This is a genomic window from Cryobacterium sp. Hb1 (assembly GCF_004403585.1).
Lineage (GTDB): Bacteria > Actinomycetota > Actinomycetes > Actinomycetales > Microbacteriaceae > Cryobacterium > Cryobacterium lyxosi.
The window spans coordinates 114,051-344,736 of sequence record NZ_SOHI01000008.1 but is presented as its reverse complement, the minus strand read 5'-3'; the positions used below and the strand labels follow the sequence as shown (position 1 = coordinate 344,736).

Here is a 230,686-nt window from a genome sequence, read left to right as displayed (position 1 = left end):
TCGCTGGTCTGGGCCACGATGCGTCGCACAACCTCGAGGTCCCCGGCACAGGCAACGGTTGCGCTGATCGCGTCGGTGGCCTCGTCATGTCCGGGCGTCACTACCCGGGTCTGGAGAAGGAGCACGAGATAGGCGAGGTCGGTGACATCCAGCACGACGCCGAAATGGGTGTCGATGAGACTGGCCAACGCGACCGTGAGGTGTGCGCCGACGGCTGGTGCGTCGTCGGCCCGGGCTGCAGCGCGCTTGCTCACCCGGTCCACGGCGATGGCCACGTGCAGCAGAACATTGTTGGTGCCGTACTCATTCACGAAATAACCCTGGGCGTCGAGCATGGCGATCAGGTCGGTCTTGAACGCACCGAGGCTGTCGGACGCGAATTCCTTCTGGATCGCCGCGAGTTCGAGAAAACCGCGGGCGAACTCCTCACGGAACATCCGGCTGATCAGGCGACGCCGGTCGGTTTCGGATCCGAGAAGGGTCACCCTGCTGCCGTGGCGAGCCAGGGAGAGTCCCGTGCCTGGCAGTAATGCGCGCACTCGGGACAGATCGGCCTCGACGGTGGAGTCACTCACGAAAGTATCGGCCGCGAGCTCATAGACATCAAGGCCTTCTGCCGAGTCGATGACACGACGAACCAGCTGGTACAAACGGCGCTGCGGTGTGTCGTTCTCTCGGTGCTGCCCCGGCGGTACTGCACGGAATGCCGTGTAGGCCTCACGGTTGACGCGGTAGCCGGCCGGCCCCGACTCGATCACCTCGAGCGGATCCGCCGCCGTCTTCACGCTCGTGACGTAGCTGCGCACCGTGCGCGCAGTCACGCCGAGGTGTTCGCCCAGTTCACCCGCCGTGACCCAGTCCGGGGAGCGGAAGAGATAGTCGAGCATCCTCGATTGCTTATCGCTCATTGTGCCTTGTTCTGTGCCTTGTTCTCTGTCGTGCGCGGTCCCAACACCTTGATCTTATCCGCCGAACCCGAGCTTTTCCGGGGGTGCGGAAACGAGTCTGGTGGCCCCCGGACGAGGTGCCCGGCAGACTTCACTGAGCGTGTTGTGCGTCGACGACGAAAGGGTGAATCGATGAGGATTCATATTGTATGTGGCGCCGGTGCGTCCAGCACGTTCGTGGCGCTGCGGCTGCGCAGGAGCGCGGCGGCCCGGGGCGTTGCGGCTCAGGTGACCGCCGGAAGCGAATCAGATCTGGCGAACGTGCTGCCGGTCATCGATGTGCTACTCGTGGGTCCGCATCTGGAAGCGCTGTTCGCCCGGATCCAGCAGCAGGCCGCAGCGGCCGGCGTGCAGGCCAGCCTGATGTCCACGACGGTCTTCACCGCCCGCGATGGCGAAGAGGCCCTCGACCTGGTTCTCGTGATGGCCGGCACCCGTTCATGACTCGGGGAAACCAACCCATGCTGCACAACTCAGACGCAACGAAAGGCACCGCAATGCTCGAACGAACGGTTCTCATCGGATCCACCAATGGACTGCACGCCCGTCCGGCGAAACTCTTTAGCCAGGCCGCCGCGGCCGCGGGTATTCCCGTCACGCTCACCAAGACCGGCGGCAAGACCGTGAACGCCGCGAGCATCCTCGGCGTCATTTCCCTCGGCATCGGCCACGGCGACGAGGTCACCCTTGCGGCCGATGGTGACACGGCCGAGACTCTCCTCGACGAGCTGGCCGGGCTGCTGCTCATCGACCACGACGCTTAAGGAATCCGTTATGGAACTGCAGGGAATCGGAATCGGCCAGGGTGTCGTTGTGGGCCGTGTCGTGCGCATGCCCGACCCGCTACCCGACCCCGTCGCCACGCCCAGCGCGCTGACCCCGGCGGAAGAGGGCGACCGGGTCGCCGCAGCGCTCGGCGCCGTCGCCGCCGACCTCCTCGCCCGCGCGGCGCGGGCCGGTGGAATGGCCGGCGAGGTCCTCGAGGCCCAGTCCATGATGGCTGAGGACCCCAGCCTCGTTGACGACGTCACACTGCGGCTCGCCGCCGGCGCGACTGCCGAGCGAGCGGTCTTCGAAGCCTTCGCGGCCTTTCGAGACATGCTGACCGGGCTCGGCGGCTACCTGGCCGAGCGAGCGGGCGACCTCGACGACGTCTCCCAGCGAGTCGTCGCGCATCTCCACGGAGTCTCGGCGCCCGGGGTACCCGACCGGGGACATCCGTTTATTCTTGTGGCTCGCGACCTGGCTCCGGCCGATACCGCCACCCTCGACCTGAGCCAGGTGCTCGGTCTCATCACCCTCGACGGGGGTCCCACCTCGCACACCGCCATTTTGGCACGCGAGAAGTCCATCGTGGCCATCGTGCGCACGAACGGTGCGGCGGGCCTCACCGATGGCGACGAGGTCATTCTCGACGCCGCGAACAACCTGGTGATCACATCACCCAGTGCCGAGCAACTCTCCTCAGCCCACGCACGTGTGGCCGCCCGGGCGGCCCGCGCGCTCGCGCCGGTGTCGCCGGGCCGCCTCGCGGACGGCACCCCCATTCCGCTGCTGTCGAACCTCGGGTCGGCCGACGGCGCGGCCGCGGCCGTCGCCCTCGGCGCGGAGGGCGTTGGCCTGTTCCGCACCGAATTCCTGTTTCTCGACGCCGTCACCGCGCCGACCGTGGCCGAGCAGCGCACCGAATACGAGCGGATGCTGCGCGCCTTCCCCGGCAAGAAGGTCGTGGTACGGGCGCTGGATGCCGGTGCGGACAAACCGCTGGCCTTCCTCAACGACGCCCGCGAAGAAAACCCGGCCCTCGGCCTGCGGGGACTGCGCGCGCTGCGCGCATCCGAACAGATCCTGCGCGACCAACTGGAAGCGCTCGCCCAGGCGGACGCCGCCACCGACGCTGACCTGTGGGTGATGGCCCCGATGGTCGCCACCGTCGAGGAGACCCGCTACTTCGTGGCACTCGCGCGCGAGCTCGGACTCAGGACTGCCGGGGTGATGATCGAGATCCCCGCCGCCGCCCTTCTCGCCGATCGTATTCTGCAGCATGCCGACTTCGCCTCGATCGGCACGAACGACCTCACCCAGTACACGCTCGCGGCCGATCGCCTGCTCGGCTCCGTGGCCGCATTTCAAGATCCCTGGAACCCTGCTGTATTGCGCCTGGTGGCCGAGGTCGGTGCCGCCGGTGCCGCGCTCGGCAAGCCCGTCGGCGTGTGCGGTGAGGCCGCCGCGGATCCACTGCTCGCCCTGGTGCTCGTCGGCCTGGGCGCAACGAGCCTCTCGATGTCAGCCTCGGCCCTCGCCGACGTGCGAGCGGTCCTGGCGGACTTCACCAGTGCGCAGGCCCGGCTGTTGGCCGAGCTTGCCCTCGCAGCCGAGGACGCGGTATCCGCCCGCGAAGTGGTCACGACCCAGGCCGCCATATTTCTTGATTCATCTTCTTGTTGTGAACCCTCCCCTACAGCACACCCTAGAAAGGTACTGAAATGACGACGACGTCAGCCGACACCAAGCGAACGGGCACTCGAGTGCACGTGCAGCGCTTTGGCACATTCCTCAGCGGAATGGTCATGCCCAACATTCCCGCCTTCATCGCATGGGGACTGATCACCGCGCTGTTCATCCCCACCGGATGGACCCCCAACGAGACGTTTGCAACCCTCGTCGACCCGATGATCATCTACATGCTGCCGCTGCTGATCGCCAACACGGGTGGCCGCATGATCTATGACACCCGCGGTGGCGTGATCGCCACGATCGCCACGATGGGTGTGATTGTCGGCAGCAGCATACCGATGTTCATCGGAGCCATGATCGTAGGTCCGCTCGCCGCCTACCTCCTCAAGAAGGTCGACAGCATCTGGGAGGGCAAGATCAAGGCCGGCTTCGAGATGCTCGTGAACAACTTCACGGCGGGAATCCTCGGAGCCATCCTCGCCCTCGGCGCGTTCGTCGGCATCGCCCCGCTCGTGACCGGGCTGAGCAAACTGCTCGAAACCGGTGTCGACTTTCTGATCGCCAACGGATTGCTGCCCCTCGCGAGCATCCTGATCGAACCGGGCAAGGTCCTCTTCCTCAATAACGCCATCAACCATGGCGTGCTCACCCCGCTCGGCGTGCAGCAGGTATCCGACACCGGCAAATCGATCCTGTTCCTGCTCGAGGCCAATCCCGGTCCCGGACTGGGAATCCTGCTCGCGTTCACAATCTTTGGAACCGGCATCGCCCGGGCCAGTGCGCCCGGCGCGATCATCATCCAGTTCCTCGGCGGCATCCACGAGATCTACTTCCCCTACGTGCTCATGAAGCCGATTCTCATCCTGGCCGCCATTGGCGGCGGTATGACCGGTGTGGCTATCAACGTGGCATTCGCCACCGGCCTGCGCGCTCCCGCCTCGCCCGGCAGCATCTTCGCCGTGCTTTTCCAGACCTCGCCGGACAGCTACATCGGCGTCATCCTGTCGGTTATCGGTGCGGCAGCGGTCTCCTTCCTGATCGCCGCCGTCATCCTGCGCGCCAGCCGTCGCCGTGACCTCGCTGATGGTGCCGGTCTCGACCTGACCGCCGCCGTGGCGAAGACCCAGGCCAATAAGGGCAAATCCAGTTCGGTGCTCGGTAGCCTCGTCGGCTCCACCGAAACGGATGCCGCAGCCGGCGGCAACGCCCCCACTCGCGACTTCCGCAACATCGTGTTCGCGTGCGACGCCGGAATGGGCTCGAGTGCGATGGGCGCCTCCGTGCTGCGCAACAAGATCAAGAAGGCCGGCATCGCGGGAATCACGGTGACCAACCAGGCCATCGCCAACCTCGACGGCAGCGCCGATCTCGTGATCACACACCAGGACCTGACCGACCGTGCGCGGGCCAAGTCACCCGACTCCGTGCATGTCTCCGTCGACAACTTCATGAACAGCCCGAAGTACGACGAAGTCGTGGGCATGCTCGAGCACCAGACCAACGAAGGAGTCATCTCATGAGCCAGATCCTCGAACCCCGTGACCTGATCGCCCGCGGTACGGCCCGTACGCGCGACGAGGCGATTCGCGAGGCCGGCGGCCTGCTCGTGGCGTCCGGCGCCGTGAGCGATGACTACGTGGCGTCCATGTTCGAGCGCGAAGCATCCGTTTCGACGTACATGGGCAACTTCCTCGCCATCCCGCACGGCACGAACGACGCGAAGGAGTCCATCCTGCGCTCCGCCCTGTCGCTCGTGCGCTATGCCGAACCGATCGATTGGAACGGCCAGCCGGTGCGCTTCGCCGTGGGCATCGCGGGGCTCAACAATGAGCACCTCGAGATCCTCTCCAAGATCGCCATCGTGTTCTCCGACGAAGACGAGGTGGCCAAACTCATCGACGCCGGCTCGGCCGAAGAAATTTACGCCCTGCTCGAGGAGGTCAACGCAGAATGAAGGCTATTCACTTCGGCGCGGGCAACATCGGACGCGGCTTTGTCGGACTCCTGCTGCACGAAGCCGGGTACGAGGTGGTCTTCGCCGACGTGAATGCGAGCCTCATCGACGCGCTGCACGCCGCACCCAGCTATGAGGTGCACGAGAAGGGGGAGGGGGCACGCCAGCACACGGTGACGGGGTTTCGCGCCATCAACAGCGCCACCGACAGCGACGCGCTGATCGACGAGATCGCCACGGCCGACATCGTGACGACGGCCGTCGGACCGAACATCCTCAAGTTCGTTGCCCCGCTCATCGCGGCGGGGCTGGCTCGCCGGGCAGTGTCGCTGCCGCCGCTGGCCGTGATGGCGTGCGAGAACGCCATCAACGCCACCGACCTTCTCGCCGAGCACGTGCACAGCCACGTGACCGGTGCCGACTGGCCGGCCGTCTCGGCACGCGCCGCCTTCGCGAATACGGCCGTCGACCGCATCGTGCCCAACCAGGCGGCGGATGCCGGCCTGACGGTGACGGTGGAGGCCTTCTATGAATGGGTCATCGAACGCGGTGCATTCGGCGACGCGGTTCCGGTCATTCCGGGAGCCACGTTCGTGGATAATCTTTTGCCCTATATCGAACGCAAGCTTTTCACGGTGAACACCGGGCACGCCACCATCGCCTACCTCGGCAGCCGCGCCGGCGTCAGTACGATCGCAGAGGCGCTGGACGTGCCGGCTGTCGTGCTCGCCGCCCGCGCCGTGCTCGAAGAGACGTCGGCGTTGCTCGTCGCCAAACACGGACTCGACGAAGCCGCCCAGCGCGCCTACCGTGAGAAGATCCTCGTTCGGTTCAGCAACCCGGCCCTGCTCGACACCGTCGAACGAGTGGGCCGCCAGCCGCTGCGCAAGCTCAGCCGCAACGAGCGGTTCATCGGCCCGGCCGCGGAATTGATCGAATCGGGCCTCATGCCCGAGGCGCTTGTGGGCGCCATCGGTGCGGTGCTGCGCTTTGACGTTGCGGACGACGAGCAGAGCGTCGAGCTGCAACGGATGCTCCGAGTCGAAAGCGCAGAGCAGGTGGTTCTGCAGGTCTGCGGGCTCGATGCAGCGCATCCACTCTTCGCGTCTGTCGTGCGTGAAGTACGACGCGCGCAGGGATTATAGGACTGAATTGCCAAAAGGCAATCTCATACCATAAGATTGACCCTTGGTGTCTGGTATAGCCCTTTCGGGCGTGTCCGGCATCAATCCCGCATGACCAGCAATCAATACAGAGCGACAGTGAGGGTATGGCCAAAAAAGACGGTGTCATCGAAATCGAGGGCGCAGTAGTCGAAGCTCTGCCCAACGCGATGTTTCGCGTTGAGCTGTCAAACGGCCACCGAGTTCTTGCCCATATCTCGGGCAAGATGCGTCAGCACTACATCCGCATCCTCCCGGAGGACCGCGTGATCGTTGAGTTGAGTCCTTACGATCTGACCCGTGGCCGGATCGTCTACCGCTACAAGTAACGGCTGCTGTAAGTAACGGCCCGCGGCATCCCGAGGGTACGAAGACAGCGAAAAACAAGGAATCACCATGAAGGTCAAGCCCAGCGTCAAAAAGATCTGTGACAAGTGCAAGGTCATCCGCCGTAACGGCAACGTGATGGTCATCTGCGAGAACCCGCGTCACAAGCAGCGCCAGGGTTAAATCCGTCGCGACTTGTCGCTTCGAGATTTACCTGAGTACACGCACTAAATAAGCACATCTAGATAGCAGTTCCGGGAACCCTTCGGGGTGACACCATCGGCTGGAGGCCGGTGTACAGGAGCTGTTACAGACCTCCATCATTAACAGGAGACACAATGGCACGTCTAGCCGGCGTCGACATCCCGCGCGATAAGCGCGTGGAAGTTGCATTGACTTACATTTACGGTGTTGGCCGTACGAGGGCCCTCAAGACCCTCGCCGACACTGGAATCGACGGAAACATCCGCGTCAAGGATTTGAGCGACGACCAGCTCGTCCTTCTCCGCGACTACGTCGAGGGTACCTTCAAGGTTGAGGGTGACCTCCGCCGTGAGGTCGCCGCTGACATCCGCCGCAAGGTTGAAATTGGCAGCTACGAGGGCATTCGCCACCGCAAGGGCCTGCCCGTTCGCGGTCAGCGCACCAAAACCAACGCTCGCACCCGCAAGGGCCCGAAGCGCACCGTAGCCGGCAAGAAGAAGGCGCGCTAGGCCCTCGGCCTAGCCCGCTAACGCCTTTAGGATTCAGGAGAAATTCATGGCACAACCCAAGTCGGCCGTACGGAAGCCGCGTAAGAAAGAAAAGAAGAACGTTGCTGTGGGCCAAGCCCACATCAAGAGCACCTTCAACAACACGATCGTGTCGATCACCGACACGACCGGGGCCGTCATCAGCTGGGCCTCGTCCGGCCAGGTTGGTTTCAAGGGTTCGCGCAAGTCGACCCCTTTCGCTGCTCAGCTTGCGGCCGAATCGGCCGCCCGCCAGGCGCAGGAACACGGCATGAAGAAGGTTGACGTCTTCGTGAAGGGACCCGGTTCGGGCCGCGAGACCGCGATCCGTTCGCTTCAGGCCGCTGGCCTCGAGGTCGGTTCGATCAACGACGTGACGCCCCAGGCTCACAACGGATGCCGTCCGCCGAAGCGCCGCCGCGTCTAAAGCACACGCTGTCATCTCGACGGGCTCGGTACTTGATTGTTACCGGGCCCCGTCGAGACTCTTTTCTTTCACTTTTCACTCTCTCGTCATTGCAAGTGTCATATAGCGGACACTTAGCCGAAAGGAATCAACAGTGCTTATTGCACAGCGTCCAACGCTCACCGAAGAGAACATCTCGGAGTTCCGTTCACGGTTCATCATTGAGCCGCTCGAACCCGGCTTCGGCTACACCCTCGGCAACTCGCTTCGCCGTACCCTGCTCTCCTCGATCCCGGGCGCTGCTGTAACCAGCATCCGTATCGATGGCGTGCTGCACGAGTTCAGCACCGTTCCCGGTGTGAAGGAAGATGTCACTGAGATCATCCTGAACATCAAGGGCCTCGTTGTTTCGAGCGAGCACGACGAACCCATCACCGCGTACCTGCGCAAGCAGGGTGCCGGCCAGGTTACCGCCGCTGACATTTCGGCTCCGGCCGGCGTCGAGGTGCACAACCCGGAACTGGTGATCGCAACCCTCAACGACAAGGCGAAGTTCGAACTCGAACTGACCATTGAGCGTGGCCGTGGTTACGTCTCCAGCACCCAGAACCGCAACGAGTTCTCCGAAGCCGGCCAGATTCCGGTCGACTCGATCTACTCGCCGGTACTCAAGGTGACCTACCGGGTCGAAGCGACTCGCGCCGGTGAGCGCACCGACTTCGATCGCCTCGTCGTTGACGTGGAGACCAAGTCGGCTATTTCGCCGCGCGACGCCATCGCATCCTCCGGTCGCACCCTGACCGAACTGTTCGGTCTGGCCCGCGAGCTCAACACCGCTGCCGAGGGCATCGAGATCGGCCCCGCGCCGGTTGACGCTGTGCTCTCGACCGAGCTTTCGATTCCGATCGAAGACCTCGACCTGTCGGTGCGCTCGTACAACTGCCTCAAGCGCGAAGGCATCAACAACGTCAGTGAACTGGTCGCCCTGTCGGAGACCCAGCTGATGAACATCCGCAACTTCGGGCAGAAGTCGGTTGACGAAGTGAAGGACAAGCTCGTTGAGCTCGGCCTGTCCCTGAAGGATTCGGTTCCCGGATTCGACGGCGCGCACTTCTACAGCGGCTACGAAGAAGAGACCATTTAAGGCTCGCGCTTCAACGCTGCCTTTCGATTTTTTGATACTGGAGATTACCAATGCCTAAGCCCACAAAGGGCCCCCGTCTCGGTGGCGGCCCGGCGCACGAGCGCCTCATGCTTGCGAACCTGGCCGCGGCCCTGTTCACCCACAAGTCGATCAAGACGACCGAGACCCGTGCCAAGCGCCTGCGTCCGCTCGCCGAGCGCATGGTGCAGTTCGCCAAGCGCGGCGACCTGCACGCGCGTCGTCGCGTCCTCGCGACGATCACCGACAAGACCGTCGTGCACGAGCTGTTCACGGTCATCGCCCCGCAGGTCAACGAGCGTCAGGGCGGTTACACCCGCATCACGAAGCTCGGTTTCCGCAAGGGTGACAACGCTTCGATGGTGCAGATGGAGCTCGTTCTCGAGCCCCTGACCCCCAAGGTCAAGCGTTCCAAGACCGCGACCGTTGCTGCGACCCCCGTGGGAAGCGACAACGTCGTTATCGACGACGTTGTAGCTGACGACGTTGTCGTCGAGGAGACCGTCGTAGCTGACGACGTCGTGGCTGACGACGTCGTGGCTGAAGACGCAGCAGCCGATGACGCCGTTGCCGATGAGGCCGACAAGAAGTAGCACCACCACCAAGGGAGGGCCAACAGCTGTTGGCCCTCCCTTTTTGTGTATCCGTCCGTCTCGGCTGCCGAAGATAGGGTTGAGAAATGGATCAACGCGAGACTCCGCTGGGTGAGCGCATCGGTATCGTTCCGGCGCCGGTGCTTCCGGTGCACCGGGACGTCCCTACCTGGCGAGCAGCCACCAGCGACGACATCGACGGTATCTGGCAGCTGCGCCGCGCCATGGGCGAAGTCGACCACCCCAACTACCTCACGGCGCGCGGGGCGATCGCCGCAGACTTCGGCTACTCTCATTTTCACCCGGAGCTCGACTCGCTGGTCGGCGTCGACCAGGCTGGCCGCATCGTCGCGGTCGGCATGGTCATGTTCCCGCCTCGTCAGGTGACTCTGGTGCGGTCGATGCCGATCGGCGGGGTGCACCCGTCACTGCGCGGCCGCGGGATCGGCCGCCAACTCCTGGCCTGGCAGCTGGGCCGGGCCAAGCAGCAACTCGCGTCGTCGACCAAGGCGCTGCCCGGTTGGATCCTCACCCATGCCGACGAACGCTCACCGCAGAACGCGGCCTTGTTCGAGCGCGGCGGCCTGACCCTCGAGCGCTACTTTCTCACTCTCGAGCGACCGCTGGATGCCCCGGTGCGCGTCGTCGACGCGGCCGACGGCATCCGCATCGCCGTCTATGCCCCTGCCGCCGCGACCGAAGTGCACGCCGCCCGCGACGACGCGTTCATGGACCACTGGGGCAGCCAGCCGATGAGTGACGAGAACTGGAACGCCTTCGTCGGCGGACAGTGGTTTCGCCCCGACCTCTCGTTTGTGGCCTACGGCACCGATTCGACCGGAACCGAACGGGTCGTCGGCTTCGTCCTGTCGACCGCGAACGAGAACGTCTGGGCCACCCAGGGTTTCATCGGCAGCTACATCGACCTGGTCGGTGTTTTGAACGGATGGCGCGGCCGTCACATTGCACAATCGTTGCTGGCCGCCCAACTCGCGGCCGGGCAGGCTCTCGGGCATGAGCGGGTGACCCTCGCGGTCGACTCGGCCAGCCCCACCGGCGCCCTCGGCCTGTACACCGGCATGGGATTCGTACCCACCCACCGCAAGCTGGCCTACACCCTCGAATTCTAACGCTGGCCCCGGTCGGGGTCGCGTGGATAGGGTGAGGCATGACCGTTCCCACGACTCCGCTCTCTGCGCGCGTGACTGCGCTCTCGTCGCTGCCTGTTCCCGACCATGCCGATGTCGCCCTGTGGCGGCCGGCGACGGCCGCCGACACCGACGCCATCTGGCAGCTCGAATTAGCGATCGGCCGCGTCGACCACCCCAACTACGTTCGTGAGCGCGATGACGTGAGCGAGGCATTCACCTTCTCCTTCATTGACGTTGACGCCGACACCCTCGTCGCTTTCGACGCTGACGGGCGCCTCGTCGCCCACGGTCTCGTGCTGCTCCAGCCGGGGCAGGAGACGCTGGTGAAATCCAACCTCGGCGGCGGGGTACTGCCCGAAATGCGCGGCCGCGGCATCGGTCGCCAACTGCTGAACTGGCAGGTAGCCCGCGGTAAACAGCAACTGGCGACTTCCGACAAGCTGCTGCCCGGCTGGATCTCCACATCCTGTGACGAGCGTGCCCCACAGAACGTCAGACTCTACGAACGATTCGATCTAGCGTGCACCCGAAACTTCCTTTCGCTCGACCGCATGCTCGTCGACCCGATTCGTGAATTCGTGCTGGCCGCGGGTATCCGTTTGGCTGGTTATACGCCGGAGCTCTCGAACGCCGTGCACGCCGCACGCGACGCGGCATTCATGGACCACTGGTCCAGCCAGCCGATTCCCGACGAAAGCTGGAACTCCTACGTGACCGGCCCCTCTTTCGTCGACGATCTCTCGTTCGTTGCGTTCGGAACAGAACCCGACGGCAGTGAGCACGTCGTCGGTTTCATCATGTCGAGCGTCAACGAACAGGACTGGGCGGCGGCCGGCTACCGCAGCAGCTATATCGGGCTCGTCGGCGTGCTGAACGGATGGCGCGGCCGGCACATCGCGCAGGCCCTGTTAGCGGCGCAGCTGGCCGCCAGCCGCGCCGCCGGGCACGAGCGCGCCACCCTCGATGTGGACTCGGCGAGCCCGACCGGTGCGCTCGACCTGTACACGGGCATGGGCTTTTTCGCCACCAATCGGGAGTTCGCCTACGTGCTCGAGTTCTGATTGTCAGCGGTACGGCGGCGAACTGGGCGCGTCCGGGTCGCGAATCAGCCAGCTGTTGTCGGGTAGCGGCGGCACCGCCGCGAGACGCTCCAGCGCGGCATGCACCTCGTCGGCGTAGAGCTGGCCGCCGGTCGGCCCCGGATGCACGTGATCGCCGGCCAGCAGGTCGAGTCGCCCCGCGATCGCGTCGTGCCAGTTTGCGAGCTCGACCCGACGATTGCCGGCAGCGAAATCAGCAAGCCGGGCGTTAACTGCGGCGGTCCAGTCGCGTTCCGCGTAGGCGTTCACGAGCACGAGCCGCCGGTCGGGTCCGAGAATGCGCAGGATCTCGGTGAGTTCATCGGTCGTGATCGGCCCGTTGGTGCCGAGCCCGATCACCACAACCGGCTGTAACTGGCCTGCCGCCGCGAGGGCCACCAATATGTCGTCTGCGGAATACATCCCGCGGGAGACCGACGCGTCAACGGTCATCCCCGCAAAGGTAGCCTGCAACTCCGGCGCCGAGGCCAGCATGACCGAGTCGCCGATGGCGGTGATCGGGCTCTCGGCCAGGGCGGGGGCGACTGCGGCTTGGCGGGCCGCCTCGGTGGCCGCGGCCTGCGCGGCGACCCGCGCCGCAGCATCCATTGCCCGCTGACCCCGTTCGATGCGCAGTTGCGACGAGGTCTGCGCTGGCGCTGCTACGACGGCGGCCGTGGTGCCGCCGACCAGCAGCAGCGATAAGGCGGCCGTCGCTGCAACCAAGCGGCGGCGACGGGTAGGCCCGGTCCACAGCGCACCGATTCGACGGATGCTGGCGCGCACGCCGATCCGCCGGATCGGCACTTCCAGCCAGCGATAGGACGCGCCCGCCAGGACCACGGTGATGACCGAGGCGAGCAGACCGATCGGCAGCAGGCTGCCGGCCGGGGACGACGCCGGCCAGAGCAGCTGGACCAGCACGAGAACCGGCCAGTGCCACAGGTAGATGCCGTAGGAGCGCTCACCGAGGTAGCGGAGCGGCGCTGCATCGAGCAGTCGCCCGAACCGGCCACCGCGTACTCCCGCCCAGATGGCGACGGCGGTGGCCAGGGACACCGCGACGAGGCCGCCACGGTAGGTGATCGTGCCGTCTTCCGGCAGCCAGAGGGCGAAGGCGATGATCGCTAGAATCGCGCCGCCGCCGAGCCACGGACGCATCCGGGGCAGTTCGTTGCGCTGCCCGCTCGGGCGGCGCAGCAGCAGGGCCAGGGCGGCGCCTGCGAATAAGCCGAAACTGTGCGTGTCCGAGCCGTAGTACACCCGGGTGGGGTCGGCGCCGGGCTGGTAGAGCACACCCATCCACAGGGCCGAGGCGACGAACAGTGTGGTGACGATGGCGAGTCGCACGCGGGGACGGCGAACCAGCAGGACGGCCATCAGGAGCAGCGGCCAGACCAGGTAGAACTGCTCTTCCACGGCAAGGGACCAGAGGTTGCGCAGCAGTTCGGGTTCATTGAGGCTGAAATAGCTGGCGTCGTTTGCGATCGACACCCAGTTATAGCCGAAAGTGCTGGCCCCGAGCAGTTGCCCGCCGAGACTCACGAGCACGTCGCCGCCAATGACGAACGCGATGGTGCAGCAGATCAGGACGACCGGAATGAGTGGGGGTATCAGTCGACGGGCGCGCCGTTGCCAGAACCGACGCAGGGAGATATGCCCGGTGTGAGTGTGCTCGGAAACGAGCAGACCGGTGATCAGAAAACCGCTGATGACGAAGAAAACGTCGACGCCGATGAAGCCGCCCGGCAGTACCGCGGGAAAGAAATGATAGAGCGCGACGGCGATGACGGCGAGGGCGCGCAGGCCGTCGAGGCCGGCCAGTCGCCCCCTGCTCGGGGCGTTTTTCGGCCCCAGGACCGGTGTGTTCGCGGGGCCGATTGCGGACGATGCTGACCGAGTCCTCCCGGTGAACGGGAACGACAGCGGGGAACGAGTCATGGGCAACACAGCGTTTCTTGGCACTCTTTATGGGGGTAGACCATAGGCCGGAGTCAACGATAACCCGAGCGCGCCGCCTAGGCTTACCCTCGTGAATCTTTTCGTGCCCCGCGCCGCGAACGCAGCGCTCGGCTCCACGCGCATCCGCCTCGATCTCGCCTACGATGGCACCGATTTCACCGGTTGGGCCCGGCAGCCCGGCTTTCGCACCGTTCAGGCCGACATCGAAAATGGGCTCGCGGGCATTCTGCAAAGCTTTCCTCCGCATCCCACCCTCATCGTTGCCGGCCGCACGGATGCCGGGGTGCACGCCCGCGGGCAGGTTGCCCACTTCGACCTCACGGCCGAACAAGCCCACTCCCTCGTGCGCATCCAGCGGGGCACCGGTAACCGCCCGCCGGTCGACCTCGGCACCGCCGTGCTGCGCCGCCTCGGCGGCATCCTCGTCACCAAGCCCGACATCGTGCTGCGCCGCGCCACTGTCGTGCCGGGCGGCTTCGACGCCCGGTTCTCGGCCATGTGGCGCCGCTACGAATATCGCATCGCGGACCCGCTGGCCCTGCACGACCCGCAGCAGCGCCTGCGCACGACCTGGCATCCGTTCAAATTGGACCTCGCCGCGATGGACGCCGCAGCGGCGACACTAGTGGGCCTGCACGACTTCGCCGCATACTGCAAGCCGCGCCCGGGGGCTACGACCATTCGAACCGTGCAGGACTTTCGCTGGTACCGCGACGACGATGGACTGATCATTGCCAGTATCAAAGCGGATGCCTTCTGCCACAGTATGGTGCGCGCCATGGTCGGTGCCTGCGTGGCAGTGGGGGAGGGGCGCCTCGACGGTAGTACCCTCGCCCACCTGCACTTCGACAAACACCGCATCAGCGAGTTCAAGGTGATGCAGGCGCACGGCCTCACACTCATCGACGTCGGTTACCCCGATGACGCTTCCCTGGCGCAGCGTGCCATCGACACGCGCAACCGGCGGTCACTGCCGACCAGTGCCGAACTTGCGCCCACGTTCGGGGCCGACTATCGTTGACCCTTGGTGTCTGTGCGTTGCAGCGCGGCACCCGAACGTGAGCCCTCCATCGACAGTGTTCTCCTCACGAGAACACACCCGGAGCGGGATTCACGAACACCTCCGTTCGAAAAAGAAGAAAGCAGCACAACAGTGACGCGCACTTACACCCCCAAGGCAAGCGAACTCCAGCACGACTGGGTCGTCATCGATGCCACCGATATCGTTCTCGGACGTCTGGCCAGCCACGCGGCAATCCTGCTGCGCGGCAAGCACAAGGCCACCTTCTCCCCGCACATGGACGGTGGCGACTTCGTCATCATCGTCAACGCTGAGAAGGTCGCCCTCACCGGCAAGAAGCTCGACCTGAAGATCGCGTACCGCCACTCCGGTTACCCGGGCGGCCTCACGGCGACCAACTACTCCGAGATGCTCGAGAAGCACCCGACCCGTGCGGTTGAAAAGGCGATTCGCGGCATGCTGCCGAAGAACTCGCTCGGTCGCGCCCAGCTCACCAAGCTGAAGGTGTACGCCGGCCCTGAGCACCCGCACTCCGCTCAGCAGCCCACGCCGTACACCCTCAGCCAGGTCGCGCAGTAGCGCCGGCAACCAGACTTCTCGACTCTTAGATAAAAAGGATTCCCATCATCGTGGCGAAGATCGCAGACCAGATTGACCAGGCTCCGGAGAGCTACTCCACCGAGACCCCGGCCGAAACCGTAACCAAGGTGCCCCGCGCCGTCCTCAACGTTCCCGGCGCAGCCGTTGGCCGTCGCAAGCAGGCTATCGCCCGCGTGCGCATCGTCCCCGGCTCCGGAACGATCGTTGTGAACGGCCGCGAGTTCGCCGATTACTTCCCGAACAAGCTGCACCAGCAGCTCGTCAACGACCCGTTCAAGGTGCTCGACCTGCTCGGCTCGTACGACGTCATCGCCCGCATCACCGGTGGTGGCCCGTCCGGCCAGGCCGGCGCACTTCGCCTCGGCATCGCACGCTGCTTGAACCTGATCGACGAAGAAAACAACCGCGCCATCCTCAAGAAGAACGGCTTCCTCAGCCGCGACGCGCGAGTCAAGGAGCGTAAGAAGGCTGGACTCAAGAAGGCCCGTAAGGCACCTCAGTTCAGCAAGCGCTAACCCGAAAGCCGACGACGATATGACTCGTCTGTTCGGCACGGACGGCGTTCGGGGCCTGGCCAACCGTGATCTCACGGCTGGCCTGGCCCTCAGCCTTGCCCAAGCCAGCGCCGCAGTGCTGACCAAGGGTCGTCGTGCCCAAGCACGCCTCGAAGCGGGCCGCCGTCCCGTGGCAGTGGTCGCTCGTGACCCGCGAATTTCCGGTGAATTTCTCAACGCTGCTGTCGCGGCCGGTTTGGCTTCCAGCGGCGTCGACGTCCTTGACGCCGGGGTCATTCCAACACCCGCCGCAGCTTTTCTGGTCAACGACATCGGTGCCGATTTCGGTGTGATGATTTCTGCCTCCCATAACGCGGCGCCCGATAACGGCATCAAGATCTTCGCCTATGGCGGAACCAAACTTCCCGACGACGTCGAGGACCGCATCGAGTCCTATATCGGTCGCGACACGCTGATGCCGATCGCCGGCGACGTGGGGCGCATCCGTCGTTTTGCTGACGCTGAAGACCGCTACGTGGTGCACCTGCTCACCACTCTGCCGCACCGCCTCGATGGCATCCACGTCGTGCTCGACTGCGCCCACGGCGCAGCCGCCGGCGTGTCGCCGCAGGTGTTCACGGATGCCGGTGCTCGCCTCACCGTGATCGGCGCCGACCCTGACGGTCTCAACATCAACGACGGCGTGGGCTCGACCCACCTCGACAACCTCGCCCGAGCCGTGCTCGAACACGGTGCCGACGTCGGTATTGCGCACGACGGCGACGCCGACCGGTGCCTCGCGGTAGACCGCGATGGCAACATTGTCGACGGCGACCAGATCATGGCGATTCTTGCCGTGTCGATGGCCGAACGCGGGGTGCTGAAAGACCGCACACTCGTGGCGACCGTCATGAGCAACCTCGGCTTGCGGAAGGCGATGGCGGCCAACGACATCACCGTGGTGCAGACCAAGGTCGGCGACCGGTACGTGCTCGAAGAACTCAACGCCCACGGGTATTCCCTCGGCGGCGAACAGTCCGGTCACGTCATCATGACCAAGTACGCCACGACGGGCGACGGTATTCTCACCGGGCTTCACCTCGTGGCCGAAATGGCGCGCACCGGTAAGACGCTGGCCGAACTGGCATCCGTTATGACGGTATACCCGCAGATTCTGGTGAACGTGCGTGGTGTCAACCACACGGGTCTCGGCGCCGATGACGTCATCGCCGAGGCCGTACTCGCGGCCGAAGCCGAACTCGGCGACACCGGTCGTGTGCTGCTGCGCCCCTCCGGCACCGAGCCGATGGTGCGCGTCATGGTGGAAGCCGCCGACCAGCCCACAGCGGACCGCCTGGCGCACTCCCTCGCCGACGTGGTGCGGGAGCGCCTGCCCCTCTAGCCCGACCGGACGGGGCCCGGGCCCCGTCCACGGGCCCAGCCTATAAACTGGGCCCGTGTTCGGGGCCCAGGCCCCGTCCGCACACTGTGTGTGTGCGTGGGATCCTTGAGTACCAGGGTCGCGCGCGACCGGGTTGGACGTAGGTTCTGCAGCAGGTTGGGCTGGTTGATGCTGGTCCGGATGCTGCGTGCCTTGCCGCGCGCTTCGTCTTCGGTGAGCGCTGCGTAGCGGTGCAAGAACGAGTTGGGGTTGGCGAACGCCCCGCCCCCTTCCGGTCACTTCCCACTCTTCTTCTGGTCGTCCACGAGCACCGCCACAGTACGGGCAGGCACGGTGACCGTGCCGGACACCCGGTCCCAGGTGGTGGTCTTGACCACGGCATCCGTGCCATTGGCCTGGATGCTACTGAGCGTGTAGGTCCTGCCGGCCAAGTCCGCCAGGGTGATGGTCTGCGACTCGGGGCTCGCGTTGAACACAGTGATCAGCCCGTCCAGCCGGCGATCGACATCCGTGCCGACGGTGTCGTCGATGCGCATCACGATGACACCGGGGATGGCCGTGGGTCCGCTGGCTGGAAAACTCAGCTTCTGCGTGATGAGCGTAGCGTCACCGAGCCGGAAAAGCTCGGTCGACTGCTTGAGCCGCAGCAGGTCCTTGGCCTGGTTCGACGCGGCGGCGATGTCGGCCGGTGTCGGCACGAGTGCCGGGTTCTCCAGCAACGGGCGCTGGATGTCCCACTTGTCCTCGTTGGATCCCGCCGACGGCAGCCCCACCCCGAAGTTGTTCGTTTGGCCGGTCCAATCGATGCGGTTGAACCAGTCGCCGGCGTTGTAGCTGTCCCGGTCGAGGGACTTCGAGCGCAGCAGGTCGGTTCCGGCATGCCAGAGCGACGGAGCCTGGGACAGGGTCGCGGTGGACAGGGACAGGGTGTTCATCCGCACCCGGTCGGTCATCGAAGAATCGGAGGGCATCTTGAGGGCGAGAAGATCGAAGAGCGTCTCGTTGTCGTGCGCGTCGACGTAGTTGATCACCTCGGCTGGCTGGTCGGCATAGCCGGCCGGCGACCCGTTGTAGCCCAGTTCGTCACCGCGCTTGACGGTTCCGTCGGCGGTCACGAAGCTGAAGTCCCTCAGGTTCGCGGCCAGCCCGAGTCGCACCAGGTCGCTGGCCTGCGTCAGCTTCTCCAGCGCCTGCTCTGGCGTGCCGTTGATGGCCGCGCCGTTCGGGTCGGTGCCGAGACCGGTGCCGAAACCCTGCTGCTGCACGGTGCCGCCATCGACGGGGCTGCCGCCGTGCACGGCGTCACGCAGCCTGTCGTTGAAGGTACCGATGCCGGTGCCGCCGAGCTGACCCTGCGTCGCCTGCTCGAATAGGGCGTTGTCGGCTACCTCGCCGAAGTTCCAGCCCTCGCCGTAGAGGTAGATCGCTTTGCCGTCGACGCCGTCCTTCTTCTCGGTGAGCTGGTTGAGAGCCGCCCGTACCGCGAGCAGGTTGGCCGTGGAATGGTGCCCCATGAGGTCGAACCGAAATCCGTCGACCTTGTATTCCCGGGCCCAGAGCACGGTCGAGTCGACCATCAGCCGTTCGGCCATCTGGTGTTCGGTGGCCACGTTCTGGCAGCAGGTGGACGTTTCGACCGCACCGAGCGGGTTCAGCCGATGATAGTAGCCCGGTACGACGCGATCGAGCACCGATGTGGCGGCCTGGCCGCTGGCGTTCGTGTGGTTGAAGACTTTGTCGAGCACGACCTGCAGGCCGTTCTCGTGTAAGGCCCCGACCATGCCGCGGAACTCGGCCACTCGGGCCCCGCCGCGCGGGTTCACCGCGTACGAGCCCTCTGAGGCCTGGAAATGCAGCGGGTCGTACCCCCAGTTGAAGCCATCGGCGTCGGCCGAGGCTTGAATGCAGGCCTGCTGCTCGGGTGAGGCCGGACCGAACGATTCGAGGTCGCACGCAGGCAGGGCCTGCGCAGCGCGGTCTTCCTCGATGGTGGCGATGTCGAACGTCGGCAGCAGGTGCACGGTGTTCAGCCCGGCATCCGCCAGCTCGGCCAGGTGCCTGGTACCGGCACTGTCCACATCGAACGCGCCATAGGTTCCGCGGAGAGCTTCCGGCACGGTCTCGTCGGAAATTGAGAAGTCCCGAACGTGCAGCTCGTAGATCGACCGGTCGACGGGGTTGTCGATCGTGGGCGACTCGGCCTTCTGCCACTTCTTCGGCCGGTAATCCTTGTTCGCCAGGTCGACGAACACGGAACGCGTGGAGTTGGTCGTCAGCGCCACCGAGTACGGGTCGGTGACCTGGTTCACTTCGATGGTGCCCGTGCTGGGTGCGAACACCGTCACCTCGAACACGAAGGAGGCGTCGGCCCAGTCCTTGGCGCCGCTCGCCGACCAGGTCCCGTCCTTCTGGCGCTTGAGGCTGACCCGCTCGGGTTCGGCGGCATCGCCGGCGGTCCAGACGAGCAGGTCCACCTTCTGCGCCGTCGGCGCCCAAACAGCGACGGTCGGCCGTTTCTTCGACCAGCTGACACCGAGCGTCGTGGAGGCCGCGGCATCCGCGTAGAGGTCGTCGAGCACGCCGGGCAGTTGCACCCCGGTGAGCGCGGTGAGCACCCCGTCGGACCCGGCCTGGCTGACCTGCAGCTGCGTGGTGAGCAGCCGCTCAACGGCGGCGCGGTTCGTGTCGACTGGTCGCAGCACGACGGAGTGCGCCAGCGCCGGGAACGACGTTTTCTGCGCGTCGGTCAGGCCGGCCGTGTCGTAGGCGAGGTCCACGATATCGCCGCCGGTCACTACACCGTCTGCGAGCGTCAGCGTGGCGTCGGACGAGGAGTGCAGGGCATAAACCAGGTCGGCGGGGTCGGCAATGACCGGCAGCAGGTCGCGCGGCCAGGCCAGCGTCTTGTCGTCGATCCAGTGGGCCCGCTGGGCGCCGGTACCGGCCAGCGGTTGGCTGGCGGTCTCAATGGTGAGTACGTGGCTGGCCAGATCGTAGCTGAAAGCGGTCGCTTCTCCGGTTGTCACGCTGAAGCCGATGTTGGCCCCGTTCGGCGCGCCGTCCGCGCCGTAGTTCTCGCTCCAGCCGAGATTATGCGCCACCTTGCCTTCGTAACTGCCGGTGGGCAGGGTGCTGGTGTTCCAGGTGAGGATGCCGTCGCCGTCGACGTCCTGCAGCCACGTGGCGAGGCAGTCGGGTGTCCAGTCCGCGGGACATCCGGCCTCCTCCTGGAAGGAACCGGCGGCTACGACGATCGGGCCCTGCGCGGTGTTCTGGAAGAAGTTGTTGCGGGGGTCGAAGTAGACGGTGACCGGTCCGCCGGACGCGGTGAAGGAGACGTTCGAGCCGTTCGGCACGCCACCGGCCCCGTAGTTGACGTCCCAGGAGCCGTTGATCGCGATCTTGTATTCGTAGGTTCCGGCCGGCAGATCGAAGGTGCCGGCGTAAATGCCGTCGGCGCGCTGGGTGAGCCTGGCTGCCTCGCAGCCGGGCTGCCAGTCGCCCGCGCAGCCGATCTCCGAGTTCAGGTCACCGGCCACGGTGACAAGGTCGATGGCGGGCGCCGAGGTGCCCGTCTCGGCCAGGGTTACCGTGTTGCCCACGGAGGCGAAGGTGGAGGCGGCCGCGCGCTGGCCCGCGGCATCCGTGGACACCGCACGGTACTCGACCAGGGTGCCATCGGCCAGACCGGCCGTGTCGTGGAAGACCCGGGGGGTGGTGTCCTCGGCGGTGCCGAGGGGGGTCCAGTCGGGCGAGCCGACAACGCGCCACGCGAAACCGGTCTCGGCCCAAGTTGAGTCGTCGACCACGGCACCTACGGGTGACACTCCGGATACGCCGGCGCCGGCCATCGGGGCAGCGACCGTGATCGCGGTGGCGGCGGTGGGCGCCGTGACCGTGCGGTCGGCGACGAGCACGACCGACCCCAGCGCGGGTACGGTCACCTCGAGTTCGCCGGTGGCGGTGGCGGTTGCAGCCGCTCCGGCTCCGTACAGCACTGAGAAGGCCGCGCTGTCGGTGAGGGTGGGAACGGTGATGGTCTTGACTGCGGCGGAGTTGTTGACGGCGACGAGGTGTTCGATCTTCTCGGTACGATCGACCCGGCTGAAGGCGTAGACGCCGGCCCCAGTGTCGGCGTAGCGCTCGATCTGGGCGCCGGTGGCCAGGGCCGCGTGCGCTGTGCGGAGCGCGGACAGCGCGCTGATGTGGGTGTACAACGGAGCATCCGTATCGAACCTGTCGATCGATCCCGCCGTCTCTCCCGTGATCAACGGCTGGTCGGTGTAGTCGCTGACCTGGCTGGCGAACAGGGACTGGCGGGAGTCCTTGTCGCCGCCGGTGCCGGCGAAGCCCTGCTCGTCGCCGTAGTACACGACGGGCTGGCCGCGAGTGAGGTACATCAGTTCATGGGCGAGCTTGTCGCGTTGCACCGGCGAATCTGAGTTCTTCAGGAACGAGCCGATGCGACCCATGTCGTGGTTGCCGAGGAAGGTCGGCAGGGCGTAGGCGTTGGAATCGGGGGTGGTGTAGCGGTCGTCGCTGGCGTACAGCTGGCTGAGGCCCTTGGCTGAGTTGCCGGCTGCGAAGCTCGTGGCCTGTGACTGGAATCCGAAGTCGAGCACCGAGCTGAGGTCGGTGTCGCGCACGTAGGGGGAGGTCGTGGCGGCATTCGCGTCGTAGACCTCGCCGAACATGAAGAAGTCAGGCTTGCCCTGGGCGTGTGCGTAGTCCCGCACCGCGGTCGACCAGGTCTGCCAGAACTCGAGGTTGACGTGCTTGACGGTGTCGATGCGAAAGCCGTCGATGCCGAAGTCGACCCAGGTCTTGTAGATGTCGATGAAGCCGTCCACGACGGCCGGGTTTTCCGTCATCAGGTCGTCGAGGCCGGAGAAGTCGCCGTCGAGGGCGCTTTCTCCCTCGAAGGTCGAGTCGCCACGGTTGTGATACAGCGTGGGGTCGTTCAGCCAGGCCGGCACCTTGCGGTCGGCGTTGGCCGGGGTCACGGTCGGTGTGTACGGGAAGGACGTGTCGTCCAGCTCGGGAAAGTTGTCCGTGCCCGCATAGTCGGCAGGGTCGAAGGCGTCGCCCGCTGCGGTCGAGTACGGGGACGTGGCCTTGTCGATGTAGGCGTACGCCTTCTCCGCATTGTCGATCAGGTCGGCGGTGTGGTTGGTGATGATGTCGAAATAGACTTTAATGCCGCGAGCGTGCGCGTCGACGATGAGCGCCTCGAGTTCGGCGTTGGTGCCCAGGTGCGGATCGATGCGGGTAAAGTCGGTGATCCAGTAGCCGTGGTAACCGGCCGAGGCGTTGGCCCCCTCGCCCTGCACCGGGTTGTTCATGAACGAGGGGGTGAGCCAGAGGGCGGTGGTGCCGAGGCCCTGAATATAGTCGAGGGAGGAGCGGAGGCCCGCGAGGTCGCCGCCGTTGTAGAAGCCCTTGTCGGTCGGGTCGAAGCCGGAGACCATCGGGTCGGCGCCGAGGCCGGCGGTGTTGTTGCTCGGGTCGCCGTCCTGGAACCGGTCGGTCATCACGAAATAGAACTGCTCGTCGCTGCCGGGCTGGCGAATGGGCTCCGTCGCCAGCGACGCATCAGCTTCTGAGTACGGTCCGGCCAGGGACAGCGCTTGCAGCCCAACCCGTTTCTTGGCGAGGTCGAAGCTGAACCGCAGGGTGCTCTCGCCCGCGATGGTCAGCGGGATGTTGTCGGCGCCGCCGTCCAGCCCGTAGGTGACGTCCCAGCTGTCGTCGAGGGCTACCTTGTAGTCGTAGCTGCCAGCGGGGAGGGTGAAGTCCGCCGCCCAGATTCCCTCGGTGCCGGTCGGGACCAGTTCGGTGGCCGCGCAGACCGGCGCCCAGTCTTCGCTGCAACCGAGCTCGTTCTGCAGGCTGCCGACGAGGGCGACGGTCGGCGTGGCCGCTGCCGCTGCACCGGGTGCGAAGACAAGACCGGAGGCGAGAATCGCCCCTGAACCGACCATGGCCAGGAATCGGCGTGCGGTGATCTGGCTAGTCAGCATTGACTTCCTTCGTTCGGCGCCGGAAAGCGCAAAGGACAACGGATCAGACGCTACCCCTCATTGGGAACAGACTGCAAGCGTTTGCACGGATTGCTCGGTGGATCGCCCTGTCGTAAAAATCACGGCTGATCGGCCTGCCACGGAACGGGGTCTCGACAGGCTCGACCAACGGTTACCGGTCAGACCTTGCGCAGCAGTACCTTGGAGACGGCGTGCGTGGGGTCCTTGCGCAGCACCAGGGTCGCGCGCGACCGGGTAGGGCGAATGTTCTGCAGCAGGTTGGGCTGGTTGATGCTGGTCCAGATGCTGCGTGCCTTGCCGCGCGCTTCGTCTTCGGTGAGCGCTGCGTAGCGGTGGAAGAACGAGTTGGGGTTGGCGAACGCCCCGCGCTGCAGCTTGAGAAATCGTTCCTCATACCAGCGGGCAATGTCCTGGGTGCGAGCATCCACATAGATGGTGAAGTCGAACAGGTCGCTGACCGAGAGGCCATGCCCAGGAGCGGGAGGCTGCAGCACGTTGAGGCCCTCGACGATGAGAATATCGGGTTGTCGCACCACGATTTGCGCGTCGGGAACGATGTCGTAGCTCAGGTGCGAGTAGAACGGTGACCGCGCCTCCGGGGCGCCGCTCTTGACCGCGCTGACGAACCGCAATAGCGCACGCCGGTCGTAGGACTCCGGAAATCCTTTGCGTTCCATCAGGCCGCGGCGATTGAGTTCAGCATTGGGAAACAGAAAGCCGTCGGTGGTGACCAGTTCCACCCGGGGGGTGTCATCCCAACGGGCGAGCATCTCGCGCAGCAGTCGGGCGGTGGTCGACTTGCCCACCGCAACCGAGCCGGCCACGCCGATCACGAACGGAGTGGGACGAGCGCGTTGCCCGAGGAATCCGCTGGTTGCGCGGTGCAGGGTGCGGGCATTTGCCGCGTAGAGGTTGAGCAGGCGACTGAGCGGAAGGTAGACATCCGTCACCTCGTTAATGTCGAGCGGCTCGCCGATGCCGCGCAACTGCACGATCTCGGTCTCTTTGAGCGGCCGCAGAGTAGTCGGCGCGAGGGCAGCCCAGTCCGCTCGGTCGAGCTCTACAAAAGGGGTACCGTGACCATTCACTACAGGGGCCAGCACCAGATCGGACATTCCCCCAAGCTTAGTCCGACTAAAATCGATCTCTATGTGCGGAATCGTAGGTTATGTCGGAAGCAATAAGACCGTTGACGTTCTCATGGGAGGACTCGGACGGCTGGAATATCGTGGGTACGATTCCGCGGGTATCGCCGTGATCGACGAATTCGGGGTGCTCAACACGGCCAAGAAGGCCGGCAAGCTGTCGGCCCTGACCAAGGAGCTCAAAGCCCACCCCATCAACGACGGCACGACCGGAATCGGTCACACCCGCTGGGCCACCCACGGCGGTCCCAACGATGAAAACGCGCACCCGCATCTCGGCGACAACAACAAGCTCGCCCTCATCCACAACGGCATCATCGAAAACTTCGCCGAGCTACGGGGCGAACTGCTCGCCGAAGGCTTCACCTTTCTAAGTGAGACCGACACTGAGGTCGCCGCGGTGCTGCTCGGCCGTGAATACCAGCGCGTCGGCGATCTGGCCGAGGCCTTCCGCACCATCGTGGCACGCCTCGATGGAGCGTTCACGTTGCTCGCCGTACACCAAGACCAGCCCGGCATCGTCGTCGGAGCCCGGCGCAACTCGCCGCTCGTCATCGGTCTCGGCGAGGGCGAGAACTTTCTCGGCTCCGACGTTGCGGCGTTCGTCGAATACACCCGTCGCGCCGTCGCCATCGGGCAAGACCAGATCGTCACCATCACAGCGGATGCCGTCACCGTCACCGACTTCGACGGTCACCCCGTCGAGACCGAAGAGTTCGACATTGCCTGGGATGCCTCCGCCAGTGAAAAAGGAGGCTGGACCAGCTTCATGGCGAAGGAAGTCTCCGAGCAGCCTGATGCCGTCGCCAACACCCTTCGCGGGCGCATCACCGCCGAACAGGTGGTCGTTCCCGAACTGACCGAATTCGGCGACGACGTGCTCGCTGGCGTCCGTCGTATCGTGATCATCGCCTGTGGAACCGCGGCCTACGCTGCCCAGACAGCCAAGTACGCCATTGAAAAGTGGGCGCAGGTACCGGTGGACGTCGAACTCAGCCACGAGTTCCGCTATCGCGACCCGGTACTCAGCGAAGACACCCTGGTGATCTCGATCAGTCAGTCCGGGGAGACCATGGACACGCTCATGGCCGTCAAATACGCCATGTCGCTCGGCGCCAAGGCCATCTCCATCTGCAACACGCAGGGCGCGACCATCCCACGTGAAAGTGACGCGGTGATTTACACCCACGCCGGGCCCGAGGTTGCCGTGGCGTCGACCAAGGCCTTCGTTGCCCAGATCACCGCCCTCTACCTGTTCGCCCTGCATCTCGCCCGGGTGCGCGGGAGCCTGAGTGCCGCCGAGCAGGCCGCGCAGGTTGCCGAACTGCAGGCCATGCCGGAGAAGATCCAGACCGTTCTCGGCGTTGAAGACGAGGTGCGCCAGCTGGCGCGCTGGATGAGCGATACCCGCGCGGTACTGTTCCTCGGCCGCCACGTCGGCTTTCCGATCGCGCTCGAGGGGGCGCTCAAGCTCAAGGAGCTCGCCTACATCCACGCCGAAGGCTTCGCCGCCGGTGAACTCAAGCACGGCCCGATCGCCCTGATCGAGCCCGGCCAGCCGGTTTTCGTCGTCGTGCCGAGCCCGCGCGGCTCAGCCCATTTGCATCCGAAGGTCGTCTCCAACATTCAGGAGATCCGGGCCCGCGGCGCTCGCATCATCGTCATCGCCGAAGTCGGAGACGCCGCGGTACTGCCGTTTGCCGACACCGTCATTCACATTCCCCTCGCGGCGCCGCTGTTCGAGCCGCTACTGGCCGTGGTGCCACTGCAGATGTTCGCCATGGAGCTGGCTATCGCCAAGGGTCTCGACGTCGACCAGCCGCGCAACCTCGCAAAGTCCGTCACGGTCGAGTAGTGCCAGTCGAGGTGGCACGATGATCAAGGGCATCGGGGTGGACGTGGTCGACCTGGCGCGGTTCGCACGTCAGGTCGCGCGCACGCCGCGCCTGGTGCCGCGGTTGTTCACGGAAAACGAACGCGGTCTGCCGGTGCACTCTCTCGCAGCGCGTTTCGCCGCCAAGGAAGCCCTGATCAAGGCCCTCGGTGACAGTGGGGGCGCTACCTGGCACGAGATGGAAATTGTGAACGACCCGCACGGCAATCCGGAATTCCAACTCAGCGGGGCGGCCCAGGCGGTGCTCACCGAGCGTGGCATCACCCGGGTGCACGTCACCATGACGCACGACGCGGGCGTGGCTTGCGCCTTCGTCGTCGCCGAGGGGGAGCAGTGACCGGTTTTCGCGAGGCCGTGGTCGACCTCGCCGCCATTCGCCACAACATGGCTCACCTGCGCGCTGTCGCCGGCACCGCGCACGCCATGGCGGTCGTCAAAGCCAACGCCTACGGTCATGGTGCTGTGCCGGTGGCGCGTGCTGCTCTCGCGGGCGGGGCCGACTGGCTCGGCGTCGCCGACATCGACGAGGCCCTGGTTCTGCGTGACGCCGGAATCGATGCACCGATTCTCGCCTGGCTGCACGACCCCGACGCCGATTTCAGCGCCGCGATCGACGACGACGTCACGCTCGGGCTCTCCTCAGCGCAACAGGTGCAACAGGCAGCGGATGCCGCGGCGGAACTCGGCCAGAGCGCATCCGTTCATCTGAAACTGGAAACCGGCCTCAACCGGAACGGCGTGCACGAGAACGACTGGGCCGAGGTTTTCGCGCTCGCCGCTGCGCTCGAGAGGGTCGGGCTGCTGCGCGTCGACGGTGTCATGAGCCACCTTGCCAATGCGTCGGCGTTCGATGACCAGCAGGCGCTCGAATGCTTCGAACGCGGCGTCGCTGCCGCCCGCGCGGCCGGGCTGACCCCCACGCTCGTGCATCTTGCATCGTCCGCAGCGGCACTGCGGCTGCCGGCCGCTCGCTTCACCATGGTGCGATTCGGCATCACTATCTACGGGCTGTCGCCCTTTGACGATGCAACCTCGGCCGACCTCGGCTTGATTCCGGCCATGACCCTGCGCGGCCGGGTAGCCCTGGCGCGCCGGGTCAGTGCCGGCGCCGGAGTCTCGTATGACTACCTGTGGCGCGCGCCGCAGGATTCCACGCTCGTGCTCGTGCCGCTCGGCTATGCCGACGGTGTTCCGCGGCAGGCCTCGGGGGCGGCGCTCGTGCACATTCACAGCGCGAACTACCCGCTGGTCGGACGGGTGGCGATGGACCAGTTTGTCGTGAACCTCGGCTCCGAAAACCCGGGCGTGGCTGTCGGCGACGAGGTTGTACTGTTCGGCGACCCGGCCACGGGCGCGCCGAGTGCCACCGACTGGGCCGACGCCGCCGGCACGATCAACTATGAGATCGTCACGCGAATCGGGCCCCGGGTGACGCGGCGACACATCAATGGCTGAGCTGCACCGCACGATTGCGAATGCGGCGGCGATGCACCGGTTCGGGGTGGATCTCGCCGGTATCTTACTGGCCGGTGACCTCATCGTGCTCACCGGACCGCTGGGGGCGGGCAAGACCACGCTGACGCGCGGCCTCGGCGAGGGGCTGCAGGTGCGTGGAGCCGTGACCAGCCCTACTTTCGTGCTCGCTCGCACACATCCCAGTCTCGTGGGCGGGCCGCCGTTCGTACACGTCGACGCGTACCGCCTCGGCAGCGCCATGGAACTCGACGACCTCGATATCGACTTCGCCCGCTCGATCGTCGTGGTCGAGTGGGGCCGCGGCCTGCTCGATGGCATCACCGAATCCTGGCTGGACATCGAGATCGAGCGGCCGCAGGGCCGCGCGCTCGTGACGTCGGAAGCGGATGCTGCAGCATCCGTTCTCGACCTGGATCACGATCTGGATGAGCCGCGTACCGTGACCCTGGCCGGTCACGGCCCCCGCTGGGACCGTCTGGCGTTGGTCTAGCGTGTCTGCTGGTGCCCGCTGTCGGCGATGTCGCCGTTGAACACTCAAACACAGGGAACTCTTACTCAATGACTCTTCTTGAAGGCGCGATCATTCTGGTCGCGGGCATTGCCGCTGGCATCATCAACGTGGTCGCCGGCGCGGGGACCCTGATCACTTTTCCTACGCTGCTGGCCCTGGGCGTCCCGCCGATCACCGCGAACGTGTCGAACACCGTTGGTCTGGTTCCCGGGTCGGTCGCGGGTGCCTACGGTTACCGGCGGGAACTCAAGTCACAGTGGCGGCCGGTGGCCTGGATGGCCGTGTTTTCGGCTGTCGGTGGGGTGACCGGCGGTTTGCTGCTGCTGATCCTGCCGGAGGAGGCCTTCTCGGTGGTCGTTCCGTTCCTCCTGCTGTTGGCCGCCATGCTTTCGGCGGTGCAGCCCAAAGTGGCACGGTACGTTCGGCGCAAAGCGCCAGAAGGCACCACCACCGACACCCGCCCGATCACGTTCGGTTTGGTACTCGGCATTCTCGGTACGGGTGTGTACGGTGGATACTTCGGAGCGGCCCAGGGTGTGGTGCTCCTTGCCCTGTTGGGAATCCTCTGGTCCACCGATATACATCGGGCAAACGGAGCCAAGAACGTTCTGGCCGGCACGGCCAACCTCGTGTCGGCGATCATTTTCATCTCGAGCGGAACCGTGGACTGGGTGATCGCTCTGTTGATCGGCGTGGGGTCAGCCTTCGGCGGTTGGATCGGCGCCCGTATCGGTCGGCGCCTCTCGGCCCCGGTGTTGCGCACGATCCTCGTCGTCGTTGCACTAACGGCCGCCACCGTGCTCTTTCTGACCTGATCACACCGGAGCCCGGCGCGCAAAACGCTTGCCCCATCAAAGCTAGGCTGAACGAGTGCTACTCGCCATTGATACCTCTGCTGGCACGAGCGTTGCCGTCGTCGACCTCACCCGGGGTGTGATCGCCGAACGCGGCGAGGCCGACACGATGCGCCACGCCGAAATCGTCGGCCCGTTCATTCTCGAGTGTCTGCGGGAAGCGGATATCGCGCCCGGTGCACTCTCCGGCGTGGTCGGCGGTATGGGCCCCGGACCCTTCACCGGTCTGCGCGTCGGCATCGCCTCGGCCCGTGTCTTCGCCCTCGGAGCCGGCAAACCGCTCGTGCCGGTCATCAGCCACGATGCCATCGCCTACGGCCACTACCGCCGTGGACACAGTGGACCGCTCGTCGTCGTGACCGACGCCCGCCGCCGCGAAATCTACTGGAGCGCCTATTCCCAAGCGGATGTCGTGGGTCTGCCGGTGCGCGTCGGTGTGCCCGGCCTCGCCAAACCGGCCGAACTCGACGACCCGACCTGGCTGCACGCGCTGTGGCCCCGAATCGACGCCGCCACGGTGGCGGCTGGAGACCTCGGACTGGTGGCCGAGCTGAGTTTCGCCCACCACCGCCCTTTCGCGGCCAATGCGCCGTTGTACTTGCGCTCACCTGATGTCACATTGTCGAACGGCCCCAAGCGGGTCAGCCGATGACCTGGCAGCTGCGCCGCGCGCACGAACCCGACCTGGTTGCCATCATGCACCTCGAGACGACCATTTTTGAAAACGATGCCTGGTCGGCGCCCATGATGCTGCGCGATCTCGGAGACCCGGCCTGCTACTACCTCGTGGCTTTCCCGCCGGATTCCCCGCGCACGATCGAAGCCTACGCCGGACTGCTCGCTCCCCAAGGCGCCACAGAAGGCGACATCCAGACCATCGCCGTCGCCGACACGGCCCGCGGTCACGGACTCGGCCGTGCACTCATGGAGGCGCTCATCAGCGAAGCTCGCAAACGCGGCGCCCGGCTGATCTTTCTCGAGGTTCGCGCCGATAATCCGGGTGCCCAGCGCCTGTACCAGCGCCTCGGATTCCTTGACGTGGGGGTGCGCCGCGGTTACTACCAGCCAGACAACGTCGACGCTATCGTCATGCGCCTGAATATTCCCGAATTGGAATCAATGCTAGTAGCCGTGGAGTTCCCGTGACGATTATGAACCGCACCGATCCCCTCGTGCTCGGCATCGAGACCTCATGCGACGAAACCGGCATCGGCATCGTGCGCGGAACCACCCTGCTGTCCAATACCATCGCGAGCTCGATGGACGAGCACGCCCGCTATGGCGGCGTCGTGCCTGAGATCGCGGCCCGCGCGCACCTCGATGAACTGGTGCCGGCCATCAACGCGGCCATCGCGGAGGCCGGCATCCGCCTGCACGATCTTGATGCCATCGCCGTCACCTGCGGGCCCGGACTCTCCGGCGCCCTGATGGTCGGTGTCGGCGCTGCGAAGGCGCTCGCCGTTGCGCTTGACAAGCCGATCTACGCGGTCAACCACTTGGTCGGCCATGTCGGGGCCGACCTGCTGCATCGTTCCATTCCCACCAGCAGGACCGACACCAGCGACGCAGTCCCGCTCGAGTACCCGACGATCGCGCTGCTGGTCTCCGGCGGGCATACCTCGCTGCTGCTGGTGCGCGACCTGGTCAGCGACGTCGAACTGCTCGGCGAGACCATTGACGATGCCGCTGGCGAAGCCTTCGACAAGGTGGCCCGGCTGCTCTCGCTGCCCTACCCCGGCGGACCGCAGATCGACCGAGTCGCCGCTGACGGTAACCCGAAGGCCATTCGCTTTCCGCGCGGTCTCAGCCAGCCCAAGGACATGGCCGCGCACCGCTACGATTTCTCCTTTTCGGGGCTGAAAACCTCGGTCGCCCGCTTCGTGGAACAGCGTCAGGATGCCGGCGAACCGGTGCCCACGGCCGACGTTGCGGCGAGTTTTCGCGAGGCGGTCGTCGACATTCTGCTCACCAAGGCTCTCGCGGCCTGCGCCGACTACGGCGTGCCGCGGCTGCTGCTCGGCGGCGGTGTCATCGCTAACCAGCGGCTGCGCCAAGTAGCCACCGAAAGAACGGATGCCGCCGGCATCGCCTTGCGCATCCCGCCCCTCTCTCTGTGCACCGACAACGGCGCCATGATTGCAGCCCTGGGCGCGCAGCTCATCATGGCTGGACGCGAACCTTCAACGCTGGAATTCGGCGCCGACTCTACCCTGCCGGTCGACCAGATTCAGGTCTGATCTGCCCCGGAAGTCACCGACTCGCAGGCTCACGCGATATTCTGGTCGAGCGACCCTGAACTTTTAGCACAGAGGAGACCGCAGATGTCTGATCCCACCCAGCCCCCCGCCAATCCGGAGAACAGTGACCCGACGCGCTCTAGGACGACCGGTCCCAGCGCACCCCCCGCTTACGAAACTCCGTCCGCTCCGGCCTATCCGGCGGCACCAAGTTACCAGGCAACGGGAGGTCAGGAAGCGCCGGGATACGGTCAGCCGCCGGCCTACGGCCAGAATCCGTACGGCCAACAGAACCCGCAGGACAAGTACAACGTTCTGTCGATCATCTCGCTCGTTACCTCGATCCTCCTCGTCTCGGTCGTCGGTATCGTCACCGGCCACATCGCCCTGAGCCAGATCAAGAAAACCGGCGAAAAGGGACGCGGGCTCGCTCTCTGGGGAACCATCCTCGGCTACGTCGGACTGCTCGGCGGCACCATTTTCACCATTATCACGATCGCTTTCGTGATTGCCGCAGCCTCCACGGGCGCGGGCTATTACAGATAACGACGCAGCATTGGCCCCGTGCGGGGCCGCTCGGCACGTTTCGACCGACTACGGGTTGATCCCAGCGTTCCGTTGCTCGCGGTTCGCGGCCAGAGGACACCCATGACGACACACCACCAGCACGATGACGCCTCGGCGCAGCTGGGCTACACGCGTGCTCCCGCGCCGCCGGGCAGCCAGCTCGACTGGGCGTCCACCGTGACCGCTCCCACCGAGTTCGTGCCGTACATCTACACTGAGGCGGAGGTAGAGCGCATCACCGGCCGCCGCCGGCTCTCGATCGCCGCCGTGGGTTGTGGCCTGGCCGGGCTCGGCTTGGGAGTGATCGGTGTGTTCGGTCTGCCGCCAGCGCTCATCGCGATCACCCTCGCGCTGATCGCGCGCATCACCGAGAACCGGGCGCGTACTCTCTGGCTCAGTGGTCTTGTGAGCGGTCTCGTTGGCGTTCTACTCGCGGCCGGCTGGGTGGTCTTTATCAGTCAGACCGTGCTGCCCCTGCTCTAGGGCGGTCCGTACCGAACTTTGGAAATTCGCTCGACAACGCGTACCCGCCGAGAATTTTCGCAGTTGGGCAGCAAGCTCGCCAGCTAGCGCACACGTTCCACGAGCAGCGCAACGCGCTGCCCGGCCGCGCGCGTCAGAATCAAGGTCGCTGACTCGGGCCCCTTGAGCTTGAGTCGGGTGCGCAACGTCGCCGGATCCACGTCGACGCCGCGTTTTTTGATTTCGAGGGTGCCGATCCGTCGCTGAAGCAACGCCAACCGCAGCTTCTTTTCGTCGAAGGGCAGAGTCTCGAGCACCCGGAACGCGCTCGCGAACGGTGTTGGAGTGAGCTTGTCGTTGGTCAGGTAGGCGATGCCCTCGCTCAACATATGCGCGTCCAGCGAGCGGGCTAGATCACCGATCAGGCGCGCCCGAATCACCGCGCCATCGGGTTCATATACGTAATTTCCCAGGCTGCCCGCTTCGACGTCTGCACTGTCTTCGGGGGCAGTCAGTTCGTGCGTGCCGTCGGGAGCCAAGAGCAGAGCCGATCGACGGATGCCGGTGCGCGCGAGTGCGCCAAACCACAGCCCCATTTCCACCAGCTGGCCATCCACCGACACCCACTGGGCCTCGGCGTCGACAGGAATCCGGTCGCGGTCGTGACCGGGGCCGAGCTTCATCCCGAGCGGCAAGCGGGTGGCCAGCAGGTACGCGAAGTCGAGTGAGGGGGAGTAGTCCTCGGAGCGGGTCAGCCGCGTCGTGTTGCTGTGTCCACTCGTGCGGCGGGCTGGGTCGAGCCAGACCGCGTCGAAGTCGCCCAGGTCGAACGTCTCCGCGTCGGCCTGCAGGGCAGAAGCGTTGGGAAACGGTGCAAGGTTGAAGCTCGCGACGGTCGCCGTGACCTCGTCGGCGTCGATGGCGACGACCGAAACGTCCAGGGCGGCGAGTGCCATAGCGTCGCCGCCGATGCCGCAGCCGAGGTCGGCGACCCGCGGCGGGCGGCCAAGGGCTGTGCCGAGCCCGGCGAACCGACCGGCGTGCAGCGCGGCGACTCGCAATCGTGTCGCTTGCTCCAGGCCAGCCTCCGTGAACAGCATCCGCTCGGCGAATTCACCGAACTTGACGGTGGCCTTCGCCCGAAGCCGGGACTGGTTGAGCACGGCCGACACGACGTCGGATGGGTGTCCGGCCTTGCGCAGATCGCTCACAAGCTTCAGCACGTCGCCATGGCTGTCATACGGCGGCAGGGAGTCCAGCAGTCGCAAACTCGCGGGGGAAAGCAGCTCAACGAGTTCGGTTCGATCCATGCTGCAACGTTAGCAAAATGACCCCCCATCTGGCACTCACGTTGCGTGAGTGCCAGAACCCCCCTAAACTTCACTTGGCACTCTCGCTGGGAGTCTGCTAACCCAAATCTTAGAAAGAGGTCAACCGTGTCGGTCTCCATCAAGCCGCTCGAGGATCGCATCGTCATCAAGCAGGTCGACGCTGAGCAGACCACCGCATCAGGTCTGGTCATTCCTGACACCGCGAAGGAAAAGCCCCAAGAGGGCGAAGTTGTTGCAGTCGGCCCCGGCCGCATTGACGACAACGGCAACCGCGTCCCCCTCGACATCGCCGTCGGCGACAAGGTGATCTACTCCAAGTACGGCGGAACCGAGGTCAAGTTCGGTGGCGATGACCTGCTGGTTCTCTCCGCTCGCGACGTGCTCGCCGTCGTCGTACGCTAGGTAGTTCTCTTCGCTCCTAGTCTCTAGACTGAAACTCCCGAATAGCATTGCTGTTCGGGAGTTTTTTGTTTGTGCACTTTTGTTCCGCAGGAGAAGACCATGACGGATGCTGCCGCATCGCACCGCACGACAGCCCATTCCACGTACCGTGCCGGCCTTGTCTTCGGTGGTCTCTCCTATGCCCTCTGGGGTGCGCTGCCGCTCTATTTTCTGCTACTCGCGCCCTCCGGCGCGTTTGAAATCGTGGCCTGGCGGGTGCTGTTCTCGCTCGTCTTCTGCGCTCTGATCATCACGGTCACCCGCACCTGGACGGTGCTCGGGCGGGCCCTGCGGCAGCGGCGCCTGGTGTGGACCATGGGCCTGGCCGGGGTGTTCATTTTCATCAACTGGCAGACCTACGTGATCGCCGCGACCACCGGCCACGTCGTCGAAGCGGCCTTGGGCTACTTCATCAATCCGATCGTTACCGTGTTACTCGGCGTCTTCGTGCTGCGGGAAAATTTGCGCCGGCTGCAGTGGGTGGCCATCGTGGTCAGCTGTGTCGCCGTCGTCGTTCTCGCCGTCGGATACGGTTCCCTGCCGTGGATCTCGCTCATTCTCGCATTTTCCTTCGGGCTGTACGGTCTGATCAAAAAGCGCGTCGGTCCGAGTGTGGATGCCGTCACCGGCCTCACCCTGGAGACCGCGTGGCTGGCCCCGGTCGCCGTCGTGCAGCTCGTTGTCGTCTCGGGACTCTCCGGAATCACCTTCGGCACGGTGTCGCCCTGGCACACGGCGAGCCTGCTCGCGGCCGGGATCATCACCGCGGTGCCGCTGCTGCTGTTCGCCGCGGCCGCTCGGCGGCTGCCGTTGACCGTGCTCGGGCTCATTCAATTCGTGGCGCCGGTGCTCCAGTTCCTCGTGGGCGTGTTCATTCTGAACGAGGAAATGCCCTTCGAACGCTGGGTCGGCTTCGGACTGGTCTGGGTGGCCCTGATCATTTTGACGGTTGACATGGTGGCTTCCGGTCGCAGTCCCCGGCGCAGCATCCGTGAAGTCGCCTAGCTCCAAAGAACGGGCCGACCAGTCGATACGTTGAACCGTCAGCTCGCACGTTTCAGCCCACTTCAGTTCAGTACTTGAGGATTCACATGCCCCATCGCCCCATGATCGCGGTAGTTTTTCTGCTCGCCCTGGCCCTCACTGGCTGTCGTGGTGCGCCGACGTCCACGTCGACCACGATCCCAACTCCGGTCGCTAGCAGCAGCACCAGCAGCAGCACCAGCACCAGCCCGACCGGCGACGGCACGCTGAGCATCGGCACGCTGTTTCCCATGACCGGTGATAATGCTGCGAGCGGCGCGGCCCAGGTAGCCGGCACCGAAATCGCCGTGCGCGATATCCTCGCCGACCAGACCACTCCCACCCACCCCGTGCAGCTCATTCACCGCAACTCCGACGGCGACCTCGCCGCCGCCTACGCCGACCTCGCGGCGCGCGGCGTCGACCTGGTGCTGTGGGATGCAACGACAGCGCTGCCAGCGGATGTTGACAGTTTTGCTGGCAACACGGCCATCGTGGCCCTCATCGACTTTGCCAACGGGGGAACCCCGCTTGCCGCTGACGAGGAGTTCACTGCCCGGCTGGAGACCGCCGACCCAGGGCTGACGGCCACGGCTGGCGGCTCGGAAGCCTATGACGGGGTCATCACGGCAGCCCTAGCCGCGGTCATCACCGCGGACGATGGTGGTGCCTCGCTCGAAGCGGGCTGGCCCCGGGTGGTTTCGGGAACCGCCGTGTGCGCATCCTGGGGAGAGTGTGTTTTTGCCCTGACGCAGAACCAGATCATCGATTATCAAGGGATGACCGGCCGCCGTTCGTAACGATTTGGTCGCTTTACCAAGTTCTCCTATAAAGGGGTAGGTTTCCGGGCCATTGATTGCCTACTCTGACACCACGGCAGTCAATCGGCTGACCAGTCTTACCCCTTTATCAATCAAGGAGCAACATGAGCGTTTTCGCGAAGGCCTCGGCCTCCCGCTCAGTTCATACCCTCGTTACCGGTGTCGCCCTCATCGGCGTGAGCGCCCTCTTGCTCACCGGCTGCAGCAATGGTGCTGCTACGGCGCCCGCAGAATCAGCAGCTCCCACTGCGGATTCTGCTGCAGACTTCCAGCCGGTCCAGGCTGGTGATCGTGATCTTTCCCTGAAGATCGGCACTATCCTCCCGCAGAGTGGTGGACTGGCCTTCCTCGGCCCGCCCGAAGAAGCGGGCGTTCAGCTCGCTATCAACGACATCAACGAGGCTGGCCTCGGCATCAACATCGATGCGATCTTCCGCGACTCGGGCGACACCACGACCGACACCGCCACCGTCTCCGTGACCGACCTGTTGTCGCAGGACGTCTCGGCCATCGTTGGTGCAGCCTCATCGGGTGTGTCCAAGACCGTGATCGACCAGATCACCGGTGCCGGTGTCGTGCAGTTCTCCCCGGCCAACACCTCGGACGCGTTCACCACGTACGCCGATAACGGTCTGTACTGGCGTACGGCGCCCTCCGATGTGCTGCAGGGTGAAGTGCTGGGCAACCTGATTGCTGAAGACGGAAACGCCACCCTTGGCCTGATCGTGCTAAACGATGCGTACGGAACCGGTCTGGCCAAGTACGTCAGTGATGCATTCACCGCCGGCGGCGGCGAGGTCGTCGCGACGGCGTTGTTCAACGAGGGCGACCCGAACTTCACCGCTCAGATCGCCGAGGTCACGGCTCAGGATCCCGACGCGATTGCCCTGATCACGTTCGACCAGGCCAAGGTCATCGTTCCCGACCTGGTCGCCACGGGCTTCGCGGGCGACAAGCTGTACCTCGTCGACGGAAACGTCTCCGACTACAGCGCCGACTTCGCGTCCGGCCTCATCGAAGGTGCCCAAGGGACGTTGCCGGGCCTGGATACCGCATCGCTCGGTGACTTCACCAAGCGCCTGCTCGAAATCGACCCGAAGCTAACCGACTTCAGCTATGCCGCCGAGTCGTATGACGCCGTCGTTCTGATTGCCCTGGCCGCCTACGCGGGCCAGGACGTGTCGGGCAAGTCGATTGCGAGCTATCTGCGTCAGGTCTCCGGCGGAACCGGCGATGGCACCAAGGTCACCGACTTCAAGACCGCTGCTGCAGCGCTCAAGGCCGGTGAGCAAGTCGACTATGACGGCTTCTCTGGTCCGATCACGTTTGATGAGAACGGCGACCCCACCGGTGCAACCATCGGCATCTACAAGTTCGATGCAGAAAACAAGTACTCCCGTACCAACTAGCTCGACTGCCTGACCTGAAGGGCCCCGGGTTCTGCCGGGGCCCTTCTCCATGCGTGCGGGCGTCACCATGCCAGTACAAGACATCTGCCAATATTTCTGCCAAACACCCTCGCCAGGCTCTAAGTAACAGGCCCTAGACCGGTTCCCCCGACGTCCGGGTCACGGTGACGTTCTCGCCGGCCGCTTGCTCTTCGCGCTGCTCGTGGTGCGGCGCCGTTCCGGAGAGCCGCAGCGTCGCCAGGAAGCCGAGCACGAGAAACCCGGCCGCAGCGAAGGCCGAGTACCGGGTGCCGTCGCTGAAGGCCTCCCGCGCGGCATCCGCCACAGCCGGGCTCTGCGCCTCGAGAGCCGGGATTGCGGAGCCGGCGCTGTTCACGACCGCGTCGACGATCTGCGTCTGGGTCTGGGCCGGCAAGCCCGGCACGGAGGACAACTTCGCATCGAGAGAGGCGCCGACCGCGGTGAACAGCACCGTGCCGAGCACCGCGATTCCGAGCGCGGACCCGATCTGCCGGGCGGTGCTGGAGGTGCCGGAGCCCTGGCCGCTCTGCGACACAGGGACGTCCTTGAGCACCACGCCGGTCAGCTGCGCGGTGGCCAGGCCGACGCCGATCCCGTAGACGAACAGGAACGGCACGACCGATAGCCAGGTGGCTTCCGCGGTGATGACGATGCCAAGCCCGGTGACACCGATGATCTCCGCGATGATGCCCATGCGCACGATCGTCTCCGGCGAGGTCTTGTTGCCGAACGCGCCCGACAGCCCGCTGGCCACGAACGAGCCCACCGCGAGGGCGAGCAGCACGAAACCGGTCTGCAGGGCGTCATAGCCGAGCACGTTCTGCAACCAGAGCGGCAGCGAGAGGATGATGCCGAATTCGCCGAGCGACACGATCATGGCGGCGATGTTGCCGTTGCGGAACGAGGGGATCGCGAACAGGGAGAAGGCGAGCAGGGTGCTTTGGCCGGCCCGTTGCCGGTAGCGGCCCCAGGAGACGAAGGCGATCCCGCAAACGATGGTGAGCAGGAAGACGAACGGGATAACCGACCATGAGTACGGCCAGGTCCAGTCGCCGATCGTCGGGGCGTTGTTGGTGCGCCACCAGCCGTAGGTGCGGCCCTCGATCAACCCAAAGACGAGCGAGGCGCTGGTGATGACCGAGAGGATGGCGCCAACCACGTCGACGCGGCGAGGCTCCCCGGCATCCCGGGATTCGAGCACGAAGACCAACACACCGATGATGATGACGATGCCGAGGGGCACGTTGATGCCGAAAGCCCAGCGCCAGGAGAAGTAGGTGGTGAGCCAGCCGCCGAGCAGCGGGCCGACGGCCACCATGCCACCGATGGTCGAGCCCCAGATCGCGAACGCGATGCCGCGGTCCCGGCCACGGAAGGTGGCGTTGATGATCGACAGGGTGGTCGGCAGTACCATCGCGCCGCCGACGCCCTGGATCAGCCGGGCCAGGATCAGCAGGTCGCCCGACTGGGAGAACGCGGCGAAGACGGATGCCGTGGCGAAGACGATCACGCCGAGCACCAGGAGGCGGCGGCGCCCGAAGCGGTCAGCGAGCGTGCCGAACACGAGCAGAAGCGCGGCGAAGACGAGCGTGTAGCTCTCCTGCACCCACTGCACCTGGGTCGACGTGATGCCCAGGTCATCCACGATCGAGGGGATGGCGACGTTGATGATCGTTGAGTCGACGATGATCAGGGCGACCGCGACGCTGATGAAGACGAGGCCGGCCCAGCGACGGCGGGCCGAGGGTGCGGTGGGGGCGGCGCTGGTCACGCGGGTACCAGTCCTCGCGTTGACGAGGGGGAGGAGCTTCGGATGCGAATGGTGACGGTGACGGTGAGAATGACGACCACCGCGACGAGGGCCGCGATCGCGGCCGGGGCGGAGAGAAGGGGGCCGGTGAGGCGGGCGACAGCGATCCAGGCGAGCCCCCAGCAGAGGGACGCGGAGGGGGCGAGCCGGCCACGCCCGAAGAGTGCGATCAGCACGCCGACCAAACCGGCCACCGCGATCACCGCGACTGCCCAGACGTCGGGGCTGATGCCGAAGCCGCCGAAGCCGGCGGCGACGAGCACGGCCGTCACGTTCGCCGCGGTGGCGATGCTGACCCAGCCCAGGTACAGGCCGATCGTGCCGTCGGCGACGATCGTCTCGACCAGGTTCTTCGGCCGCGAGGCGAGGGTGAGCTGGAACGCCCGGATAAGCACGGCCAGAAGCAGCACGATCACGGGAACGCTGAGTACGAGCAGGTCGAATTGCACGCTGAGGATCCAGGCCGCGTTCAGGACCAGTGACGCGGCGACCGGGTAGCCGAGGGTGCGCTGCCGGGCATCCGTTGTCTGCGCCGGCAGGAACTGCCAGATGGCGTAGGCGATGAGACCGAGGTAGATCAACGTCCAGATGCCAAATGCCGGGCCGGCGGGGGCAATCGGGGTCGCATCGGCGGCCAGGGCTCCGCCCGACGCGTTCTGGATCGGGGTTCCGCCGGCGGCGCCCGAACCGATGAACGATCCCGCGATGGCCAGGATCGCACTGACCAGCACCACGGTCTGGCGCAGACGATCGCTGCTCAGTTTCATCTCAGTCTCCTACTAGTCAGCTAGCTGATTAGTTGACGCTAGCACTAGATTAGGGGCATGACTACACCTGATCCGGAACCCCCAGCGGAGCAGGAGCCGATACCGGCGCCCGTGCAGGAGGCCATGGCCTGCTGGCCGACCGGACGCCTGCTTTCGACCGCCGCGCGGCTGGTCGAACACGCCTGGGTGGAGGCGCTGGACCAGCTGGGACTCACCCACGCCGGCATGATCGCACTGCACCTGCTCGGCCCGGGGCCGCTCAGCCAGACCGAACTCGCACATGCCGCCCGCGTGCAAACGCAGACCATGTCCCGCACCCTCGAACGACTCGAGCGCGAGGGCTACGTCGTGCGCACCCGGGACGAGCGCGACGCCCGGCGACACTCCGTGGTCAGAACGGATGCCGGCACCGCCGTCTGGGAGAAGTCCCGCACGCTTGAGGCCGACCTCTTTCCCGAGTTCGAGAACGTGGACGCGATGCGTGACGCGCTGCTCACGATCATCTCCGCCTCCTCAGCTCGCCGCTGGTAACCCGGGCCGTCCGACACCCTGCAACCGGGGCACCCCTCCAAAGCGTGTCCCCTGACGGCTCCAACCAGATCGTGACGGCGCGGTGGATGTGTCCGCCCGAGCCCCGGCCCCACCGGTTAGAAGACTCGCCCTAGTCCTGCCCGAGGGTTCCCAGGTACAGGCCGATCACCTTGGGGTCGTTCAAAAGCTCACGTCCGGTGCCGGTGTACGCATCCCGGCCCTGATCGAGCACGTAGCCGCGGTCGCAGATCTGCAGGCAACGACGCGCGTTCTGCTCGACCATGATCGTGGTCACGCCGGCCTTGTTGATCTCCTTCACCCTCAGGAATGCTTCGTCCTGGCGTACCGGGGAGAGGCCGGCGCTCGGTTCATCGAGCAGCAGCACGTGCGGACCCATCATGAGCGCACGGCTCATGGCGACCATCTGGCGTTCCCCACCCGAGAGCGATCCCGCGCGCTGTGACATGCGCTTACGAAGCTCGGGAAAGATCTCGGTGACGAATTCGAGCCGTTCGACGAGCCCTTTGGGCTTTTGAAATATGCCCATCTCAAGGTTTTCGCGAATGGTCAGGGTGGGAAACACGTTGTTGTTCTGTGGCACGAAACCGACGCCCTGCGCGACCAGCTTGTTGGCCTTGAGGTTGGTGATGTTGTTGCCGCGCAGCAGAATTTCGCCGTCGCGCACCTTGACCTGGCCGAAGATCGACTTGAGCAGCGTCGACTTGCCGGCGCCGTTCGGGCCGATGATGCCGATGAGCTCACCGTCGTAGGCGGTGAGTGAACAGGAGTTGAGAATGTTCACACCGGTCACGTAGCCGGCGGTGACGTTCTTGACCTCGACGACAGCGTCGCGGGTCTCGGTTGGAGCCGGCACGGCCAGCGGGTTAGCGTTCGTCATCGAGCAACTCCTTTATGGCTGACACGTGCTCGGTCTCGGCATCGGGGTCTATCCCAATGTCTTCGTCGTGGTGCTGCCCCAGGTAGGCGTCGATCACGGCCGGGTTCTGCATGACCTCGTGGGGGTCTCCCTCCGCGACAACCTTGCCCTCGGCCATCACGATCACCCAGTCGGCGATGTGGCGCACCATGTGCATGTCGTGCTCGACGAACAGTACGGTCATACCCTGGGACTTGAGGTTGAGAATGTGATCGAGCAGCGATTGGGTCAGTGCGGGGTTGACCCCGGCCATCGGTTCGTCGAGCATCACCAGAGTCGGGTCGCTCATGAGCGCCCGGGCCATTTCAAGCAGCTTGCGCTGCCCGCCGGAGAGGCTCGCCGCGTAGTCGTTTTTCTTGGTGTCGAGCTTGAACCTGGTGAGCAGGTCGAGCGCTTTCGCCCGGTTCTCCTCCTCCTGGTTGCGCCAGAGGAACGGCATCAGGGCCCGGAACATGTTCTCGCCGGTCTGGCCCTTGGCGCCGAGGAGCATGTTGTCCATGACGGTCAGCAGCCCGAGGGCTTTGGTGAGTTGGAATGTGCGAATCTGCCCCATGCGGGCGACCTTGTACGCGGGGACTCCGGCGAGGGAACGGCCGTCAAAGGTCCACTTGCCACTGTCGGGTTTGTCGAAACCGGTCAGCAAGTTGAACAGGGTCGTCTTGCCGGCGCCGTTCGGGCCGATCAGCGCGGTGATCGCGCCGCGCGGAACCTCGACGTGGGCGACGTCGACGGCGGTGAGGCCGCCGAAGGTGCGGCGCACGTTATCGACGACGAGAATTGGATCGACCTTTGCGCAGCCTGGTCCGGCCTCGCCGATGTGCAGGCCGGTCGTCTTGACCGGCTTCTTGGTGGGAACGGGCGGCTCCAGCGGAGCCGCCGCCTGAGAAACAGCGTTAGCGGACAAAAGCCAACTCCTTCTTATTGCCGAAGATGCCTTGCGGCCTGAAGATGACTATCAACATGATTGCCACCCCGACGAGGATGAAGCGCAGTTGGCCGCCTTGGATAGACGTCATGAAGGGCAACCAGCCCGCTTCCACAGCCCGGGCGACGAAGCCGGAGAAGAACGACAACAGCACCCAGAAGATCATCGAACCGATGATCGGACCGAGCACTGTCGCAGCACCGCCGAGTAACAGAATGGCGTAGATGAAAAAGGTCAGCGTGGTCTGATAGTTCGACGGAACAACCGCCCGCGGCAAGGCAAAGATCATTCCGGCGATAGTTCCAAGTACGCCACCGAAAATGAGGGATTGCATTTTGTAGGCGTAGACGTTCTTACCGAGGGCGCGTACGGCGTCTTCGTCTTCCCGGATGCCCTTGATGACGCGGCCCCAGGGGCTCCGCATGATCTGCCAGACCAGCAACGCCGCCAGAATCACGATGGACCAGGCCACGATCCGCAGCCAGGTGTCATAGGCGTTGTTCGTGAAAGGGCCGAAACCGTAGGTGCCGTCGGCGAGCGGGTTGAGGGCCGCGAACTCGTTCTTGTAGCCACTGAGCCCGTTGGCCGAACCCGTGACGGAGGCGTAGGTGTTGGTCGTGAACAATAGCCGCACAATCTCGGCGGCAGCAATTGTGACGATCGCGAGGTAGTCGGCGCGCAGCCGCAGCGTTGGAATCCCCAAAATCAACGCAAAGATAACGGACGCGCCGACGCCGACCAGAAAGGCGCCCCAGACGGGAAACCCGAAGGTCAGGATCGAGATCGCGTAGCCGTAGGCTCCGAGAGCCATGAACCCGGCCTGGCCGAAGTTCAGCAGGCCGGTGTAACCGAAGTGCACGGCGAGCCCGAGGGCGGCGAGTGCGTAGGCGGCAGTGGTCGGGCTGATCAGCTCGACGGCTGCGTTGCTAAAGATTGCTCCCCAGTCCATGTGAACCCCTAACCAATTCTTTCTTTACGACCCAAAATGCCTTGCGGTCGAAACAGCAATACGAGGATCAAAATAACAAGGGCGCCGACGACTTTCATGTCGGACGGAAGCCAGAGCGTCGATAGCTCAACGAAGAGCCCGACGATGAGGGAACCGACGAGGGCTCCAAAGGCCGTACCGAGACCACCGAGGGTCACCGCGGCGAAGACGAGAAGCAGCATCTGGAATCCCATGTCCCAGCTGACGCCTGGGCGAAAGTAGGCCCACAAGACGCCGCTGAGCCCGGCCAGCGCGGCTCCGACCACCCAGACGATGCGAATGACGTTATCGACGTCAATACCGCTCGCCGAGGCCAGGCTCGGGTTATCAGAGACGGCGCGAGTGGCCTTGCCGATGCGGGTGCGCAGCAAAAAGAAAGCCACGGCGAGCAGCACCACGATGCTGATGCCCATACTGGCCAGGTCAATCGGAGACAACGAGATTGGACCGAACTTCAGGTCGGTCATTCCGGCCCCGGGGAGCTGACTCGTGCTGCCGCCGAAAAAATACTGGTACAGGTAGCGCAGCGCGAGCGACAGGCCGATGCTCACGATCATGAGGGGGATCACGGCCACGCCCTTGCGGCGCAACGGTTTCCAGATCACCGTGTCGAGGCCGTACCCCAGCACGCCGCTGAGCGCGATGGCGATCAGAATGGCGAGCCAGATCGGTAGCCCGAGGTTGACCGAGAAGACCAGAGTCATCAGGGCGCCAAAGGTGATCATCTCGGCGTGCGCGAAGTTGCTCAGGCCGGTGGTGCCGAAGATCAGCGACACCCCGATCGCCGCGAGCGCGAGCAGCAGGCCGAAGTTCAAACCGTTCACGAACCGGTTAACGAACTGATCGAAGAAACTTACCGTGTTGCGGGTGCCTTCACCGAGGAAGAAGTTGACCGATTTACGGTCGGTCAGGCCGAATTCCGTATCGATAACGTTACCTCCCTTGGCGACGACGACGCCCTTCGGCAGGGTTTCCTCGTCGAGGGTTACCTCGTAGGTGCCCTTCTCGGGAACGCCGATCGCCCACTTGCCGGCGGCATCCGTCACGGTGTCGGCGGTGTAGCCGTTGCCGTCGACGGCGATGGCTACACCGTCAAGGGCTTCACCGTTGAACTTCACGTTGCCCGAAAGAGTGAAGTCGTACTCGGTGCCTACCTCGTCGGCGTGCGCACTGCCCGCCGAGAATGTAGCCATGGACAGGGCTGCGAGGAGCGTTACGAACAGAATGACAAGCATTCTGGGTAGGTATCTCTGAGCCGTAAGAGTGGACTTCACGGGACCTCCATGTTGGTGCCGACCGGTGGCTGACCGAGCGGGCGCCGGACAAGTACAGCCAACGTCGTTGGTGTTGTAAGAGCCGATTATGTCCTAATTTTTTCGAAAGTTCGCACCAGTTCACGATTCGTGGGCGGAATGTGATGAGCGCAAACACGCTTAACATTGAAGAACCCGTTAAATCATGCGATTTGGCGGACAATTTTCTGTTTTCAGCTATAGGTAAGGGGTTACATGGATCAGCCAGATCCGTTCGGATTCACCGGGCTCACCTACGACGACGTGCTGCTCCTGCCGGGGCACACCGACGTCATTCCCAGCGAAGCGGTCACCAAATCCCGCTTGACCCGACGAATCGACGTGTCGCTGCCGCTGCTCTCCAGCGCCATGGACACGGTCACCGAAACGCGCATGGCGATCGCCATGGCCCGCGAGGGCGGCCTGGGAATTCTGCACCGCAACCTCTCAATCGATGACCAGGCCGAACAGGTCGACCTGGTCAAGCGCAGCGAATCCGGAATGATCACCAACCCGGTCACGACATCGCCCGACGCCACAGTGGCCGAGGTCGACGCCCTGTGCGGCCAGTTCCGCGTCAGCGGGCTGCCCGTCATCGACGGTGATGGAATTCTGGTGGGCATCATCACCAACCGGGACATGCGGTTCGTGCCATACGCCCGGAAGGCGTTCACCCGGGTGAGCGAGGTCATGACGAGGTCCCCGCTGATCACCGGCAAGGTCGGAATGGCTCCCGAAGACGCCCTGGCGATCTTCGCGAAACACAAGATCGAAAAGCTCCCCCTGATCGACGTCAACGGCAAGCTCACCGGCCTGATCACCGTGAAGGACTTCGACAAGAGCGAGGAATATCCCCTCGCCACCAAGGACGATGCAGGACGCCTCCGCGTCGGCGCGGCCATCGGCTTCTTCGGTGACGCCTGGCAGCGCGCGACCGCACTGCTCGAATCCGGGGTGGACGTGCTCGTGGTAGACACCGCCAACGGTGACAGCGCCGGCGTGCTCGACATCATTCGACGCCTGAAGGCCGACAAAGCCTTTGCCGACGTCGATGTGATCGGCGGGAACGTGGCCACCCGGTCCGGCGCCCAGGCGCTCATTGACGCGGGCGCGGACGCGATCAAGGTGGGCGTTGGCCCCGGCTCAATTTGCACCACCCGCATCGTGGCCGGGGTGGGCGTACCCCAGATCACCGCCGTCTACCAGGCCTCGCTGGCCGCACGGGAAACCGGTATTCCGGTCATCGCTGACGGCGGGCTGCAGTACTCCGGTGACATCGCCAAGGCTCTCGTGGCCGGCGCTGACACCGTCATGCTCGGTTCTCTGCTCGCCGGCTGCACCGAAAGCCCCGGGGAACTCGTATTCGTCAACGGTAAGCAGTTCAAGACCTATCGCGGTATGGGATCGCTCGGAGCGCTGCAGACCCGCGGCACGAAGACGTCCTATTCCAAAGACCGTTACTTTCAGAACGACGTTCCCAGTGACGAAAAACTCATTCCCGAGGGCATCGAGGGTCAGGTTCCGTTCCGCGGCCCCCTCGCCGCCGTGGCCTATCAACTGGTCGGTGGCCTGCGGCAGTCCATGTTCTATGTGGGAGCCCGCACCATCGCCGAGCTCAAGCAAAAGGGCAAGTTCGTGCGTATCACGCCCGCCGGACTCAAGGAATCGCACCCGCACGACGTGCAGATCGTGGTTGAAGCCCCGAACTACCGTCGGTAGGGCTTTTCGGTTCGTCGCCCCTGCTTCTGAATCGGGTGGGGGCGGCGGCATGCGCTCGAAAAAGGGATGTCGGTCGCTCCGTCTAAACTAGGACCATGGAAATCGAGATCGGCCGTTCCAAGCGCGCACGCCGCGTATACGCCTTTGACGACATCGCGGTGGTGCCCAGTCGGCGCACCCGCGACCCGGAGGACGTATCGGTTAGCTGGACCATCGATGCGTACCAGTTCGCCATTCCGGTACTCGCCGCGCCAATGGACTCCGTCGTTTCGCCCACCACGGCCATCATGATGGGTCAGCTCGGCGGCGTCGGTGTTCTCGACCTCGAGGGCCTCTGGACCCGGCACGAGAACCCCGAGCCGCTGCTCGCTGAAATTCGCAACCTGCCCGCCGATAAGGCCACAGCACGCATGCAGGAGATGTACTCCGCCCCGATTCAGCCAGCCCTGGTCACCGCCCGGCTCGCGGAGATTCGTGCGGGAGGGGTCACGGTGGCCGGGGCGCTTTCACCCCAGCGCACCCAGGAACTCTATGAAACCGTCGTTGCCGCTGGCGTCGACCTGTTCGTCATTCGCGGAACCACGGTGTCGGCCGAGCACGTGTCGCAGAATCAGGAACCGCTCAACCTCAAGAAGTTCATCTACGAACTCGATGTACCCGTTATCGTCGGTGGCGCGGCCACCTACACGGCGGCGCTGCACCTCATGCGCACGGGCGCCGCGGGCGTTCTGGTCGGTTTCGGCGGGGGAGCGGCGTCGACCACCCGCGCGACCCTCGGCATCCACGCGCCGATGGCGACTGCCGTAGCGGATGTCGCCGGCGCGCGCCGCGACTATATGGACGAATCCGGTGGGCGCTACGTCCACGTCATCGCTGACGGTGGCCTCGGCGCCTCCGGGGACATCGTCAAGGCCGTCGCCTGTGGCGCCGACGCCGTCATGCTCGGAACCGCGCTGGCCCGGGCGACGGATGCCCCCGGTGGGGGATTCCATTGGGGCGCCGAGGCGCACCACGCGCAGCTGCCGCGCGGCAAGCGGGTCGAGGTGGGCACAGTGGCCCCGCTCGAAGAGATTCTGTATGGCCCGGCACCGGTCGCCGATGGCACGGCCAACCTCATTGGCGCGTTGCGTCGGTCGATGGCAACCACCGGATACTCCGATCTCAAGGAATTTCAGCGGGTGGAAGTGGTTGTCGCGCCGTACCGAGTGAACTAGCGTCGAAAACAGACGTACTTTTCAGCATTACCCGCAACACTGATGTCGCAGTTGTTTGTCGCACCTCCCCTGACCTCTCGTCTTAAACACTGAGTCTGAACAGGAGTAGTAATGGCCTCTCACAATTCGGTCACGCGGTCCACAAAAATGGGTCCCGAGGAGCGGGTCTCCGCTCTCGCCAAGCTCAGAGAAAAGGAACTCGACATTCTCGTCGTCGGCGGCGGCATCGTCGGCGCCGGCGCCGCACTCGATGCCGTCACCCGCGGTCTGAGCGTGGGCATCCTCGAGGCGCGGGACTGGGCGTCGGGCACCTCGAGCCGGTCGTCCAAGCTCGTGCACGGTGGCATCCGCTATTTGGAGCAGCTCGACTTTCGCCTCGTGCGCGAAGCGCTCACCGAGCGTGGTCTGCTGTTGCAGCGCATCGCGCCGCATTTGGTGAAGCCGGTCCGGTTTCTCTATCCGCTCAAGAAGCGCTTCACCGAGCGGTTCTATATCGGCGCCGGAATGCTGCTCTACGACATCTTTTCCTACACCGGCGGTCGCCCACCCGGCGTGCCGCACCACCGCCACCTGTCGAAGAGTCAGGTGCAGAAGCTCATGCCGAGCCTGGCCAACGACGCCCTGATCGGCGGTATCACCTACTACGACGCCCAAGTCGACGACGCCCGCTACGTTTCGTCGCTCGTGCGCACCGCCTCGTTCTATGGTGCCCATGCGGCCAGCCGGGTGCGCGTCGAAGGCTTCATCAAGGTGGGGGAGCGCGTCGTCGGCGTGCGCGCCCACGACCTGCAGACCGACGAACACTTCGAGGTGCGGGCCAAGCAGGTCGTGAACGCGACCGGAGTCTGGACCGACGACACCCAGCGCATGGTTGGCGAGCGGGGAACCTTCAAGGTGCGGGCGTCGAAAGGTGTGCACCTCGTGGTGCCGCGCGACCGGTTCCAGAGCGCCATGGGCCTATTGCTGCGCACCGAGAAGAGCGTCTTGTTCGTCATCCCCTGGGGCCGGCACTGGCTCATCGGCACGACCGATACCGACTGGTACCTCGACAAGGCGCATCCCGCCGCGACGGCGGCCGACATCGACTACATCCTCGAACACATCAATGAGGTTTTGACGGTACCTCTGACCAGGGAAGACGTCGAGGGTGTCTACGCGGGCCTGCGTCCGTTGCTGGCCGGTGAGAGTGATCAGACTTCCAAGTTGTCCCGCGAACACCTCGTCGGACACTCCGTTCCCGGCCTCGTCGTGATCGCCGGCGGCAAATGGACCACCTACCGCATCATGGCCAAGGACGCAGTGGATGCCGCGGTGTCGGCTCTTGATGGCCGCATTCCTGCTTCGGCGACCCAGGACATCCCCTTGCTCGGTGCTGAGGGCTATCAGGCGGCGTGGAATAAGCGCGGCAAGATAGCCAAGGCGTTCGGTGTGCACACCGTGCGGGTGGAACACCTGCTCAACCGCTACGGAACCCTCACCGACGAGCTGCTTGACCTCATTCGGGCTAACCCGTCGCTCGCCGAACCGTTGCCTGGCGCCGACGACTACATCGGTGCCGAGGTCGTCTACGCGGCCTCGCACGAAAGCGCGCTGCACCTCGAAGACGTGCTCGCGCGCCGCACCCGCATCTCGATCGAGGCGTGGGACCGCGGGGTTTCGGCCGCGCCGGTCGCCGCAGCGCTGATGGCGGGCGTGCTCGGCTGGGACCAGGAGCGCATCGACCGCGAGGTCGGCTTCTACCTCACCCGGGTTGCCGCCGAGCGTGCTTCGCAGGAGGAGCCGAACGACGAATCTGCCGACCGGGTGCGCCTCGAGGCACCCGACATCGTGGTCACCAACTAGCCCGCCCGCGCCCGCGGTGGTCGTGCCCGCCGTCGTCGTGCCCGCCGTCACCGCGCCCGCGGTGGTCGTGCCCGCCGTCACCGTGCCCGCCGTCACCGCGCCCGGTGTCACCGCGCCCGGTGTCACCGCGCCCGGTGCCGGTAGTCGCGGCACCTTGAGCGGGAGCACCCACCGGCACCGGGCGCGGTGACGGCGCAAGAACGCGGATGTGCTGTCGAGTCCGGGGGACGCCGATTCGCGAGAGGAACATTCCGAAAGCTTCGAGGTCGCGCGCGACCGGCCAGTCCCACCGCGAAACGGATGGTCCGCACGCGCGAATTCGATCTTCACGGCGCTTCTCGTTCATCACGACGTCGGCGGTGGTGCGTCCGCTCATGTAGGCCTCCTTGACGTACTTGCCGAGCCCGTCGAACTCGCCGACCTTGTTGATGCCTCGCCAGAAGAAGTCGACATAAGCGATGAACCCTGCGGCATCGCGCGAAGCGCACCTGCAACTCGGGAGCGGTGAATCCGAGCAGGAGCATGTGCGCGCGGCTGATCGACTCCCCGCCGGAATCGGACTGCGTCGACGCGAAGTCCCCGGCGCGGAGTGCTGCGCTTTTGCCATAGCGCCGGCCAGAGCCGGCGAGCGTGTCCGGCACCGGGCGCGGTGACGCAACAGGTGGCGCGCAGACGGCAAAAGCGGCTCCGGTAGAATAAGGGAACTGCCCCTAGACCTCAGGAGTCATGACAATGGTTGATGTTCGGCGGGTCAAACTTCCCGGCGTGGGTGTTCTGCACACCTTCATCACGGATGACGGCGGCAAGGTCGGCGTCATCGCCCACCGCTCCGGCCACAGCGACCTCATCACCTTCGCCGACGACGAGGGCGGGCCCGACGCGAGCAAGGTGTCGCTTCGGCTCAACGAAGACGAGGCGCACACCCTCGCCGAGTTGCTCGGCGGTACCCAGATCACCGAGTCGCTCAGTGCCCTCGACCAGATTCCCGGCCTCAGTATCGACTGGTTCACCGTCGACTACGAAGACCATATCGCCGGCCAGGCCCTCGGTAATCCGGCCGACCGCGGCATCGCCGGACTCACCGTCGTCGCCGTCGTGCGCGGCGAATCGGCCAACCCGGCCCCCGCTGCCGACTTCAAGGTCTTCCCCGGTGACACCCTGGTCGTCGCGGGTTCGCCCGAAAAAGTCGTCAAGGCCTTCGCGTTCTTCCGCACCGGTGAAGTGAAGGCGAAGACCGTCGACGCTCCACCCGGGGGGTAAGCGATGCACGTGGGCGAAGATCTCCTTGTTCTTGGCACTCTGCTCGTCGTCGCTTATGTTCTTGGCCGCCTGGGCAAACTGATCGGGCTCCCCACCATCCCGATCTATATGGTCGTGGGCCTTCTCGCGAGCCCAAACACCGACTTTTTTCCCCTCGATTTTGAGTCCGGCGACATCGAACTCATCGCGGTGTTCGGCCTGATCCTGTTGTTGTTCAGCCTCGGCCTCGAGTTCGACCAGGAGGAATTCTTCGGCAACGCCAAAACCCTGATCATCTCCGGCGGATCCTGGATTCTCATCAATATGGGTGCCGGCTTCATTTTCGGCCTGCTCGTGGGTTGGGGACCGCGCGAAGCCCTCGTCATCGCCGGCATGACCGGAACCTCCTCGAGCGCGATCATCACCAAACTGCTCATCGAGCTTCGCCGCCTCGCGAACAAAGAGACACCGATGATCCTCGGCGTGACCGTGGTCGGCGACATCTTCATCGCCATCTACCTGTCGATTGTCTCCGTCGTGCTCAGTGGCAAGACCGAGATCTGGCCGATCGTGCTCCAGCTTTCCATCGCATTCCTCTTTCTCGTGGCCATGTTCTCGCTCGCCAGGTGGGGCGGCCGGGTGGTGTCCCGCCTTATGCGCACCAAAGACGACGAACTGTTCACTATTTTGTTCTTCGGCCTCGTGGTGTTGTTCGGCGGCATCGGTGAGATTATCGGCGTGACCGACGCGATTGGCGCATTCCTGATCGGCGTCGTGCTCGGAGCGAGCAGCTACCGCGCCCGAATCGAGCGCGTCGCGGTACCGTTGCGCGACATTTTCGCGGCGTTCTTCTTTCTCAACTTCGGCCTCGCCCTCGACGTGGCCCAGTTCGGATCGGTGATCGGCGTGGTGCTCGTGGCCATCGTGATGACCTTCGTCTTGAGCCTGCTGTCGGGAGCGCTGCTGGCCTGGCTGCACAAAATGGGTCCACGCGAGGCCCTCAACACCGCCGCGATCTTCGTCAACCGCGGCGAGTTCACATTGATTCTGGCCACGCTCTCCGTCGCGGCCGGGCTCGACCCGCGGTTGCAACCGTTCGCGGGCCTCTACGTTTTGGTCATGGCAATTCTTGGTCCGCTGTTCGCGGCGAATTCCGAGAAGATCGGGTCGGTCCTGCGTCGCCGCGTGCCAGCATCCGCTACCACGCGTGCGCCGCGCAACCCGATGCTCGACGAGGAGATCGCGCTGGTCGAGGCGGCGACAGCCGCTCAGGCGACGGATGCCGACGAGGACACCCGGCGCGCGGCCAAGCGGATGGTCGACTCGGCCAATTCCCAAGCATCGCCCGATACGCTGAACGCAGCGAAACGCTTGCATTCGGCCGATTCCGGTTCGGATTCTATGGCCGATTTCGCTCTCGGTCAGCATTCCCCAGAACCCGATGACACGGCCAACACACCGGCACGCAAACCCGGGCGAGAAACCCACACAGGTGAATATTCGTGATCAGAATGATGCTGCGCCCCCGCTGGGTGGCCGCGCTGCTGCTTGCCCTCGGTATTGCCGCTGCCTTTGCCCTGCTCGGGCACTGGCAGCTGGAGCGCGCCATCGAGTCCGGCGTCGTAGTGGAGCGAGCCACCGAGCAGGTGAAGCCGCTCGTCGAAGTGGCGCAGCCTGACGGCGGGGTGACACAGATCGCGACCGGCCAGATGGTGACCACCAAGGGTTCCTGGGTGGCCGGTGATGAGACGCTGATCACCACCCGCTTCAACGGCGGTGTCGAAGGGTTCTGGGTCGTCAGCCATTTTCGAACGGATACCGCTGCCAGCATCGCTGTCGCGCGCGGCTGGGCGCCAGACAGAGCCACGGCCGAGGCCGTCATCGCTGAACTTCAGACCGAACCGAAAAACACCCCGGTTACCGTGACCGGGCGTTTTCTCACGGGGGAGGCCCCTGAGCTGCCCGACCCCGAGGGCGATTCGATGGAGCTGACGAAGGTCGCGCCATCCGCTTTGATCAATCTGTGGGCCGATTTCACGGACGAGTCGGTCTATTCGGCCTACATCGTCAGCGCTGACGCCACGGCCGGCCTCGACCTGATTGACTCCCCGATACCCCAAGTCGACCAGTCGCTGAACTGGCTGAACATCTTCTACGCCATCGAGTGGGTCGTCTTCGCTGGGTTCGCCGTGTTCTTCTGGTACCGACTGGTGCGTGATGCCCTGGAACGCGAGCAGGAAGAAGCCGCGCTCGAAGACGTGGCTGCAGGGGCTCCCAGCACGGGCGCATAGAATTGCCCTATGCCACTTGATCCCAAGCCCGCCGACGTCTCTCGAATCCCCGGTGCGCTGCGGCTCTACCAGGTGTCGTCCATCATCACCGGTGTTTTTCTGCTGCTGCTCTGCGCCGAGGTCTATGCCAAGTTCGTGCTCGGCTACGAACTCGAGATGAACGGCTCCGAGGGTTTTCTCGCCTTCGTGCCGCGCGACACGGTCGTCGCGATCAACCTCAGCACGATCATTCTGATCGTGCATGGCTGGTTCTACGTGCTGTACCTGTTCGCCGATTTCCGCTTATGGAGCCTGATGCGCTGGCCGTTACCACGCTTCGTGCTGATCGCGCTCGGCGGCATCATCCCCACGCTCTCGTTCTTTCTGGAAGGCCCCATGACCCGCCGCGTCAAACGTTCCCTCGCGCAGCTCGAAGCGAAAAAGGCTGCTGAGGTGCGTTCATGAGTGACACCTTCGACACCGCGTCGGCGGAGCAGGCCCTCCCCGATTCAGGACTCGATCGTCCCGTTCTCGTGGTCGACTTCGGCGCGCAGTATGCGCAGCTGATCGCACGGCGCGTGCGTGAGGCATCCGTCTATTCGGAGATCGTGCCGCACAGCATCACCGCCGCCGAGGTGCTCGCCAAAAACCCGCGCGGAATCGTACTGAGCGGTGGGCCATCGAGCGTCTACGCCGAGGGGGCGCCCACTTTCGATGCCGCGATCTTTGAGCTCGGCGTGCCCGTGCTCGGTATTTGCTACGGCTTCCAGGTGATGGCGACCGCACTCGGCGGTACCGTCGCCCAGACCGGAGCCCGCGAATACGGCTCGACCCCGGTCGTCGTGAGCAACGCCGACAACGTTCTGTTGGCCGACCAGCCCGACAGCCAGACGGTCTGGATGAGCCACGGCGACTCGGTTGCCACCGCGCCCGACGGCTTCACCGTACTTGCCTCGTCGACGTCGACCCCGGTCGCCGCGTTTGCCAACGACGAGAAGCGGCTCTACGGCGTGCAGTGGCACCCCGAGGTCAAACACTCCGAAAATGGCCAGCACGTGCTCGAAAACTTTCTGCACCGCGCCGCCGGAATCAACCCAGACTGGAACAGCGGCAACGTCATCGCGGAGCAGGTTGCGAAGATTCGCGCCCAGGTCGGCACCGGCAAGGTCATCTGCGGCCTCTCCGGCGGAGTCGATTCCGCCGTGGCCGCAGCCCTCGTGCACAAGGCCATCGGTGACCAGCTGGTGTGCGTCTTCGTCGACCACGGCCTGTTGCGCGAAGACGAGCGCCGCCAGGTCGAGGAGGACTACGTCAAGGCCACCGGCATCCGCCTGGTGACCGTGGATGTGCGTGAGCAGTTCCTCGATGCGCTGAAAGACGTGAGCGACCCGGAGACCAAGCGCAAGATCATCGGTCGCGAGTTCATCCGCACCTTCGAGCAGGCCCAGGCTGAACTGATCGAAGAGGCCAAGGAAATCGACGGCGACCCGATCCGCTTCCTGGTGCAGGGCACCCTCTACCCCGACGTCGTCGAGTCCGGCGGCGGCAGCGGCACCGCCAACATCAAGAGCCACCACAACGTGGGCGGCCTGCCCGACGACCTCAAGTTCGAACTGGTCGAACCGCTGCGCACCCTGTTCAAAGACGAGGTGCGCGCGATCGGTGCCGAGCTCGGCCTCCCAGCCGAAATTGTGCAGCGCCAGCCTTTCCCCGGCCCCGGCCTGGGCATTCGCATCGTCGGGTCGATCACCCAGGAACGCCTGGATCTGCTGCGCAAAGCGGATGCGATAGTGCGCTTCGAGTTGACCGCCGCCGGCCTCGACCGTGAGATCTGGCAGTGCCCGGTCGTGCTGCTCGCCGATGTGCGGTCAGTGGGCGTGCAGGGCGACGGACGTACCTACGGGCATCCGATCGTGCTGCGCCCCGTGTCGTCGGAAGACGCCATGACCGCCGACTGGACTCGCCTGCCCTACGATCTGCTGGCCAAGATTTCGAACCGCATCACGAACGAGGTGGACGGGGTCAACCGTGTCGTGCTCGACGTCACGTCGAAGCCGCCGGGAACCATCGAGTGGGAGTGATCCCCACGTAAGGGGCTAGTCGTGCTCGCACTCGTTGGGAATGACGATGGCCGCCAGGACCGCGCAGCACACGAAGACACCACCGCCGACGGCGATCGGCAGCGGCAGACTCACCACGGCCAGCAGGCCGCCGAGCGCGGAACCGAGCGCCAGCCCGAGAAGGCTGAGCACGCGGGACGCAGCGTTGACTCGGCCGCGCAGATCGTCGGGGACGAGTCGTTGTCGGAGAGAGGTCGCGCAGATCCCCCACGCCACAGCGTGGAAGATATAGACCGCCAGAAGCGCAGCGGCGATGGCACCACTCGTGCTGATGGAGAGCGCGAGCAGCGACACGGCACCCGTGACAAGGCTTGCGACGATCGTGCCGCGATAGCCGATGCGGCCTGTCGCGCGTGGTGTGGCGAAGGATGCGACGAGCCCACCGAGTGCGGAAACGGCGAGGATCACTCCATAGCCCAAGCCATCGAGGTGAAGCCGCTCCGCAGCGAACAGAACGAGGATCGAGAAGGAAAGCATATAGCCGACGCTCGCGAGGGCACCGATCAGGGCGAGCCCGCCAACCGTGTGGTTGCCGGCCAGCCACCGGGCACCCTGCATGGCCTCGCGAACGGCGGGCTGGCGTCGTATCAACGCGCTTCCACTGCGCACCCCGAGCCTGCGCACCCCGAGCCCGCGCACCCCGAGCCTGCGCACCCCGAGCCTGCGCACCGGCAGCGCCAGTGCGAGAAGCCCGGCCGCAGCCCACAGCCCGCCCATAAGATACAGGGGAACCGCGGCCGCGACGGCGAACAACAGTCCGCCGAGCGGGGGGCCCGCGAACTCATCGGCCACCAGCTGTGCTGCCGAGATGCGGCCATTCGCACGATCCAGCTGCTCGACCGGCACGACCCCGGGCAGCAGAGAAACAGATGCGTTATCCGCCGCGCTCTCCAGCGTTCCGACCACCGCCAACACGGCATAGAGCAGCGGCAAAGTTGCAAGTTCCAGGTGCACAAAGATGGCCAAACCGATCACGACCAGTCCCCTGATGAGGTTGGCGCCGATCAGCAGCGTGCGCCGATCGACCCGGTCGACCCAGACCCCGATGGGCAGCGCTACCAGAAGTCGAACCAGGGCGTAGGTCGTCGCCAGCCCTGCGACGAGTCGCGGATCATCAGTGAGCGATGCGGCCAGGAGCGGCATCGAGATGAACGCAACCCCGTCAGCGAGATTAGAGGAGGCACTGGATGTCCACAGCGCTCGAAAGGGGAGACCGAGCGACATGACCCCGAGTTTAGATCAGGCGCACACGATGACGGCGTCGCTGCTTGCCAACGGCGTTCTCCTCGCCGGTAGATCAGTCCTTGGGGGCCTTGAGGTAGCGACGGATAGCGATGATGACCACCCAGGCGAGGCCGAGGAGCACGATGGCGCCGCCGATATAGCCGAACACGGCGTCCATGCCGTTTGCTTCGAGCGGGAGCAGCACATGCAGGTCAGTAAAACTCATTGCTTCAGCCAACCACATTTTGGTGTGCCGCGGGAACGGAAAAGCACCCCCATCCTAACGACGGAGGTGCTTTTGTATGTCCTTCGAAAGTGCTACTCGCCGCGAAGGATGGCGAAAATGCGTAGCAGTTCCACGTACAGCCAGACGACGGTCAGTACGATGCCGAAGGCGGCGCTCCAGCCGTACTTGCGGGGGGCGCGGTTGTTGACGCCCTTCTGGATGAAGTCGAAGTCGAGCACGAGCGAGTACGCCGCGAGGATGACCGCGAAGAGGCCGATGACCAGGCCGAGCGTGCCGCTGCGCATCGAGTCGGCGCCGGTGAAGGCGACGAGTCCGAAGTTGATCAGCGAGAAGATTCCGTAGCCGATCATGGCGATCATAAAGATCTTCGTGGCCTTTTTCGACGCGCGAATCTTACCGCTGCGGAACAAGGCGAGGGTCACGCCGACCACCACGAGTGTGGCAAGAATGGCCTGGGCGACGATCCCGTCGTACAAGTCATTGAACATCACGGAAATGCCGCCGACGAAGAGTCCCTGGGCCGCCGCAAATGCGAGAATCAGTGCCGGTGACGGCTCCTTCTTGAAGGTGTTGACGAGGCCGAGGACGAGGCCGGCGATCGCGCCCGGAATCGCCAAGATCGGAATTACCCAGCCGAGGGCGGCGCCGATAATCAGAACCGCGAAGGCAATCCCGGTCTTGGTGATCGTGTCTTCATAGGTCATGCGTTCGGTGTCCTGCGCACCGGCGGCGGGCCGGTTGTACATCGACTGCAGATCGTTGTCCGAGAGGGCCTGCGACGACGCCACTGCGCCGCGAGGGCCGAACGCCTCGTTGCGGGAGAAAGCGGGGTTGGAGGATGCCATGTGTTGCTGTACTCACAATCAGCTGGGGGAGTAATGGGTGCGCGCGGGCGGACCGACACGCAGCGCCTGGTGCGGCACTTCATTAAAGGTACCCGAGAGCGCATTCGAATGTGCTGGGGATCAGCCGATTTGCAGTATTCCGGGCGGCACGCGAATGCGTTCTGCTCGCAGCGGATTTTTCCCTCAGCATCCGTTCTGGCGGCGCGGTTAGCCTGAAACCATGCAAGCGATCGTCATTGGACACCGCGGGGCGAGCGGCCACCGGCCAGAACACACGCGTGCCGCCTTCGATCTTGCCTTCGCGCTCGGCGCCGACGCCGTCGAACCCGACCTGGTGGCGACCCGCGACGGCGTACTCGTCATTCGCCATGAAAATGAGATCTCCGGTACCACGGATGTCGCCACACGCACCGAATTCGGCGCTCGCCGAACCGAGAAGCACGTCGACGGCAAGCTGGTCACCGGCTGGTTCACCGAGGACTTCACCTGGGCAGAATTGAGCACCCTGCGCGCCAGGGAACGGTTGCCGAACCTGCGGCAGAGCAACACGACCTTCGACGGCCAGCAGCCGATTCTGCGACTGCGCGACCTGTTCGATCTCGTCGACGCCGCGGCCGAGCAGACCGATCGGGTGCTCGGCATCGTCGCTGAGATCAAGCACGCCAACTATTTTGCGGGACTCGACCTGCCCCTGGCCGAACTGTTCGCCGCCGAGGTCTCCGCGGCCGGTTGGAACACCGACCGCCTCACCGTGGAAAGCTTTGAACCGAGCGTGCTCGCCCAGGTGCGCGCCCAAGGCGTGCGCGGCAAACGCATCTTCCTGCTCGAAGACCAGGGGTACCCGGCCGACCAGGTCGCCGAGCACGGAGCCGGGGCGCTGCGTTACATCGACCACCTCACGCCAGACGGGCTTGCGAACCTTGCCGCCGGGCCTGAAAGTATCGACGGCATCAGCGTTGTGAAATCGCTCATTCTCGAAACGGATGACGGGGGTGACGTTGTCGGGGCATCCGCTTTGGTCGATGATGCCCACAAAGCAGGGCTGGAGATTTACTGCTGGACTCTGCGACCAGAGAATAAGTTCCTGGCGAAAACGTTCCGGCGCGGTATTCGCCGGGCAGACTTCGGCCATTGGCAGGCGGAGTTTCGCCTCATTCTCGAGACGGGTATCGACGGTGTGTTCGCCGACCACCCCGATCTGGCCGTGCATGTGCGGGGTGCGCTTTGAGTACGCCCCGCCCGCCTGTCAGGGGCCTCGCCTACACTGGAAACCGTCATGACCACACCTCTGAACGCGGAATCCGCGCCCGCTACCTCAAATCGTTCGGCCACGCCGATTATTCTCGATTCCAACGGATACGCGGGCACGGGCGATAACAGGCAGAGCCCCCTGCTCGACGGGCTCAACCCGCAGCAGAAAGAGGCGGTCGAATACCGCGGCCAGGCTCTGCTCATCATCGCCGGTGCCGGTTCGGGCAAGACCAGTGTGCTCACCCGGCGGGTGGCGAGCCTGCTGGAAACCCGCGATGCCTGGCCAAGCCAGATTCTCGCCATCACCTTCACCAATAAGGCCGCCGCCGAAATGCGCGAACGCGTGCACGCCATCCTCGGCCAGGGCTCCGATGGAATGTGGATCAGCACCTTTCACTCGTCGTGTGTGCGCATACTGCGCCGCGAAGCCGAGAAGATCGGCCTTGCCCGCACGTTCAGCATTTACGACTCGGCCGACACCAAGGTCACCCTCAAGCGCATCATCAAGGGGCTCGACGCCGATACCTACGGGTTCACTCCCGGCTCGGCCGGCGCCAAGATCTCCAAGCTCAAGAATGAGCTTGCCGACGCCGATTCCTATGCGCGCAACGCGAACATGAGTGACCCGCAGGAGGTCATGTTCGTCGAGATTTTTCGACAGTATTCGGCCCGGCTGCGCGCCGCGAGCGCGCTCGACTTCGACGACCTCATCGGCGAGACCGTGTACCTGTTCCGCGCATTCCCCAAGGTGGCCGCCCTCTATCGGCGTAGGTTCCGGCACCTGTTGGTCGACGAATACCAGGACACCAACCACGCCCAGTACGCCCTCGTTCACGAGCTCACCCGGCCGGTCACCGCCGAGCTCGCCCAGGAGATGGAAGACGATGGCGTACACGTGCGTAACCTGCGTGACGCCACCGGCGCCATCCCCGGGGCATCGCTCACCGTGGTCGGCGACTCCGACCAGTCGATCTACGCCTTCCGCGGCGCAGACACCCGCAACATCAGCGGTTTCGAACGGGACTACCCGGGCGCGAAGGTGATTCTGCTCGAGCAGAACTATCGGTCGACCCAGAACATTCTCTCGGCGGCGAACGCGGTCATCGGTCACAACTTCGACCGCACCGACAAGAAGCTCTGGAGTGCCGGCGGCGACGGCGAGAAGATCGTCGGTTTTACCGCGTATTCCGGGCACGACGAAGCCCAGTTCGTCTCCGATGAGATCCAGGTGCTGCACGCCGCCGGCATGGCCTACCGCGACATGGCGGTGTTTTACCGCACCAACGCGCAGACCCGAGCGCTCGAAGAGATTTTGGTGCGCTCGGCCACGCCGTACCGGGTGGTCGGTGGCACCAAGTTCTACGAGCGGGCCGAAATCAAGGACGCCCTGGCCTACCTCATCGCCGTCGCCAACCCGGTCGACGAACTCGCCCTCCGCCGCATTCTGAACACCCCCAAGCGCGGCATCGGCCCGGCCACCGAAACCGGGCTGTCGAGCTTCGCCGACGACAACGAACTCACCTTTCGGCAGGCCATGCGCAACTCGGCCGCACTCGGCCTCGGACCCAAGGTGACCGGGGCCATCCTGAAACTGGCCGAACTGCTCGACGCCGCAGCGCTCATGCTCGTGCCGACCTCGGTCACCGATGACGGTGTGCCGGTCGGTGGCTCCAACGTGTCCGAAGTGCTGGAGTTTCTGCTGAGCGGCAGCGGGCTGCTCGCCGTACTGCGAAACAGCCGCGACCCGCAAGACGAGGTTCGGGCCGAGAACATCGAAGAGCTCGTCGCCCAGACCAAGGACTTCAACAAGGAAAACCCCGACGGCGGCCTGGTCGACTTTCTCACCCAGGTGTCACTGGTGGCGGCCGCTGACGACCTCGACGATGCCTCGGGAACGGTGTCGCTGATGACCCTGCACACCGCGAAGGGCCTCGAATACGAGGCCGTGTTCCTGACCGGGGTCGAGGAGGGGCTGCTGCCGCACCAGATGTCGGCGAACGAGCCCGGCGGTCCGGCCGAGGAACGTCGCCTGTTCTACGTCGGCATCACGCGGGCGCGCAAACGGCTCTACCTCTCGCTCGCTATGACCCGGGCACAGTTCGGCGACATCAACGTGGCCATGCCGAGCCGGTACCTGCAGGAGATTCCTGCCGAGCTCATCGATTGGAAGCAGTCGCCAGGCATGGCTAACTCCCGCGGGGGAACCCAGCCGCGTGCTCTCAACGCGCGCCGCGACGGTGGATTCGGCGGTTTTGGCAATTCGCTGAACGGCAGCTCGAGCGACGGCTTCGGCGGGCGCAGCAGTGGCAGCAACAGCGCGAAGCAGACCGGCCTGCCGCCGGGCAAGCCCAAGACCGAGTGGGCCAACAAGATCACCGGAACGGTGCGCGACAACGGCACCCTCGAGCTGGAAGCGGGCGACCGCATCCGTCACCATGACTTCGGCGAGGGCCGGGTCAACCAGGTCACCGGCGAGGGCACCAAGCGCATCGCGCACGTGCAGTTCGACACAGCGGGTGCCAAAAAGTTGTTGATCAAGATCGCCCCGATCGAAAAGATCTAGCGTTCTGCTTCCGCCGTGCTCGACGCATTGGTAACACACAGACTCTTCACAGGCTCTCGATAGCTGTTCGAGGGGCGCCCGCCCGATGCTCATGTCATGAGCCTCGATACGCGCAAAACTCGAACCGGCACCGCGCCTGCGAACACCCCACGGGTGACCTCGCCGCACCCCGCATACAAAAAACGGATGCGTCTCGCCGACAGCCTGCAGATTCTCTGCGTCGCCTCGGTCGCCATCGTGGTCGCCATCTTTCTCGCGGATGGCGGAGCAGCCAAGTTCGGCACCCCCGCCGACGCGTTCACGTCCCTGGGAATCGTCGCGGGCCTGGTCGGAACCGACCTGCTGCTCATCATGCTCGTGCTGGCCGCTCGGCTGCCCCCGATCGACCGCGCCTTCGGGCACGACCAGGCTATGGCCGTGCATCAGTCGCTCGGCAAGCCGGCCCTCTACCTCATCCTCGGTCACGCTGCGCTGCTCATCACCGGCTACGCGCTCGCCGAAAACGTCAACGTGGTTGCCGAGACCTGGAACATGTTCACGACCCTGCCCGACATGCCGCTCGCCTTTCTCGGCCTCGCGCTCATGATCGGTGTCGTCATCACCTCGCTCGTGGTGGTGCGCCGCAAGTTTCGCTACGAGGCCTGGCACGCCGTGCATCTGCTCGCCTACTTCTCGGTGCTCGTGGCCATCCCGCACCAGTTGAGCGTCGGTGGTCTGCTCAGGGACGGTGCCATCGCCCGGTATTACTGGCTCGTCCTGTACGCGGCGGTAGCCGGCTCCATCATCGTGTTCCGATTTTTGCTGCCGGTCATCCGGTCGTTGCGCCACCACCTCGTCGTGGACCGCGTGGACGCGGTCGCTCCAGGCGTCGCCTCAATCACCCTGACCGGCCGAAAGCTGGACAGGCTCCGGGCGACCTCCGGACAGTTCTTCGTCTGGCGGTTCTGGGCCGATGGACTCTGGTGGCAGGCGCATCCGTTTTCGCTGTCGTCAGCGCCGAGTGAGCGCGGACTGCGCATCACGGTTCGCGGCCTGGGCGATGCTTCGAAGCAGCTTCCCCATTTGAAACGCGGCACCCGGGTCAGCTTCGAAGGTCCATATGGGCTGTTCACCGAGAATGCTCGAACCTCGCTCCGCGTTGTGCTGATCGCCGCAGGCATCGGCGTCGCCCCCATTCGGTCGCTGCTGGAAACGGTGTCGTTCGCGCCCGGCAACGCCACCGTGCTGCTCCGCTCGCACAGCCTTGGCGATACCTACCTGGTCGACGAACTCACCGACCTGTGCCGGCTGCGCGGCGCCGAGCTGCGCATTATCGCCGGCAAACGCCCCCAGGGAGTCAGTACCTGGCTTCCCGCAGATGCCGTCAGGGCCGGAATCTCCCTGAGCACGATCGTGCCCGAGCTCGAAAGCTCAGACATCTATATCTGCGGTCCCCGACCCTGGACCGACGCCGTCGTACGCGACGCCCGCTCTGCCGGGGTGCCCAAAAAGCAGATCCACTACGAAAGGTTTGACTGGTGAGAGCACGCGCGGTAGCCCTGGCCACCCTGGCTTCGGTTTCGATCGTCGGTATCGGGTGGCAGTTGGGATCCTCGGCGATTGAGGCCTCGCAGAGCCTGACCGCGTCCAGCGGCGGCACCGCGACGGCCGCTGCCGCATCAGCGGCCCAGGCGGCAGCGCAGTCAGGCACCTTCACCGGCGCGGTGGTGCCGACCCAGTACGGCAACATGCAGGTGTCGGTGACCATCGCCAACGGCGCGATCACCGAGGTCACCCCGCTGCAGCTGACCAACCGTGGGGGCCGGTCGGCCGGTATCAGTAATCAGGCCGCGCCGATTCTGCGCTCCGAGGTGCTCACCGCGCAGTCCGCGAAGGTGCACAACGTCAGCGGTGCCACGTACACGAGCGAGGGCTACCTCCGGTCGCTGCAATCAGCGCTTGATACGGCCGGATTCTAGGGTGGCGATTGTGGGCGGGGACTACGAGCGGATGCCGGCGCGCACCTGTGCAACGATGGGGACGGTCGTGAGCCTGCGCCTGGGTGGTTCCGCCGCAGATGTTGATTCCGCTGCCGTTGAAGTGGTCGAGTCGGTATTTCGTCGCTGGGACGAGCAGTTCAGCCTGTACCGGGAGGACTCGGAACTGAGTCGCATCGCGCGCGGGGACATCCGTTTGACCGAGGCGAGTCAGAGTCTGCGCTCCTGCTACGCCCTCGCGTTGGACTGGCGGGAACGCACCCGGGGCGTGTTCACGCCACATCGTGCCGATGGCGTCATCGACCTCTCGGGCGTGGTCAAGGCACTCGCCATCGCCGAAGCCGGAACAGTCCTGACGGCGCGCAGCCCGGCCAATTGGTCGATCAATGCTGGCGGTGATGTCCTGGTCGGTGGGAATGCCGGGCACCCCGAATGGGTCGTGGCAATCGTCGATCCGGGCAATCGGAGTGAGGTGATTGCGAACGTACCGCTGGGGTATCCGCTTCGGGCCGTGGCCACCTCGGGCAGCGCGGAACGCGGCGAACACATTTGGACGCCCCGGGACGGCGAACCGTCGCCGTTCCGGCAGGTGAGTGTGTTCGCGGCCGATATCGTCACTGCTGACGTACTCGCGACGGCGATCGTGGCCGGCGGAGAGTCGACGCTGAGCGAGATGACCGAGCGCTTCGCCATCGACGTACTCGCGGTGCTGCGTGACGGCCAATTGCTCGCAACTCCGGGACTGAGGCGAACCGCATAGGCGATTTTTCGTGATGGGCTGCGTGGTGGGCTGCGGGGCGGACAGTCGGTCCGTGGTGTTTGGTCGTCTGGTGGCGCGCCGGTTCTGCTGCTTCGTTTCGACCGCGCTCGCGTGCGGAAGAGGCTGATCCTGAGATCAGGCCGCGGCGGGCATCCGCTCGCGGCCTCGGCGGAGCAGGAGCGCGGCGATGGCCCGCCAGCCGAGCAGGAACAGGCCGAGCACGATAGTCGTGACGATCGCGAAACTAAGTTGAACGCCCTGACCGCTGGCGAGGCGCAGCAGCAAGCCACCCGCTACGGTGGCAATCCAAATGCCGACGCCGGTCCAGACGATACGGCGCGGGTGTCGCCAGGCGCGCAGCAGGAGCCAGCCGATAATCAGACCGCCGAGGAACGGCCAATAGGTCACGCCGAGTCCCGCCAGACTCTCGCCGTGGCTCAATCGGCCGATCGCAGCGAAAGCCAGCACGAGGGCCGCGTCAAAAGCGCCCGCCGTACTGATCGATGATCGCGATAGGGGGCCAGCTCCGATGCGCAGTGTTGCCATATTTTCAGCCTATCCACCCGGTCGGTACGGAACCCGGAGTTGGCTGTGAGCCCAGCTCGATCAGACGCTGCCGCCGATGAGGGCGCCGATCACATAGGTCACGGCGAGGGCGAGGATTCCGCCGATGACGATGCGGGCGATGGCCCGCGGCTTGGGGCTGTTGCCGAGGTGGGCGCTGAGCCAGCCGGTGATGACGAGGGCGATCAAGACCGCGACGAACGTGGCGCCGATACGGTATTCGGCCGGCGGCAGCAGTACGGCGAGTAGGGGGAGCGCGGCGCCGACGGTGAAGGCGATAGCGGATGCGTAGGCCGCATGCCAGGGGTTCGACACGTCTTGTTCGGTGATGTGCAACTCAACTTCGAGGTGGGCTGCGAGGGCGTCATGCTTGGTGAGCTCGACTGCCACCTGCCGGGCGGTGGCGGATGAGAGTCCCTTGGCTTCGTAGAAGCCAGCCAATTCGGCGAGCTCCTCCTCGGGCTCGTTCTCGAGTTCCCAGGTTTCCTTGGCGATGAGGGCGCGTTCGGAGTCGCGTTGGCTGCTCACCGACACGTACTCACCGAGGGCCATCGAAATGGCGCCGGCGAGCAGGCTCGCTACCCCGGCGATGAGGATGACGTGGGAGTCGGTGGTGGCAGCGGCAACACCGACGACAAGGGCGGCGACCGAGACGATGCCATCGTTCGCGCCGAGAACACCGGCGCGCAGCCAGTTCAGCCGGGAAGCGAGGCCGGCGGCGTGCGGTTCCACCGCTTGAGCAAGATCGGTCATAGTACTAGATAAGCACCCAACGGGAGTGTCGTCCAGCAAGGTGTGGCTAGCCTTCGCGGTGGCGTTTCGTGGCAGCACAGTGGTGTTTCGGCAGCTCTGCGAGTGCGCCTTGACGTTCGAATCACGCGCTAGAGTTTTCACGGGCCGGTATGTCTTGATGTCGAGCTAATTTACGGCGAGGACTGCTGTTACCACTAACCTCATATATCTTCACCGGCGGTGTGATCGCCAAGACGCGGATTGGAAGAGCAGCGTGGATCTTTACGAGTACCAAGCGAGAGACCTTTTTGAGGAATATGGTGTGCCGGTTCTGCCGGGCATCATCGCGGACACCCCCGCCGAAGTGCGCGCAGCGGCCGAGAAGCTCGGTGGCGTTGTCGTGGTCAAGGCGCAGGTCAAGGTCGGCGGCCGTGGCAAGGCCGGCGGCGTCAAGGTAGCCAAGACTCCGGATGACGCCGAGGCCGCTGGCCAGAGCATCCTGGGCCTCGACATCAAGGGCCACACCGTTCACCGCGTCATGGTGGCCGGTGGAGCCCGCATCGAGGCGGAGTTCTACTTCTCCGTCCTGCTGGACCGCTCCAACCGGTCCTACCTGTCGCTCGCCAGCTACGAGGGCGGCGTGGAGATCGAAGTTCTCGCCGTCGAGAAGCCCGAAGCGCTCGCCTACACGGCCATCGATCCGTCGGTCGGCATCGATCTCGCCGTGGCGAAGCAGATCGCTATCGACGCCAAGTTCCCGGCCGAGCTCGTCGACAAGGTCGCCCCGGTCTTCGTCAAGCTCTACAACGTATTCAAGGGTGAAGACGCGACCCTGGTCGAGGTCAACCCGCTGGTGCTCACCGAAGAGGGCGACATCATCGCGCTCGACGGTAAGGTCACCCTCGATGAGAACGCCGACTTCCGTCACCCCAAGCACGCTCTCCTCGAGGACGCCGCCGCGGCCGACCCGCTCGAAGCCAAAGCCAAGGCTGCCGGCCTCAACTACGTCAAGCTTGACGGTGAAGTTGGCATCATCGGCAACGGCGCAGGGCTCGTCATGAGCACCCTCGACGTCATCGCCTACGCCGGCGAGAACTTCGGCAGCGTCAAGCCGGCCAACTTTCTCGACATCGGGGGCGGAGCATCCGCTGAGGTGATGGCCGCCGGCCTCGACGTCATTTTGGGTGACCCGCAGGTCAAGAGCGTTTTCGTCAACGTCTTCGGTGGCATCACCGCGTGTGACGCCGTCGCCAAGGGCATTGTGGGTGCGCTCGCCGAGCTCGGTTCGAGCGCCAACAAGCCGCTCGTGGTGCGCCTCGACGGTAACAACGTCGAGGAGGGTCGTCGCATCCTCGCCGAGGCGAACCACCCGCTCGTAACACTGGCCGCCACCATGGACGAGGGCGCCGCCAAGGCCGCCGAGCTCGCCCACGCAGCGAAGTAAGGGACAACCAAGAATGTCAATCTTCCTCAACAAGGACTCCAAGGTCATCGTTCAGGGCATCACCGGAGGTGAGGGCACCAAGCACACCGCCCTCATGCTCAAGGCCGGTACCCAGGTCGTCGGTGGCGTCAACGCCCGCAAGGCCGGTACCACCGTCGTGCACGGCACCGTCGAGCTGCCCGTTTTCGGCACGGTCGCCGAGGCCGTCGAGAAGACCGGCGCCGATGTGTCGATCATCTTCGTGCCGCCGGTGTTCACCAAGGACGCCGTCATCGAAGCGATCGATGCCGAGATTCCGTTGCTCGTCATCATCACCGAGGGTGTTCCCGTGCAGGACTCGGCCGAGTTCTGGGCCTACGCCATCAAAAAAGGCAACAAGACCCGCATTATCGGCCCGAACTGCCCCGGCATCATCACGCCCGGTGAAGCGCTCGTCGGCATCACGCCGGCGAACATCACGGTTAAGGGCCCGGTCGGGCTCGTGTCCAAGTCGGGTACCCTCACCTACCAGATGATGTACGAACTGCGCGACCTCGGCTTCTCCACCGCGATCGGTATCGGTGGCGACCCCATCATCGGCACCACGCACATCGATGCCCTCGAGGCCTTCGAGAACGACCCGGAGACCAAGGCGATCGTCATGATCGGCGAAATCGGCGGCGACGCTGAAGAGAAGGCCGCCGAGTACATCAAGGCGCACGTCACGAAGCCGGTTATCGGCTACGTGGCCGGTTTCACCGCTCCAGAAGGTAAGACCATGGGCCACGCCGGCGCCATCGTCTCCGACGGAGCCGGAACCGCCCAGGGCAAGAAGGAAGCCCTCGAAGCCGCCGGAGTCAAGGTCGGCAAGACGCCGAGCGAGGCTGCGAACCTGCTGCGTGAGGCACTCGCCGCACTGTAATTCGCTGTCGGAAGGGGCTCGCCGAAATTTCGGCGGGCCCTTTCTGTATGGGTGGGCGCGTGCTGGTGAGCATTATCGGCCCGGCGAGATAGGCTCGCAACGGATGAACCGCATAACGACCGCCCTGCTCGCCGCTCTCGAGGCTCTACTTATCGTGGCCATTGGCATCGGTATCGCGATGGTACCGCTCACCGTGCTCTGGGCCGCCCACTTTGGCCTCTCCGTGGAATGGTTCGTCTTCTGGCGCGCTGCCGCTGATATCTGGTTGCTCGGCAACGGCGTCGACCTCACGGTGCAGCTTGGCCCTGACGTCGCCGCTGCGCTCGCCCTGACCGGCGCAGACACCCCCTTTCTCATCTCGGTGGTGCCGCTCGGCTTCGCAATGCTCTCGGTGCTGATGGGCGTGCACACTGGCCGTCGCGCCGCCGAGACCCCGCACCTCGTCACCGGCGTCGGCGTCGCCGTGGGCACGTATGCCGTTCTCGCCGCGCTGGTGACCGTGTCCGCGGTGTCGGAAACGGTTGCGCCCAACCAACTGCAGGGGCTCGTGCTGCCGACGCTCATCTATGCTGCCGGGGTTCTGGTGGGGGCGGAACTGGGGCGGCGCAAGACCGTGGGGGCGGTGGTGGGCCTCGATCGGGTGAACCGCGGTATCCGCTCGGCCTACCAGCGGGTACCGCACACCGGTCGCACCGTCATCGAGGGTGCACTGCGCGGTGGAACAGCCGCCGCCGCGGGCGTGCTGATCGTGTCGGCCGTGGCCGTTGCCGTGCTCATCGCGGTCAATTACGCGACCATTATCGGGCTCTACGAGGCGGTGCAGGCCGGTGTCTTCGGCGGCGCTACCATCACCCTGGCGCAACTCGCACTCATTCCCAACCTGGTTATCTGGGCTGCCGCGTGGTTCGTCGGGCCCGGCATCGCGCTCGGCGCTGGCACCACCGTCTCGCCGATCGGCACTGTCGTGGGAACCCTTCCCGGCCTGCCTCTGTTCGGCGCCCTGCCGCAGGGCACCCCGACCTACGGCTTTCTCGGGTTGCTCGCGCCCGTTCTGATCGGTTTCGTTTTCGCTGTCGTGACCCGGCAGTTTTTGGACCGCGCTGGGGTCCCCGAGAGAACCACGCTCGCGCACGTTTTCACCGGCCTCGGCATGGGCGTCGTCGCCGGCACACTCCTCGGCCTGCTCGCCTGGTGGTCGGCCGGAGCGATGGGCCCGGGTCGACTGGTTCAGGTCGGGCCGAATCCGCTGCTGGTCGGCGCGCTCGCCGCCGCCGAAATCGGCGTCGCTGCGGCACTCGGCATGCTCGCCGGCCGGGTACGGCTCCTCTCTCGGCGCTCCGCCAAACGGTAGGCTCAAGATCGTGCTGTCTATTGTCGTGCTGATCTCCGGCGGAGGATCCAACCTGCGAGCCCTGCTGGAAGCGTCAGAAGACGCCGAGTTTCCGGCACGAATCGTGGCGATCGGAGCTGATCGTGACGCTGACGGGCTTGAGCTCGGCGTCGAATTCGGTGTCCCCGCCTTCTCCGTTCCGTTCTCCTCTTTCGCTGATCGTGCGGCCTGGGGCGACGAACTGCTCGCGCAGATTCAGCAGTGGCAGCCCGACCTGGTTGTGCTCAGCGGCCTGATGCGGCTATTGCCGCCGCGCGTGGTCGCCGCCCTGTCGCCGAACCTGATCAACACCCATCCCGCTTACTTGCCCGAGTTTCCGGGGGCGCACGCCGTGCGCGACGCCCTGGCCGCTGGCGCGGTTCGAACCGGAGCGAGCATCATCGTGGTCGACAACGGTGTCGACGCGGGTCCCATCCTGGTTCAGGAGCGCGTCGACGTTCTGACCGGTGACACCGAAGCTTCCCTGCAGAATCGCATCAAGATCGTCGAGAGGCGCCTACTCATCCAGGCTGTGCTCGACATCGCCAACGGACACATGAACCTCAAGGAGAACAGCAACGCATGATCGCTCACACCAGCGCGCCCAGCTCGTACCGTAACCGGGACCAGATCGTGATCGAGCGTGCGCTCATCTCCGTTAGCGACAAGACCGGACTGCTCGAGCTCGCCGCTGCACTGACAACCGGAGGCGTCGAAATTGTTTCCACCGGCTCCACCGCAGCCACCATTCGCGCCGCCGGCTACGACGTTACCGACGTCTTTTCGGTGACGGGCTTTCCGGAATCGCTCGACGGTCGGGTCAAGACCCTGCACCCCGGGGTGCACGCCGGCATCCTCGCCGACCTGCGCCTCGAAGCGCACGAAGCGCAGCTGACCGAGCTTGGCATCAAGGCCTTCCAGCTTGTCGTTGTCAACCTGTACCCCTTCGTTGAAACCGCCCTGAGCGACGCCGAACCGGCCGACGTGATCGAGCAGATCGACATCGGCGGACCGGCGCTCGTGCGGGCATCCGCTAAGAACCACGCCAACGTGGCTATCGTCGTCGACCCGGTCAACTACGGTGAGATCATCGAAGCCATGGCCGCGGGTGGCTCAACGCTCAAGCTACGTCAGAAGCTCGCCTCGCTCGCCTTCGAGCACACCGCCGACTACGACCTGAGCGTCTCGGCCTGGTTCACCGAGAACGTCTACGACCAGTGGCAGGACGACACGGAGGCGCTCGATGAAGACGCCACCTTTGACGACGACGACGACGATGATGACGACGAGTCGCCGTTCCCCGAGGGGCTCGGCATCGAGGTCACTCGCGACGCGATCTTGCGCTACGGCGAGAACTCGCACCAGGCAGCCGCGCTCTACGTCGGGGACGGTGGCCGCGGCATCGCGCAAGCCCGGCAGCTGCACGGCAAAGAAATGTCGTACAACAACTACGTCGATGCGGATGCCGCGGTGCGCGCCGCCTTCGACTTCAGCGAGCCGGCCGTTGCGATCGTCAAGCACGCCAACCCCTGCGGCATCGCCATCGCCAAGCCCAATGCACCGGATGCCATCGCATCCGCCCACCTGCGCGCGCACGCCTGCGACCCAATCTCCGCATTCGGCGGCGTGATCGCTGCGAACCGCGTGGTCACTCTGGGGATGGCCGAAACCATCAGCGAGATCTTTACCGAAGTGCTCGTCGCCCCCGGCTTTGAACCGTCAGCAGTGGAACTGCTCACCAAGAAGAAGAACATCCGCCTGCTTGAGCTGCCCGCCGACTATGAGCGTTCTTCGCTCGAACTGCACCAGATCTCCGGCGGCCTGCTCGTGCAGGAGACCGACAGCTTCGAAGACTTCAGCTCAAACGGTTGGACTCTCGTAGCGGGTCCCGAAGTGGATGCCGCCACCCGCGCCGATCTGGAATTCGCCTGGAAATCCTGCCGCTCCGTGAAGTCGAACGCTATTCTGCTCGCGCACGCCGGGGCATCCGTCGGCGTAGGTATGGGCCAGGTCAACCGGGTCGACTCCTGTCACCTTGCCGTGAGCCGCGCCGGCGAACGGGCCGCGGGTTCGGTCGCCGCGTCGGATGCGTTCTTCCCCTTCGCCGACGGCCTCGAAGTGCTGCTCGAGGCTGGCATCGCCGCCGTCGTGCAGCCCGGCGGATCGGTGCGCGACCCCGAGGTCATCGCCGCAGCCACCGCGGCGGGTGTCTCGATGTACTTCACGGGAGAGCGCCACTTCTTCCACTAGGTTTCCACCCACGAAATGCACCCTCGACGTTGAATCGGGGGTGCTTTTTGGGTAGTCCGCACGCCCACCGGTTATCCTGAACGCGGCGGTGCCACACACCGGTGCCGCCAAAATCGGCCCACAAGGCCCGAAACAACGGAGTTTCCATGACCCTCACGCACCCTGCCGCAGCCCTCGATTCCCTCGCGCAGATTCCACTTTCCCATGAAAAAGTGCTGATCGAAACGGGAAAACGATCCGGGCTGATGATCACGGTGGCCATCCACTCGACCCGTCTCGGCCAGGCCCTCGGCGGCGCGCGCCTATGGCAGTACGCAAGCTGGACCGACGCGGTCGCCGACGCCCTGCGCCTCTCCGCGGCCATGACCCTGAAAAACGCGGCCGCCGGTCTCAACCGCGGCGGTGGTAAGTGCGTCATCTATCTGCCGCTCGGCACGGTGCTGACCGACGCCGGGAAGCGGCTGGCGATGCTCGACCTCGGCGATGCCATCGAGAGCATGAACGGCGCGTACATGACGGCCGAAGACGTCGGAACGAGCGCCGAGCTCATGGCGATCGTGGCCGAACGCACGAGCCACGTCTGCGGGCTGCCTGCCGCGAGCGGCGGCGTCGGCGAGCCAGCGGATGCCACGGCGGCCGGCGTGTACGCGAGCATCGAATCCACCCTGGAGGCACTGTTCGGCAGTCGCGAGGTGCGCGGCCGCCACCTGGTGATCTCGGGCCTCGGCCAGGTTGGTGGCCGCGTTGCAACGGCCGCCGCTGCCGCTGGCGCCACCCTCACCGTCACCGACATCAACCCCGACAAGCGCGCGCTTGCCGACGAACTCGGCGCCCGTTGGGTGTCGGTCCCTGATGCGCACCGGGTGCCTGCCGATCTGTTCGTGCCGTGCGGCCTCGGTGGTGTGCTGACATCCGCCGTGATCGCGGAGTTGAACGTGCTCGGCATCTGCGGCGCCGCCAACAACCAGCTTGAGAATCCGGCCGGCGCCGCCCAGTTGGATGCGCGGGGCATTCTCTGGGCGCCCGATTTCGTCGTCAACGCCGGCGGCGTCGTCTACCTTGACCTGGCGAGCGAACCGAACGCCGATCGCGCCAAGATCACCGAGCGCGTTGCGGGCATCGGGTCCGTGCTCACGCAGATCTTCACGGATGCCAGCGCGAGCGAGATCACGACCCTCGCGGCCGCCGAACTGCTCGCCGTGACCCGCCTGAACGCCGCCAGCTAGGCTGCTCACGGCAGGAACAAGGTTTATTCGCGCAGGTCGACCGGGATCGTGGGCACAACGCGGGCGGCCACACGACGCTCCTTCAGCGTGGTGCGACCGGCCTTGGCCAGCTCGGTGAGGATCGGAATTCCGGAAAGCAGAATGATGCCGATGATGAAGTACTCGGAGTACGCCTCGACGAATGCGATCTGACCGAGGAAGAAACCGATCAGGGTGAGGCCGACACCCCAGGCGAAGGCGCCAATCGCGTTGTAGGTCACAAAGCTGCGGTAGCGCATCTTGCCGACGCCCGCGGCAACCGGTACGAAGGCACGGAAGACCGGCAGAAAACGGGCCAGAATGATGGACTTACCGCCGTGCTTTGCGAAAAAGGCGTTGGTGCGCTCGACATTCTTCGGGTTGAAGAACCGGTTCTTCTCACGCGAGAACACTGCGGGGCCGGCCTTTCGGCCAATGACGTAGGCGAGCTGGTCACCGGCGAATGCGGCCACGAACACGACCAGGCAGGTCACCCAGATAGGCAGCGGCACGACGCCGGTCGCGGTAAGCAGGCCGACGGTGAACAGCAGCGAATCGCCCGGCAGGAACGACAACACGATGAAACCGGTCTCGACGAACACGATAACGGCGACGCCCAGCAGCACGAATGATCCAAACGAGTGGATCAGCCACTCAGAGTCGAGAAAATCGATTCCGAACAGGGTGGGCAGCATGGAGAATCCTTCCAACAAGCGAGCGCGGGGCATGGCCATGCCAACGAGAGGCGCAGACTCCAGACTACGGGACGTGATGCTGGGATATGCGGGGTTGTCCGGGCTCGACGCGGGCATGCCCGCCCGGCGAGCGGATGCTCCCGGTTCAGAAAATACTTGTGTTCTGCCCCCGTTTCCCAATATTCTGAAAGGCTGCCTGTTCCGGGGGCATGTGACAGACATTCTTGAGGCGCCCAGGAGGCAGACATGACAAAGACAGCACCGATCACGCTCGCAACGGCTGCGAACCACGGCGCTTCCTTTGGCGTTTCTTTCCCTGCCCGCCTCACCACCCGCGCCGACGCCGTGGTGACCTGCGCCGGCTAGTTTCATCGGCTCATCAGGGCAGGCACTCAGCATGTGTGCCCGTGAGCCAATTCAGCCGCGCCTTATCGCCGCGCGTGGCACCTCACCACTGCGGTACGTTCTCGTTGGCACTGCCAGCCCATTTTCGGCACGCTATCGGCGACCAGAATCATCCCCTGCCCGGCGCAACCCGAGGCGCGGCCGCACCACAATCAGGACTGGACCATGACCACCACCGCATCGAAGGCACCACCACCGCCGCCCACCAATGACGCCCCAGTACGCAGCAACACCTTTCGCAGCCTGCAACGGCTCTACCCCTATGCCAAACCGGCCCTGCCGCGCATCTACTGCGGCATGGTCGCGGCGCTTCTCGCCGGTCTCGTGGCCCTGGTCATACCGCAGGTGCTGGCCTGGCTCGTCGACGGCCCGCTCAGCGCGGTAGGGAACGGCGACAGCGCCGTACAAATCTGGCCAGCCGTGTGGATGGTTCTCGGACTCGGTGTGCTCGAGGCGATCATGATCGCCCTGCGCCGCTGGTTCGTACTCACCCCGGGCACTCACATCGAGGCGCGCATGCGCAACCACCTCTATGCCCGGCTGCAGGACCTGCCGGTGAGCTTTCACGACCGCTGGCCGAGCGGGCAGCTGCTCTCGCGCGCCGTGAGCGACCTCAACCTCATTCGCCGCTGGGTGTCGTTCGGGCTCGTGCTGCTCGTGGTCAACTTCCTGACAATCGTTGTCGGCGTCGTCATTCTGCTCTGGATGCATTGGCTTCTCGGCGTGATTTTCGTGGTCTGCTCGATTCCGATCTGGATCTACGGCTACGTCTTCGAGGAGAAGTACTCCGTGATCGCCCGGCGCAGCCAGGACCAGGCCGGTGACCTCGCAACTGCCGTCGAAGAGTCCGTGCACGGAATTCGCGTGCTCAAAGCGTTCGGCCGCGGGTCGTTCGCGCTGAAGAACTTCGCCTCGCAGGCGGAAAGCCTGCGCGGCACCGAGATTGAGAAGGCCCGCGCCATTGCGGGCATCTGGCTCTGGTTGCTGCTCGTGCCCGACGTTGCATTCGCGTTCTGCCTCGTGGTCGGCGTCTGGCTCACCAGTCAGGACGACCTGAGCAGCGGCGAGCTGCTGGCCTTCTTCGCCACCGCCACCGTGCTGCGGTTTCCCGTGGAATCGATCGGGTTCCTGCTCTCGATGACCTTCGACGCGCGCACTGCGACCGACCGCTTCTTCGACATTCTCGACACCCCGAACGAGATCACCGACCCGAAGGAACCGGCCACCGTGGCGGCACCGCTCGGCCGGCTCGCGTTCGATAACGTGCACTTTCGCTACCCGGACTCGCCCGAGCGCTTTCCTGACCTGCTCAACGGCATCGACCTCGTTCTCGAGCCGGGGGAGACCATGGCGCTCGTCGGCCTCACTGGAAGCGGCAAGTCCACACTCACGGCCCTCACCACCCGGCTGTATGACGTGACTGCGGGCGCCGTGACGCTCGACGGTGTCGACGTGCGGGCGCTGCGCCGCGAGGAACTGCGCAGCCACCTCGCAATGGCATTCGAGGATGCCACCTTGTTCTCGGCATCCGTTCGTGACAACGTTCTACTCGGTCGCGCCGACCTGGCCGACAGCAGCCCCGAAGCGGATGCCGCACTCGCGCAGGCCCTACAGATCGCGCAGGCCGATTTCGTGCACGACTTGCCCCTCGGCGTCGACACCCTCGTCGGCGAAGAGGGAATGAGCCTGTCCGGCGGGCAGCGGCAGCGTCTGGCACTTGCCCGCGCGGTCGCGGCGCGGCCATCCGTTCTCATTCTCGACGATCCGCTGTCGGCGCTCGATGTGAACACCGAATCGCTCGTGGAGAACGCGCTGCGAGAGGTGCTCGTCGACACCACCGCGCTCATCGTGGCGCACCGACCGTCAACGGTCATGCTCGCCGACCGCGTGGCGCTGCTCGAAGACGGCCGCATCACCGCCGTCGGAACGCACTCCGAGCTACTGCGCACCAGCGCGCACTACACCTTCGTCATCTCCAGCCTCGAAGACGAAGAACGCAGAGAATCGAACCGAGCGGAGGAAAAGCTGTGACCGCCAATGGGAGTGTCCGCGGCGTCAGCGGTGAAGAACGCCACGACTTCACCAAGGCCGAAAGCAAGCAGATTCGCGCACGTTCGCTGCGCCTGCTCGGTTCATTGCTGTTGCCGGTGCGCGGCAAGGTCGTGCTCGCCATGCTCGTGGTCGTCGTCTCAACCGCAGCCCAGGTCGCCGGCCCCGCGCTCATAGCCTTCGGCATCGACCGCGGGCTACCCGCCTTGCTCAAGCAAAACTGGGTGCCGCTTGCCGCGACCGGCGCGATCTACCTGGTCGCCGGGGTGCTCGGCGCGCTGCTCATCGCCTGGTACACCGTGTTGAGCGCCCGGGTAAGCCAGGGCGTCCTGATCGACCTACGCAAGCGGGTATTTTTGCACACGCAGAAACTCAGCCTCGAATTTCACGAGTCGTATACCTCCGGCCGCATCATCTCGCGCCAGACCAGTGACCTCGATGCCATTCGCGAACTGCTTGATTCCGGCATCAACCAGCTGGTACAGGGCATCCTCTATATGTCGTTCACCGCGATCGCCCTGGTGCTGCTCGACGGCACCAGCGGACTCGTGCTCCTCGGTGCACTGCTGCCGCTCGTCATTCTCACCCGCTGGTTCCAAGTGCGCTCGCAGAGCCTGTTCCGGCAGTCGCGGGTCGCATCGGCAAGCCTGATCGTGCGATTCGTCGAGACGATGACCGGTATTCGTGCCGTGAAGGCTTTTCGCACCGAAAAGCACAACGAGACGGTGTTCGGCAAGCTCGTCGAAAGCTACCGCATGGTCAACGCGCGCGTCATCCAGCTGTTCGGGGTCTTCGACCCGGGGCTCGTTCTCATCGGCAACGTCACTGTCGCTGCCGTGCTGCTCGTTGGTGGTTTTCGAGTCGCTGACGGCCAGCTGGCCATCGGAGCACTGCTCGCGACGTTGCTCTACACTCGCCGATTCTTCGACCCGATGGAGGAGATGGCGATGTTCTACAACTCCTACCAGTCGGCCGCTGCGGCGCTCGAGAAGATCTCAGGCGTGCTCGAGGAGCGCCCCGGCGTACCCGATCCAGTCGCCCCGGTGGACCTCTGGGAGGCTCGCGGTCGGGTGCGGTTCGACAACGTGCGGTTCGCGTATCAGGCGGATCGGGAGATCCTGCCGCACTTCGACCTCGACATTCCAGCCGGGCAGACCATCGCTTTGGTCGGGTCGACCGGAGCCGGTAAATCGACGCTCGCCAAGCTGATGAGCCGGTTCTACGACCCGACGGATGGCCGGGTTCGGCTCGACGACATAGACCTGCGCGACCTGCATCCCAAAGACCTGCGGCGCGCGATCGTCATGGTCACCCAGGAGGCCTACTTGTTCAGCGGTTCGGTCGCTGAGAACATCGCAATCGGCAAACCGGATGCCTCGGCTCAGCAAATTCGCGCTGCCGCGGCTGCCGTCGGTGCTCACGAATTCATCGAGAATCTACCGAATGGCTATGACACCGATGTGAACAAGCGTGGCGGCCGCGTGTCAGCCGGACAACGTCAGTTGATCTCGTTTGCGCGCGCTTTTCTCGCCAACCCGGCGGTGCTCATCCTCGATGAGGCTACATCGTCGCTCGATATTCCGAGCGAACGGCTCGTGCAGGAGGCGTTGCAAACCCTGCTCGCTGATCGCACGGCCGTGATCATCGCCCACCGCTTGTCGACGGTCGCGATCGCCGACCGGGTGCTCGTGATGGAACACGGTCGCATCGTGGAGGACGGAACCCCGAATGACCTCATCTCGGGAACCGGCCGTTTCGCGACCATGCACGCCGCCTGGCGCGAGTCCCTCGTCTAGCCGCTCCAGGGAGACGGCGAGCATCTTCGTCGCTCCCGGAAACGGACCATTCTCAGACCACGACGGTCGTGCACATGACCCGGTTGCGGGTTGTCCCCGGCGAGCTGTTTGAAACCGCTGTTTCGTGACCCGCAGGTGTGCTCAGCGCTAACGGCAGGTGAACCGAGCGGGTGGACGTCTAGTCTTCGTAGTCGCCGTGCGGGTTGCGCGGGTTGTGCGGGTTCGGGCCGTCCCCACAGTGTTGGTCGAGTACGTTGAGACCGCTATTTCGTGATTGACGACTGTCGGCGGTGCCAGCCGCAGGCGGGGCCGACGTCAGAAGGTCGGGCTTCAGGGTCGTGTGCATGAGCGGGTTCTTGCTGGGCAGGTAGATCAGAGTCTGTTCGGGGTTGATCTCGATCGGGGGTTTTAGCCAATACCGGCTGCCCTGGAGCAGTATCTTCCAATGCCGGTTGTGCAGCAGCGGGTGATGCAGAGCGCAGAGCAAGATGGCGTGATCGATGTTGGAGAGTCCTTGATGCGCCCAACCGCTGGGTTTGGTTGGCGTCCGATTGCAACTTGTTCGGTCTGGCTGTGGCGCGCTCGTGGGCCTGCAGGTCATAACACGGTGACAGATATTGCATGCAACATGAACGGATCCGGTTCTCTAATTCGGAGGCGTCGCTCGCCGCCTCGAACGGTCGGAGCGTACGCCGCTGCGGCACGGGCGCCGGAACGACCAACGGCTCGAGCGCCACGCACGCAAGGGGAACCCTCCGCGGGACAGCGCACCTCAACTTGCCGCAGATGTTGTCGAGCGGCGGTCCACCGCGATTCCGGCCGGGCGGCCAGAGACGAACTTACGAAGTAACGTGTTGACGCTCTCAATCTCAACAGCAGTCATCGATTGCTCGATGAAGCTATGAAGTACGGCTTCGACGCCCCGAATACTGACTTCCTTCTCGCGACCGGTATCCGTCAGGCAGAGGATCACTCGGCGCCGGTCGTCGAGCGCTGGTATCCGCTCGAGCAGGCTCGCGGTCACCAGACCATCCACCAGACGGCTAGGGCTGCCGGTTTCACAAACAAGCAACACTCCGAGGTCGACCAAGGAAAGAGGACCGTGATCGGCCACCACCCGAATCACCTCAGCTTGGGATGGTGATACACCGAGGGGGCGAAGCAGATCGAGAAGGATTCGGTTGCCTTCACGTTGGGCTGCGAGAACGAGATATCGCAGCTCTTCGGATGCATTCATGATGCGCTGAATTCGGCCGAATCGCCCACCCGGTGCACGCTGTCGACGAAGGTGCGGATGGCGTTCGAATACAGGGTGGGATGAGTGAAGCGGAACATGTGACCCGTTTGGGGCAACACGATCTCCGACGAGTCGCGAATGCCGTCAAGCAGTTGGCGCGCAGCTTCCGCGCCGACCAGTCGGTCATCTGCTGGCGTCAGCACGAGCGTTGGTACATCAACTCGTGCCAGGTCGTTGATCATATCAAAGCGGGTGATGGACGTCACTCGCGCTGTGTAGCTCGATCGCGGAGTGTTCTGCACAAAGAGGCCTCGGTAGTCGTCTTGAGTGTGCGGTACTTCGGCCTCGGCGTCGAAGTGTGAAGCGAGCTGGAAGGCGTGAAACCGGAGCGTGCCGTGTCGGTAGACGGCGCCCTTGGCGAACCTCGAGAGTTTGGCGGCGACGCCCTTCCATCTCGGGAGCGGGTTTGCGGCGAAGCCTCCGGAAAGCACGAGTCCCACAAGGCCCGCCGGCTGCCGGGCGGCGAGGGCAAGGCTAATGACGGCGCCGAACGAATCTCCGACCAGAATGTACGACGTGAGACCGTGAACCTGTTCAGCCAGGGCAGTCGCGTAACTTTCAACGTCAGCAACGTCCTCTGGCAGTCGCATTGTGCGCGCTGGTAGACCAACGAGACCGGGGAGCGCGGCTAAGTCCCACGGCGCACCCGAAAAGCACGGCACGCACACGATTGTCGGGAGAACTGTCTCACCGCATCTAGATGATGCATCATTGAATGACATGTTATCAATGTAGCGCACAGCGACAGCCGGACAGCCGGATAGCCAATGGCTTCTCAAGTCGAGTCGGTTAGCTCAATCGGGCACGGGACTGAGAGGACCAACGGGACCGAGGGGCTCGGGGGCGCCGGGGGCGAGTGGAGCCGGGGCAGGTTCCTTGAGTTCCACGAAAATGGTGTGCGTGGCCGTTTCTCCGATGTTCGCACCGGAATGCTCCTGGGCCGGGAGCCACCGAGCCACGCCCTCCGGCAGCTCGAGGTCGACGGATCGACCGCCGGTAGTCAGCCGCCGGGTGAAGGCCGTGAGGGTGAACATGACGCTGTCCGGGTGCCGATGCGGCGTTGTTGCGTCGCCTGGCCGGTCGAGGTACTCGAGCACCCGCACCCGCTCGTTTTCAAAGATCACCCGATAGAACTGCGGGTTGGTAACGACCGGATCGCTCTGCATGTCAGCACGGTAGCACCGCGCCGAAGGCCTGCACAGCAAACCACAGTCGGGTCTTTGGTCACTGGTCAGGCGTGCGGAGGTGGGGCATGCTGGACTCGGGCGTTCATTCCCTGGGCATAAACGTTTTCAGAAAGGCTGCCAGACGATGAGTAACCTGAATTCACCTACCCGACCCGCGCTGCCCCCTTCCGATTCAGCGCCCACAACTCCCGGTCGCGTACGGTCAGGGACACGACCGGGTGCGATCATCATGCTCGTTCTGGGCACGGTGCTGGGCCTGGTCGGTGCTGGCATGCTGTCCGGGGGAACGGCGCTCGCCGTCGCCACGGCGGCCCAGGGAAATGATGGATACTTCACGTCACAGGCCGAGACCTTCACGACCGATTCGTCCGCGATCACATCGCCGAATTTTGACATTGGCAGAGACTTCAATGTGCCGACCGTAGTCGGATTCGACCTCGCCACGCTGCGCCTGCAAGCCAGCAATGTCGCGACCGACCGGGACGTGTTCATCGGCATTGCGCCACGCGCCGACGTGGATGCGTACCTCGCTGACGTGAACCACAGCGAGCTGCGTGACGTGCAGACGTCACCGTTTCGGGTCGATTACCTCGACGTTCCCGGCACCCAAACGCCCCCCGCTCCCGCCGACCAGACTTTCTGGACCGAATCTGCAGCGGGCTCGGGACCTCAGGAGATCATCTGGAAACCCGCCGCGGGCGACTGGTCGGTCGTGGTGATGAATGCCGACGCCAGGCCCGGAATCGCGGTGAACCTCGCAGCCGGCGTCCACACCGATCTGCTGGGGCCGATCAGCATGGGGCTCATCCTGGGCGGTGGCATCCTTTTTCTGCTCGGTGTTCTTCTCGTCGTGTTCGGTGCCATCGGCCTCGGGAGAAGGCTCACGCCGACGCCGGGCGCGCCCGGTGCTTTCGGTGAGGCTGGCGCGCCAGTGCAGCCGCCCGCCTTCGGCCGAGTGAATGCGACAGGCCCGGTCACCCCGCAGCGGGTCGCCCGGGCGGCGACCGCGCTGCAGGCATCCGTTCTGGGCGCTTCTGACTCGGTCAAACCCGTGTATCCGTCAGCACTGACCGGGGACCTCGACCCTGTGCTGTCCCGTGGCCTGTGGCTGATCAAATGGCTGTTGGCCGTTCCGCACTTCGTACTGCTCGCCGGCCTGTGGTTCGCGTTCCTGGTCACGACGGTGGTGGCGGCGTTTGCGATTCTGTTCACCGGTCGCTACCCGCGTTCGATCTTTCATTTCAACGTGGGCGTGCTGCGGTGGAGCTGGCGCGTGTTGTTCTACGCCTATTCAGCCCTCGGTACCGACCGATACCCGCCATTCACCCTCGCGCGCACCGACTACCCCGCCGACTTCGACGTCGAGTACCCCGAGCGACTGTCGCGCGGCCTCGTGCTCGTGAAGAGTTGGCTGCTCGCCATTCCGCACTTGGTGTTGCTCACGGTACTCGTCGGCGGCGGGGCGGCCGGGGCCTACCCCTGGCGAGGCGACGGCGGCGCGGGTGCTGGCGGAACCGACGGGGTGTCGCTCCTCGGCATTCTCGTCGTGGTCGCCGGGGCGATCCTGCTGTTCACCGGCCGGTATCAGCGGCCGCTGTTCGACGTCATCATGGGGGTCAATCGCTGGGTGTTTCGCGTCGTGACGTATACGGCGCTGCTGCGCGATGAATACCCGCCGTTCCGACTGGATCAGGGCCCGACCGAGCCTGCCACCGAAACCGCCGCTAAAACGCCCGCTGGGTCGACGCTGTAGACAGTGCCGGGCTGATCGACTTGCCGCGGTCGGGCCAGCCGTTCGCTATTTGTCCGACCCCGCCGTGAGGCCGCCCACGATGTACTTCTGCAGGTAGAGGAACAACGCCATCACCGGCAGGGCGGCCAGCACTGCCCCGGCCGAAAAGGCACTCCAGTCGGCGTAGTTCGGGTTGGACACCAGCCGGTACAGCCCAACGGCGAGGGTCTGCTTGTCCGGGTCGATCAGCAGCACGCTGGCGACCACGAAATCGTTCGTCGTCGCGATGAACGAGAGTAGCCCCACCACGGCCAGAATCGGGGCGACGAGTCGCAGAATGATCGTGAAAAAGATACGAGCGTGACTGGCCCCGTCGATCTTGGCGGCCTCATCGATCGATGCGGGAATGGTGTTGAAGAACCCGTACATGAGGTACGTGTTCACGCTGAGAGCTCCGCCCAGGTACACCATGATCAGCCCGATCTGCGTGTTCAGGCCGATTGCCGGGAAGAGATCACTGATCGTGCTCATCACCAGAAAGATCGCAACGACGGCGAGCAGCTGCGGAAACATCTGCACGAGGACGAGGGTGAGCAGCCCAACGCGGCGACCGGTGAAGCGCATGCGCGAAAAAGAATATGCCGCGAGGGCACCGAGGAACACGGTGAGGATCGCCGTCGTCGCGGCGATGACGATGGTGTTGCCGAACCACAATGCAAAGGGGGCTTCGGGCGTGCTGAGAATGCGAGCGTAGGCATCGAAGCCGATGCGCGAGAACAACTGGTTCGATCCGGTGAGGGTGCCTTGCGGATTGAGCGACGCCGACAGCACGTACAGCAGCGGAAAGCCGGAGAACACGACCATGACGATGCCCACCAAGTGACGCCAGCCGGTGCGAGCAAACCAGCGCCGAAGTGTGAACGGACGTTTGAGCGGGATTACCCGCGTGGCCCCGTCGACAGACATCATCGGTTCAACTCCTCGAGTGCCTTGGTCTTGCGGAACGCGACCACGGAGATGACCGCAACCAGAATGAAGATGATGATCGAAAATGCGCTGGCGAGTCCGTAATCGCGCGCTTGACCGGTGAACGCGACCTTGTACACCATCGAGATCAGGATGTCGGTGGCCCCGACGTTCACATCGGCCGCGGCATCGCGCGGCCCGCCGCCGGTAAGCATGTAAATGAGATTGAAATTGTTGAAGTTGAAGGCGAATGATGCGATGAGCAGGGGGGCAACGGAGACGAGGAGCAGTGGCAACTTGATCAGCCGGAACACCGCCCAAGGCTTGGCGCCGTCGACCGTGGCCGCTTCTTCCAGCTCTGCCGGAATGGATTGCAGTGCTCCGGTGCAGACCAGGAACATGTACGGGAAGCCAAGCCACAGATTCACCACGAGAACGCTGATCTTGGCCAACCACGCATTGGTCAGCCATGGAATCTCAGCGCCGCCGAGTAGAACCTGGTTGACAAAGCCGAAGCTTTCGCTGAGCATTCCAGCCCAGACCAGCGCGGACAGGAACGCGGGAAAAGCGTACGGCAAGATCATGGCGACACGATAAAACTTACGGCCCTTCATGCGCATGTCGTTGAATACGATCGCGAGGAAAAGCCCGAGGAAGAACGTGGTCGCGACCGACAGCGTGGCGAAGGTGATGGTCCACAGGGTCACGCTGATCAGCGGGGTACGGATGCCTTCCTCGGTGAACGCGCGGGCGAAGTTGTCGAATCCCACGTTGATGCGCCAGCCCGGCAGCATCTCCTCGCCAGTTGCGGAAACAAACGCGCCGTCACCGGCGTCGGTGAAGATGGTGCCGGTTTTGGCATCCGTCATCGTGTCGGCCTGCTCGTCGTAGACGAGGGAGGAGAGATACAGGTACGCGCTACTCCCGTCGTTGGTGCGCAGGGCGCCGTCGTTCGGATCGTCGGAGAACGGCACGGCCAGGGCCGTGATTTCGGCGGTGCGCGACAGGATGTCCTGAAAGCTGAGGGTCGTGTAGCCGGTGAGGCCGACGCCCTCGCCGCCGTCGATGGTGGCGTTGTTGACGGGGGACAGTGGGCTGTCGGTCGAACCGAGGCTGACCTCATCGTTGGGGTCGGTGACCAGAAAGCTCAGGGTGCCGAATTGGTCGAGCACCGTCACCGCGTAGGTGGGGGAGTCGGGCACACGCTCCTGGGCGCTGCTCATCAGCGCCGAGATGGCCTGCGCCTTGTCGCTGTTGTGCCCGGTGCTGTAGTTGGTGAAGCCGATGTAGGCCGTGTAACCGACCACGAAGATTTGGAACACGTCAAGAAAGATGACGCCGGGGGTGAGGTATTTGGCCGGTAGCTTGCCGGGCGTGAAATAGATCCAGTTGACGACCAGAGTGACCGCGGCGACGAGCCCGAAAATGATCCACTGCTGCTGAAGGAACAGGATGAACAACCCGTAGAGGGCGATCGCGTCTACGATGCCGAGGAGCGTGATTTTGATCAGGATGGTTTTGAGGCCACCGGACGCCGCCTCGGCGATCATCGCGGCGCGTTGGTGACGCTTCGACGGTTTCGTTGTGCTGGCATCGGTGTCATCGGTGCGCATAGTTCTGCTTTCAAACGGTGAACGGGTATCTGGCTTGTGGCCGCCGGACGGGCGGCCACAAGCCATTGGGGTAGCGCGAGAACGTACGCTTTCTAGCCGATGGCGCCCTGCACGTCGGCGGCCAGTTTCTGCCATGTGACGGTCGGATCTTCACCGTTGATGACGGCGGCCTGGGCGATTCCCCAGAACTGCCAGACCTGGCCCATGGCAGGGATGGCGGGCATCGGCACGGCTTGAGCGCCTACGGCAGCGAAGCCGGCAACCACGGGATCGCTCGAGGCAGCTTCAACGGATGCCTTCAGCGCGGGAAGCACCTGTCCTGACTCGAACAATGCGGTCTGTACTTCTTCGGTAGCCATGTAGTTGACCAGAAAGTCGTTGGCGGCGACCTTGTTCGCGCTCTGCTCGCTGATGAAGAACCCCTTGACGCCGGCGAAGGGAGCCGCAGTACCCGTTGACGGAGCGGCGATCGGGTCGACGGCGAGGTTGATGCCGGCCTCGAGCGCAGCGCCGACGTTCCACGGTCCAGTCAGCCAGAAGGCCGCGTCGCCGGAAGTGAACGCGGTCTTGGCGATGTCACCGGTGATCTCGGTGTTGAACACCCCGGTGCCGTTTTTGCCTTGGCTGGCGAGCCAGCTCGCGAACGCCTCGCCGCCGGCATTGCCGATCTCGAGCTTTGTGGCGTCGTAACCGCCGGAAGCGTTGGTGCCGAAGACCGGAGCGCCGAAGGAGGTTTCGAATGGGTACAGGTGGTACGGGTTACCGTCAACACCCTGCTCGACGAGGAACGGGTAGGTCACCCCGGCGGCCGTGCCCTTGGCGATCATGTCCTCGTAGGAGCTGGCCGCCTCGGAGACGAGGTCCGCGTTGCGCAACAGGGCGAGATTCTCGACGGCATAGGGCAGCTCGTACACCTGGCCGTCGTAGGTGGACGCTGTGATGGCGACGGGGAGAAAATCGTCGGCCTTGTCGCCGAGTTCGATCGGGCTCACGACCCCATTGGTGACCAGTTCGCCAAGCCAGTCGTGGGCGCCCATGGTGATGTCGGGACCCTTTCCAGTGGGTACCTGCTGAATGAAGTCGTCCTTGAGAGTGGCGTTGTCTTTCGAAACGAGATCGACCTCGACACCGGTTTTTTCGGTGTAAGCGGCCGCGGCGGGTTTCAGGGCCTCGAGTCGTTCGGCGTCAACCCACACGGTCAAAGTGCTGGTAGACGAGTTGTCACTGTTGGTGTTATCGGACGACGCGGGGGAGCATCCGGCCAGGGCCAGAGATGCGACGACCGCGAGAGCGCCGACTCGGAGCAGGTTCTTGGTATTCACCGTCATTGGTGTGGAGCCTTTCGCAAAATAGTGCCTGCAGCGGTGCAGACCGGCTATGACCGGCTCGTTTTGCAAGCGATTGCACAACGAGCCTGCACTGAGGTTAGTCCAACATCGCGACAATTAGGTCACAAAATGACAACAAACTAACCGTCACTCGAATCGGGGCGAATCATATTGCAATCGCTTGCAGTGTCTGAAAAATGTGTAACATATCAACTGCGCCACCAACGAGGGCGGCACGTTTGAGGACTTCATGATCAATATTGCAGACGTCGCGCGTCACGCCGGAGTATCCACGGCCACCGTGTCACGGGCGCTCAGCGGCGGTCATCACGTCTCGCCAGCCACTCGCCTGCGTGTCGAGGCATCCGCTACGCACCTGGGGTATGTCGTGTCGTCGAACGCGTCCAGCCTGGCGTCCGGGCGCATGAAGAATATCGGCGTGGTCGTGCCGTTTTTGAATCATTGGTTTTTCGCGAGTGTCGTCGAAGGCGCCCAACAAGCGCTGCAACGCCACGGGTACGACCTCACTCTCTACAACCTCACCGGCGGACTCGAAGCTCGCCGCAGCGTCTTCGAACACTTTCTGCTGCGTCAGCGAGTGGATGCTGTCATCGCGGTTTCGCTCGAGCTCACCGAAAACGAGGTGGCCCGGTTGCACGCTTTAAACAAGCCCCTCGTCGGCGTCGGCGGTCCGCTGGCCGGCGTGCGCACGCTCACCGTCGACGATCTCGCCGTCGCCCGTCTCGCGACGGAGCACCTCATTGCACTCGGCCATACCCGCATCGCGCACATCGGTGGTGACAAGGCATTCGATCTGGACTTCAACCTGCCGACCAACCGGCGCTTCGGCTACGAGGCCGCCCTCGTGGCAGCGGGAATTGAGGCGCGCCGCGATGATTTTCGTCCGGCCGATTTCACCACTGCCGGGGGCTATCAGGCGGCCAAGCAGTTGCTCGGGCGGCCGCACGAACGCCCGACGGCCATCTTTGCCGCCTCCGACGAAATGGCCATCGGCAGTATTCTGGCCGCGCGCGACCTTGGGCTCGTCGTGCCTCGGGACGTGTCGGTGATCGGTGTCGACGACCATGAACTGGCGACTTTTTTCGGGCTCAGCACCGTGGCACAGTTTCCGCAACAGCAGGGCGAGAAGGCTGTTGAGGTGCTCATGGAAGAACTCCGACCGCACCCGGAGTCGCGCACTGGGCTCAATGTCAACATGCCGTTCGAACTCATCGTGCGGGGCAGCACGGCTCGTCCAGCGGTGTAACCTGCACCACGGTTTTACCCCCGCCGAAGCTGTTCGGCGGGCTTGGGCCTAGTCCACTGCGCTCTGGTATTTCGTGCGCGGCGCCCAGCGGGCAGCGGCGTAGTCGACGCGGTAGACGGCATCCGTTGTCGCCTTATCCTTGACCACGCAAAGCAGCGGCGTGTGCTCGGCCTCGTAGTGCGGCAGCGCCTGGGCCTCGTGCCCGATCGGCGGATGCCCGCCGGCGCGAATCACCCGCCACCACGCCACGTCTGAGCCGTAGCGAGCCATGACTTGGCCGACAGCCCGGGCGGCCCGGGAGCCGAGCTCCGCCGCCACTGCACCATACGTCATCACACGACCCGCCGGGATGGACTCAACCACACCGAGCACCCGCGAGACGAAGTCATCGGGCTCCGGCGTGGTCATGCGCAGACTGAACGCGGCTCAGAGCTTCAGCGAACCGATGACCTCACCGTACTGGGTCTCGCCGACGTCGACGAAGCCCAGACGGTGAAAGAAGGCCTCCGGGCCGTCGGTGCCGGGCTCCCAGATGACGTTGACGTGATCGAAACCACGATCGCGGGCTTCAGCGGCCAGCGCCTCGGCGGCGAATTTGCCAACGCCCTGACCCTGGGTCTCAGCGTTGACGTTGATGCGCCAGATGCAGGCGCGAAACTCTTCGTGCTCGGAGTTAGGGTCGAAGTTGCCATGGATGAACCCCGCGACGACGCCGCCGAGAAGTACCACGCGCTGCCACGATGTGGCTGGGTTGATCACCGAAGCGGCAACGGAATACGAGACCGGTGCAATGAATTGCTCCTGGCCCGGCTTCAGGCTCAGGTTGTTGGCCGCAACGATGTTGCGTGCGGATAGTTCTTCCAGCGTCAGCTCACCCATGTGATCAGGCTAACGTGCGCCCGGGGTCGCCGGTAGTCGATCGAAGCTTCGGTACCCGCAATTCACTCGCAAATTTATCTCGATGTCAAGATAGTTGTGATTTTCTAGTAAGCTCGTCGATGGTCGTGACGGCCACACTGAACAAAGAGGAGAAATTTTTGTCGAAGATCAAGGTTGAGGGAACAGTTGTCGAACTCGATGGCGACGAGATGACCCGCATCATCTGGCACGCCATCAAAGAAACGCTCATTCACCCGTACCTCGATATTGACCTCGAGTACTACGACCTCTCGATTCAGAAGCGCGATGAAACCAACGACCAGGTCACGATCGACGCCGCCCACGCCATTCAGAAGCACGGCGTCGGAGTGAAGTGCGCGACCATCACCCCCGACGAAGCCCGAGTGGAAGAGTTCGGCCTCAAGAAGATGTGGCTCTCGCCGAACGGCACCATCCGCAACATCCTCGGCGGCACCATCTTTCGTGAACCGATCGTCATTTCCAACATCCCGCGCCTGGTTCCGGGCTGGAACAAGCCGATTATCATCAGCCGCCACGCCTACGGCGACCAGTACAAGGCCACCAACTTTCGCTTCAAGGGCAAGGGCACGCTCAGCATGACCTTCACGCCGCAGGACGGCAGCGAGCCGTCGACGTTCGAGGTGTTCGAGTCCCCTGGCGACGGCGTCGCCATGGGCATGTACAACCTCGACTCGTCGATCACCGACTTCGCTCGCGCCACCCTGGCCTACGGCCTCGAGCGCAACGTGCCGGTCTTTCTTTCGACCAAGAACACCATCCTCAAGGCCTACGACGGTCGGTTCAAAGACATCTTCCAGGACATCTTCGACGCCGAGTTCAAAACGGCCTATGAAGCGGCCGGCCTCAGCTACGAGCACCGCTTGATCGACGACATGGTCGCCTCGGCCATGAAGTGGGAGGGCGGTTACCTCTGGGCCTGCAAGAACTACGACGGCGACGTTCAGTCCGACACCGTCGCCCAGGGCTTCGGCTCGCTCGGCCTCATGACCAGCGTACTCTCCACCCCCGACGGCAAGATCGTCGAAGCGGAGGCCGCCCATGGCACTGTGACACGTCACTATCGCCAGCACCAGCTCGGCAAGCCCACCTCGACCAACCCGATCGCGTCGATCTACGCCTGGACCCGCGGGCTGTCGCACCGCGCGAAGCTCGACAACAACGCAGCCTTGGCCGAGTTCGCGTTGACCCTCGAAGACGTCGTGATCAAGACCGTCGAAAGCGGCAAGATGACCAAGGACCTCGCGCTTCTGGTCGGCCCCGACCAGGGCTACCAAACCACCGAAGAGTTCCTCGCCTCGCTCGCCGAGAACCTACAGACCCGCCTGGCGTAAGCGCGGTTGGCAGTAGCACTCAAGGCCCTGACCAGTCCTGGTCGGGGCCTTTGTGCATTTGCGAGTGGATGCCGGTCGCGGGTGTATCCGGGTGGCGGACGGAGCGGCGGCGTCGGCCGCTGCCGAAACGCGCGAAGAAACGGACAGGCCGGTACACCCAGCAGTAGACAGACCGGTCTGATTCGGGAGCTTGGAACGACCCGGACTGTGCACTCGCCCAGGTAACGATCGTGTTACCGAGCAATCTGCGCACTGTACGGGGGCTGGGTTCGTGCGATACGTTCACGATCACGCTCTGCCCCTAAATGGGGCAGAGCGGCCAGCGCACTCCGATCGGATTGGACACGCACGTGAAATCACACTTCAGGCGAATCGCACTCCCGCCCGAAAGCCCGCATTTCGCTCCTCGCTTCGCCACCTACCAAACGCTCGCGCAGCCCCGGGGACGCGGAGTGATGGCGCTCGGTGTCACCATGACCCTGGTCGTCGCCAGCGCCCTCGTTGGCGTGAGTGGCGCCGCAGCCGCCCCGATGGCCCCGGGCCTTGGCGGTAGCATCGGCGCCGGCATCGCCGCATCGGCCACCGACTTCACCGATGGTCGCTACATTGTGACCCTGGCTGACGATGCTGTCGCCACCTACACCGGAGGCGTTTACGGGTTCGCCCCGACCACCCCGGATGCCGGCGCCCGCCTCGACCCGCGCAGTCGCGCCTCGGCGAGCTATTCCGACTATCTGGGCGGCAAGCAGAGGAAGGTGGCGGCATCCGTTGATGCCACGATCGACTACTCATACACGCTCGCCCTCAACGGGTTCGCCGCCGAACTGACCGCCGAGCAGGCCGCGGCGCTCTCGGCCGAGAAGGACGTCGTGGCCATCACTCCCGACGAGCTCAAGCACGTGACAGCGACCCCGTCGACCGACTTTCTCGGACTCTCCGGCGATGACGGCGTCTGGGCCGACACCGGTGGCACCGATACCGCGGGCGCGGGCGTCGTCATCGGTGTGCTCGATACCGGCCTCGCACCGGAGAACCCCTCCTTCGCCGGTGACGCGCTCGGCAGCACGGCCGGCAGCGCTCCCTACCTCGACGGTGACACGATCACCATGACCAAGAGCGACGGCGCCACCTTCACCGGCGAGTGCGTCACCGGGGTGCAGTTTGCCCCGAGCGACTGCAGCACCAAGATTGTTGGTGCGCGCTACTTCGTGACCGGCTTCGGAGCCGATCGTATCGGCTTTGCAGGCACCGGCGAATACCTATCACCGCGAGATGGCAACGGCCATGGCTCGCACACCGCAAGCACCGCCGGCGGCAACCACGACGTGGCCGCGATCATCAGCGGACTCGATTACGGACTCATCTCGGGTGTCGCCCCGGCGGCGAAGATCGCCGCCTATAAGGTGTGCTGGTCCGGCCCCGACCCGACGCGGTCCACCGACGACGGCTGCGCCACCTCCGACCTGCTGGCCGGCATCAACCAGGCGGTCGCCGACAACGTCGACGTGCTGAACTACTCGATCGGCGGTGGAGCGGCCGACACCACGGTCTCCCCGACCGACCAGGCTTTCCTCGGCGCCGCTGCCGCCGGCATCTTCGTGGCGGCCTCGGCCGGCAACTCCGGTCCCGGTGCGTCCACGCTCGACAATGCCGCCCCGTGGATCACCACGGTCGCAGCGAGCACCATCCCCGGCTACGAGGCCACCGCGACCTTCGGCGACGGCACAGCGTACGCGGGCGGATCGATCTCGGTTGACCGCACCCCGGGCGCTACCCCGCTGGCCGCTCCGCTCGTGCGCGGTGACCTCGTTGCCGTCGCCGGCCACGACCCGGCTGATGCCAGGCTCTGCGGCCCCGATTCGCTCGACGCCGCGCAAGTTGCCGGCGTCGTCGTGTTCTGTGAACGCGGTGTCTATGGCCGGGTAGCGAAATCGGCCGAGGTGCTGAGAGCCGGTGGCATCGGCATGCTCCTGGTGAACCGTGTGCCCGGCTCGGTCGACACCGACGAGCACGCCGTGCCCACCGTTCACCTCGACGCCCCGTACTGGGACGCGGCGTTTGGCTACGCGGGCAGCGCCGGCGCATCCGTCGTGTTCACCGATGGCAACACCACCAGCTATACGCCGCCGACTCCGCAGGTGGCCGGGTTCTCCTCCCGCGGACCGGTACTCGCCGACGGCAGTGACATTCTCAAGCCCGACGTGACCGCACCCGGCGTGGCCATCCTGGCCGACGGTCCCAACGCCCAAGGTGGCGCGCCGACCTGGCAGTTCCTCTCGGGTACATCGATGTCGAGTCCGCAGATTGCCGGACTCGCCGCGCTGTACCTCGGTGAACGACCACTCGCCACTCCGGGCGAGATCAAGTCGGCCCTGATGACGAGCGCCTACGACACGGTCGACTCTAACGGCATCGCCGTCACGGACCCGTTCACCCAGGGGGCCGGCCACGTCGACCCGACAGCGATGTTCGAACCGGGCCTGCTCTACCTGAACGACACGGCGGACTGGTACTCCTACATTCAAGGCATCGGCTATGACGTCGGCGCCGACCCGGTGGACCCGAGTAACCTCAACCTGGCCTCCATCGCGATCGGGTCACTGACCGCGCCGGAAACCATCACCCGCACCGTCACGAGCACCGAGGCCGGCACCTTCACCGCCCAGCCGGTAACGGTGCCGGGCATCGACGCGGTGGTCTCGCCCAGCACCCTGAGCTTTGGTGCCGCGGATGAATCGGCCAGTTACACCGTCACCTTCACCCGAACGGATGCACCGCTCGACGAGTTCTCGACCGGCTCGCTCAACTGGGTGAGCGGCGCGGGCACTGTTGTGCACAGCCCCGTCGCCATCCAGCCGGTGACGCTCGTCGCCCCCGCCACCGCGGACGGCACCGGGGTGGATGGTTCGGTCGACGTGTCGATCACCCCCGGGGCCACCGGGGACGTGGCACTCAACCTGATCGGCCTCGCGGCCGGACTGCACCAGCCCGACGCTGCCGACCCGTCAAGCCCGACCACCGGAACCGGCACCGCCGGCGAGGAGTTCCGCTACCAGGTGGAGGTGCCCAAGGGTACCGAGCTCGCCCGGTTCGACCTCGATGCGCTCGATGAGACCGCCGACCTCGACCTGATCGTTTACCGCCTGGACGGCGACGGCGGCGCTCCGGTCGCCGGCTGGCAGTCCGCGACCGGATCGGCCGATGAACGGATCGACCTGGTCTCTCCGGAGGCCGGCTTCTACCAGGTGATCGCGTCGGTCTACAGCGGAACGACGGCGTTCGACGTCAACACCTACTCGGTGCTCGCCGGTGCCAATGCTGGGTCGTTCGCGGCCGACCCGCCGGTCATTTTGGGCCAGCAGGGCGTTACAGCAACGTACTCGCTGTCCTGGTCTGGCTTGACGCCCGAGACCGGGTATCTCGGGCTCGTCGGCTATGGCACCAGCTCGGTGTCAACGGTCGTGTCGGTCGAAAGCGGAGCAGCGCCCGAACCGGTGGCGCCCGTGAACACGGCCCTGCCGTCGATCGAGGGCACCGCGGTGGTAGGCCAGAAATTGACCGCCGACCCCGGTCTGTGGGATGTCGCCGGGGTGGAGTACTCCTTTCAATGGCAGACCGATGGTCGCGATATAAAGAAGGCCACCAAAGCCGACTACACGCCGACCAACTCACTCGGCGGCACGATGCTCACCGTGGTCGTGACGGCACGGGCCGACGGGTTGCCGGCAGGCACGGCCACCTCGGCCGGGGTCGTTGTGAGGTACGGTGCCACGGTTGACCTCAAGATTGATTCGAGGGCCAATCCGCATTCGACGGGCGTGAAATTCGAGGTGTCGGTGCAGACCGACGCCCCGCGCTCAGCACAGCTCGGGACGGTGCAGGTTCTGGTCGATGACCAGAGCTACGACATCGCCCTCGATCAGATGGGGCGGGGGTCGCTCACCCTGACCGACCTAAACCGCGGCACCTACACGGCGACCGCGGAGTATGCGGGCAGCGACCTCGTGGCCGCGGCGACGAGCAAGCCGCGCACGCTGATTGTGCGGTAGCCGGGGCGAGGGCCAGGCGCGCGCCGCAGCATCCGTTTCGAAGCGGATGCTGCGGCGCGTTTGCGTGCGCGCCGGCGCGCACCACTGCCTGACGTACCTGCGGAATACCCCTATCCGCAGGGCGGTCAGCGCGCTACGGTCACCAGCGAACTGTCCCGCGCATCGGAACAGCGAACCGTTCCTGCTGTGGAACGAGACCACCTCGCACCCTTATCGGATTGGACACCAACGTGAGTTCTTTCTTTAGGCGCACGATGTCTGCGCCGGATTCAGCGCTGAACCCGGCGCCAACATCCCGCACACGTCGCCGCGCCACAATTGCGGCCACCGTCACCGTCGCCCTGGTGGGCGCTTCAGTACTCATCGGCGGCACCCTGCCCGCCGGCGCTGCCCCCACTGCGACCGGCCTGTACGGCAGCATCGCCGCTCCCGGCGGACAACGGATGGACTTCACCGCCGGACGCTACATCGTGACCCTCAGCGACCAGGCTGTCGCGCTGTACCAGGGTGGGGTCAACGGTTTCTCGGCGACCATGCCGGATGCGGGAGCTAAGCTCGACGCGCAAAGCCGCTCGGCCGAGACCTACAAGGACTATCTCACCCGACTGCAGAGTGAGGTAGCAGCATCCGTTGACGCCACGGTGGCGTATTCCTACACGCTCGCGGTGAACGGATTCGCCGCTCAGTTGACCGGCAAACAGGCGGCAGCTCTCGCTATCAAGAAGAACGTGGTGTCGGTTGTGCCCGACGCCCTCCGTCACGTGACCGCCGAGTCATCGACCGACTTTTTGCGGCTGAGCGGGCCGACCGGACTGTGGTCCAAGCTGGGCGGATCGAGTGAGGCCGGCAAGGGCGTGGTGATCGGCGTGCTCGACACCGGCATCGCCCCGGAAAACCCCTCCTTTGCCGGCTCATCGCTCGGTACGACACCCGGTGATGAGCCGTGGCTCGATGGCGACACGATCACCATGAACAAAGCCGACGGGACCACCTTTACCGGCACCTGCCAGACGGGTGAACAGTTCACAGCGGATGCCTGCAGCACCAAGGTGATCAGCGCGCGTTACTTTCTCGACGGATTCGGTGCCGGCCAGATCGGAGACGCGTCAACGGGTGAATATGTCTCCCCGCGCGATGGTGACGGCCACGGTTCGCACACCGCGAGCACCGCCGGCGGAAACGTCGACGTTGCCGCGAATCTGAACGGCGTCGACTTCGGTAACATTTCCGGTGTGGCTCCGGCCGCCAAGATCGCCGCCTACAAGGTGTGCTGGTCCGGCCCCGACAACTCGGTCACGACCGATGACGGATGCACGGACACCGATATTCTGCGTGCCGTCGACCAGGCCATCTCCGACGGCGTCGACGTGATCAACTACTCGATCGGCGGCGGCCCGGCCCAGACTACGTTCTCACCCACCGACCAGGCCTTCCTCGGGGCGGCGGCAGCTGGCATCTTCGTGGCCGCTTCTGCCGGCAATGCCGGACCCACGCCGTCGACCCTCGACAACGCATCACCGTGGATCACCACGGTCGCTGCGAGCACGATCCCGTCCTATGAGGCGACGGCCACTCTGGGTGACGGCTCACAATACGTCGGTGCCTCGATCACCGTTGACCGCACGCCGGGAGCTACCCCGCTCTCCGGTGATCTCGTGCGGGCCGACCTCGTATCGGTGAACGGCTTCGACCCGGCCGACGCGCTGCTCTGCGCGCCGGATTCACTCGACCCGGTCAAGGTGGCAGGCGCAATTGTGTTCTGCCAGCGCGGCGTCTACGACCGAGTGGCCAAGTCGGCCGAAGTACTTCGGGCCGGCGGCAGCGGAATGCTGCTGGTCAACCGCACACCGGCTGACGTTGACACCGATGAGCACTCCGTGCCGAGCGTCCACCTGGATGCGAACGCCTTCGATCCGGTCTTCGCGTACTCGGCATCAGATGGCGCAACGGTCACGTTCACGCCTGACAACAGCACCGCCACGCAGACTCCGGTGCCCCAGGTGGCCGGGTTCTCCTCCCGTGGACCGGTTACCGCCGATGGTGGCGACCTGCTCAAGCCCGATATTGCTGCACCCGGTGTCAGCATCCTGGCCGACGGCGCCAACGCGGCCGGGGCCGACCCGACGTTCGAGTTTCTGTCGGGTACCTCCATGGCCAGCCCGCATATCGCCGGTCTCGCCGCGCTCATTCTGGGCTTTCGGCCGCTCGCGACTCCGTCCGAGATTAAATCAGTCATGATGACAACCGCGAAGGACACGGTCGACGCCAACGGTGACCGGGTGACCGACCCGTTCGCGCAGGGTGCTGGACAGGTCAATCCCTCGTCCTTCGATTATCCCGGCCTGGTCTACCAGAGCGGCCCGGCCGACTGGCTGGCCTACCTGCAGGGAATCGGATTCGATGCCGGCGTAGAGCCGATCGATGCGAGCAACCTGAACCTGCCGTCGATTCAGATCGGAGCGTTGACCGCGCCCGAAACGATCACCCGCACGGTCACCGCAGTGCGGGTCGGCACATACACGGCCCTGCCGATCGTGATTCCCGGCATCAACGCTGTCGTTTCGCCGGCCGAGATGACGTTCGGTGCGGTCGGTGAAAAGCAGAGTTACACGGTGACGTTCACGCGAACGGATGCTCCGCTCGACGTGTACACGACCGGAGCGCTGGACTGGGGCTTCGGAAACGGTGGCTCGGGTGACCCGGGCGACTTCTTCGACGTAGTGCACAGCCCAATCGCCATTCGTCCGGTCACTGTCGTCGCCCCGACCGAGGTGGCTGGCGCCGGAGTGGACGGCACGGTCGACGTGACCGTGGCCCCAGGCGGTTCAGAGCCCGTGGCGCTGAACCTCGCCGGCCTCGCCAACGGGGTACATCAGGACAACGCCGAAAACCCGTCCAGCCCGCACACCAATGTGGGCACGACCGGCGATCAGTTCACCTACGAGGTGGAGATTCAGGAAGGCCGGCTGGCCCGGTTCGATCTGAACGCCGTCGATGATTCAACCGACCTCGACCTGTTCGTGCTGTTGCTCGACGGCCCCGGTGGCGACCCGGTGGCCGGCTGGCAGTCGGCCACCGGGTCGGCCGACGAGCACATCGACCTGAACGACCCCGAGGCCGGTTTCTACCAGGTGGTCGTTGACGTGTTCTCCGGTTCGACCGCGTTCGATGTGAACACCTTCTCGGTCTCGTCGGGGGAGCCCAGCAATGGATTCACAGCGACCCCGCCCGCGATCCAGGGACCGCAGGGCGTTCCGATCACGTACACGCTGAGCTGGGCCGGCCTCGTGCCGAACACGCCGTACCTCGGTGTGGTCGACTATGGCGACAGTGCTGCGTCGACGATCCTCACCGTGGCTGCCAGCCAGGGAGGCCAAACGGATGCCCCGGTGAACACGGTGGCGCCCAACGTGTCGGGTACGGCAGAGATCGGGTCGGTACTGACCGCTGACCCCGGCCAGTGGAACACCGAGGGCCTCGCCTTCGGCTACCAGTGGCAGAGCAACGGCGTCGACATCGCCGGTGCTACCTCGGCGACCTTCACACCGACCAAGGCGCTCGCCGGAACCACATTGACCGTGGTGGTGACCGCCACGGTACCCGGCGGGCCTAGTGCCGAGGCGACGTCGGCCGGGGTCGTCGTGAAGTATGCCGCGAAGGTTGCCCTGAGTATCAACCACCGGGCCGTCTTCTTCTCCAGCCGGGTCACGGTGTCCGTTACGGTCACCAGCAAGGGGGCGGTCGGCGACATGGCGACCGTGACAGTCGATAAGCGCCGGTTCACCGTGGCGCTCGACGCGAACGGGCGCGGCAGCATCACGCTGCCGAAGCTCGGTCGTGGCCTGTACAAGGTCGTCGGGCACTACGCCGGCAACGACGTGGTCGCGGCCGCGACGAGCCCGGCGCGTTCCCTGCTGATCGTGCGGTAGTCCCGCCGCTCACCCTCACCCCGGGCCCCGTCTCTCTTTCTCTGGACGGGGCCCGGGCCCGGTCCGTGGGCCCAGGTTAGAAACTGGGCCCATGGACAAAAGGTGGGCCCGGGCTCGGCACGGGGCGAGGTGCGGGGGCGAGGTGCGGGGCGGCTTAGGCTGGAGGGATGCGAGTGGCGGAATGGATGCGGGGGCGACGCCGGGCATCCGCTGTACCCGAATTAAACCCGGGCAGCACGAGCTCGAAGCCCCGTTTGAATCGCGACGTGATCGTGCTCGGCGTCATTGCCTTCTTCGTGATGGTGGGGTTCGGCGTTGTCGTTCCGGTGCTTCCGGTCTATGTGCAGAGTTTCGGGGTGGGCAACCTCGAGGTCGGGGCGGTCGTCTCGGCTTTCGCGCTCATGCGTTTCGTGTTCAGTCCGGTCTGCGGGCGCCTGATCGACTGGGCGGGGGAGCGCGCCGTGCTGGCAATCGGCATCGGAATCGTGGCCCTGTCCAGTGGCCTGGTCGGCGCCGCGGACAGCTACCTGCAACTGCTGCTGCTGCGCGGCGCGGGCGGTATCGGCTCAGCCATGTTCTCGGTGTCGGCGATGACGCTGTTGCTGCGCACGGCGGAACCGGGCCGACGGGCCCGCGCGATCGGCTTCTATCAGGGCGGATTTCTCATCGGCGGCATGGCCGGCCCGGCGATCGGCAGCCTGCTCGCCACGATCTCCCTGACGGCGCCCTTCTTCTTCTACGCTGGTACCCTCACCGTGGCTGGCCTGGTCGGGCTGTTTCTGTTGCGTTCGGGCGGGCGAAGCGGCGCGCTGGCCGGAGGCGACGCATCTGCCGTGCGCACGCCGTTTCGCACCGTGCTGCGCGATGAGCGGTTTCGCGCGGCCTGCATCGCCAACTTTGCCCAAGGCTGGACCTCGCTCGGCGTGCGCACGACACTCATTCCCCTGTTCGTCGTCGTGGTTCTCGGCGGAACGAGTTCGTGGACCGGAATCGCCCTCGCCGCCGCCGCCGTGGCCCAGGCCCTCGCCCTCGCTCCGGCCGCCCGCTTTGTCGACACCGTTGGGCGTAGACCGGCCATCATCGGGGCCTTCACTGTCGCCGGACTCGCGATTGTGGCAATATCATTCTCACCGAATATCTGGGTTCTCGGCGCCCTGCTCTGCGTCTACGGAGTCGCCGCCGCGTTCATGGGCACGGCGCCGGCCGCAGCCGTAGGCGATGCCGCCGGTGCCCACGGGGGCCGCCCGGTGTCGGTGTTCTCCATGTGCGCGGATGCCGGTGCGATCGTCGGTCCGCTCGTCGCGGGCCTGCTCGTTGACACCTTCTCGTTCTCGGCCGGGTTCGCGGTCGGCGGGATTTTCCTCGTCATCGCGGCCATCTATGCAGTGCGGATGCCGGCGGAACGGCGCCTCTGAGAATTTGGGAATGAAACCCGACATGCATGCGTTTGCATGAATATCGAACGTTTGATTTGCAAAAGAGAGGACCTCATGACCGTCCAGACCACAGGACTGCACCATGTCACCGCGATCGCGGGCGCCCCACAGGGCAACATCGACTTCTACGTAACCGGGCTCGGCCTGCGCCTCGTCAAGAAAACCGTGAACTTCGATGACCCGGGAACCTATCACCTCTACTACGGCGACGATTCCGGCCGACCCGGCTCGCTGCTCACCTTCTTTCCCTGGACCGGTATTCGGAGCGGTCGCATCGGCGCCGGCCAATCGACCACGACCGCGTTCTCGGTTCCGGCCGGCAGCATCGGCTGGTGGAAGGACCACTTCGCAAAGCTCGGCGTGGAGTCCGACGTGACCGGGCGCTCCTCCCACGAGGAGCGGCTCTCACTGCGCGACCCGGACGGGCTGCAGCTGGATCTGGTGGCGTCGTCGACGGTGGATCCGCGTAATCCCTGGGATTCCGCATCCGTTCCCGCCGAGTTCGCGGTGCGCGGGCAACACTCCTCCGTGCTTACCGTGGCCGACCCGGCGAAGACCGTGCAGGTGCTCACGGCCGACCTGGGCATGCATATCATCAGTGAAACGGCGGGCCGCATTCGCGTGGGCGCCGGCGATGGCGCGCCCGGCAACCTCGTCGACGTGCTGGCCGACTCCACGAAGGAGCCCGGTTTGACCGCCGGCGGCAGCGTGCACCACGTGGCCTTCCGGGTGCCTGACCGGGCCACCCAGGTCGAATGGCGTGAGCAGCTCGCGGACCGCGGCTACAGCGTGACCGCCATTCTCGACCGCCAGTACTTTACCTCGATCTACTTTCGCGAACCCGGTGGCGTACTGTTCGAAATCGCCACCGACACCCCCGGATTCGACATTGACGAGCCGCTCCTCGAGCTCGGCCGGTCGCTCAAGCTTCCGCCGTGGCTCGAGCCGAGCCGCGAGGCCATTGAGAATGCGGTCCTGCCGATCACTCTGCCGCCCGGGAACAACCCCGGGGCAGCGGATGCTGCGGCGCCGGTTTCGGCTGCCGCCTTGGTCACCGAATGAGCGTCGCCGCGCACACGTCGAGCGGACCGGCCGAATGAGCGCCGTGAACGAGAATGCCCAGTGGCCGCACCTATTCCGGCCCGGTTCTGTCTCAGCGCCCGTGCTGCTGATGCTGCACGGTACCGGCGGCGATGAACAACAGGTCAGTGGTCTGGCCGCGGCGCTCGATCGAAACGCCGCCGTGCTCGCCCCGCGCGGTCGCGTGCAGGAGAACGGTATGAACCGCTGGTTCCGGCGCCTGTCAGAGGGTGTCTTCGACACCGACGACGTGGTTCGCCGAGCCGACGAGCTGGCCGGATTTTTGGTCTGGGCGCGCGACCACTACGAATTGGGTGACCGCTCGCTGGTCGCCGTCGGATTCTCGAACGGCGCCAACATCGCACTTGCGACGGCGCTGTTACACCCCGCGGTGGTGCCGCGCGTGATCGCGTTCTCTGGCATGCATCCGCTCGACTGGGCTGTATCGAATGCAAAACCTGACGCGCGGGTCGCCGGGAGCGAGCTGGCGGCATCCGCTCTGCTGCTCCTGAACGGGCGCAGCGATCCGATGGCACCGCTGCCGAGCGTTCAGAAACTCGTGACGTTGCTCGAAGCGCGCGGCGCGCAGGTGCAGCAGGAGCTGCGCCCTGGTGGCCATGGCATTGCCGAAACGGATGTTGCCGCCGCGGTGGCATGGCTGGGCGCCGTCTTGTAGCCTGCCGCGACTGTGCGAAGTGCCCATTCCCACAGGTACTTTTCGCTCTCGAGCTGGCTAGCGGAGTTCTTTTCGACCCGAGATGACGCCGCTCACCGTGGCGACGATGGCGAAGACCACGGTGATGATGGGGAAGCCGAGGTCCCACCAGGCGATCGCGGCTGCGCCGAAGATGGCGATCTCGATGAAGGCCTTACCGAAGGGATCGAGGCGGAACACGGCCTTCGGGGACCGGAACAGGGCCCAGACCAGAATCGCGAAAGCCGGGGTGGCGAGGCCGAACAAGATGCCGGGCCAGGGGAGTGGCCAGGCGACGAAGCCCCAGAATCCGAGGCTGATGAAGGCGAAGAGTTCGAGCACGAACCGAAGCATGTCGTTGGGGCCGATTTTCGGGAGTCCGCGCGTATCTGTCACCCGTCAAGCTTAGCGATGCCCTCCGCTCCCGCGGCCCGGGCCCGGGCCTGGACCCTGGGCCCAGGATAGAAACCGGGCCCCGGGCCAGAAGGTGGGCCCGCGAACCCGCGCGGTTACTTGAAGATGATCGTTCGCGCCCCGTCGAGCAGTACCCGGTTCTCGGCAAACCACTTCACCGCCTGGGTCAGTGTGCGGCTCTCCTCGTCTTGTCCGATCGACACCAGCTCCGTCGGGGTGCGCGAATGATCGACCCGCACCACGTTCTGCTCGATGATCGGTCCCTCATCGAGGTCGCCGGTCACGAAGTGCGCCGTCGCCCCAATCAGCTTCACGCCGCGTGCGTGCGCCTGGCGGTACGGGTTGGCTCCCTTGAACCCCGGCAGGAACGAGTGGTGAATGTTGATCGCCCGACCGTTGAGCCGAGCGCACAGTTCGGGCGAGAGAATCTGCATATAGCGGGCGAGCACGACGAGTTCGATATCGAGCTCGTCGACAGCGTCGATGACGCGGGCCTCGAAAGCGGCCTTGCTGGCGGCATCCGTTATCGGCAACGACTCGAACGGAACGCCGTAAAACCCGACCAGGTCGCGCAGCGTGCCGTGATTGCTCAGCACGAGCGGAATCTCGACCGGCAACTGCCCGCCACGCTGGCGAAACAGCAGGTCGTTCACGCAGTGGCCGGCCGACGAGGCGAGCACGAGCGTGCGCAGCGGACGCCCGACGACATCGATGATCGACGCCATCGCGTAGCGTTCGATCACGGGTGCGAGCGCCGCTTCGAGCTCGGGCCGGGTCGCCGGCGACTGCACCTGCAGCCGCATGAAAAACCGCCCGGTGTCATCACTGGAGAACTGCTGGCTCTCGGAGATATTGCCCTGCGCCTGCACGATCGCGCCGCTGACCGCGTGAACGATTCCGGGCTGGTCGGCGCAGACCAGCGTGATAACCCAGTGATGTGGGGTGGAAGAAGTCATTACCTCAGAATACCGCGCGGTCAAGTGGATGCCGTGGTCCGACCAACCTGCCGCCTCACCTCGTGTGGGTAGACTACCCGTTGGTCGTACTGAACAAGCCGGCCCCGGGCGCGCACGTCGGCGCGCAGTCGAGTGGTTTTGACCTCGGTGTGCATGGTCCCACCGGTCGGCTTCGACTCTCAGCATGAATGCAGACATGACCAATACAGCCAATATTTTTCTGCCCACCGGGTCGATCCCCGTCGTGCGTCCCGCCCGCATCCGCGCGAGTGAACCTCCGTTTCCCTGGGTCGGATTGATCACCCTGTCGGCCGCCGTATTTCTTTCAGTCACGAGCGAAATGTTGCCGACGGGCCTGCTCCCTGAAATGAGCGGCAGTCTGGGCGTCGCCCAGTCGCAAATCGGGCTTCTCGTCTCGTGGTTCGCCTTCACGGTCGTGCTCACGAGCGCCCCGGTCGCAATTTGGACCCGCCGCTTTCCGCGCCACGGCCTGATCATCGTCGTGCTCATCATCTTCGCGGTGAGCAATATCCTCACCGCCATCGCTCCGACCTACGAGTTCGTCGTTGCCGCCCGAGTGCTCGGCGGCGTCGCGCACGGCTTGTTCTGGTCGGTTGTCGGCGCCTACGCTGCCCACCTCGTGCCGAAGGCGCAGATCGGTCGCGCGGTTTCCATCACGGTCGCGGGCGGCACGCTCGCCTTCGTCTTCGGGGTTCCGCTCGGCACCGCGGGCGGGCATCTGCTCGGCTGGCGGCTCTCTTTCGTCGTGCTCGCCGCCCTGATGCTCGTCGGTGCGGTACTGGTCTGGAAGTTTCTGCCACCGGTGGCGCGGCACTCTACGGGCGCATCGGCATCCGCTGACCCGACCAAATCGGCAACGAAAAACCGTCGGGACGCGACTATACCGGCGGTGGTGTTGATCTGCAGCATCACCGGCATCACGATGATCGGCCACTACAGTTTCTACACATACATCACGCCGTTCCTGCTCGACGGGCTCGGCGTCGACCCCGTTCTCCTGGCCCCGCTGCTCTTCGCCTATGGCGTGGCCGGTGCTGTCGGATTGCTGCTCGTCGGCACGGTTTTCGGTTCCCGACCGAGCCTCGGCCTGGTTCTGGGCCTCGCCGCGAGCGCCGTCAGCGTGAGCCTGCTCGCCCTGTTCACGGCGACCCTGCCCGTCGCGATCGCCGCGTTCGTGCTCTGGGGCATGGTGTTCGGCATGCTGCCCCCGCTCATGCAAACGCGGATGCTGCACGCCGCGTCGCCGCATATCCGCGATACTGCAAGTGCCTTCTACACCACCGCGTTCAACGCTGGCATCGGCGGCGGCGCACTGCTCGGCGCGGTGCTGATTGACAGCGTCGGGCTCGAAATGGTGCCGATCGTCTACGTCGGGGTGCTGGTCGTGGCGCTGGTGCTCGTGATCATTACCGACCGCATGGCGACCCGCCGCCGCAGCTGAACGCGGCAGCAGCTGAACGCCGCAGCGACCAAACGACGAGCGGCGCGTTGCTCAGAGAAAGCGGATGGCTAATGGCGGGGTCGGTCGGACAACGGACGGTTGGCGATGACCGGCACGTGGCCGGTGAAGCCCTCGCGGGCCGCTGCGATCTCGAGAATGCGGCCGCGGCAGGCATACCAGCCGATCATCAGTCCCGGAATGATGAGCACGAGCGAGCTGATCGTGAGCGTGCCGACCGGCCAGTCGAATGCCATCAATACGAGCACTCCGACCAGGAACACGAGCGTCACGTAGCCGGAGTATGGCGCCCACGGCATGCGGAACACCGGGCGCACCAGAATGCCGCGTTTGGCCCAGGCTTGCAGTCGAAGCTGGCACAGCACGATCATGCCCCAAGCGCTCACGATGCCGATCGCAGCCATGTTGAGCACGATCTCGAAGGCATTGTCGGGCACGATGGCGTTGAGTCCGACGCCGAGCAGCGTTACGGCACCGGTCAGCAGGATGCCGCCGAACGGCACCCCGTTGCGGCTGATCTTGCCCGCGAAGCGCGGCGCCGAACCGGCGAGCGACATCGACCGAAGTATGCGTCCAGTGGAATATAAACCAGCGTTGAGCGAGGACAACGCCGCTGTGAGCACGACGAGGTTCATGATCACGTCGACGCCATCGACCCCGATCGTGGCAAAAAAAGTGACGAACGGGCTCTCGCCCGCCTTGTAGGCCGTGTAGGGCAACAGCAGTGAGAGCAGCAGGATCGAGCCCACGTAGAACACCGCGATGCGAATGATGACCGTATTGATCGCCTTCGGCATCACCTTTTCGGGGTTCTTCGTCTCGCCCGCTGTCGTGCCGACCAGCTCGATCGAAGCGTAGGCAAAGACGACGCCCTGTACGACCAAAACGGATGCGATCAGCCCGTTGGGCAGCCAGCCCCCGTTTTCACCGATCAGCGCAAACCCAGCCGTGGCGCCGTCCAGCGGCGTGCCGAAAATCACCATCCAGGTTCCCACGATCAGGAACGCAACGATCGCGAGCACCTTGATGAGCGCGAACCAGAATTCCATCTCCCCGAACACCTTGACCGAGAGGAGGTTCAGGAACATGACCAGGCTGAGAGCCGCGAGGGCATACAGCCACTGCGGCACCGAACCGAACGGTGCCCAGTAGGTGGCGAAGAAGTTCATATACAGCGCAACCGCTGTCACGTCGACGATGGCTGTCATAGCCCAGTTCAGCCAGTACAGCCAGCCGGTCACGAAAGCCGTCTTCTCGCCGAAGAACTCGCGTGCGTATGACACGAAGGAGCCGGAACTCGGACGGTGCAGCACCAGTTCACCGAGCGCCCGCAAAATGAGAAAGGCGAAGAAGCCGCAGATTGCATAGATGAATACCAGGGCGGGACCGGCGCTGGCCAGGCGTCCGCCAGCACCGAGGAACAACCCGGTTCCGATCGCTCCGCCGATCGCAATCATCTGTACGTGGCGAGACTTCAGTCCCTTATGCAGCGCGTCATCTTCGTGCACGCTCAGGGCGTCTTCGATGTGCTCGAAGGGGGTCTCTCCGGGCGGATTTGCGTGGTCGTGGTGTCCGTGTGGCTCAGACGTCGAGGTACCCGGCGCGGGGGTGGAGGAGGGCTTCTGGCCGCGGGTGGGGCTCACAACGGTGCTCGATTTCGTTGGCTGGACGCTCACGGGCAACTTTTTCAGAACGAAAACAATGCGTTCGAAGAAACGGTCGAGAGTATCGCGGAAAGTGGCCGGAAACGGTCAGTTCGCTCGCATCTAGCGGCGAGCGACGTCGGCCGGGTGGATAACGTAACCCTACCCCGCGGTCCGATGTGCTCGGCAGCGAGATGCGCCGGAATTGCACTTCCCGGTCCGGAGCGCCGGTCGGCGGGTAGAATTGGGGATCACGCCCTGACCTGACAAGCCCGACCTAACAAGCCTGGAGGACGCATGGTTCCATTCCTCCTCGCGTTCATCGTCTTGTCGGTACTGACGCCCGGGCTCACCCGGTACCTGGGTACCCGCGTCTTCTACCTGATCGCCCTGCTGCCGGCCGGTGCCTTTGCCTACACGCTCACCCAGACGGCCACGGTCACCGCGGGCGGGGCCGTAACCCAGTCGATACCGTGGATTCCGCAGCTCGGCATCAGCCTCTCTTTTCGGGTCGATACCCTGGCCTGGTTGCTCGCCCTCGTCGTCACGGGCATCGGCGCCCTCGTACTGGTCTATTGCGCCCGCTACTTCACCGATCAAGAACCCAGCCTCGGTCGTTTCGCCGCGCTGTTGCTCGCCTTCGCGGGCACCATGTACGGGCTGGTCACCGCCGACGACCTGGTGGTCATGTTCATGTTCTGGGAGATCACGAGCGTGCTCTCCTACCTGCTGATCGGGCATTACACGCACAAACGCGAGAGCCGCGGCGCCGCCCTGCAGGCCCTGATCGTGACGACCTTCGGCGGCCTGGTGATGCTGGTCGGCGTCGTGATGATCTCGGTCGCTTCCGGTACGACGAGCCTCGCGTACATCGTGGCGAACCCGGTGACCACCCAGATGGGCACCTGGGCGATTCTGCTCATTTTGGTTGGGGCGCTTTCCAAGAGTGCCCTCGTGCCGTTCCACTTCTGGCTGCCCGCCGCGATGGCCGCGCCGACCCCGGTCAGCGCCTACCTGCACGCCGCCGCCATGGTCAAGGCCGGCATCTACATCGTCGCCCGTCTCGCCCCCGGCTACGCCGACAGCGACGGCTGGCTGCCGGTGCTCGTCACCTTCGGCGTCTGGACCATGATCGTCGGGGCCTGGCGGGCGCTGCGCCAATATGACCTCAAGCTGCTGCTGGCCTACGGCACGGTCAGCCAGCTCGGCTTTCTCATGATCGCAATCGGGTTCAACACCCGCGACACCGCGCTCGCCGGCGCCGCTCTGCTGCTGGCGCACGCCTTGTACAAAGCCACACTCTTTCTCGTGGTCGGGATCATCGACCACCGGGCAGGCACCCGCGACTGGCGCAAACTCAGCGGCGTCGGTCGCAGCGCCCCGGCGCTGGCCGTCATCGCGTTCGTGGCGGTCGCATCGATGGCAGGCCTGCCGCCGCTCTTGGGTTTCGTCGCCAAGGAAGCCGTGTTCACCTCACTACTCGACGCCGGTGTCGGCGGTTCCGGCTGGGGTTACGCGGCGCTGATCGGCACGGCCGTTGGATCCGTTCTCACCGTGGCCTACAGCATCCGTTTCTTCTGGGGCGCTTTCAAAACGCGCAAGAAGCAGCCGGCCACAGTGCTGCACGCGAGTCCGTGGGACACGCTACTCGCCCCCGGTGTGCTCACGGTGGCGACCATCGGCCTTGGTCTGTTCGCCTCGGTGCTCGACCCGTTGCTCACGCCCTACGCTGACACGGTGCCGGGTGTCGGCAGCCTGACCGAACCGCCGTATCACCTGGCGCTCTGGCATGGGCTGGAACCGGCCCTGTACCTGAGCGCGGTTGTCCTGCTGCTCGGAGCTCTCATGTTCCGCGCTCGCCGCAAAGTATTGCGACTGCAGGCCAAGGTGCCTGACGTTATCGATGCGGGCCGCGGCTACGGCAAAGCCATTCGCGGTGTCGACCATCTTGCAGCCCGGGTCACCCATTTTGCCCAGCGTGGCGGGCTCCCGCAATACCTCGGCACCATCCTCACCGTTTTCGTGCTCACCCTCGGCTTTGCAGCCTTCGTCAACCGCACCTGGCCCGACACAATCGTGTGGTGGGACTACCCCGGCCAAGTGCTGATTGCACTGATCATGGCCATCTGCGCGGTCATGGCGGCGCGGGTCGGGCAGCGGATGACCGCGGTCATCCTTGCCGGTGTCACCGGTTACGGCCTCGTCGCCCTGTTCGCTTTTCACGGCGCGCCCGACCTCGCCCTAACCCAGGCGCTGGTGGAATCGATCACCCTCGTGATTTTCGTGCTTGTACTGCGCCGCCTGCCCGCAAACATCGCCCAGCACAACAAACCGGTGCGCCCCAAACGCCGCCTGCTGATCGGCAGCCTCGTGGGCCTGGTCATGGGAACAATCGGCTTCATCGCGCTCGGCGCCCGCCAATTCGACAGCATCACCGGCGCGCTGCCCCGATTGTCGGTCGAAGACGGTCACGGCGACAACATCGTCAACGTGATGCTCGTCGACATACGCGCCTGGGACACCATGGGCGAGGTATCGGTGCTCATCGTCGTGGCGACCGGCGTGGCGAGCCTGCTGTTCGTCTCGGGTCGCAATGCGGTCGTGCCGCGACTGAAGGAATCCCGCAGCCTGCGCTCGGCGGCCAACCGCCGTCGAGTCGTCGCCGACCCCGAACTCTCGAGCGAGGGCCACGCCGTCACCCGGCAGGCTTTCCTACTCGCCGGGCGTAAAAATGATCCGCGCAGCCGGTCAATTCTCATCGAAGTGCTCGTGCGGCTGCTCTTCCACCCCGCCATGATCGTGTCGATCTACCTGCTCTTCGCCGGCCACAACCTGCCCGGCGGCGGCTTCGCCGGGGGACTGCTGGCGGGCCTGGCGCTCGTGGCCCGGTATCTCGCCGGCGGACGCTACGAGCTCAGTGAAGCGGCCCCGATCGACCCGGGCAAGCTTCTCGGCTTCGGCGTCATCCTCGCCGTGGGTATGGCCGTCGTCTCGCTGTTCTTCAACGGCCTGCCGCTTGAATCGGCTTACTTCACGGCGACCGTGCCTGTGCTCGGCGACCTGTCGTTTGGCACCTCGACCATCTTTGACATCGGTGTCTACCTCGTCGTCATCGGCCTGACCTACGACATTCTGCGCAGTCTCGGCAGCGAGATTGATCGGCAAAGTGACAATGACGAGATCGGTCCGCCGCCGGACACCGCTCCCGAGGGCGCATCCACGACAACTCCCGAGCAGGTCACCCGATGAGCGCCTCCCTGACCCTCGTCATCGTGATGGCCGTCATGTACGCGGCCGGCGTCTACGTGATGCTTGAACGCAGCCTCACCCGGGTGCTGATCGGCTTTCTATTGGTCGGCAATGCCACCAACCTGCTCATCTTCATCATGAGCGGCCGGCCGGGCAGCTCACCGATTGTCACCGGCACGAGCGTCGAAGACATGGTCGACCCGATCCCGCAGGTGCTCATGCTCACCGCGATCGTGATCAATTTCGGCATCACCGCGCTGCTGCTCGCACTCATCTATCGGTCGTGGTGGCTGGCCCAGCTCGGCGACGAGGGCGACACCCTCACCGACGAGCACGCCACCGAGAGTAGCGACGATGCCGACGCCACTTTTCGTTCTTCCTCTGATGACGACGACGCGGTCGCCGAATCGATCGACGAGTTTGAGCGCGGTGACGGCGCGACGAGCGACGAAGACACCGTCTCCACCAAAACGGATGCTGCCGGCCGGGCCGCCGCATCCGCTTCCAACCGGGGGGACGCGCGGTGACCGCGCTCGTTCCCCTCATCGTCTGCCTGCCGCTGCTCGGAGCGGCCGTAGCGCTGATGCTCGGTCGGCGCCGCCGCCTACAGGTGCTGGTCAGCGTGCTGAGCCTCACCGCCGCCACGGTGATGAGCGCCGTGCTGCTCGTGTTGGTCGACCGGTTCGGCCCGGCCGTGGTGCAGGTCGGCGGTTGGGAGGCACCGTGGGGCATCGTGCTCGTCGTCGATCGGCTCTCGGCGCTCATGCTGCTCATCTCGGCGCTCATGCTGCTCGGCGTGCTGGTGTTTGCGGTGGGCCAGGGCATCATCGACGGTGACACCGAGACTCCGGTCTCGATCTTTCACCCCACCTATCTCGTGCTGGCCGCCGGATTGTTCAACGCCTTCGTCGCCGGCGACCTGTTCTCGATGTACGTCGGTTTCGAGATGCTGCTCTCGGCCAGTTATGTGCTGCTGACCCTCGGCGGCACCGGCGCGCGCATTCGGGTGGGCATCACCTATATCGTCGTGAGCCTGGTGTCGTCAATGCTCTTTCTCAGCGCGATCGCCCTGATCTACGGCGCCACCGGCACTGTCACCCTCGCCTTGATCGCCGAGCGGATGCCCGACCTCCCCGCCGACATCCGGCTGATTCTGGGGCTGTTGTTGCTGGTCGCCTTCGGGGTGAAGGCGGCCGTATTCCCGATGTCATTCTGGCTGCCGGACTCCTACCCGACGGCGCCGGCGCCGGTCACCGCGGTGTTCGCCGGGCTGCTTACCAAGGTCGGTGTCTACGCGATCCTGCGCACCCAGACCTTGTTTTTTCCCGACAACCAGTTCTCGACGCCGCTCATGATCGTCGCCGCGCTGACCCTGCTCGTGGGTATTCTTGGTGCGCTCGCCCAGGCCGACATCAAACGGCTGCTCTCGTTCACCCTGGTCAGCCACATCGGCTACATGCTGTTCGGTATCGCGATTGGCACCCCGCTGGCTATTGCCGCGACCATCTTCTACGTTGCGCACCACATCGTTGTGCAGACGACGTTGTTTCTCACCACGGGGCTGATCGACCGTGTCGGTGGCACCACGTCGCTCTCGCGCCTCGGCGGGCTGCTGCGATCGTCGCCGCTCGTGGCCATCCTGTTCTTCCTGGGTGCCCTCAACCTCGGAGGGATCCCGCCGTTCTCGGGCTTTCTCGGCAAGATCGCTTTGTTTCAGGCCGGCACGATCGTGGGCGACCCGATCATCTACGTGCTGATCGGAGTCGGGGCGCTCACCTCGCTGCTCACCCTGTATGCCCTGGCTCGGACCTGGAACATGGCGTTCTGGCGGCCGAAGCAGCAGGTCACGGATTACCCCTCGTCAATGTCGGTGTCGCTCGTGGAAGACCCGCACGACGAGGGAATCGTGTTGAAGAAGACGATCTCCCCGCTCATGATCGGGGCGACCACCTCTATGCTCGTATTGACCCTGGCTCTCACGGTGTTCGCCGGGCCCATCTTCGACTTCACCACTCGGGCAGCCGCCAATATCCGCTCGCCGTCGACGTACATCGACGCCGTGTTTCCAAGCGGCACCGGTTTTATTGCCGAGAGTAACGTGGGCACCAACTTCGAAGGTGGCGCGAAGTGACCACATCGCGTGAACGCCTCGAGGCCGTGGGCAACCAGATTCCGCCGCTGATCGCCCTGATCGTGCTGTGGATGCTGCTGTGGGGCGAATTCTCCTGGCTCAACCTGCTGGTCGCTTTCGTCGTGGGCATCGTGGTGACCGTGGCGTTCTACCTGGTGCCGGTGCAACTGAGCGGTCGGGTGCATCCGCTGCACGCCGTCGTGTTCTTCGTGCGCCTCATTCTGGATATCGTGCGGGCGTCGATCGACGTGGCCTGGCTGGCGATCCAGCCGAAGCTGGTCACGAGCAACGCAATCCTGGCGATTCGCCTGCACACCCGCAGTGACCTCATTCTCACCTGGACCGCCGTGGCCACGTCGATCGTGCCCGGCTCGATCGTCGTGGACGTCGACCGGGAATCTTCTATTTTGTATCTGCACGTGCTCGACATGCACAGCGCCGCTGACATCGAGAGTTTTCGTCGGCAGGTACTCGACACCGAGCAGCGTATTGTGCGCGGGTTCGGCTCACGCGAAGACGTCGAGCGGATGCGCGGGGTGCCGCCTGCCAACCGTCGCACCGCTCGCGGCGCCGACCAAAATGAACAGGGACCATCATGATTCTGCAGATTGTGGCCGTGGTCGCTTCGATCATGTTCGGGATCGCGGCGCTTCTCTCGGTGTATCGCATCGTCGTCGGCCCGAGCGTGCTTGACCGGGTCATCGCCTCCGACGTGCTGGTCGCGACGGTCATCTGCGCCCTCGGCGCGGAGATGGCCCTGAACCGGCACACCGACAACCTGCCGGTGTTGCTCGTACTGGCCCTGTTCGCGGTACTCGGGTCGCTGAGCGTCGCCCGCTTTCTGCCCGGTCGGGACAGCGCATGAGTGCCCCATTGTTTTGCCGGCTGGCGGTGAGTGTATGAGCACGATGCTGCACGATGTGCTCACGGCGATTCTCGTGCTCGCCAGCGCAACCATGTGCCTCGCCGCCGGAATCGGGCTCATCCGCTTTCCCGACGTATTATCGCGCCTGCACGCGGCGACCAAGCCACAGATCTTCGGTCTCATGGCCGTGACAACGGATGTTGCGATCAACAATTTCTCGGTCGGCACCGTGACCCTCGTTGTCGCGATCGTCGTGTTCCAGGCGATGACAGCGCCGATGGCCGCGCACCTGGTGGGCCGGGCCGCCTACGAGACCGAGCACCTGCGGCCCGACCTGCTCATCGTCGACGAACTGAAAGGCCGCTGACCGGGGGCATCGCTCGCGGCACTGACCCGGGAAGCGGGCACCCCGACCTCGGGGTGCCGTCATCTGCAACGAGTGCCGCGAGTGCTACGAGCGCGCCGGAGTAACCGGAGCCAGGGTGGCCAGACGCAGGGACTCGTGAGTGGGGCCATCCGGTACGTCGGCCGGGCGGTTCTTGGCGAATTCCCTGCGCAGAACGGGAACGACCTCGTCGCCGAGCAGGTCGAGCTGCTCGAGTACGGTCTTCAGCGGCAAGCCGGCGTGGTCCATCAGCCAGAGCTGGCGCTGGTAGTCACCGACGTAGTCGCGAAATCCGAGGGTGCGGTCGATGACTTCCTGGGGGCTGCCCACGGTGAGCGGGGTCTGCGCGGTGAAGTCCTCCATACTCGGGCCATTGCCGTAGACCGGGGCTTTGTCGAAGTAGGGGCGGAACCTCCGTTTGGCGTCCTGGGAGTTCTTACTCATGAACACCTGGCCGCCGAGTCCGACGATGGCCTGTGCGGCCGTGCCGTGGCCGTAGTGCTCGAAACGTTGGCGGTAGTACTGCACCATTTTCGCGGTGTGCGAGGCGGGCCAGAAGATGTGGTTCGAGAAGAAACCGTCGCCGTAGTATGCGGCCTGCTCGGCGATTTCGGGGCTGCGGATGCTGCCGTGCCAGACAAAGGGCGGTACGCCGTCGAGCGGCCGCGGGGTGGACTGGAACCCGTGCAGCGGGGTGCGGAACTGGCCTTCCCAGTCGACGAAATCCTCGCGCCACAGCCGGCGGAGCAGGGCGTAGTTCTCAAGGGCCAGCGGGATGCCCTCGCGGATATCTTTTCCGAACCACGGGTAGACCGGGCCGGTGTTTCCACGACCGAGCGTCAGGTCCACCCGGCCGTCGGCGACGTGCTGGAGCATGGCGAAGTCCTCGGCGATCTTCACCGGGTCGCTCGTGGTGATCAGTGTCGTTGCGGTCGACAGGATGATGCGTTGGGTCTGCGCTGCAATGTAGCCGAGCAGGGTCGTCGGCGACGACGGCACGAACGGCGGATTGTGGTGCTCGCCGGTCGCGAAGACGTCGAGGCCCACCTCCTCGACCTTCTGCGCAATAGTGAGCATGGCCTTGATCCGGGCGTTCTCGGTGGGGGTGTCGCCCGTGGTGGGATCGGTGGTCCTGTCCCCGACCGTGAAGATTCCGAACTGCATGCCATCCTCCAAAATTCAATGCGTCTGCATGTATATCAAAGATAACGGTGGATCGCCCCGGGCTATTCCCTCGGTGGGTCGCTCGGTGCCGACGCGCAAACGGATGCCGAGATCGCGGCCGGCAGCATCCGCTGATACGATGGTGGAGTCGCAACTGGCGTAGCACGAAGATGGGTCACCATCGGGGAGCGACTGACACGGTTAGTGGCCGCACGCCTGGGCCGCAACATCCATATATAAGGAGAACTCCGTGCCTGATTCCGCCATTGCTCTGAAGTCAACCTTCAACGAACCACTCTCGGTCGTCGACCCCGAGATCGCCGCCGTGCTCGAGCTGGAGCTCGGTCGCCAGCGTGACTACCTCGAGATGATCGCGAGCGAGAACTTCGTTCCGCGCGCCGTGCTGCAGTCGCAGGGCTCGGTGCTCACCAACAAGTACGCCGAGGGCTACCCCGGTCGCCGCTACTACGGCGGCTGCGAGTACGTCGATGTCGCTGAGCAGCTGGCCATCGACCGGGCCAAGAGCCTCTTCGGTGCCGCCTACGCGAACGTGCAGCCGCATTCCGGCGCCACTGCCAACGCCGCGGTGCTTTCTGCCATTGCCACGCCCGGCGACACCATCCTCGGCCTCGAGCTGGCCCACGGCGGCCACCTCACCCACGGCATGAAGCTCAACTTCTCGGGCAAGCTGTACAACCCGGTCGCCTACGGCGTCGACCCGGAGACCTTCCGCGTCGATATGAACGTCGTGCGCGACAAAGCGCTCGAGAGCAAGCCGAAGGTCATCATCGCCGGCTGGTCTGCCTACCCGCGCCACCTCGACTTCGAAGCCTTCCGCGCCATCGCCGACGAGGTCGGCGCGCTGCTCTGGGTCGACATGGCTCACTTCGCCGGACTCGTCGCCGCCGGGCTGCACCCCTCGCCCGTGCCTTACGCCGATGTCGTGTCGAGCACCGTGCACAAGACCCTCGCCGGCCCGCGCTCGGGCTTGATCATCTCGCGCGACATGGCACTGGCCAAGAAGCTCAACTCCAACGTGTTCCCCGGCCAGCAGGGCGGGCCCCTCATGCACGTGATCGCTGCCAAGGCCACCGCGTTCAAGCTCGCCGCCGAGCCGGAGTTCAAGGAACGCCAGGAGCGCACCCTGCGCGGTGCCAGCATCCTCGCCGACCGCCTCACCGCCGACGACTCGCGCGCGCACGGCATCGACGTGCTCACCGGCGGCACCGACGTGCACCTCGTGCTCGCCGATCTACGCCACTCCGAGATCAACGGCCAACAAGCCGAAGATGCCCTGCACGAGGTCGGCATCACGGTGAACCGTAACTCCGTTCCCTTCGACCCCCGCCCGCCGATGGTCACCTCGGGCCTGCGCATCGGCACGCCAGCCCTGGCCACCCGCGGCTTCGGCGACGTGGAATTCACCGAGGTTGCCGACGTCATCGCCGAGGCGCTCAAGCCCGGAGCCGACATCGCCGCGCTCCGCGCCCGTGTCGGCGCCCTGACGCAGGCGTTCCCGCTGTACTCCGGCCTGCAGCAGTAACTTTCCCGAGAGCGGATGCCGCTGGCCAGGCCGGCGGTATCCGCGCGCGCGCACGTACCCAGTCATCACCACTGGACGGGGCCCGGGCCCCGACCCTGGGCCCAGGTTATAGCCTGTGCCGGTGGACGGGGCCCGGGCCCCGTCCGAGCGAAGTGCATCGATCGACAACAGTAGGGAACCATGATGACGGCAATCACACTCGACGGGGTCAAGACCGCGTCCGACATCAAGGCCGAGCTGCGGGGCCGCATCGCTGCCCTGCGCTCGCACGGCGTGGTGCCCGGCCTGGCCACCCTGCTCGTTGGCAACGACCCGGGCTCCGAGACCTACGTTGCGGGCAAGCACCGCGACTGCGCCGAGGTCGGCATCGCATCGCTGCGCATCGACCTCCCCGGCTCGGCGACCTCGGCGGATGTCCGCGCGGCCATCAAGGATCTCAACGACAGCCGCGAGGTGACCGGCTACATCATCCAGCTGCCGCTGCCGGTCGGCCACAACGAGAACGCGATGCTCGAACTCATCGATCCGTCCAAAGACGCCGACGGCCTGCACCCGACCAACCTCGGGCGCCTCGTACTCGGGATCGAGGGCGAACTGCGTTCACCGCTGCCGTGCACCCCGGCCGGAATCGTCGAGCTGCTGCGCCGCTACGATGTGCCGATCGTCGGCAAGAAGGTCGTCGTGGTGGGCCGCGGCCTCACCGTCGGTCGCCCGCTCGGCTTGCTGTTCACCCGCAAAGGCCTCGACGCGACCGTCACCCTGACCCATTCGCGCACGGTCGACCTCGCCGGCGAGGTGCGCCGCGCCGACATCGTCGTGGCCGCCGTTGGCGTGCCGCACCTGATTCAGGCCGACTGGATCAGGCCGGGCGCCGCCGTGCTCGACGTGGGTATCACTCGCGTGCACAACGAAGAGACCGGCAAGGGCCGGCTGACTGGCGACGTGCACCCTGACGTGGCCTCGGTCGCCGGGCACCTCTCGCCGAACCCGCGCGGCGTCGGTCCGATGACCCGCGCCATGCTGCTCTCCAACGTGGTCAAGGCCGCCGAGCAGTCCCTGCTGGCGTAGCGGCCCGGCCGGGGGTCCAGTCGGCCGTAGCTGACGCCGGTGAATTTCGCGACACGCCGTCACCTCAGCACATCGGGCGCGGCCGGCGCAGGTTGACCGGCGTTAGCGGCGGGGCATCCGCTCGTACCGAAAAACTACTGCTGGGCGAGGGCTGCGCGGTGCAGTTCGGTGTGCTCGAGATAGTTCTTCGCGTTATGACGGATGCTGGCGATCTCGTCGTCGGTCAGGGGACGTCGAACCTTGGCCGGGACACCGGCTACGAGCGAGCCGGGTGGCACGACGGTACCACCGAGCACGACGGCTCCGGCAGCCACGAGGGATCCGGTGCCGATGACGGCGCCGTTCAGAATGGTCGCGGCCATGCCGACGAGCACGTTGTCTTCAATCGTGCAGCCGTGCAGCACGGCGCCGTGCCCGACCGAGACTCCGGTGCCGAGAGTAAGTGGAAAGTCGGTATCGACGTGGCAGGAGACGTTGTCCTGCAGGTTCGAGCCGGCCCCGATCGTGATCGGCTCGAGCTCGGCGCGCAGCACAGAGTTGTACCAGACGCTGGCCCGGTCGGCGAGGATGACATTGCCGACAATGACGGCCCCGGGAGCGACGAACGCCGTCTCGGCGATGCTCGGAGCCGGCGTGTGCGGCAGAACGATGATTCGGGCAGCGTTATCGGCAGTCATACGCGTCAGCCTAGCTGAGCCGCTTCCCGGGGCCATGCGTTGCCGGACCCCGGGGTTCTGTTAGAGCGTGCTGTACGGCGAGAACATAGGCGGGTCGGGGGTTTGACGGCTCAGGGGCGCACGCCACTGTCGCGGGCTGCCCCATCGGCGGCGTGCACCACGAACACGTCGGGGGTGGCAAAGCCTCGTTCGGTGAAAGCCACCAGCACGGCGGCCGTCACCGACGGCACGAGCTCGGTCGGGGTCAGGGCGATGGCCGCGCCACCGAAGCCGCCGCCGGTCATGCGCGCGCCGATGGCCCCCGCACGGCGGGCGGTGTCCACGGCCAGGTCCAGTTCGGGCGCTGAAATCTCGAAGTCGTCCCGCATCGACCGGTGTGACGAATCCAATAGCGGCCCGATCGCGGTGCATCCGCTCGATCGCAAGGCCTGCACGGTGTCGAGCACGCGTTGGTTCTCGGTCACGATGTGACGCACTCGGCGAAAAGTCTCGTCGTCGAGCATCGTCTGCGCTCGGGGGAGATCGTGCAGGCTGAGATCGCGCAGGGCCGGAACGCCCAGAGCGCGGGCGCCGGCCTCGCATGACTTTCGGCGGGCGGCGTACCCACCCGTCGCGTGCGAGTGAGTCACGCGGGTATCGATGATGAGTAGCTCGAGGCCTGCCGGGTTGAGTCCGAGCGGGATGACCTCGGCCGCGAGGCTGCGGCAGTCCAGGAATACCGCAGCGTCGGCTTGGCCGAGCAGTGATGCCGATTGGTCCATGATGCCGGTCGGGGCGCCGACGACGCGGTTCTCGGCGAGCTGGCCGACACGGGCCAGCGTCGCACGGTCGAGGCTCAGGTGCCACACGTCGTTGAGGGCGATCGCAATGGCGCTTTCAAGCGCTGCTGACGACGACAGCCCGGCGCCTACCGGCACGTCGGAGTCGATATAGACGTCGAATCCCGGCACGGCGGTGAGGTCGGCTCCGAACTGCCCGAGCGCCCAGGCCACACCCAGCGGGTACGCTGACCAGCCGTCGAGCTTCTCGGGAATCAACTCGTCGAGGGAAACCTCGACGGTCTCGGCCGCGAATGAACTCGCGACGCGAACGACTCGGTCGGTCCTGGTCGCGAGCGCAACGACCGTGCGCCGGTCGATGGCGAACGGCAGCACGAACCCGTCGTTGTAGTCGGTGTGCTCACCGATCAGGTTGACCCGGCCGGGCGCCGACCACAGGCCTGTCGCCAATCGATGAAAGCGACTCTGAAAGCCCGCCTGGGCCGCGCGGTCCAACGCATTGACGATGCCGGGGCCGTCAGCATTTTGGCCCGTCACGGGTGTGTCCTCGACGTAACGGTGGCGGAGTCCGCCTCGGCGGCGCGGGCGACGGCCGCGCGAATCAGGGCGGCAGCATCCTCTGGAGTGACATCGCCGATCCAGGCGCCCATGGCAGCCTCCGACCCGGCAAGAAACTTGAGCTTGTCCTCGGCGCGTCGCGGGCTGGTCAGTTGCAGCATCAAACGGATGTCCGCCCGATGCGTCCGCACCGGCGCCTGATGCCACGCGGCGATATAAGGAGTCGGGGTCGAGTAGATCGCGTCGATGCCGCGCAGCAGCCGACGATACAACACGGCCAGCTCATCGCGTTCGGCGAGGGTGGTTTCGGCGAAGTCGGGTGTCTGGCGGTGCGGCAGCATGTGCACTTCGATCGGCCAGCGCGCCGCGAAGGGAACGAAGGCGGTCCAGTGTTCGCCGCGAAGAATCACCCGGTCGCTGGCTTGTTCGCTCGCCAGAATATCGGCGAAGAGGGTTGGTCCATAGCGTTCGAGCGAGTCGACCAGGCGCTGGGTTCTTGGTGTGACATAGGGGTACGAATATATTTGTCCGTGCGGATGCCGCAGAGTCACCCCGATCTGCTCACCTCTATTCTCAAACGGGAATACTTGCTCAACGCCCGGCAACTGCGAAAGCGCATGGGTGCGTTCTGCCCAGGCCTCAATGACGGTGCGGGCTCGAATCACCGACAGGCTGGCAAAGGATCCCTCGTTTTCGGGACTGAAGCACACGACCTCGCAGCGGCCAACGGACCGGCGGGTACGGCCGATGCCGATGCGGTCGAGATCGGCCAGATCGACCGGGGTGGCGGCATCCGCCAAAAGAGGACCAAATGACGGCGACTTATTCTCGAAGACGGCTACGTCGTAGTTGCTCGGAATCTCCGAGGCATTGCCGGGGGATTGTGGTGCGAGCGGGTCGAGGTGGGCGGGCGGCAAGAACACCCGGTCCTGGCGATTGGCGGCAATGGAGACCCATTCCCCGGTCAGTGGGTCTTGGCGCATGGTCGCGGTGGTCGCACGTTCGGCGGGTTCACGCAGGTCGAGCGCCCGATCCGGCGACAGCGCGGTGTCAGGGTCGTCAAAATACACCAGGTCGCGACCGTCGGCGAGGGTGCTGGACTGCCGCCCGATCGTCTCATCGGCGACAAAGTGCGGGCGGTGGGTGTTTAGATTCGTCATGACAGTGTCACGATAGCAAATTTGTGCAAGCGAAACCATGCAATTGCGTATTGAAAAGTAAAAGAAACCAAGTGATACTGGTTTGATGATCGCGACCGAACCAACGCGCAGCCCGATACCCAATCCGCTTCCCGCCCACGTTCGCCGCGAGCAAGCACAGCGCCTGGTGGACGAACGCGGCTTCGTACGCGTAAGTGAGTTGCGGAGCGCCTTCAACATTTCCGGAGTGACAGCCAGGGCGGATCTTGACGCCCTGGAGCTTCAGGGTGCTGTTCGGCGCGTGCACGGGGGAGCGGTGCCGGCGCATTGCCTCGGCGAGGGCGAAAGTTTTCGCGCCGAACGCGAGCACTCGTTCGAGGAAGCTCTGGAAGCCTCGATCGTTCCCAAACAACAAATTGCCCAGATCGCGGCCGGGCTCGTGCACAGTGGGCAGAGCGTGATTCTTGATGTGGGAACCACGACCCACGCTGTGGCCCGCGCGCTGGTTGCGCGAGACGACCTGCACGACGTTGTCATCATCACCAATGGGCTCAGTATCGCCCTCGAACTGGAACAGGCCATTCCACGGTTCACGGTGATCGTCACCGGAGGGTCACTGCGCCCGCTGCAGCACTCGTTGGTCGAGCCGCTCGCCGGGCTGATGCTCAGCCAGGTTCATGCCGATCTGGTCTTCATCGGTTGTAATGGCGTCGACATCGCCGGCGGTGTCACCAACATCAACCTGCCGGAGGCCGGAATCAAAGCGCTCATGCTCACCGCGGCGGAGCGGGTCGTCGTCGTGGCCGACCGCTCCAAGCTGGGTCAGGTGCATCTCGGCCGGGTGGGCCCGCTGAGCGACTTCCACACACTCATCACCGATGCCGCTGCAGATCCGGCGATGCTGGATTCGCTGCGCGAGGTCGGACTGAGGGTCTTGCTCCCCGTCGAGCTAACGGAAACTGCGCCGCAGGCGCCGGAGCGGCCCTAGGCTAAGCGGATGCGCGCACCGACTGGAATTCAATACGATCTGACTGTGCAGACAGCGACGGGAACAGCCCGCGCCGTCGTGACCGAGGTGGCAGCTGGCCTCCGGGCATATTCCGTGAACGGAATAGACCTGGTTGAGACCTTTCCCGAGGCATCGCAGCCTCCCATGGCTGCCGGCATCGTCCTCGTGCCGTGGCCCAATCGCATTCGCGATGGTAAGTGGACGCAGAACGAGGTCACCCGCCAGCTGGCGCTTACCGAGCCGGCCCGCCACAACGCCATCCACGGGCTGCTCCGCTTCGCTTCTTACCGTGAGGTGTCGAGGCAGAGCGATTCGGTCACGCTCGCCGCGACGGTCTTTCCTCAGTCCGGCTACCCGTTTCACCTCGACACCGAGGTGACGTATGCGCTTACTGCCAACGGTCTGAACGTGACACACCGGCTGACCAACGTCGGTGCCGAGGCGGCGCCGGTGGCGGTGGGGGCGCATCCGTATCTGAAAATCGGCGACGTACCGACCGGTGATCTCATGGTGCGAGTGGATGCCGCAACCCATATCGACGTAGACGACCGCCTCAACCCGACCCGCGAAACCCCCGTCGACGGCACCCGGTTCGACCTGCGCGGGGGCGTTATGGTCGGCGACCTTGATCTCGATGATGGCTTCGGCGGGGTCGGGGTCGGGGTCGGTGTCGCTGGTTCCGGCTCGGGCGCGCCCGGCGAACACACCCTCACCGCAGCGGATGGCCGCAGCGTCACCCTCTGGGGCGATGAGAATATGCGCTACGTGCAGGTCTTCACGCCGCGCGTTTTTCCGGTTCGCACCGGAGCCACCGAGCCATCCCGCGGCCAGGCGATCGCCATCGAACCGATGACGGCACCCGCCGATGCCTTCAACACGGGCGCTGGTCTGCACTGGCTGCAACCGGGGGCGGAGTGGATCGTGCGCTGGGGCATTCGTCATGTTGGGTTCGACTCGCCGAGCCAACCGTAGGATGACCACAACCCTGACGCACCGCATGCTGCCGCACCTCGGGCGCTACCGGGTCGATTTTGTGCTGCTACTCGTGGCCTTGGTCTGGGGCGGAAGTTACCTGAGCGCGAAGGTGCTCACCGAGCAGGCGAGCGTATCGGCCGTGCTCGCGCTGCGCTTTCTGGTCGCGGCGCTCGCCCTGCTGATCGTCTGGGTGATGCGGCGCGAACGGTTGCCGTCGCGGCGTGCGTTCGGGGTTGGCGTGTTGCTCGGGGTGACCCAGGCGAGCATCCTCTGGCTTGAGACCCAGGGCGTGGCATTCACGTCGGCCACGAACGCGGGCCTCATCATCAGTCTCACCATCATTGTCACTCCGGTGCTGGAGTCGGTCGCGGCCCGTCGATGGCTGCCGCGCCCATTCTTCGTGGCCGCCGTGCTCGCCGTTGTCGGGGTTGCCCTGCTCGTCTCGGGCAACGGGTTTGCGCAGCCCAATGTGGGCGACCTGCTTATTCTCGCGGCGGCGCTCGTGCGCTCCCTGCACGTGACGATGATGGGCCACCTGATTCGTGGCCGCAGTGACAGCACCATAACCCTCACCCTGCTGCAGGCTTTCGTCGGGGCGGTCGTCTTTACCGCTTTCGACCTCCGTGGCCTCATGGCGGCGATCTCGACCTTCGATTTAGCAGCGTGGATCGGCGTGCTCTACCTGGGCTTGGCCTGCAGCGTGTTCGCGTTTCTAGCGCAGATGTGGGCGATCCGCCGTACCTCGGCGGCACGGGCCAGCCTCCTCATGGGCACCGAACCGATCTGGGCGGTGCTCGTGGGGGTGTCGCTTGGCAGCGAAGCCCTCGGCCTCATCGGGGCACTCGGTGCCGTGCTCATCATCGTGGGAACGTTCTGGGGCCAGCGCATCGAAGCGAGCCACCGTCTGAACGTGGGGTGAGTACCCGTTGGGGTGATCCGGTCAGCGCGCTCCTTCGCCGAGCCGTGAGCTTCACGGCGCTGAATCGTTTGTCGGCGCGCAAGGCCTACGGGTCGGTTTATGAAACCCACACCTCGGTGCACGAACGCATGGTTCGAGGCCCGCGTGCCCTACGGCTCGCGCAGACTCGCCCCCGGGCGGAGGTCGAGGCGGCGCAGCAGCTGCGCGTTCAAGGCGACAACCACGGTCGATGCCGACATGAGCAGGGCGCCGATCTCCATTGGCAGTATGAAGCCGATCGGCGCGAGCACACCCGCGGCGAGGGGAACCGACAGCAGGTTGTACCCGGCCGCCCACCAGAGGTTCTGCTTCATCTTGCCGTAGCTCGCCCGCGACAACTCGATTACCGAGAGCACCGACCGCGGATCGTCACTGGCGAGAATGACCCCCGCCGACGCGATCGCCACGTCGGTCCCGGCGCCGATCGCGATGCCGACGTCGGCTTGCGCGAGCGCCGGGGCATCGTTCACTCCGTCGCCGACCATGGCCACGCGGCGGCCCTCGCGCTGCAGATCGGCTACTTTGCGCGCCTTATCCTCCGGATGCACGCCCGCGAACACCCGGTCGATGCCGAGTTCGGTTGCGACCGACTGGGCCACAGCCTGGGCGTCGCCGGTGATCATGACGACCTCGATACCCCGTCGGTGCAGGGCGTCCACGGCTTGCCGCGACTCCTCGCGGATCTCATCGGCGAGGCCGATCGCGCCGACGACTAGGCCATCGCGCAGCACGTGCAGAATGATCGCGCCCTGGCTCTGCCACGCCACAGTCTCGGCCAGCGGCGCCGCCCCGTGCTCGTCGAGCATGCTCGGCCCGCCGACGCTCACGCTGTGCCCGTCGACCAGGCCAGTCACGCCGATCGCCGCCGCAGTCTGAAACGCGCTCGCCCGCGGCACGGTCAGATCATGCCCGCGTGCAGCCGTCACGATGGCGCGAGCCAGCGGATGTTCACTGTCACCTTCCACAGATGCCGCCCACGCGAGCACATCGTCGCTCGAAAACAGGTCAGCGCCCGTCGAGGTGCCCGTCGAGGCGCCCGTCGAGGCGCCCGTCGAGGCGCCCAGTGAGGCGCCCGCCGAAGCCGCGCCGGCCTCAGTGCCGCGCGCCGCGGCATCCGCCTGGCTGCTTGCGACGGCTACATGACTGACCGTCGGCTCGCCCCTGGTGAGCGTGCCGGTCTTGTCGAACAATACCGAGGTGACCTGGCGCATGCTCTCCAGGGCGAGACGATCCTTGATGAGCACGCCGCCCTTCGCTGCACGCTCGGTCGCGATCGATACCACGAGCGGAATCGCCAGCCCAAGGGCATGCGGGCAGGCGATCACGAGCACGGTGATCGTGCGCACGACGGCATCCTGTGGCTGGCCGAGCAGCGTCCAGACGATCGCGGTCACGACACCGGAGCCGAGAGCGAACCAGAACAGCCAGCCGGCGGCCCGGTCGGCGATACGCTGCGCCCGTGACGATGAGTTCTGTGCCTCGGTGACGAGCCGCTGGATTCCAGCCAGCGCGGTGTCATCACCGACGGCGCTCACGCGCACCCGCAGGGCTGAATCGGTCGCGACCGTCCCCGCCACGACCTGATCGCCGGGCGACCGCTGTACCGGCCGCGATTCGCCGGTGATCATGGATTCGTCGACATCGGCCGTGCCCTCGGTGACTTGCCCGTCGGCGGGCACGCGCCCGCCCGGCCGCACCACGACGAGGTCGCCCAGCACCAGGTCGCTCGGTGAGACCATCACACTGTGCTCGCTAACGAGGCCATCACCCTCGACTCGCTCGGCCTCATCGGGCAGCAGCGCAGCGAGCGATTCCAGTGCGGTGGATGTCTGCGCCAGCGAGCGCATTTCGATCCAGTGGCCGAGCAGCATGATCACGATCAGCAGCGCGAGTTCCCACCAGAAATCGAGCTCAGCGTCGATGAGGCCGAGGCTCGCGCCCCAGGAGGCGAGAAACGCGACCGTGATCGCCAAGGCGATCAGCAGCATCATTCCGGGCTTGCGGGCCTTCAGCTCAGACACCGCTCCGCTCAGGAACGGTCGTCCACCCCATACGTACATGACGGTTCCGAGAACGGGGGAGATCCAGGTCACGCCGGCTATGTCCGGAAGGGCGTACCCGACGAGTGTCCCGAACATGTGGCTGAATGCCACCACGGGCACCGCGATGACGAGCATGGTCCAGAACAGGCGCCGAAACTGCCCGACGTGATCGCCGTGCCCGCTGTGGTCCATGGCGCTGTGGTCCATCGCGCCGTGGTTGATGGCGCTGTGGTCCATGGCGTCGTGGTTGATGGCCGCGTGATCCGGCTTCAGGTGAGCCGCACTGCCGTGCGTGTCGTGGTTCGAGTTGGGCTGTGTCATAACGCTCCTCGATTTTTAAATCTGCAGATACTCTCGAAGTATACCCCCTTAGGGTATACCGTCCTCAGTTTCGCTACCGATGAGCACCGTTGCCACTGCAGTGCTCGTCGCCGTGGGCATGGTGCCAGTGCACAGCGTGCCCCCACGTCTCGCATTCGCACGCGTCCGGGCGGAACACGCATGAATGAGCACCACTCTGCCGCGCAATCGGGCAGGCTTACGTCATGGCGCAGAGCATATATACGGCACCCCCCGCCGAATCCCCGAACGACACCGCCCGCCGCACCGCGCTCACCCGCATGAAGCGCCTCGCGGCCGGCCTGCTCGCCCTCATGGCCATCATCTTCACCGTCTCGTTCGCCCTGCAAGAGCGCTACCCCTGGCTCGAATACGTGCGCGCCGCCGCCGAGGGCGGCATGGTCGGCGCCATCGCCGACTGGTTTGCCGTGACCGCCCTGTTTCGCTACCCGATGGGCCTGCGTATTCCGCATACCAACATCATCGCCAACCGCAAGGACGAGATCGGCGCGAGTCTCGGCGAGTTCGTCGAGACCAACTTTCTCTCCGAGGCCGTCGTCCGCGGCAAACTCGAATCGGTAGGACCAGCCCATCGCATCGGCGCCTGGCTCAGCGACGACATGAATGCTGCAAGGCTCACCGACGAGCTCGCGATCGCCGGCCAGGGCGTGCTCAACCTGCTCGGCGACAACGCCATCAAGAACCTCATCGAATCCGTCGCGCGCGAACACCTGATCCAACCAGAGTGGGGCCCGAGCCTCGGCCGGGTGGGGGAACGGCTGGTCACGAGCGGGCAGCAGCACGCGGCCGTCGATCTGCTGCTCGACCGCGCAGACGGCTGGCTGCGCGACCACCCCGAAGCGTTCGGTCGCGTCGTGTCGCAGCGATTGCCCACCTGGCTGCCCGGATTCGTCGACAAGCTCGTCGACGACAAGGCCTACCGTGAAGTATTGGCTTTTGTGGCGTCCGCCCGCCAAGACCGGCAGCATCCGGTGCGCAAGGCGCTGGACGACTACCTGGGCGAGGTCATGCATGACCTGCAATATGAGCCGGCCATGATCAACCGCGTCGAAAACCTCAAGGCCGAGGTTCTCGACAATGCCAAGCTGCGCGAATTTGCCGGCGACACCTGGCAGGCCATCAAAGCCTCCCTCACACAGGCCCTCGACGACCCGACGAGCGCGCTGCTGGTGGGCATCCGCTCGACTCTGCAGGATATCGGTAACCGCCTCACAGCGGATGCCGCGCTCGGCTCCCGTATCGACCGCTGGCTTGCCGACACCGCCAGTCATGTCATCTCCGCCTATCGCCACGAGATCGCCGGGGTGATCACGGAAACCGTGGAGCGCTGGCCCGCCCGAGAAACGGCCGAGAAGATCGAACTGCAGGTGGGCCGCGATCTGCAGTTCATTCGCATCAATGGAACCGTGGTCGGCGCTCTCGCCGGCCTGGCCATTTTCACGTTCGCGCACGCGGTGGCCGCGCTGTTTTGAGCTGGTAGCCCGAGAAGTAGCTGAAAATTACCCTCGGGGTATTTGGGCTTACCCCCCCATTCGGGGCAGAATAAGTCTTTCTGCTATTCCCGAAAGGCGCCAAATGCACGACCTGACCAGGTGGGCCGTCCGGCCGCTGATGCGCGTGTGGGCGGCAGTCGCCGAGCGTCAAGATCGCCACCTGCCCCGGCCCAGCGATGTCCCGCAGGCGCATGCTCCCGGAATCGACAGCGATCGGGTGCTCATTCTAGGCTGCGGACCGGCCGTCGGTTGGGGTGTGCTCAGTCACCAACTCGCGCTGCCCGGATCGCTTGCCCGGGAGCTGTCGGCGCTCACCGGCCGCGGAGTAGACATCGACCTCGTGGCCAGTCGCACCATGACAGCGGCGAACGCGCTCCCCGCGCTGAACGTGCAAAGGCTCAGCCGCTTCGACGCCGTCGTGCTGACAATTGGCGTCAATGAGGCTTTGACACTGGTGAGTCGTCGCGAATGGCGCACCCGACTCGGAAAACTGCTCACGGTGCTCCAACGAGAGACCTCGCAGAGTACCCACTTCTACATTCTTGGGATCGCGCCGATTCGGAGCATCGAGATCTTCAACCTCCCGCTCGGATTCATCGCCGATCATTCCGCAGCGGACCTCAACCGGGTCAGCGCGCAGCTGGCTGCTGGGGCACCGCGCACCACCTTTCTGCCCTTTTCACCCGCCGCCACGCTCACGCCCGACCGCCATCGCAGCCCAGCCGACTACCGGGACTGGGCCCTGCTGCTGGCCGGTGCCATGGCCGACACCCTCGACGCGGCACGCCTCGGCATCAATGAGGAACACATCGGTCAACGGCTAGCGGATGCTGCCAGTGCGGAACGCACCCGGCAGGCGGCCGTCGATAGCCTTGGTATTGTCGACACCCCGCCGGAGGCACGGTTCGATGAACTCGTCGCTCTGGCACAGCGATTGTTTGAAACCGAGTCGGCGGTGATCAGCGTCATCGACCACGATCGGCAGTGGCACAAGGCGAGGGTCGGAGTGGCAGCACCGGAGATTCCGCGCGCCGACTCGCTCTGTGCCTACACGATTGCCGGAGACGGACCCTTCGTGGTGGAAGACGCTCAAAAGGACCAGAGGTTCAGCCAGAACCCGCTCGTGCTCGGTGATTCGCTCATTCGCTTCTATGCCGGATTTCCGATCGAATCGCCGTCGGGGGAGCGCATCGGATCGCTGTGCGTCTTCGATCCGGCGCCGCGTTCGCTCGCCGAGGTTGACCAGGTGCTGTTGCGCGAACTTGCGCTGCTGGTGCAGCGCGAGTTGCGGATACCGCCGAGCGGGGGTCCGGCATACCCTCCGGCGTAATTGGTGGTGGTGCTCGAGGCGGTGCCAGCCAGGTAGATCACTCGCAGTGCTCTACCAGTCATTTTTCGCAGCTGCGGGTAAGCTCGCGGCGTGAGCGAATCCTTCAGTCAACGCCTCCGGGCCCTCCCGGATTTTCCGAACGATCTCCCGAAATTCGATCCAGCCACTGCACCGGCCGATTCCGTTGACCTGTTCCTCGAGTGGCTCGAAGCGGCGCTCGCGGATGGGGTATCGCAGCCGCACGCTTTCAGTCTCGCGACGACCACCACAAACGGTCAGGTATCCTCGCGCATGATGATTCTGAAGAACATCGACGAGGGAGCCTGGCACTTTGCCAGCACGGTAGGTTCCCGCAAAGGCCGGGAACTTACCGCAAACCCGCAAGCCGCCATGAATTTCTACTGGGCGAAATTTGGTCGCCAGGTGCGTGTCAGTGGCTCGGTCACCCTGCTTTCGGCCGAGGCATCCGCTCGCGACTGGGATGAGCGTCCCGGCGCCGACGGCCGTGACAACCCCGATTGGCAGCTTTTTGCCCTGCATCCCACGGAGGTGGAGTTTTGGCAGGCGAGCAGTGATCGCCACCACATTCGCCACCGGTACGTGCTGTAGAGCCGGGCTCACGACATTCGTTCGCCGGATCAGGCGTACTCGTGGTGGCTGACGAAGATGCGCACAGAATCTGAGGGATTCAGTGCGCATCTTCTGCGCAACCTGCGCGGTTAATGTGGGCCCCGTCGGGCTCGAACCGACGACCCAAGGATTAAAAGTCCTTTGCTCTACCAACTGAGCTAGAGGCCCGTAGGCTCTAATCTACCGTGGATTCACACTCAGCTTTTCTCGGTAGCGTCAAGGGCGACAAAAACACCACCCGATTACGCACTGAAACGAGGAGAACCGCCTTGGCCGACAACTTCCACAAGCCCACCTTGTTCTCCGCAAACAAATTCGAGGCCTTCCAGGGTGGTGACGATCCCGCCGCTATCAGCCGGGTCGCCCACGAGACCGCGCAGGCCCTGCTCAATCGCGTGCGCAGCGACCCCGACCCTGAGACGGTCGAGCGCCTCGTCGCCTACACCGATGAAAACGGCATCGACGCGGTCGCCGAGCTGTGGTCGCGGGCCGCTCCACGCAGCCTGCCGGGCGCGCTCTGGCGTATCTACCTCATCCGCATGCTGATTCGGCAGGACCCCGAAGGCTGTGCCTACCTCTATCAACGAGGAACGGATGCTGTCGCCACGATCGATCCGCTGGTCGCGGGCGCTGCCCTGCCCACCGGTCCCGCCGAGATCATGACTCTCGCGGACGAGATTCTGCGCGGACTATTCACCGGAGACTTCGCGGTGGCGCTGGATCGCGGGGCCGCGTATTGCCGGGTCACGGCGGTCGGGGCCACGAGCATCGCCGACGATCTCGAGCTGACCGAGCCGCACCGCTCCTCGGAGCTGACCACCCGCGCGCTGCGCTTCTCCAAGACCGCCGCCGAGTTCGCGGCCTGTGCGCGCCTCTGGCGCCGGGATTCCCTCGAGTAGTCCACGGCCGGGCTTCATCAGGTGGGCCGGGCGGGCGTTGCCACGGCGATGGCATTTTCCGTGTGCGCCCGCGGCGAACATTCGACGCCGACCGCTTCGTTCGAATACACTGGAATCTGGTCGGGCCGCAGTAATCCCGGGTTCCATTATTCGCCGCTTCGAGCGGCCTCGCGCCGAGAGGTGCTCTGCGGCCCGACCTTCTTAATCTTCCCTGCCCTGTGGACGACGCGCGGGCCCAGGTGCGAGCATTCTGTTTCGCTGAGTACTTGTCAGATCGACCAATCCGTTATCAACTTCGTACCGAACCCTAGTCATGGAACGGGATGAGACCTGACATGCTAGGTCTTATGACTGTTGATTCCGCCGGAGACCTCGCGCCGCCAGCCCCTGCCAGCAAGGAGGAGCTGCTTGTTCAAGTAGCCCTTGGCGATCAATCGGCCTTCGGAGAACTATATGACCAGATTGCCCCGCGGGTGCTTGGCCTGGTCAAGCGTCTGCTGGTCGACCACGCGCAGTCGGAAGAAGTGACCCAGGAGATTTTTCTGGAGATCTGGCAGTCGGCCGCACGGTATGAATCAACGCGTGGTGGTGCGAGCACCTGGATTCTCACCATGGCACACCGCCGAGCGGTTGATCGAATCCGCTCGTCACAGGCCGGACGTGACCGCGATACCAAAATTGGAATCCGTGACCTGGCCGTTGCCTACGATCACGTAGCCGAAACCGTTGAAGTACGAATCGAACATGAAAGGGTGGAGAAGGCGATGACCCGATTGACACAGCTGCAGCGTCAGGCTGTCAGCCTCGCGTACTACGGCGGGCTGAGTCACAGCGAGGTTGCCGATAAGCTCCAGATTCCCTTGGGCACCGTGAAAACACGGCTTCGCGACGGGCTGATCCGCCTGCGCGACGAGTTGGGCGTGGCATCATGAGCCGCCGTAATGAGCAGCACCCCGCCGATCTTGCCGGCGCTTACGCCTTGGACGCCCTCAACGCCGACGACATGGCTATTTTCGAAGCGCATCTCGCCGAATCCGAGGAGGCGCGCATCGAGGCTGCTGAGTTGAAGGACATCGCTGTGGCCCTTGGCCTCGCCGTGGCGCCCGTGCAGCCCTCGGCCGCCGTCAAGGCCAACCTCATGGCGATGCTCTCGTCAACGCCGCAGCTACCACCGCTGCCGGCATCGCGAGCCACTAGTCCCGCCGCAATGGACGCTGCCGCCTCCGATCCGGGAGCAACTCCAGCCGGTCCGCCGGCCGCGACGGCGACCCCGGGGACCGAAGGTGCTGCCTCAACTGGTGCTGCGACCACCGGCGCACCGCGACCGAGCCCTGACATCCATTTTGGCGACGCTTCCAGCACGCCGCGCCCATCGACGGCGACCGAGCGGGCCCAGACTCGCTGGTTCAAGCGTCCGGCGCAGTTCGTTCTGGCCATCGCAGCTGCGGTCGCCCTATTCGTGGGCGGTATATCCCTCGGGCAGGCGCTCAACAGCAACCAATTCGAGTCGCAGCAGGCGGCCAGTCTCGCGCAGATCAACGCGGCCAATGACTCTCAGCGCGCTGCGACCACCACCGTTGACGGTCAGGAAGTCACTCTGGTCTGGTCCAACACGCTCGGAATCTCCGCGCTGTTGGTCGACAACCTGCCCGCGCTGCCCGGTGACCAGGACTACCAGCTGTGGTACATGAACAATGGCGGTGCGACCTCCGCGGGAACCTTCGATTCCAGCGGCGACGGTACTGTCTGGCGCGTGCTCGATGGCACGATGCACACTGGCGATCAGGTGGGCGTCACCGTCGAACCCACCGGTGGCTCGGACCAGCCCACCGGCGACCCGATCGTCGCCCTCCAGAGCTAGCTGGCTCGGCATCCGCTCACCAGAGTGCGGAATGCCGAGCGTGCTCGGGCTGCTTGGCGAAGTAGGCTCGGGACATGAGACTGCCCTTCACTCTTTTGATCGACCCCGTGCCCGCTGACTCCCTACAGCAGGAATTCGACCTCACGTTCCACGAAATGGACTCGTCCGCCCCGGCGCTGCGCGTGGGGGAGCTCAGCACCCAGCGCGGCGACGGAATCTTCGAAACCCTCGCCGTCGTCAACGGCCACCCGCAAGAGGTTGAGCCGCACATCACCCGGTTGCGTAACTCCGCCCGCATCTGCGAGCTGCCGATGCCGAATGTGCAGCAGTGGCGCGCTGCGATCGCATACGCGGTCTCGCGCGTTCCGCAGCGGGGTGAAATCGCGCTCAGGTTCGTGCTCAGCCGCGGCGTCGAGCACGGTCCGGCACCGACAGCCTGGCTGCACGCGGTCGCCGCGGCGGACTTCAGTATCGTGCGGGCGAACGGCGTGCGTGTAATCACCCTCGACCGCGGCTATCCGCGTGGCGTCGCCGAGCGCGCCCCCTGGCTGCTGATGGGCGCGAAAACGCTCAGCTATGCGGTGAATATGGCGGCTATTCGCGAAGCGCGCCGTCGCGGCGCCGACGACACCATCTTTCTCACCACCGACGGCTTCGTCATGGAGGGCCCCACCTCGAGCGTCGTGCTGCGCTTGGGCGGCGAGTACGTCACGCCCGCGCCGAGCGGCGCCATTCTGCACGGCACCACGCAGCAGAGCATGTTCGACTACCTGCGCGCGCAGGGTGTGGCGGTACAGTATCGCGATGTCACCGTCGAGGAACTTCGCCAAGCGGATGCCGCCTGGCTCGTCTCCAGCGTGCGCCTGGCCGTATCCGTTGTCGCCCTCGACGGCGACCCGTTTCCGGCCGATCAGGCGTTCACGGATGCCCTGAACGCCTACCTGCTGGCACGCACGTCTTAGCGGTGATCGCCGCATCCGCTGGTGGGGGAGTGGCAGGAAAGGGTGCGGCATCCGTTTGTTGACTCCCTCGAATTGGGCCGACGGGCCGCGCCCAGTAGGCTCTGGGATGACCGAGAGGAATACATGAGAATTTCTGTCATTGGATGTGGCTACCTAGGCGCCGTGCACGCGTCGGCCATGGCCGAACTGGGGCACGATGTCGTCGGAATCGACGTCGACGCCGCGAAGATCGCCCAACTTGCCATCGGCAAGCCCCCCTTCTTCGAACCCGGACTTCCCGAGGTTCTCACGTCGGCTATGAACAGTGGCCGGCTGCGTTTCAGTACCGACATAGCGGATGCCGCTGGCTCGCAGGTGCACTTCATTGCCGTGGGTACTCCACAGAAACCCGGTGGTTACAGTGCCGACCTGCGCTACGTGGATGCCTCGATCGAATCGCTCCTTCCGCACCTGTCCGACGGCGATCTCGTCGTGGGCAAGAGCACGGTGCCGGTAGGAACCGCCGCGCGCCTCGCCGAGCTCATCGAAGCCGGTAGCGGCGCGTCGCTGGCGTGGAACCCCGAGTTTCTGCGCGAGGGATTCGCCGTGCAGGATACCATCAGCCCTGACCGGCTGGTCTACGGGGTCGCCCCCGGTTCACTGGGCGAGCACGCCACGGAGCTACTCAACGAGATCTACGCCACGGCGCTCGCCGCCGATACCCCCCTCGTCATAACCGACTACGCCACCGCCGAGCTCGTCAAGGTTGCCGCAAACGCGTTTCTCGCGACCAAGATCAGCTTCATCAATGCCATGGCCGAGATCGCCGAGGTCACCGGCGCCGATGTGACGCAGCTGGCGGATGCCATCGGCTACGACGGACGCATCGGTCGTCGCTTTTTGGGCGCCGGCGTCGGTTTCGGCGGCGGCTGCCTGCCGAAAGATATTCGTGCCTTCACCGCGCGCGCCGAAGAGTTAGGACGCGGTGAGTCCGTGGCCTTCCTCAAGGAGATCGACAAAATCAACCTGCGTCGCCGTCAACGTGTGGTCGATCTCACCGTTGGGGCGCTCGGCGACTCCGTCTACAACGCCAAAGTTGCGGTGCTCGGCCTGAGCTTCAAGCCACACTCCGACGACGTGCGAGACTCACCGGCGCTCGACGTGGCCGTGCAGTTGCGCGGCCTCGGGGCCGACGTCGTGGCGACCGACCCGCAGGCCATCGATAATTCGAGGGCGCGGCATCCGCAGTTGCAGTATTCCGAGTCTCTCGAAGACACCCTGCAAGGAGCCGACGCCGTCGTGCTCGTCACCGAGTGGCCCGAGTTTAGGCATCTTGACCCGGTGTGGGCCGGTTCGCTCGTGAAAACGAAGACGGTGATCGACGGCCGCAACGCCCTCGACCCTGCGGCCTGGCGCGCTGCCGGCTGGACCTACCACGGCCTCGGTCGCCCGTAGCCTGAAGTTCCGTCCTCGATGTGATGCGTTCTGGGCTCACGTTATGCACGTGGGCCCAGGCACTCCACGGTGCCGATCGCGGTTCTGCGCCCGGACCGTGGGGCGCCCCGCCCAGGCTCGTCCCAATGGATTTCGGGGAATGCTCCTCGCGGCCCTCAATCGGATGCCGCCCTTATTTACGGCCGCTGCCGGGAGCCCGGGTACTCGCGCCCGCTACGGTTTTGCGGCCCGTCGCCACGGCGGTATGGCGAAGAGCGCAATCTGGCTCACGAGAGCCACGACAGCGGCAAAGATAGCGCCAAGATGCACGTTGAGCGGGCTCCCCGCGTACATGGTGACTCCGACGAAGAGCAAGGCCAGGGCCAGAACCGCCAGCGACACCCAATTCTGCCTACGCATGCCTATCAGAACCAGCGCCGCCGGAACGACGTACAGCATGATGCTCGCAACATTCATGGCGTTGACCATATCCACCAGGGGCCCAAGGGGCATCCCGTCGAAAATGGTCCGATAAAACATGGCGGCACAATGGAAAGCCAGACCGACAACGCCGCACACGAGCAGAACGGTGTCGACTACCGACAGTCTGACCGCGAGCCTGGCCAGCGGGAGCTGGGGCGCCACTAGCCGCGCCAGAAAAATGAGAGCGGATGCCCCGGCAAGCGTGAACGCAAATGCTGAGGTCATGCCGCGCCAACCACGGTCGCCGAGCCGTGTGCATATGGTTGAGCACTGGATCGAACATCACTCCATGCCATGACTAACTCCGAGTCTTTATGGTTTAGCCGAAAAGGTCTCCGAGCCAGCTTTCCTTCTTCTTCGGGCGATAACCATCCCGATGGTCGCGGTCACGATCCCGGTCATACCCGCGGTCACGGTCGTTGTCGCGCTCGCCATACTGTGGAGCCCGCGTGCGAGCATCCGGATACTGCTGTTGCGGGGGAACAGCGACAATCACCGGTGCCGCGTTGGCAGCCGGCGCTGGTGCCATCGCTGCGAATTCTTTTTCAGCACGATCAATAATCTTGTCGAGCTCACCGCGGTCGAGCCAGACTCCGCGGCATTCGGGGCAGTAGTCAATTTCTACACCGCTACGTTCGCTCATCACGAGGGTGGCGGAATCGGTTGGGCACTTCATAGGAGTCCTCCAGGATGTCATCGGTCTTCAACCCTAAGCAGTGAACACCGGCTGTTGCTGAGAGCCTAGGGGAGCGCGGGAGTGCTTAGCGGTTGAGTAAAACTACGGCGGCGGGTTTGCCTCGGTAGCTGAGATTACGTCATAATCTCAGAGCGTGCCCGAAGGCCGGGCCGAACACGTACCAGTTCCGAAACCCGAGTCGGAGGCTATACATGTCCGTTCAGTCCACCATGGGGCGGCGCGAGCGCGCACCCGACCGCCCCTCTGGCGGCAAATCCGCCACCCGCACCTTCCGCGGCGACATCGAAGGCCTGCGCGCGGTCGCCGTGGTCGTGGTCATTTTCGACCACCTGCTCGGCTGGCCATCCGGCGGATTCGTCGGTGTCGACATCTTTTTCGTGATCTCCGGCTTTCTGATCACCAGCCTTCTGCTCAAGGAACATGCACGCACCGGCCGCATCTCCCTGGTCGATTTCTATCGCCGGCGCATCCGGCGCATCCTGCCTGTCTCAGTGCTCGTACTGGTCGTCACCGTGGCGGTCGGATTCCTGCTGCTTCCGAGCGCCCGGGCTCTCGGCACCCTGTGGGATGGAATCTACTCGGCACTGTTTGTGGCCAATTGGCACTTCGCCGCAGTCGGCACCGACTACTTGCAGGCCACCAACGCCGTCTCCCCCCTGCAGCACTATTGGTCGCTCGCGGTAGAAGAACAGTTCTACTTCGTCTGGCCGTTCCTGCTCATCGTCATCTTCGCCCTCGCTGGCCGTCGAACGCTGAGCGCCCGGGCCCTCATCACGCTCGTCGCTGCGACCACCGGCGTCATCACCCTCGCCTTTCTGGCCTGGAGTTTTTTCGAAACCTCGACTAGCCCGGCCATCGCCTACTTCTCGACCGGAGCCCGCGCCTGGGAGCTCGGAATCGGCGCATTCGTGGCCGCCGCCGCGCCCGGCTTAGCGAAGCTACCTCTTCGGGTGCGCCCTGCGATCGCCTGGCTCGGCCTCGCCCTCATCGTCGCCAGCCTCGTGCTGATCAGCCGCGATTCACCGTTTCCGGCGCCCTGGGGCCTGCTGCCTGTTGCGGGAGCTGCCCTTGTGATCGCCGCAGGCATCGGGCAGCCCGAGCAACAGCTGTTGTTCCCCCTGACCAACCCCGTTAGTCGCTACGTCGGCAAGATCTCCTACTCCCTCTATCTGTGGCACTTTCCGGTCGTGATTTTGCTTGCCACCGTGCTGGCCACCGATTCCCCGCTCTACCTGCCGCTCGCCGCCCTGCTCATGGTCGCCCTCTCGGTGTTCACCTTTCACTACGTTGAAAACCCCATACGTCACTCACTCTGGCTCGAAAACTCCGTCACCCGAAAGCGAGAACAGATGCGCCGTCCGATCCCCCAGAATCGCACCGGGATCACCCCGGTCCAGGCCTGGATCGGTGCCCTCGTGGTTGTTGCTCTCGTTCTCGTCTCGGTTTCGTTCATTGCTCTGCGGGGAGGGACGCCGTCCAGCCCGTCCGTGAACCCAGCCCCGGTCGGCGCGGGAGCTGACCTGGGAGTGGAGACGGCCACCGAACCAGCCACCCTACTGGCCACCCGGCAGGCCACCATCGCCGCGGCCCTTGCCGCAACGGCCTGGCCCGAGACCACCCCGGCGTTCGACGCGCTCGGCGACAACTCCGGCGCCCCGGAATGGGTCGACGACAACTGTCTCTCGGTCAGCGAGAAGAACGCCGCCGACTGTATTTACGGCGACCCGGCGGCGGCCAAAACTGCGGTGCTGCTCGGCGATTCCATGGCGATCAGCTACATGCCCGCCATTCGCTCCGCCCTCGAACCGCTCGGCTACAACGTGCGATCTCTGACCATGTTCTCCTGCCCGGGTGTGAACATTTCGGTGGCGCCCAAGAACGCCTCCGACGCCTCGGCCGCCACCTGCGACGACCATCACGCCTGGGTCTACGCCGAGGTCGCTCGACTCTCACCCGACCTCGTCATCATGTCGAGCCTGGCTGGATCCATCGTGCGCCTCGCCAGCGGCAACGAAGGCGCTGAAGCTCTCGCCGAGTGGCAGACCGCGACCGCCGACACGCTCACGGCGTTGCAGGGGTCGACCGACCGTGTCGCTGTGCTCTCACCGCCGCCGGCCAGCACCCCGTTCGCCGAATGCAAGACCCTCACGAGCGCCCCCGCCGACTGTGCCTACAGCCCGTCGAGGCTGTACCAGAAGGTCGTGGCCAGCGAGCAGGGCGCGATCGAGCAATTCGGTGACTTCGCCCAGTACGTGAACGTTGTACCGTGGCTCTGCATCGGCGACAGCTGCCCGGCCTTCATCGCCGACACGCCGGTGTTCTTCGACGGCCAGCACTTCGTGCGTGAGGCGAGCGCCCAGCTCGGTCCGCTGCTCGCCGAGGCACTGTTTCCGCCGGCCGCCTAGCAGGCGGGAACGGCGCATCCGCTTGCCGCGGCGCTGGCCGTGGCCACGCCCGGTTGGGGTATCGGCTCCAATAACCGGCGCAGCGGCCAGTTGCCGGGCGCGATCATCCGCTCGGGCGGAATGATCAGCGCTCTTTCGGCCGAAATTCGCGCGGCCAATCACTCGCGCGGATCCGCCGGATCGCCTTGACCTCGCCGATGGTTCCCCACTCGTCGAGGCCGAGGCGGGACAACGGGCGCAGCTTCTCAATGAGCGGATGCTCTCCGTCCAGCACCGTCGACGACACCGCGATGTGCGTGACCTCGCCAAACACGAGCGTGCAATCGCCCAGCTCCAGCGTGGAATGCAGGCGGCACTCGATCGCCGCCGGGGACTCGGCCACCCGCATGGAGGCCACGGTCACACTCGGCTCCCGGGTGAGCCCGGCGCGGTCGAATTCGCTCTCCGCCGGCCCAAAGTCAGTGCCGGTCGCGTTGACCTCTTCGAACAGCGACTCCGGCGTGAAATTCACCACGAAATCTCCGGTCGCCAAAATATTGCGCACGGTGTCCTTGACGCCCACCGAGGTGAACTGAACGATGGCCGGCGTAACGGATGCCACGGTGAAGAATGAATGTGGCGCGAGGTTGTCGACACCTGCCGCCGACCGGCTCGACACCCATGCGATTGGCCGCGGCACGACGAGCGAGTTCAACAGGCGGTAGAAATCAAGACGCGGCAGATTCCCGGGGTCAAAGTCAGTTCGCACCGTTTCAGACTAACAATTCGTGTCGCCCTTCGGGCCAGCACCGCAGCCGCTATCGCGACGAGCGCGCATCCGCCGACGCGACCACACCGAATTCGCCATCCATACGCCAAGCACAAAGTTGCGGCTGCCCGCGCCGATAGAGTGGTTTGATGCCTATTCTTCCCCGCCTGGTGGCCTTCGACCTCGACGATACGCTCGCGCCGTCCAAGTCCGCGCTCGACCCGATCATGATCGACCTGCTCGTCAAGCTGCTCGGCGTCACCGAGGTCTGCGTCATCTCCGGCGGCCAGTTCGGGCAATTTCAGGCGCAGATCATCGACAATCTGCCTGAGATCAGTCCGGAGAAACTCGCCCGGCTGCACCTCATGCCGACCTGCGGCACCCAGTACTACCGCAGTGATTCGCAGGGCTGGAGCCAGGTGTACGCAGAGAACCTCAGTGAGGACCAGAAAACTCGCGCACTCGAAGCCGTTGAGCAGACCGCTCGCGACCTCGGCTTCTGGGAAAGCGACACCTGGGGCCCCATTCTCGAAGATCGCGGCTCACAGATCACTTTCTCCGCGCTCGGCCAGGCGGCACCGATCGCCTCCAAAATCGCCTGGGACCCGGCCGGTGAGAAGAAGAATGTGCTTCGGAGCGCCGTGCAGGCCCTGTTGCCTGACCTCGAGGTGCGCTCGGGCGGGTCGACCTCCGTCGACATCACCCGGCAGGGCATCGACAAGGCCTACGGAATGAAACGACTGGCCACCCTGACCGGTGTCGACCTCGAGGACATGCTGTTCGTCGGCGACCGCCTCGACGAGAACGGCAATGACTACCCGGTCAAGGTTCTCGGCGTCGAATGCATCGCCGTCGAGGGCTGGCCCGATACCGCGGCCCTGCTCACGGACCTGATTCCCCGCTACGTCGCCGTCTGACCGCTGGGCCCCTGCCCCTGCCCCTGCGCATAACTCCTGCAATTTGGGACGAGAGCAGTAACAGCCGCATAATTCCGGGGTGTTTGTCGTGGCCACCGTGAAATTGCAGGAGTTATGCGCGGCTAAGCCGATTTTTCACTCTTTCATCAGCAGCACTGGAACATCCGCCGATAAGCAGTCCACCGTCAACGTCGGTAGAGGCGCGCTGGCGCCCCTAAAAAACCAGCGGCGATATCATCCTGAGTTTTTCTCGTGTACATTTCGCTTGTGAAAGAGATACAGACCGAGAACCGCGAGTGGATCAACTTCGCCAAGGGCGCGGCGATTATTCTCGTCGTGCTCTACCACTCGTCGTTGTTCCTCAACGACCTCGGCCTGGCCGGCAGCACCCCACGGTTGCGGCTCGTGCTGGGCTTCTTTCCCATGCCGGTGTTCTTCTTCATCGCTGGACTCACCGCGCGGCGTATGCTCACGTGGAACCTGAAAGACCTCTGGCGTCGGCGCTTGCTCGTGCTCGTGTATTTGTACCTGCTCTGGTCTGTCATCCGGGTCGCGTTCTACCTCGTCGTGCCGCATCTGCGCGGCACCGAGCGGTCCCCGACCGACCTGCTCAACATCGTCCTGCTGCCGGTTTGGCCCACCAGCAGCTACTGGTTCATCTGGGCGCTGGCCATTTTCACCCTGCTCGCCTGGCTTCTGCGGAAGCTACCGATCAGGGTGCAGCTCCTTCTCGCGGGCGTCGTCGCAGCGCTGGCGACAACGCCGGGAGTGCTCGACCTCGACAACGTCGGCTGGGACCGTGTCGCCGCTAATTTTATTTTCTTCATCACCGCCGTCTACTTTCCCCACGTCATTTATCGCCTGGCTGCCCGCGTGCGCGTCTGGCACGCGGCTGTGCTTGTCGCTGCCTATCTCGGCCTCGCCGTACTGATCGTGCCGTTGCATCTCTCCCGTGTTCCGGGGCTGATTTTGCTCGAAAGCGTGGTGGCCGTCGCGATGGGCGTCACCCTTGCCACACTGCTGGTTCGAGTGCGATGGTTGAAATTTATGAGCACGCTCGGCCAATACAGCTTTCAAATCTATCTAGTGCACCTGTTTCTCGTGGCCGGCGCTCTCGCACTTCTGGCACCGTTTGCAGAAGCCTCCTGGCTCGAACGCGCCGGGAATGCCCTGCCGTTCCTGCTCGCCGCCATCGTGCTCGCCGCCTCGCTCTACCTCGCCAAGCTCCTGCGCCGGTTCTCGTTCCTCTGGGTTAGTCCGTTCCGCAAACGCCAGACCACGTCAGTTTCTCGTCGGGCCCCTTTAAACCGTGACCTGCTGTGAAAAAATCCCGTCCGTTCGCGGCATGCGTTGGGCTGCTCGTTGTCGGTCTTGTGCTGAGCGGATGCGCCGCCGCCCCCACCAGGCCGGATGCGCGCGCGCATAGCGACTCGGTCGTGGTGCAGAACGACCTGCAGTACGGCACCGCTCTGGGTCAGAAGCTGCTGCTGAACGCCTGCCTGCCCAAGAGTAAGACAGCACCCAGGGCGGCTATGATCCTCATTCACGGCGGAGGCTTCGACAGTGGTACCAAAGACTTCGGCGGCATGAAAGCGCTCTGCTCGGAGCTGGCCGACGGTGGCATCGCCGCCTTTTCGGTGGACTACCGCCTGGCGCCCAAATTTGCCTACCCGGCACAGGTGAACGATGTCACCGAAGCGCTCACCTGGCTGCGGGAACCAGCCCAGATCGCGCACTTCGGCATCGACCCCGAACGCATCGGACTGTTTGGAAGCTCTGCCGGTGCGATCATCGCTTCCTCGATCGGCACCAATGGCTCCGGCAGCTTGGCCGGCGATGATCGGGTTGCGGCGGTCGTGGCGATGTCGCCGGCGGTTGATCTCACCGAGCAGGGGCTGCTGCTTGGCGACCCTTCGACACCGGCGATCGCTTCCATTTTGCAATACCTCGGCTGCTCTGATTTCGCTGACTGTGCCAATGCCAGCGCGGCGTCGCCGTTGTACGCCGTCGACAAGACCGACCCGCCGTTTTATATCGCTATTTCACAAAAGGAACTGGTTCCCCTTGAACAGGGGAAGGCCATGGCGTCAGCGCTGAAAGCGGTCGGCGTATCCGTCACCCTCGACGTGAAACCCGGCAAAAAACACGGGTTGGAGCTCCTCAACGAGGCCACACGAGCGAGCATTCGTCAGTTTCTGGTCGATAATTTAGTTAACTCCACAAGACGAACTGATTAAATCCTCAATACCGGCGGTCCAAAAGTGAGGATTTTTATGCCAACATAGGATCTTGTCGTCGTGCACCCGAAGCACGACGCATCAATCACGCGGGAAGAAGCGCCCATGGAACTGAAGCGACTGGTTCGAATACTCCGAAAGCGATGGATTCTCATCGTTGCTTTCATCCTGCTCGGCGTGGTCGGTGGAGCAGCAGCCGCCCTGCTCACTCCCGTGCAGTACCAGGCTTCCACCCGTGTATTCGTCGCCGCGCAGATTCAAAACGGGTCAACTCCCGGCGATCTCGTACAGGGCAATAACTTCGTCGTGCAAAAGCTGCCGTACTACCTCGACGTCGCCACGAGCCCCCGCGTGCTCGACCCGGTGATCGCGAGCCTCGGCCTCGATGAGAGCGCGGTGAACCTAGCCGAGCGGGTCACGGCCACAGCCCAGCCCGGCTCGGCCGTTATCGAACTCAGAGCTCTCGCCTCCACGGCAAGTGCCGCGCAGCAGCTCGCGGAGGCCGTCTCGAAGAGTTTCACCGACGTTGTCATCAATCAGCTGGAAAAGCCCGCCGATGGCGGTGCGAGCCCGGTCACAGTCGGCGTGCTCAACCCGGCGGTCGCCCCCGACAATCCCGCGGTGCCTCAGCTCTACCTCAACCTCGCCGTCGGACTGCTCATCGGGCTGCTGGTCGGACTGGTCACCGCGTTCATCCTCGGCCTGTTTGACCGCCGCATCTACAACCGCGACGACATCGAGCGGCTGACCGTCGTTCCCGTACTCGGAGGCATCCCGCTCGAAGCTCGTGCCAACCCGATCATCTCGCCAGACGGTGCGTCCACCGCCCGCGCCGAGGCATTTCGGGTGCTGCGCACCAACCTCGAGTTCGCCGATGCCGACGCCGGCCGCCGCAGCCTCGTCGTGACCTCCTCCGTGTCGGGCGAGGGAAAGACCACCACGCTCGTGAATCTCGCCATCGTGCTGGCCGAGAGCGGCGCAACGGTCGCCGTCATCGACGCCGACCTGCGCACGCCCCGGCTGGCCGACTACCTCGGGCTCGACGCCGAGCACGGACTGACCGACGTGCTCCTCGGCGACGTGCAACTCAAGGAATCTCTGCAATCGTGGGGCGCGCAGCATCCGCTTACAGTGCTGTCGTCGGGCAAGATTCCCACTAATCCGAGCGAACTGCTCGGATCGACAGCCATGGGTACGGTACTCGATGTGCTGAGCAGCAGCTACGACTATGTGCTCCTCGACGCCCCGCCGGTGCTTGCTGTGACGGACGCAGCCGTGCTCAGTCGCTGGACCGGCGGCACCATTCTGGTCGTCGGCGCCAACCGGGTGCGGGAGCCCGAACTGCTGGCTGCCTTCGACGCCCTCGAAGCTGTCGGCACAACGCCCGTCGGCGTCGTGCTGGCCATGGTTCCCACCCGTGGTCCCGATGCGCTCGTGCGTGACGGAGGCTTCATGGCCTCTTCCCGCCCGGCGCCCCGACCCACATCAGCCACCGGCTCGGACACGAACGACTCGGGTCGTTCGACCCCGTCCGACAGCGAGGCTGCGACAGCAGTCAGCCCCACCCGCGTCACCTGGTAGGTCCAGAGTTCCATTGCGTTTGGCGCGCGTTCGAAGCAGTTCTGCGAGAGCTATACCCGAAAGGAGACTCAGTGTCCGTGCACTCGTCTTACCCGATCGATTCGTCGCCCTCCCCGCAACGAAAGCTCCTGCTCGTCGCTTCCACGGGCGGGCACCTGGCCCAGCTGGTGCGGCTGGCCCCGGGGCTCGGTGCCTCGCCCAGCTCGCTTTGGGTCACCTTTGATTCCGTGCAGAGCCGGTCGCTGCTGGCCGGCCAACGGCGTATCCACGTGCCGTACGTGCGTCCCCGCGATTACCTCGGCATGATGCGCGCGGCCAGCATCGTGCGCCGGGTACTCAGGCACGAAACTTTCGAGGGTGCAGTGAGTACCGGCGCCGGTCTCGCCGTTGCGGCGCTGCCGCAGGCCGCAATCAGCGGCGTGCCGAGCCTGTACATCGAGAGCGTCTCCCGTGTCGAGGGGCCATCGCTCAGCGGGCGCATGCTCGCCGCCAGCCACCTGGTCAGCGTGCGCACCCAGCATCCAGCCTGGGCTACCAGCCGCTGGCGGACGCACCCGAGCGTGCTGTCCACCTACCATTCGTTGATCAGGCCCGCGCCGGAACGGCCCAGTCTGTTCGTCACACTCGGCACCATCGAGGGGTACCGTTTCGATTCCCTCGTCGACGCCGTTCTCGGGAGTGGCCTGGCCGATGAGCGCACCGTCTGGCAGCTCGGTTTCACCACCGACCGCACCGACCTTCCCGGCCGGGTACACCAGATGATGCCGACCGCGCAGTTCGTCGATGCTGCTGTGAACTCCGACGTCGTAATCACCCACGCCGGTGTCGGTACCTTCATGGGGCTGCTCGAACTGGGTATTTTCCCCGTGATCGTGACCCGTCGCAAGCACCGCGGCGAACACGTTGATGACCACCAGATGCAGATCGCAGAGCTGGCTGAGTACCTGGGCGTCGCTCGAGCCGTTGACTCGCCCGACCTGACGGCCGACGTCATCCGCTTCGCTGCCGGTCGTGCCATCGACACCGGTGTGCGCATCCCGCTGCCCAGCGACCGATGAGTCAGGTGGCTCCGGCCGAGCGGATGCTGCGCCAAATTTTTGTCCCCGCCCGCGGGCAATATGACAACATCGGCGACATTTTGCTGCGTCGCCAACTGCTCGACTGGTTACGGGGGAGTGGTCCGCTGCACGTCTATGTCGGCAAGGCACCCGACGGGTATGCCAGGGGGCTCGGCCTCACGCCGGGCGACGTGCAATATCGCTCGTTTCGACGCTGGTACGCGGCGGCGCTTCGCAGCGCGGCCCACGGCCAAGCGTCGTACGTATTCAAACCCGGCGAGATTCAACTGACCCTGGTGGGCATGAAAGAGCACCTCGCCATGCTGCCGGTGCTTGCACTTGTTCGTGCCCGACACGGCCGCGTCGCCCGGGTCGGTGTGGGCAGCCGAAACTTCGCGCCGCTGCCGCGTGCGCTGATGGGACCCTCGATCGCGCTGTCGAACCTGTCGTTGTGGCGGGATGCAGCAACGGCCGGGTATCTCGGGCGGGGCAATGTCATGCCCGACCTTGCCTTTGCTAGTCGCGGCAGTGGTGTCGATTCGGTCGATATAGCGTGCCGCGACCTTCTCGTCGTCTCGATGCGCTCCGACCTCGACTACCCGAGCGCCGCCTGGCTTTCCGCTGTGCGCGCAGTCGCTGCCGACCACGGCCTGCAGATCTGGTGCGTCACCCAGGTCTTGCGCGATGATACGAGGTGCAGTCAACTCGCGGCCGATCTCGGAGGCGAGGCGCTGCGCTGGAACGGCACCGGCCATGACGAGCAGGAACAGCGTCTGCGTGCGGTCTATCGGCGGGCCGCGCTTGCCGTGAGCGATCGTTTGCACGTGCTGGTTGGCGCCCTCACGGAGGGGGCGGTTCCGGCCGCGCTCCTCGTTGACGCGAAGTCAGACAAGATTGCGCGGCATTTTGCCGCCGCCGGCCTGCACGACGTGAGCATTGTCAGTGCGGGTTTGACCGCCGCCGAGATTACTGAACGGCTGCAGAACCTACTCGGCCGCCGTACGGCTATCCTGGCCGGCCTGGCCGAGGCGCAGGAGGAATTACACAACGTGCGCCGTCTGCTGGATCGGGTGCTGACCAGCGAGACCGCGCGGTGAGCCTCGCCGACGCGGGTGATACCGAGCCGATCGAGACACAACCGATCACCATCGTGCCGCCATCGACCACACCAAGCCCGCCTCTCGTTCCGATTGTCCAGGTTGTCCCGATTGTCCAAGTTGTCCCCCTTGTCCCGATTGTCCCGATTGTCCAAGTCGTCCCGATTGTCCCGGCGTCGCCGGCTGAACGACTGACAGCGGTGCACATTGGGCGCAGCGGTGAGGTCGCCGGCGGTATGAGTCAGGTCGTCAACGGCTATCTGGCACATTCTTTTGCCGATTTCGACCTGCGTTTGGTGTCCTCGCGCGACGGCAGTGGCGGGGCGCGGGCGGCCTTGCTTGCGGTGTCCGCTTTCTGGAAAGTGTTGCGTCTGTCCCGGCCCGAGCGCACCGTCGTGATCGCGCACCTGTCGCAGGGTGGTTCCTTCGCGCGTGAAGGAGCGCTGCTCGCCCTCGCGCACGCGCGCGGGTTTGGCACGGTCGCTCAGCTGCACGGCAGTTCTTTTACCGACTTCGCCGAAAAACGGCCCGGTCTGGTGGGGAGCGTCCTGCGCGCGGCCGACGTGGTGCTGACCCTGTCGGCCGAATCGCGCGACACGGCCGCTGAGTTCGTGCCGGGGGAGCGGGTTGTGCTTGTGCCGAACGCCGTCGCTGACGGCGTGCGCCGCGACATCGAACCGCTCGTGGTGTTCGGCGGTGCGGTCAGTGTCCGCAAGGGTGTCGACGTGCTCGTGGCGGCGTGGCAGCGGCTCGCGCCCGAGCATCCGCTGTGGAAACTGGTGATTGCCGGTCCCATCGTTGACCAGCCTGCCGTACCGTTGGTGCGAGGCGAATTCGTAGGGGCGCTCAGCCACGAGGCACTGATGAAGTTGCTCGAGCGTTCGGCGATCGCCGTGTTGCCCTCTCGCGACGAGGCGATGCCCATGTTCATTCTCGAAGCCATGGCTCGCAGCAACTGTGTGGTGGCGACGCGGGTTGGCGGCGTGCCGGCCGTGCTCGCCAACGGTGCTGGGGTGATCGTGGAACCCGGCGACGCCAACTCGCTCGAGGCAGCCCTACGGCACGCGATAACGAATGCCGCCTGGCGCGTAGAAAAGGCGGATCTGGCCAGATCCGCCTTCGAGACTACCTATTCGGCGGCCGCTGTCTTTCCGCTGGTCGAGCGCAGCTGGAAGGCTGCGCTCGACCGACGATCAGACCGTGTTGCTAGGAGATACAGGCCTGGTTAGAGAACCCGGATCCCGCCGCCGTAACGGTGTTCGAGCAGTAGACCCTGGTGCCGCTGGTACCCTTAGTTCCCTGCTCGTGGATGAAGAAGCCGTAGCCGGCTGCGCCAACCGGGGCGGTGTTGCCGTAGAAGATGTTGCGGAGGCCCCAGCCGGCAACGCTTCCGTTGACCGCGAAGCCGTGCATGGTGCTGTTCTTGCCCTGGTTGTTGTAAACGCTCCAGTCGTTGCCCTTGACTTTGACCCATTCCTCGGCGCGCTGCATAGCGTTAGCGCCATCGATGATGTTGTCGCGGATGATCCCGTTGGAGGTGCCTTCCTTGACCTCGATCGGCTGGGCGCCGGTCAGGCTGATGTTGTTGGCCATGAGCAGCGTGCGGTCGGTCTTGTCGGGCTGGCAGCTGGTCTGGGCGCACCAGTTGGCGTCTGAGGTTCCGATGTAGATACCCTCACCGTAGAACGGGTCGCGCTTGCCGGTGTTTTTGATGGTGTTGCCGACGACTTTGCTGTCGGTGGTGAAGGCACGCAGGTGGATGCCCTCGTAACCGATGTTGTCGACGAGCGTGTCCGCAATGGTGACGTTGCTGCTGCGGATGACGCTGATTCCCTTGAGGCTGTTGGTGACGGTCATTCCGGCGATCACGAGGTTGGAGGAATTGGAGATCTGGATGCCGTGGTTGTTCTGGATGCTGCCGACGTTGATCACGGCGCTGCGCGGTCCGCAGATCCAGACCGGGTTGGATGCGGTTCCGTTCGCGGTCATGTTGATCTGCTCGTTGTAGGTGCCGGGGGCCATCTTGATTACGGTCCCGGGCTGGGCCTGGGAGACGGCGGTCATGAGTTCCCTGGCCGTCGCCACATTGACGGTGGCGGCGGGGCAATCCGCGTAGCGCGGGGTGCTGATCGGAGCCGGAGTCGGCGCAGTGCTTGGCACGGCCGACACGATGAACGCGTCGACGATGCTGCTGGTACCGGTCGAACGGGCATCCTTCTGCCCGGTTCGGGTCACGGTGATGGTGTGCGTACCGGCCGAGAGGCTCGTGGTGCTGAACGCGTTCTGCTTGTAGGCGGTGGCCGCAGAATACCCGTTGACCGTGGCGACGTTCTTACCGTCGATCGCGACGGTGCTCGTGCCCGAGCTGCTGGTCAGGCGTGTGATGAAGGCGATGCTCGAGCCCTGGAAAGTGAACGAGGCGCTGCCCGCCGTGGTGGTGAACTGAACTCCGCCGCCTGAGTCGCTGGTCGAGCCGGAGGTGCGCCAGGTGCCGTTGTACGTGACCGACGCGGAGTCGCCCTCGAAGGTGGTCGAACCGGCCGGAGCCTGCACGGGAGCGGTGGCAGCGGGCGCGGATGCGGGTGCGGGTGCCGGTGCGGGAGTCATCGTCCCGGTAGGCGCCAGGGTGACGAAGGCGTCGACGATGCTGTTGGTGCCGGTGGAGCGGGCATCCTTCTGGCCGGTGCGGCTGACCTTGATGGTGTGCGTTCCGCTGGAAAGGTTTGAGGTGCTGAACAGGCTCTGCTGGTACCGGGTTGAGGCGGAGTAGCCGTTGACCGTGGCGACAACCTTGCCGTCGATGGCGATTTCACTCGTGCCGGAGCTGCTGGTCATACGCGTGACGTAGGCCACCGTTGAACCGGTGAAGGTGAGTGAAGCGCTCGACGCGGTCGAGGCATACTTGATGGATCCGCCGTTGTCTGACGGAGAGCCCGTCGTGAGCCAGGTACCGGAATACTTCACCTGCGCGGAGCTGCTATCGACGACCGTGGTGCCGGCGGGAGCCGTGGCGGCGGAGGCTGAAGCGACGCCGAGGGGGATCATTGCGGTGAGGGGCACGATCGCGGCGATGACGACGGCCGTGATGGCGGCACGGCGTGAGGCACGAGGGAACAACATTATTAAACCTTCCGAATGTTCAAGGACGGGATGGTTACGTCCGTGAACCCGACGGGTTCCGACGTATATGATCTTCGTGATTTGTGGCGGTAACGCTTCCGTGGTCACGTCGTCAATTAGCGTCTGAACTGCTGCGCGTTTGCCGTGTGTAAATGGGTTTGTGGGCGCAAAATACGCGGATGCGGCGGTTCTGCAGCGCGCGGACGCGCGCGAGAAAGTGAGGGTCGAGTCGAGCGACCGCTAGCGAGAAACTGAGACGACCTCGGTGATTTCGCCCTGATCAGTGCTATTGCCCATTGTGGGTAACGTCTCGTAGAAAGGGGCTGGATTTTCGGGCGGCCCCACGCGGTCACCGTGAGCGGGTATCGGTCATTCCTGAGAAAGTGCCTAGAGTGAAATTCAAACTGTTGAATTTTGTCGCGATGCATACTGTCGCACCTGCGGTCGCACGAAAAACGACCCCCAGCGCCCCCGCGGGCATGCTGAGGGTCGTGTGCAGTCGGTTACGGAGCGCAGGCGATGTTGGTCAATCCTTGCCCGGCGCGGGTGACCGAGTTCGAGCACGACACAGTGGTGTCGCTGGAGCCCTTGCTGCCCTTCTCATGGACGAAGAAGGCGTAACCCCCGGCGTTCACCGCACCCGAGTTGTCGGTGAAGGTGTTGTGAAGACCCCAGCCGGCGACGCTTCCGTTGACCGCGAAGCCGTTCAGGGGGCTGTTGGCGCCGCTGTTGTCATAGATCATCCAGTTGTTGCCCTTGACCTTGACCCACTCTTCGGCAGCGCTCATGCCGTTGGCTCCGTCGATCACGTTGCCCCGAACAACGCCGTCGGAAGTGCCCTCCTTGACTTCGATCGGCTGAGCACTGGTGAGGCTGATCTGATTGCCAAGCACGAGAATGCCGTCGGTGCGGTCGGGCCGGCAATTGGTCTGGTCGCACCAATTGTTTTCGGACGTACCGATATAGATGCCTTCGCCGAAGGGTGCGTCCCGCATCCCGGTGTTTGAGATGGTGTTGCCGACCACGGTGCTGTCGGTTGTGAAGGCGCGCAGGTGAATGCCCTCGTAGCCGATGTGATCGATGCGGGTGTCGGCGATCGTCACGTTCGTGCCGCCGATGACGCTGATGCCTTTGAGGCTGTTGGTCACGGTCATACCGGCGATCACGAGGTTGGACGAGTTCTTGATCTGGATGCCGTGGTTGTCCTGGATGCTGCCCACGTTGATGACGGCGTCGCGCGAGCCGCAGATCCAGACCGGGTTGGCAGCGGTGCCATTAGCGTGGATGTCGATCTGGTCGCGATAGGTTCCGGGGGCCATCCTGATGACGGTGCCGGGGTGGGCGCGGTCGACGGCCGCAGTAAGTTCGTCAACGGTGTGCACCGTCGTCGTGGCGGCGGGGCAGTCGGCGTAGCGGTGCACGGCCGGCGACGGCGCGAGTACAGGGACCGGTGCCGGTGCCGGTGCCGGTGCCGGTGCTGGTGCTGGTGCTGGTGCTGGTGCTGGGCTGGTCGCGGCATTCACCACAAAGGCGTCCACGATGCTATTGGTACCGCTCGCGCGTGCGTCACGCTTGCCGGTGCGACTGATTTTGATGGTGTGGGTACCACTCGAGAGGGTCGTCGTGCGGAACACGGTCTTCTGGTGCACGGTTCGCGCGGAGTACGCGTTCACCGTCGCGACGACCCTGCCGTCGATCGACACGGTGCTCTTTCCTGAACTTTTCGTGGTGCGCGTGATGAAAGCGACGCTTGTTCCCGTGAACGTCATTGATGCGCTGCCGGCGCTGGACTGAAACCGCACGGATCCACCGCGATCGGCGGTGTTGCGCGTGCTGCGCCAGGAGCCGGTATAGCTGATCTTTGCCGAGGAGCTGTCGATGACTGTGCGTTGGGGGGCGGCAGCGGCCTCGCCGCCCGGGCTGGGGATAGTCAGGGAGGCGAGAACGGCAACGATGACGACAGTGCAAACGGCAACGGCGATTGCGGTGCGGCGGGCGGATGCGCGTGGGTGGAAAATGCGGGAAACGGGTTTGCGGGGGTGACGGATACCAAGAAAGGGCACGGTAGGATCCTCTCGAGTCGAGGTCGCGAACGGACAGGTGTCGCGGGTGGGAATTCTCCTGAGTGCCGGTTGCTGGCTTGGTCGTTACGAGATGCGACGCGTATTCAGTGTTCGAAGACCGAGATCGTGGGGAACTGTTCGGGTTGAACTTCGCAGTCAGCCTATCGAGAGCCAAAGTCGAATCCGTTTCACTTTCCTGTGAAAATGCTCAAAAAATCACATGAAAGATTCTGGGGTTATCCCGGTCGCTGTCGTGGGTCTGGGCATGCTCCGTCACCGCCGATGAGTTTCAACCCGACCCAGGTCAGGCGACACCCCTCTCGGCTGTGAGGCGCAGCACCCGACGATGCAGCGGAACACTCAGCTTTGCCGTGCCGGCCAGCACCAGCCGCCTCCAATCGCGACGGCGCGCGGCTAGCAATACGAGCCGCCAGGTCAGGCGGGAACGCAGCTCGAAGACGATCTCGTCCCGTTCGTCGGCATCGTACGGGCCGGTCAGCGCGTCCTTCAGCCCGGAGAGCAGCACGTAGCGCAGCCGAAAGTAGCCGTACGAGTTAGAACCGATGATGCGGGTATCCAGGGTGATAGCCGCGTTCGTGACGGCCTGCTCGACCAGCAGAAGAGACTCGGCCCGGCGCAACCCCGAGCGGATGATCGACCCACCGCGCACGACATAAGAATAGAGCGAGTCGCTGATGAACGCCACATGATCGGCCGCAGCGAGCAGTTGGGCCACCATGGCGAGGTCGGAGTGCACCCGGGTCGGGGTGAACTCGATCTCGCGGGTAAGAGAACGGCGGAACAATTTGTTCCAGAGGTGCCCGGTCAGCTCGCCATCGAGCAGGAGGACAAAAGCCTGTGCGCCCGTGATCGGCTTGTTCAGAAGAGGCGCAACCAACGGGCGGCGCCGGCCGGGGTAGACATACGCCGCACCGCAGACGATCACGTCGGCGCCCGTAGACCTGGCCGCCGCCACGAGTTTCTCCAGCGCAGAGTCAGCCCACTCGTCGTCACAATCAACGAACCACAGAAACTCGCCCCGACTCTCGGCCACCGCCCGCGCCCGCGCCCGCGCGACACCGCCATTTTGTTCCTCGCGAAAGTAATGCACATCGGCGTTTGCCGCAGCCGCCCGCGCGCCGATGGTAGCCGTCGTATCCGTTGAGCCGTCGTCGACCACGATGATCTCGAAATCGTCCATGGTCTGGCCGAGGAGTCGTTCGATGGCGCTCTCCAGAAACTCGGCGGCGTTGTAGGCCGGCACGATGATGCTGACAACCGGCGAGCCCGCAGCGTGTGCCCCGGTCATGAGGTGAGCTTTCCAATGGAGCGGGTCAGCTCCCGTAGGGAAGCGCGCGCCTCGACGACGTGGCGCAGAATCGGCTCCCGGCGGCTGAGGACGTCGCGAGCCCGGCGCTCGAATGCCGCGGGCTCGGGTAGCGTCCAGCCGATCGTGGCGCCTTTGATACCGACCGCGTCGAGGGTGCGAGCCGCCTTGGACGGGCCCGCATCGGCGATCACGAGCGGCAGCGCACCCTCGGTCAGGCCGATCACGGCAGCGTGTAGTCGGTCGGTCACCACGAGCAGTGACCGCTGGTAGACCGCCCGTAGTTTCTGCTCCTGAGCGAGATGGTCTGGACCGTCCCAGACCATGGCCGTGCCGCCGAGCTTGTCAGCCAGTTCCTCGGCGAGCGGCCCGTCTCGTTCGATCTGCGACACCGCCACGATCTCGAGTTCGAGGGTATCGGCCAGGCCGCGCAATGCCGCCAGCCACGCATCGTCGGGGTGCCGCCCGTTGTAGCGCACCGATACGGCCAGTAGGGGGCGAGAAGCGGTGGACGCGAGCAGTTCGGCATCTGCTGCCCCCGTAGCAAAGGCCCAGTCGGGAGCGATGCGCCCCAGGCCCATCGCGCAGCGGCTGTAGGCGTCTCGCCAGGCCACGAGGTCGCACAGGCGCAGTGTCGCCGCCACCGGAATGCGCCAGCCCGTCTTCTGCCGCACGCCGAACCCGGCGTGCACGGCGTGCCCGCCGCGCAGACGGTTGAGCGCGAGGTGGGGCGCAAGACGCACATAGCGCAGGGCATACGCCCGTTGCAATTCCATTTCGCCAGCGTTGAAGGCGTAAACGGATGCCTCCCGGAGAGTCGACCGCGAAATCTCGCGTCGCCATTCTGCGCTGGTGCGGTACACCCGGTCTTCGTCGTGCAAGCCGAGCCCGCTCAGGTAGAAGTCCGATCGTGCCCCGACGAAAACCTGCAGTTCGCCGGCGCCCCGAAGTGCATCGAGAAAGGCCCGTCGCAGCACGGTATCGCCGACATTGTCAATCTGGCCCATAGCCGAGGCGAAGATTCTCATGCGCGTTCCACGACCCGAAGCAAGACCCGTTCCAGGTCGCTGCCGCTCGCTTCCTCCGAAAAACGAGCCAGCCAGGGTTCGATGTGCTCGAGCGGAAGGTCCACCGCCCGCAGAATGGCGTCGGCAAGGTCCGCCGGATGCGCGGACAGCGCGAGTTCGCCGGTGATGCCGGGCACAATCGCATCCGCTACCCCGAGCGCCCCCGAAACGGCGACCGAGGGATAGCCGGCCGCAGCCGCCTCAACGAGCACGTTGCCAAAACCTTCCCGGCTCGAGGTGAGCAGCGCCACCGAGTTGTCGGCGAAGTGGTCGAACCAGTTTTCGACCCAGCCGCGATGGTGAAAGGCCACGTTCTCCTGCCGAGCCGCGGCCTGTACGTCGTTGAGCAGGGGACCGCCGCCGAACGAGACGACCTCGACGGCCACGCCGCGACGGGCGAGCTCGGCGGCGGCCGCGATCGCGAGCAGCGGTCGCTTCTGCGCCACGAGCCGGCAGGCCAGCACAATCTGAATGCCGTTGGCTGATCCTGGGCGGCGTTCGGATCGCGCCACGATCGTGGTTCCCCCCGGCTCGACCAGTTCCGTGCCGTCGTCACCCCCGACCTGGACGTGGGCCGCCGTCGTGCCCAGCCCGCGCCGGGTGCCGCGTAGTTTTGCCGTTGCCGGGTTGGCGACGACGGTGATGCGGTCACCGCGCACTCCGAAAGCGGCGATCATCTCAGCGGCGACCGGATGCGAAATGGCGATCACGTGGTCGGCCCACGGATACAGGCGCTTGGCAAACCAGATTTTCACCCGGTGGGCAAGATTCGATCCGGGCAGCCCGAGCGATACCAGGTTGCGTTCACTCACGAGCACACGGGGGCGCAGACGGGCTGGCATCAGGCGGGCAGCGGTCAGCAGCATCAGGTTGGGGTGGGCCTGCAGCGATATCGCCACGTCGGGGTGCCAGTCGAGCAGGCGGCGCCGAAGCGCAGTGGCCTTCTGCAGGTGGCCGCGCTGCCCGGAAAGGGAGGATGACGCCACGCCATCGGGAAGGTATTCCGGCTTCACCGCGGCGGAGGTCAGCACGACAGCCACCTCGTAGCCCTGGTCGGCGAGCCAGCCCATCCAGGTGCGGGCCACAAATTCTGCCCCACCACCGTGCAGTGACGGAATCACGAAGAGGATGCGGCGCAGGGCGGGATCCCCGCGCGCATAGTCGGGTGGGGTGTGCGAGGAGAGCGTCATGCGGGACCTTGTCTGTGGGAAGTCGGGCTCGGGGCCGTGAGGGCAGGGGGATAGGAATGCGTGGCATTCGGCAACCCCGAGAAGTTCAGAGCGGCCAGGCGCCGCACCTCGGGCAGCCGCGCAGCCAAACGGTCGCGATACCTCTCCCGATCGGCCAGCACTGATAGCGCCACCGGAATCATGCGTCGAGCCAGGCCTGCGCCCGGCTCGATGCACAGTTCCTGCGTGTCAAAGAGTCGCATCATGCCCGCGACCTTGCCCTGGGTGGACAGCGCAAGGGCGGGAACCTCGTGGAACAGGGCCTGCACGGCGAGGTGCATGCGTCCGGTCAGTACGATTTCGGCGCCGGCGCACAGCCCGCGCACTTCGGCCGGGGTGAGCAACCGGTTCACCAGTATCACCCCGTCCGTAATGGGCAGACGATCGAACACGGCACGGCAGGCGGCTGCGTCGTCGCCGCTGGTGCGCACGACGTGTGGCAGCAGCACTACCTGAAGCCCCGCCTCCAGGAGTGCCGTTACGATCCGGGCGTACTCGGTGGTCTGGTCGAAGCTGCGGCCGACCAGCGCGCTAGCGTTCACGACGGCATAGCGGGCCGGCGTGGCTCCGAGATATTCCGTTTTGGCGAGGGCGCAGCTGGTCCGGGCCGCGAACACGACGTCGGCGACGTCGACCACGGTGTGGAATCGATCGGTACGGGCACGTTCGCTGGAGGTGGGGTCGCGCAGTTGTAACCGCGTTCCCATTCGCCCGGCCCGGGCGAGCGACCGGCGCACCCCCACGTTGGCGTGGCCGTTCCAGCTGAAGCCGAGGATGCGCGCTTGCACGCCGACGCTGCGCGCGAGGCTCGCAACATCCGCTCGCCGGGCGGAGGCACGCACGCTATACGCGCCGTCCATGATATCCGCGCCAATCACGGTCAGTGACAGGGCGCCGCCGAGTATGGGGGCCAGCATCGCCATGGCCTGCCGGTGCACCCGCCCTTTTCCGTAGATCAGGTGCGGAATCGGAACGAGTTGCGCCCGCCAGGCGTGCTGCGACGGAATCTGCACGTCGGTCGGCCGCCGCACGAGCACCTGAACTCGTCCCGTCACATTTTCGAGAAAGGCTTCGATCATGGCCTGGTCGCCGATATTGCCCTCCCCGGGTGGGGCGACGAGCACGTGAGCGCGCTCACTGCGCGGATCGAACGGGCGCAGCCGGTTGGTCGCGCGTCTCAGGGCGGCACGATCGCGCAGGAAGGGCAGGGTGGATGTCGCGGCCAGGCCGTGCACCACCCGGTCCAGCCGGCGCATGATGCGCAAGCGTGTGCGCCCTGCTTTTCGGGCACGATTGGGGGTGGGGGCGGGCATTAGGTGATCGGTGTCAACGGTCGCGCCGACGGGACCCTCTTTCGACGACTTCGCGGAGCGCAGAAAGCTGCGGGCCTGGGTGATCCCGCGCACATCCCGGCGAAAGGTCGGCCAGATCAGCATGACGAAGCCGATCGCCGCGAGCAAGGCGATCCCGCCGAGGGCGACGCGCGCGAATGGCAGGTCGATCGGGATCCACTGCACCGACGTCCAGCTGATTCCGGTGGCGAAACCGTAGCCGAGAACAGCGCGCCCGCCGGCTTGGAACATCGACCGTGCGGGGGCATTCGTAACCCGGCTGATCCACCACAGGCCGATCGGCCAGATCAGCGCGACGCCGATCGAATACCCGGCAGCGACGCCGTAAACGCCCCAGAGTGAGCCGACCAGCACGAACACCACCAGCAGGGGCCGGGTGGTGAGGGCGAAATACAGGTTCTGCTTGGTGGCACCCTTCGACAGGAACACCCAGTAGGTCGCATAGGCAGCAGCCTCGAAGAACCCGGCAATAGCGAGAATTTGAAAGATCGGAGCCGAACCGAGCCAGCGGCTGCCGAGGGCGATACTGATGATCGGCAGGGCCTGGGCGCAGGAGAAAGCGAGCACAATGGTGACCGCGTGCAGCATGATGGTTTGCCCGAGCAGAATGAACCGGTCGTACTTGGGTTGGTCGTCCTGCAAGCGGGCCAGCACCGGCAGGGCCACCCGGGTGGACGGACCGTTGATCTGGTTGAGCGGCAGCAGCAGCAGCTGGAAGGCCCGGTTATACAGGCCGAGCGGGCCGGCACCGAGCGTGGCGCCGATCACAATCGTGTCGGTGTTGCGGCTGGCATAGCCGAGCAGCTGCGTGCCGGCCAGGTTCGACCCGAAAACGATCAGGTGACGCATGGGCGCGGTGCGGTGATACCAGCCGGGAAACCAGTTCGTGACCGGAACGAGAATGATGATGGTCAGAATACCCTGGCTGATCTGCTGTCCAGCAAGAGCCCAGTAGCCGAAACCGTTCAGCGCCATCACGATGCCAACCGCGAGAGCGCCGGCCTGTGCACCGATTTCCGACCCGGCCAGGGCGACAAAGTGAAAATTGCGGTTGAGATCAGCACGAAACTGGGTGGCGAGGCCGTTGAGCAGAAACGTCCCGGCGAGCACCTGGGTGAGCAGCACGAGTCGATCGTCGCCGTACAGGGTGGCGATGAGCGGACTGCACAGCACCGCGAGCAGCATGAGAGCAAGCCCGATCAAGGTGTTGATCCAGAACAGGTTGTCTTTTTGGTGCCGGGTCAGGTCGCGCACCTGAATGGCCGCCGACGACAGCCCGAAGTTGCGCAGAACCTCGCCGACACCGATGATCGCGGCGACCGAGGCGACCAGCCCGTAGTCGCTCGGGTCGAGCAATCGGCCGAGCACGACGATGCCGCCGAGCTGCACGCCGATGCGAATGACCTGGCCGACCAGGGTGGTCGATGCCCCCCGTCCCGCGGTGCGGCCGAGACCCGCCGTCGAGCGAGGCTTCTCGGAAACGTCGGGAATGTCGGCAACGTCGGGAACGTCGGGAATGTCGGGAGGGTGAGGCGGCATCGGCGCGGTCAACGGATATTCCGCCCAGCGCGCACCGTGCGCCCGGTCAGCTCTAAGGCACGCAGATAGGTTTGATAACTTTGCAGGCCGAGCGTCTTCCAATCCCGTCCGGAGAGCTGGGGGCGTTGGTGGGCGCCGGCGGCGCGCATCCGCTCGAGGGTGTCGCAGAGAATCTCGGGTGTGAGCTCGCCGTCATAGAGGTAAATCCAGTCGGGCCCGACTTCGTCGGCCAGGGCGAGGTTCGACGGCGTCGACGGCACGAGCACCGGTCGATCGAGCGAGAGTGCTACGAGCAACACGCCCGAATTGTGCATCTCACGATAGGGCAGTACAACCAGCTCGGCCGATCCGACCTCAGCCACCAATTCTTCGTCGGAGACGAAGCGCAACACCGAGCTGATGCGCGAATCCTGCGCGGCCTCGGTGCTGATGACTGTTTCGAGCCCGCTTGATGGTCTTCCGACTATGCGCAGGGTCAGGTCAGGGACCGGCAGTGCCCGGAATACCTGCAGCAGCGTTTCAACCCCCTTGTACGGCCGAATCAGGCCGAAATAGAGGATGCGCCCTGACACCGATTCGGGCAGCGTCATGCCGCTGAAACGGTCGCGATAGTGCCCGTGCAAAATGGTGACCGCCCGAGACTCGGGTTCGACCGGTGTGGTCGGGTTGAGGCGAATTACGAGTGCAGTGCGGGCGTCGAGCGCGTTCAGCGCGCGCGTTTCGGCGCCCGCGCCTGCTTCGTGCGGGGTCAGGTTGTGTGCGGTGCGCACAATGGGGATGCGCTGCATTCGCACGCGCAGCAGTAGTGCATATAGCGCGCCGCGACGCAGCCGAGCCTTTAGCGGTCGCGGGGCGCGAATGAGTAGCTCCGGCCAGTGCACGTGAAGTATGTCATAGCGGCCGAGCAGCGCAGTGCGCCAGGAAAAGAATCGCATGGTCACGGCAGCCGGTGCGCCGTCGACCACTTGATTGACGTACCGCGTGGTGCCGTCCGGCGGACTCAGCGATTGCAACACGGTGATATTTTTCGCGCCTGTGGTGATCACGCCCATACCCCTCCCGGACCGGTGAGACCCGGCATCAACTGAGAATCTGTCGGTTTAGCGTAGCGTGCGAGCCTTCCCTGCGTTAGAGCCTCGCGTACCCCCGTTTGGGGAGCCGGATAACCTCCGCGCGCTCGGCGCACGGCCGGGTTCGTGCGGGCCAGCGGCATCCGCGCGCGTCGGATTCAGGGCCAGGATGAGCAGGCAGCCCAGCAGCAGGTGCATCGGGCGCAGGGCGTCAATGGCGTTGAAGCCGGCGATACATACGGTGTACGCCAGGAGCGCAGCTGCCGCGCCGACGGCTCGGCGCGACAGCGCGTGCGCGACGGCCGAGCCGATCATGAGCAGGAACAGTACGACTCCGGGCAGACCAAGGCTGATCAGCAGTTGCAGTAGCGAATTCTCGATGGTGACGTCGTTGAATAGTCGCCCGGTGATGCCAGAGGTGCCGGGGCCCGACCCGATCCAGCCGGTGAGGTTGGCCGCCTGCACAGACACCCAGACACCGAGGTCGCGGGCCTGCGACGACAGTTCGGCTTCGATCGAGTTGTTGCGGGCGGTGAACGCATCGAACTGGAACAATCCCACGACCGCGACGACCATGAGCATGGCGAGCAGGGCAAATTTACCCCAGTGCTTCTCGCCCCGCAGAAGGAGCGAGACCGTGTACGCGAAGCCCACAGCGATTGCCGCGGCGAGAATGGCGCCGCGCGAGACGGTCGCGACGAGGCCCAGACCGCTGAAAATGGCCGCGACCAGGGCGGGCTTGGAACTCTCCTGCAGCCAGATACCAATGGCTAGTGCGCAAGCCACGGCAAGGAACAGGGCGGCGAAGAGCGGATGCCCAAACGATGCGTCGGCCCGATACACCGACCAGTGTTGATGGTCGGTGAGGCCGAGCGCCGTGAACAGGGTGCCCCAGATCGGATTGAAGCGCAGCACGCTTTCGACGACGGCGTAGGCACCGAGCCAGGCGCCGAGCAGTAGCCAGGTGCGGCGAATCCAGTACGCCTCCCGAGTGCTGGTGCCGATACACAGCGGCAGTAGAACGGCGGCGCTGAAGCTGATCATCCAGCCGAGGCTCGCCTGCAGATCGGTCGTACGAGCGAGGGTGAACAGCGTCCAGACCAGAAAGATCAGGGCGAAGTAGCGGGTGGCAGACCGAAAGGGGGTGGGTGGCGTCGCGGGCTGGCCATCTGTTTTCGTTGGGAGCAGGCGACGCACTGCCCAGATCACGATAATCATGGTGGTCAGCGGCAGGGCGCCGATCGGGCCGTCCTGCGGTAGGACGCGGGCCGGAACCAGTGCGAACGTGACCAGTGCAACCGCGGGAAGGATATGCACCGGCAAGAGGAGCAGGGTGGCAGCGGCGGCGAAGGCAAGCAGCGTCAGCGGAATCAGAATGATGCCGACGGTGGTGATGAATCGCGGCAGAACCACGCTCGCCACAATGACGAGAAGGGCGGCGAACGCAATCAAAACGACCGGCGTGCTTCGCAATCGGCGCAGAGTGGAATCGAACATCGGCCGCCTTGGGTTGTCGTGGCGCAGGGATGGATCGGGTGTCGCGCAACGCTACTGGAATAGCCGCAACGATAACACGTGAATTTTCCTCAGCGCCAGCGCGGCCGCTCGAAAACCGATACTTTGAGCGGGTCGCTGAAAGCCTGAATCACCAAAGAAGTGGAGTTTTACGGTGAAATTGTCCCGTCTTACCTATAGATTTCAGCGAAGCACCCGGGGCCGGGTTTACGCCATGCGTGCCCTGGGCGTGCAGATCGGCGCCGGATGCCGCATCCTCTCCGACATAATCACGTCGGAGCCGTGGCTCATCTCCGTTGGTGACCGCGTGACGATCAGTTCTGGCGTGACATTCATCACCCATGACGGATCCGGCTGGCTCTACCGGGATGAGCGCGGGCGCCGCTACCGGTTTGCGCCGATTCGGGTAGGCTCCGATGTCTTCATAGGCGCCGGTGTCACCGTGCTGCCGGGCGTGCAAATCGGCGACCGGTGCGTGGTCGGAGCAGGGTCGGTGGTCACAGCATCCGTGCCGGACGGCACCATCGTGGCCGGCGTTCCGGCCCGGCCGATCAAGGACTGGCCCGAGTTCCACGCGGGGCTTGCCGCGTGGCCGGCCGAGGCTGACATGGTCGGCGAAACGTACCGCCAGCGGGTCGACTCAATCGCCGAGGGGTTTCAGGTCAACAAGTCGGCGTAATCCACGCCTTGACAAAACCGGCGCTCTGGTAGACGAACTGGTAGGCCCATTTCAGCGGATCCATCAGCTGTCGGGCGCCGACCACAGCGAGGGAACCGGCGTAGCACCGGCCGATCTGCATCCGGGCTCGGCTCACGTGGTAGCTCGAGGTGACCACGATCACCCGATTCCATCCTTGGACGGTCGCGAACGCGGCAATCGCTTCGGCTTCACCGCGGGTCGTGGTCGGGTGCGCGTCGAAGCACTGCACTTTGATCATCGTGCCAGGCACCGGAACGGCTCGCGCGCAGAGATGTGCCGGGCGAGTGTCACCGCCGAATGCGTCTGAGATTAAAATCTTGCCGCTGTATCCGGATTCGGCGAGGTCCACGGCCTTCGCAACGACGGCTGCGCTGCCGAGTCCTCCAAGAACGACGATCGCGTCGGCCGGGCCTGCCGGGTCCTCGCGGGGAAACATGACGGTTCGAGTCGTGACGGCCAGGAGCCCCACGATCAGCAGCGCCAGGCCGGTGAGCACGACCAGCACGCGCTGTCGCCGGCGAGCTCGTCTCAATCGCTTCGTGGCAGCATCCGCTCTGGAGATTCTGCCGCCTCGGCCGAAACGGACGCCGCAGCTTTCGCCGTTACGTTCCCCGCGGGAGCGCGACCGGAGAACCAGGCCGGCACAGCGAATCCGTAGCGCAGCACCGGACGGTCGCGCACAAGGTGCCAGAAAGCCAGGGAGGCGGCGACCGCGCCACCGGCGACGAGCAGGGGCAGCACAGGGCCGAGACGGTCGAGCCAGGTCTGGCCGCGGGCGAGCAGCAGCAGGCTGGTCAAGGCCGAGACGAACAAAACGTGCACGACGTAGATCGGCAGGGTGTTGCGGCCGACGTAGGTCAACCAGTCGAACGCCCGGAACCCGACCAGAAACCGGGCCACGAGGAGACCGGCGCCGAGGGCCAGCAGGCTCACCAGCGCGAGGGTGCCCGTAATGAACGGTACCCGGGCGTCGACGATGAGAATCACGCCGGCCAGAACCAGGAAGGTTGCGCCGAAACCGAGGCCGAGCCAGAGGGCGCCTGATTGGCTGGGCCGATTGACGAAGGTCAGGATCCGCTCGCGCAGGTAGCAGCCGAGAAGGAAGAACACGAAGTATCGGCCGATGCCGTTCCAGGCGATGTTACCGGTGTCAGCGCGAGCGAAGAACAATACCGACAGCACGGCAGCAACGCCGATTTGTACCCGCCAATCGATGTGGTTTCGCATAAGTTTTGAGGCAATGAAGAACAGGGCGAGGGCGTAAAGAAACCATAGTCCGTTGCTGGGTCGCAACGGGGCGAGCAGCAGATCGACCGGGTTGGTCTCGTCAAAGCCCGCGGGGTTTGGCAGCAGGGAGAAATAGCCAAAGCGGATGACTGTCCACAGCAGCAGTGCCCAGACCAGCAGGCTCAGTCGGGTGCGCCAGAGAGTGGGCCAGGTACGTGTGATGATCGACGCGGCGAACAGGCCGGAGGCGAGAAAGAACAGGGGCATGCGAAATACGATAAAGACGAGGTTGATCTTGTTCCACACGTCGGGGGCCAGGCCGGAAAGAACCGTCCACTGCACCGCATGCGCCAGGGCGACGAGCAAAATCGCAATACCCTTCGCGCCGTCGACCCAGTCGACCCTGGTGCGATCGATCTCGCTGCCCACTGGTACCTCTCTATCAGACCGACCACTGCGAAAAGGTTTTGATCATGTCGGTGTGGGCAAAGCCCGGCGTCTCGTGGCCGAGCGTGTGGTACATCACTTGGGTATCGGCGGCGACCGGCTTGATCTTATTGATCAGGGCGAGGCCGTTTCTACTCGGCACGACGACGTTATCGGGGTGGGCATCATCGGAGACGAGCACCTTGACCCGGCTGTTGGTCCACGGGGTTGCGCTGATGCGTGCGGGGTTGGTTGCCTTGATCAGGGTGGGGTCGTTGCCGTAGGCGTCTCCGACGCGCGCCTGGTTCTTGGTGTCGTAGGCGTAGAGCCACTCGTTGTCATAGAGCCCGTTCACCATGTACAGGCCGCGAATGTATGGGATGAGCTTCTTGCCGTAGGTGTAGCAGCCGAGCGATCCGCCAAAGGAGGTGGCGCGCAGAAAATTGCGCCGCACGGTGTAGAGCGCGCTCAGGTAGGTCCACGCATTCTTCTGCGCCGTCGTGGCGATGGAGTTGGTGTACTGGGTGCCACCGGCGTTGATGCAAATAGCGATGGTGTTCTGATCGACAACGAGCTCACCGGGATACTTGTACCCGCCGTTGAGCGCGTTGTGCGAGCTGGATGCTGCATGGTAGAACCAGACGGCACCGACGGCGCTCGCCGAGTTCATCGAGATCGTCTGCGGAATAAACAGGCGGGCCCGATCACCGCCGATGTCCACTTCGATATTGTCGTAGAGCTTTCTACCCTTCTGGGTGAGCACGTTGGAGAGGCGCGACACCTCTCCCGGCAGTTTCGGGGCGGTGGCAGCAAACGCAGCGGGTGCGCCGAGCGCACTGAAACCGAGTGTGGCTGCACCAGCCGTTGACAAAGTGAGAAATCCTCTGCGATCCATGCTGAAAAAGTTAGCAGAGTGAATCGCCGAGGTCCAATGCGAAAGTTATCGAAGTTGGATTGTGCGGCGTAAGGGGCGCGGCCCCAGAGTGAGACGAAGCACGATCACTGCCAGAACCGTGCCGAATACCGCTCCAAGAGTGTTGGCCACGATGTCGTTGACGGTCGCGAAACGTTCGGGCAGAAAAACGAGCTGGCCGAGCTCGATCAGGGCGCTGATCAGGGCGCCGATCACCGGGCCAAGCCACCAGCGCCGCGCCCCGGCAAGCACCACGACAAGCAGGCCGATAGGAATGAACAGCGCGATGTTGGAGGTGAACTCAATGGTGTCGTAGCCAAACCGATTCGGCATCCCGTGCTCGTGCAACCAGGTCACGAAAGCCCCGATCGACCCGTGCGCGTTCCGGTCGACGGGCGTGGGCCAGAATGCGATCAGAGTGAGAATGACAAGGTAGGCCAGCATGACCCACAGGGCGCAGCCACGCAGCCACCTGTGTCGACGTCGTTGAATCGCGGTCATGACCACTCCTGGTTACTAATCGGTCCTGCACTTCTCTGCGGCTGCGGCCGGGCTATTGTCCGAGACGGATTTCGGCAGGGTAAAGACGAGCATGAGCGCGAGAAGGGCGAATCCGGCACTCACCGCCATAGCCATTGTGGCGCTTTGGGTGAACGCCGGGTGCGTGAACAGGTGAACAGGTGCGCAGGTACGAGCGGGCAGCGGTCACGTTTCGCGACGAAGACTTCCCAAGCGCCAAAAGCTACCACGAGCAGTGCGCCGGCAGCGAGGGCGAGGAAAGTCCAGAGCGGCCAGCCCTGATCCTGGCTCTCCATCCGAGGGGCCAGGAAGGCGACCAAGTCGGCTGAGAAGGCATGCGCGAGATCAGTTTCGCGCCGGTCTCCCGGCGATCCCCGGCAGGAGCAACGCCGGTGCCGACAGGGTCGTACGACACAACCCCCCACTCGATTGGAGTGGGGGGTTGTGTTGTACTTTCGGCCATTAGTATTCACTGCGGTCGGGGTAACAGGATTTGAACCTGCGACCTCGTCGTCCCGAACGACGCGCGCTACCAAGCTGCGCCATACCCCGATGGCCCGTGGGCCTCACTCAGTATAGGCGCTCACACCCTCCCGCGACGAATTGAGTCGGCAGTTAGGCGGAGGTGAGGGTGAGCAGCGTCGCCTCGGGCGGGCAGGCGAAGCGTACGGGCGCGTAAATGGAGGTTCCGAGGCCGGCCGAGACGTTCAGGAATGCCGTACGCAAGCCGTGATTCCACAGGCTCAGGCCCTTGACCTGGCGCCGCGGAATATCGCAGTTGGTCACGAGCGCGCCGACACCCGGCACGCAGACCTGGCCGCCGTGGGTGTGGCCGGCCAGAATCAATTGGGCGCCATGGTTCACAAAAGAGTTCAGTACCCGCTGGTAGGGCGCGTGAGCGACACCGACGGTGAGTGTGGACCGCGGGGCCGCGGCTTCTTCAGGGTCGGGCCAGATATCGTCGCCGAGTGGATCGTTGGCCCGCAGGTCGTCGATCGCACGCGTGATCAGGTCGAGCCGGTCCCGCCCAATGTGCGGGTCGTCGACGCCGAAGAACTCCACGTGGGTGTCTTTCAAGTCAAGAGAGTCTGCGGCGTTGTTGATATCTGTCCAACCGAGATCGGCGAACACCCGGCGCAGCGCATCGGTGTCGAGCTCTTCCCGGCGAACGGTGCGTCGGCTCGACGGCCCACCGAAGTACGTGAACGGGTTCTTCACCTGTGGTCCGACGTAATCGTTGGAGCCGTTGACGAAGACGCCGGGAATACCCCGGAATGGTGCGAGGGCATACTCGATGCCGCGAACACCGTCTTCATGACCGAGGTTGTCACCGGTATCGACGACGAGGTCGGGCTTCAGGGAAGCGAGGCTGCGCACCCACTCCTGCTTGTTCTTCTGCCACGGAGCCATGTGCAGGTCGGAGAGGTGCAGCACCCGAATGGATGTCGACCCCGGCGCGAGCACCGGAACGTTCACCTCACGCAGCGTGAATCGATTCCGCTCCACGAGCGCGCCCCAGGCGAAGGCGGTCAAGCCGACCGCGCCCGCCGCCGAGAGCAACGCGCCGACGAGTCGTCCGCCCTCGCCGAGGGGGCGAAGTGCGGTCATTCGTTCTGGCCGTTATTGCCGTTATTGCCGTTATTGCCGCCATCGTCCTGACCGGGGGCGGGTGCGGGGGCAGGCGCCGTGTACTTACCGATGACGATGGTCACGGCGTCGCCCGGGCGGCTGGCCGTTCCCTCGCCCGGCTGGATAGCCATGACCTTACCGTCCTGCGCCTTGTTCGTGGTTGGCTGTTCAGTCTTGGCCACGGTGAAACCGAAGGGGGCGGCGGCCAGAGTGCTGCGGGCATCCGCTTCGTTCTTGCCGATCACTGAGGGGATCGTGACGCCCGTGCCATCGCTCGAGCGCGCAGTGATGGTGGCACCGCGAGTGGATGCCGACCCTCCGGCCGGATCGGTACTGGCCACGGTTCCGGCCGGTAGTTCTGAACTGGTCGCACCACCGTCGACAAAGAAGAACCCGGCCGCCTCGAGGGTGGACTTCGCGTCCGCCATCGATTTGCCGCGCACGTCCGGTACCGGAACGGCCACCGCGTTGATCACGTTGGACGAGGCTTCTGGAAAGGCGTCTCCACCGTACTTGGCGTTGGCGACACTCATGACATCGGGCCAAACATAGTGGCGCACGAGGGACGCGGTGACGCCGTTGAACTTAGTGAAACGCTGATTCTTTTCCGGGCCATCCACGTTGACCACGCCGACAACCGTGGCAACCTTGCTGCTGGCACCGCTCATCCAGGTGTCTTTGGCCTTGTCAGTGGTTCCGGTCTTACCGATGATCGGTTCCCGGGGCGAGGTGCGCCGGCCGGATTCGGCGGCTGTTCCCCCGCCGGTCGTCGTGGTCGCCATGGCGTACTGCATTCCGGCGGCCACCTCCGGGGAGACTGACTGCGTGCAGGTGGACTTGGGGATCGGCAGCTCGGCTCCGTCAGAACCGATCATGCTGCGAATGACAATGGGGCTGCAGGTCATGCCGTTGTTGGCGATGCCGGCAAACGCCACGGCCATGGTGAGCGGGGCGATGTAGTTTGTACCGATGACCGATGACGCATTCTGGCCGAGCGCGCCGCCATCTGCCGCGTGCACGCCGAAGGCCTCCGCGGTCTTTCTGATGCCGCATAGGTCGAGCTTCTTGGCCATGCCGATGAAACCGGTGTTGATCGATCGGGTGGTCGAGCGCAGCGCCGATTCATTGGGGCCGCCCTCGCCGCCATCGTTACCCGGGCCGAACTTCGTGCCGTAATTCTGCGGCCCGAGGCAGCTGTCCTGGAATGTTCCCCAGTTCGCCTTGACTCGTGAGTCAACCCGTTCAGTCAGGGCGTGCCCCTCCTTGAGCCACTCGGCCAACGTGAAGACCTTGTACGTTGAACCCGGCTGAAAACCACCGGAACCGCCCGCGGCGCGGTCGGTGTTGTAGTTGATGCTGGTGAAATTGCTGCCGGCGGGCTGCTCCACCTGGCTGTAGTCCTTGTTCTGCGCCATGGCGAGCACCTCACCGGTGCCCACCTTGACACTTGAGACGACCCCGCCGACATCCCAGCCGGGATACGTCTTGGGGACGTACTTGTTCAGGGAAGTCTCTGCGGCACTCTGCAGTTCGAGGTCGAGTGTGGTGTACACGTTGAACCCGCCGCGCTTGAAGTTCGCGAGGCGCGCGTCAGCATCCGCTCCGAAGGTGGGATCGGACTTCAGAATCTTGGTGACGTAGTCACAGAAGTAGGCGCTGCCTCCGGCGGTCTGGCAGCCGGTGCTCGGCACGGTGATCACGGGCTCGATCGGCGCTGCGATGGCGGCGTCGTAGTCGACCTGGGTGATCTTGTCGTATGTGAGCATTTCGTTGAGGATGTAGTCGCGGCGACCCTTGTTGGCGGCATAGCCATTGGCCGCGCCGTTGGTCTCGCTGTCGGGGCGATCGAGCTGAAACTTGACCGGGTTGTTCACAATCGCCACCAGGCTCGCAGCCTGCGGCAGTGTCAGGTTGAGCGCGGTCGTGTTGAAGTAGTAGCTTGCGGCGGCTTCGATGCCGTACACCGATCCGCCGTAGCCGGCGATGTTCAGGTAGCCGCGAAGGATATCTACTTTTTCGTACTTTTTCTCAAGGCCGATGGCCAGTCGCATCTCGCGCAGCTTGCGGTCAGCGGTGGGTTTGGTGGCATCGTCGTAGCATGCAGCTGCCTCGTCGGCGTCGGGCATGACCGCGCACTTTTGAATGAGCACGTTCTTGACGTACTGCTGGGTGATCGAGGAGCCACCACGAGTGTCGCCGCCGGCCATGGTCTGCACGGCACCGTTGAAGCTGGACTGGATGTCTACGCCGCCGTGTTCCATGAACCGCGGGTCTTCACCGGCGATCGCGGCATCCTTGGCGAACTGGCTGATCGCGTCGGACGCGACATCGACTCGGTTCTGCTCGTAAAACGAGGCCAGGAGCACGCGCGTGCCCACCGGGTCCTCCGCGTTGGTCGACGCGTAGATGTTGCTCTTCTGGGAGAGCCTATCGATGGAGAGGTACTCCGGCAGGCTGTCGAACACGTTGATGGTATTCGTAGCGGCCATGCCAGACAGGGCAACGGCTGGGGCGACGGCGGCGGTCACGAGAATACCGGCAACGGCACTCATCCCGACGAGACCCAGGAAACCCCCCAGAGCCCCGCTCACGGTTCGATTTTTGGCAGACATAGAATTGAGCGTAAGCGACAAATCTGAATGCCCGCCTCAATAGGAGTCACATGCTCGTCTGGGAATACCTCACAACGCCGTTGATGATCCACAACACGGCCGCCATTTTGAACAACTGGGGCTCTGACGGGTGGGAGCTCGTGCAGGTCGTAACCGGCCCCGAAGGTGGCTTGGTTGCGTACCTGAAACGCCCGCTCGCCCCCAAGGAAGACGCATAATTATGTCGCATATCGAAGCACGCCTGGCCGAACTGGGTCTGGTCCTTCCAAGCGTCGTGCCACCGGTCGCCGCGTACCTGCCCGCCGTGATCAGTAACGGTGTCGTCTACACCGCCGGCCAGCTGCCGATGGTCTCTGGCGCGCTGCCGGCCATCGGCAAGGTCGGCGACGGCCACGGCCTCGTTCCGGCCGCTGACGCCCAGGAGTACGCCCGCACCTGCGCGCTCAACGGCCTCGCCGCCATCAAGAGCGTGATTGGCTCGCTCGACCGCATCACCCAGGTGATCAAGGTCACGGGCTTCGTCGCCTCCGACCCTGCGTTCACCGGCCAACCGACTGTCGTCAACGGTGCCTCTGACGTGCTCGTCGAGATTTTCGGAGACATCGGCCGCCACGCCCGTTCCGCCGTCGGCGTTGCGGTGCTGCCGCTCGACGCCCCGGTCGAGGTCGAGCTCATTGTTGCGTTCGCATAGCTGACCCGCGCCTACTGGCGGTTCGTGAGCCGGGACATCCGCTCTGAAACGGATGCCCCGGCTCGCGTGCCATGGACCTGCGCCGGTTGCTCGACAAACCGGGTCATCAGCTGGGCGACGACCAGGCTGAGCGGCACCGACACGAGAGCGCCAAGCCACCAGCGGCCGGGGCCGGCGAGCACTGCGAAGGCCACCACGATGGGAAAGTGCACGAGGTACAGGCTGAAGCTGATGGCTCCCAGCCAGTCGAGTGCTCGGCGCGTCCGCGGCGCACGAACCCGGCCGCGCTCCGACACCGAGGCGGGCCAAAAAGCCACCGTTGCCACGATCATAAAGGCTCCGGCCACCCGCAGTGAAAGAGTGGCGTCGCTCCACACTCCGCTGGCCAGGGGGCGCAGCATCCAGTAGGCCACGAGCAGAGACGGGCCGAGCGCGGTCAGCATGCACCCGAGTACCCGTCCATTGGCGCTCTGGACCAGGCGGTCTCTGCAGCCGTGCAGTTCGTCATAGTTGGCCGCCAGAAGGGCGCCGAGAGCGAACGGCGGCAGGTACATGAGCGGCTGGGTCGTCGTGACATAGCCGATGCTGGCCAGGGCACACAGCACAGCGGCCCAGAGCAGAATGCGGCGAATCGGGCTACTGACCGGTTTGCGGGTGAATGCTGCGAGGGCTACGAACACCGGAAGCAGCAGGGAGAACCACATTTCCCAGACCAAGGACCACAGCGGCGGATTGATGTCGGGCCGGCGGGTTTCTCCTATTATGCTGACCTCCCGCAGCAGGTTGCCGAGGCCCAGGTCTGGCGTGTCCTGCCGGGCCAGCCAGGGTCCGCCAGCCGCGCCGACCATGCGCGGCACCAAAACAATCCAGACGACCGCTAGGCCCACCGACACCACGACGGGGACGGTCAAACGGATGACGCGGCGCACGTAATAGGCGCCCCAGTCGTAGTGGGGACCGGACTCGCGGGCGGCCAGAGGGGAACGCACGAGCACGAAGCCGCTCAGCACAAAGAACACCAGTACGAACTCGGGCCCGGCGAGCAGAACCTTCAGCGGGGACAGCGTGGCCCACCATCCGGCGGAAAAGAGCGCGACGCCGACGCTCGACTCGTAGGCTGCGGCGATCTGCGGCACCGTCATGGACACATGGTGCGCCAGAACGACGAGGGCGGCCACCCCCCGCAGCGCATCGAGGCGGCCCAGGCGACCGCGCACGGGTGCCGCTGCCTCGGTCATGCCCACACAGTAGGACCCCTTGCTGGTTTCCGGGCGGGAACGCGCATAACTCCTGCAAAGTGCGTGTGCTGCTCAAAACATCCCCTGCGAAATCGGGGAACTGGCGAACTGCTGCTGGAAATTGCAGGAGTTACGGTCTCGGGGGGGGGGGCAAGCGTGACGGCCGCCTTGTGCGAATGGAAGACGGCCGTCGTTGGTTGTGCAGGTAGTGCTCGACTATTTTTTCATTTGCGCGGTGATGGTGTTCATCACCATGGTGTCGGCGAGGGTCGTCACGTCGCCGACGTCGCGCCCCTCAGCCGCGTCGCGCAACAGGCGGCGCATGATCTTGCCGGAACGGGTCTTCGGCAGCTCGTCGACGATGTAGATGTCACGCGGGCGGGCAATTGCCCCGATCTGCTGGGCGACGTGGGCTCGCAGAATGCTGACGATGTCCTCGTGCGATGCGATCTCGGCCTGGCTGAACTTGATCACCACGAACGCGACGACCGCCTGGCCGGTGGTCTCGTCGGCGGCACCGACCACGGCGGCTTCAGCCGTGAGCGAATGGGCCACGAGGGATGACTCGATTTCGGCGGTGGAGAGGCGGTGTCCCGAAATGTTCATCACGTCGTCGACGCGGCCCAGCAACCAGATATCACCGTCGTGGTCGAGTCGAGCGCCGTCGCCGGCGAAGTACAGTGGGCCGTCCTTCGCGCCGATGGTGCCCTCAAACTTGTCCCAGTAGGTCTCCTTGAAGCGCTCCGGATCGCCCCAGATGCCGCGGAGCATCGCCGGCCATGGCTGCGTGACCACGAGGAGCCCGCCGTTTCCATGGCCGACGTGCACGCCGTCGTCGTCGAGTACATCGATCGTGATTCCGGGCACCGGCACCTGCGCCGCGCCCGGCTTTGTCTCGGTGAGCCCCGCGAGGGCCGAAACCATGATCGATCCGGTCTCGGTCTGCCACCAGGTGTCGACAATCGGAGTCAGGCTGCTGCCGATGACCTCGCGATACCACATCCACGCTTCGGGGTTGATGGGCTCGCCCACCGAGCCGAGCACACGCAGGCTCGACAGGTCGAACTTCTGCGGAATCTGTCGTCCCAGCTTCATGAACGTACGAATGGCGGTCGGCGCTGTATACAGAATCGAGACCTTGTACTTCTCGATGATTTCCCACCAGCGACCGGTGTGCGGAGAATCAGGGGTGCCTTCGTAGAGCACCTGGGTCGCACCATTGGCAAGGGGGCCGTACACCACGTAGCTGTGTCCGGTGATCCAGCCGACGTCGGCGGTGCACCAGTAGACATCCGTTTCGGGCTTGAGGTCGAACACGTTCTGGTGGGTGAACGCATTCTGGGTCAGGTAGCCACCGCTGGTGTGCAGGATGCCCTTGGGTGCGCCGGTCGTGCCCGATGTGTACAGAATGAACAGCGGATTCTCGGCGGGAAAGGCCTCCGCCTCATGCTCGGGAGAGGCTGTTTCCATGGCATCGGACCACCAGATGTCGCGGTCGTTCCACTGCACGTCCTGGCCGGTGCGCTTGACCACGAGCACGTTCTTCACCGAGGAGTCGTTGGTCTGCAGGGCGGCGTCGACGGCCGGCTTGAGGGCGCTGATCTTGCCCTTGCGGTAGCCGCCATCGGCCGTGATGACGAGCACGGCGTTGGCGTCATCGATGCGGGAACGCAGGCTTTCAGCGCTGAACCCACCGAAAATGACCGAGTGCACGGCGCCGATGCGGGCGACGGCGAGCATGGAGATGACGGCCTCGGGGATCATCGGCAGGTAAACGGCCACACGGTCACCGGCGGTGACGCCGAGCCCGATCAGCACATTGGCGGCTTTTTTGACCTCGGTAGTCAATTCGGCGTAGGTGTAGCTGCGGGAATCACCGGGCTCGCCCTCGAAATACAGCGCAACACGGTCGCCGTTGCCAGCGAGAACGTGACGATCGAGGCAGTTGTACGCGACGTTGAGTGCGCCGTCTTCAAACCATTTCGCAAATGGCGGATTGGTCCAGTCGAGAATCTTGGTGAATGGCTTGTGCCAGTGCAGCAGATTACGGGCCTGATCAGCCCAAAACGTGGCAGGGTCCTTCTGCGAGACTGCGTACAGATCTTGTGTCGCTGTCGTCTGTGCGGCGAACTCGGCAGTGGGCGCGAATCGACGCGATTCGTGCAGGAGAGTGTCAATTTTAACCGTCATATGTGTAATTCGCTCCTTTGCGGTACGTGCATGCAGGACATCGCCAGCTCAACTGAACCCTACCGGTTTCCGGGCAATCTCTGTATACACAAACGAAATACTGAGAAATGAACCCTCGTTAGAGGGTGATTTTGTACCCCCCGGCCGAGTGTCCTCACAAATGAGGACATTGGACTTGCAATCTGGGCACGTCTGCGTAAACTGAACACGTCTGAACGAAAGTTTTGACCGGCATCGCGTACGGTTCCCCCCAATCTGCGTGGTGCTAGGCGGCACCTGTTCCCCCCAATAGGTGCCGCCCCTCTTTTTTAAGCGATTGAGCAATTCAGCTCGTGGTTGAGGATTCATCCTGGTGTGGCTCCTCCCCAGATGCGTCGGCCAACCGGCTGTCCACGGATTGTGCCGAGGAGACTGTCACCGGCCCGGCTCGCCCTACCGTCGAGGCATGGGCCAGCCTTTCGTTGCCGTACCGTCCTACGCCGTACCGGCTTCTACCGTGCCGGTTTCTGCGGTGCGGTCCTACGCCGTGCCGGCATCTGCCGTGCCGTCCTCGACCGCAGTGGACGATCCCTGGGCTGTACGGTCGAACACTTCACATTCGATCGTTGCACGGTCACCAGCGAACTCCGCTCGGCATCGCACGGCGACAACGGATGCCGTTGGCGCCATGCCGCAGGTCGACGCAGCGTCAGCAGTCTCGGCAGCAGTCTCGGCAGTGGTCAGCAGTGAGCGCCTGAACGTGCGCGCGCTGGGTCCGCTGGCTGACTATGCCTCAGCTCCGAACACCACGGACCTGTTTGTCAACGGGGATTCCGGGCTCTGGATCGACGCCGGACACGGTCTCGTCTTCGTGCCGGCCTGGCACCTCGGCGAGGCCGAGGTGCGTGAGCTGGCTGTGCGCCTGATCGCACTTGGCGGGCGACACATCGATGAGGCGAGTCCATGCGTCGACGTACGGTTGGCCGATGGGATTCGGGTACACGCCGTGCTTCCGCCGATATCGAGCACGGGAACACTGCTGTCAATTCGGCTACCGCACGCTGCCGACCGCAGCCTCAGTGCACTCGCTGGCGCCGGCTTGTTTGGCGTGGGCGAGGAATCTGCTGCCCGGCTGAATCGGCTGCGTGCTGCGGTGCACGGCCGCCAAAACCTGCTCATCACCGGTGCCGCAGGGAGTGGAAAGACTACGCTGCTGGCGGCCTTGTTGGGCGAAGCGCCAGCCGACGAGCGCATCGTGGCGATCGAAGACGTGGCGGAGTTGCGCATTCGGCATCCGCACGTTGTGGCCCTCGAGGCCAGGCAGGCCAATCTGGAGGGGGCGGGGCGTATCGGCCTGGAGGCGCTGCTGCGGGAGGCACTGCGTATGCGTCCGGATCGGCTCGTGCTCGGCGAGTGCCGCGGGTCGGAGATTCGCGAGCTGCTCGCCGCACTCAACACCGGGCACGACGGGGGAGCGGGCACGCTACACGCGAATTCGCTTGAAGACGTTCCGGCCCGACTGGAGGCGCTCGGTTCACTCGCCGGAATGAGCGCTTCGGCAGTTGCTCGGCAGACGGTGAGCGCTATCGGGCTGGTGCTCCACCTGGAACGCACCGACGGGGTGCGCAGGCTTGACGCGGTCGGCCGATTCGCCCTCGATGGCCGTGACCGTCTCTCGATCGAAGCGATCTGATGCTCCGCGATCGATCAGCTACGATTCGGGGAACGGGCGACGATGCGCCGGGCTGATACGGTACCGCCGATCGAAGAGGTCGCCGCGGTCACGCAACGGCTGGCCGTGCTGCTGTCGGCCGGTGTTTCCCCGGTGTCAGCCTGGGGTTATCTGTTACCGGCGTACGACGCGGCTACGGCTGGAGCGCCTCGTGCTGACCAGCAGAGTGTTGACTTGCCGCCGGAGCTGGGTAGACGGGTGAGTTCAACTCGTCGGGAGGTTAGAGGAAAGCAGGGGTCCTTGTCCGCGAAGGACGCGGCGGCGGTTCCAGTTGCCGTACCGATCACGCCTCGGGCGGTCGATTCGAAGCACGCGGGCACGGGCACCGCGCCTATCCTTCGTGCTGCAGCGCGCGCCGCGGCTCGGGGCGACAGCGTGGCCGATGCGATCGCCGGCCAGGCGCGCCGGCAACGCTGGGAGATTTCGCCGAGGATCGTCGACGCGCGGGCATCCGCTGGGCGGCCCGCGCGGGGACATGGCGACGCGGCGGGCCAGGCCGAGAGCGCCTGGCTCGGACTCGCCGCGGCCTGGCAGGTGGCCACACAGGCTGGTGCGCCTTTGGCCGGGTGCCTGCGTGAGCTCGCTGGATCGCTGCGCGAACTCGCCCAGGTGCAGCGCGATCTGGACGTGGCGCTGGCCGCGCCGCGGGCCACGGCACGACTGGTGATGGTGCTACCGGTGATCGGCGTCGTCTTCGGCAGTTTGATGGGTTTCGATTCCCTGCACACCCTGTTTATGACCGTGCCGGGGCTGGTCTGTCTCGGTGGCGGCGCTCTGCTGATGCTCGCCGCAGCAGGCTGGAATCGTGCGCTGGTGCGCCGGGCCGGCCCTCCCGACCTGACTCCGGGGCTGCGACTGGAACTGATGGCAATTGCCATGTCTAGCGGCGGGTCGCTCGACCGTTCGCGGGCGTTAGTGCAGGCGACCGCCGAGCGATACGGCATTGCCTCCGGCACTGATGGTGGTTCCGTTGACCGGATACTTGGCCTGTCGACGCGTGCGGGAGTTCCCGCAGCAGAGCTGCTGCGCAGCGAGGCCGAACAACTGCGTCGCGATGCCCGCAGCGCGGGACAACGACGGGCCGCAAGTCTTTCGGTGACGCTCATGCTGCCGCTCGGCCTCTGTGTGCTGCCCGCGTTCATGCTGGTGGGCGTGGTGCCGTTGCTGCTCAGCGTGCTCTCCTCCACCCTGACGACATTCTGAAACTCTCCACAGATAAGCGGATACCGAGGCATGCGCCAACGGATGGGATCAGAGTGATTGTGCTCGTGCCGCCCAACCCGCGTCGATGGACGCCGAAGGAGACGAGTCTGTGTATACAAAGACCACCCTGAAAACCCTGGCCGACGAAGCCGGAGCCGCGACGGCGGAATACGTTGTCGCCACGATGGCCGCGGTCGGGTTCGCCGGGCTGCTCATCGTTATTCTACGCAGCGACGAGGTGCGGGGAATGCTCACCGATCTGGTGCGACGTGCCCTCAGTATCGGGTAGCGCACGTAGCAGGGGCAGCACGACCGCCGAATTCGCCACGGCGCTGCCGGCGGTCGTGCTCATTCTGGCCTGCTGCCTCGGTGCCGTGCAAGTGGTCGGCGTGCACGTGCGGCTGACGGATGCCGCTGCCAGCGCCGCGCGTGCGCTGGCCCGTGGCGACACGGCAGCGCGCGCCACGGGCCTCGTCCTCCAAAGCGTGCCGGGGGCCAGCCTGGCTTCGCAGCGTCGCGGCGATTTCGTCTGTGCTCGAGTTACCGCGCACAGCCTGCCGGGGATTTTTGCCGGGCTGACCCTCGAGGCACGCTCGTGTGCCCTGGCCGGCGGCCAATGAGTGCGCGCGATGACACGGCGAACGCGCCAGGCGCCGCCGGGAAGGATGCCGAGCGGGGAGCGGGGTCGATCCTCGCCCTCGCGGTGCTCGCTGCCACCGTGTTGCTGACGACTTTCGTCGTCTTGGTCCTCGGACTGCTCACGGTCGGCCGGTCCGTTGCGACCGCGGCCGATGCCGCCGCGCTCGCCGCCGCAGACACCGCTTCCGGCGCGATCGCGGGCTACCCGTGCGAGGCCGCGCAGGCAGTAGCGTCGCTGAATGGGACTGCCGTCACGCGCTGCACGGTGTCGGGGCTGATCGCATCCGTTTCGGTGGGGCGGCGGGTGCAGGGCATAGATATCGTCGCGAGTGCCCGGGCCGGGCCGCCGCCCTGATGGGACGCCCGGTCCGCCGCGCCGGGACGAATTAGGAGAGGAGCACTTCGAGATAATGGTACTCGACCGCGCTCGGGCGACCGGGGGAATCGGAATCCTCAAACTCCAGGCCGGCACCGCGCGCGTAGAGATAGCGTTTGCCGGAGTCGGCAGGAATCTCGATGCGGGGCCGAGGATCGCCCGAGTCGAGGAAGGTTGTTGTGATTGTTTTGCCCTGAAGGGGGCCATCCGTCAACTTCGCGGTGTATGTGGCCGTCATTGTACCCATAGGACTATTCTGCACTGGGGCAGGCAAACGGCAAGGGTCTGGGGTTGCTCTGCACCTCGCTCAGAGCAAACTGGGCGGTGACTGGGAGCACCATGTGCGCGAGCGTGACGCGCCGAGACGCGCCCGTCAATTAGGCAGGCACTCCATTCCGGTGTGTATGGTGTGCCTTGGCCCATCATGTGGTCACTACGTATAAAGAGGAGTCTGGTGCCAGGCACTAAGAAGCTGGTCATTGTTGAATCACCGACCAAGATGAAGTCGATCGCCGCGTATCTCGGCGACGGCTACGAGGTGTTGTCTTCGGTCGGTCACATTCGCGATCTGATCGAGCCGAAAAACCTGCCGCCTGAGCTCAAGAAGGGTGCCCTCGGACGCTTCTCGGTCGACGTGGAGAACGGCTTTGAACCGTACTACGTGGTCTCCGACGCCAAGAAGAAGACCGTCAGTGAGCTCAAACGGGCCCTGAAGAATGCGAACGAACTCTTGCTCGCAACTGATGAGGACCGCGAGGGCGAGGCCATTGCCTGGCACCTGCTGCAGGTGCTGCAGCCCAAGGTCCCGGTCAAGCGCATGGTTTTCCATGAGATCACCAAAGACGCTATCCTCGCCGCCAAAGACAACACCCGCGACCTCGACACCGCCCTCGTCGACGCGCAGGAGACTCGCCGTATCCTCGACCGCATCTACGGCTACGAGATCTCCCCGGTGCTGTGGCGCAAGGTCGGCCCCGGCCTGTCCGCCGGCCGTGTGCAGAGCGCCGCGACCCGCCTCGTCGTCGACCGGGAGAAGGAGCGCCTCGCGTTCGTCTCCGCTGGCTACTGGGATCTGCTCGCGCGACTGGCGGCATCCGCTTCGCAGGATGACCAGGCGTTCGATGCGAAGCTCGTACGACTGAACGGTGAGCGAATTGCTACCGGCGGCGACTTCGACGATTCCGGTGTGCTGAAGCCCAGCGTGAAGGCCGTCACCCTCGACGCCTCCGCCGCGCAGGCTCTGACGATCGCTCTGAAAAGCCCCGGTGTGAAGCTGGAGGTGACCAAGGTCACCTCCAAGCCCTATCGTCGCAGCCCCGCCGCACCGTTCACGACGTCGACCCTGCAACAGGAAGCGGCGCGCAAGCTGCGCTTCACCGCCCGCCAGACCATGAGCGTTGCCCAGTCGCTGTATGAAAACGGGTATATCACCTACATGCGTACCGACTCGCCATCACTCGGGCAACAGGCTCTCACCGCCGCCCGCACCCAGGCCGCGACGCTCTACGGCGCCGAGACGGTTCCGGAGGCCCCGCGCGCCTACAAAGGCAAGAGCAAGAACGCTCAAGAGGCGCACGAGGCCATTCGCCCGTCCGGCGACACTTTTCGCACCCCGGCGTCGCTCGCGTCGAGCCTGCGTGGCAATGACTTCAAGCTGTACGACCTGATCTGGAAGCGCACCGTCGCTTCGCAGATGAAGGACGCCACCGGCTCGACCGCTTCCGTCACTATTGCGGCCGGCCCGACCGGCACATCGGAGCACGCCTCCGCGTCGGGTGCGCTAGCCGAATTCTCGGCCAGTGGAACCGTCATCACGTTTCGCGGCTTCATGCTCGCCTATGAGGAGTCGAAGGACGAGGAGCGTAACGCTTCGACGGACGCGACCGAGTCCAAGCTGCCGCCGCTCGAAGAGGGCCAGAACCTGGCACTGCAGGGCCTCGAGGCCAAGGGTCACGAAACGACCCCCGCCGCTCGCTACACCGAGGCCAGCCTGGTGAAGAAGCTCGAAGAGCTCGGCATCGGCCGCCCGTCGACGTTCGCCTCGATCATCTCGACCATCACCGAGCGCGGCTACGTCACGCCGCGCGGCCAGTCGCTCGTTCCCAACTGGATCGCGTTCTCGGTCGTGCGCCTACTTGAAGAGTTTTTCGGCGATCTGGTCGAATACGACTTCACCGCCGAGATGGAGGACGACCTCGACCGTATCGCCGGCGGCGAAGCCAACCGCCTGGATTGGCTCACCAGCTTCTACTTCGGCAGCGACAAGCACCGGGGCCTCCGCCAGGTCATCGACAACCTCGGCGAAATCGATCCGCGCGTGATCAACTCGGTCGCTATCAGCAACGACATCACCCTGCGTATTGGCAAGTACGGTCCCTATCTTGAGGTCATCGACCCCGACGCGGCAGCGGATGCCCCGCCCCGCCGAGTCAATATCCCGCCGGAACTCGCCCCTGACGAACTGACCGCGACCAAAGCGCGTGAGCTCATCGACGCACCCGTCGTCACTGACCGGGTGATCGGACTCAACCCCGAGAACGGAAAGGAAATCGTCGCGAAAGACGGCCGATTCGGGCCGTACGTCACAGAGCTCGCGCCGGCAGCAGCAGAACCCGATGTTCCGGTCGTTGTGGCTGCCCCCGTCGAAACGATCGACCCCGCCACCGGCGAGGTTAGCGTCGCGAAGCCTAAGCGCAAGCCGGCCGCGAAAAAAGTGGCCTTAGCTGACAAGCCGCGTACAGCATCCATTTTCAAATCCATGGACCTGGCCACCGTCGACCTCGAAACGGCGCTGCGTCTACTTGCCCTGCCGCGCATGGTCGGGCTCGACCCGGAGACCGGCGCCGAGATTATGGCCCAGAACGGCAAGTTCGGGCCGTACCTGAAGAAGGGCATCGATACCCGGTCGCTCACGAGCGAAGACCAGATCTTCGACATCGACCTGCCGGGCGCGATCGAGCTTTACGCGCAGCCGAAGTACGGTGCCCGCCGGGCGTCGAGTGCGCTGAAGGAATTCGAAGCACCCGACCCCGAAAGCGGCAAGGCGATCAAGATCAAGGACGGCCGGTTCGGCGCGTACGTGACCGATGGGGTCACCAACGCGACCATTCCCAAGTCGGAGGATATCGAGGAGATCGACTTCGACCGGGCCGTTGAGCTGCTCGCCGACAAGCGGGCCAAAGGCCCGGCCGCGCCGCGCACGAAGGCACCGGCCAAGAAAGCTGCCGTCAAGAAGCCAGCAGTCAAGAAGGCACCGACAGCAGCGGCGAAGGCGGCTACCGCGAAGAAGGCGGCCGCGACTCGGGCCGCAAACGCGGCAGCCAAGGCCGCGTTGAACGGCACGCCCCTGGTCAAAAAACCGGCCGTGAAGAAGCCGGCCGTCAAGAAAGCGGCCGTGAGGCAATCGGCCAGTTCGGCCGCTGAATCCGCTGCCACGACGACGGTCACGCCGACGGCGTCGTGACCGGTCTGTTCATCACCCTCGAGGGCGGCGACGGCTCCGGTAAGACTACGCAGGCGCAGCTGCTCTCCGACTGGCTCGAAGAGCGGGGGCGCACTGTCGTGCGCACCCGTGAGCCTGGGGGAACGGATGTCGGTACCCGGATTCGCGAGATCGTGCTGCACCACCGCGGCGAGGTGGACCCGCGCGCTGAGGCGCTGCTCTATGCAGCAGATCGAGCCCAGCACGTGGGCACCAAGCTGCGTCCGGCGCTCGCCCGCGGTGACGTGATCGTGCAGGACCGTTATCTGGATTCCTCGGTTGCCTACCAGGGGGCCGGGCGAGTTCTCGGCGCCACTGAGGTGCGAGACCTGTCGCTCTGGGCGGCCGAAGGTCTGCTTCCCGACCTGACCGTGCTGCTCGACCTCGACTCGCGCGCAGCCCGGGCCCGGCTCGATGCCGACGATAAAGTCTTCGACCGGCTCGAGGCCGAGAAGAACGACTTTCATGCCCGCGTGCGCGCTGCGTTCCTCGCATTGGCGGCCGCCGAACCCGACCGGTTTCTGGTGCTGGATGCCGCAGCCCCCGCCGCTGATATCGCCGCGAGCATCTGCGCACGAGTGGCGCCCCTCCTGTAACCGTCGGAGCCGACTACTGCCCTGCGCGACCGGAACCATGATCCATCGCCACGGGTCCGCGTTCCGGCCCGGGCCCGGAAGGCGGGGGAGGCGCGTCGACGGCGGTGTCGGCGGGTCGGGTTACCCTTGACTCATGGCAGTGTGGGACAACCTAACGGGACAGGCCGACGCGATCGCCATCTTTCGGGCAGCGGCGCAGCGGGCACCGTCCGGTACCGGTTCCGCCACGGCCGAATCGACTTCCATGACGCACGCCTGGCTCATCACCGGCCCGCCGGGCTCCGGTCGCTCCAACCTTGCCTTTGCTTTCGCGGCGGCACTGCTGAGCCCCGGCACCCCTGACGGCGACCGTGCGGCGGCCCGCCAGGTCGACGCGCGCACCCACCCCGACCTCAGTGTGCTCAGTACTGAGGGCGTCATCATCCCGATGAAGACCGTCAAGGAGGCCGTCGCCCGCTCACAGTACTCGCCGTCGGTCGGTCGGTACCGGGTCGTCGTCGTCGAAGATGCCGACCGCATGGTCGAGCGCACGTCCAACGTGCTCCTCAAGGCTCTCGAAGAGCCACCCGAACGCACGGTGTGGATTTTGTGCGCGCCGAGCGAGGCAGACTTGCTTCCCACTATTCGGTCCCGCGTGCGCACCGTGCGCCTGCGCGTCCCGAGTGTTGCTGATGTCGCCGACCTGCTCGTGCGCCGCAACGGAGTCGACCCGGCCATTGCAGAGCTCAGTGCCCGGCTCGCCCAAAGCCACATCGGCATGGCCCGGCGGCTTGCCACCAATGCGGATGCGCGGGCTCGACGTGAGGAGACCCTGCGCGCGGCCCTCGGTATCCGTTCGGTGTCGTCGGCCGTCAATACGGCTGCCCGGTTGCTCGCGATCGCGGGTGACGATGCGAAGGCGATCACCCTCGAGCTGGATGCCGCGGAGCGCGACGGGATGCTGCGCTCGCTTGGAATCGAAACGGGGCAGTCCGTACCGCCGGGGCTGCGCGGCCAGATCAAAGATCTCGAAGACGACCAAAAGCGGCGGGCGAAACGCAGCCTGCATGACGGCATCGACCGCATTCTGGTTGACCTTGCTTCGCTGTACCGGGACATTTGTATGGTGCAGCTGGGCCGGGAACAAGCCGTGATCAACCGTGAGTTGCTCGTCGAGCTGCGTACGGCGAGTGTGGCCAGCGCTCCAGCAGCCACGGTTGCCACGATGGACGCGATTGCCGTTGCGCGCCAGCGTATTCAATCCAACGTCGCCCCGGCCCTCGCCCTCGAGGCGATGCTCGTTTCGGCGATCCGTCGCCCGCAGTAATGTCGCCCGCAGTGACGTCACCCGCAGTGACCTCATCCACAGCCACTCCCAGCCGCTTTCGGTAGCCTGAAGCGCAGCATCCGCTCCACGCTAGGAAAAGGAACACGTTGAACCGACGCAATCGCGCTACCAGTATCGCGGCCGCAGCCCTGGCCCTTACACTCGCTCTCAGCGGATGCACCACCCTCTTTGCGACGAATTCCGCACCCACTGAATCCACCCCCACCGGCGAGCAGGTGAAGGACACCCTCGAGGCGTTTTACAGCCAGGTGCTGCAGTGGAAGGACTGTGGCGAGAAACTGCAGTGCACCAAGGCCACTGCGCCGCTCGACTACACCGACCCGGCCGCCGGGGATATATCGCTCGCCCTGGTACGTCACGTCGCCACCGGCAACGAGCGGATCGGCTCGCTGTTGGTGAATCCAGGCGGGCCCGGTGGCTCCGGCTATGACTTCATCAAGGATTCCCTCGACTATGCGACGGACGCCACCTTGCAGGCGAGCTTTGACATCGTGGGTTTCGACCCCCGCGGCGTCGGGCGCTCCTCGGCGGTCTCCTGTTACGACTCCGCGGCGATGGATGAGTACGTCTATGGGCTGACGACCGCAGAGCGCGGCACGGATGCTTGGATTGCCGAGCTCACGGCCTCCTCGGATGCCTTCGCGGCGGCATGTGCCCAGCAGACCGGGCCGCTGCTCGGAACGGTCGACACGAAGAGCGCCGCCCGCGACCTGGACCTGCTGCGCGCGGTGCTTGGCGATACCCACCTGAACTACCTCGGTTATTCCTATGGCACCTTTCTCGGCGCCACTTATGCCGAACTCTTTCCCGAGAAGGTCGGCCGTCTTGTGCTTGACGGGGCCGTCGACCCGTCGACCAGCAATTTCGAGGTGACCAAGACCCAGGCGGTGGGTTTCGAAAACGCCCTGCGTGCCTACCTCACTGACTGTCTCGCGGGCAAGGACTGCCCCTTCCGAGGAAGCGTAGACAGCGCGATGACGACGATCGGTGCACTGCTGAATTCGGTGGACGCGAGCCCCATCACCGCCAAGGACGGCCGTCAACTCGGCGGAAACGCGCTACTCACGGCGATCATCTACCCGCTCTACCAGGCCACAGCCTGGCCACAACTGAGCACCATGTTGGATACCGTGCTGCACGGCAGCGCCGAGGGCGCGTTTCAATTCGCGGATGCCTACAACGGCCGCGACGCCGACGGCAATTACACCGACAACTCGACCGAATCATTCATGGCCATCAACTGCATCGACTACTCGTACAACGCCGACCCGACCGTGATGCGCGCCCAGGCCGCCGAACTCGAAGCCGCGGCCCCGGTGATCGGCCCGTTCATGAGCTTCGGCGACATCGGCTGCGCCGATTGGCCCTATAAGTTCACCGGCGAACGCACCGAGATTCACGCGTCCGGGGCGGCACCCATTCTGGTTGTCGGCACCACTAACGACCCAGCAACCCCGTACGTCTGGGCGCAGCAGCTGGCCGAACAGCTCGACAGTGGCAGCCTGGTGACCTATACGGGGGAGGGGCACACCGCCTACAACAAGTCGAATTCTTGCGTGAACGATGCCGTTGATTCCTATCTTGTGGACGGTATCGTGCCGGCGTCCGACCCGCAGTGCTGACCCGAGCAGATTTGCGTGCTGTGAAATAACGTGAAGCATGTCGATCGAAACTGACGTGCCCCGACAGCGACGTACTGGCTGACCTGTCAGTGCTGCTCTCCCCGCGCTTGCAGTGCACGGAGGCAGACCGGGAGATCCACCAGCAGCGCCGCTCAGTCCTCAAAAAAACGCCTACCTTTTGGGCATGCGCACGGCTACCCTGCGCGACGTCGAAGACCACTTACAGCAGACCAGCAAGCGAGGCTGTACGGCGGATGCGCCGGATCTCGCCCAGGATCAGGCCTAGCCGTATTAGCGCGCCCTGATGTTCGCCCGGTGGCTGTGGCTGTGGCTGTGGCTGTGGCTGTGGCCGTGGCCGTGGCCGTCATCCGTCATGTCAGGCGCTGCTGGTCTGCGGGCAATGGAGCGAGCCCGTTGTCGGACCGCGGGGAAGCGTCATTCGCCGAGGTGTACAGAATCACCCGCAGAAACGAGTAGGCTTGGCTGCTGTGTCACCGAGTGCCTTATGGGGCGTTCTGGTAACGCCGCCTTAGCTCAGTTGGTAGAGCATCTCACTCGTAATGAGAAGGTCGTCAGTTCGATTCTGACAGGCGGCTCCACTAAAACTCCTGGTCAGAGTCAGTTTCCAAACTCGTCTCAGTGATATGCTTCTCGGAAATTGTCACATTTGCCCACAATTCGCCCACATTTGTTTTAAGTGCGCGGTTATTGAGGGTGTCTGCAACGGCGTCTGAATTGTCTTCGACGAGGTCGTTGGAAGCATTCAAAATCATGGCTGCGGAGGAGTGTGCGAGCATCCGCTGCACTGACGAAACGCTCGTGCCCGACGAAATCGCCAGGGACGCCGCGGTGAGTGCGGGGTGATCGTCGCTCGCGGTTCCTCCACATGCCCCAGAGGATGGCGCCCGTCGGCTCTGTAAAGGCGCGCTCTTCCCGCATTAGCCGACGATGACCTCATCGATCCACGCGGGATCGGATCATGCGGCGCAGAAGACGAGTCTCACGATCGACAGGGCGGCAGCCGGGACGGCGATAGCACGAGGATGAAAGCGCATTCGAAAGCGATCGTGCCCCAGGTCGCGAGTTTCGAGAACGCCAGATGTTGCACAAGCCACAGTCCGCGCGAGGGGTGCCGTGGTCGACCGTCGAGAACATGTCGGCGAGCCTGCGTGTCCGCGCCTGATCCGGATCTGCTGTCTGGCCGCGTGTAACCCCGACGAAATTCTCCCTGATCGTGGGCACGGTCACAGTGCCGCTTTCTCTTGCGCGTCTGGGGTGCGCCCGTGTATCGAGATATCGCACGCAATTTTGGCCTGACTGATTAGTACGCTCGCTCCTCCCCAGCGACGGTCGTGGGCAGGATCACTGGCAGTCCGGCCCGCTCAGTAGACGATCCGACCGGCACCGCCTCTGGCTCGTGGGAACTCATGTCTTGGGAGTGAAATCTCCCACTCCGATCCGCTGCCCATCGATTCCTGCCCGGTTGGCTCGATCCGTTGATGTCGACCGGTTCAACTTCGGATTGCAAGGGGGTGCGGCTCCTCAAGCCTGTGCTGGCAGCGTGATTGAGCGCTCGGCCGATCAGGCGATACAGGTACCACGCCGCGACACCGATGGCTAGTGACGAGACCGTTCCGAACCAGGGGGCGCTGGCCTCCCAAGTCGGGTAGACGATCCAGTGGGTGAGGTAGATGAACAGGGATGCGCTGGCCAGCAGTCGAACGGCCGGAACGAGGGCGCGTGGCATCCGCAACCGTTTCACCCAGATCAGCAACAGTATTCCGGCCACCACGACTGCTTCGCGCGCTGGATCCCCGAAAAATCCGATCGTGCCGCCGATCGCCGCACCCGATGCCGCTACACACTTCCAGCTATTGTCGGCGCGGGCGATGACCCAGCCGAGCACGAAAGACCAGAGCACGGTGACCGGGGTGTAGCGTTCAATTCCTTCTGCTTCGATGCCGACGAGTGCGAATCGGGTCGTGACGGCTGCCGCGAACAAGACGACCGGGAACGTCCACGGGTGCCGTCGTTCGAGGCGGTCGATCGGGCGAATGAGGAACATCGCAGCAAAGCCGAGCATGGTCCAGACGGCGGCCTCGAGAAACCAGAATTGCCATTGCTCGTTCCACTTGCCGTCGCCGGGGACGAGGTTATTGACCAGCAGCGCTGTGGTCCAGGTGTACTTGCCGGTGAATACGGCAACGGCCCCTATCCATAGCGTGGCCGGAATCGCGATCTGGGCTGCGCTTCTGAGCAGGCGGCGAACGCGCGTGGCCCCTGCAACGTCGGCGAGCTGAAACCTGGCCAGGTTGTATCCGGCGACGGCGAGCAGCAGGTGTGCTCCGCCCTGCACCGTGATCAGGTCGGCATGGGTGCCGACGATCAGCACGATTGCAAGTGCGCGGAGAACGGCGGGAGTCTCGACCCGGGGAAAGCGGGCCCTCCACACCCCAACTGCCGCCGCTCCACGCTTCGCCGTTTCGCCCACGGCCGTGCTGTCGGCCTGTGGGGGAGGGCCGAAGGCCGAGGACGCGAGGTGCCGGGCCGATTGTGCTGGCCAATCCCGCGGCAACGCCCCGAGGAGATCCTCCAGCCGCAGGGCCACCTCGACGTAGCTCAACGAATCCCCGCCGAGCCCGGCGAAAGTGTCGTCGATGGTCGCGTCTGGGCGCCCGAGGAGCACGATGAACAGGTTACGGATCAGGTCAGAGAGTGCGACCTGCCCAGGGTTCGCTGCTGTCGGCGCCTCCTGGGCGTCGATCATCTGGGCATACCGGACGAGCGAGGCAAGGTCGGGCTTGCCGCTGGCTGTGCGAGGAAACTCGCTAACGGGGTAGACGCGTATCGCGTGCGCGGGGATGCCGAGTCGCGCGGCGGCGCGGGTTCGTGCCCTGTCAACGTGCCGGGCCGCACGGATGAATACGAGCAAGCGTTCTCCGGAGCTTGCCGTACGGGCTTCGATTCCTTCCTCGGCGAGGAGGCGTTGGACGGAATCGAGGTCGACCCGGAGTCCGTACACCTTCACGAATCGGTTGAGCCGTCCGACGACCTCGAACATGCCATCCTCGCATTGCCGAGCGAGATCGCCGGTGCGAAGCTCGTGGACCGTGCGCCCCAACGCGAAGTCGGCGGGTGTCTCGGCGTAGCCGAGCATGACGTTAGGGCCTTCGTAGACGAGTTCGCCGACGTCCGCTCCCGCCTCGGCATCGATGCGCAGGTGACCTCCAGGAATGGGGCGGCCGATACTGCCGGCGGCGTGGTCGGCGAGCTCTGCGGGGACGTACGCCATCCGCGCAGTAGCCTCTGTCTGTCCGTACATCACGAAGAATTCGAACCCGCGACGCTCACCGAGGCGTGCGAAGCGGCGCACCGCTTCTGGGGCGAGGCGGCCGCCGGCCTGGGTGAGGTAGCGGATGCTCGCTGGCAACCGATCGGTGAAATCGCCCGCCTCGAGAAGCTCGAAGGTGTAAGGCACGCCGGCGAAAGAAGTGATCCGATGTGTCTCGGCCTCGTCCCAGAACATCGCGTCGGCCACCGATCGCTCGGTGAGGACGACGCTCGCTCCCGACACGAGGTGGCTGTTCAGCACCGAGAGGCCGTAGCAGTAGTGCATCGGCAGCGTGGTTGCTGCCCGGTCAGCCGGAGTGATGCGCAGGTAGGCCGCAATTGCTTGTGCGTTGCTCAGCAGGTTTTGCCGGGACAACCGAACGAGCTTCGGCGACCCGGTGGACCCAGAGGTGCTGACGAGCATAGCGAGGTCGTCGGAGAAGCTGTGCGTGGAGCCGGGCCGTATCTCCCGCAGGCCCGGGCCGTCCCCGCCACGGACGGCAATGACATCAGGGTCGAACCGTTCAGCCAGCGACGCGCGATGAGTCCGTGATGCTTCATCGTCACCCGGTGCAACCAGAAGCACCGGGTGGCCGCCTTCCAAGGCTGCAAGGTAGGTGACGATCGGCTCGATGGCATTTGCTGCCTCCAGCATCACGAGTCGGCGGACACTACCAAGCTCGAGGCGGCGTATGGCGACCATCCTGGCCAGCTGGGCGTAGCTGAGATCTCCACTGGCGGTGACGAATGCGACGTCGTCGTCTGAACCATTGAGGAGGGTCAGTCGTGGTGCGGGCATGGTGTGGAGCACGAGAAAACTTTCGAACGGTGCGCACGGGCTAGTTAGGTAAGGATACCCTACATTTCACGAAACCTCTTAGGCCGCGAAAGTTCATATCGCGACTGAACCCGTGTCCACAAACGGGGCAAGGCCAGTCGGGCGGTTGCGACCGTGGTCCTCGAGCCCGGCACCAACGAGGCATCACTTGGCCGTTAGGTCAGCGCCTTCAAAGCCCGAAACAACACCGGCGAACCCGGAACAACACCGGCGAGCCCGGAATCACCAAGTCTGAACGGGCCGAGCTGCTCCGGCTGCGCACAAGCGAACGCGGACCTGAAACTGGTGGTCGGGCCGATTAACCGTCTTGACGGTGAAGCCGCCCGCCGTCAGGACGCGGCTTGTCTGAGCTCGATCCATCGGTGCTCGATCCATCGGTCGGGCTTAGCGCCAGGCTTTTGCGCGAAGTAGTCGCGGGCCGTTGAGGGCCACGAGCACGGTGGACCCTTCGTGGCCAGCCACGACGAGGGGGAGGGGAATGGCCGAGATGAGGTCCCAGGTGACGAGAACGGTGATGAATGTTCCGGTGATGACGAGGTTGGCCACGACAAACCGGTGTGCCTTCCGTGAGAGATCGATGACGCTCGGGATTGCGGAGAGTTCGTCGCGGATGATGACGGCGTCGGCGGTCTCGAGCGCGAGATCACAGCCGTGGCATCCCATCGCGATTCCGATTCGAGGTTGAGCGTTCCGGTGAGTTGGTCGTCGACTAGTACTTCGACGATCGTACCGGTGCGTTCCTTGGGGGCTTGAACGAGACGCACGATTTGCCCGTGGACCATGCCTTCGACGCCCTGGCCGGGAATGGCCCGAAAATTGGTCGCCGGGGGGTGACGAGGGCTTTAATCGCTCCGATGGTTGCGAAGATGACGATGAGGAATAGCAGCAGCGCGAGGCCGGCCCAGCGAACCTCGGACTGGCGTGCGCCCGTGCGGAAGATCGATGGGGTGTTGCGAGGACGCGACCTCCGGTGCGGATTGGCGCGTCTGACAGTCAGTTCGTCATGCGCTGCCAGCCTCCGCGCTTGTCGATGCAAGGTCAGCGTGGTGGTGGCGAGGCGTACCGCCAAGGCTGTGCTCGGCTTGGAAGATCGCGTCACGCACGAGCTGCGAGGCATGCTCGTTTTCGAGGCGGTAGAAAATGCGTGTGCCCTCTTGTCGTGTTGCCACGATGCGTGCCAGGCGCATCTTCGCCAGATGCTGCGACACCGACGCAGGGGTCTTGTCGACGATTTCGGCCAGATGGCCCACCGATAGCTCTCCCGCGTCTCGCAGCGCGACAATCAGACGCACCCGGGTGGCGTCCGCCAGCATCGAGAAGATTTCTACGGCAAGTTCGACGAAGTCGCCCTCGGGAAGACGACCACATATCCGCTTATCTGCATTCATACGCAAATGATAGCAGATACTCGTTGAGGCATCCCTGGTTCCCTCGTTCAGCGGGCTTCGATGATACCCATCATGCCGGCGTCTTCATGGTCGAGGACATGGCAGTGATAGACGCTTCGCCCGCTGAAATCATCGAACTTGATCCGAACGCGTACACTGCTGCGTGCCGGTATGTTCACGACGTCCTGCCAGATCACCGACTCGACTGGGCGGTCATCCTGTTCAATAATCTGCATCGGCCAGACGTGCAGGTGTACAGGGTGATCGAGAGTGCTGGTGTTGGTGAGGGTCCATTCTTCGACGCTTCCAAATTGTACGGTCGTGTTGACATGGGTGGCATCAAAGGTGCTGTCGTTGATCGTGGCTGACATCATGCCGCCGCTCATGCCGCCCCCCATTCCCATGGCGAACACCAATTCGCGTCGGGCGGTGACGGTAGAAGAACGCAAGTCTGTTGGTGAGAGTTGGTCGGGCACAGCGGTGAATGCGGCGGTGTCGGCGCCGGCGACTGCGAACGTGGCCAGTGCGACATCAGCGGAACTGAACGTGCCGCCGCCCATCATTCCGCCCGACGTGCCACGCTCATAACGGAGCGCGCGAAGGGTGGATGTGCCAGCGCGTGCCGTCACGAGCAGGTCTGCGCGATTGCCCGGAGCCAGGACGACTTCGTCAACGTTGCGGGCGGATTCAAATCGGCCGGAGTCGATACCGAGGAGGGTGAGTTGCTGTCCGTCGAGTCGAAGCCGCAGATAGCGGGAGGTGCAGGCGTTGATGACTCGCCAGCGTTCCCGCTCGCCGGGGCTGGCATTCAGCAGGGGATCACGCTGCCCGTTCACTAGAACGAGCTCGCCCTCCCGGCCCGACATTTTTTCCATCTCGGTGGCAGCTGCAATGGTGCCGGATGAATCGAAGGTGATGTCGGAGATGACAAGGACGCGCTCCCGGGTGGCGGGAATCTCCTCAGGGTCTTCCACGATGATGGCGCCATAGAGACCTCCGAAGACTTGGTCGGCGACAAAGCCGTGGTGGTGCGGGTGGTACCAGTACACGCCCGGTGCGTGATTGTCGGGCAGTTCGTACTGGTAGTCGAAGGAGTCGCCGGCTTCGATCGTGACGAACATGTTGTCGCTGTTGTTCTCCGGAGAAACGTGGAGGCCGTGCACGTGCAGGTTGCTTGGATCGGTCAGGCCGTTACGTAGGTTGACATTGAGAATATCGCCGGCTCGAACGCGCAGTGTGGGGCCCGGAACGCCCCCGTTGTAGCTGAGCGCGCGCACGTCTTTACCGGCAATGCTCACGTGCTGAGACGTCGACTCCAAGGCCACCGTCAGCACGCCGTTGGAGCTGCGCAATTCGGTGGGCTGAACGAAAATGGCCCCGGACGCAGATTCTGAGGCCAGCGGCCTGACTGATTGTTGATTCACGAGCAAGCCAGTCCCTCCGATGGCTACCCCGCCAATTCCTACCCCGCCCAGAATGAGAGCGTTTCGGCGGCTGATGTCAACCATCATCGGCCTTCGGCGAGCACCCGTATCTGCTCGCGGTACTGCTCTGGTGTTAGCTCCCCGCGAGCGAAACGCTCGTCGAGGATTTTCCGCGCGCTGGTGAGATCGGGCGACGCGGGAACAGCCGGCGACGAGGGGCCACTCTGCCCGTTTTTGGTAGATAAACGAATGACGATGTACACGAGAATGGCGACGCCGACCAAAGCCATCAATCCGAACCCCCAGACCCACCCCATACTTCCATTGCCCCACATCATGATGTGATTCCTTTCGTGATTAGTCGATACGCAATGATACCTCTGGGGGTATCTTTTCTTGCTGGAAGTCAGCCGAACATATTCAGATCGGAAAAAAGGCCGGTGCCTGGGCAGGTGTAGTAGTGCACGTGGGACAACAAGCCAATCACGTCGTCTGGGGCGTGCCACGCGATGGGGCAGTGAGGTATCCCGGTGTCGTTCGGCGGTGTGCCGGCTAGCTGGACAGCGATACCAGTGTGGTCCAGGTGCTTCCATAGTCACTGCTGGCGGCGATGCCGGTGGCGTCCGCGACGAGGATCCAGGGGGAGGATTTGCCGACGACGGTGAACGCTTCGGGGGTGCGACCGGTCGTTCCGGTTTGCGTCCACGTCTCGGCGTCCTGGCGCCAGACTCCGCCGTCGGGATCCAGGCCGACCAATCCGCCGCCGGCAAAATCCAGAAGCAGTAGCCCCGGTGCTCCGTCCAACGCGGTGAATGTGCGCCCCGCATCGGTGCTCACCAGAACGCCCGCGGCGGTCGTTGCGTAGAGCAGATCGACCTGGGCTGGATCTGCGCTCAGGTCGCGGAGTGCGAGCTGTCCTCCCGCTGACCACGTGAGGCCGGAGTCGTCACTGACGGAAATGGTCCCAGCGCCCGCGTCGTAACCGTAGACACGGAGGGTGCCGTCGTCGAGGGGGACGGCATCCAAATCGTGAAAATCGGTCTTGCCGGCCAGCGACAGCGGTGTCCAGGAAGACGCACCGTCTGTGCTGGAGATAAGTCCCAAATTGGGAAGCGCCAGATCGCTGGGTTCGGTCGGATCAGGGTGGCCCGATGCCATCAACTGGCCGGGCGCGGCCACGGTGAAGCCCATCGTGTCCTGCGCCAGGCCGGCGAGCTGCATCGGTTGGGTCAGGTCTGCTCGTGGCGCTCCGGTCAGATAGGTGTCTGGCAGCATTCCGGTCGGGATGAGCCACACCCCCTGGTGCGTGGCCGCGTAGGTGTCTCCCGTGAGAGGATCGGCGCCGAGGCCATGCACGTGTTCGAAAGCGTTCGCCATGGCGGCAGTGCTGGGCGATACCGCTGTCGGATCCACATCGTTGGCCGAACACCCCGTCAGAACCATGAGGCTAACGAGCGGTACGGATAACGCACTGATCCGGCGTGTTGATCGGTTGATTTTAACCAAGAGTGACTCCTCGGGCGCTCATGAATGTTTCTGCATCGATGCCGTCACCGTCGACGCGCGTTTCAAAGTGCATGTGGCAGCCGCTGGACGCACCCGTTGATCCCACTATGGCAATGATTTCACCGGCTACAACCATCTGACCGGAATCAACGAGAAGCTGGCTATTGTGGGCATAACCTGTCTCGATGCCGTTGCCGTGGTCGATGAGAACCCAGTTGCCATAGGAGCCCTGATAGCCCGAGGTGACAACTTTTCCTCCGGTCGCCGCGAAGACGGGCTGGCCGCAGGGGGCGGCAATGTCGGTGCCGTTGTGAAAGTCGCCGACACCATCAACTGGTTTGTTCGGCCGAGAACCGAACGGGCTCGATATTCGGCCCAGGACAGGTAGAGCCCAGCCTTGATCGGTGAGCTGGCCCGGACTCAGGCTGGCGTATTTTCCATTGCTGGCAACTTTGGTGTACGAGGCCGGTTCAGGTGCTTCCGTGATGGTGTACCCGTCACGTTGAAAGGGAACGGATGTTGTACCCGCGGCGGTGACACTTTGTAGATCGGCCGTCTTCGCAGCGCTCGCAGCTGCGGCCTGCGGTGGTTCTGTGTTCACCGCGAGTGCGGGGAGGGACGCGCCGATCGCAAAGAGCGCGATCATCGCCATGGCGCTGGCGGCCGCAGCACGCTGGCGCAGCGGGATGGGCCGAGAGGTGGCTTTGACCGGTGGCGCAGTTTTCGATGAGCCGGATCGGCCCGCACGCACCATGTTCTCCATAGCGCGGATATCGCGGCGTGACACCGGTGGAATGGCACCGGGGATGGGCGGCGCCGTGGCGACGTGACCGGTGTTATCCACGGAACACCGTCCCGGAAATACCTATTAGATGAAAAAATTGACGGCGATACATGAATATGTCCTTGCAGGTGATTCAGAAAACGAAGGGTGGTGTCCTGGGGCCGGCCTTCCAGAGAAGAACCCGCCCCGAATGTGCCGCTCTAGAGCGAGGTGAGAAGCTCGGCCATGACGGCGATTTCAGCCGACTGCGTCTTGACGATATTGGCGGCCATCGCCTGGGCATCCGCATTCTTACCGTTATCAATTTCGAGCTGCGCCATCGCGACGGCCCCCTCGTGGTGCGCAGTCATCTGTTTCAGGAACAAGGAACTGGCGTCTGCTCCCGAGGCGTGGTGCAACGCCATCATGTCGTCGTCGGACATCATCCCAGCAGAGCTGCCGCCCATGCCGGACATGTCCGACATACTGTTCTCATCTTCGCCCCACGCCGTCAACCAGTCTTTCAACTGGGCGATCTCCGGTTTCTGCGCAGCCTTGATCTCGGTCGCGAGGTCGACCACGCTTTGATCGAGGCCGTCCTTGGCGAGTAGGTCGTCGCTCATTTGAACGGCCTGTTCATGATGGGGGATCATCATCTGGGCAAAGGTCACGTCGGCGGAGTCAAACGCTGCTGTGCTTTGGCTGGCAGCAGGGCCCGCTGATTCGGCGGCGGGGCTGCCTCCAGAGCATGAGCTGAGAGTGAGAGCTGCTGCCAAGGTCACGGCAGCATACAAGAAAGTTCGGGGGTTGAGCATCGTTCATCCATTCGTCTGTTAGCGGTAGAAACCGGTGCCCGCGGGCACGGCAAAGTTCCGACGCCACGTGCTGGCTCGGAACTGCATCTCGGTCTAAACGCGACAGATGGAGAGAAGGGTGAGACTGGGCCGCTGACGCGGTTGGGCGCTGATGCGCCAGGAGCTCGACATCACGCAGGTATCGAGCAGGCGTCGATACCTAGCCGGTAGCCGAGTCAGAAATACCAGAACGACGAGAGTCAGTAACAGAACGCACATCATCGCCAGCAGAGCGCATTCAAGCATCCCGTGGAGGCTTCCGGACGAGATCGCCGCGAAGACGGGAGCTGCCATGACTGCAGCCATACCCGTCACCGACGTCTGGTGCTCCGCAATAGCCGATGATGCAGCAACAGCCGATGATGCAGCAACAGCCGATGATGCAGGGACCAGCGCGGGCATGGCGTGCCCGGCGGTTTCGGAATGAACGGCGAAAACTGCGAACAACAGCGCGGCAAGAGCGAGCAAGGAGACGAACGGAGACGCGGAGGCGGGCGCGCGCCGCCACCGCACCGCACGATCCAGCGTCATTTCACCTACTTCTCTGCCAGCAGCCCACGACCGAACTGCCGAATGTCTTCTCTTGCAGAATACCGCACGGCCAGCGGCGAATCCTGAGTGCCGATTTTACCCGAGCCAAAACCGTGATTTCGACAACACATTCCGCCGCCATCGCGATCGATCAAGACCATCATCTCTCAGATGGTGATCGTTGATTCCGCCTGTGCCAGAGGTGTCGTCTGAGTCGTCCAGGCTCGAAACGCAATGATCCCAGAGAGTATCCCGATACCGGCCAGTACGCTCGCAGTTGGCGCCAACCCGAGCAGGGCGCCGAGTATCCCGGCCAGTGGGTAGGTGACGATGAAACAGGCATGGGACAGAGAAAACTGGGCGGCGAAAACGGCCGGTCGGCTGGTCTCGTCGGAAGAGCGGCGCAACAGCCGCGCCGACGGCGTCAGGATGAGTGCGGTCGCGGCGCCGAGCACGAACCAGATCACGAGGAGACCAGACCAGGTCAGGGGTATTAGCGGCGCGAAAACAAGACCGGCGAGGGCCAAAAGCCCGGTGGGCAACACCGCACAGCCGAGCAGCATGACGTTTCGGTCGTCAAAGCGCTCGAGTACCCGGGGCAGCGCAAGAGCGACGAGCATGGACCCGAATCCGTAGCAGGCGAGGGCGAGAGCAAAGTCGGACTGAGCGCGGCCGAAATGGCTTTGCACAAGCACGACGGTGTTGACGATGACCATACTGGTCGACGTTGCGACGACCATGTTCATGGCTAGCAGGGCGCGCAATTGCGGTATGCGTGCGAAGACGCGAACGCCGCGGGTGAGGCGCTCCGAGAATGGTGTTGTCACGGCCACCTGATGAGCCGGCAGAGTGGCGGTGAACACGAGCAGGGCGGAGCCAGCGAACCCGACGATCGTTCCCACAAAAAGGAAGTGATAGCTGATAACGGTTAAGAGGGCGGCGGCGAGAATCGGGCTGAGCAGCGATTCAAGGTCGTAGGCCAGTCGCGACAGCGACAGCGCCCGGGTGTAGTCGCTCTCCTTCGGCAAGACCTCCGGGATGAGGGCTTGAAAGGCGGGGGTGAAGGTGGCTGAAGCGGCTTGCAGCACGAAGATGAGCACGTAGATCTGCCAGGCATCGGTGACGAACGGCAGGGAGAGCGCGACGATCGCGCGGAGTGCATCCGCTGATACCAACAGGGTCTTGCGTGGCACGTGCGTGGTCAGCGCGGAAATGACCGGGGCGACGCCGACATAGGCGAGCATCTTGATGGTCAGTGCGATGCCGAGCACTATCCCGGCATCACCGCCGGCGAGGTCGAACGCGAGGAGGCCGAGAGCTACAGTGAGCATTCCGGTGTCGATCAGCGCGACGACTTGCGCGCTGAACAATCGGCGATACGTTCGGTTACGCAGGACCTCAAACATGGGCGACGGCACAGTGGGTGTCACTGGCTCGTTCGAGCGGATGCCGGTGGTGCGCCGGTGTGACCTCGCGGGCATGCCCCGCCTGGACGATCACATCCCCGTCAAGCATGTACCTGTCCGTATCTGCATTCATACGCAGATTATTGCACAATGACCCGCCGGTTGGTCGTAAGCCATTGCCTGGCATGGATCTCAGGAGCCGGCCTCATGCTCGAGGGTGCGTTCACCGGTCAGCGCGGATACCGAAGTGGCACACGTGTCCCCTTTCCATGCTTCTCTGCCTTCTCGAATCGCGAAACCCGCGATAACCAGCGCGGCGACCGCATCAGCCCAGGCCCAGCCGAGCAGGGCGTTCAGCGCGAGCCCGATGAGTACCGCGGCCGAGAGATACGCACACAGTAGGGTCTGCTTCGAATCGGCGACCGCCGAGGCGGAACCCAGCTCGCGGCCGATGCGGCGTTCGCACCAGCTCAGAACCGGCATGACCACCAGGCTGATGGCCGTGAGCACAATACCGACCGGACTGTATTCGGGTCTGCGTAACCCCAGGATCGACAGCGCGGCGTCGATGCTGACGTACGCGGCGAGAGCGAAGAAGGAGAACGCGATCACGCGCAACGCGAGCTTCTCCCGTTGCTCTGGTTCTGGCGCAGCGAACTGCCAGGCAATCGCGGCAGCGGAGAGTACCTCCACGATTGAGTCAAGACCGAACCCGATCAGCGCAGCCGACGACGCGATGGATCCGGCCGCTAGGGCGATGACGGCCTCGATGAGGTTGTAGCACATCGTGATCGCGACGATCCAGCGGATCCGGCGCTGGAGGAGGCGTTTGCGAATCGGACCCAGCGCCGGAAGGTGAAGGGGCGAGGGCGCGCTCATGTTTCGGCTCTGCAACACACGGGTACGTCACAGGTGTCATCTGCGCACGCGTCACCGTCATCGACGGCGAGGACCACGTCGACCAGCGCGACCAGCGCACGCGTCAAATGCGGGTCGGCAATCTCGTATCGCGTGGACCGACCCTCCGGCGTGGCCACCACAATGCCGCAACCCCGTAGGCAACTCAGATGGTTCGATACATTCGAGCGCGTCAGTCGCAGCCCCTCCGCAAGCTGGCTGGGATAACCAGGGGCGTCCAGCAGGCTCAGTAAAATCCGCGATCGGGTCGGATCCGCCAAGGCCCGCCCCAGCCGATTCAGTACATCCAGACGTGAGGCAGTAGTCAGCATGCACTGACGTTACAGTGGTCGCTGACTTATCCGCAAGCACATGCAGTGTCATTTCTGGCTGTAGCGGTCCCGCTTTCTGGTTCAGGATTGCTGCTCGTGGGGACCGGCCGCTCCCTGCAACAAAGCGCCCGGGACTAGACGCTGGGTTTGACCGCCTTCACGATGCTCCCGTGCATTTCGGGGGCGACTTCGTGGGTATATTCCACAGTCGCGTCGACAAATCCTGCCGCGGCGAGAGCGTCCAGGTACTCCTGGTTCGAGAGGGCCCCGGCGATGCAGCCGGTATAACTGCCGCGCTCGATGCGGTCCTCTGCGCTCAGGTGATTTTCGGCCACCACGTCGGAGATTCCGAGGCGCCCGCCGGGCTTCAAGACCCGGAACATCTCGGAGATCACCGCATTCTTGTCGGTGGACAGGTTGATTACGCAGTTGGAGATGATCACGTCGACGGTTGCGCCGGGCAGGGGGATGGCTTCCATCTGACCCTTGATGAACTCCACGTTGGTGGCTTGGGCCTTCGCCGCATTAGCTCGGGCGAGCCTGAGCATCTCATCGGTCATATCGAGCCCGTAGGCGAAGCCCGTTGGGCCCACACGACGTGCGGAGAGCAGCACGTCGATACCGCCGCCGGAACCGAGGTCGAGTACCGTTTCTCCCGGGTGCAGGTCGGCGACAGCTGTCGGATTGCCGCAGCCCAAACTGGCCAGAAACGCCTCTTCGGGTATCTCTAAATTTTCGTTTCCGGTGTAAAGCGCGGAGCCGAACACGTCGCCGTTGCCTAAATCGGTCGGCACGCAGCACGACGTGCTCGAGACGTCACTCAATTGCACTGCGGCCGTCGCGTAACGTGCACGAACACGTTCCGTGATCTCAGATTTCTCGGTCATGAATTGATTCCTTCCGGTAGATGCGGCACCAGCCTACTGCTACATTGATTCTTATCGATATAACGAGTGAAGGCTCAACTTTTGAGGGAGATCCACATGGCTGCCATCCGAATCTACGAACCGGCACTGTGCTGCGACACCGGAGTCTGCGGCGTCGATGTCGACCAGTCCCTGGTCGAGGTGACCGCGACCGTGCGCAGCCTGCAGGACCTTGGCGCTGACATCCAACGCCATAACCTGGCCACCGACCCGCTCGCTTTCACCACGGATGAGACCGTGCGCGCCTTCATGCACGTCGTCGGTTCGACCGGGCTGCCGCTCACCGTCGTCGATGGTGTCACCGTCGCGACCGGTAGCTATCCCTCGAAAACCCAACTGCTCGCCTTCGCCGGCCTCGCTCCCGTCACGAGCGAGCCAGCCGAGCGAGTCCAGCTCGGCCTGACCGAAAAATCTGAAAGCGGATGCTGCGGCGGCGCCACCGGCTGCTGCTAGCACCATGAAGTTTTTGAAAGACCCGCCCCGCTTTCTGTTTTTCACCGGTAAGGGTGGCGTCGGCAAGACATCCGTTGCCTGCGCTTCGGCTATCGAGCTGGCCACCCGGGGCGGCCGAGTGTTGCTGGTGAGTACCGACCCGGCGTCCAACATCGGGCAGGTATTCGGTGTCACGATCGGCAACACGGTCACTCTGATTGAGGCCATTGCCGGTCTCAGCGCCCTCGAAATCGACCCGGAGCAGGCCGCGGATGCCTATCGCGAACGCATTATCGCGCCGGTTCGGGGGCTTTTGCCGGAGCGGGAGCTGGCCAGCATTGCTGAGGGCCTGTCCGGTTCGTGTACTACCGAGGTTGCCTCGTTCGACGAGTTCACGAACCTGCTGACCGATGACAGCCTGCTCCAGACCTACGACCACATCGTGTTCGACACCGCGCCGACCGGACACACCATCCGCCTGCTGCAGTTGCCCGGCTCCTGGACGGAGTTTCTGAATGCGGGTAAGGGTGATCCGTCGTGCCTCGGCCCGCTATCCGGGCTGGAGAAGCACAAGACGGTGTATGCGGCTGCGGTCGCTGCCCTGGCCGACCCGCGGCGTACGCGGCTGGTGCTCGTGGCGCGCGCGCAGGCATCCGCTTTGAGCGAGATCGATCGCACCCACGCTGAGCTGGCGCAGATCGGAATTCTTGGCGGCTATGTCGTTATCAATGGACTGCTGCCAGTTGGCGCGGGAACAGAGCCGATAGCCGCAGCGGTGCGCAAACGCGAGTCGGCCGCGCTGGACGGTATTCCTCCGACCATCGCTAGCCTGCCGCGTGATCTGCTCGAGCTCAAAACCGGCAACATGACGGGTACCAGAGCGCTGCGCGACCTGTTTCAAGCCGGCAACGATGGTGGAGTATCGCCGCAGACCCCGGTCGAAGTGCCGAATGCCCCGCTCGGCCAGTTCGTCGACGAACTGGAACAGACCGGTCACGGCCTGATTTTATGCATGGGAAAAGGCGGCGTCGGCAAAACCACGATCGCTGCAGCAATCGCCGTTTCCCTCGCTCGGCGCGGCCATGCGGTGCACCTGACCACGACGGACCCGGCGGCCCACCTGGTGGACACCCTGCACGGAACCCTGCCGGGGCTGCGCGTCTCGCGCATCGACCCGGACGAGGCGATCCGGGAGTATCGAAATCACGTCATGGCTACCAAGGGCAAGAATCTCGACGACGACGGCCGGGCCGCCCTGGCCGAAGACCTGCTCTCGCCGTGCACCGATGAGGTCGCGGTGTTTCGGCAATTCTCGAAGGCCGTACATGAATCGCGGCACGAATTCGTTGTCGTTGATACCGCTCCGACCGGCCACACCTTACTGTTGCTCGATGCCACGGGGTCGTACCATCGTGAAATCGCGCGTCAGATGGGGGAGGGCATGGCGTTCGTGACCCCGTTGATGCGGCTGCAGGATTCCGCGCTGACCAAGGTGCTCCTCGTCACCCTGGCCGAGACGACGCCAGTGCTCGAGGCCGAGGAGCTTCAGCAGGATCTTCAGCGAGCCGGAATCCAGCCGTGGGGCTGGGTAGTCAACAATTCCATTGCGGCGGCGCGCCCCGAGTCACCGTTTTTGCTGGCGCGCGCCGCCAACGAGGTCACCCAGATCGACTGGGTGTTCGACCACGCCGATCGGGTTGCGATCGTGCCGTTACTGGCCGATGAACCGATCGGCGTGGACAGGCTGACTGCGCTGACTGCGCCCGGTCGCAGCTAGCGGGCCATTTCGGGGTGCACTTTGATGACGGTGATGTTTTTCGTGGGATGCACGGTTTTCGCCGGCGCCCGCGAAAAACCTTTCGCTCCCTCGAGGCGGTTCTGCCCGCGAAACTCGGCCAGGGCGTCGTCAAAGATGGCGTTCAACTGGGCCCCGGTGAATTCTCCCACCGCCCCCTCTGTGAAGCTGATGCTGATGAGCGTGGTATCGGGAAAGTGCCGGTTCATGCGGATGAAGCCATCGGCATCCTGCTGCAGGGTGATCATTGGTCTAGTCTGACCTATATGGTACGCCGCGGCAGCACGTGGGGTTCATTCACGTCATGACCCGTTCACCGACCGATTCCCCACGGCTTGTTCTGGTGGTCGCGGTGCTGGCCTCGTTCATCGCCTTTCTCGACGGCACCGTCATCAATGTGGCCCTCCCCGCGATCACCCGTGAACTGGGCGGAGGCATCTCGACCCAGCAGTGGGTCGTCGATGCTTACCTCATCACCCTCGGCGGCATTATTCTGCTGGCCGGTTCGCTCTCCGACGCGTTCGGGCGCAAACGGGTGCTGTTGTGGGGCCTCGTGGGGTTCGCCTCGGCATCCGTTCTCTGTGCGGTGGCTCCAAGCGCTCCCTTTCTGATCGGCGCACGTGCCATCCAGGGCGTCGCTGGTGCGCTGCTGGTGCCGAGCTCGCTCGCCCTCATCTTCAGCACGTTTTCGGGTGCCGGCCAGGCCCGCGCGATCGGAACCTGGACCGCCTGGACCAGCACAGCCTTCATCGCCGGCCCGCTCATCGGCGGCCTGCTGGTCGACCTGGCGTCGTGGCGGCTGGTGTTCGCCATCAACATCGTGCCGATCGCGCTCACCCTGGTTCTGTTGGCGCGGTTGCCGGGCGACCAGGCAGCGGATGCCGCGCCCCGTGTCGACGTCAGCGGAGCGGTTCTCGGAGTGCTCGGCGTGGCACTGCCCGTCTTCGCGTTGATCGAACAGGCCGCCTTCGGCTGGGGAAGCCCGGTCATTCTGGTGCCGCTCATCGTCGGACTGCTGAGTTTTGCGGCGTTTATCTGGCACGAAAACCGTGCGAAAGCGCCGATGATGCCGCTCAGCCTGTTTCGGGTGCGCAACTTTTGGGTGGGAAACGTGGCGACGACCTTCATTTACGCCGCCCTGTCGCTCGGCACGTTCCTGCTCGCTGTGTTCTTGCAGCAGGTTGGCGGATACAGCGCGACGCGCGCCGGGTTGGCCCTGTTGCCAGTGAGCATTTTGAGCATTGCCCTGTCCACCGTCGTTGGCCGTCTGGCTGGCCGATTTGGCCCGCGTCTGTTCATGTGCGTCGGGCCGATCATCGCCGGTATCGGGTTTTTCGTCATGCTCCGCATCGACTCGACCGTCGCCTATTCCAGCCAGGTTCTGCCCGGCGTCATCATCTTCGGCTTGGGCCTGACGATCACGGTCGCGCCGCTGACCTCCGCTATCCTGGGCGCGATAGAACCCGGCCGGGCGGGCATTGCCTCCGCGGTCAATAACGCGCTCTCCCGGGTCGCCGGACTGGTGGCCATCGCCGCGGCGAGCATTATCGTGGGCCCGGTGCTCGACGTCGATGGGTTCCATCGCGCCGCAATCGTCACCGGAATTCTGCTGGTCGGAGGCGGAATCATCTCAGGCATCGGCATCCAGAACCCCGCGTCGGTGCCGGCCGATAAGCTCCAGGCATGACAGATTCGATTCGCTGGGGAATCCTGGCCACCGGCGGTATCGCCCACCTGTTCGCGAGCGACCTGGTACAAAACGGCCACACGGTGCAGGCCGTCGGGTCGCGCAGCCAAGCGTCAGGGGATGCCTTCGCCGCCGAATTCGGCATTCCCACGGCACATGCCAGCTACGAAGCGCTGGTCAACGATCCTGCGGTCGACGTCATCTACGTGTCGACACCGCACCCGTTTCATGCCGAACACGCTGCCCTCGCGTTGAATGCTGGCAAACACGTGCTGATCGAGAAGCCGATCGCGCTCAACGCCCGGGAAGCCCGCCAGATCGTCGACCTGGCCGCGAGCAAGAATCTGCTCGTGCTCGAAGCCATGTGGACCCGTTTTCTGCCGCACATGGTGCGCATCCGCGAGATTCTGGCGGCCGGCACGCTCGGCGACGTGCGCAGCGTGCTCGCCGACCATACCCAGGACCTTCCCGACGACCCGGAACACCGGATCAACTCCCTGGCCCTGGGCGGCGGTGCCTTGCTTGATTTGGGGGTCTATCCGGTGAATTTCGCGCACGCTGTGTTCGGGGCGCCCGAAACGATACTGGCCAGTGCCTCGTTCAAGGCCACCGGAGCGGATGCCCAGGTCGCGACGATTTTTCGCTATGGGGGGGGACAGATCGCCACGACCTTCTCGGCAAGTGACACCCGCGGCCCCACCTCGGCTTCGATCATCGGCACTGAGGGGCGCATCGACATCGACGCCGTCTGGTACGCACCGACCGGTTTTCGGGTACTGGACACGGTCGGCACCGTACTCGAAACGTTTGTACCGGCCGAGTTCACCGGCCGCGGGATGCACTTCGAGGCGGTCGAAGCCGAGGCCCTGATTCGAGCCGGCAAGTTCTCGAGCGACATCATGCCGGCCGAAGAATCGGTCGCCATCATGCACACCCTCGACGCGGTTCGGGCCAGGATCGGCCTGCGCTACCCGGGTGAATAGCTGGCCCGAAGGCGCGTCGGTTACCATACGGAGGTGGATGAACCCGTGCAGACACCCGTAGCCCACGAGGCCGACCCTGCCCCGCGCAGCGGAATCCGTGCAGTCTTCACCCGGTACCGCCGGGCCTGGCTGATCGCCGCCGGTGCTTTCGTCTTCGTGCTGCTGGGTAGTGGGGCCGTCTTCGCCGGAACCCAGACCGGCACCGCCGAACCGGCAGCGGCATTCGTTGCGCCGTCGCCCGCGGCCACGCCGCTTCCCACTCCCACCATCGATTCGGCTCGACCGGTGCCCGCCGAAGCGACAGCGGCCAGCCGGTTGCGTACCTGCTCGGTTGCCGCGCTCGCCGCCGACGCCCGCCTCGCCGATTTTCAGGCGCAGGTCGTCAATGCCAACACCGGTGAGGTATTGTTCGACCGCGGCGGCACGACGTCGTCCCGCACCGCGAGTGTCATGAAGGTGCTCACCTCGGCCGCTGCCCTCAACGTGCTCGGCAGCGACTACCGGGCTACGACCCGCGTAGTGAAGGGCGCGGAACCCGGTCAGGTCGTGCTCGTCGGCGGGGGAGACCTGACCCTGTCGCGGCTACCCACCGGTCAGGAACCGTTCTACACCGGCGCCGCCCACCTCGACGACCTCGCCACCCAGACCAGGGTCGCCTGGGCCGCCGACCCGACCAATCCGCCGATCACCTCGCTCGTACTCGACACCTCGTATTTTTCCGGCCCTGACTGGGACGAGGGCTGGGCCCGCACCGAGCTCGGCCTCGGCGCCATGCCCGAGATCACCGCGCTGATGGTCGACGGTGACCGCGACGACCCGACCCGCAGCACATCGGCGCGCAGCGAAGACCCGATTGCCCGGGCCGGCCAGGCCTTCGCCGACGCACTCGGCGGCGGCCTCAGCATCAGTCAGGCCACCGCCCCGGCCGGAACCGCCCAACTCGGTGCCGTACAGTCCGCGCCGGTGTCTACGCTCATTCAGCAGTCCCTGATCGTGAGTGACAACACCATCGCCGAGATGCTCGCCCGCCTCGTGGCCATCGAAAACGGCGCCGGCAACTCTTTCTCCGCGCTGCAACAGGGCATCGTCGGTGGCCTCGCCGCCTACGGCATCGACACCACCGGCATGATCATCAAGGACGGCTCGGGACTCAGCCCCCACAATGCTGTCGCGCCGGCGTACCTGACGGCACTCTTCCTCAAGGTCAACGCCCGCGAGGGCAACCTCGGCGTGCTCTTCGACGGCCTGCCGATCGCCGGCGGACCGCGCGGTTCCCTCTCCTACAGCGACCGTTTCTCCGGTGCGAATTCTGCCGCCGACGGCGCAGTGTTCGCCAAGACCGGCTGGATCGACACCGGCTACACGCTCGCCGGGGTCATTCGCGCCGCCGACGGCACCCCGCTCACCTTCGCCATCTACGCCATCGGCAACGTGAGCTCAAACGCTAAAATCGCCATCGACACTTTGACCACCGGCTTCTTTCACTGCGGTGACAATTTGTCGAACAACTAACCCTTCGCAAGGAGACCTCGTGACCCGCGCACTGTTCATCATCGACGTTCAGAATGATTTCACCGAGGGCGGAGTGCTCGGCGTTGACGGCGGGGCAGCGGTCGCGGCGGGTGTGAGTGTGCTGCTGGCCGAGCATCCGCTTGCCTATAAATATGTCTTCGCCTCGCGTGACTGGCACGATATCGGCAATGACAACGGTGGCCACTTCGCGCGCGATGCGGCGCCCGACTACGTCACAACCTGGCCGGTGCACTGCGTGGCCGGCACGACGGGCGCCGAGTACCACAAGGCTCTGACAACGGATGCGGTGACCTTCCACATTCGCAAGGGCCAGGGCCGGCCCGCATATTCCCTCTTCGAGGGCGCCACCGAGGCCGGGCAGACGGTGACGGAGTTGCTGAGCGAGCACGGCGTGACCGAGGTCGACATCGTCGGCCTTGCAACGGACCACTGCGTGCGAGCGTCCGTTCTCGACGCGCTCGAACACGGCCAGCGCGTGCGGGTGCTGACCGATCTCGTTGCCGGTGTCGCCGCGGAATCTACGTTGACCGCCCTCGCTGAGATGGCGCACGCCGGCGCGGTGTTTGCCGTGAGCGACGCCGTCGAGTGACCATATTCGCAAAAAGGCTCGACGGCGTACGTATTGCCTGTGATGCCGCTCCCGGGGAGCGACCGGTTCTGCTCGTGCACGGTTTCGCGTCGACCGCGGCGGTCACCTGGATTGGCTCGGGGTGGGTGCGGGCGCTCGGGGAAGTCGGGCGGGGCGCGATCACACCCGACCTGCGCGGGCACGGGCGCAGCGACAGGCCGCATCACTGTGCCGACTACCTACCGAGGCAGCTCGCCGCTGACCTCGTGGCGGTGCTCGACACGCTGCAACTTGAGCGGGTCGACGTAATCGGTTATTCCCTGGGGTCGCGGGTCGTGGCCGCCCTGGCCAGGCTGGCTCCTGAACGCGTGCGCAGCCTCGTGCTCGGCGGGGCAGGGCCGCTCGAACTATTCGATACCTGGGATCAGGGCGAGGTCAACCGGTTCCTGCTCTCTGGCGACCTTCCTTCCGACCCGACCATTGCCGCCGTACTCGGACCGGCGATCACCGCTGGTGCCGACCGCGAGGCACTATGGGCGTGCGTGCAGGGAATGGCGGGATGCACCCTGGACGTGCCAGTGGGTATCCCGCAATTGTTTGTGGCGGGTGGCGCCGACCAGATTCCGGCGGGGGTAGCCGTGCTCGCGGCCGAACGCGGTGCCGGGTACGTCGAACTGCCCGGCCGCACCCACCTCAGCGCGCTGACCGCCCGCGAGTTCAAACAAGCCGCCCTGGAGTTCTTGAACTGAGCCGCTGGCTCGTAGCCCGAGCGCAGGGAGCATGAAGTAACCGTGCCGCCGGAGTGTTATTCCGAGCGGCACGGTTGTGATCTACGACAGTTACTCGTGCGTGCTGATGCCCAGCGCAACCCCGCGCGTCTCTTTCACAAGGGTCACCGCGACGAAGGATATCGCGGCGAGCACCATGAGGTAAATGCCGATCGAGATGGACTGTCCGGTCTGATCGAGCAACAGTTGCGCGATGAGCGGGGCGAACGCGCCACCGAGAATCGCGCCGAGCGCGTAGCCGATCGAAACGCCGGAGTAGCGCACCTGGGCCGGGAACATTTCGGCGTAGAGCGCGGCCTGCGGGCCGTAGGAGAAGCCGAGTCCGCTCGCCAGGATGATGAGCGAGAGCGCAAACCAGACGATGTCGCCGGTGTCGATGAGCAGGAACATGGGGATCGCCCAGATGAAGAGGAACGCGTAGCCGAGCTGGAAGGTGCGCACGCGGCCGATTTTGTCGGAGAGGATTCCACCGAGCATGGTCGACGCGAGCCAGAACGCGGCGGCGACGGTGCTGGCGATGAGCACCGGGGTGCGCTCCATGCCGAGTCCGCCAGCTTCAGCGGGCTTGGTGGCGTACGAGCCGAAGAAAGCGATGAGCATATAACCGGCAGCGTTGTTGGCGATGAAGATCAGTGCGGTGAGGATGACCTGACGCGAGTGGTTCTGGAAGAGTTGCTTGAGTGGGGCGGCAGATTCCCTCTTGCGGGTCTGCATCTCTTTGAAGACCGGGCTTTCGGCGACCGCGCGGCGGATGACCCAACCGACGACGATGAGCAGCACAGAGATGAGGAACGGAATGCGCCAACCCCAGCTGAGGAACGCTTCGTCGCTCATCGAGGTGGTCACGATGATCATGACACCGGTGGCGAGAATGAGGCCGACCGGAACCCCGATCTGCGGGTAGGCACCAAAGAATCCGCGCTTGTTGATCGGTGCGTGCTCGACGCTCATGAGCGCCGCGCCGCCCCATTCGCCGCCGGCCGAGAAGCCTTGCAGGATGCGAAGCACGATCAGCAGGATCGGTGCCGAGACGCCGATCTGGTCGAAGGTCGGCAACAGGCCGATGAGGGCAGTGGCCGCGCCCATCATGACGAGTGTGAACACCAGCATCGCCTTCCGACCGATGCGGTCGCCGAGGTGCCCGGCGACGATGGCGCCGAGCGGGCGGAATAGGAAGCTGATGCCGAGTGACGCCCAGGCGATCAGCTGGGCGAGCGGCTCGTTTTCGCCGGCGAGCGGGGCGAAGAACAGGCCGGCCAGTACGAGGCCGGCGGCCTGGGCGTAGATGAAGAAGTCGTACCACTCGATTGTGGTGCCCACCATCGTGCCGGCGAGGACCCGCCGTTCTTCATTCCGTTTGGCGCTGATTGCCTGCGTGCGCTCGGTCGTTAAGGCCATGGAATACTCCCTTGTATCTCACTGCGGTGCTGGGTCGGGTACTGCTGCAAAGTGTGGAGATCGTGCGGAGAAAACCGTCACGGGGGCAGTATGGCAGCAAAACCAAAGATTACCTACCTATTGGTCAGTATTGTGTGGGATCGTTGCTTGTGCGGGATGTGGAGCATGATCGCACCTTGCACGCACGAGTGACGCGCAGTAGCGCGTGCAACGCGCAGAGCGGGTCAACTGAGCTCGGCGACGATCGTGCGCGCAGCCTCGGTGAGGGCTGCGCCGATGTCGGCGGGGGAGTGCAGGCTCGAGATATAGACGACGGCGATGGCGGCAGGCGAATCCCCGGGCACGGGCAGCGGCACGGCGATCGACGACAGGCCGGGAATGACCTCGTCGTGGCTGGAGGCATAGCCGACAGTAGCGACCTCACCGGCCTCGCTCCGGCGGGTTTCGGTGAGACCGAGCGCGGCCCACTGCGCGGCGTTCAGCGCGGACTGGATGGCGATCCCTGGTGCCCCCACGTGCAGCGGATGCCGTGTGCCGGGCCGCTGCACCACCGTCGCGTGGGGCTGGCGCGATTCGATGCTCACGAGCGTGACCACCTCGCCCTGGTCAAGCACGGCGACGAATGCGGTCATGCCGAGCTCGTGGGCAATGCGGGTGAGCACGGGCAGTGCCGCGGCCTGCAGGTCGCGGGACACCCCGCGGGCCAGGGCGGCCAGGCGGGGGCCGAGCCGCACCAGTCCGGCCGGGTCCCGTACGACGAGGCCGTGATCTTCCAGGGTGCGGAGGATACGATAGGCGATCGAACGGTGCACGTCGAGGGCGGCGGCGAGTTGGAGGATACTCATCGGTTCGTCGGATTCAGCGAGAATCTCCAGTACGCGAATACCGCGCGACAGGGTTTGCGAGTGCGCGGCGGGCGCCGAGGCGGGGCTGCCGGAGGTCTCGGCGAATTCGGGGATCGACACCCTCTCATTCTCGCATTCGGCCTGGGCGCTCAGTAACTCGTTCGTGGGACGGCATCGACGGCAGGGCCCGTGGTGCCGGGCCTGATGAACGTCGCGGCGAGCTTCTCCGAGGCCCGGGCGAGAACGGCCACGTCGGCACCGACGAGCACGAAGCGGGCGCCCGCCGCCAGGTAACGCTCGGCGGTTGCGGGTTCGAAGGCATTGACGCCGGCGGGTTTGCCGAGCGCCGACACCGTACGGATGCACTGCTCGACCGAGGCGACGACGTCGGGGTGGTCCTGCTGGCCGAGCAGGCCCATCGACGCCGCGAGGTCGGAAGGGCCGATGAACAAGCCGTCGATGCCATCGACGGCGGCGATCTGGGCGATGTTGGCCACGGCATCCGTCGTCTCGATCTGCACGAACAGTGAGATCGTGTCGTCGGCGCGGGCCAGGTAGTCGTCGATACGGTTCCACCGGGACGCCCGGGCGAGGGCGCTGCCGACGCCGCGAACGCCGAGCGGCGCGTAGCGCACCGCGGCGGCCATCTCGCGGGCCTGCTCGGCGGTGTCGATCATGGGGATCAACAGGTTCTGAGCGCCGAGGTCCAACAATTGCTTCACGATGACGCGCTCGCCAGCTGGTACGCGCACCACCGGCACGATCGGGTAGCCGTGCACGGCCTGAAGCTGGCTCAAAGTTGACTCGAGGCCGTTCGGGCTGTGTTCGGTATCGATCAACAGCCAGTCGAGACCGCTGCCGGCGCAGATTTCGGCCACCAGCGCGCTGCCGGAGCACACCCACATTCCTATCTGGGCACGTGAGGCGCCCGCGAGAACGTCGCGGAAGGTCGGCTCTGCTGCTACTCGAATCGGCATGTGATTGCTCCCAACGGTCCGTAGTCGGCGTGCACCGTGTCGCCCTGTTCCACCCACATCGGGCGGGTGAACGAGCCGGCCAAAATGATCTCGCCGGCCTCGAGCCTGGTTTCGTGCTGGGCGAGCTTGTTCGCCAGCCAGTAGACGCCGGCCGCGGGGTGGCCCAGCACGGCCGCGGCCACGCCGGATTCCTCGATGGTCTGGTTGCGGTAGAGCAGCGCCGACACCCAGCGCAGGTCGACATCGCCGACCTTCACGGGCCTGCCTCCCGTCACCATCCCGCCCATGGCCGCGTTGTCGGAGATGGTGTCGACGATGGTGCGGCCGGCCATTTCGATGCGTGAGCTGAGGATTTCCAGCGCCGGAACGACGTACTCTGTGGCATCGAGCACGTCGAACAGGGTGCAGTTCGGACCGGACAGTGACGTGCCGAGCACGAATGCGAGCTCGACTTCGATTCGCACGTTCGAGAAGCTGTCGAAACGGATGCTCGCGCCATTCTCATAGACCTCGTCAGCGAAGATCACACCGTAATCGGGTTCGGTGATGCCGGTGGCGTTCTGCATGACCTTGGAGGTCAGGCCGATCTTGTGGCCGACGAGACGGCGGCCGGCCGCGATACCGCGCTCCCTCCACAGGCTCTGCACGGCGTAGGCATCGTCGACGGTCATTTCGGGGTAGCGGGCGGTGAGGAGGGGGACCGTCGACCGGGTTCGGCCGGCCGCGACGAGTTCGTCGGTGATCTCTTCGATGACGCAGTGATCAAGCATGGGCGCTGCTCCTAGAGGGTGCTGCCGAGTTTGAAGCCGGCCAGCTCGTCGTCTTTGCGCGTGTACGAGAAGCCGTCGGCGCCGACGGTCACGGCCATTTCGCTCGACTCGGTGCGCGCGATTACCGGCTGGGGGTTACCGTCGAGGTCGAGCACGAGCGAGGCATCCGTGTACCAGCTGGGTACAACGGGGTTGCCCCACCAGTCGCGCCGCTGGTTGTCGTGCACGTTCCAGGTGACAACAGGGTTGTCGGGGTCGCCGGTGTAGTAATCCTGCGTGTAGATCTCGACGCGGTGGCCGTCGGGGTCACGCAGATACAGGTAGAACGCGTTCGAGACGCCGTGACGACCGGGTCCACGCTCGATCAGATCGCTCTTGCGCAACGCGCCGAGTTTGTCGCAGATATAGATGATGTTGTGCTTCTCGTGCGTGGCGAAGGCGATGTGGTGCATACGCGGCCCGGTGCCGCCGGTGAGGGCGGTGTCGTGCACGGTGTCCTTGCGGCGCATCCACGCCGCGTAGGTGACGCCGTCTTCGTCTTTGATGTCTTCTGTGACACGAAAGCCGAGATCTTCGAGGTATCCACGGCCGCGGCCGACGTCGGGGGTGACTTGGTTGAAGTGGTCGAGCCGCACGAGCGCGCCCGGACCCTGCAGGTCGTAGCGCCAGGCCAGTCGTTCTACGTGGGTGGTCGCATAGAAGAACTCATAGGGAAAGCCAAGCGGGTCTTCGACGCGTACGCTGTCACCGACACCCTTCACGAAGCCCTCGGTGCGGCGTTCGGTGCGGCAGCCGAGCTCCTGATAGTAGGCCTCGGCGAGGTCGACGTCTTCGGGGCTGCGCACCCGAAAGGCCATCGCGGCGACGGCGGCGATGGGCCCCTGGCGCAGTACCAGGTTGTGGTGGATGAATTCCTCGAAGCTGCGCAGGTAGATCGCGGTGTCGCTCTCCTCGGTGACGACGAGGCCGAGAATATCGACGTAGAACTCGCGCGACTTAGCCAGGTCGGTCACGACGATGTCCATGTAGGCGCAGCGGAGGATGTCGGGCGGCGTGGCAGTGGGGGTGGGGATCGAGCTGAGTGTCATGGGGTTCTCCTCGTTGAGTTGACGGATGCGTGGGGCGGAGTATCGAGACAGCCACCGTTGGTCGCATGGCTGGTGCTGACCCCACCCGGGAGCGGGGCTAGTTGCCGCCGAAGCGGGGCGGGTGCACCGGGGCGAGCGTGATGTGCACGGCCTGCGAGTCGGTGTAGAAGTCGATCGATCGGTAGCCGCCCTCGTGGCCGAGGCCGGAGGCCTTGACTCCGCCGAACGGGGTGCGGAGGTCCCGCACGTTGTGCGAGTTCAACCAGACCATCCCGGCATCGACGGACTGGGCGAAATTGTGCGCGCGACTGAGATCGCTGGTCCAGATGTAGGCCGCCAACCCGTACTTCACACCGTTGGCCAGGGCGAGGGCTTCGGCATCCGTTTCGAAGGGGGTGATGGTCACGACCGGGCCGAAGATCTCCTCCTGAAAGATGCGGGCGGTCGGGGCGACGTCGGCGAAAACCGTGGGGGAGACGTAGTTGCCCTGTGCCAACCATTCGGGAAGCCCGGCGGGGCGACCGCCGCCGGAGAGCAGACGTCCCTCGGTCTTTCCGATCTCGACGTAGCTCATGACCTTGGCGTAGTGCTCGGGGTGAACGAGCGCGCCGATCTCGGTCTTGGGGTCGTGCGGGTCTCCGACGACGATGTTCGCTGCGCGGGCCGCGTAGCGTGCGCAGAAGTCATCGTAGATGGAGCGCTCCACGAGGATGCGGCTCGACGCGGTGCACCGCTCGCCATTCAGCGAGAACACGCCGAACAGGGTCGAGTCGATCGCGGCGTCGAGGTCGGCGTCGGCGAAGACGACCGCGGGCGATTTACCGCCGAGCTCCATGGACATGCCCTTGAGGTTTGCGGCGCAGTTGCGGTAGATGGTCTGGCCCGTGGTGGTTTCGCCGGTGAAGGAGATGAGCGGCACGTCGGGATGCTTGACGAGCGCATCGCCGGCCTTCTCGCCGATGCCGTTGACCAGGTTGAACACGCCGTCGGGAACGCCCGCGGTGCGAAAGATCTCGGCCCACAGGCTCGCTGACAGCGGCGTGAATTCGGCCGGTTTCAGCACGACGGTGCAGCCGGAGGCGAGCGCGGGCGCGAGCTTCCAGCTTTCGAGCATGAATGGGGTGTTCCACGGGGTGATCAGCCCGGCGACCCCGACCGGCTTGCGGTTGACGTAGTTGATCTGCTTGCCGGGTACCTTGTAGGTGTCGTCGGCCTGCGCCACGATCAGGTCGGCGAAGAAGCGAAAGTTCTCGGCCGCCCGTTGCGCCTGGCCGAGCGCCTGCGTGATCGGCAGCCCGGTATCGAAGGTTTCCAACTCGGCGAGCCGGGCATCCTGCGCCTCGACGGCGTCGGCGATGCGGTGCAGTACCCGGGCGCGGGCGCGGGGCAGCATGCGCGGCCACGGTCCGTTGTCGAAGGCGTCCTTCGCGGCCGCGACGGCCAGATCAATGTCCGCCGGCTGGCCGGCGGCCGCGGTGGCATAGGTCTGGTTCGACACCGGGTCGAGCACGTCAAACGTTTCGCCGCCGACGCTGTCGACGAATTCTCCACCGATGAAATGACGGATGCTGGTGGGCAGGTCGGCCGGTACGTAGTGTGCGGTCTGGGCAGACGTCTGTGTCATCGGTCAGGCTCTCTTTCTCGGGGACGGGTCGGATGCCGGCTGGGGGTGGTGCGACTTCTGGTATGCGAGGAAGGCGTCCAGTGTGCCGGTGCGGTGGGCGCGCGCGGCCAACTCGAGCGTGAGTGCGTCGGCGCCCGCTTCGATCAGCTGCAGCAGGTTGTCGTGCTCCGCTACTGAGTCGCGGGCGCGGCCGGGCACGAAGCTGAAAGTGGAGTCGCGCAGCACCTTCATGCGGTTCCAGCCGCGGTGCACCAGATCGAGGATGTGCGGGTTCGGGCAGCTCTCGAACAGGATCGAGTGGAATTCGAGGTTGAGTTCGGTGAACCGGTGCGGGTTGAGGTCTTCGAGGGAGACGATCATGGCCTGGTTGACCGTGCGGGCGCGTTCGATGTCAGCGGTGGTGATGAATGGCGCCGACAGTGCCGTCGCGACGCCCTCGACGACGCTCAGCGTTTGCATCGTATAGAGATATTCGGTCTCTTCGAGCATGGCGACCTGCGCCCCGACGTTGCGCTCGAAGGTGACCAGCCCCTCCGCTTCGAGGCGACGGATCGCCTCGCGCACCGGTACGACGCTCACGCCCAGATCCTTACCGATCGCGCCGAGTACCAAACGGTAGCCCGGCGTGAAGGTTCCGTCGGAGATGCGCGCCTTGATCCAGTGGTAGGCGAGTTGGGACTTGCTCACGCCGGTGGGTGGGAGCGTCACTGGGGCAACCATTTTTGGTACCGCCCTTTCCAGGTGGCGTTCATCGGGTACAGCCCGTCGACGCCCTCGCCCGCGGCAACCATCTCGGCGATGAAGGTCTCCTCACGCTCCTGTTCGATCGCGTCGGTGACGACCTCCTCGATCACGTGCGGCGGAATCACCAGGACGCCGTCGGCGTCTCCCACGATCACATCGCCGGGTTGCACGGCTGCACCACCGCAGGTGATGGTGAGGTCCGTGTCCCACGGCACGTGACGACGGCCGAGAACGGCCGGATGCGCGTTGGCGAAGTAAGTGGGCATCTCGAGGGCGGCCACGGCGGTCACGTCGCGCACCCCGCCATCCGTCACCAGACCGGCTGCGCCGTTGACCTGCGCGCGAAGGGCGAGGATGTCCCCGACCGTGCCGGTGCCGGTCTCGCCGCGAGCCTCGATCACGAGCACATCATCGGGGCGGAGCGAATCGAAGGCGCGCTTTTGCGCGTTGTAGCCGCCGCCGTGGGCGATGAAGAGGTCCTCCCGGTTGGGAATGAATCGCAGGGTTCGGGCGAGCCCCACCAGACGTTGGGTGGGACGAGTGGACTGGAGTCCGTCGATCGAGACGTTGTTCAGGCCGCGTTTGCGCAGTTGAGAGCTGAGCGTGGCCGTTCCGACCGAGTTGATCTTCGCTTTGAGTTCGTTGGTTAGAACGCTGGCTGAGCTGGCCGAAGCTGTCAGCCCGGCCGCTTGAACTGAACCCCACGCCTCAGCCCGCTGCAGATCGTCGATCTTCGGGCTGGCGCCGTACTCGGCCATCGCGACCGTACCGGCGATGACCGGGGTGACCAGTCGCCCGCTGCTCGGCGCGCCCGGCGCAGTCGGGGCATCCACTTCGACCTCGACCACGTCGCCGGGCTGCACCACGGAGGACCCAGCGGGGGTTCCGGTGAGAATCACGTCGCCCGGCTCGAGCGTCATCAGCTGGGAGAGATCGGCGACCAGACGGCCGAACGGGAAGACCACGTGCGCAGTGGTGTCTTCCTGCACCAACTCGCCGTTGACCCAGGTGCGCACCCGCAGGGCATCGGGTTCAACGCCTCTGGCGTTGATCACGTTCGGGCCGAGAGGGGTGAAGCCGTCTCCGCCCTTGGACTTCAGATTCGACCCCTTGTCGGCGTAGCGCAAATCGTAGACGCCGAAGTCGTTTGCGGCGGTGACGCCAGAGACGGCCGCCCAGCCCTGTTCCGGGCTCACTCGACGGACCCTGTGGCCAATGATCAGGGCGATCTCGCCCTCGAAGGCGAGCAGTTCGGTGCCGGTCGGGCGTTCAATCGGGGTGCCGGACGCGCTCACCGAGGTGCCGGGCTTCAGAAAGTAGGAGGGCTGCTCCGGGACGCGGCCGCGCTGGGCAATGCGCGAGGGATAGTTGAGGTGCAGGGCGATCACCTTGCCGGGGGTGCCGGTGAATGATGTGGGCTTCTGCATCGAACGGCCTCTCGCAGCGCTGCGTGTGTATTTGAAATAATATACGATCACGCGAAAGGCGCAACCCCGCAGAAACACGAGCGCCCAGCGACCCTGTCGGTGGACGCCGTTAGGCTACTAGCGTCAGATCGACGGGCAGACACAAGCATGGGAGATGCAATGACAGTTGTTACCGACGCGCCAACGAACGAATCTGAGCTGCTCACTCGAGTGCCGGGCCAGCTCTACATCAACGGGCAGTGGGTCGCTGCAACCGGCGGGCGCACCCTCGATGTCACCGACCCGGCCACCGGTCGTGTCATCAAAACCATCGCTGACGCGAGTGTGGCCGATGGCGCCGCCGCCCTCGACGCCGCCGACGCCGCCCAGGCCGGCTGGGCCGCGACTCCCGCCCGCGTGAGGGGTGAAATTCTGCGCCGCGCCTTCGACCTGCTGCAGGAACGCAAACACGAGTTCGCGCTGCTCATGACCATCGAAATGGGCAAACCACTGCCCGAGGCACTCGGCGAGGTCGCCTACGGCGGCGAGTTTTTGCGCTGGTTCAGCGAAGAAGCCGTGCGCATCAGTGGCCGTTACGGCGCCAACCCCGAGGGCACCGGGCGCATGATCGTCACCCAACACCCGGTCGGTCCCTGCTTCTTGATCACCCCATGGAACTTTCCACTGGCCATGGCGACGCGCAAGATCGCCCCGGCACTCGCCGCCGGCTGCACCGTTGTCGTCAAGCCGGCCGCGCTCACTCCGCTGACCACCCTGCACTTCGTGGCTCTGCTCGAAGAGGTCGGCCTGCCCGCCGGGGTCGTCAACGTCATCACGACATCACAGTCCGGCGCGGTCTCCGAGCCGATCATCACCGACCCGCGCCTCCGCAAGCTCAGTTTCACCGGGTCGACCGCGGTCGGCAAATCCCTCATCAAGCTGTCCGCCGAGAACGTGCTGCGCACCTCGATGGAACTCGGTGGCAACGCCCCCTTCGTCGTCTTCGCCGATGCCGACCTCGATCAGGCCGTTGATGGTGCCATCATCGCAAAGTTCCGCAACATCGGCCAGGCCTGCACTGCAGCCAACCGCTTCATCGTGCACGAGTCCGTCGCCGCCGAATTCACCCGCCGGATCACCGAAAAAGTCGCGGCGTTCCAGATCGGGCGTGGTACCGAGACCGGCATCACCATCGGCCCGCTCATCGACGGCAAAGCCGTCGCCAAGGCAGATTCGCTCGTGCAGGACGCCCTCACCCGCGGTGCGACCCTGATCACCGGCGGCGCTGCAATCGAGCGCGAGGGCTCCTTCTACGCGCCCACCGTACTCACCGATATCCAGCCGGGCAGCGACATTCTGCGCGACGAAATCTTCGGTCCGGTGCTCGCGATCAGCACCTTCACCGACGAAGCGGATGCTGTACGCCTCGCCAACGACACCGAGTTCGGCCTGATCAGCTACGTATACACGACCGACCTCGCCCGCGGCCAGCGCATGATCGACACGTTGCAGACCGGCATGATGGGCCTGAACACCGGCGTCGTCTCGAATGCGGCTGCACCGTTCGGCGGCGTGAAGCAGTCCGGCCTGGGGCGTGAGGGAGGGCTCGAGGGTATCCAGGAATACCTATCGACGAAGTACACGCTCACGCCTGTTCCCTGACATGCTGTTCTTCGGCGGCCGGTCAATCTGCGGCAGGGTGCATCCGTCTTGCTCTCAATGAGAGAACTTAGGGAGTAACTAGTTCCCACCCCGGGAGGGTCACAGTACGCGGCGTCGGGCATGCTGCTGTGGCCCTCTTTGTGCGGCTGCGAAGCCCCGCCCGAAATGAAGAAAACTCACTAAGCTGGTGCGCGCGAGTGTTGATGCCCGAAGGGTTCGCGTCTCGCGCCCCTGTCCAGTTTGCGTTTTGACCCCAAGGACCCACCCCGACGTGAGTGCACCCACCGACGATGACGAGGCCGTGGCCCGCGCGTTTTGCGGCGGCGACGAGCGCGCGTTGGCCGCAGCATACGCACGCTGGTCACCGCTGGTGTTCACGGTCGCCGTACGCTCGCTCGCCAATGCGACCGATGCCGAAGACGTCACCCAGAAGGTGTTCATCGCGGCCTGGCGCGGGCGCGTGGGGTTCGACCCGGCCCGCTCCCGGCTGCCGGCCTGGCTGATCGGCATCGCCCGGCACATGATCGCGGATGCCCACGAGGTGCGCAGGCGACAGCGTCGGCTCGAGGAATGCCTCGCCGCGACCATCCCATCACACCATTCCGATGACAGTGTCAGCGTCGTCAACCGGGTGCTGGTCGGCGACGAAATCAACCGCCTGGAGCCTGTGCCCCGCCAGGTAGTGCGGCTGGCCTTCTTCGACGATCTCACCCAGGTGCAGATCGCCAGGATCCTCGGGCTGCCGCTCGGCACGGTCAAGAGCCATATGCGCCGCAGCCTGACGCGCTTGCGCACCCGGCTGGAGGTGTCCGATGACTCCTATTGATGCCAGGCATATAGCTGCGGACGACCTGCACCTCATGGCTCTCGCCGAACTCGATACGCGCGCGGCGGACCGCGCGTACCTCGCGGTGAACTGCACTTGCTCTAGCGTCGAAAAACTGTCTGACGGTGCATCCAAAACTCGGCGGGGCAGGGAAGTTGTTACAAGGGAGGCGAAGCCGCCTGCCGTAACGACCCAATGGAGGTAGCAATGCGCAAGTCCATCGCCGTCGGAATATCCGCCGGCCTCCTCGTCGCCCTCGCCGGGTTCGCGCCGGCGCAGGCGGCCGTGCCCGCGGCATCCGCGGCACCGGGCACCGCCTCGGTGTCGGTGCTACACGCCATTCCCGGGCTGATCCTCGACATTTCGGTGGATGGCCGTGTCGTTGTCGACGACTTCACGCCGGGAACACTGCTCGGCCCGCTGAAGCTTGCAGCCGGCACGCACACCGTCAAGATTTCCGCCATGGATCCCCTCGTGCTCGGCGGCAGTGCCAACGGCAAGCCGACGGTCGACATCGCACTCAGCGGTTCGACCACCGTGACCCTGACGGCTGGCCGCAGCTTCACGGCCGTCGCCCACCTCGGCGACACCGGTATTCCCACCGCCACCCTGTTCAACGACGACACCACGCCGCTGGCTGCCGGGCAGGGCCGTCTCACGGTGCGCCACGTTGCGGCCGCTCCCGCCGTCGACGTGCTCGCGAACGGTGCGGTGGCCGTCGCAGGCTTGACCAACCCGTCGCAGGCCATGCTCGACCTGCCGGTCGGCACGATCAGTGCTGTCGTCGCCGCCGCCGGAACCACGGCGCCGCTGCTCGGCCCGGCCGATGTCACGATCGCCCCGCGTACCAACACCATCGTGTACGCCTGGGGTAGCCTCGCCAAGGGAACCCTCGCCCTGTTCGTACAGACGGTACGCACTCGGGCCGCCACGCCGGCATCCGTTTCGGTGCTGCACGCGATCCCCGGCGTCGTGGTTGACGTATATGTCGACAACAAGCTGGTCATCGACAACTTCGAACCCGGCGCCCTCACGAAGACGTTCCGTATTGCGGCCGGCAGCTACACCCTCGCCATCACCGCAGCGGATGCCGCCGACGCGAGTGCCCCTGTGATCGGTCCGGTCGACCTTACGGTCGCATCCGGCCTGAACTACACGGCCGTAGCCCACCTCAGTGAGACCGGGGTTCCGACCGCCGCCTTGTTCACGAACGATACTTCCGCGCCCGGCGACGGCCAGGGCCGCCTGACCGTGCGTCACGTTGCTGCCGCCCCCGCCGTCGACGTGCTCGCCAACGGAGCCCCGGCCATTTCCGGCCTGACCAACCCGAACGAGTCCGTGCTCGTGCTACCGGTCGGTACTATTTCAGCAGCGGTTGCCGCTGCCGGAACCACCGAGGCCCTCATCGGTCCCGCCGACGTCGACATCGCCTCGAGCACGAACACCATCGTGTATGCCTGGGGCAGCCTGGCCGACGGCACGCTCGCCCTGGCCGTGCAGACGGTGTCCACCAAGTAGATCCAGCCCGGCTCAGGGCATAACTCCTGCAATTTGATTCGTGTTCCTGTGTGTGCCGGAGAATTCCGGGGCCCGCACGCAGGCCGTCTTGAAACTGCAGGAGTTATGCCGTCGAGGCAGCCGAGCGGGTCGAGCGGGTCGAGCGGGTCGAGCGGATCGAGCGGGTCGAGCGGGCCGAGCGGGCCGAGCGGGTCGAGCGGATCGAGCGGATCGAGCGGGTCGAGCGGGCCGAGGGGGCCGCTCGGGCCGCTCGTTAGACTTTGCGGATGCCCCTGATCGCTATCGATGACCTGAGCGACCCACGACTGGTCGACTACGCCCACCTCACCGACGTGGCCTTGAAGAAAGCCCGCGGCACCGAACACGGGCTGTACATCGCCGAGTCGGCCCTCGTGCTCGAGCGGGCCCTGCGCGCGGGGCATGCTCCGCGATCGGTGCTCGCCCTCGGCAATACGGCCGACGAGGCACTCGCGGTGCTCGGCGACTACGCAGCCGAAATTCCGGTGTTCGTCGGTCCTGGCGACCTGCTCGCCGATCTCACCGGGTATATTCTGCATCGCGGTGTGATCGCAGCGATGAACCGGCCAGAGCTGCCGGACGCCGATGCCCTGCTGGCCGGTGCGCGCCGCATCGTCATCCTCGAAAACGTGTCTGACCCGACCAACGTCGGCGCCATCTTTCGCTCGGCCGGCGCCATCGGGGCGGATGCGATTCTGGTCACGCCCCGCTGCTCCGACCCGTTCTACCGCCGGGCCATTCGCGTGTCCATGGGTACCGTGCTGCAGGTGCCGTGGACCCGGGTCGGCGACTGGATGGAGACCCGCGCCCTGCTCACCCGGCACGGGTTTCACGTGGCCGCCCTCGCCCTCACCCCCGACGCGGTCAGCCTGCGCGATTTCGATGGCACCGGGCATGAGCACCTGGCCCTGCTGCTCGGCGCCGAGGGAGAGGGGCTCACGCCCGAGGCGCTCGCCGCATCGGACAGCGTCGTGCAGATTCCGATGAAGCACGGCATCGACTCGCTCAACGTGGCCGCGGCAAGTGCCGTCGCGATGTGGGCACTGTCCCAGTAGCCGGACATTGTCTGCCCGCTGTTGTCGCCCCGGCGGGCCTAGGCTGGGGTCATGAGCAATGAAGCTGTCATCGTGGACGTTCTGCGCACCCCGTCGGGCCGGGGCAAACCCGGGGGAGCTCTCGATGGCATTCATCCGGCCGACCTTCTGGCTACCGTGCTGCGCGAACTGGTCAGCCGCAACGACCTCGACCCGGCCCTGGTTGACGACGTGATCGGCGGCTGCGTCAGCCAGGTCGGCGAGCAGAGCAACAACGTCACCCGCACCGCTCTACTGAGCGCCGGGTTTCCCGACACCGTTCCCGGCACCACGATCGACCGGCAGTGCGGGTCCAGCCAGCAAGCTACCGCCTTCGCCGCCCAGGCCGTCATGAGCGGCAGCGCTGACGTCGTCATCGCGTGCGGCGTCGAGTCGATGAGTCGCGTTCCGCTCGGGTCATCGGCCGGCTCTCAAGACCCATACGGCACTCTCATGCATGAGCGCTATCCCGACGAACTGGTGAACCAGGGCGTCTCCGCCGAGCTCATCAATCAAAAATGGAACCTCGGCCGCGACGCCCTCGACAACTACGCGGCCCGCTCCCACCGGCGCGCAGCAGCGACGGCCGAACGGGGAGATTTCTCCGGCGAAATCGTGACCGTCACCCGGCCGGACGGCAGCGTGGTCAGCGAGGACGAGACAATTCGCGCCGGCACGTCGCACGCCTCGCTGGTGGGCCTGCTGCCCGCCTTTCGTACCGATGCCCTCGCGGCCCGGTTTCCGAAGCTTGGCTGGCATGTCACGGCCGGCAACTCCTCGCCGCTGACCGACGGCGCCTCGGCGACCCTGATCATGAGCGCCAAGCGGGCTGACCAGCTCGGCCTCAACGCCCGCGCTCGCTTTCACAGTTTCACCGTGGTGGGAAGTGACCCGCTGCTCATGCTGACCGGCGTGATTCCGGCGACCCAGCGCATCCTCTCGCGGGCCGGCCTGAGTATCGACGACATCGACGCTTATGAGATCAACGAGGCCTTCGCGAGCGTGCCGCTGGCGTGGCTGCACGAGCTTCACGCCGACCCCGATTGCCTCAACCCGCGTGGCGGCGCCATCGCCCTGGGCCACGCGCTCGGTTCCTCGGGTACCCGCCTGCTGGGGACCCTGCTCAATCACCTCGAAATGACCGGTGGTCGATGGGGTCTGCAGGCCATGTGCGAGGGCGGCGGCATGGCCAACGCCACCCTGATCGAGAGGCTCTGATGCACGCCGTCAATGTGCTCAATAGCGGATGCTCCGCCCTCATCACCGGAGGCGCCTCCGGCCTCGGCCTGGCCTGTGTTCGCACCCTGCACGAAGCCGGGGCATCCGTGGTGTTGCTGGATCTGCCCGGTGCCCCCGGCGAGGAGATCGCCGCCTCCCTTGGCGACCGGGCCCGCTTCGTCGCCGGCGATGTGACGAGCGCCGGCGATGTGCAGACCGCCGTCGACGTCGCGGTGGCCCAGGCTCCGCTGCGCATCGTGGTCAATTGCGCCGGCATCGCGCCGGGTGCTCGCACGGTCGGACGCGATGGGCCGCTGCCGCTCGAAGACTTCGAACGCGCCATTCGCATCAACCTCGTGGGTACGTTCAACGTCGTGCGACTGGCCGCCGCGGCAATGCAGCGCACCGAACCCGTCGGTGACGCGGACCGCCAAGGGGGCGCCGAACGCGGCGTTATCGTCAACACGGCATCGGTCGCCGCGTTTGACGGGCAGATCGGGCAGGCGGCCTACGCTGCCTCCAAGGGTGGCGTCGCCGCGATGACCCTTCCTTTGGCCCGCGAATTCGCGCAAAGCCTGATTCGGGTTATGTCGATTGCGCCCGGAATCTTCGACACTCCCATGCTGCAGGGGCTGCCGCAGCCGGTGCGGGACTCCCTGGGCGCCCAGGTGCCGCACCCGTCCCGACTCGGCGACCCCGACGAATTTGCATTCCTGGTGCGGCATATCATCGAAAATCCCATGCTCAACGGAGAAACCATCCGTCTCGACGGGGCGATTCGCATGCAGCCGAAGTAGTCATTGGCGGCCTGGCCGCCCTCGCCCATCGGCCTGCTGGTTTTCGGCGTTTCGCTCGTGCACAAAGAGTGGGGATTCGGCGTATCTGATTGTCGGAATCGTCCTCGTTCTGCTAGCCATGTTCGCCTTGTGCCGCAATCGGCGTCTGCCGGCTGACGCCTGATCAGGCCGTCCCGGAGCGGCTCGGCATCCGCTTTGAAAATTCTGGTGGCCCGCACGTTCCCGGGGTACTTGCTGAAAGTGACTTCGGGCAGAAAGACGATTCGGACACTGGCCTCGGTAGCCAGGCGGATGCCCTCGGCCAACTCAGCCTGCAAGCGTCGCCTCGTCGGCGTGCCAGCGATGCTGCACGAGGCCGACGCGCAATGGGAGGCGCTCGGACGCCTCCACGCGCGTGGGCGAGGATGGGCACGACGGGCCGCAATCAGACGCATGCTGTTCCCCAGCGATTCTGAGCGATCAACTACCGGCTTCAAACTATAGGATGCCGCTACTCCGCCGCGTGTGCCTCGAGGAACGCGTACACCTCGGAATCGTCAACGCCTGGAAAAGTTCCGGACGGCAACGGCGACAACACGTGCGCGTGCAGCCGGGCGCTCGGCCAGGCCCGCCCAGCCCAGCGGGCGGCGGCATCCGAATCGGGCCGACGGCAGCATGACTCGTCTGGGCAGCGCGATACCGTGCGCTGCGTGGTCTCCCGCCCGCGAAACCACTTGGCCTGCGCAAACGGAACGCCGACGCTGATCGAGAACTCGCCGGCATCCGTTGACCCGGTCTGCGTCGCCGACCAGTACGTGCCGGCCGGGGTGTCGGTGTACTGGTAGTACTCGGTGGTGCGGTTGGTGTGGGTGAAGGCGCTGCGGGCGCTCCACTGCTTGCAGACGTACTGCCCTTCGATCGACCCGGTGACGTCAACCGGAAACGGCAGGTCGTCGTTCTCGTACCCCTTCTGCAGGGCGCCGTCGCCGTTGACTCGCAGAAAATGCAGCGTCATATCGAGGTGGGACGTGGCGAGGTTGGTCAATCGCAACGCCGCCGCCTCATGGGTCACGCCGAAGGCGTCGCGAAAGTCTTCCACGGCCAACTCCCGCTCCTGCTTGGCATGTGCAAGAAAAGCAACGGACGCTTCGCGCGGCATCAAACACGCCGCCGCGAAGTAGTTGATCTCGAGTCGCTGCCAGAGGAACTCGGCGTAGCTGACGGGCCGTTCGTGCCCGAGCAGCCGGTGGCCCATCGCCTGCAGTGCCATCGAACGCAGGCCGTGCCCGCCGGGAATCGAGGCCGGCGGCAGGTAGATGCGACCGTTGGCGAGGTCGGTGACCGAACGGGTGGAGCCCGGCAGGTCATTGACATAGATCAGGCTGAAGCCGAGCTGATCGGCCATGACACTGACCTCGCGGTGGGTGAGGGCGCCCGAGGTATGCCCGCTGGCGCGCACCCGCTCCTCCACGAGCTCCTCGATCTCGGGCATGTAGTTGCCCTGCTCGCGCATCCGTTCGCGCAATTCGGTGTTCGCGCGGCGCGCCTCCTCCGGCGTCGCGATGGCTTCGCTGGCCCGGCGCGACAGCTCGCGGTGCAGGCCGAGAAGCGACTCGATGGCCGGCAGCGGCATCCCCTTCGTGACTTTGACCATTGGCAGTCCCAGCGCCTTATAGAGCGGATTCTTCTGGGCCCGATCCAGTTCGATCTCCAGCGCCGCACGGTTGTTGGGTGCTTCCCGGCGCAGCAGCTCGGCCAGATCGACCGACAACGCGGTAGCGAGGTCCTGCAGGGTCGACAGTTTCGGTTCGCGGCGGCCATTCTCGATCAGGGACAGCTGGCTGCCAGCGAGGCGGACCCGCTCACCGAGTTGGTCGAGGGTCAGACCGCGCTCGCCGCGAAAATGGCGGATGCGATGGCCGAGGGTGATCAGATCGGAACCTTGAGGCGACATTCCTTAACGATATCTAAAGAATGACGATTCTTAACTGGCAATATCGCGGTTTCTCATCTGGAGGGGGGCCACTCTGAAGATGTGGCCAAAATTCTGGCCGGACGCAACGTCATGCACGCAACGCAGCCCGGCGTTCCACAACTTTGTACCTACCCGAGCAGTACAGAAAGGCCAGACGATGACCCTCACCCATTCCCGCCAGAGCACTGGGGACGCCAACCCGAGTCGCACGGGTAGCACTGACCCCAACCTGCAAGCCTGGGTCGACGAGATTGCACGCCTGACCGAACCCGACGCGATCGTCTGGTGCGACGGCTCCAAGCGCGAGGCCAATGACCTGTCCAAACTGCTCGTCGCCTCCGGCCAACTCATCCGGCTGAACCCGGAATGGCGCCCCAACAGCTTTCTTGCTCGCACCAATCCGAAGGACGTCGCCCGCGTCGAGAACCGCACCTTCATCTGCTCCAACGATGAAGCGGATGCCGGCCCCACCAACAACTGGGCCGAACCGTCCGCCATGCGCGCCGAACTGCGCGGTGTCTTCGCCGGCTGCATGCGCGGTCGCACCATGTACATCGTGCCGTTCTCGATGGGTCCGCTCGGCGGGCCGATCTCGCAGCTCGGCGTCGAGATCACCGACTCTCCCTACGTCGTCCTCAACATGGGCATCATGACGCGCATGGGTGAGACCGTGCTGACCATGATCGAAGCCGGCGAACCGTGGGTGCACACCGTACACAGCGTCGGCTACCCGCTCATCGACCAGTCGGGCATCACTCGCCCCGAGGTGGAGTGGCCCTGCAACGACGACAAGTACATCGTGCAGTTTCCTGACACCCGGGAGGTCTGGTCCTACGGTTCCGGCTACGGTGGAAACGCACTGCTGTCGAAGAAGTCTTTTGCTCTGCGCATCGCGTCGGTCATGGGCCGAGACGAGGGCTGGCTCGCCGAGCACATGCTGCTCATCAAGCTGATCTCGCCCGAGGGCGGCGTGTTCCACATGGCGGCCGCGTTCCCATCGGCCTGCGGCAAGACGAACCTGTCGATGCTCCGCCCGACCATCCCCGGTTGGACGGTCGAGACCATCGGCGACGACATCGCCTGGCTGCGCCAGGGCGAAGACGGTCGCCTGTGGGCGATCAATCCAGAGGCCGGCTTCTTCGGTGTCGCCCCCGGCACCGGTGAAACCACCAACCCGACCGCCGTCTCCACCATGTGGGGCAACACCATCTTCACCAACGTCGCACTGCGCGACGATGGCGACGTCTGGTGGGAAGGCCTCACCGACAAGGCTCCCGACCACCTGATCGACTGGCAGGGCAAGGACTGGACGCCCGACTCCGGCCGCACAGCCGCCCACCCGAATTCGCGCTTCACCGTTGCGGCCGCCCAGTGCCCATCGATCGCCGACGATTGGGAAGCCGCCGGTGGCGTACCGATCGACGCCATCGTGTTCGGTGGCCGCCGGGCGACCAACGTTCCGCTGGTTGCGCAGGCGCGCAGCTGGAAACACGGCGTGTTTATGGGAGCCACCATTTCGTCTGAGAAGACCGCAGCCGCTGACGGCATCGTGGGCGAGCTGCGCCGCGACCCGTTCGCCATGCTCCCGTTCTGTGGCTACAACATGGCCGACTACTGGGGCCACTGGCTCAAGGTCGGCAAGGAACTCGGCACCAACGCCCCGGCGATCTTCCAGGTCAACTGGTTCCGTAAGGGCCCGGACGGCGCTTTCATCTGGCCCGGTTTCGGCGAGAACTCGCGGGTACTCGAATGGATGATTCGCCGCATCCAGGGCAGCGCCGACGCCATCGATACCCCGATCGGCCTGCTTCCGGCCGAGGACGGCCTGAATCTCGACGGTCTCGACCTGTCGAAGGAAGCCGTCGACCAATTGTTCGCGATCGACCAGAACAGCTGGCTCGCCGAGTGTGACCTCACCGAGGAATACTTCGACAAGTTCGGTGACAAGGTCCCGCCGGCGCTCCGGGCCGAGCTCGCGAGCGTGCGGTACCACCTGAAGGACTAGTTTCTGCAGCAGCAACGGCCCTGTCGTCTCACGCGACAGGGCTGTTTGCATGCTTTCAGTCCGCCTCGGGTGGCTGAGACGAGCCGATACCGGTTTGAGGTACCCGGCCGGCCCGGCGCAGCTGGCTAGACCAGAAGTTGGTGCTTGGCGAGATCCCGGTACAGGGGCGTCGAAACGACGAGTTCGGAGTGCGTGCCGACGCCGACGACCTGGCCATGGTCGAGCACCACGATCTGGTCGCTGTCGACAACGGTCGACAAACGGTGCGCGATGACGATGAGCGTGCGGTCGGCCGCAACGGCATCGATGGCTTCGCGCATCATCTGCTCGTTTTTGCCGTCGAGGCTCGACGTCGACTCGTCGAGCAGCAGAATCGGTGGCGCCGCGAGCAATGCCCGGGCGATGGCGAGTCGCTGGCGCTCGCCACCGGAGAGCTTGACTCCCGATTCCCCGACCGCGGCGCCGAGCCCTGCCCGGTCGCGCTCGAGCACCTCGCCGAGATTGACGGCATGAAGCACGGCGATGCACTCGTCATCGGTGGCGTCGGGAGTTGCCAAAGTGAGGTTGTCCCGCAGCGATCCGGCGAGTACCGGGGCGTCCTGTTCCACATAGCCGATCTGGGCGCGTAGCGCGGTGCGGTCCAGCGAGCGGATGTCCAGCCCGCCGAGTCGCACGGTGCCATCCGTGACGTCGTAGAACCGCTCGATCAGGGCGAGAATCGTGCTCTTGCCGGCGCCGCTGGGCCCGACGAGTGCCGTGCGCAGGCCGCGCGGTGCGTTGAACGAGACTCCCGTGAGCACGGGACGGGGTTTTGTGGAGGCGGGAGCATCGGTCGGGGACGCCGGGACTGCGTCATCGGGGGCAACGGCAGGGCCAACCAGACCGGCGGCATCCGTGGCATCTGTGGCCTCGGTGCTGCCCGGGTCGGACTCAACCGGTGCGACCGAGTAGCCGAAGTGCACATTCTCGAAGCTGATTGCAGCGGCCTCGGGGCGTACCTTTTCGTTCGCGGCACCAACGGTCATGGCGAGCGGGGCGATGTCGCGATCAAACTGGTCCTCAGCGGGTAGATCGATGATTTCCTGGATGCGGCCCAGCGCGCCGAGCGCGGAATTGACCGAGGTGATCGCGCCGAAGAACTGCCCGAGCGGCATGATCATCATGAAGAGAAAGAGAATGAACGCGACCAGATCGGCAATGGTGATGGCGTCGCTGGCGACGCGAAAACCGCCGACGCCGAGCACGACGAGGAACGACACCTGCAGGGCAATCCCGGCGATCGGTACGACGAGGGCGCTGATCTTGGCGACCTTGATACCCATGCGCCAGGCACCGCGGGCGTCCTCGTCGATCACGGCGACTTCACGTTCGGTTGCATTGGCGGCACGAACGGTGCGGATGGCGCTGATCGCCCGTTCGACGCTGGCCGCAAGGTCACCGACCTTGACCTGGGCTGCCGTGCTCGCAGTGCGGATGCGACGCGACAGCAGGATGACGGTGACCACCGATACCGCGATGACGAGCACGGTCAGTCCGAGCAGCACCGGGTCGATGATGAGCATTGCCACGAGAGCGCCGATGAAAGTAAGTGATCCGCCGATGGCTTCGACCAGGCCCTGGGTGAGCACCGCGCGCAGCAGGGTGGTGTCGCTGCCGACGCGGGAGACGAGGTCTCCGGTACGACGCGCGTCGAACTCGCTGATCGGCAGGCGCAGCAGACGCCCGACCAGTTTGCGGCGGCTCGAAAGCACAACCCCCTCACCGGTGCGCTGCAACAGGTAGTGCTGGTAGCCGCTGATCAGGCCCGAAATGACCACGAGGGCGATCAATAGGCCGACGAGGGATCCGAGTGGATCGTTAGCCTGCACGATCGTGATGACCTGGCTGACGAGCAGAGGCTGGGCCAGGCTCGCGGCAGCGCCGAGCACGCTCAGTACGATGACGACGCTGAGCACCTTTTTGTGCTCGAACAGGTAGGGCAGCAACTGGCTGAACGTCGCCCTCGGCCCGCTGGGGGCGGGGCGGCCACGACGGCCGCGCGGCGGCTTCGCTGCGGTTGGCGAAGCGGGGGCAGCGGAGGTTTCGGGCGCACGGCTAGCGGTAGTCACTCGTAAATCTTAACCGTCCCGGATGCGAACCATCCCCACTAAAGCGGGGGCGGTCTAGGTTAGAACTGTGCCAGCGACTGTCATTGCCACCCAGAATCTCGTCAAGAGTTATCCGGTCAAAAACTCAAAGGATTTCGTCGCCGTCGACGGCATCAGTTTTGAGGTCGCGCCGGGGGAGTCCTTCGGGCTGCTCGGCCCCAATGGCGCGGGCAAGTCCACGACGATGCGCATGATCGGTGCGGTCTCCACCCGCACGAGCGGGGACCTCGACGTGCTCGGCCTCGACCCGAACCGCTATGGGCCCGAGATTCGCTCGCAGCTCGGCGTCGTGCCGCAGGAGAACAACCTCGACATGGAACTGAAGGTGCGCGAGAACCTGCTGGTCTACGGCCGTTACTTCGGGCTGCCACGCGCCCGCGTCGCCCGCCGCGCCGACGAACTGCTCGAATTCGCCCAGCTCGCCGACAAGGCCGGCGCCAAGGTCGATGACCTCTCTGGGGGCATGAAACGCCGCCTCACCATCGCCAGGGCTCTCATCAACGACCCGCGCATCCTGCTGCTCGACGAACCGACGACCGGCCTCGACCCGCAGGCGCGCCACATTCTGTGGGACCGTCTGTTCCGCCTGAAGGAGCAGGGCACGACGCTGCTTCTCACCACCCATTACATGGACGAGGCTGAACAACTCTGCGACCGCCTCGTCGTGGTCGACAAGGGTCGCATCATGGCCGAGGGCTCCCCGGTCGACCTGATTCGCCGCTATTCCTCTCGTGAAGTACTCGAAGTGCGCTTCGGTTCTACCCAGAACGCTGAGGTCGCCGGTCGCATCCAGAGCTACGGTGAACGAGTCGACGTGCTGCCCGACCGTATCTTGGTCTACAGCGACAGCGGCGAAAACGAATTAGAGCGGATGACCGCTGCCGGCCTCCACCCGATCACCAGCCTCGTACGCCGCTCCAGCCTGGAAGACGTATTCCTGCGGCTCACCGGCCGAAACCTGATCGAGTGAGCGGCCCAGTGGGTGACATCAGCGACGAAATGCGCGCAGAGACGCGCGCGGCGGCCGTCGCAGCCGCGGCGCGCACCCGACGTTACGGCTCCTGGTATGTGGCCGAGCACCGGTTTCGGGTCATGCGGTCGTATGCCCAGACCGTGCTCTTCACCGCCGTCGGCAGCCCGCTCGTCTACCTGTACGCGATGGGCGTGGGCCTGGCCAGCCTCGTGGACGGCAATCTCGGGGATGACGCCGTCGATGGGGTGAGCTACCTCGCCTTTCTGGCGCCGGCGCTGCTTGCAAGCAGCGCGATCGCCGTAGCCTCTGAGGAGTTCACCTACCCGATCATGCTCGGCTTCAAGTGGAACCCTACCTTTTTCGGTATGAATGCGAGCTCCATCCAGCCCGGCCAGATCATCAACGGCCTCGTCATCTCGGTCGCGGCACGCATGCTCGTCACCTGCACTATTTTCTACGTCTTCATGCTCGCCTTCGGGGCGGTGCCCGGCCGGCTCGGGTTCGTCGCCGTGCCGGTGGCGCTTGTGACCGGGCTGGCCTTCGGCGTGCTTGTGATGGCCTACACGGCCACCCTGAAGGACGACACCGGGCAGCTGGCCATGGTGCAACGCTTCGTGATTTTGCCGATGACCCTGTTTTCGGGCACGTTCTTTCCGCTCGACGTGCTGCCGCCGTATCTGCAGTGGATCGGCTGGGTCTCCCCGCTCTGGCACGGCACGGAGCTTTCTCGCGTCTTTGCTTACGGCCTCTCGGAGCCGATCTGGCTCAGTCTGGTGCACGTGCTCTACCTCGCCGCCCTGCTGGCCATCGGCTGGGTCTGGGCCCGTCGCCTCGCGACCAGACGGCTGAACAAATGACCGGGCCGCAGCTGTCTCCGTCGACCGTAGCGGTATCGGCTGCCTCGCCGCGCCGGTTTGGCAGTCTGTATGCCGGCAACGCGCGCAGCGTGATGGCGCGCGGCTGGCGGGCCACACGCAGCACCAACTCGCTCGTGGTGCTCAGCGGATTCGTCGAGCCCATCTTCTACCTGCTGTCGATGGGCCTCGGCCTCGGAGCCCTGATCGGCCAGGTGCAGACCGCTGACGGCACTCAGATGCCCTACGCGGCGTTCATCGCCCCGGCCCTGCTCGCCGTCGCCGCGATGAACGGCGCGATCTACGACTCGACCTGGAACGTGTTCTTCAAGATGCAGTTCGCCAAGCTTTACGAGGGCATGCTGTCCACATCGCTTGGCCCGCTCGACGTGGCGCTTGGCGAGATCTCGCTCGCCCTGCTGCGCGGGCTGCTTTACGCGACCGGATTCCTGCTCGTGATGCAGGTGCTCGGGCTCAACTTGTCGTGGTGGGCCCTTCTGGCCCTGCCAGCGGTTTTGCTCATCGCGTTCGGCTTCGCGAGCATCGGGATGGCGGTGACGAGCTATATGAAGACCTTCCAGCAGATGGACTGGATCAACTTTGTCCTGCTGCCGATGTTTCTGTTCTCGGCCACGTTCTACCCGCTCAGCGTCTACCCGCAGGGCATCCAGTACGTGATCCAGGCGCTGCCGCTCTGGCACGGTGTCGAGCTCGTTCGTGGCCTGACTACCGGGCAGATCGACCCCGGAATGCTCTGGCACGTGCTGTACTACGCCGTGATGATCGTGATCGGCCTGGTCTTCACCACTCGCCGCCTCAAGGCCCTCTTCTTGAACTGAAGAAACGCACCCCCTCCTCGCAATCGCGAGAGGGGGGTGCGGATGCTGTGCGGCGACAATCTAGCGGTGCAGGTCGAGGTCCTTCGTTTCGCGGCTGAGGACCAGCGCGATCAGGGTGATGACAGCCATGACCGAGAGGTAGATACCGACCCAGAACGGGCTTCCCGCACCGAGGCTCCACAGCCAGATGGCGATGAATGGGGCGACGGCTGCGCCGAGAATTGAACTCATGTTGTAGGCGAAGGCTGAGCCGGTGTAGCGCACGCTGGTCGGGAACAGCTCGGGCAGCAGCGCGCCCATCGGGCCGAAGGTCATGCCCATGAGCGAGAAGCCGACGATAAGGAACAGCATCACGCCGGGAAAGCCCGCGCCGAGCAGTGGAACGAACAATAGGCCGAACACGATGATGAACAACGTCACGATGATGAGCGTCTTACGTCGTCCGTGCTTGTCCGCCCAGGGTCCAGAGGCCAGAGTGAAGATTCCGAAGAACACCACGCCGAGAATCATCATGAGAATGAAGTTGTTGTAGCTGAATCCAAGGCCGGGAACCGGGGCATCCGTTCGGGCCCGGCCGTAGCCGAGCGTGAACGTGGTCATCAGGTAGAACAATACGTAGGTCGCGAGCATGATGAACGTGCCGAGGATCAGTTCGCGCCAGTTGGACTTGAATACCGCCGCGAGCGGCAGCCTCTCGACCCGGTCTGCCTGGACGACCTTGGTGAAGACTTCACTCTCTACCAGGCGCAGACGCACCCAGAGTCCGATGATGACCATAACGGCCGAGAATAGGAACGGGATGCGCCAGGCCCACTCGAGGAACGCCTCGGACGGACGGGTCGGGTCGGTCGACGGCAGGGCGAGGGCAAGGCCGAGGAACAGGCCGTTGGCGATGATGAAGCCGAGCGGCGCGCCGACCTGCGGGAAGGTGCCGTACCAGGCGCGCTTGCCTGCCGGTGCGTTCTCGGTCGCGACGAGTGCTGCGCCGCTCCACTCGCCGCCGAGGGCGAAGCCCTGGGCGAGACGCAGGAGGACGAGCATGAACGGCGCCCACCAGCCGATCATGTCGTAGGTCGGCAGCAGGCCGATCAGGAAGGTCGCGATGCCCATCGTGAGCAACGCGCCGACCAGGGTGGCCTTGCGTCCCTTACGGTCACCGAAGTGACCGAAGAACAGCGCCCCAATCGGGCGGGCGACCATGGCGGCGCCGAACACGGCGAAAGAGGCGAGCAGCGCGGTGGTCTCGTTGCCCGTCGGAAAGAACAGGTGCGGAAAAACGAGCACGGCCGCGGTCGCGTAGACGTAGAAATCGTAGAACTCGATGGTCGTGCCGATGAGGCTCGCCATGATGACGCGGCTCTTCGGGTTGAGAGGCGTGGTCGGCGTCGAAACTGACGCTGTGGATGTTGACATGGGGGTGAAACGCTCCGGAAGGTGGCTGGGCGCCGACGAAACCCGCAAGTCGATCTGACTTCCCGCGGAAGCGTTTACGCACGAATAGTGGTGTGACCTCGTGTAGAGGTCGCACCGCAGTTTACCCCCGGGGGCTATCGCCTCGAAGACCCGTTACTTCCAGAGCACCGCGATCACGACGTTGGCGAAGGTCAGGGCGCCGATGGCCCACAGTACGAGGGACGACACGGTCGGCTTCTTGCGATTCACGATCACGAGCACGGTGATAACGATGAGCACAAGCAGCTTGATGCCGATTTTGGTGTTGTCGATATAGCCGAGCGAGCCCATCTCGATGACGCCGACGAGCAGCAAACCGGTGACCAGTTGGGTCAATGCACCGTGAAACATCGCGGTGACAATCGTGCCCTTGCCGGCAATGATCGGCTTGATCTGCACGAGGAAGCCACCAAGCAGTGAAGCCAAACCGACGAAGTGCAGAATGAGCAGAATGTTGCGTAGAAGGTCCATGCGTTCAGCCTAGGCACTCGAACGCGCCCCCAATTACCCGATGTGCTCGCGTAACTCCCGCAGCACCAGCGCGGTGGCCAGAGCGGCGGATGCGGCCTCCGCGCCCTTGTCTTCCTTCGAACCGGGTAGTCCGGCCCGGTCGAGGCCCTGTTGCTCGTCATCCAGGGTCAGCACCCCAAAGCCAACCGGTTTGCCGGTGTCGAGCGCGACGCGGGTGAGGCCATCCGTTGCTGCATTCGACACGAAGTCGAAGTGGGGAGTGCCGCCGCGAATGATCACACCGAGGGCGATGACAGCATCGGCACCGCTGTCCAGGGCGACCTTGCAAGTGACGGGCAGCTCGAAGCTGCCCGGTACCCGCACGAGCGAGAACTCAGCGTTGCTCGCTTCGAGTACCCGGGTGGCACCGGCGATGAGACCGTCGGTGATCACGTCGTGCCAAAGACCTGCCACGATGACCACCCGCAGGCCTGCCGCGTCAACCGAGATTGTGGGTCCTGTTCCAGCCATTAGGCGATTCCATTCATAATTTCGATGTTGGAGATATGGTGCCCCATGCGGTCACGTTTGGTGGCAACGTACTTTTCGTTGAATTCCCCGATGCCGACGATAAGCGGTACACGCTCGGTCACGGCAATGCCGTGCAGCTCGAGCTGGCGCACTTTTTCGGGATTGTTGGTCAGCAGCCGTACCTCGCGCAAACCCAGATCGTGCAGAATGCCCGTGGCCGCGCCATAGTCGCGGCTGTCACCGGGCAGACCCAGCGCTAGATTCGCATCCAGGGTGTCCAGGCCGTCTTCCTGCAGCGCATAGGCCCGCAGCTTGTTGATGAGGCCGATGCCGCGCCCTTCCTGGCCGCGCAGGTAGACGACCACGCCGCCCTCCGCCTGGATGATGTCGAGCGAAGCGCTCAGCTGCGGTCCGCACTCACACTTGAGCGAGCCGAACGCTTCGCCGGTGAGGCACTCGGAGTGCAC

General features: G+C 64.9%; 202 protein-coding genes, 3 tRNA genes and 1 riboswitch (2 of these 206 only partly in view). Of the genes, 120 read left to right on the top strand and 85 right to left on the bottom strand.

Annotated elements, in window-relative coordinates; genetic code table 11:
- Positions 1-908 carry the start of a transcription antiterminator gene (locus E3T38_RS03475; RefSeq protein WP_134546200.1) on the bottom strand. It extends 1,006 nt beyond the left edge of the window, so the window shows 908 of its 1,914 coding nt (coding positions 1-908); the start codon lies at positions 906-908; its stop codon lies beyond the left edge, outside the window.
- 171 nt (positions 909-1,079) lie between these two features.
- On the opposite strand from E3T38_RS03475, the gene E3T38_RS03470 reads away from it, so the two are divergent.
- The 14 genes from E3T38_RS03470 to E3T38_RS03405 all read left to right on the top strand — a co-directional run bounded on the left by E3T38_RS03470 (position 1,080) and on the right by E3T38_RS03405 (position 11,952).
- Complete coding sequence (locus E3T38_RS03470) at positions 1,080-1,391, top strand: PTS sugar transporter subunit IIB (protein ID WP_134546198.1); 312 nt, start codon at positions 1,080-1,082, stop codon at positions 1,389-1,391.
- Between the two features lie 53 nt (positions 1,392-1,444).
- A complete protein-coding gene (locus tag E3T38_RS03465) occupies positions 1,445-1,711 on the top strand; it encodes an HPr family phosphocarrier protein (RefSeq protein WP_134546448.1) in 267 nt (88 codons plus the stop codon).
- A gap of 10 nt (positions 1,712-1,721) precedes the next feature.
- Positions 1,722-3,437 carry a phosphoenolpyruvate--protein phosphotransferase gene (ptsP, locus tag E3T38_RS03460; protein ID WP_134546196.1) on the top strand — a complete coding sequence of 572 codons (1,716 nt, stop codon included), beginning with the start codon at positions 1,722-1,724 and terminating at the stop codon, positions 3,435-3,437.
- Complete coding sequence (locus tag E3T38_RS03455) at positions 3,434-4,924, top strand: PTS mannitol transporter subunit IICB (protein WP_134546194.1); 1,491 nt, start codon at positions 3,434-3,436, stop codon at positions 4,922-4,924. The genes ptsP and E3T38_RS03455 overlap by 4 nt, the downstream gene beginning before the upstream one ends.
- The gene (locus E3T38_RS03450; protein WP_134546192.1) at positions 4,921-5,358 is read left to right on the top strand and encodes a PTS sugar transporter subunit IIA; all 438 of its coding nucleotides are present in this window, start codon (positions 4,921-4,923) and stop codon (positions 5,356-5,358) included. Before E3T38_RS03455 ends, E3T38_RS03450 begins: the two co-directional genes overlap by 4 nt.
- Positions 5,355-6,503, top strand: a complete 1,149-nt coding sequence (locus E3T38_RS03445; RefSeq protein ID WP_134546190.1) for a mannitol-1-phosphate 5-dehydrogenase — start codon at positions 5,355-5,357, stop codon at positions 6,501-6,503. Before E3T38_RS03450 ends, E3T38_RS03445 begins: the two co-directional genes overlap by 4 nt.
- 125 nt (positions 6,504-6,628) lie before the next feature.
- Positions 6,629-6,850: a translation initiation factor IF-1 gene (infA, locus tag E3T38_RS03440; protein WP_035834638.1), complete on the top strand. Its 222-nt coding sequence runs from the start codon at positions 6,629-6,631 to the stop codon at positions 6,848-6,850.
- A gap of 67 nt (positions 6,851-6,917) precedes the next feature.
- The gene (rpmJ, locus tag E3T38_RS03435) at positions 6,918-7,031 is read left to right on the top strand and encodes a 50S ribosomal protein L36 (RefSeq protein ID WP_035834639.1); all 114 of its coding nucleotides are present in this window, start codon (positions 6,918-6,920) and stop codon (positions 7,029-7,031) included.
- Positions 7,032-7,186: 155 nt separating this feature from the next.
- Positions 7,187-7,561, top strand: coding sequence for a 30S ribosomal protein S13 (gene rpsM, locus E3T38_RS03430; RefSeq protein WP_092449488.1), 375 nt, complete (start codon positions 7,187-7,189; stop codon positions 7,559-7,561).
- 46 nt (positions 7,562-7,607) lie between these two features.
- Positions 7,608-8,006 carry a 30S ribosomal protein S11 gene (rpsK, locus tag E3T38_RS03425; protein ID WP_092107270.1) on the top strand — a complete coding sequence of 133 codons (399 nt, stop codon included), beginning with the start codon at positions 7,608-7,610 and terminating at the stop codon, positions 8,004-8,006.
- Between the two features lie 133 nt (positions 8,007-8,139).
- Positions 8,140-9,129, top strand: a complete 990-nt coding sequence (locus E3T38_RS03420) for a DNA-directed RNA polymerase subunit alpha (RefSeq protein ID WP_092107272.1) — start codon at positions 8,140-8,142, stop codon at positions 9,127-9,129.
- Positions 9,130-9,179: 50 nt separating this feature from the next.
- Entirely contained in the window at positions 9,180-9,740 is a 561-nt protein-coding gene (rplQ, locus tag E3T38_RS03415) for a 50S ribosomal protein L17 (protein WP_134546188.1), read from the top strand.
- A gap of 86 nt (positions 9,741-9,826) precedes the next feature.
- Positions 9,827-10,870, top strand: coding sequence for a GNAT family N-acetyltransferase (locus E3T38_RS03410; protein ID WP_134546186.1), 1,044 nt, complete (start codon positions 9,827-9,829; stop codon positions 10,868-10,870).
- A gap of 38 nt (positions 10,871-10,908) precedes the next feature.
- Positions 10,909-11,952, top strand: a complete 1,044-nt coding sequence (locus E3T38_RS03405; protein WP_134546184.1) for a GNAT family N-acetyltransferase — start codon at positions 10,909-10,911, stop codon at positions 11,950-11,952.
- Between the two features lie 3 nt (positions 11,953-11,955).
- Here the strand turns inward: E3T38_RS03405 and E3T38_RS03400 are convergent, their stop codons facing one another.
- The gene (locus E3T38_RS03400) at positions 11,956-13,911 is read right to left on the bottom strand and encodes an acyltransferase family protein (RefSeq protein WP_134546182.1); all 1,956 of its coding nucleotides are present in this window, start codon (positions 13,909-13,911) and stop codon (positions 11,956-11,958) included.
- A gap of 91 nt (positions 13,912-14,002) precedes the next feature.
- Here E3T38_RS03400 and truA point away from each other — a divergent pair, with 91 nt between their 5' ends.
- From truA to glmM, 4 genes are all read left to right on the top strand, one after another.
- Positions 14,003-14,953, top strand: coding sequence for a tRNA pseudouridine(38-40) synthase TruA (gene truA, locus E3T38_RS03395; protein WP_241984268.1), 951 nt, complete (start codon positions 14,003-14,005; stop codon positions 14,951-14,953).
- Positions 14,954-15,085: 132 nt separating this feature from the next.
- Complete coding sequence (gene rplM, locus E3T38_RS03390; RefSeq protein ID WP_104083755.1) at positions 15,086-15,532, top strand: 50S ribosomal protein L13; 447 nt, start codon at positions 15,086-15,088, stop codon at positions 15,530-15,532.
- 50 nt (positions 15,533-15,582) lie between these two features.
- The gene (gene rpsI / locus E3T38_RS03385) at positions 15,583-16,068 is read left to right on the top strand and encodes a 30S ribosomal protein S9 (protein ID WP_104198445.1); all 486 of its coding nucleotides are present in this window, start codon (positions 15,583-15,585) and stop codon (positions 16,066-16,068) included.
- Between the two features lie 19 nt (positions 16,069-16,087).
- On the top strand, positions 16,088-17,449 hold the full coding sequence (gene glmM, locus E3T38_RS03380) for a phosphoglucosamine mutase (protein ID WP_134546180.1): 1,362 nt from the start codon (positions 16,088-16,090) through the stop codon (positions 17,447-17,449).
- Between the two features lie 275 nt (positions 17,450-17,724).
- Here the strand turns inward: glmM and pulA are convergent, their stop codons facing one another.
- Complete coding sequence (pulA, locus tag E3T38_RS03370; RefSeq protein ID WP_134546178.1) at positions 17,725-23,469, bottom strand: pullulanase-type alpha-1,6-glucosidase; 5,745 nt, start codon at positions 23,467-23,469, stop codon at positions 17,725-17,727.
- A 179-nt stretch (positions 23,470-23,648) separates the two neighbouring features.
- Entirely contained in the window at positions 23,649-24,605 is a 957-nt protein-coding gene (coaA, locus tag E3T38_RS03365; RefSeq protein ID WP_134546176.1) for a type I pantothenate kinase, read from the bottom strand.
- 34 nt (positions 24,606-24,639) lie between these two features.
- On the opposite strand from coaA, the gene glmS reads away from it, so the two are divergent.
- The 10 genes from glmS to E3T38_RS03315 all read left to right on the top strand — a co-directional run bounded on the left by glmS (position 24,640) and on the right by E3T38_RS03315 (position 32,657).
- Positions 24,640-26,490, top strand: a complete 1,851-nt coding sequence (gene glmS, locus E3T38_RS03360; protein WP_134546174.1) for a glutamine--fructose-6-phosphate transaminase (isomerizing) — start codon at positions 24,640-24,642, stop codon at positions 26,488-26,490.
- Positions 26,491-26,509: 19 nt separating this feature from the next.
- Positions 26,510-26,866: a holo-ACP synthase gene (locus tag E3T38_RS03355; RefSeq protein WP_134546172.1), complete on the top strand. Its 357-nt coding sequence runs from the start codon at positions 26,510-26,512 to the stop codon at positions 26,864-26,866.
- Between the two features lie 47 nt (positions 26,867-26,913).
- On the top strand, positions 26,914-27,984 hold the full coding sequence (alr, locus tag E3T38_RS03350; protein ID WP_134546445.1) for an alanine racemase: 1,071 nt from the start codon (positions 26,914-26,916) through the stop codon (positions 27,982-27,984).
- The gene (gene tsaE / locus E3T38_RS03345; protein WP_198417288.1) at positions 27,977-28,495 is read left to right on the top strand and encodes a tRNA (adenosine(37)-N6)-threonylcarbamoyltransferase complex ATPase subunit type 1 TsaE; all 519 of its coding nucleotides are present in this window, start codon (positions 27,977-27,979) and stop codon (positions 28,493-28,495) included. Before alr ends, tsaE begins: the two co-directional genes overlap by 8 nt.
- 68 nt (positions 28,496-28,563) lie before the next feature.
- Entirely contained in the window at positions 28,564-29,331 is a 768-nt protein-coding gene (locus E3T38_RS03340) for a sulfite exporter TauE/SafE family protein (RefSeq protein WP_134546170.1), read from the top strand.
- A gap of 55 nt (positions 29,332-29,386) precedes the next feature.
- Entirely contained in the window at positions 29,387-30,022 is a 636-nt protein-coding gene (gene tsaB, locus E3T38_RS03335; RefSeq protein ID WP_134546168.1) for a tRNA (adenosine(37)-N6)-threonylcarbamoyltransferase complex dimerization subunit type 1 TsaB, read from the top strand.
- Complete coding sequence (rimI, locus tag E3T38_RS03330; protein WP_134546166.1) at positions 30,019-30,516, top strand: ribosomal protein S18-alanine N-acetyltransferase; 498 nt, start codon at positions 30,019-30,021, stop codon at positions 30,514-30,516. The genes tsaB and rimI overlap by 4 nt, the downstream gene beginning before the upstream one ends.
- Positions 30,517-30,521: 5 nt before the next feature.
- Positions 30,522-31,607 carry a tRNA (adenosine(37)-N6)-threonylcarbamoyltransferase complex transferase subunit TsaD gene (gene tsaD, locus E3T38_RS03325; RefSeq protein ID WP_134546441.1) on the top strand — a complete coding sequence of 362 codons (1,086 nt, stop codon included), beginning with the start codon at positions 30,522-30,524 and terminating at the stop codon, positions 31,605-31,607.
- 84 nt (positions 31,608-31,691) lie between these two features.
- Entirely contained in the window at positions 31,692-32,153 is a 462-nt protein-coding gene (locus tag E3T38_RS03320; protein WP_134546164.1) for a DUF4190 domain-containing protein, read from the top strand.
- A gap of 102 nt (positions 32,154-32,255) precedes the next feature.
- Positions 32,256-32,657, top strand: coding sequence for a hypothetical protein (locus E3T38_RS03315; RefSeq protein ID WP_134546162.1), 402 nt, complete (start codon positions 32,256-32,258; stop codon positions 32,655-32,657).
- Positions 32,658-32,740: 83 nt separating this feature from the next.
- Here E3T38_RS03315 and E3T38_RS03310 read toward each other — a convergent pair whose 3' ends face one another.
- Positions 32,741-33,946 (bottom strand): class I SAM-dependent methyltransferase, encoded by a 1,206-nt coding sequence (locus E3T38_RS03310; protein WP_134546160.1) that lies wholly within the window; start codon positions 33,944-33,946, stop codon positions 32,741-32,743.
- Between the two features lie 126 nt (positions 33,947-34,072).
- On the opposite strand from E3T38_RS03310, the gene groES reads away from it, so the two are divergent.
- The 4 genes from groES to E3T38_RS03290 all read left to right on the top strand — a co-directional run bounded on the left by groES (position 34,073) and on the right by E3T38_RS03290 (position 37,661).
- On the top strand, positions 34,073-34,369 hold the full coding sequence (gene groES, locus E3T38_RS03305; protein WP_092107311.1) for a co-chaperone GroES: 297 nt from the start codon (positions 34,073-34,075) through the stop codon (positions 34,367-34,369).
- 99 nt (positions 34,370-34,468) lie between these two features.
- Positions 34,469-35,413, top strand: coding sequence for an EamA family transporter RarD (gene rarD / locus E3T38_RS03300; protein WP_134546158.1), 945 nt, complete (start codon positions 34,469-34,471; stop codon positions 35,411-35,413).
- Positions 35,414-35,499: 86 nt separating this feature from the next.
- Positions 35,500-36,231, top strand: a complete 732-nt coding sequence (locus E3T38_RS03295) for a hypothetical protein (RefSeq protein ID WP_134546156.1) — start codon at positions 35,500-35,502, stop codon at positions 36,229-36,231.
- A gap of 125 nt (positions 36,232-36,356) precedes the next feature.
- Complete coding sequence (locus tag E3T38_RS03290) at positions 36,357-37,661, top strand: ABC transporter substrate-binding protein (RefSeq protein ID WP_134546154.1); 1,305 nt, start codon at positions 36,357-36,359, stop codon at positions 37,659-37,661.
- A 133-nt stretch (positions 37,662-37,794) separates the two neighbouring features.
- Here the strand turns inward: E3T38_RS03290 and E3T38_RS03285 are convergent, their stop codons facing one another.
- Together E3T38_RS03285 and E3T38_RS03280 are read right to left on the bottom strand one after the other, a co-directional pair.
- Complete coding sequence (locus tag E3T38_RS03285) at positions 37,795-39,453, bottom strand: MFS transporter (RefSeq protein WP_134546152.1); 1,659 nt, start codon at positions 39,451-39,453, stop codon at positions 37,795-37,797.
- Positions 39,450-40,259: a TspO/MBR family protein gene (locus E3T38_RS03280; RefSeq protein ID WP_134546150.1), complete on the bottom strand. Its 810-nt coding sequence runs from the start codon at positions 40,257-40,259 to the stop codon at positions 39,450-39,452. Before E3T38_RS03280 ends, E3T38_RS03285 begins: the two co-directional genes overlap by 4 nt.
- A gap of 57 nt (positions 40,260-40,316) precedes the next feature.
- On the opposite strand from E3T38_RS03280, the gene E3T38_RS03275 reads away from it, so the two are divergent.
- Entirely contained in the window at positions 40,317-40,790 is a 474-nt protein-coding gene (locus tag E3T38_RS03275) for a MarR family winged helix-turn-helix transcriptional regulator (protein WP_241984267.1), read from the top strand.
- Positions 40,791-40,920: 130 nt separating this feature from the next.
- Here the strand turns inward: E3T38_RS03275 and E3T38_RS03270 are convergent, their stop codons facing one another.
- Genes E3T38_RS03270 through E3T38_RS03255 form a run of 4 tightly spaced genes read right to left on the bottom strand, consistent with a single transcriptional unit; the run spans position 40,921 to position 44,875 of the window.
- Complete coding sequence (locus tag E3T38_RS03270) at positions 40,921-41,688, bottom strand: ABC transporter ATP-binding protein (protein WP_104127893.1); 768 nt, start codon at positions 41,686-41,688, stop codon at positions 40,921-40,923.
- A complete protein-coding gene (locus E3T38_RS03265) occupies positions 41,675-42,595 on the bottom strand; it encodes an ABC transporter ATP-binding protein (RefSeq protein ID WP_194088091.1) in 921 nt (306 codons plus the stop codon). The genes E3T38_RS03270 and E3T38_RS03265 overlap by 14 nt, the downstream gene beginning before the upstream one ends.
- 25 nt (positions 42,596-42,620) lie before the next feature.
- Positions 42,621-43,601, bottom strand: coding sequence for a branched-chain amino acid ABC transporter permease (locus E3T38_RS03260; RefSeq protein WP_104198424.1), 981 nt, complete (start codon positions 43,599-43,601; stop codon positions 42,621-42,623).
- A gap of 8 nt (positions 43,602-43,609) precedes the next feature.
- Complete coding sequence (locus E3T38_RS03255; protein ID WP_134546146.1) at positions 43,610-44,875, bottom strand: branched-chain amino acid ABC transporter permease; 1,266 nt, start codon at positions 44,873-44,875, stop codon at positions 43,610-43,612.
- Between the two features lie 273 nt (positions 44,876-45,148).
- Here E3T38_RS03255 and guaB point away from each other — a divergent pair, with 273 nt between their 5' ends.
- From guaB to E3T38_RS03240, 3 genes are all read left to right on the top strand, one after another.
- A complete protein-coding gene (guaB, locus tag E3T38_RS03250) occupies positions 45,149-46,651 on the top strand; it encodes an IMP dehydrogenase (protein ID WP_134546144.1) in 1,503 nt (500 codons plus the stop codon).
- A gap of 95 nt (positions 46,652-46,746) precedes the next feature.
- Entirely contained in the window at positions 46,747-47,865 is a 1,119-nt protein-coding gene (locus E3T38_RS03245; protein ID WP_134546142.1) for a GuaB3 family IMP dehydrogenase-related protein, read from the top strand.
- Between the two features lie 111 nt (positions 47,866-47,976).
- Entirely contained in the window at positions 47,977-49,707 is a 1,731-nt protein-coding gene (locus E3T38_RS03240) for a glycerol-3-phosphate dehydrogenase/oxidase (RefSeq protein ID WP_134546140.1), read from the top strand.
- Here E3T38_RS03240 and E3T38_RS03235 read toward each other — a convergent pair.
- The gene (locus E3T38_RS03235; protein ID WP_134546139.1) at positions 49,697-50,083 is read right to left on the bottom strand and encodes a hypothetical protein; all 387 of its coding nucleotides are present in this window, start codon (positions 50,081-50,083) and stop codon (positions 49,697-49,699) included. The genes E3T38_RS03240 and E3T38_RS03235 overlap by 11 nt on opposite strands.
- A gap of 350 nt (positions 50,084-50,433) precedes the next feature.
- Here E3T38_RS03235 and E3T38_RS03230 point away from each other — a divergent pair, with 350 nt between their 5' ends.
- Genes E3T38_RS03230 through guaA form a run of 5 tightly spaced genes read left to right on the top strand, consistent with a single transcriptional unit; the run spans position 50,434 to position 55,297 of the window.
- Positions 50,434-50,967, top strand: coding sequence for a cation:proton antiporter regulatory subunit (locus E3T38_RS03230; RefSeq protein ID WP_233193339.1), 534 nt, complete (start codon positions 50,434-50,436; stop codon positions 50,965-50,967).
- 3 nt (positions 50,968-50,970) lie between these two features.
- Entirely contained in the window at positions 50,971-52,452 is a 1,482-nt protein-coding gene (locus E3T38_RS03225) for a cation:proton antiporter (RefSeq protein ID WP_134546137.1), read from the top strand.
- A gap of 5 nt (positions 52,453-52,457) precedes the next feature.
- A complete protein-coding gene (locus E3T38_RS03220; protein ID WP_241984282.1) occupies positions 52,458-53,237 on the top strand; it encodes an SURF1 family protein in 780 nt (259 codons plus the stop codon).
- Between the two features lie 9 nt (positions 53,238-53,246).
- Entirely contained in the window at positions 53,247-53,681 is a 435-nt protein-coding gene (locus tag E3T38_RS03215; RefSeq protein WP_104198415.1) for a DUF3817 domain-containing protein, read from the top strand.
- Positions 53,678-55,297, top strand: a complete 1,620-nt coding sequence (gene guaA, locus E3T38_RS03210; RefSeq protein WP_134546133.1) for a glutamine-hydrolyzing GMP synthase — start codon at positions 53,678-53,680, stop codon at positions 55,295-55,297. Before E3T38_RS03215 ends, guaA begins: the two co-directional genes overlap by 4 nt.
- 15 nt (positions 55,298-55,312) lie before the next feature.
- Here guaA and E3T38_RS03205 read toward each other — a convergent pair whose 3' ends face one another.
- From E3T38_RS03205 to E3T38_RS03200, 3 genes are all read right to left on the bottom strand, one after another.
- Complete coding sequence (locus E3T38_RS03205) at positions 55,313-56,560, bottom strand: MFS transporter (protein WP_134546131.1); 1,248 nt, start codon at positions 56,558-56,560, stop codon at positions 55,313-55,315.
- 73 nt (positions 56,561-56,633) lie between these two features.
- Positions 56,634-56,786: a hypothetical protein gene (locus E3T38_RS16590; RefSeq protein WP_166805400.1), complete on the bottom strand. Its 153-nt coding sequence runs from the start codon at positions 56,784-56,786 to the stop codon at positions 56,634-56,636.
- 92 nt (positions 56,787-56,878) lie between these two features.
- Positions 56,879-57,652: a Bax inhibitor-1/YccA family protein gene (locus E3T38_RS03200; protein WP_134546129.1), complete on the bottom strand. Its 774-nt coding sequence runs from the start codon at positions 57,650-57,652 to the stop codon at positions 56,879-56,881.
- A 220-nt stretch (positions 57,653-57,872) separates the two neighbouring features.
- On the opposite strand from E3T38_RS03200, the gene E3T38_RS03195 reads away from it, so the two are divergent.
- From E3T38_RS03195 to E3T38_RS03175, 5 genes are all read left to right on the top strand, one after another.
- A complete protein-coding gene (locus E3T38_RS03195; RefSeq protein ID WP_134546127.1) occupies positions 57,873-58,880 on the top strand; it encodes a glycerophosphodiester phosphodiesterase family protein in 1,008 nt (335 codons plus the stop codon).
- A gap of 48 nt (positions 58,881-58,928) precedes the next feature.
- Positions 58,929-61,466 carry an ATP-dependent helicase gene (locus E3T38_RS03190; protein ID WP_134546125.1) on the top strand — a complete coding sequence of 846 codons (2,538 nt, stop codon included), beginning with the start codon at positions 58,929-58,931 and terminating at the stop codon, positions 61,464-61,466.
- Positions 61,467-61,562: 96 nt separating this feature from the next.
- Positions 61,563-62,987, top strand: a complete 1,425-nt coding sequence (locus tag E3T38_RS03185; protein WP_241984266.1) for a ferric reductase-like transmembrane domain-containing protein — start codon at positions 61,563-61,565, stop codon at positions 62,985-62,987.
- Entirely contained in the window at positions 62,984-63,424 is a 441-nt protein-coding gene (locus E3T38_RS03180) for an FMN-binding protein (protein WP_134546124.1), read from the top strand. Before E3T38_RS03185 ends, E3T38_RS03180 begins: the two co-directional genes overlap by 4 nt.
- A 10-nt stretch (positions 63,425-63,434) precedes the next feature.
- Complete coding sequence (locus E3T38_RS03175; RefSeq protein ID WP_370448979.1) at positions 63,435-64,202, top strand: FAD:protein FMN transferase; 768 nt, start codon at positions 63,435-63,437, stop codon at positions 64,200-64,202.
- A 135-nt stretch (positions 64,203-64,337) separates the two neighbouring features.
- Here the strand turns inward: E3T38_RS03175 and E3T38_RS03170 are convergent, their stop codons facing one another.
- Together E3T38_RS03170 and E3T38_RS03165 are read right to left on the bottom strand one after the other, a co-directional pair.
- On the bottom strand, positions 64,338-64,748 hold the full coding sequence (locus E3T38_RS03170; protein ID WP_134546122.1) for a DUF3054 domain-containing protein: 411 nt from the start codon (positions 64,746-64,748) through the stop codon (positions 64,338-64,340).
- A gap of 60 nt (positions 64,749-64,808) precedes the next feature.
- On the bottom strand, positions 64,809-65,519 hold the full coding sequence (locus tag E3T38_RS03165) for a VIT family protein (protein ID WP_134546120.1): 711 nt from the start codon (positions 65,517-65,519) through the stop codon (positions 64,809-64,811).
- A gap of 253 nt (positions 65,520-65,772) precedes the next feature.
- Between E3T38_RS03165 and sucC the strand changes: the two genes are divergently transcribed.
- The 6 genes from sucC to E3T38_RS03135 all read left to right on the top strand — a co-directional run bounded on the left by sucC (position 65,773) and on the right by E3T38_RS03135 (position 72,688).
- Entirely contained in the window at positions 65,773-66,942 is a 1,170-nt protein-coding gene (gene sucC / locus E3T38_RS03160) for an ADP-forming succinate--CoA ligase subunit beta (RefSeq protein WP_134546118.1), read from the top strand.
- A 13-nt stretch (positions 66,943-66,955) separates the two neighbouring features.
- Positions 66,956-67,843, top strand: a complete 888-nt coding sequence (gene sucD / locus E3T38_RS03155; protein ID WP_104198406.1) for a succinate--CoA ligase subunit alpha — start codon at positions 66,956-66,958, stop codon at positions 67,841-67,843.
- Between the two features lie 103 nt (positions 67,844-67,946).
- The gene (locus E3T38_RS03150; protein ID WP_134546116.1) at positions 67,947-69,194 is read left to right on the top strand and encodes a DUF6350 family protein; all 1,248 of its coding nucleotides are present in this window, start codon (positions 67,947-67,949) and stop codon (positions 69,192-69,194) included.
- Between the two features lie 10 nt (positions 69,195-69,204).
- The gene (gene purN, locus E3T38_RS03145) at positions 69,205-69,798 is read left to right on the top strand and encodes a phosphoribosylglycinamide formyltransferase (RefSeq protein ID WP_104198404.1); all 594 of its coding nucleotides are present in this window, start codon (positions 69,205-69,207) and stop codon (positions 69,796-69,798) included.
- Positions 69,795-71,462, top strand: coding sequence for a bifunctional phosphoribosylaminoimidazolecarboxamide formyltransferase/IMP cyclohydrolase (gene purH / locus E3T38_RS03140; protein WP_134546114.1), 1,668 nt, complete (start codon positions 69,795-69,797; stop codon positions 71,460-71,462). The genes purN and purH overlap by 4 nt, the downstream gene beginning before the upstream one ends.
- A 146-nt stretch (positions 71,463-71,608) precedes the next feature.
- Positions 71,609-72,688, top strand: a complete 1,080-nt coding sequence (locus E3T38_RS03135; protein WP_134546112.1) for a Glu/Leu/Phe/Val dehydrogenase dimerization domain-containing protein — start codon at positions 71,609-71,611, stop codon at positions 72,686-72,688.
- Positions 72,689-72,711: 23 nt separating this feature from the next.
- Here the strand turns inward: E3T38_RS03135 and E3T38_RS03130 are convergent, their stop codons facing one another.
- Positions 72,712-73,401 carry a DedA family protein gene (locus E3T38_RS03130; protein ID WP_233201027.1) on the bottom strand — a complete coding sequence of 230 codons (690 nt, stop codon included), beginning with the start codon at positions 73,399-73,401 and terminating at the stop codon, positions 72,712-72,714.
- Positions 73,402-73,971: 570 nt separating this feature from the next.
- Here E3T38_RS03130 and E3T38_RS03125 point away from each other — a divergent pair.
- Positions 73,972-75,837 (top strand): ABC transporter ATP-binding protein, encoded by a 1,866-nt coding sequence (locus tag E3T38_RS03125; protein ID WP_134546108.1) that lies wholly within the window; start codon positions 73,972-73,974, stop codon positions 75,835-75,837.
- Positions 75,834-77,651, top strand: coding sequence for an ABC transporter ATP-binding protein (locus tag E3T38_RS03120; RefSeq protein WP_134546106.1), 1,818 nt, complete (start codon positions 75,834-75,836; stop codon positions 77,649-77,651). Before E3T38_RS03125 ends, E3T38_RS03120 begins: the two co-directional genes overlap by 4 nt.
- 178 nt (positions 77,652-77,829) lie before the next feature.
- Here E3T38_RS03120 and E3T38_RS03115 read toward each other — a convergent pair whose 3' ends face one another.
- The 4 genes from E3T38_RS03115 to E3T38_RS03100 form a co-directional block, all read right to left on the bottom strand.
- Positions 77,830-78,138 carry a hypothetical protein gene (locus E3T38_RS03115; RefSeq protein WP_134546105.1) on the bottom strand — a complete coding sequence of 103 codons (309 nt, stop codon included), beginning with the start codon at positions 78,136-78,138 and terminating at the stop codon, positions 77,830-77,832.
- A 285-nt stretch (positions 78,139-78,423) separates the two neighbouring features.
- Entirely contained in the window at positions 78,424-78,888 is a 465-nt protein-coding gene (locus E3T38_RS03110; RefSeq protein ID WP_134546103.1) for a MarR family winged helix-turn-helix transcriptional regulator, read from the bottom strand.
- Complete coding sequence (locus E3T38_RS03105; protein WP_134546101.1) at positions 78,885-79,670, bottom strand: alpha/beta fold hydrolase; 786 nt, start codon at positions 79,668-79,670, stop codon at positions 78,885-78,887. The genes E3T38_RS03110 and E3T38_RS03105 overlap by 4 nt, the downstream gene beginning before the upstream one ends.
- 72 nt (positions 79,671-79,742) lie before the next feature.
- Positions 79,743-80,114, bottom strand: a complete 372-nt coding sequence (locus E3T38_RS03100) for a cupin domain-containing protein (protein WP_134546099.1) — start codon at positions 80,112-80,114, stop codon at positions 79,743-79,745.
- 145 nt (positions 80,115-80,259) lie between these two features.
- On the opposite strand from E3T38_RS03100, the gene E3T38_RS03095 reads away from it, so the two are divergent.
- A complete protein-coding gene (locus E3T38_RS03095) occupies positions 80,260-81,888 on the top strand; it encodes a DUF4389 domain-containing protein (RefSeq protein ID WP_134546097.1) in 1,629 nt (542 codons plus the stop codon).
- Positions 81,889-81,933: 45 nt separating this feature from the next.
- Here the strand turns inward: E3T38_RS03095 and E3T38_RS03090 are convergent, their stop codons facing one another.
- From E3T38_RS03090 to E3T38_RS03080, 3 genes are all read right to left on the bottom strand, one after another.
- The gene (locus E3T38_RS03090; RefSeq protein WP_369831177.1) at positions 81,934-82,836 is read right to left on the bottom strand and encodes a sugar ABC transporter permease; all 903 of its coding nucleotides are present in this window, start codon (positions 82,834-82,836) and stop codon (positions 81,934-81,936) included.
- Positions 82,833-84,446, bottom strand: a complete 1,614-nt coding sequence (locus E3T38_RS03085) for an ABC transporter permease subunit (RefSeq protein ID WP_134546095.1) — start codon at positions 84,444-84,446, stop codon at positions 82,833-82,835. Before E3T38_RS03085 ends, E3T38_RS03090 begins: the two co-directional genes overlap by 4 nt.
- 92 nt (positions 84,447-84,538) lie before the next feature.
- Positions 84,539-85,774 (bottom strand): maltose ABC transporter substrate-binding protein, encoded by a 1,236-nt coding sequence (locus E3T38_RS03080; protein ID WP_134546094.1) that lies wholly within the window; start codon positions 85,772-85,774, stop codon positions 84,539-84,541.
- 250 nt (positions 85,775-86,024) lie between these two features.
- Here E3T38_RS03080 and E3T38_RS03075 point away from each other — a divergent pair, with 250 nt between their 5' ends.
- Positions 86,025-87,041, top strand: coding sequence for a LacI family DNA-binding transcriptional regulator (locus tag E3T38_RS03075; RefSeq protein ID WP_134546092.1), 1,017 nt, complete (start codon positions 86,025-86,027; stop codon positions 87,039-87,041).
- A 48-nt stretch (positions 87,042-87,089) separates the two neighbouring features.
- On the opposite strand, the gene E3T38_RS03070 is transcribed toward E3T38_RS03075, so the two are convergent.
- Both E3T38_RS03070 and E3T38_RS03065 read right to left on the bottom strand, forming a co-directional pair.
- On the bottom strand, positions 87,090-87,449 hold the full coding sequence (locus tag E3T38_RS03070; RefSeq protein WP_134546090.1) for an MGMT family protein: 360 nt from the start codon (positions 87,447-87,449) through the stop codon (positions 87,090-87,092).
- A gap of 18 nt (positions 87,450-87,467) precedes the next feature.
- On the bottom strand, positions 87,468-87,920 hold the full coding sequence (locus tag E3T38_RS03065) for a GNAT family N-acetyltransferase (protein WP_134546088.1): 453 nt from the start codon (positions 87,918-87,920) through the stop codon (positions 87,468-87,470).
- A gap of 158 nt (positions 87,921-88,078) precedes the next feature.
- Between E3T38_RS03065 and E3T38_RS03060 the strand changes: the two genes are divergently transcribed.
- The 6 genes from E3T38_RS03060 (at position 88,079) to E3T38_RS03035 (ending at position 100,463) form a co-directional block, all read left to right on the top strand.
- Entirely contained in the window at positions 88,079-89,293 is a 1,215-nt protein-coding gene (locus E3T38_RS03060; protein WP_104198517.1) for an NADP-dependent isocitrate dehydrogenase, read from the top strand.
- Positions 89,294-89,748: 455 nt separating this feature from the next.
- Entirely contained in the window at positions 89,749-93,342 is a 3,594-nt protein-coding gene (locus E3T38_RS03055; RefSeq protein WP_134546433.1) for a S8 family serine peptidase, read from the top strand.
- A 254-nt stretch (positions 93,343-93,596) separates the two neighbouring features.
- Positions 93,597-97,271, top strand: coding sequence for a S8 family serine peptidase (locus E3T38_RS03050; protein ID WP_134546086.1), 3,675 nt, complete (start codon positions 93,597-93,599; stop codon positions 97,269-97,271).
- A 167-nt stretch (positions 97,272-97,438) separates the two neighbouring features.
- Positions 97,439-98,686 (top strand): MFS transporter, encoded by a 1,248-nt coding sequence (locus E3T38_RS03045; RefSeq protein WP_241984264.1) that lies wholly within the window; start codon positions 97,439-97,441, stop codon positions 98,684-98,686.
- A gap of 75 nt (positions 98,687-98,761) precedes the next feature.
- Positions 98,762-99,769: a ring-cleaving dioxygenase gene (locus E3T38_RS03040; RefSeq protein WP_134546084.1), complete on the top strand. Its 1,008-nt coding sequence runs from the start codon at positions 98,762-98,764 to the stop codon at positions 99,767-99,769.
- A 34-nt stretch (positions 99,770-99,803) separates the two neighbouring features.
- On the top strand, positions 99,804-100,463 hold the full coding sequence (locus E3T38_RS03035) for an alpha/beta hydrolase (protein WP_134546082.1): 660 nt from the start codon (positions 99,804-99,806) through the stop codon (positions 100,461-100,463).
- 57 nt (positions 100,464-100,520) lie between these two features.
- On the opposite strand, the gene E3T38_RS03030 is transcribed toward E3T38_RS03035, so the two are convergent.
- Entirely contained in the window at positions 100,521-100,877 is a 357-nt protein-coding gene (locus E3T38_RS03030) for a YrdB family protein (protein WP_241984263.1), read from the bottom strand.
- A 113-nt stretch (positions 100,878-100,990) separates the two neighbouring features.
- Complete coding sequence (purU, locus tag E3T38_RS03025) at positions 100,991-101,851, bottom strand: formyltetrahydrofolate deformylase (RefSeq protein WP_104200381.1); 861 nt, start codon at positions 101,849-101,851, stop codon at positions 100,991-100,993.
- Positions 101,852-102,047: 196 nt separating this feature from the next.
- Here purU and E3T38_RS03020 point away from each other — a divergent pair, with 196 nt between their 5' ends.
- Positions 102,048-103,313, top strand: a complete 1,266-nt coding sequence (locus tag E3T38_RS03020) for an MFS transporter (RefSeq protein WP_134546081.1) — start codon at positions 102,048-102,050, stop codon at positions 103,311-103,313.
- 68 nt (positions 103,314-103,381) lie between these two features.
- On the opposite strand, the gene E3T38_RS03015 is transcribed toward E3T38_RS03020, so the two are convergent.
- Complete coding sequence (locus E3T38_RS03015) at positions 103,382-104,857, bottom strand: amino acid permease (protein WP_241984281.1); 1,476 nt, start codon at positions 104,855-104,857, stop codon at positions 103,382-103,384.
- Positions 104,858-105,271: 414 nt separating this feature from the next.
- Between E3T38_RS03015 and E3T38_RS03010 the strand changes: the two genes are divergently transcribed.
- From E3T38_RS03010 to mnhG, 6 genes are read left to right on the top strand one after another with little or no spacing between them, the layout of a single operon-like run.
- Positions 105,272-108,223: a Na+/H+ antiporter subunit A gene (locus tag E3T38_RS03010; protein ID WP_134546079.1), complete on the top strand. Its 2,952-nt coding sequence runs from the start codon at positions 105,272-105,274 to the stop codon at positions 108,221-108,223.
- Complete coding sequence (locus E3T38_RS03005; RefSeq protein WP_134546077.1) at positions 108,220-108,750, top strand: sodium:proton antiporter; 531 nt, start codon at positions 108,220-108,222, stop codon at positions 108,748-108,750. Before E3T38_RS03010 ends, E3T38_RS03005 begins: the two co-directional genes overlap by 4 nt.
- A complete protein-coding gene (locus tag E3T38_RS03000) occupies positions 108,747-110,354 on the top strand; it encodes a Na+/H+ antiporter subunit D (protein ID WP_134546075.1) in 1,608 nt (535 codons plus the stop codon). The genes E3T38_RS03005 and E3T38_RS03000 overlap by 4 nt, the downstream gene beginning before the upstream one ends.
- Positions 110,351-110,953: a Na+/H+ antiporter subunit E gene (locus tag E3T38_RS02995; RefSeq protein WP_134546073.1), complete on the top strand. Its 603-nt coding sequence runs from the start codon at positions 110,351-110,353 to the stop codon at positions 110,951-110,953. The genes E3T38_RS03000 and E3T38_RS02995 overlap by 4 nt, the downstream gene beginning before the upstream one ends.
- Positions 110,950-111,219: a monovalent cation/H+ antiporter complex subunit F gene (locus E3T38_RS02990; protein WP_174775206.1), complete on the top strand. Its 270-nt coding sequence runs from the start codon at positions 110,950-110,952 to the stop codon at positions 111,217-111,219. Before E3T38_RS02995 ends, E3T38_RS02990 begins: the two co-directional genes overlap by 4 nt.
- 34 nt (positions 111,220-111,253) lie before the next feature.
- On the top strand, positions 111,254-111,586 hold the full coding sequence (gene mnhG / locus E3T38_RS02985) for a monovalent cation/H(+) antiporter subunit G (RefSeq protein WP_134546071.1): 333 nt from the start codon (positions 111,254-111,256) through the stop codon (positions 111,584-111,586).
- An 84-nt stretch (positions 111,587-111,670) separates the two neighbouring features.
- Here mnhG and E3T38_RS02980 read toward each other — a convergent pair whose 3' ends face one another.
- Positions 111,671-112,768 (bottom strand): LLM class flavin-dependent oxidoreductase, encoded by a 1,098-nt coding sequence (locus E3T38_RS02980; RefSeq protein ID WP_134546069.1) that lies wholly within the window; start codon positions 112,766-112,768, stop codon positions 111,671-111,673.
- 140 nt (positions 112,769-112,908) lie between these two features.
- Positions 112,909-112,997: riboswitch (ZMP/ZTP riboswitch) on the top strand.
- 21 nt (positions 112,998-113,018) lie between these two features.
- Here E3T38_RS02980 and glyA point away from each other — a divergent pair.
- On the top strand, positions 113,019-114,311 hold the full coding sequence (gene glyA / locus E3T38_RS02975; protein ID WP_370448977.1) for a serine hydroxymethyltransferase: 1,293 nt from the start codon (positions 113,019-113,021) through the stop codon (positions 114,309-114,311).
- 183 nt (positions 114,312-114,494) lie between these two features.
- Positions 114,495-115,379 carry a bifunctional methylenetetrahydrofolate dehydrogenase/methenyltetrahydrofolate cyclohydrolase gene (locus E3T38_RS02970; protein ID WP_134546067.1) on the top strand — a complete coding sequence of 295 codons (885 nt, stop codon included), beginning with the start codon at positions 114,495-114,497 and terminating at the stop codon, positions 115,377-115,379.
- A gap of 134 nt (positions 115,380-115,513) precedes the next feature.
- Here E3T38_RS02970 and E3T38_RS02965 read toward each other — a convergent pair whose 3' ends face one another.
- From E3T38_RS02965 to galT, 3 genes are all read right to left on the bottom strand, one after another.
- The gene (locus E3T38_RS02965; RefSeq protein WP_134546065.1) at positions 115,514-116,056 is read right to left on the bottom strand and encodes a gamma carbonic anhydrase family protein; all 543 of its coding nucleotides are present in this window, start codon (positions 116,054-116,056) and stop codon (positions 115,514-115,516) included.
- A 110-nt stretch (positions 116,057-116,166) separates the two neighbouring features.
- The gene (gene galK, locus E3T38_RS02960; RefSeq protein ID WP_134546421.1) at positions 116,167-117,330 is read right to left on the bottom strand and encodes a galactokinase; all 1,164 of its coding nucleotides are present in this window, start codon (positions 117,328-117,330) and stop codon (positions 116,167-116,169) included.
- Positions 117,331-117,368: 38 nt separating this feature from the next.
- Complete coding sequence (gene galT / locus E3T38_RS02955; RefSeq protein ID WP_134546064.1) at positions 117,369-118,553, bottom strand: galactose-1-phosphate uridylyltransferase; 1,185 nt, start codon at positions 118,551-118,553, stop codon at positions 117,369-117,371.
- 85 nt (positions 118,554-118,638) lie between these two features.
- Between galT and E3T38_RS02950 the strand changes: the two genes are divergently transcribed.
- Genes E3T38_RS02950 through E3T38_RS02940 form a run of 3 tightly spaced genes read left to right on the top strand, consistent with a single transcriptional unit; the run spans position 118,639 to position 121,435 of the window.
- Positions 118,639-119,520: a DeoR/GlpR family DNA-binding transcription regulator gene (locus tag E3T38_RS02950; RefSeq protein ID WP_174775205.1), complete on the top strand. Its 882-nt coding sequence runs from the start codon at positions 118,639-118,641 to the stop codon at positions 119,518-119,520.
- 9 nt (positions 119,521-119,529) lie between these two features.
- The gene (locus E3T38_RS02945; protein WP_134546063.1) at positions 119,530-120,513 is read left to right on the top strand and encodes an aldose 1-epimerase family protein; all 984 of its coding nucleotides are present in this window, start codon (positions 119,530-119,532) and stop codon (positions 120,511-120,513) included.
- Position 120,514: 1 nt separating this feature from the next.
- On the top strand, positions 120,515-121,435 hold the full coding sequence (locus E3T38_RS02940) for a DMT family transporter (protein ID WP_198417286.1): 921 nt from the start codon (positions 120,515-120,517) through the stop codon (positions 121,433-121,435).
- A 149-nt stretch (positions 121,436-121,584) separates the two neighbouring features.
- On the opposite strand, the gene E3T38_RS02935 is transcribed toward E3T38_RS02940, so the two are convergent.
- Positions 121,585-123,837, bottom strand: coding sequence for an HAD-IC family P-type ATPase (locus tag E3T38_RS02935; protein WP_134546062.1), 2,253 nt, complete (start codon positions 123,835-123,837; stop codon positions 121,585-121,587).
- 224 nt (positions 123,838-124,061) lie between these two features.
- Here E3T38_RS02935 and E3T38_RS02930 point away from each other — a divergent pair, with 224 nt between their 5' ends.
- From E3T38_RS02930 to E3T38_RS02920, 3 genes are all read left to right on the top strand, one after another.
- Positions 124,062-125,348: a DUF445 domain-containing protein gene (locus tag E3T38_RS02930; RefSeq protein ID WP_134546061.1), complete on the top strand. Its 1,287-nt coding sequence runs from the start codon at positions 124,062-124,064 to the stop codon at positions 125,346-125,348.
- A gap of 103 nt (positions 125,349-125,451) precedes the next feature.
- Positions 125,452-126,699 (top strand): GAF domain-containing protein, encoded by a 1,248-nt coding sequence (locus E3T38_RS02925; RefSeq protein ID WP_166805399.1) that lies wholly within the window; start codon positions 125,452-125,454, stop codon positions 126,697-126,699.
- Positions 126,700-126,789: 90 nt separating this feature from the next.
- Positions 126,790-127,308 carry a pyridoxal 5'-phosphate synthase gene (locus E3T38_RS02920; RefSeq protein ID WP_134546059.1) on the top strand — a complete coding sequence of 173 codons (519 nt, stop codon included), beginning with the start codon at positions 126,790-126,792 and terminating at the stop codon, positions 127,306-127,308.
- 116 nt (positions 127,309-127,424) lie between these two features.
- Here E3T38_RS02920 and E3T38_RS02915 read toward each other — a convergent pair.
- A tRNA-Lys gene (locus E3T38_RS02915) sits at positions 127,425-127,497 on the bottom strand.
- 101 nt (positions 127,498-127,598) lie between these two features.
- On the opposite strand from E3T38_RS02915, the gene E3T38_RS02910 reads away from it, so the two are divergent.
- The 5 genes from E3T38_RS02910 to E3T38_RS02890 all read left to right on the top strand — a co-directional run bounded on the left by E3T38_RS02910 (position 127,599) and on the right by E3T38_RS02890 (position 132,485).
- Positions 127,599-128,228 carry a DNA-directed RNA polymerase subunit beta gene (locus E3T38_RS02910; protein ID WP_134546058.1) on the top strand — a complete coding sequence of 210 codons (630 nt, stop codon included), beginning with the start codon at positions 127,599-127,601 and terminating at the stop codon, positions 128,226-128,228.
- Between the two features lie 335 nt (positions 128,229-128,563).
- Positions 128,564-129,160, top strand: a complete 597-nt coding sequence (locus E3T38_RS02905) for a sigma-70 family RNA polymerase sigma factor (RefSeq protein ID WP_134546415.1) — start codon at positions 128,564-128,566, stop codon at positions 129,158-129,160.
- Complete coding sequence (locus E3T38_RS02900) at positions 129,157-130,089, top strand: anti-sigma factor (protein WP_134546057.1); 933 nt, start codon at positions 129,157-129,159, stop codon at positions 130,087-130,089. Before E3T38_RS02905 ends, E3T38_RS02900 begins: the two co-directional genes overlap by 4 nt.
- A gap of 74 nt (positions 130,090-130,163) precedes the next feature.
- Entirely contained in the window at positions 130,164-131,051 is an 888-nt protein-coding gene (locus tag E3T38_RS02895) for an aminodeoxychorismate lyase (protein WP_134546056.1), read from the top strand.
- A 123-nt stretch (positions 131,052-131,174) separates the two neighbouring features.
- Positions 131,175-132,485, top strand: a complete 1,311-nt coding sequence (locus E3T38_RS02890) for a UDP-glucose/GDP-mannose dehydrogenase family protein (RefSeq protein WP_134546054.1) — start codon at positions 131,175-131,177, stop codon at positions 132,483-132,485.
- A gap of 213 nt (positions 132,486-132,698) precedes the next feature.
- Here E3T38_RS02890 and E3T38_RS02885 read toward each other — a convergent pair whose 3' ends face one another.
- Together E3T38_RS02885 and E3T38_RS02880 are read right to left on the bottom strand one after the other, a co-directional pair.
- The gene (locus E3T38_RS02885; RefSeq protein ID WP_134546052.1) at positions 132,699-133,172 is read right to left on the bottom strand and encodes a hypothetical protein; all 474 of its coding nucleotides are present in this window, start codon (positions 133,170-133,172) and stop codon (positions 132,699-132,701) included.
- A gap of 94 nt (positions 133,173-133,266) precedes the next feature.
- Positions 133,267-133,623, bottom strand: coding sequence for a zf-TFIIB domain-containing protein (locus tag E3T38_RS02880; RefSeq protein ID WP_134546051.1), 357 nt, complete (start codon positions 133,621-133,623; stop codon positions 133,267-133,269).
- A 212-nt stretch (positions 133,624-133,835) separates the two neighbouring features.
- Here E3T38_RS02880 and E3T38_RS02875 point away from each other — a divergent pair, with 212 nt between their 5' ends.
- Positions 133,836-136,049: an acyltransferase family protein gene (locus tag E3T38_RS02875; protein WP_134546049.1), complete on the top strand. Its 2,214-nt coding sequence runs from the start codon at positions 133,836-133,838 to the stop codon at positions 136,047-136,049.
- 124 nt (positions 136,050-136,173) lie between these two features.
- Here E3T38_RS02875 and E3T38_RS02870 read toward each other — a convergent pair whose 3' ends face one another.
- Complete coding sequence (locus tag E3T38_RS02870; protein ID WP_134546047.1) at positions 136,174-136,797, bottom strand: flavin reductase family protein; 624 nt, start codon at positions 136,795-136,797, stop codon at positions 136,174-136,176.
- Between the two features lie 149 nt (positions 136,798-136,946).
- Between E3T38_RS02870 and E3T38_RS02865 the strand changes: the two genes are divergently transcribed.
- The 7 genes from E3T38_RS02865 to E3T38_RS02830 all read left to right on the top strand — a co-directional run bounded on the left by E3T38_RS02865 (position 136,947) and on the right by E3T38_RS02830 (position 144,916).
- Positions 136,947-137,714: an HAD-IIB family hydrolase gene (locus tag E3T38_RS02865; protein WP_134546045.1), complete on the top strand. Its 768-nt coding sequence runs from the start codon at positions 136,947-136,949 to the stop codon at positions 137,712-137,714.
- 267 nt (positions 137,715-137,981) lie between these two features.
- Positions 137,982-139,037, top strand: coding sequence for an acyltransferase family protein (locus E3T38_RS02860; RefSeq protein WP_166805398.1), 1,056 nt, complete (start codon positions 137,982-137,984; stop codon positions 139,035-139,037).
- Positions 139,034-139,951, top strand: a complete 918-nt coding sequence (locus E3T38_RS02855) for an alpha/beta hydrolase (RefSeq protein WP_134546041.1) — start codon at positions 139,034-139,036, stop codon at positions 139,949-139,951. Before E3T38_RS02860 ends, E3T38_RS02855 begins: the two co-directional genes overlap by 4 nt.
- 105 nt (positions 139,952-140,056) lie before the next feature.
- Positions 140,057-141,532: a polysaccharide biosynthesis tyrosine autokinase gene (locus E3T38_RS02850; RefSeq protein ID WP_134546040.1), complete on the top strand. Its 1,476-nt coding sequence runs from the start codon at positions 140,057-140,059 to the stop codon at positions 141,530-141,532.
- 71 nt (positions 141,533-141,603) lie between these two features.
- Entirely contained in the window at positions 141,604-142,590 is a 987-nt protein-coding gene (locus E3T38_RS02845) for a glycosyltransferase (RefSeq protein ID WP_198417285.1), read from the top strand.
- Positions 142,587-143,687, top strand: a complete 1,101-nt coding sequence (locus E3T38_RS02840) for a hypothetical protein (RefSeq protein WP_134546038.1) — start codon at positions 142,587-142,589, stop codon at positions 143,685-143,687. The genes E3T38_RS02845 and E3T38_RS02840 overlap by 4 nt, the downstream gene beginning before the upstream one ends.
- A 200-nt stretch (positions 143,688-143,887) precedes the next feature.
- Positions 143,888-144,916, top strand: coding sequence for a glycosyltransferase family 4 protein (locus tag E3T38_RS02830; RefSeq protein ID WP_134546036.1), 1,029 nt, complete (start codon positions 143,888-143,890; stop codon positions 144,914-144,916).
- Here the strand turns inward: E3T38_RS02830 and E3T38_RS02825 are convergent.
- The 8 genes from E3T38_RS02825 to E3T38_RS02790 form a co-directional block, all read right to left on the bottom strand.
- Positions 144,894-146,807 (bottom strand): right-handed parallel beta-helix repeat-containing protein, encoded by a 1,914-nt coding sequence (locus E3T38_RS02825; protein ID WP_134546034.1) that lies wholly within the window; start codon positions 146,805-146,807, stop codon positions 144,894-144,896. The genes E3T38_RS02830 and E3T38_RS02825 overlap by 23 nt on opposite strands.
- Positions 146,808-147,310: 503 nt before the next feature.
- On the bottom strand, positions 147,311-148,870 hold the full coding sequence (locus E3T38_RS02820; RefSeq protein WP_134546032.1) for a right-handed parallel beta-helix repeat-containing protein: 1,560 nt from the start codon (positions 148,868-148,870) through the stop codon (positions 147,311-147,313).
- 304 nt (positions 148,871-149,174) lie between these two features.
- The gene (locus tag E3T38_RS02815) at positions 149,175-150,179 is read right to left on the bottom strand and encodes a glycosyltransferase family 2 protein (protein ID WP_134546030.1); all 1,005 of its coding nucleotides are present in this window, start codon (positions 150,177-150,179) and stop codon (positions 149,175-149,177) included.
- Positions 150,176-151,225 (bottom strand): polysaccharide pyruvyl transferase family protein, encoded by a 1,050-nt coding sequence (locus tag E3T38_RS02810; RefSeq protein WP_134546028.1) that lies wholly within the window; start codon positions 151,223-151,225, stop codon positions 150,176-150,178. Before E3T38_RS02810 ends, E3T38_RS02815 begins: the two co-directional genes overlap by 4 nt.
- Positions 151,222-152,454 carry a glycosyltransferase gene (locus tag E3T38_RS02805; RefSeq protein ID WP_134546026.1) on the bottom strand — a complete coding sequence of 411 codons (1,233 nt, stop codon included), beginning with the start codon at positions 152,452-152,454 and terminating at the stop codon, positions 151,222-151,224. The genes E3T38_RS02810 and E3T38_RS02805 overlap by 4 nt, the downstream gene beginning before the upstream one ends.
- Positions 152,451-155,384 (bottom strand): oligosaccharide flippase family protein, encoded by a 2,934-nt coding sequence (locus E3T38_RS16585; RefSeq protein WP_166805397.1) that lies wholly within the window; start codon positions 155,382-155,384, stop codon positions 152,451-152,453. Before E3T38_RS16585 ends, E3T38_RS02805 begins: the two co-directional genes overlap by 4 nt.
- Positions 155,385-155,392: 8 nt before the next feature.
- Positions 155,393-156,430, bottom strand: coding sequence for a glycosyltransferase (locus tag E3T38_RS02795; protein WP_206751299.1), 1,038 nt, complete (start codon positions 156,428-156,430; stop codon positions 155,393-155,395).
- A gap of 54 nt (positions 156,431-156,484) precedes the next feature.
- Positions 156,485-157,951, bottom strand: a complete 1,467-nt coding sequence (locus tag E3T38_RS02790; RefSeq protein ID WP_134546022.1) for an O-antigen ligase — start codon at positions 157,949-157,951, stop codon at positions 156,485-156,487.
- Positions 157,952-158,183: 232 nt separating this feature from the next.
- Here E3T38_RS02790 and E3T38_RS17330 point away from each other — a divergent pair, with 232 nt between their 5' ends.
- Positions 158,184-158,648 (top strand): DapH/DapD/GlmU-related protein, encoded by a 465-nt coding sequence (locus tag E3T38_RS17330; RefSeq protein ID WP_134546020.1) that lies wholly within the window; start codon positions 158,184-158,186, stop codon positions 158,646-158,648.
- Here the strand turns inward: E3T38_RS17330 and E3T38_RS02780 are convergent.
- The 7 genes from E3T38_RS02780 to E3T38_RS02750 all read right to left on the bottom strand — a co-directional run bounded on the left by E3T38_RS02780 (position 158,632) and on the right by E3T38_RS02750 (position 165,974).
- The gene (locus E3T38_RS02780; protein ID WP_166805396.1) at positions 158,632-159,174 is read right to left on the bottom strand and encodes a YdcF family protein; all 543 of its coding nucleotides are present in this window, start codon (positions 159,172-159,174) and stop codon (positions 158,632-158,634) included. The genes E3T38_RS17330 and E3T38_RS02780 overlap by 17 nt on opposite strands.
- 23 nt (positions 159,175-159,197) lie before the next feature.
- Entirely contained in the window at positions 159,198-160,325 is a 1,128-nt protein-coding gene (locus E3T38_RS02775; protein WP_134546016.1) for an acyltransferase family protein, read from the bottom strand.
- Positions 160,326-160,338: 13 nt separating this feature from the next.
- Complete coding sequence (locus tag E3T38_RS02770; RefSeq protein ID WP_166805395.1) at positions 160,339-161,217, bottom strand: hypothetical protein; 879 nt, start codon at positions 161,215-161,217, stop codon at positions 160,339-160,341.
- Positions 161,218-161,262: 45 nt separating this feature from the next.
- Positions 161,263-161,736 carry a VanZ family protein gene (locus E3T38_RS02765; RefSeq protein WP_134546012.1) on the bottom strand — a complete coding sequence of 158 codons (474 nt, stop codon included), beginning with the start codon at positions 161,734-161,736 and terminating at the stop codon, positions 161,263-161,265.
- Between the two features lie 496 nt (positions 161,737-162,232).
- Positions 162,233-162,306: transfer RNA gene (locus tag E3T38_RS02760), tRNA-Pro, on the bottom strand.
- 63 nt (positions 162,307-162,369) lie between these two features.
- On the bottom strand, positions 162,370-163,362 hold the full coding sequence (locus tag E3T38_RS02755) for a metallophosphoesterase (protein ID WP_134546010.1): 993 nt from the start codon (positions 163,360-163,362) through the stop codon (positions 162,370-162,372).
- Positions 163,359-165,974 carry a transglycosylase domain-containing protein gene (locus E3T38_RS02750; RefSeq protein WP_241984261.1) on the bottom strand — a complete coding sequence of 872 codons (2,616 nt, stop codon included), beginning with the start codon at positions 165,972-165,974 and terminating at the stop codon, positions 163,359-163,361. Before E3T38_RS02750 ends, E3T38_RS02755 begins: the two co-directional genes overlap by 4 nt.
- Before the next feature lie 71 nt (positions 165,975-166,045).
- On the opposite strand from E3T38_RS02750, the gene E3T38_RS16580 reads away from it, so the two are divergent.
- Together E3T38_RS16580 and E3T38_RS02745 are read left to right on the top strand one after the other, a co-directional pair.
- Positions 166,046-166,213: a hypothetical protein gene (locus E3T38_RS16580; RefSeq protein ID WP_166805394.1), complete on the top strand. Its 168-nt coding sequence runs from the start codon at positions 166,046-166,048 to the stop codon at positions 166,211-166,213.
- Between the two features lie 2 nt (positions 166,214-166,215).
- Positions 166,216-166,686: a RidA family protein gene (locus tag E3T38_RS02745; RefSeq protein ID WP_104198773.1), complete on the top strand. Its 471-nt coding sequence runs from the start codon at positions 166,216-166,218 to the stop codon at positions 166,684-166,686.
- An 11-nt stretch (positions 166,687-166,697) separates the two neighbouring features.
- Here E3T38_RS02745 and E3T38_RS02740 read toward each other — a convergent pair whose 3' ends face one another.
- Together E3T38_RS02740 and acs are read right to left on the bottom strand one after the other, a co-directional pair.
- Entirely contained in the window at positions 166,698-167,924 is a 1,227-nt protein-coding gene (locus tag E3T38_RS02740; RefSeq protein ID WP_134546006.1) for an acyltransferase, read from the bottom strand.
- Between the two features lie 216 nt (positions 167,925-168,140).
- Positions 168,141-170,114 carry an acetate--CoA ligase gene (gene acs, locus E3T38_RS02735; protein ID WP_134546004.1) on the bottom strand — a complete coding sequence of 658 codons (1,974 nt, stop codon included), beginning with the start codon at positions 170,112-170,114 and terminating at the stop codon, positions 168,141-168,143.
- A gap of 445 nt (positions 170,115-170,559) precedes the next feature.
- On the opposite strand from acs, the gene E3T38_RS02730 reads away from it, so the two are divergent.
- From E3T38_RS02730 to E3T38_RS02710, 5 genes are all read left to right on the top strand, one after another.
- Positions 170,560-171,786 (top strand): TadA family conjugal transfer-associated ATPase, encoded by a 1,227-nt coding sequence (locus E3T38_RS02730; RefSeq protein WP_134546002.1) that lies wholly within the window; start codon positions 170,560-170,562, stop codon positions 171,784-171,786.
- 279 nt (positions 171,787-172,065) lie between these two features.
- Positions 172,066-173,028: a type II secretion system F family protein gene (locus E3T38_RS02725; RefSeq protein ID WP_166805393.1), complete on the top strand. Its 963-nt coding sequence runs from the start codon at positions 172,066-172,068 to the stop codon at positions 173,026-173,028.
- Between the two features lie 85 nt (positions 173,029-173,113).
- Entirely contained in the window at positions 173,114-173,317 is a 204-nt protein-coding gene (locus tag E3T38_RS02720) for a DUF4244 domain-containing protein (RefSeq protein WP_104127989.1), read from the top strand.
- A complete protein-coding gene (locus tag E3T38_RS02715) occupies positions 173,298-173,648 on the top strand; it encodes a TadE family type IV pilus minor pilin (RefSeq protein ID WP_241984260.1) in 351 nt (116 codons plus the stop codon). Before E3T38_RS02720 ends, E3T38_RS02715 begins: the two co-directional genes overlap by 20 nt.
- Positions 173,645-174,022 (top strand): Rv3654c family TadE-like protein, encoded by a 378-nt coding sequence (locus E3T38_RS02710; protein WP_134545998.1) that lies wholly within the window; start codon positions 173,645-173,647, stop codon positions 174,020-174,022. Before E3T38_RS02715 ends, E3T38_RS02710 begins: the two co-directional genes overlap by 4 nt.
- A 31-nt stretch (positions 174,023-174,053) precedes the next feature.
- Here E3T38_RS02710 and E3T38_RS02705 read toward each other — a convergent pair whose 3' ends face one another.
- Positions 174,054-174,290: a hypothetical protein gene (locus tag E3T38_RS02705; protein WP_104198336.1), complete on the bottom strand. Its 237-nt coding sequence runs from the start codon at positions 174,288-174,290 to the stop codon at positions 174,054-174,056.
- 207 nt (positions 174,291-174,497) lie between these two features.
- Here E3T38_RS02705 and topA point away from each other — a divergent pair, with 207 nt between their 5' ends.
- The 5 genes from topA to E3T38_RS02680 all read left to right on the top strand — a co-directional run bounded on the left by topA (position 174,498) and on the right by E3T38_RS02680 (position 181,668).
- On the top strand, positions 174,498-177,506 hold the full coding sequence (gene topA, locus E3T38_RS02700) for a type I DNA topoisomerase (RefSeq protein ID WP_134545996.1): 3,009 nt from the start codon (positions 174,498-174,500) through the stop codon (positions 177,504-177,506).
- A complete protein-coding gene (gene tmk / locus E3T38_RS02695) occupies positions 177,503-178,120 on the top strand; it encodes a dTMP kinase (protein ID WP_241984259.1) in 618 nt (205 codons plus the stop codon). The genes topA and tmk overlap by 4 nt, the downstream gene beginning before the upstream one ends.
- A 133-nt stretch (positions 178,121-178,253) precedes the next feature.
- Positions 178,254-179,426: a DNA polymerase III subunit delta' gene (locus E3T38_RS02690; protein WP_134545992.1), complete on the top strand. Its 1,173-nt coding sequence runs from the start codon at positions 178,254-178,256 to the stop codon at positions 179,424-179,426.
- Positions 179,427-179,533: 107 nt separating this feature from the next.
- Entirely contained in the window at positions 179,534-181,069 is a 1,536-nt protein-coding gene (locus E3T38_RS02685; RefSeq protein ID WP_134545990.1) for an alpha/beta hydrolase, read from the top strand.
- 523 nt (positions 181,070-181,592) lie between these two features.
- Positions 181,593-181,668 (top strand) — tRNA-Thr (locus tag E3T38_RS02680).
- 722 nt (positions 181,669-182,390) lie between these two features.
- On the opposite strand, the gene E3T38_RS02675 is transcribed toward E3T38_RS02680, so the two are convergent.
- The 13 genes from E3T38_RS02675 to arsM all read right to left on the bottom strand — a co-directional run bounded on the left by E3T38_RS02675 (position 182,391) and on the right by arsM (position 195,225).
- Positions 182,391-185,198 (bottom strand): AMP-binding protein, encoded by a 2,808-nt coding sequence (locus E3T38_RS02675; RefSeq protein WP_134545988.1) that lies wholly within the window; start codon positions 185,196-185,198, stop codon positions 182,391-182,393.
- Positions 185,199-185,621: 423 nt separating this feature from the next.
- On the bottom strand, positions 185,622-185,900 hold the full coding sequence (locus E3T38_RS02670) for a hypothetical protein (RefSeq protein ID WP_198417284.1): 279 nt from the start codon (positions 185,898-185,900) through the stop codon (positions 185,622-185,624).
- Between the two features lie 338 nt (positions 185,901-186,238).
- Positions 186,239-186,625: a metalloregulator ArsR/SmtB family transcription factor gene (locus tag E3T38_RS02665; protein ID WP_134545986.1), complete on the bottom strand. Its 387-nt coding sequence runs from the start codon at positions 186,623-186,625 to the stop codon at positions 186,239-186,241.
- Positions 186,626-186,672: 47 nt separating this feature from the next.
- Positions 186,673-188,133, bottom strand: a complete 1,461-nt coding sequence (locus E3T38_RS02660; protein ID WP_134546410.1) for a multicopper oxidase family protein — start codon at positions 188,131-188,133, stop codon at positions 186,673-186,675.
- Complete coding sequence (locus E3T38_RS02655) at positions 188,133-188,387, bottom strand: SHOCT domain-containing protein (RefSeq protein ID WP_134545984.1); 255 nt, start codon at positions 188,385-188,387, stop codon at positions 188,133-188,135. Before E3T38_RS02655 ends, E3T38_RS02660 begins: the two co-directional genes overlap by 1 nt.
- Positions 188,388-188,601: 214 nt before the next feature.
- The gene (locus E3T38_RS02650; RefSeq protein WP_134545982.1) at positions 188,602-189,426 is read right to left on the bottom strand and encodes an exo-alpha-sialidase; all 825 of its coding nucleotides are present in this window, start codon (positions 189,424-189,426) and stop codon (positions 188,602-188,604) included.
- Positions 189,427-189,547: 121 nt separating this feature from the next.
- Positions 189,548-190,399, bottom strand: coding sequence for a M23 family metallopeptidase (locus E3T38_RS02645; protein WP_134545980.1), 852 nt, complete (start codon positions 190,397-190,399; stop codon positions 189,548-189,550).
- Between the two features lie 140 nt (positions 190,400-190,539).
- Positions 190,540-190,989 carry a DUF305 domain-containing protein gene (locus tag E3T38_RS02640; RefSeq protein WP_370448976.1) on the bottom strand — a complete coding sequence of 150 codons (450 nt, stop codon included), beginning with the start codon at positions 190,987-190,989 and terminating at the stop codon, positions 190,540-190,542.
- Between the two features lie 719 nt (positions 190,990-191,708).
- Positions 191,709-191,867 (bottom strand): hypothetical protein, encoded by a 159-nt coding sequence (locus E3T38_RS16575; RefSeq protein ID WP_166805392.1) that lies wholly within the window; start codon positions 191,865-191,867, stop codon positions 191,709-191,711.
- A gap of 3 nt (positions 191,868-191,870) precedes the next feature.
- On the bottom strand, positions 191,871-193,109 hold the full coding sequence (locus tag E3T38_RS02630) for an MFS transporter (RefSeq protein ID WP_134545974.1): 1,239 nt from the start codon (positions 193,107-193,109) through the stop codon (positions 191,871-191,873).
- A gap of 192 nt (positions 193,110-193,301) precedes the next feature.
- On the bottom strand, positions 193,302-193,988 hold the full coding sequence (locus E3T38_RS02625) for a cation transporter (RefSeq protein WP_134545972.1): 687 nt from the start codon (positions 193,986-193,988) through the stop codon (positions 193,302-193,304).
- Entirely contained in the window at positions 193,985-194,338 is a 354-nt protein-coding gene (locus E3T38_RS02620; RefSeq protein WP_134545971.1) for a helix-turn-helix transcriptional regulator, read from the bottom strand. The genes E3T38_RS02625 and E3T38_RS02620 overlap by 4 nt, the downstream gene beginning before the upstream one ends.
- A 134-nt stretch (positions 194,339-194,472) precedes the next feature.
- Positions 194,473-195,225, bottom strand: a complete 753-nt coding sequence (gene arsM / locus E3T38_RS02615; RefSeq protein WP_134545970.1) for an arsenite methyltransferase — start codon at positions 195,223-195,225, stop codon at positions 194,473-194,475.
- A 96-nt stretch (positions 195,226-195,321) separates the two neighbouring features.
- Between arsM and arsD the strand changes: the two genes are divergently transcribed.
- Positions 195,322-195,717, top strand: a complete 396-nt coding sequence (gene arsD / locus E3T38_RS02610; protein WP_134545969.1) for an arsenite efflux transporter metallochaperone ArsD — start codon at positions 195,322-195,324, stop codon at positions 195,715-195,717.
- A 4-nt stretch (positions 195,718-195,721) separates the two neighbouring features.
- Positions 195,722-197,473 carry an arsenical pump-driving ATPase gene (gene arsA, locus E3T38_RS02605; protein WP_134545968.1) on the top strand — a complete coding sequence of 584 codons (1,752 nt, stop codon included), beginning with the start codon at positions 195,722-195,724 and terminating at the stop codon, positions 197,471-197,473.
- On the opposite strand, the gene E3T38_RS02600 is transcribed toward arsA, so the two are convergent.
- Entirely contained in the window at positions 197,470-197,739 is a 270-nt protein-coding gene (locus E3T38_RS02600; protein WP_134545967.1) for a hypothetical protein, read from the bottom strand. The genes arsA and E3T38_RS02600 overlap by 4 nt on opposite strands.
- A gap of 56 nt (positions 197,740-197,795) precedes the next feature.
- Here E3T38_RS02600 and E3T38_RS02595 point away from each other — a divergent pair, with 56 nt between their 5' ends.
- The 5 genes from E3T38_RS02595 to E3T38_RS02575 are packed head-to-tail and all read left to right on the top strand — an operon-like array spanning position 197,796 to position 203,011.
- Positions 197,796-199,178, top strand: coding sequence for a DHA2 family efflux MFS transporter permease subunit (locus E3T38_RS02595; RefSeq protein WP_134545965.1), 1,383 nt, complete (start codon positions 197,796-197,798; stop codon positions 199,176-199,178).
- Positions 199,175-200,161, top strand: coding sequence for a Gfo/Idh/MocA family protein (locus tag E3T38_RS02590; RefSeq protein ID WP_134545963.1), 987 nt, complete (start codon positions 199,175-199,177; stop codon positions 200,159-200,161). Before E3T38_RS02595 ends, E3T38_RS02590 begins: the two co-directional genes overlap by 4 nt.
- Positions 200,162-200,206: 45 nt before the next feature.
- Positions 200,207-201,673, top strand: coding sequence for a D-alanyl-D-alanine carboxypeptidase/D-alanyl-D-alanine-endopeptidase (gene dacB / locus E3T38_RS02585; RefSeq protein WP_241984258.1), 1,467 nt, complete (start codon positions 200,207-200,209; stop codon positions 201,671-201,673).
- A 19-nt stretch (positions 201,674-201,692) separates the two neighbouring features.
- Positions 201,693-202,283, top strand: a complete 591-nt coding sequence (locus E3T38_RS02580) for an isochorismatase family protein (RefSeq protein WP_134545959.1) — start codon at positions 201,693-201,695, stop codon at positions 202,281-202,283.
- A complete protein-coding gene (locus E3T38_RS02575; RefSeq protein ID WP_241984257.1) occupies positions 202,280-203,011 on the top strand; it encodes an alpha/beta fold hydrolase in 732 nt (243 codons plus the stop codon). The genes E3T38_RS02580 and E3T38_RS02575 overlap by 4 nt, the downstream gene beginning before the upstream one ends.
- 90 nt (positions 203,012-203,101) lie before the next feature.
- Here E3T38_RS02575 and E3T38_RS02570 read toward each other — a convergent pair whose 3' ends face one another.
- From E3T38_RS02570 to E3T38_RS02535, 8 genes are all read right to left on the bottom strand, one after another.
- Positions 203,102-204,448: an MFS transporter gene (locus E3T38_RS02570; RefSeq protein ID WP_134545957.1), complete on the bottom strand. Its 1,347-nt coding sequence runs from the start codon at positions 204,446-204,448 to the stop codon at positions 203,102-203,104.
- Between the two features lie 224 nt (positions 204,449-204,672).
- Positions 204,673-205,413: an IclR family transcriptional regulator gene (locus tag E3T38_RS02565; protein WP_241984256.1), complete on the bottom strand. Its 741-nt coding sequence runs from the start codon at positions 205,411-205,413 to the stop codon at positions 204,673-204,675.
- Positions 205,414-205,442: 29 nt separating this feature from the next.
- Positions 205,443-206,270, bottom strand: coding sequence for an HpcH/HpaI aldolase/citrate lyase family protein (locus E3T38_RS02560; RefSeq protein WP_134545955.1), 828 nt, complete (start codon positions 206,268-206,270; stop codon positions 205,443-205,445).
- Positions 206,255-207,040 (bottom strand): 2-oxo-hept-4-ene-1,7-dioate hydratase, encoded by a 786-nt coding sequence (gene hpaH, locus E3T38_RS02555; RefSeq protein ID WP_134545953.1) that lies wholly within the window; start codon positions 207,038-207,040, stop codon positions 206,255-206,257. The genes E3T38_RS02560 and hpaH overlap by 16 nt, the downstream gene beginning before the upstream one ends.
- A gap of 11 nt (positions 207,041-207,051) precedes the next feature.
- Complete coding sequence (gene hpaD, locus E3T38_RS02550; protein WP_134545951.1) at positions 207,052-208,128, bottom strand: 3,4-dihydroxyphenylacetate 2,3-dioxygenase; 1,077 nt, start codon at positions 208,126-208,128, stop codon at positions 207,052-207,054.
- A gap of 97 nt (positions 208,129-208,225) precedes the next feature.
- Complete coding sequence (gene hpaE, locus E3T38_RS02545) at positions 208,226-209,752, bottom strand: 5-carboxymethyl-2-hydroxymuconate semialdehyde dehydrogenase (protein ID WP_134545950.1); 1,527 nt, start codon at positions 209,750-209,752, stop codon at positions 208,226-208,228.
- A 3-nt stretch (positions 209,753-209,755) separates the two neighbouring features.
- Positions 209,756-210,460 (bottom strand): GntR family transcriptional regulator, encoded by a 705-nt coding sequence (locus tag E3T38_RS02540; protein ID WP_370448975.1) that lies wholly within the window; start codon positions 210,458-210,460, stop codon positions 209,756-209,758.
- Positions 210,457-211,923: a fumarylacetoacetate hydrolase family protein gene (locus tag E3T38_RS02535; protein ID WP_134545946.1), complete on the bottom strand. Its 1,467-nt coding sequence runs from the start codon at positions 211,921-211,923 to the stop codon at positions 210,457-210,459. The genes E3T38_RS02540 and E3T38_RS02535 overlap by 4 nt, the downstream gene beginning before the upstream one ends.
- A gap of 159 nt (positions 211,924-212,082) precedes the next feature.
- Here E3T38_RS02535 and E3T38_RS02530 point away from each other — a divergent pair, with 159 nt between their 5' ends.
- From E3T38_RS02530 to E3T38_RS02505, 6 genes are all read left to right on the top strand, one after another.
- A complete protein-coding gene (locus tag E3T38_RS02530; protein ID WP_134545944.1) occupies positions 212,083-213,564 on the top strand; it encodes an NAD-dependent succinate-semialdehyde dehydrogenase in 1,482 nt (493 codons plus the stop codon).
- Between the two features lie 271 nt (positions 213,565-213,835).
- Positions 213,836-214,390: an RNA polymerase sigma factor gene (locus tag E3T38_RS02525; protein ID WP_134545942.1), complete on the top strand. Its 555-nt coding sequence runs from the start codon at positions 213,836-213,838 to the stop codon at positions 214,388-214,390.
- Between the two features lie 207 nt (positions 214,391-214,597).
- Positions 214,598-215,908, top strand: coding sequence for a DUF4397 domain-containing protein (locus E3T38_RS16995; RefSeq protein ID WP_241984255.1), 1,311 nt, complete (start codon positions 214,598-214,600; stop codon positions 215,906-215,908).
- Positions 215,909-216,174: 266 nt separating this feature from the next.
- Positions 216,175-216,981: an RNA methyltransferase gene (locus tag E3T38_RS02515; RefSeq protein WP_134545940.1), complete on the top strand. Its 807-nt coding sequence runs from the start codon at positions 216,175-216,177 to the stop codon at positions 216,979-216,981.
- A 51-nt stretch (positions 216,982-217,032) separates the two neighbouring features.
- Positions 217,033-218,217: a thiolase family protein gene (locus tag E3T38_RS02510; protein ID WP_134545938.1), complete on the top strand. Its 1,185-nt coding sequence runs from the start codon at positions 217,033-217,035 to the stop codon at positions 218,215-218,217.
- Complete coding sequence (locus tag E3T38_RS02505) at positions 218,217-219,014, top strand: 3-hydroxyacyl-CoA dehydrogenase (protein ID WP_134545936.1); 798 nt, start codon at positions 218,217-218,219, stop codon at positions 219,012-219,014. The genes E3T38_RS02510 and E3T38_RS02505 overlap by 1 nt, the downstream gene beginning before the upstream one ends.
- A 490-nt stretch (positions 219,015-219,504) precedes the next feature.
- Here E3T38_RS02505 and E3T38_RS02500 read toward each other — a convergent pair whose 3' ends face one another.
- Positions 219,505-220,947, bottom strand: a complete 1,443-nt coding sequence (locus tag E3T38_RS02500) for an XRE family transcriptional regulator (protein ID WP_134545934.1) — start codon at positions 220,945-220,947, stop codon at positions 219,505-219,507.
- A 178-nt stretch (positions 220,948-221,125) separates the two neighbouring features.
- Between E3T38_RS02500 and E3T38_RS02495 the strand changes: the two genes are divergently transcribed.
- Positions 221,126-222,973, top strand: a complete 1,848-nt coding sequence (locus tag E3T38_RS02495; RefSeq protein WP_134545933.1) for a phosphoenolpyruvate carboxykinase (GTP) — start codon at positions 221,126-221,128, stop codon at positions 222,971-222,973.
- Between the two features lie 125 nt (positions 222,974-223,098).
- Here E3T38_RS02495 and E3T38_RS02490 read toward each other — a convergent pair whose 3' ends face one another.
- Positions 223,099-225,081: an ABC transporter ATP-binding protein gene (locus E3T38_RS02490; protein ID WP_134545931.1), complete on the bottom strand. Its 1,983-nt coding sequence runs from the start codon at positions 225,079-225,081 to the stop codon at positions 223,099-223,101.
- A 67-nt stretch (positions 225,082-225,148) separates the two neighbouring features.
- Here E3T38_RS02490 and E3T38_RS02485 point away from each other — a divergent pair, with 67 nt between their 5' ends.
- Genes E3T38_RS02485 through E3T38_RS02475 form a run of 3 tightly spaced genes read left to right on the top strand, consistent with a single transcriptional unit; the run spans position 225,149 to position 227,786 of the window.
- Positions 225,149-226,090, top strand: coding sequence for an ABC transporter ATP-binding protein (locus E3T38_RS02485; protein ID WP_134545929.1), 942 nt, complete (start codon positions 225,149-225,151; stop codon positions 226,088-226,090).
- Positions 226,087-226,950: an ABC transporter permease gene (locus E3T38_RS02480; RefSeq protein ID WP_241984254.1), complete on the top strand. Its 864-nt coding sequence runs from the start codon at positions 226,087-226,089 to the stop codon at positions 226,948-226,950. The genes E3T38_RS02485 and E3T38_RS02480 overlap by 4 nt, the downstream gene beginning before the upstream one ends.
- Positions 226,947-227,786 (top strand): ABC transporter permease, encoded by an 840-nt coding sequence (locus E3T38_RS02475; protein WP_104198289.1) that lies wholly within the window; start codon positions 226,947-226,949, stop codon positions 227,784-227,786. Before E3T38_RS02480 ends, E3T38_RS02475 begins: the two co-directional genes overlap by 4 nt.
- Before the next feature lie 60 nt (positions 227,787-227,846).
- On the opposite strand, the gene E3T38_RS02470 is transcribed toward E3T38_RS02475, so the two are convergent.
- The 4 genes from E3T38_RS02470 to ribA form a co-directional block, all read right to left on the bottom strand.
- Positions 227,847-229,199, bottom strand: coding sequence for an MFS transporter (locus tag E3T38_RS02470; protein ID WP_166805390.1), 1,353 nt, complete (start codon positions 229,197-229,199; stop codon positions 227,847-227,849).
- A 153-nt stretch (positions 229,200-229,352) separates the two neighbouring features.
- On the bottom strand, positions 229,353-229,709 hold the full coding sequence (locus E3T38_RS02465) for a hypothetical protein (protein WP_104198287.1): 357 nt from the start codon (positions 229,707-229,709) through the stop codon (positions 229,353-229,355).
- A gap of 33 nt (positions 229,710-229,742) precedes the next feature.
- Complete coding sequence (ribH, locus tag E3T38_RS02460; RefSeq protein WP_134545927.1) at positions 229,743-230,219, bottom strand: 6,7-dimethyl-8-ribityllumazine synthase; 477 nt, start codon at positions 230,217-230,219, stop codon at positions 229,743-229,745.
- On the bottom strand, positions 230,219-230,686 hold the final stretch of the coding sequence (gene ribA, locus E3T38_RS02455) for a GTP cyclohydrolase II (protein WP_134545925.1). Its footprint extends 792 nt past the window's final position; only the last 468 of its 1,260 coding nucleotides appear in the window; its start codon lies off the right edge, out of view; it ends in the stop codon at positions 230,219-230,221. The genes ribH and ribA overlap by 1 nt, the downstream gene beginning before the upstream one ends.

Bases quoted from the DNA above. Each gene is read 5' to 3' on its own strand.
- E3T38_RS03470 (WP_134546198.1), top strand. From the start codon at position 1,080: ATGAGGATTCATATTGTATGTGGCGCCGGTGCGTCCAGCACGTTCGTG.
- E3T38_RS03465 (WP_134546448.1), top strand. From the start codon at position 1,445: ATGCTCGAACGAACGGTTCTCATCGGATCCACCAATGGACTGCACGCC.
- ptsP (WP_134546196.1), top strand. From the start codon at position 1,722: ATGGAACTGCAGGGAATCGGAATCGGCCAGGGTGTCGTTGTGGGCCGT.
- E3T38_RS03455 (WP_134546194.1), top strand. From the start codon at position 3,434: ATGACGACGACGTCAGCCGACACCAAGCGAACGGGCACTCGAGTGCAC.
- E3T38_RS03450 (WP_134546192.1), top strand. From the start codon at position 4,921: ATGAGCCAGATCCTCGAACCCCGTGACCTGATCGCCCGCGGTACGGCC.
- E3T38_RS03445 (WP_134546190.1), top strand. From the start codon at position 5,355: ATGAAGGCTATTCACTTCGGCGCGGGCAACATCGGACGCGGCTTTGTC.
- infA (WP_035834638.1), top strand. From the start codon at position 6,629: ATGGCCAAAAAAGACGGTGTCATCGAAATCGAGGGCGCAGTAGTCGAA.
- rpmJ (WP_035834639.1), top strand. From the start codon at position 6,918: ATGAAGGTCAAGCCCAGCGTCAAAAAGATCTGTGACAAGTGCAAGGTC.
- rpsM (WP_092449488.1), top strand. From the start codon at position 7,187: ATGGCACGTCTAGCCGGCGTCGACATCCCGCGCGATAAGCGCGTGGAA.
- rpsK (WP_092107270.1), top strand. From the start codon at position 7,608: ATGGCACAACCCAAGTCGGCCGTACGGAAGCCGCGTAAGAAAGAAAAG.
- rplQ (WP_134546188.1), top strand. From the start codon at position 9,180: ATGCCTAAGCCCACAAAGGGCCCCCGTCTCGGTGGCGGCCCGGCGCAC.
- E3T38_RS03410 (WP_134546186.1), top strand. From the start codon at position 9,827: ATGGATCAACGCGAGACTCCGCTGGGTGAGCGCATCGGTATCGTTCCG.
- E3T38_RS03405 (WP_134546184.1), top strand. From the start codon at position 10,909: ATGACCGTTCCCACGACTCCGCTCTCTGCGCGCGTGACTGCGCTCTCG.
- E3T38_RS03400 (WP_134546182.1), bottom strand. From the start codon at position 13,911: ATGACTCGTTCCCCGCTGTCGTTCCCGTTCACCGGGAGGACTCGGTCA.
- glmM (WP_134546180.1), top strand. From the start codon at position 16,088: ATGACTCGTCTGTTCGGCACGGACGGCGTTCGGGGCCTGGCCAACCGT.
- pulA (WP_134546178.1), bottom strand. From the start codon at position 23,469: ATGCTGACTAGCCAGATCACCGCACGCCGATTCCTGGCCATGGTCGGT.
- coaA (WP_134546176.1), bottom strand. From the start codon at position 24,605: ATGTCCGATCTGGTGCTGGCCCCTGTAGTGAATGGTCACGGTACCCCT.
- glmS (WP_134546174.1), top strand. From the start codon at position 24,640: ATGTGCGGAATCGTAGGTTATGTCGGAAGCAATAAGACCGTTGACGTT.
- E3T38_RS03355 (WP_134546172.1), top strand. From the start codon at position 26,510: ATGATCAAGGGCATCGGGGTGGACGTGGTCGACCTGGCGCGGTTCGCA.
- alr (WP_134546445.1), top strand. From the start codon at position 26,914: ATGGCTCACCTGCGCGCTGTCGCCGGCACCGCGCACGCCATGGCGGTC.
- tsaE (WP_198417288.1), top strand. From the start codon at position 27,977: ATGGCTGAGCTGCACCGCACGATTGCGAATGCGGCGGCGATGCACCGG.
- E3T38_RS03340 (WP_134546170.1), top strand. From the start codon at position 28,564: ATGACTCTTCTTGAAGGCGCGATCATTCTGGTCGCGGGCATTGCCGCT.
- rimI (WP_134546166.1), top strand. From the start codon at position 30,019: ATGACCTGGCAGCTGCGCCGCGCGCACGAACCCGACCTGGTTGCCATC.
- tsaD (WP_134546441.1), top strand. From the start codon at position 30,522: ATGAACCGCACCGATCCCCTCGTGCTCGGCATCGAGACCTCATGCGAC.
- E3T38_RS03320 (WP_134546164.1), top strand. From the start codon at position 31,692: ATGTCTGATCCCACCCAGCCCCCCGCCAATCCGGAGAACAGTGACCCG.
- E3T38_RS03315 (WP_134546162.1), top strand. From the start codon at position 32,256: ATGACGACACACCACCAGCACGATGACGCCTCGGCGCAGCTGGGCTAC.
- E3T38_RS03310 (WP_134546160.1), bottom strand. From the start codon at position 33,946: ATGGATCGAACCGAACTCGTTGAGCTGCTTTCCCCCGCGAGTTTGCGA.
- rarD (WP_134546158.1), top strand. From the start codon at position 34,469: ATGACGGATGCTGCCGCATCGCACCGCACGACAGCCCATTCCACGTAC.
- E3T38_RS03295 (WP_134546156.1), top strand. From the start codon at position 35,500: ATGCCCCATCGCCCCATGATCGCGGTAGTTTTTCTGCTCGCCCTGGCC.
- E3T38_RS03290 (WP_134546154.1), top strand. From the start codon at position 36,357: ATGAGCGTTTTCGCGAAGGCCTCGGCCTCCCGCTCAGTTCATACCCTC.
- E3T38_RS03280 (WP_134546150.1), bottom strand. From the start codon at position 40,259: ATGAAACTGAGCAGCGATCGTCTGCGCCAGACCGTGGTGCTGGTCAGT.
- E3T38_RS03275 (WP_241984267.1), top strand. From the start codon at position 40,317: ATGACTACACCTGATCCGGAACCCCCAGCGGAGCAGGAGCCGATACCG.
- E3T38_RS03270 (WP_104127893.1), bottom strand. From the start codon at position 41,688: ATGACGAACGCTAACCCGCTGGCCGTGCCGGCTCCAACCGAGACCCGC.
- E3T38_RS03260 (WP_104198424.1), bottom strand. From the start codon at position 43,601: ATGGACTGGGGAGCAATCTTTAGCAACGCAGCCGTCGAGCTGATCAGC.
- E3T38_RS03255 (WP_134546146.1), bottom strand. From the start codon at position 44,875: ATGCTTGTCATTCTGTTCGTAACGCTCCTCGCAGCCCTGTCCATGGCT.
- guaB (WP_134546144.1), top strand. From the start codon at position 45,149: ATGGATCAGCCAGATCCGTTCGGATTCACCGGGCTCACCTACGACGAC.
- E3T38_RS03245 (WP_134546142.1), top strand. From the start codon at position 46,747: ATGGAAATCGAGATCGGCCGTTCCAAGCGCGCACGCCGCGTATACGCC.
- E3T38_RS03240 (WP_134546140.1), top strand. From the start codon at position 47,977: ATGGCCTCTCACAATTCGGTCACGCGGTCCACAAAAATGGGTCCCGAG.
- E3T38_RS03235 (WP_134546139.1), bottom strand. From the start codon at position 50,083: ATGAGCGGACGCACCACCGCCGACGTCGTGATGAACGAGAAGCGCCGT.
- E3T38_RS03230 (WP_233193339.1), top strand. From the start codon at position 50,434: ATGACAATGGTTGATGTTCGGCGGGTCAAACTTCCCGGCGTGGGTGTT.
- E3T38_RS03225 (WP_134546137.1), top strand. From the start codon at position 50,971: ATGCACGTGGGCGAAGATCTCCTTGTTCTTGGCACTCTGCTCGTCGTC.
- E3T38_RS03220 (WP_241984282.1), top strand. From the start codon at position 52,458: ATGATGCTGCGCCCCCGCTGGGTGGCCGCGCTGCTGCTTGCCCTCGGT.
- E3T38_RS03215 (WP_104198415.1), top strand. From the start codon at position 53,247: ATGCCACTTGATCCCAAGCCCGCCGACGTCTCTCGAATCCCCGGTGCG.
- guaA (WP_134546133.1), top strand. From the start codon at position 53,678: ATGAGTGACACCTTCGACACCGCGTCGGCGGAGCAGGCCCTCCCCGAT.
- E3T38_RS03205 (WP_134546131.1), bottom strand. From the start codon at position 56,560: ATGTCGCTCGGTCTCCCCTTTCGAGCGCTGTGGACATCCAGTGCCTCC.
- E3T38_RS16590 (WP_166805400.1), bottom strand. From the start codon at position 56,786: ATGAGTTTTACTGACCTGCATGTGCTGCTCCCGCTCGAAGCAAACGGC.
- E3T38_RS03200 (WP_134546129.1), bottom strand. From the start codon at position 57,652: ATGGCATCCTCCAACCCCGCTTTCTCCCGCAACGAGGCGTTCGGCCCT.
- E3T38_RS03195 (WP_134546127.1), top strand. From the start codon at position 57,873: ATGCAAGCGATCGTCATTGGACACCGCGGGGCGAGCGGCCACCGGCCA.
- E3T38_RS03190 (WP_134546125.1), top strand. From the start codon at position 58,929: ATGACCACACCTCTGAACGCGGAATCCGCGCCCGCTACCTCAAATCGT.
- E3T38_RS03185 (WP_241984266.1), top strand. From the start codon at position 61,563: ATGAGCCTCGATACGCGCAAAACTCGAACCGGCACCGCGCCTGCGAAC.
- E3T38_RS03170 (WP_134546122.1), bottom strand. From the start codon at position 64,748: ATGGCAACACTGCGCATCGGAGCTGGCCCCCTATCGCGATCATCGATC.
- E3T38_RS03165 (WP_134546120.1), bottom strand. From the start codon at position 65,519: ATGACCGATCTTGCTCAAGCGGTGGAACCGCACGCCGCCGGCCTCGCT.
- sucD (WP_104198406.1), top strand. From the start codon at position 66,956: ATGTCAATCTTCCTCAACAAGGACTCCAAGGTCATCGTTCAGGGCATC.
- E3T38_RS03150 (WP_134546116.1), top strand. From the start codon at position 67,947: ATGAACCGCATAACGACCGCCCTGCTCGCCGCTCTCGAGGCTCTACTT.
- purH (WP_134546114.1), top strand. From the start codon at position 69,795: ATGATCGCTCACACCAGCGCGCCCAGCTCGTACCGTAACCGGGACCAG.
- E3T38_RS03135 (WP_134546112.1), top strand. From the start codon at position 71,609: ATGACCCTCACGCACCCTGCCGCAGCCCTCGATTCCCTCGCGCAGATT.
- E3T38_RS03130 (WP_233201027.1), bottom strand. From the start codon at position 73,401: ATGCTGCCCACCCTGTTCGGAATCGATTTTCTCGACTCTGAGTGGCTG.
- E3T38_RS03125 (WP_134546108.1), top strand. From the start codon at position 73,972: ATGACCACCACCGCATCGAAGGCACCACCACCGCCGCCCACCAATGAC.
- E3T38_RS03110 (WP_134546103.1), bottom strand. From the start codon at position 78,888: ATGAATGCATCCGAAGAGCTGCGATATCTCGTTCTCGCAGCCCAACGT.
- E3T38_RS03105 (WP_134546101.1), bottom strand. From the start codon at position 79,670: ATGTCATTCAATGATGCATCATCTAGATGCGGTGAGACAGTTCTCCCG.
- E3T38_RS03100 (WP_134546099.1), bottom strand. From the start codon at position 80,114: ATGCAGAGCGATCCGGTCGTTACCAACCCGCAGTTCTATCGGGTGATC.
- E3T38_RS03095 (WP_134546097.1), top strand. From the start codon at position 80,260: ATGAGTAACCTGAATTCACCTACCCGACCCGCGCTGCCCCCTTCCGAT.
- E3T38_RS03090 (WP_369831177.1), bottom strand. From the start codon at position 82,836: ATGATGTCTGTCGACGGGGCCACGCGGGTAATCCCGCTCAAACGTCCG.
- E3T38_RS03085 (WP_134546095.1), bottom strand. From the start codon at position 84,446: ATGCGCACCGATGACACCGATGCCAGCACAACGAAACCGTCGAAGCGT.
- E3T38_RS03080 (WP_134546094.1), bottom strand. From the start codon at position 85,774: ATGACGGTGAATACCAAGAACCTGCTCCGAGTCGGCGCTCTCGCGGTC.
- E3T38_RS03075 (WP_134546092.1), top strand. From the start codon at position 86,025: ATGATCAATATTGCAGACGTCGCGCGTCACGCCGGAGTATCCACGGCC.
- E3T38_RS03070 (WP_134546090.1), bottom strand. From the start codon at position 87,449: ATGACCACGCCGGAGCCCGATGACTTCGTCTCGCGGGTGCTCGGTGTG.
- E3T38_RS03065 (WP_134546088.1), bottom strand. From the start codon at position 87,920: ATGGGTGAGCTGACGCTGGAAGAACTATCCGCACGCAACATCGTTGCG.
- E3T38_RS03055 (WP_134546433.1), top strand. From the start codon at position 89,749: ATGGCGCTCGGTGTCACCATGACCCTGGTCGTCGCCAGCGCCCTCGTT.
- E3T38_RS03050 (WP_134546086.1), top strand. From the start codon at position 93,597: ATGTCTGCGCCGGATTCAGCGCTGAACCCGGCGCCAACATCCCGCACA.
- E3T38_RS03045 (WP_241984264.1), top strand. From the start codon at position 97,439: ATGCGAGTGGCGGAATGGATGCGGGGGCGACGCCGGGCATCCGCTGTA.
- E3T38_RS03040 (WP_134546084.1), top strand. From the start codon at position 98,762: ATGACCGTCCAGACCACAGGACTGCACCATGTCACCGCGATCGCGGGC.
- E3T38_RS03035 (WP_134546082.1), top strand. From the start codon at position 99,804: ATGAGCGCCGTGAACGAGAATGCCCAGTGGCCGCACCTATTCCGGCCC.
- purU (WP_104200381.1), bottom strand. From the start codon at position 101,851: ATGACTTCTTCCACCCCACATCACTGGGTTATCACGCTGGTCTGCGCC.
- E3T38_RS03020 (WP_134546081.1), top strand. From the start codon at position 102,048: ATGACCAATACAGCCAATATTTTTCTGCCCACCGGGTCGATCCCCGTC.
- E3T38_RS03010 (WP_134546079.1), top strand. From the start codon at position 105,272: ATGGTTCCATTCCTCCTCGCGTTCATCGTCTTGTCGGTACTGACGCCC.
- E3T38_RS03005 (WP_134546077.1), top strand. From the start codon at position 108,220: ATGAGCGCCTCCCTGACCCTCGTCATCGTGATGGCCGTCATGTACGCG.
- E3T38_RS02990 (WP_174775206.1), top strand. From the start codon at position 110,950: ATGATTCTGCAGATTGTGGCCGTGGTCGCTTCGATCATGTTCGGGATC.
- mnhG (WP_134546071.1), top strand. From the start codon at position 111,254: ATGAGCACGATGCTGCACGATGTGCTCACGGCGATTCTCGTGCTCGCC.
- E3T38_RS02980 (WP_134546069.1), bottom strand. From the start codon at position 112,768: ATGCAGTTCGGAATCTTCACGGTCGGGGACAGGACCACCGATCCCACC.
- E3T38_RS02970 (WP_134546067.1), top strand. From the start codon at position 114,495: ATGACGGCAATCACACTCGACGGGGTCAAGACCGCGTCCGACATCAAG.
- E3T38_RS02965 (WP_134546065.1), bottom strand. From the start codon at position 116,056: ATGACTGCCGATAACGCTGCCCGAATCATCGTTCTGCCGCACACGCCG.
- galT (WP_134546064.1), bottom strand. From the start codon at position 118,553: ATGACGAATCTAAACACCCACCGCCCGCACTTTGTCGCCGATGAGACG.
- E3T38_RS02950 (WP_174775205.1), top strand. From the start codon at position 118,639: ATGATCGCGACCGAACCAACGCGCAGCCCGATACCCAATCCGCTTCCC.
- E3T38_RS02945 (WP_134546063.1), top strand. From the start codon at position 119,530: ATGCGCGCACCGACTGGAATTCAATACGATCTGACTGTGCAGACAGCG.
- E3T38_RS02940 (WP_198417286.1), top strand. From the start codon at position 120,515: ATGACCACAACCCTGACGCACCGCATGCTGCCGCACCTCGGGCGCTAC.
- E3T38_RS02935 (WP_134546062.1), bottom strand. From the start codon at position 123,837: ATGACACAGCCCAACTCGAACCACGACACGCACGGCAGTGCGGCTCAC.
- E3T38_RS02930 (WP_134546061.1), top strand. From the start codon at position 124,062: ATGGCGCAGAGCATATATACGGCACCCCCCGCCGAATCCCCGAACGAC.
- E3T38_RS02925 (WP_166805399.1), top strand. From the start codon at position 125,452: ATGCACGACCTGACCAGGTGGGCCGTCCGGCCGCTGATGCGCGTGTGG.
- E3T38_RS02905 (WP_134546415.1), top strand. From the start codon at position 128,564: ATGCTAGGTCTTATGACTGTTGATTCCGCCGGAGACCTCGCGCCGCCA.
- E3T38_RS02900 (WP_134546057.1), top strand. From the start codon at position 129,157: ATGAGCCGCCGTAATGAGCAGCACCCCGCCGATCTTGCCGGCGCTTAC.
- E3T38_RS02895 (WP_134546056.1), top strand. From the start codon at position 130,164: ATGAGACTGCCCTTCACTCTTTTGATCGACCCCGTGCCCGCTGACTCC.
- E3T38_RS02890 (WP_134546054.1), top strand. From the start codon at position 131,175: ATGAGAATTTCTGTCATTGGATGTGGCTACCTAGGCGCCGTGCACGCG.
- E3T38_RS02885 (WP_134546052.1), bottom strand. From the start codon at position 133,172: ATGACCTCAGCATTTGCGTTCACGCTTGCCGGGGCATCCGCTCTCATT.
- E3T38_RS02880 (WP_134546051.1), bottom strand. From the start codon at position 133,623: ATGAAGTGCCCAACCGATTCCGCCACCCTCGTGATGAGCGAACGTAGC.
- E3T38_RS02875 (WP_134546049.1), top strand. From the start codon at position 133,836: ATGTCCGTTCAGTCCACCATGGGGCGGCGCGAGCGCGCACCCGACCGC.
- E3T38_RS02865 (WP_134546045.1), top strand. From the start codon at position 136,947: ATGCCTATTCTTCCCCGCCTGGTGGCCTTCGACCTCGACGATACGCTC.
- E3T38_RS02850 (WP_134546040.1), top strand. From the start codon at position 140,057: ATGGAACTGAAGCGACTGGTTCGAATACTCCGAAAGCGATGGATTCTC.
- E3T38_RS02840 (WP_134546038.1), top strand. From the start codon at position 142,587: ATGAGTCAGGTGGCTCCGGCCGAGCGGATGCTGCGCCAAATTTTTGTC.
- E3T38_RS02825 (WP_134546034.1), bottom strand. From the start codon at position 146,807: ATGTTGTTCCCTCGTGCCTCACGCCGTGCCGCCATCACGGCCGTCGTC.
- E3T38_RS02815 (WP_134546030.1), bottom strand. From the start codon at position 150,179: ATGACCGGGGCACACGCTGCGGGCTCGCCGGTTGTCAGCATCATCGTG.
- E3T38_RS02810 (WP_134546028.1), bottom strand. From the start codon at position 151,225: ATGAGAATCTTCGCCTCGGCTATGGGCCAGATTGACAATGTCGGCGAT.
- E3T38_RS02805 (WP_134546026.1), bottom strand. From the start codon at position 152,454: ATGACGCTCTCCTCGCACACCCCACCCGACTATGCGCGCGGGGATCCC.
- E3T38_RS16585 (WP_166805397.1), bottom strand. From the start codon at position 155,384: ATGCCGCCTCACCCTCCCGACATTCCCGACGTTCCCGACGTTGCCGAC.
- E3T38_RS02790 (WP_134546022.1), bottom strand. From the start codon at position 157,951: ATGTTCGATTCCACTCTGCGCCGATTGCGAAGCACGCCGGTCGTTTTG.
- E3T38_RS17330 (WP_134546020.1), top strand. From the start codon at position 158,184: ATGCGTGCCCTGGGCGTGCAGATCGGCGCCGGATGCCGCATCCTCTCC.
- E3T38_RS02770 (WP_166805395.1), bottom strand. From the start codon at position 161,217: ATGGATCGCAGAGGATTTCTCACTTTGTCAACGGCTGGTGCAGCCACA.
- E3T38_RS02765 (WP_134546012.1), bottom strand. From the start codon at position 161,736: ATGACCGCGATTCAACGACGTCGACACAGGTGGCTGCGTGGCTGCGCC.
- E3T38_RS02755 (WP_134546010.1), bottom strand. From the start codon at position 163,362: ATGACCGCACTTCGCCCCCTCGGCGAGGGCGGACGACTCGTCGGCGCG.
- E3T38_RS16580 (WP_166805394.1), top strand. From the start codon at position 166,046: ATGCTCGTCTGGGAATACCTCACAACGCCGTTGATGATCCACAACACG.
- E3T38_RS02745 (WP_104198773.1), top strand. From the start codon at position 166,216: ATGTCGCATATCGAAGCACGCCTGGCCGAACTGGGTCTGGTCCTTCCA.
- E3T38_RS02740 (WP_134546006.1), bottom strand. From the start codon at position 167,924: ATGACCGAGGCAGCGGCACCCGTGCGCGGTCGCCTGGGCCGCCTCGAT.
- acs (WP_134546004.1), bottom strand. From the start codon at position 170,114: ATGACGGTTAAAATTGACACTCTCCTGCACGAATCGCGTCGATTCGCG.
- E3T38_RS02730 (WP_134546002.1), top strand. From the start codon at position 170,560: ATGGGCCAGCCTTTCGTTGCCGTACCGTCCTACGCCGTACCGGCTTCT.
- E3T38_RS02720 (WP_104127989.1), top strand. From the start codon at position 173,114: ATGGACGCCGAAGGAGACGAGTCTGTGTATACAAAGACCACCCTGAAA.
- E3T38_RS02710 (WP_134545998.1), top strand. From the start codon at position 173,645: ATGAGTGCGCGCGATGACACGGCGAACGCGCCAGGCGCCGCCGGGAAG.
- E3T38_RS02705 (WP_104198336.1), bottom strand. From the start codon at position 174,290: ATGGGTACAATGACGGCCACATACACCGCGAAGTTGACGGATGGCCCC.
- E3T38_RS02690 (WP_134545992.1), top strand. From the start codon at position 178,254: ATGGCAGTGTGGGACAACCTAACGGGACAGGCCGACGCGATCGCCATC.
- E3T38_RS02675 (WP_134545988.1), bottom strand. From the start codon at position 185,198: ATGCCCGCACCACGACTGACCCTCCTCAATGGTTCAGACGACGACGTC.
- E3T38_RS02670 (WP_198417284.1), bottom strand. From the start codon at position 185,900: ATGGGATGCCACGGCTGTGATCTCGCGCTCGAGACCGCCGACGCCGTC.
- E3T38_RS02665 (WP_134545986.1), bottom strand. From the start codon at position 186,625: ATGAATGCAGATAAGCGGATATGTGGTCGTCTTCCCGAGGGCGACTTC.
- E3T38_RS02660 (WP_134546410.1), bottom strand. From the start codon at position 188,133: ATGGTTGACATCAGCCGCCGAAACGCTCTCATTCTGGGCGGGGTAGGA.
- E3T38_RS02655 (WP_134545984.1), bottom strand. From the start codon at position 188,387: ATGATGTGGGGCAATGGAAGTATGGGGTGGGTCTGGGGGTTCGGATTG.
- E3T38_RS02650 (WP_134545982.1), bottom strand. From the start codon at position 189,426: ATGGCGAACGCTTTCGAACACGTGCATGGCCTCGGCGCCGATCCTCTC.
- E3T38_RS16575 (WP_166805392.1), bottom strand. From the start codon at position 191,867: ATGATGGTCTTGATCGATCGCGATGGCGGCGGAATGTGTTGTCGAAAT.
- E3T38_RS02630 (WP_134545974.1), bottom strand. From the start codon at position 193,109: ATGTTTGAGGTCCTGCGTAACCGAACGTATCGCCGATTGTTCAGCGCG.
- E3T38_RS02625 (WP_134545972.1), bottom strand. From the start codon at position 193,988: ATGAGCGCGCCCTCGCCCCTTCACCTTCCGGCGCTGGGTCCGATTCGC.
- E3T38_RS02620 (WP_134545971.1), bottom strand. From the start codon at position 194,338: ATGCTGACTACTGCCTCACGTCTGGATGTACTGAATCGGCTGGGGCGG.
- arsM (WP_134545970.1), bottom strand. From the start codon at position 195,225: ATGACCGAGAAATCTGAGATCACGGAACGTGTTCGTGCACGTTACGCG.
- arsD (WP_134545969.1), top strand. From the start codon at position 195,322: ATGGCTGCCATCCGAATCTACGAACCGGCACTGTGCTGCGACACCGGA.
- arsA (WP_134545968.1), top strand. From the start codon at position 195,722: ATGAAGTTTTTGAAAGACCCGCCCCGCTTTCTGTTTTTCACCGGTAAG.
- E3T38_RS02600 (WP_134545967.1), bottom strand. From the start codon at position 197,739: ATGATCACCCTGCAGCAGGATGCCGATGGCTTCATCCGCATGAACCGG.
- E3T38_RS02595 (WP_134545965.1), top strand. From the start codon at position 197,796: ATGACCCGTTCACCGACCGATTCCCCACGGCTTGTTCTGGTGGTCGCG.
- E3T38_RS02590 (WP_134545963.1), top strand. From the start codon at position 199,175: ATGACAGATTCGATTCGCTGGGGAATCCTGGCCACCGGCGGTATCGCC.
- E3T38_RS02570 (WP_134545957.1), bottom strand. From the start codon at position 204,448: ATGGCCTTAACGACCGAGCGCACGCAGGCAATCAGCGCCAAACGGAAT.
- E3T38_RS02560 (WP_134545955.1), bottom strand. From the start codon at position 206,270: ATGCCGATTCGAGTAGCAGCAGAGCCGACCTTCCGCGACGTTCTCGCG.
- hpaH (WP_134545953.1), bottom strand. From the start codon at position 207,040: ATGCTTGATCACTGCGTCATCGAAGAGATCACCGACGAACTCGTCGCG.
- hpaD (WP_134545951.1), bottom strand. From the start codon at position 208,128: ATGACACTCAGCTCGATCCCCACCCCCACTGCCACGCCGCCCGACATC.
- hpaE (WP_134545950.1), bottom strand. From the start codon at position 209,752: ATGACACAGACGTCTGCCCAGACCGCACACTACGTACCGGCCGACCTG.
- E3T38_RS02535 (WP_134545946.1), bottom strand. From the start codon at position 211,923: ATGCAGAAGCCCACATCATTCACCGGCACCCCCGGCAAGGTGATCGCC.
- E3T38_RS02530 (WP_134545944.1), top strand. From the start codon at position 212,083: ATGACAGTTGTTACCGACGCGCCAACGAACGAATCTGAGCTGCTCACT.
- E3T38_RS16995 (WP_241984255.1), top strand. From the start codon at position 214,598: ATGCGCAAGTCCATCGCCGTCGGAATATCCGCCGGCCTCCTCGTCGCC.
- E3T38_RS02515 (WP_134545940.1), top strand. From the start codon at position 216,175: ATGCCCCTGATCGCTATCGATGACCTGAGCGACCCACGACTGGTCGAC.
- E3T38_RS02510 (WP_134545938.1), top strand. From the start codon at position 217,033: ATGAGCAATGAAGCTGTCATCGTGGACGTTCTGCGCACCCCGTCGGGC.
- E3T38_RS02505 (WP_134545936.1), top strand. From the start codon at position 218,217: ATGCACGCCGTCAATGTGCTCAATAGCGGATGCTCCGCCCTCATCACC.
- E3T38_RS02500 (WP_134545934.1), bottom strand. From the start codon at position 220,947: ATGTCGCCTCAAGGTTCCGATCTGATCACCCTCGGCCATCGCATCCGC.
- E3T38_RS02495 (WP_134545933.1), top strand. From the start codon at position 221,126: ATGACCCTCACCCATTCCCGCCAGAGCACTGGGGACGCCAACCCGAGT.
- E3T38_RS02475 (WP_104198289.1), top strand. From the start codon at position 226,947: ATGACCGGGCCGCAGCTGTCTCCGTCGACCGTAGCGGTATCGGCTGCC.
- E3T38_RS02470 (WP_166805390.1), bottom strand. From the start codon at position 229,199: ATGTCAACATCCACAGCGTCAGTTTCGACGCCGACCACGCCTCTCAAC.
- E3T38_RS02465 (WP_104198287.1), bottom strand. From the start codon at position 229,709: ATGGACCTTCTACGCAACATTCTGCTCATTCTGCACTTCGTCGGTTTG.
- ribH (WP_134545927.1), bottom strand. From the start codon at position 230,219: ATGGCTGGAACAGGACCCACAATCTCGGTTGACGCGGCAGGCCTGCGG.